Raw genomic sequence first — 225,032 nt, 5'->3', positions numbered from 1 at the left:
CGAAGCCGCTGAGCGAGACCGCGCACGACCGGCTGCAGACCCTGGCCGCCAACTCGGACCTCGGCGGCGGCATGCAGATCGCGCTGAAGGACCTCGAGATCCGCGGTGCGGGCAACCTCCTCGGCGGCGAGCAGTCCGGGCACATCCAGGGCGTGGGATTCGACCTCTACCTGCGGATGATCGGCGAGGCCGTCGACACCTTCCGCGGCGAGGTCGCCGAGGGGCAGACGGAGCTGCGGCTCGAGCTGCCCGTCGACGCGCGCATCCCGGAGGAGTACGTCGACAGCGAGCGGCTGCGCCTGGAGGCGTACCAGAAGCTGTCGGCCGCGTCGTCGCCGACGGCGAAGGAGGGGAGCATCGACCTCGTGGTCGAGGAGCTGACCGACCGCTACGGTGAGCTGCCCGAGGCGGTCGAGAACCTCATCCTGGTGTCGAGGCTGCGGATGCGCGCGCAGAAGGCGGGCCTCAGCGACGTGGTCGCGATGGGCTCGAACGTCCGCGTGGCTCCCGCTCACCTGCCCGACTCGATCCAGGTGCGCCTGCGCCGGATGTACCCGACCGCGAAGTACCTGCAGCAGGCCGACGCGGTCGTCGTGCCGATGCCCGTGCTCGACGGCGTCCCGCTCGGCGACCGGGCGCTCATCCAGTGGGTGGCGTCGCTCCTGGACGCGCTGTTCCCGGAGCCGGTCACCGTCTGAGGTCCTCGGGGCGGCGCTCCCCGGTGGAGCGCCGCTCCGCTCCGGCGGCCGTCGCCGCTGCGGGAGGGCCCGCTGGCAGGATGGAGGGCATGCCGCTCCTCGCCGCCCGACGTCCCCGTGAGCCGGAGCCGCTCGCCGGCCCGCTGGTCGCCGTCCGCGGGGTCGCGGTGCGCGCCTCGGGGGTCGTGCTGCTCGCCCCGTGCTCGCTCGAGGTGGAGGCGGGGGAGGGCGTCGCGGTGACGGGCCGCAACGGCACCGGCAAGACCACGCTCCTGCGGGTGATCGCCGGCCTCACCGCTCCGAGCGAGGGAGTCGTGGCGGTGGCCGGGCGCGCCCCGGAGGAGCGCTCCGCCGCCCACCGCCGCGCCGTCGCCGCCGTGATCGGCACCCCGCCCTTCGAGCGGGACCTGACCCTCGAGGAGCACCTCGCGATGGTGGCCGTCTCGTGGGGGGCGCCGGTCGCCGACGCCCGCCGCGAGGCCGCAGCTGGTCTCGACGCGCTCGCGCTCGCTCCGCTCGCCCGCCGCTTCCCGCACGAGCTCTCCTCCGGGCAGACGCAGCTGTTCTCCCTCGCGCTCGTGCTGGCCCGTCCCTCCGCGGTGCTGCTGCTCGACGAGCCGGAGCAGCGGCTCGACGTCGAGCGGGTGCCGCTGGTCGCGGAGGTCCTGCGGCGCGAAGCCGCGTCCCGGGCACTCGTCGTCGCGACCCACAGCCCTGTGCTGATCGAGGGTCTGGGCGCGCGGGTCGTCGAGCTGGAGCGGGCGTGACGCGCGCGGAGGGGGCCCGCGTCGCCGAGGTGCGGGCTCTGCACCGGCACCGCGCCGCGGCTCCGCCGAGTCCGCGCGCCTACGCGGGCTACCTCGCCGCGATGACCGTCCTCGTCGTCGTCCTCCCCGTCGCCCGGGCCCTCGCGCTCCTCGCCGCCGAGGCGGGAGCCGCGCCGGAGCCGCTGATCGCCCTCGCCGCGGGTCTCGCCCTGCCCGCCGCCGTGCTCCTGGGCCGGGTGCGCGGACCCGCGGTGGGCGAGCCGCACACCACGGCCGTGCTGCTCGCGACCGATCTGCGCCGCTGGTCGGTGCTCCGCCGACCCGTGGTCCGGGCGTCGGCCGGTCTCGTGGCGTGCTGCTCCGCCGTCGCGTCGCTCCTCGCCCTCGCCGCCTCCGCGCCGCTCCTCGCGGCCGTCGCCGGCGGCGCCGCGTTCGCCGGCCTCCTCGCCGTCGCCTGGCTCGCCGGTCAGTGCCTCCCCTCGCGCCTCCCCGCGCTCGCGGCGGGCCTCCTCGCCTCCCTCGCGGTCCTCGGGGCCCTCCTGCCCGGTGCGCCCACGCCGGGCGGCCTCCTCGCCTCAGCCGTGAGCGGAGCGGAGGAGGTGCGCGCCGCGACCGTGCTGCTCGCGTCGGCCGCGGTCCTCCTGGCCGCGGCGCCCCGGCTGCTCGACGCCGCGCGCGGGCCTCGCCTCCTCGCCCAGGCCCGGCAGTGGTCGGCGACCACCCGGCTCGGAGCGACGGGCGACCTCGCCGAGTCGCTCGACGGGTACCGCGCCCTCCCGGCGATCGGGCGGGGGCTCCGAGCGGTCCGCCTCTCCCCGTTCGCCCTCGCGGTGCCGGTGCGCGACGCGATCGGCGCGCTGCGCACTCCCGGCCGCTCAGCGGTCGCGGTCGTCGCCCTGGCCGTTGCCGGCGCCGCCGCCGTGCTCGCCGCGGTCGTGCCGTCCTCCCTCCTCGCACTCCCGGCCGCCGCGGCGGGCGTGCTCGCCTACCTCGGCGCCGGCGTCTGGAGCGACGGCTTCCGCCACGCCGCCGCGACCGCGGGGCAGCCGGCGCTCCTCGCCCCCGGTCCGTTCGAGCTGCTCCTCCTGCACGCCGTGCTCCCTCTGGTGCTCGCGGTCGGAGTCGCGGTGCTCGGCGCCCTCGCCGCCTCGCTGCTGCTCCCGGGCGCGGCGGTGCCGGTGGCCGCCGCGACCGCCGTCGCCGGAGTCGCCGCGCGGGCGATGGACGCGACCCGGGGTCCGCTGCCGCCGCAGCTGCTCAGCCCGGTGCCGCTCCCGATCGGGGACGGCGCGGGAGTCGCGGTGGTCCTCTGGAACCTGGCGGGTGCACTGGTCAGCGCCTCGACCGCGGTGTCCGTCGCGGCGTCACCCGGGCTCCTCACCGCGGTGCCGCTCGTCGCCGGCGGCTGCCTCCTCGTCGCGCGGCGGCGTCTCGCGCGGGCCTGAGGCTCCCGGGCGCCCGCGCCGCCCGGATGTCCGCGGCGGCGGCCGGACCGGATGCGAGGATGGCGGGGTGACCGCGCATCCCCGGCTCGACGAGCTCATCCGCACCGTCCACGTCCTCCGCGCCCCGGGCGGCTGCCCGTGGGACGCCGAGCAGACCCACGAGTCGCTCGTGCGCTACCTGATCGAGGAGTCGCACGAGCTCGTCGACGCCATCGAGGCGGGGGACCGGGCCGACCTGATCGAGGAGCTCGGCGACGTCCTCTACCAGGTGCTCTTCCACGCCGACCTGGCGGCCGAGAGCGCCGAGCCCTTCACCATCGAGGACGTCGCGGCGCACATGAACGCCAAGATGATCGGCCGCCACCCGCACGTCTTCGGCGACGCCACGGCCGAGACGGCCGACGACGTCATCGCGGTGTGGGACGAGCTCAAGCGCACCGAGAAGCCGCACCGCACCAGCGTGCTCGACGGGATCCCGCAGGGCATGCCCGCCCTCGCGCTCGCCGACAAGGTGATCGGCAAGGCGACCTCGCTGGGCGTCGTGGACGCCGGCCAGGGCCCTCTGCCCATCGAGTCGGAGGAGGACCTCGGCCCGCTGCTGCTGGCCATCGTCGCCTCCGCCCGCGCCCAGGGGCTCGACGCCGAGCGCGCGCTCCGCACGGCGACGCGCGACCTGCAGGACGAGATCCGCGCGGTGGAGCAGGAGCGGCGCGCGGACTGAGGCGTCCGCCGGCCCGCCCCGGCCGATCTGGGAGAATCGCCGTCATGGCCTCCCCGATCACCCCGCCCCGCGGCATGCGCGACTTCCTCCCCGCCGACAAGGCGAAGCGCGAGCACGCGCTCGGCGTCATCCGCCGCGTGTACGCCTCCCACGGGTTCGACGAGATCGAGACGCCCGTGGTCGAGGACTTCGACCGCCTCCACTCCGGGCTCGGCGGCGACAACGAGAAGCTCGCCTTCAGCGTCCTGCGCCGCGGGCTCACCCGCGACGACCTGGCGGCGGTCGACGACGCGTCCGCCCTCGCCGACCTCGGCCTGCGCTTCGACCTCACGGTGCCTCTCGCCCGCTTCTACGCCTCGCACCGCGCCGAGCTGCCGGCCGTCTTCCGCTCGGTGCAGATCGCGCCGGTGTGGCGCGCCGAGCGCCCGCAGAAGGGGCGGTACCGCCAGTTCGTGCAGTGCGACATCGACATCATCGGCGAGCCCGGGCAGCTGGCCGAGGTCGAGCTCATCACGGCGACCGCGGCGGCGCTCGACGCCCTGGGCCTCGAGGACTGCACCATCCGCATCAACGACCGCCGCATCCTCACCGGAATCCTCGAGCACTGCGGCTTCGCCACCGAGCGCTTCGGCCCGGCGCTGATCTCGATCGACAAGCTCGACAAGATCGGCGCCGCCGGAGTCGTCGCCGAGCTGGAGGCCGACGGGCCGGACGCGGCCGCGGTCCTCGGGGGCTACCTCGCGCGGATCGAGCAGGCGGTCGCCGCCGGGGGAGTGGCGCTCGAGCAGTCCGCGATCCTCGACGTGCTGCCCGAGGGCATCGACCCGGAGGCGGTGCTCGCGCTCGAGACGCTGGCCCGGTCGCTGCGCTCGCTGCCCGCCGGCGTCTCGCTCCGCTTCGACCCGACGCTCGTGCGGGGCATGGGCTACTACACCGGCACGATCTTCGAGATCGCGCACCCGTCCTCGGGCTCCTCGGTCGGCGGAGGCGGGCGGTACGACGGGATGATCGGCCGCTTCCTCGGTCAGGACGTGCCGGCCTGCGGCTTCTCGATCGGCTTCGAGCGGATCGTCGAACTGATCGGCGGTGCCGTCGTCGAGCGCCCCGACGCCGTCGTCCTCGTCCACGAGCGCGACGCGGCGCCCGAGCTGCTGCTCGCGCTCAAGCAGGAGCTGATCGCCCGGGGCTCGCGCGTGCGCCTCGAGCGCCGGGCGAAGAACCTCACCCCGCTGCTGGACCGCGCGGCCGCCGCGGGCTTCACCCGCTTCGCTCTCGTTCCGCGCGATGCCGCCTCCGCCGCCGACCTCTCCTTCAAGGACCTCGGCTGAGCCGCGCCGGCGGCGCCGGGTGAGCGACGCCGGCTGCCTGCGCTGAGCCGCGCCCGTGGGAGGGGCCGGGCCGTCCTGTGAGGCCTGAACAGGGTCTCAGACGATCCGTCAGAGGATCATGCCGATCTGGTCGGATCCTTGTCGGATCCGTGAGAGCCTTAATACCCGCGAAATCTGCGGACACACCCGAGAAATCTCCCCCGGATAGCGTCGAGGCACCCGATCGGCGCGGCTTGGCGCGCCTGCACGGGCACCCCGTCGCGACCCCGCGCACCGCACCGCAGCAGCCCTGACGATCCCCACCCGAGGAGTCCCCTTGACCCTGTCGCCCCTCCGCTCCCTCCCGGCCTTCGACCGCCGCAGCCTCCTCCGCCTGGCGGGTGTCGCCGGCCTCGCGATCGGCGGCGCCTCCGTCCTCGCCTCCTGCGCCTCCGACTCCTCCGGCGCGTCCGCCGCGGACGGCGGCGACCTCGGCACCCTCAAGGTCCAGCTCTCCTGGATCAAGAACGAGGAGTTCGCGGGCGAGTTCTTCGCCGACTCGAAGGGCTACTTCACCGAGGCCGGCCTGGCAGGAGTGACGCTCACCCCCGGCCCCTCGACGGGCGTGGCCGAGCTCCTCTCGGGCAGCGCGGACGTCGCGCTCAGCGACGCCGTCTCGATCGGCACCGCGATCGCCCAGCAGGAGGCCCCGCTCAAGATCATCGGCGCGACCTACCAGAAGAACCCCTTCACGGTCCTCTCGATCAAGACCGCCGGCAACATCGCCACTCCGGCCGACCTCGCCGGGAAGAAGATCGGCGTCCAGGCCTCGAACACCTCCCTGTTCCAGGCGCTGCTCGCCGCGAACGGCCTCTCCGAGTCCGACCTCACGGTCGTCCCCGTCGAGTACGACCCCTCCGTGCTCGTCAACGGCACCGTCGACGGCTTCATCGCCTACCTGACGAACGAGGCCATCACGGTCGCGGCCGAGGGCTACGAGGTCGTCAACCTGCCCTTCGCCGACAACGGCCTCCCCTTCGTCGCCGAGACCTTCTCGGTGTCGGAGCAGGCGATCGCCGAGAAGCGCGACGCTCTGAAGGCGTTCCTCGTCGCCGAGATCAAGGGCTGGACCGACGCGGTCAACGACCCGGAGGCGGGCGCGATGCTCGCCGTCGAGAACTACGGCAAGGACCTCGGCCTCAACGAGGAGTCCTCCAAGAAGGGCGCCACCATCCAGGCCGAGGAGCTGGTCGTCTCGGACGAGACGGTCTCGAACGGCCTCTTCACCATCTCCGAGACGCTGCAGTCCGAGACCATCGCGTCCCTCGCGGGCGCCGGGATCGACGTCACGGCCGAGGACCTCTTCGATCTGACCCTCCTCGACGAGGTCTACGAGGAGAACCCCGAGCTGATGAAGTACGCGGCCTGATCCTGATCCACGAAGGGCACCACTCGTGACCGACACGACCGACGCCGGCACCCTGCGCGACCAGGGTGCCGGCGGCACCGGCATCCAGATCCACGGCCTGTCGAAGACGTTCCGGATGGGCTCGCGCAGCGTCGCGGCGCTGCAGGACACCGATCTCCACACCGACCAGGGCAGCTTCCTCGCCCTGCTCGGCCCGTCGGGGTGCGGCAAGTCGACCATCCTGCGGATCCTCGCGGGGCTGGAGGAGCCGACGTCCGGCTCCATCCGGGTCGACGGCCGCACTCCCCAGGAGCTGCGCCGCGACAACAAGCTCGGCATCGCCTTCCAGGACCACGCGCTCCTGCCGTGGCGCAGCGTCATGGCGAACATCCGCCTGCCGTTCGAGATCGCGGGCAAGAGTGTCGACCAGTCCTACATCGACGAGCTGATCGACCTCGTCGGCCTCCGCGGCTTCGAGAAGGCCAAGCCGGCCCAGCTCTCGGGCGGCATGCGCCAGCGCGTGTCGATCGCGCGGTGCCTGATCCTCAAGCCCGAGGTCCTGCTGCTCGACGAGCCGTTCGGCGCCCTCGACGACATGACGCGGCAGAAGCTCAACCTCGAGCTGCTGCGGATCTGGACCGAGAAGCCCGCCACGACGCTCCTCGTCACGCACGGCATCTCGGAGGCGATCTTCCTCTCGGACCGCGTCGCGGTGATGAGCCCGCGCCCGGGACGGGTGAAGGAGATCATCGACATCGACCTCCCCCGCCCGCGCACCCCCGAGATGCAGCGCACCCCCGAGTTCCACGCCTACGTCGACCAGGCCTCCGAGCTGCTGTTCGGCGACGGCGGCGCGGCCGCGGACGACCGCGTCTAGGAGGCATTGTGGCCACCACGCTCCCCGCGGCCCCGCGCCGCACCCTGTCCCTGCCTCCGTGGCTCACCGGGCTGATCGGCGTCGCCGCGATCGTCGCCGTCTGGTGGATCGTGGCGCTCGTCACCGCGCCCACCGGCGCCGCGACCTACGCGCCCGTCCCCACTCCCGTGCAGGTCGTGCAGACCGCGATGGAGGACGGCGCCGGCTTCTACTGGCGCAACTTCTCCGTCACGATCGGCGAGGCGGCCGTCGGCTACTTCTGGGGCAACCTCCTTGCGCTCGTGCTCTCGGCGCTCGTGCTGGTCCTGCCCTGGCTGGAGGGGGTCGTCTCGCAGCTCGCGGTCATCACCTACTGCGTGCCGATCGTCGCCATCGGAGCGATCGTGCTGCTGATCCTCGGCGGTGCGGACGCTCCCGGGAAGGCGAGCGCGACGGCGATCTTCCTGGCCGGCCTCTCGGTGTTCTTCACCACGGTCGTCGGCAGCCTGCTCGGGCTGAAGGCGGCCGACAAGGCGGCGCTCGACGTCGTCACGGTCTACGGGGGCTCGCGCTTCACCCAGCTGCGCAAGGTCCGTCTGATCGCGGCGCTGCCCAACATCCTGTCGGCGCTGCAGATCGCGGTGCCCGCGGCCTTCCTCGGCGCGATCCTCGGCGAGTACTTCGGCAAGATCGAGACGGGCGTGGGCCCGATCCTGGTCGCGGCGCAGGTCTCGCTGAACTCGCCCCGCGTCTGGGCGCTCTTCCTCCTCTGCGCGGGCGTCGCGCTCCTCGGCTACGGCATCGTCGGACTGATCGGGCGCCTCATCGCGCCCTGGTCCTCCGGAAAGCGGGCATGACCATGACGACCACCGTCCCCGACCGCACGGAGCAGTCCACGGCCACGTCGATCCTCGCGGTCGACGAGCTGCGCCGCCAGCTGCGCACGGCCGCCCTCGGCGCGACTCTCAAGAGCCTGCGCAAGAGCCTGCTCGTCGCCCTGTCGACGATCGTGATCGTGCTGGCGATCTGGATCGGCGTGGTCCTCTTCAGCGGGGTCTCGCCCTACGTGGTCAAGGGCCCGTGGGACGTCTGGCAGCACCTGGTGACCGATGCGAAGGCCGCGGAGCACCGCGCCGAGCTGGGCGGCCTCTTCGCCGTGACCATGGGCGACGCACTGATCGGCTTCGCGGCCGGCCTGGTCGTGGCGATCCTCGGCGCGATCCTGTTCCGCCTGTCGAAGGGCATCGAGCACGCGCTGATGCCGTTCGCGATGCTGCTGCGCTCGGTGCCGCTGATCGCGATGGCGCCGCTGATCATCCTGGTCTTCGGGACCGGCTCGATCGCCTCGGTCGCGGTCATCGGCGGGATCGTCGTCCTGTTCCCCGCGCTGGTGACGATCGCCTTCGGCCTCAACAACGCCTCCCCGCAGATGCTCGACGTGGTCGCGGTCTACGGCGGCAGCACTCTCACCGCGATCCGCAAGGTGGCCATCCCCGGCTCGCTGCCCTCGCTCTTCGCCGCGATCCGCATCTCGGTGCCCGGAGCGATCACGGGCGCGCTGCTCGCCGAGTGGCTCTCCACCGGCGCGGGCATCGGCGGGGCGATCAACGCCTGGTCCGCCCAGGCCCGGTTCGCGGACGTCTGGTCGGCGGTCGTGCTCGTGACCGGCGTCTCGCTCGTGCTCTACATGCTCGTGCAGGTGCTCGAGACCTTCGTCCTCTCCCGGATGTCCCTCTCCCTCACCTGACCCCGTCCCTTCCCCCTTCCGCGGGACGCCACTCGAGTGCGGCTCGCCCGGTGGGTCGCATACCCGGGTGGCGTCTCGCGGGAAGGGGAGGGCAGGGGGAGCGGAGCGACGGGGCCCGGTCAGACGGTGACGATCGCGTCGACGCGGTGGCCGGCCAGCACCTCGCGGCCGCCGAGCCCGTCGAGCTCCATGACCACCGCGATCCCCTCGAGGCTCCACCCTGCGCGCTCGATCAGGCGGCGGCTCGCGTCGAGCGTGCCCCCGGTCGCCAGCACGTCGTCGACCAGCAGCAGGCGCGCGCCGCGGGGCGCCGCGTCCTCGTGCACCTCGAGCATCGTCTCGCCGTACTCGAGGGTCGCCTGCTCGCGCAGCACGGCCCGCGGGAGCTTGCCGGGCTTGCGGATGGTGACGACGCCGAGACCCGCCGAGTAGGCGGCCGCCGCGGCGAGCAGGAAGCCGCGCGCCTCCACGCCCGCGATCGCGTCGATCCGGCCGCGGTAGGGCTCGATCAGCGCGTCGGCCACCGCCCGCAGGGCCTCGCCGTCGCCGAAGACCGGCGTGAGGTCGCGGAACAGGATGCCCGGGCTCGGGAAGTCCGGGACGACGGCGGTGAGACGGTCGACGTGGTCGGCGGCGGTCGTGGTCACGGGGAACCTCCGGGTCGGCGGGTGCGCCCGGGCCGTCCGGCGATCGGGCCCTGGGAGTCTACGACCGGCCGCGGTCTCCTGCGCTTCGGAGGCGGTCAGTAGACTCCTTCCCGACCGCTCCCGTCTCCGGGAGCCCACCCGTCAAGAGGAGATAGTTGTGGCCCTTATCGAGGCAGTCGTCGCCCGAGAAATTCTGGACTCCCGTGGCAACCCCACGGTCGAGGTCGAGGTCCTGCTCGAGGACGGCGCGTCCTCGCGAGCGGCCGTCCCGTCCGGCGCCTCCACCGGCGCGTTCGAGGCGTACGAGCTCCGCGACGGCGACTCCGACCGCTACCTCGGCAAGGGCGTGCAGAAGGCCGTCGACGCCGTCATCGACGAGATCGGCCCGGCCATCGAGGGCTTCGACGCCACCGACCAGCGCCTCGTCGACGCCGAGCTGATCGAGCTCGACGGCACCGAGAACAAGTCCCGCCTGGGCGCGAACGCGATCCTCGGCGTCAGCCTCGCCGTGGCCAAGGCCGCCGCGCAGTCGTCGGACCTCGACCTGTTCCGCTACGTCGGCGGCCCGAACGCGCACACCCTGCCCGTGCCGCTGATGAACATCATCAACGGAGGCGCGCACGCCGACACCGGCGTCGACATCCAGGAGTTCATGGCCGTCCCGCTGGGCGCCGAGTCCTTCTCCGAGGGCCTGCGCTGGGGCGTCGAGATCTACCACGCGCTCAAGGCGCAGCTGAAGAAGGCCGGCTTCGCCACCGGCCTCGGCGACGAGGGCGGCTTCGCCCCCGACCTGCCCACCAACCGCGAGGCGCTCGACTTCATCCTCAAGGCCGTCGAGGCCGCCGGCTTCACCCCCGGCAAGGACATCGGGCTCGCGCTCGACGTCGCCTCCTCGGAGTTCTACGAGGACGGCGCCTACACGTTCGAGGGCAAGAAGCTCTCGGCCGAGGAGCTCTCCTCCTACTACGCCGACCTCGTCGCCAACTACCCGCTGGTCTCGATCGAGGACCCGCTGGACGAGGACGACTGGGCCGGCTGGACTCACCTCACCGCGGCCATCGGCGACAAGGTGCAGCTCGTCGGAGACGACCTGTACGTCACCAACCCGGTGCGCCTCGCCCGCGGCATCGCCGAGAAGGCCGGCAACTCGATCCTGGTCAAGGTGAACCAGATCGGCACGCTCACCGAGACGCTCGACGCCGTGGCCCTGGCCCAGCGCAACGGCATGACCGCGATCCTCTCGCACCGCTCCGGCGAGACCGAGGACACCACCATCGCCGACCTCGCGGTCGCGGTGGACGGCGGCCAGATCAAGACCGGCGCCCCGGCCCGCTCGGACCGCGTCGCGAAGTACAACCAGCTGCTGCGCATCGAGGAGATCCTGGGAGGTGCGGCGACCTACGCGGGTCGCTCCGCCTTCCCGCGCTTCTCCGCGTAGTCTCGGCACGCCGGACCGGCCCCGGAGCCCAGCACCTCGGTGCGGGCGCCGGGGCCGCTCCACTTCCCCCGCCGCGATCGAGGAGGCACCAGCCCATGGCCCGTCCGCCCCGCCCTCGTCCGCGTGGATCGCCGGCGTCCGCGGCTCGGGCTTCACGCTGCTGGTGATGGGGATCATGATCCTCGCGGTGGTCGTGCTCGCCCCGAGCATCAAGAACTTCGTCGAGCAGCGCGCCGAGATCGCCGAGCTGCAGCGCTCGGTCGACGCGGCCAAGACCCAGGCGCAGAACCTCGACGAGCAGCGCACCCGCTGGTCCGACCCGGCGTTCATCCGTGCGCAGGCCCGCGAGCGGCTGTACTTCGTGATGCCCGGCGAGGTGAGCTACCTCGTGCTCGACGACGTGACGCTCGCCCAGCAGGCGCAGCAGCCCGCGAGCGACACGGTGCAGGAGACCCCGAGCGACTGGGCCGGCTCCCTGCTGTCCTCGATCGCGGTCTCGGGCCTCGGCGAGCCGACCGCCGATGAGCTGACACCGACTCCGTAGCTCCCGCCCGACCCCGTCGCTCCCGCCCGGCCCCGCGTACACTGGAGCGTCCTCCCGGCCGTCCGTCCTCTGGAGCCCCCGTGACCACGCCCCCCTTCGATCCGCCGTCCGAGCGCGACATCGCGGTCGTCTCCGCCCAGCTGGGCCGTCCCGCCCGGGACGTCGTCGGGATCAGCGCACGCTGCGTCTGCGGCGACCCGACGGTGGTCTCCACGAGCCCCCGCCTGTCCGACGGAACGCCGTTCCCCACCTTCTACTACCTGACCCACCCCGCCGCGACGGCCGCGATCTCGCAGCTCGAGGCCACCCAGGTCATGGTCGAGTACAACGCGATGCTCGCCGAGGACGAGGAGCTGCGCGAGGCGTACGCCGCTGCGCACCGGGCGTTCCTGGCCGACCGCGAGAGCGTCGGCTCCGTCCCCGAGATCGCGGGCATCTCCTCCGGGGGCATGCCCTCGCGGGTGAAGTGCCTCCACGCCCTCGCCGCGCACGCCCTCGCGGCGGGCCCCGGCGTCAATCCGATCGGCGATCTGGCCCTGGCCCGCGCCGACTGGTCTCCCGAGCGCTGCGCCTGCAGGCCGCTCGACGCGTAGCCGCTCCTACCGGAGCCACGGAGGCGCCACCACCGGCGCGCTCTTCGCTAAGCTGATTCCCAGTCGGGGTCAGTGCTGCCCACCGCATCGAGAGCGGGCACTTCGCATTGCGTGAGGGTGTTCGCATTGTCCATCCCTCTTGGAGAGTCAACCGTGCCCAGAATCCTGATCGTCGGAGGCGGCTACGCCGGCTTCTACACCGCGTGGAAGCTCGAGAAGCAGCTCCGCCCGCACGAGGCAGAGGTCACGATCGTCGACCCGCTGCCCTACATGGCGTACCTGCCCTTCCTCCCCGAGGTCGCCGCGGGATCGATCGAGCCGCGCCACGCGATCGTCTCGCTCCGCCGCCACCTCAAGAAGACCGCGATCCTCGCCGCCAAGGTGACGAAGATCGACCACGCGAACCGCACCGCGACGATCACCCCGACCGTGGGCGAGCCCTACGAGTTCGAGTACGACCAGATCGTCGTCACCGCCGGCTCCGTCTCGCGCACCTTCCCGATCCCGGGCGTCGCCGACAACGCGATCGGCCTGAAGACGATCGAGGAGGCGACCGCGATCCGCGACCGCATGCTCACGAACTTCGACAAGGCAGCGTCGCTCCCCGCCGGCCCCGAGCGCTCGCGCCTGCTGACCGTCACGGTCGTCGGCGGCGGGTTCGCGGGCATCGAGGTCTTCGCCGAGCTGCGCTCCTTCGCGAGCGCGCTGCTCAAGCGCTACCCCGAGATCGACTTCGAGGAGACGCAGTTCCACCTCATCGAGGCGATGGGCCGGATCATGCCCGAGGTCGCCCTCGAGACGAGCCACTGGGTGCTGAAGAACCTCGACCAGCGCGGCGCCACCGTGCACCTCGACACGCAGCTCAAGTCGGCCGAGAACGGCGTCATCCAGCTGTCGACGGGCGAGAGCTTCGAGTCGGACCTCATCATCTGGACCGCGGGCGTCATGGCGAACCCGTCGATCAAGAACTCCGACCTGCCCATCGAGGAGCGCGGCCGCCTGCGCGTGCGCGCCGACCTCCGCGTCGGCCACGACGACGTGCTCGTCGAGGGCGCCTGGGGCGCCGGCGACGCGACGGCCGTCCCCGACCTCACCGGCGGCGGCGTCGGCGGCTTCTGCGTGCCGAACGCCCAGCACGCCGTCCGCCAGGGCAAGCTCATGGCCAAGAACATCACCGCGGTGCTCCGCGGCGAGGAGCCGGTCGACTACGTGCACAAGAACCTCGGCGCGGTCGCGGGCCTGGGCATCGGCATCGGCGTGTTCCAGTCCGGCAAGATCGCCGTGAAGGGCTTCCCCGCCTGGGTGATGCACCGCGGCTACCACGGTCTCGCCATGCCCTCGTGGGAGCGCAAGTTCCGCGTGGTCTGGGGCTGGTGGAACAACCTCTGGCTCGGCCGCGACATCGCCTCGATCGAGGCCCGCGAGTACCCCCGCGGCTCCTTCGAGACCTACGCGTCGCGTCCGCGTCCGGCGGCCCCGGCCGCCGAGGCTCCGGCCGCGCAGGCCCCGGCGCAGATCCCCGGCCAGGCCGGTGCTCCGGTCCCGGTCGGCGGCGAGCCCGCCAAGTCCTGACACCGCCGCCGGGAGGGTCGCTCCTCCCGGTGGTCGCCCCCATAGCCCAATCGGCAGAGGCAGACGACTTAAAATCGTCTCAGTCTGGGTTCGAGTCCCAGTGGGGGCACTCCGTCCGACGTGCCGCTCTCTAGGCGGCGCGGGCGTGCGCGCTGCGTCGAGGGGGCTCGAGCAGCCCGGCCTCGAGGGCCTGGGTGATCTCGCCCGGGGTGCAGTCGGCGCAGAGCACGACGAGCTCCTCCTCGGTGTCGCGGCCGCCGGAGCGGTCGAGGACGACGGCGTCGGTTCCGCAGAGTGCGCATTCGATCATGCGGGTACCGTACGTCCGACCTCCGACATGCGCGCGGCAGTGCCCCGGCGCGTCTCGCCCGGATCCGGCCGGGCGCCGGGCGCGCCTCCGGACCGGTCGTCCTTCCGGCCGGAGGAGCCCGGTGTTCGGGAATCGGACGAGGATCCCGCGCGCCCGCGCCGCCTCGCCTAGAGTCGTCACCGGGCGGTTCCGAGCCCGGGCGCCCGCGTCCGGATGCGAGCCGCCCGGTCCACGGCGGGCGCCGGAACGGTCCCGCTTCTCGTGCCCGCGGGCACCGTCATGCACCGCCCGGCGACGGGCGGCCGGGAGGCCCCCATGGGGAAGCTGCTCTACGGAGCCTCGGGAGTCGAGATCGAGTTCGACGACCGCACGCTCACGCACGTCCAGATCGTCATCGCCAACAAGCTGCGCCGCCGCGAGAGCTTCTTCTTCTCCTGGCGGGACGACCCCGCGGTCGGTGACGGCCGCTCGAGCATCTGGCTCGACCCCTCCGTGCCCCTCTACTTCAAGTACTTCGGCGGACGGGTCCCCTCGATCAACCGCACCTGGATCGACCTGCTGACCGTCTCGGCGAACTCGTCCGGCGGGCTGCAGCTCGTGCAGGAGCCGGACGCCGCCCCCACCCCGCCGCCGAAGGGCGAGCAGGGCGCCTGACCCCCACCCGCCACGCCCCGGAGAAGAGCCCCATGCAGCGCGACGTCTCGGCCCACCTGACCCTCGACGTCGCGGCTCCGGCCGCCCTCGTCCTGTCGATCGTGGTGGCCGACGCGTACGGGGCGGAGGAGTCGCTGACGCTCACCGTCGACGGCCGCCCGCTCGCCGCTCGCGAGGTGATCGACCAGCACGGCACCCGGCTGCACGTGCTCGACGCGCCGGTCGGGCACCTCGTCGTGGACTACTCCGCGCGCGTCCTGGGACGCCTCGCTCCGCTCGAGGGCGACGAGGTGGACCGGCTGCGGTACCTGCGGCCGAGCCGCTACGCCGAGTCGGACGTGCTGTGGGCGACGGCCCGGGCCGAGTTCGCCGGCCTGTCCGGGGCGGACCTCCTGCACGCGGTGAGCTCCTGGGTCGGCACGCGGCTGGCGTACGTCCCCGGCTCGAGCCTTCCGACGGACGGGGCCGAGCGGACGCTGCTCGCCCGCCGCGGCGTCTGCCGCGACTTCGCGCACCTCGTCGTCGCCCTCCTCCGGGCGCTGGACGTGCCCGCTCGACTGGCGGCCGTGTACGCGCCGGGACTGCAGCCGATGGACTTCCACGCGGTCGCGGAGGCCTGGATCGAGGGGGAGTGGCGGGCGGTCGACGCGACGACGCTCGCTCCTCGGTCGAGCCTCGTGCGGATCGCGACGGGACGCGACGCGGCCGACACCGCGTTCCTCGGCGTCTACGGCGGCATCGCGACGCTGCGCGAGCTGACCGTCGGCGCCGTGGCCGACGTGCTGCCGGGCGACGACCTCGACCGGCCCGTCTCGATCGGCTGAGCGGGCGGCCGAGGCCGGCTACTCCGACTCGACGAAGCGCCGCCAGGCCCAGATCGACGTGCACACCGCGCTGAAGGCGACGACGGCGAAGAGCACCGGACCCGCTCCGCCGTCGGTCGACCAGGACGCGATGGTCGGGGTGAGCAGCACGAACAGCACGGTCGTCGCGAGGAGCGTGAGCCCGAGCCAGAGCAGCGGGGACCAGCGCAGGATGCTGCGGCCGGCGGGGCGCCCGACCGGGAACAGCAGCACCACGCTCGAGCCGACCGAGATCAGCGTGGTCGCGCTGAGCACCTCCGCGGCGAGCACGGAGCCGAACGAGCCGTCGGGCGGGACCACGGCGGAGGCGCCCCAGGCGAGTCCGGCGAGACCCAGCAGCGAGACGACGCGGACGGTGGAGAGCTTCGCCCGGTCGACGGCGGATGCGCCCTCGGGGAGGACGAGGCCGATCACCACGCCGAAGAGGAGCGCCGGGTCCAGTCCCGCGAAGCGCGAGACGAGAGCGGCCGCCGCGACCAGGAGCAGCGCGCGCGGAGCGGCGACGACGCCGATCCCGCTGACGCCGATCCGTCGGCCGACCAGCGCGGGGAGGGCGGCGGCGACCGCGTTGACCACGGCGACGGCCACGATGACGGCGATCAGCAGGCGCAGGTAGGCGGGCTGGCCGTCGACGCGTCCCGAGAGCAGGACGAGGCCGGCTGCGCAGCCGATCATCCCGACGACCATCAGGCGCGGCGAGGCGGGACCGGTGTCCGGCTTGTCGTCGTACTCGACGGCGGCGCGGTTGCGGCCCGTGAGGCGCCAGCTGCGCTCGGCGCGGGGCGCCCGCCCGGCCGCGGCGAGGCGGGCCGGCACGACGACCAGGGCGAGCGAGAGCAGAGCGAGGGCGAGGGAGCGCACCCAGTCGGCCATCGAGACGACCGGCGATCCGGCGGACAGCGCGGTGGTCATCCCGGTCGCCGCGCTCCAGCCGCCCGGCTCCGATCCGGCGTCGGGGGCGGGCCGCGGCGGCTCGTCACCGCCGTCCTGGTCGGGAGCCGGGACCGGCGCTGCGGTGGGCTCGGCGGTCGGCTCGTCCTCGGGCGCGGGCGCGGCCTCTCCGGGGCGGACGGGCGACGGGGACGCGGTCGGCGCCGCACTGCTCGGAGCGGGAGACGCGGCGGCCCCGGGCGCGGTGGCCGCGGCTCCGGGGGCGGCCGGCGTCGTCGCGCTGGGCGTGCCGGTGGGAGCGGTCGTCGCCGCCGCGAAGGTCACGTCGATCCAGGGGCTCGGCGGGCTGTAGTTGCCGGCGCTGTCCCCGGCGATGGCGGAGACCCGGTGCGCGCCCGCCGTGATCGTGCCGCCGGTGCAGCTCCAGGTGCCTCCGCTGACCGCCGCGTCGCAGGTGTTGACCCGGTCCACGTACACGTAGGCGCGAGTGCCGTCCACGCCCGTCCCGGAGTAGGACGCGCCGCTGAGCGGCAGGGCGGCGCCGTTCGACGGCGAGGTGAGGGCGGGGGCGGCAGGAGCAGCGGTGTCGACCACGAGGGTCACCGGCGCGCTGGCCGGCGAGGCGGCGCTGCCGGCGAAGGAGGCGGTCTGCGTCGCGGTGACGCGGTAGCTGCCCGGCGCCGGAGTGGGGGCGAGCTGGCAGAACCACGCGCCGCCGGAGTCGGCGGTGGCCAGGCACGCGGCGCCGCCGTTCGAGACCGCGGCGACGCTCGCGCCGGGGTAGGCCGTGCCGCGGACCGAGCCCGCCGAGGTCGCCGAGCCGTCGACCGACTCGATGACGGGGGCGCTGAGGACGGCGATCGGGACGGCGGCCGAGGTGGTCCCGCCGCCGGCGAGGAGCTCCACCGCGACCAGGGTCGCTGGCCCGTCGTCGAGGGAGACGGCGCAGCTCCAGCCGCCGTCGGGGCCCGCGGTGGTGATGCAGAGGGGGTCGCCGCCGCCGCGGAGCCCGATCTGCACCTGGTCCCCGGCCGTCGCCGTGCCGGTGACCGTCGTCGCTCCCGTGCTGAGGACCGCGCCGGAGGAGGGAGCGGTGATCGCGAGAGCGGCGGCCTGCGCGGCCGGCGCGGCCAGCCCGGAGACGGAGGCGACGGCCGCGAGGAGCACCAGCAGCAGGGCGGCCGTGCGCCGCGGGGATCGGCGGAGTCGGGGCACCGGCACGACCGGTGAACCCCCCGGTACTGCCACGTCGACGCCCGATTTCACGATGCGTCCATTGCACGGGGGCAGGGGGGAGCTGTCAAGCGCGCCGCACCACTGTTCCCGGATGTACACCATCCGGAGGAGGCGTCTCAGCCGGTCGGGGGAGTCGGGGAGATCCGGGAGAGCGCTTCCGCGAGAATATACCCGTCGATCAGATCCGGAGGACAGTGGAATGCGCGAAGACGAGGCCCGCGGGCGCGATCGGCGGGAGGTGCGCGTCGAGGCTGCGCGCTTCGACGATCCGCGCGAGCTGGGCGCACTCCTGCCGCCGGGCCTGCGCATCGGACTGGCGCAGAGCGCCTTCCAGACGGAGGGCTCCCTCGAGACGGGCGGCCGTGGCCGGTCGGTGTGGGACGACTTCGCGCTGCGACGGGGGACGATCGCCGAGGAGGCCACTCCCGAGATCGCGACGGACTTCCTCCTGCGCTGGCGCGAGGACCTCGCGCTGCTGATCGATCTCGGCGTCGACGAGCTCCGGCTCTCGGTCTCGTGGCCCCGGCTGCAGCCCGACGGCCGCGGGCCGATCGACCGCGGAGGGCTCGGCTTCTACGACCGCCTGCTCGACGGGCTCGCCGAGACGGGGATCCGGGTCGCGCTGACCCTGCACCACCGCGACACCCCGTCGGCGCTCAGCGGCGGCTGGATGAACCGCGACACCGCGTTCCGGTTCGGCGATCTCGCCTTCGAGCTCGGCGGGCGGTTCGGCGACCGGGTCGCCGACTGGATCACCCTCGACCAGCCGTCGACGGTGATGCTCGAGGGCTACGCGCTCGCGCGGCAGGCGCCGGGCGCCGGCCGGCTGTTCAGCGCCCTGCCGGCGCTGCACCACCAGCTCCTCGGGCACGGCGTGGCGCTGGAGGCGCTGCGGGCGGCGGAGGTGACCGGGAGGATCGGCCTCGTCGACGCGCTCGCGCCCGTCGAGCCCGTCTCCGACGACGACCGGGACCGCGCCTTCGCCTCCCTGGCGGACGTCCTGCGGAACCGCCTGGTGGCCGACGCCGTGCTGACCGGGTCCTACCCGGTCGGACCGGAGGAGCTGCCGCCGTTCCTCGGCGCCCTCGCGCAGGCGGATCCGGTCGACCTCGCCCGCATCTCGGCTCCGCTCGACTTCTACGCGGTCGCGCCGCTGCCGCCGCTGCGGATCGTGGCGGGCCGCGACCCGGCGCTGCCGACCGGGGTGGGCGCTCCTCCCGCGCTCCCCTTCCACACGGCGCCCTGGCCGGAGCTGGACCGCACGGGCGACGGCTCGCCGGTCGCACCCTGGGCGGTGGTCTCGGTGCTGCGGTCCCTCGTGGAGCGCTACGGCGACGCCCTGCCGCCGCTGGTGGTGACCGCGCTCGGCGCGAGCTACCCCGACGAGCCCGATCGCGAGGGTGCGATCGTCGACACGGAGCGGATCCGCTGGCTCGGGGCGCACCTGGCAGCTCTCGCCGAGGCCGTCCACGACGGACTGCCGGTGGAGGCCGTGCAGCTCTGGACCCTGGTCGACGCGTTCGAGTGGCAGCACGGCTACAGCCGCCCGCACGGGCTCGTGGCCGTCGACACGCGCAGCCGGGACCGCGTGCCCAAGGCGTCGTTCGATTGGCTCCGGCGCGTCCTCGACGCCCGCTCCTGACGCGGGGGCGTGCGAGACTGCCGCCGTGCGCAGCATCCTCGCCCTCGCCTCCGTCCTCCACGCCGACCCCGCCCCGGTGCTCGCCGCCCTCGCGGACGTCCTCGCCGCCGACGGCGCGTACGAGCGGCGGGGGAGCGGGCTCGAGCGCCGGCTCCCCGTGCTCGGCGTCGAGCAGTGGCGGGTCCTGGCGGACGAGGAGGGGGCCCGGGTCGAGTGCGAGCTGGTCGCCGCACCCGCCTCGTCGGCGCTCGCCGGGGTCCTCCTCCGGCGACGGATCCGCGAGGCGCCGGACCGGTTCCGCGCGGTCGTGACCGCGGTCGCCGACGCGGTGGAGTGACGCTCCGGGGACGCCCGCGCGGGTCCGCTCCGCAGCCCGCTCTCCGCTCCGCCCGCCGCCCCGCCTCCACCCCGCGCCAGCGCCCCCCGAACGGGGAATGCGCGGGCGCTCGCCGCTGTTGTCTACCGATGACGGGACGGGGCTCGGCGCCCCGCCCACCGGACAGCTCGGAGGAGCCAGAGGCAGATGGCAGGAACAGGGATGAACAAGGGTCGAGGGGCGCGCGGCAGTGACGACGAGATCGTCTACCGCCGCCACGCGAACGGACGCGGCATGGTCGCTCCCGGATCGCGCGTCTCGGCGACCGCGTACGTGGAGACCGGCGCCTACGTGGAGCCCGGCGCGACCGTGGGCGAGCGCGCCTGGATCGGCGCGGGCAGCTGGGTCGACCGCGACGCCATGATCGGGCACAGCGCCTTCATCGGCGCGAACGTGCACGTCGGGCCCGAGGCGATCATCGGACCGGGGGCGCGGATCGGGAGCTACTCCCGCATCGGACGCTCGGCCGTGATCGCGACCGGCGCCCGCATCGACCGCGACACCGTGGTGCCCGACGGCGCCCGGAAGGGCATCGACGAGGCGAGCGAGAGCGGCCGCCGCGCGGCCTGACCCCCACGACCCTGTTCCGCCGGCTCCCCGGAGCGGCGGAATAGGGTCGTTCCATGTTCGAACTCCACCACCTCAGCGCCCAGGAGCAGTGGGACTGGCTGCAGCGCGGAGAGGTCACGCCTCTCGAGCTCGCCGATCACTACCTCGCCCGGATCGAGCGCTGGACCGGGGAGCTGGGCGCCTTCGCCACGGTGACCGCCGATCGGGCGCGGGAGCGGGCATCAGCGCTCGGCACCGGGCCCGGCACCGCTCCGCTCTGGGGCCTGCCGAGCGGCGACAAGGACCTCTGGCGGCGCGCGGGCGTGCGGACCGCATTCGGATCCCGGCTGCGCGAGCACCACGTGCCCACCGCCTCCGACGAGATCGTCGAGGTGCTCGACGCGGCGGGAGCGGTCAGCCTCGGCAAGACCGCGACGCCCGAGTTCGGGATGCCCTCCTACACCGAGACGCGCATCGGCCCGCCCGCCGTCACGCCCTGGGACACCCGCCTCGGGGCCGGCGGATCCAGTGGAGGAGCGGCGGTCGCCGTCGCCGCGGGACTGCTGCCGTTCGCCCCCGCCTCGGACGGCGGCGGGTCCATCCGCATCCCCGCCGCGGCCTGCGGCCTGGTAGGACTGAAGCCCTCCCGCGGACGTGTCGCCGCGCTCTCCGGCATCGGCGGAGTCGGCGGCCTGACGGTCGCCGGGCCGATCACCCGCTCGGTCGCCGACGCGGGCCTCCTGCTCGAGGGCATGCTGGAGCGGACGAACGGCCGCCTCCCGCAGCGCTGGTCGCTCGGCGCGCCCGGTGACGGCGACGGCTCGTTCCTCGGCGCCGCGGTGCGCGGAGAGGGGCGCTTCCAGATCGGCGTGCTGACGGACTCGCCCTGGGACGAGGAGTACGAGATCGCTCTCGCTCCGGAGGCGCGCGCCGCGCTGGACGAGGGGATCGCCGCGCTGGCCGCGCTCGGCCACGGGCTCGAGGAGGCGTCGCTCCCCCCGAGCGCCCCGTACCCCGCCGCGTTCCGGACGCTGTGGCAGAGCGGCGCCGCGACCCTGCCCGTCGAGGGCGCGGACCTCGATCTGCTGGAGCCGCTGACCCGCTGGCTGGTGGAGGAGGGACGCCGGCGCTCCGCCCGCGAGATCGTCGGGGCGGCGTCCTGGCTCTCGGGCTACGAGCGCGCGGTGATCGCGGCGTTCTCCGGCGTCGACGCGGTCCTGACGCCGTCGCTGGCGATGACGCCGCGTCCCGTCGGCTGGTACGACCTCGATGATCCCGAGCGCAATTTCGAGCAGCAGTGCCTCTACACGCCGTACACGTCCTTCGTGAACGTGAGCGGCCTCCCCGCGATCACCCTTCCGCTGAGCACCACGGAGGAGGGCCTGCCGATGGGAGTCCAGCTGATCGGGCGACCCGGCGGCGAGGCGACACTGCTGGCGATCGGCGCGCAGCTCGAGCGGCGGGCGCGCTGGCAGAGGCGGCACCCGCCGCAGTGGTGACGGGGGAGGCTGCAGTGGTGACGGGTCCGGGCGCGGCCGCACGGCGGATGGTCAGGGTCCGGCTCTGGTCACTGAGGTAAGCCTTGCCTATACTCGAACACGATGTGCATGTTCGAGGACCGCGACGGCTCCGCGCCGGTCGACGTGAAGCAGTTCCTGATCGCGGGCGACGAGACCGTCGTGCCGTGGATCCAGAGCATCCTCGACGCCCTTCCCGCGAACGCCCGCGGCCAGGTCTTCGTCGAGGTCGACGACGCGCGCGGACTGCCGCCGCTCGCCGCCCCCGGACGGGTCTGCGTCACCTGGCTCGGCCGCTCCGAGCGCTCGGGCGCCCCCGGCACCGGTGAGCGATGCTCCCGCGGAGTCGCGCTCGACCGCGCGGTCCGGGCCTGGGTCGGCGAGATGTCGGTCGTCGACGGCGACTACCCGTGGGCCGACGGCCGCCACGACTTCTGCGCCTGGATCGGCGGGGCCGGCCCCGTCGTCGCCGAGCTCGCCGCCGACGTCGAGGCGCGCCTGCGCACCTCCGCCGAGCACGCCGCGCGCTGACCGTCCGCCGGGCGTCCCGGTTGAGTGTTAGGCAAGGCTTACCTTCTGTGCGAGACTGAGGCGATGCCTCCGACGACCGCCGCCCCCGCCCGACCGGCCTACCGGCCGTACCTCGCGACCGTCGCCGCAGCGACCCGGATCGCCCCGCACTTCATCCGCGTGACCCTCACCGGCACCGGCCTCGACCACGTCGGCTGCACCGGCCCCGACCAGCGCATCAAGCTCGTCGTCCCCACCGCAGCCTCCAACGCCCCCGCCTTCCTCGCCTCCGTCTCGGACCCCGACGGACCCGACGGACTCGACCCCGACTGGTACGGCCGCTGGCGACAGCTCCCCGACGAGCTCCGGAACCCGCTCCGCACCTACACCATCCGCGCCGTCCGCCCCGAGGACGCCGAGGTCGACATCGACTTCGCCGCCCACGGCGACACCGGACCGGCCTCCGCCTGGGTCGAGAGCGCCCGCGCCGGCGACCAGATCGTCATCATCGCGCCCGACACGCGCTCCGACCTCCCCGGCGGCGGAGTCGAGTTCCACCCCGGCGCCGCCACCTCCCTCCTCCTCGCCGGCGACGAGACGGCCGTCCCCGCCATCGCCGCGATCCTCGAGAGCCTCGACGACGACGCCACCGGAGCCGCGTTCCTCGAGGTCCCCACCGCCCACGACCGCCTCCCGCTCCACCACCCCGCCGGCGTCCACGTCACCTGGATCGTCCGCGCCGACGCGGCAGCCCCCGGAGCGGCCCTCGGCGACGCGGTCCGCGCCTGGGCCACCCGCTTCCTCACCGCCCACCACCGCGGCGTCGACGTCAGCGACATCGACGTCGACCACGAGATGCTCTGGGAGGTCCCCGACGAGAGCACCGACCCCGGCCTCTACGCCTGGATCGCCGGAGAAGCCGGCGCCGTGAAGCTGATCCGCCGCTGCCTCGTCACCGAGCTCGGACTCGACCGGAAGCGGGTGGCGTTCATGGGGTACTGGCGCCTCGGCCGCCAAGAGTCCAACTGACCCGGAGCGCCGCAGGGCGACGTTCTGCGGTGTTGTCGTCGGGCGCGATACCGCCGGTATCGCTTCCTCCTCCGCCTTGCAGAACGACGCCCTGCGACGCTCCGGGCACTGCTCGAAGAGGATCGGCGCGCCGGAGGCGCGACCGCGGGGGACGGCGCGCCGGAGGCGCGACCGCAAGGGGGACGGCGCGCCAGGGGCGCGACCGCAGAGGATGCGGCGCGCCGGGGGCGCGACCGCGGGGGACGGCGGGCTGGAGGTGTGACCGCGGAGGACGATGCTGATCGAGTGGATCTCGCAGAGGGCATCTCGAGATCCACTCCGACGGACTTCGCGCGTGATCGAGCGGTTCTCGGGTGCCTGGCGAGTCGGGCGACCACGCCCGGACATGCTGATCGAGCAGCCCTCGGGGAGGGAGTATCGAGATCCACGCCCGACCGATCTCGCGGCTGATCGAGAAGCTCGCAGGCACACACCGAGTCGGGCGACCGCGCACAGACCTGCTGATCGGGCAGCCCTCGGAGAGGGTGTGTCGAGATCCTCCCGGCGAGCGCGCGGGGTGCTCCGCGCCGCCCCGCGCCGAGTCGGCGGCGGCGGGGAGCGGCAGCGGCTACAGGGTGGGGGAGACGCCCACGAGGCGGCTGGAGAGGGTCCAGAGGTCGTGGGCGAGAGCGCGGTCTCGGGCCTGGGGGTTCAGGGAGCCGTGCGGTGTCAGCTGGTCGAAGTAGGTGCCGCTCGCGGCGCCGACGTCGGGCTCGGAGGCGAGGGTGATCAGCGGCACCGCACCCGCCTCGGCGGAGATGCCGAAGGAGCCGACCGAGAGGCTCGTCATCAGCTTCATCATCGTGCTGTCGGCGCCGAAGCTCGTCGAGACGACGCCCGGGTGGAACGAGTACGCGTCGACCGACGTCGTCAGCAGCCGCTCCGCCAGCTCGCGGATGAAGAGGATCGTCACCAGCTTCGACGTGCCGTACGCCCGCCAGCCGCCGAGCCACGGACCGCGGCGGTTGTCGAGGTCGTCGAGCCTCAGGCGACCGAAGCGGTTCGCGAGGCTCGCAGTGGAGACGACGCGGACGCCGGCCCGCTCCCTCGAGGTCTCGATCATCCGCGGGAGCAGGAGCCGCGTGAGCAGGAACGGCGCGAGATGGTTGCTCTGGATCGTCCGCTCGTGGCCGTCGACCGTCTCGGCGCGGTGGGAGACGAGCCCGCCCGCGTTGTTCGCCAGCACGTCGATCCGCTCGTAGCGCTCGAGGAGGCCGTCGGCCAGGGCGCGGACGTCGTCGAGCCGGTCGAAGTCGGCCAGGAACGCGTCCCCTCCCACGTCGGCGGCGACCGCGCGGGTGCGCTCGGGGTTCCGCCCGACCACGGCCACGCGGGCACCGGCGGACGCCAGCGCTCCCGCCGCGACCCGGCCGATGCCGGAACTGGCTCCGGTGAGGACGACGACGCGCCCCGTCATGTCAGTGACCACGGAGATATCCGCCCTTCTCGAGACCGGCTTCGATCTCGAATCGATTGCGCAGCGGATCGCGACCCGCCACCGTGTACGCGAACGGGAACCACATCCCGTAGAGCCGCCACTGCTCCTTGTGCACGGCCTCGTGCTCGAGGACGCTGTCGGAGACGTTGGTGCCCGTGAGGTAGCTCGTGCCGACGCAGGACCCTCCGCGGCCGAACGCCCAGGAGGGCAGACCGGTGAAGACGACGAGGCCGTGGCTGCGCCGGATCGGGCCCGTGCTCCACAGCGCGCCCCAGGCGAGTCCGACCGCGCACGCGAAGAGGTAGCCGGGCCGGGTGATCGCCGGATCCAGGGCCACCGTCGCGACGGCTCGACGGAGCGCGCTCACGCGCTGTCGCGTCCGTAGGTCTCGAGCAGCCGCAGCCAGACCTCGCTGATCGTCGGATAGGAGGGGACCGCGTGCCAGAGGCGCGAGAGCGGCACCTCGCCGACGACGGCGATCGTCGCGGAGTGGATCAGCTCGCCGACCTCCTTGCCGACGAAGGTGACGCCGAGGACGACCTTCCGGTCCTCGTCCACGACCATCCGCGCGGTGCCCGTGTAGCCGTCGGCGGCGAGGGCGGCGCCGGCGACCGAGCCGATCTCGTAGTCGACGACGCGGGTGCGGTAGCCGGCCTTCTCGGCGGCCGCGGCGGTCAGGCCGACCGACGCGACCTCGGGGTCGGTGAAGACGACCTGCGGCACGGCCTCGTGGTCCGCGGTCGCGACGTGCGCTCCCCAGGGGGCGTCGTGGACCTCGGCACCGGTGGCGCGCGCGACGATCACGTCGCCGGCCGCACGGGCCTGGTACTTGCCCTGGTGCGTGAGCAGTGCGCGGTGGTTCACGTCGCCCACCCCGTAGAGCCACGGACGCCCGCCGCCGAGGGGAGCACCGTCGCCGCCCAGCACGAGCATCGTGTCGTCGACCGTCAGCGAGGAGCCGGGCTCGAGGCCCACCGTCTCGAGGCCGACGTCGCGGGTGTGCGGGGCGCGGCCGGTCGCGGCGAGCACCTGGTCGGCCTCGATGACGTCGCCGCCCTCGAGCGTCACGGCCACGGTGCCGTCGGACCGGCGCTCGACCGAGACGGGCAAGTCGCCGAGGCGCAGGTCGACGCCGAGCTGCTGGAGCGCCGAGCCGACGAGCTCGCCGGCGAAGGGCTCGAACGGCGCGAGGAGTCCGCTGCGGGCGACGAGCGTGACGGAGGAGCCCATGCCGGCGTAGGCGGTCGCCATCTCGGTCGCGACGACTCCGCCGCCGATGACGACGAGGCGCGGCGGCACCTCCTCGGCCGAGGTGGCCTCGCGGCTCGTCCAGGGGGATGCCGCGCGCAGGCCAGGGATGTCGGGGACGACGGCGGTGGTGCCGGTCGCGACGGCGACGGCGGAGCGGGCGCGGAGCACGCGCACCTCGCCGTCGGGTCCGGTCACGGTCACCTCGCGCTCGCCGCTCAGGCGGCCGTGCCCGCGGACGAGCTCGATGCCGGCGCCCTCGAGCCACTGCACCTGGCCGTGGTCGTCGAAGTGGCTGGTGAAGGAGTCGCGGCGGGCCAGGAGCGCGGGCACGTCGACTCCTCCGCTCACCGCCTGCGCCGCGCCGGGGAGATCACGGGCGGCGCGGAGCGCCATCGGCGGCCGCAGCAGCGCCTTCGAGGGCATGCACGCCCAGTAGGAGCACTCGCCCCCGACGAGCTCGCTCTCGACGACGGCCGCGGTGAGGCCGCCCTGGACCGCGCGGTCCGCGAGGTTCTCGCCCACCGGCCCTGCTCCGATGACGATGACGTCGAACTCGTCCGTCGTGCTGCTCATGCTGTCTCCCTGGGGTTCTCGGAGGCGTCGAGCCCCGTCGTCGGTGGGTGCCCGGCGCTCAATGCGCCGGCACGATCTCGGCCCGCCAGCCGTCGTAGCGGCCGCCGTGGCTCTCGACCGCCTCGATCACCTGGCGGAGGAACGCGGTGGTCGACTCCTCGTCGACCGCGGCGTGGTGGCTCGCGACGAGGACCTGCCTCAGCCTCAGCCGCGAGATCGCGATCTGGAAGCCGGAGGCCACGAGGACGCGCCCGGCCCATCGTGCGGTGCTGCGGCGGGAGAAGACGGCGAAGTGGTCGACCTCGCGCAGCTCCCACACCTGGTCGCCGTAGCGGAGCCGGATCTCGAGCTGCTGCGCGGCGCGCTCCTGCTGCGCCTCGAGGGAGGAGCCGCCGGGCGCCGGGACGGTGGTGCTCTCGTCGCTCATCGTCCGGTGAACTCCGCCGTCGTGCGCTGGAGGAAGGCCTCGGTGCCGATGCGCGCGTCCTCGGACGCCGCGAGACGCGCGAGCGCCCCGGGGAGCGCGGCCGCGGCCTCGGCGTCGGACGCGGCGACCGCGAGCCGGGCACTGGCCAGGGCGGCCTGCACGGCGAGCGGCGCCTGCGCGGCGATCCGGGCGGCCAGAGCCCAGGCCGCCTCGGCGACCGTCCCGTCGGGGACGACCTGCTGCACGAGGCCGATGCGGTGGGCCTCCTCGGCGTCGAAGAGGTCGCCGGTGAGGATCCAGCGCATCGCGTCGCCCCAGCCGACGGCGCGGGGGAAGCGCAGCGTCGCTCCGCCGAAGGGCAGGATGCCGCGGGCGACCTCGATCTGGCCGAAGCGGGTGGACCGCTCGGCGAGGACGACGTCGCTCGCGAGCGCGAGCTCGATGCCGAGCGTGAGGCAGGTGCCCTGGAGGCCGATGACCACCGGCTTGCTCACAGGGCGGGTGCGCAGGCCCCAGGGGTCGAGACCGCCCTCGGGCACGAAGTCGAGGCCGTCGGAGCCCAGGCGGGGCCCGATGTCGGCGAGGTCGAGCCCGGCCGTGAAGTGCCCGCCCTCGGCGAGGACGACGCCGGCGCGCAGCTCCGGGTCGCGGTCGAGCTCGCCGTACGCGGACGCCAGCTCCGCGAGCAGCCGCAGATCGGCGGCGTTGCGCTTCTCGGGCCGGTCCAGCACGATCGCGAGCACGGTCCCGCGCCGCTCGGTGCGCACGCGCGGTCTCTCGTCGCTCATCGTTCCTCCGCTCGGTCGCGTCCGACCATCTTGCCGGGTGCCGCCGACACGCGCTCGGGCTTGCGCGCCGATGGCAGGGCTCTCTCAGGCCCCGCGGGACAGAGCGCCGAGGAGGCGGAGGATCGTGGGCAGGTCGTCCTCGGCCGCGGTCGGCGACGCCGGGGCGAACGAGGTGACGCCGGCGCCCGCGAGCGGGAAGCGGGACCGGAGGGCGTCGAGGCTCGCGACGAGGCGCGAGGCGGGCACGCCGAAGGGCACCGGGTCGAACAGCCCGGCGAGATCGGCGGGGTCGAGCACGTCCAGGTCGAGGTGCACGTAGACGGAGGCGGCACCGGTCGCCTCGACCGCCGCGACGAGCGACTCCGGGTCGAGGGCGTCCGCGGGCAGCACCGCGGCCCCCCGCTCGACCAGCGGCTCGAGCTCGCCGTCGTCGGCGGAGCGGACACCGGCGAGGACGACGCGCTCGTCGGCCACCCGCTCCTCGGCGCCCGCGCTCAGGAGGCCGACGCCGCGGCCCAGCGCGGCCGAGAGGACCATGCCGCAGAAGGCGCCGCTGGGGGAGGACTCGGGAGTGTGCGCGTCCGGGTGGGCGTCGAGCCAGACCAGCGCGACCGGGCCCGGTGCCGAGCGCACGGCGTGCCCGATCGCCGCGAACTCGACGCCGCAGTCGCCGCCGATCGTGATCACGGGACCGGTGCGGCCCGAGAGGGCCTCGCGCACCCGCTCGGCGACGGTGGCGACCGAGGCGTAGCGGCGGATGCCGGTGTCCTGGGCGTCGCCCGCCTCGGCGGGGATGTCGAGGGTCGTGGTGGCGGAGGAGGGCAGATCGCCCCGGATCGCCTCGGCTCCGTCGACGAGGCGCATCGCGCGCGTCGACGCCGAGCCCTGCCACTGGGGGACGACGAGGAAGGAGGCCATGTCCCTCACTATGGCACGCGCGCCGCTGCCGGGTGCCTGCGTCCTCAGGCCGCGGGCAGGCCTCCGGGGACGGCTGCTGGGCGGAGCGACGGGGGTGCGCCGTCGAGGTCGACCAGGGCCTCGTCGAGCGCGGAGCGGGCGCGGTCGGCGGCGGCGCGGGCCTCGTCCAGAGCGCCGGCCGGATCGCCTGCCGCACGGCGCACCGCGGTGTCCAGCTGCCCGAGTGTCTCCTCCGCGAGGATCCGGGGTGCCGCGGTGATGCGCTCGCCGTGCACGGCGGCCAGGAGCAGCACCGACTCGGCACCGAGCAGGGCCGCGGTGCGCGCCGCCTCGAACAGGAGGAGCTGGCGCTCGGCCTGGGCTCGCGGCTCGCGGTACCCGGAGACGACGGCGTCCAGAGCGGAGTCGGCGTCGAGCAGCAGGACCAGCAGCGCGGCCGGATCGTGGCGGGCGCCGGCCGACCGGGCGTCGTCGGCGTCGAGGAGGAGCGACCGTGCCGCGGCGCACGCGACGGCCACGTCGGCGGCGGAGGCGAGCTGCGCCGAGGTGCGCAGGTCCGAGAGGGTGGCGGCCCGCTCCAGGTCGTCCCGCACGGAGCGCTCGACGCCGCTCAGCTGCACCTCGGCGCGGGTCACGAGCCCGACCAGCGAGTCGACCGCGTCGAGCAGGGCGCCGGGATCGGGGGAGCCGCCGGCGGCGACGTGCTCGACGGCCTCGCGCAGCGGTCGGACCCGGCGCTCGGGAGTGGTCCCGGCGAGGACGGAGACCTCGGAGCGCGCCTGCTGCACGCGCTCCGGGAGGGACGGGCTCGGCGAGGTCACTCCGTGATCGTACGGCCGGAGTGTGACACCGCGTGACACGGCGGTTCGACCAGCGGCGGCGGCGTGCCCAGGATGGAGTCATGACCCGCTCGCTCGCCATCGTCGAGGTCGCCCGCGTGCGACCGGGCCGCGAGGAGTACCACGCCTACGTGCAGATCCTGAACGGCCGCATCCTCGCCCTCGCGCACGAGCGCGGCTGGCGGGCGGAGCGCTTCGCCGCCGAGGAGCTGGGCACGGAGGAGCTGCTGGCGCGCACGGCGGGGGCGGATGCCCTCGTCCTCGCGGGCGGCGAGGACATCGCTCCCGAGCAGTACGGCGCCGACCGCGGCTACCCGGCCGAGGGCCCCCACGCGGAGCGCGCGGACGCCGCCCAGATCGCGCTGGTGCACCGGGCACTGGCCCGCCGGACCCCGCTGCTGGGCATCTGCCGCGGCCTGCAGATCGTCAACGTCGCGCTCGGCGGCACGCTGGTGCAGGACCTGGGTCCGGAGGCGGAGCACGTCAACGCGGCGGCCCCCGCTCACCAGCGCATGCACCGGCACGAGGTCGGGCTCGCGGCGGGCTCCGTGCTCGGCGGGCTCTTCGGGTCCGAGGCGCTCGCGGTGCAGAGCGCGCACCACCAGGCGGTCGACCTGCTCGCTCCGGGGCTGCGGGTCGTCGCCCGGGCGGAGGACGGCGTGATCGAGGCCGTCGAGCACGTCGCGGCCCCCCTCGTGGGCGTGCAGTGGCACCCCGAGGACCCGGACGCTCCCGCCGGTCAGCTGGCGACGCTGCTCGACGGGCTGGCGCTCGCCGCCGCCCGCGGGGAGTTCGCGCTGCCCCTCGCCGCCTGAGCGGCCGGGGCTCCCCGCGGGCGACCGGGCTCAGCGGGCCAGTCGGGCCATCCACGCCTCGATGTCGTCGGCCGAGCGCGGGATGCCGGCAGAGAGGTTCTCGGCGCCGTCGGCGGTGACGAGCACGTCGTCCTCGATCCGGACGCCGATGCCGCGCAGCTCCTCCGGGACCGTGAGGTCGTCGGGCTGGAAGTAGAGGCCGGGCTCGATCGTGAAGACCATGCCCTCCTCGACCAGTCCGTCGAGGTACATCTCGCGACGTGCCCGGGCGCAGTCGTGCACGTCGAGCCCGAGGTGGTGGCTGGTGCCGTGGACCATGTAGCGGCGGTGCTGCTGGTTGTCGGCCTCGAGCGCCTCCTCGGCGCTGACCGGCAGCAGGCCCCACTCGGCGGTGCGCCGCGCGATGACGGCCATCGCCGCGGCGTGAACCTCGCGGAAGCGGATGCCGGGTCGGACCATCGCGAACGCGGCGTCGGCCGCCTCCCGCACCGTCTCGTGAACCTGGCGCTGGGCGTCCGTGTAGCGGCCGTCCACCGGGAAGGTGCGCGTGATGTCGGCGGTGTAGTAGCTGTCCTGCTCGACGCCGGCGTCCAGCAGCACCAGCTGGCCGGGGCGCACCGGCCCGTCGTTGCGCGTCCAGTGCAGGATGCAGGCGTGAGGGCCCGCCGCGGCGATGGTGTCGTAGCCGACCGCGTTGCCGTCGGCGCGCGCGCGTCCGTTGAAGACGCCCTCGATCAGGCGCTCGCCCTTCTCGTGGGCGATGATGCGCGGCAGGTCGGAGAGGACGTCCTCGAAGCCGCGGCCCGTCGCGTCGACGGCGGCGCGCAGCTCGGCGATCTCGTAGGCGTCCTTGACCAGGCGGAGCTCGGCGATGTCGCGCTCGAGCGCGGCGTCGCGGTCCGCCCGCTCGTCGGCCTCGACCGCGTCGAGACGGCCGGTCACCGCCGGGTCGGCCTCGCGCAGCACGGCGAGGGGGACGCCGTCGTGCGCGTCGAGGGCCGCGTCGAGCTCGGCGATCCCGCGGGTGGCGAGGCCGAGATCGCTCGCGACCTGCGCGAGCGACGGGCGCGGCCCGATCCAGAACTCGCCGATCTCGGGGTTGGCGTAGAACTCGTCGGAGTCGCGGCTCGCGCGCTCGCGGAAGTAGAGCGTCGCGCTGTGGCCGGACCCGGCGGGCTCGAGGACGAGGACCGCGCCGGGCTCGGAGTCGGAGCCCCAGCCGGTGAGCCAGGTGAAGGCCGAGTGCGCACGGAACGGGTAGTCGGTGTCGTTCGCGCGCTGCTTGAGGCGGCCCGCCGGGACGACGATGCGCACGCCGGTGTGCAGCGCGGAGAGGCGCTCGCGGCGGGAGGCGGCGAAGGACGCCTGCTCGCGCGGAGCAGGCAGCGGCTCCTCCCGCTCGGCCCAGCCGGACGCGATGAAGTCGCGGAAGCGGTCGGAGGCGGGGGTCGTCGAGCGGTTCGCGGTGGCGCGGGGGCGCGGGGCGGCGGCGGGGTCGGGCGTCTGAGCGGCGGTCCGCTCCTCCGTGTTCGTCATGGCTCCCATTGTCCTCCTCCGCACGGCCGCGGGGGCCGCCACGGGCCGAGCGGGGGAGGAGGACGGGGAGTCGGCGTCCGGGGAGGAGCGTCAGGACGCGTCCTTCACCATCCCGCGGACCGAGAGCTGGACGACCAGCGGCCGGTGGTCGCTCCCGGCGTCGTCGCGGTCGTCGACGACCTGGTAGCCCGAGACCTCCCAGCGTCCCGAGAAGAGGACGTGGTCGATCGGGGCGCCGAGCGCGGGCGGGACCGAGGACGGCCAGGTGCCCAGGGCGGCGCCGCCCGCGACGGTCCCCGCGTCGCGGCAGCCGCCCAGCGCGGCCGAGCCCGGCAGCCCGGTCCAGTGGTCGACCGTGGAGTTCAGATCGCCGAGGACCACGACGTCCTCCTCCGCGGAGCAGAGCGCGGAGACCGAGAGCAGATCGCTCCGCCACTCCGCGAGGCGCGAGGGGATCGGCGCCATGGTGTGCACCGCGGCGAGGACGGGGCGCTCGGGAGTGTCGGGGCGTGCGACGAGGGACGGTGTCGATCCGGTGACGACCGCGGCGGTGTCGACGCTGTAGCCGCCGAGCGAGGGGGAGAGCAGCAGGGCCGCCCCGTCCTCGGCGCCCGACCCGGCGTAGTGGAGGGTCATCGACATCCCCTGGGCGCTGAGCGCGTTCACGACGTCCTGCGCGTGCGTCTGCGAGACCTCGAGGAGGGCGATGCCGTCGACCGCGCTCTCCCGGGCGAGCGAGGCGATCGTGTCGACGGGCACGCCGTCGTGCAGCACGTTCCAGGTCGCGAGGCGCACGTCGGCGAGGCGGTGGGCGCGCGGAGCGGCGGAGTCGTAGCCCCGCGCTCCCTGCACTCCCGCGAGCACGAGCGCGAAGACGACGCCGAGCGCCGCGAGGGCCAGCGCGAGGCGCCTGACCGGAGCGACGAGGACCGCGATCACGACCAGGACAGCGGCGAGCCCGACGGCCGCCGCGCCCGTCGCGAGCCGGAACGGCACCAGCTGGGCGAAGGGGGCCTCCCGGGCGATCCCGAAGAAGCCGGGCGCCGCGACCACCAGCAGAGCGATCGCCACGATCACCGCCACCGCGGTCTTCACCAGTCTCGTCCCCATCGCCGCCCAGGCTACTAGGGCATCGGAGGGCTCGCAGGCGGCGCGTCTACGATGAGCGCATGCATGTCGACGGGGGCCGTTACGACCTCCACACCCACTCCGTCGTCTCCGACGGCACCGAGGCTCCGGCCGTCCTGGTGCGGGCCGCGGCCGCGGCCGGGCTCGCCGGAGTGGCGCTCACCGACCACGACACGACCGGCGGCTGGGCCGAGGCGCTCGCCGCGGCCGAGGAGGCGGGCATCGACCTGCTGCCCGGCATGGAGCTCTCCTCCCGCGTCGGCTGGGCCAGCGTCCACGTCCTCGCGTACCTCGTCGATCCGGCGGATCCGGGGCTCGTGGCCGAGACCGCGCGCATCCGCTCGGCCCGCACGCACCGCGCGGAGGCGATCGTCACCGCGATCGCGGCCGACTACGACCTCACCTGGGACGACGTCCTCGCCCAGACCAGCCCGGGCACGACCATCGGGCGTCCGCACATCGCCGACGCGCTCGTCGCCCGCGGCCTGGCCACCGACCGCTCCGCGGCCTTCGCGGGGATCCTCGACTGGCGCGGCGGCTACTACCGCCCGCACTACGCGCCCGACCCGGTCGACGCCGTGCGCCTGGTCCGCGCGGCGGGCGGGGTCCCGGTCATCGCGCACCCGGCCGCGAGCGCCCGCGGGATCGCGGTCGAGTCGATCCTCCCGCAGCTCGTCGACGCCGGCCTGTTCGGCCTCGAGGTCGAGCACCGCGAGAACACGGCCGACGGCAAGCGCCGCCTGCGCGAGCTCGCCGAGCAGTACTCGCTCGTCACCACGGGCTCGAGCGACTACCACGGCACGGGCAAGCCCAACCGCCTGGGCGAGAACACGACCGCGCGCGCGACCGTCGACGCGATCCGCTCCTCCGCCCGCTGAGTCGCGGAGAGCCGCTGACAGGCGGAGAGCCGCCGGATCACCGTGACCGCTGAGGGGCGGAGAGCCGCTGAGTCGCGTGGGGACCCCGCTGAGTCGCGGGAGAGCCGCTGAGACGCCGAGAGCCCGCCCTCCCGCGACGGATCGCGGGGGGACGGGCTCGGGGCGCGGAGGCTCAGGCCTGCGCGTCGGGGCGCGGGGAGCGGCGGCGCGACCGGGTGCGGCGGCGCGGCTCGCTGTTGCCGTCGTGGTGCTCCTTGCTCTCGCTCGAGGGAGCGGGGCCGGTCTGCTGCGGAGCGGTCGAGTCGGCGGAGTCGGAGCGGGTGCGGCGACGCGGCGGCCGGTCGCCCCGCTCGGAGCGCTCGCCGCGGTCGGAGCGCTCGCCCCGGTCCGGGCGCGCGTCGGCCTTCGCCTCGGCGGGGATCGGGGTCGGCTTCAGCCGTCCCTTGGTCCCCGCGGGGATGTCGAGGTCGGTGTAGAGGTGCGGCGACGACGAGTAGGTCTCGACCGGGTCGGGCTGGCCGAACTCCAGCGCCCGGTTGATGAGGGCCCACTTGTGCAGGTCCTCCCAGTCGACGAAGGTCACCGCGATGCCGGTCTTGCCCGCGCGCCCGGTGCGGCCGACGCGGTGCAGGTAGGTCTGGTCGTCGTCCGGGATCGTGTGGTTGATCACGTGGGTGACGTCGTTCACGTCGATGCCGCGCGCGGCGACGTCGGTGGCGATCAGGATGTCCTTCTTGCCGGCCTTGAACGCCGCCATCGCGCGCTCGCGCTGCTCCTGGTTGAGGTCTCCGTGCACGGCCGCCGCGTTGAAGCCGCGGTCGTTGAGCTCCTCGACGATGCGGGCCGCGGCGCGCTTCGTGCGGGTGAAGATGACGGTCTTGCCGCGGCCCTCGGACTGCAGGATGCGCGCGATGACCTCGTCCTTGTCGAGCGAGTGCGCCCGGTAGACGATGTGCTTGATGTTCGCCTGCGTGATGCCCTCGTCGGGGTCGGTCGCGCGGATGTGGATGGGCTTGTTCATGAAGCGGCGCGCGAGCGCGACGATCGCGCCCGGCATCGTCGCCGAGAAGAGCATGGTGTGGCGGGTGGGCGGCGTCTGCGCGAACAGCTTCTCGATGTCCGAGAGGAAGCCCAGGTCGAGCATCTTGTCGGCCTCGTCGAGGACCATCACCTGCACGTTGGCGAGCGAGAGCAGGCGCTGCCCGGCGAGGTCCAGGAGGCGGCCGGGGGTGCCGACGACGATCTGCGCGCCGGCCTTCAGCTGCTCGATCTGGCCCTCGTAGGCCTTGCCGCCGTAGATCGAGACGATCTTGGTCGGCCGGTTGGAGGCGGCCAGCTCGATGTCCTCGGTGACCTGCACGGCGAGCTCGCGGGTCGGGACGACGATGAGCGCCTTGACGCCCGGCTCCGGGTCGGTGCCGAGGGCCTGGATGAGGGGGAGGCCGAAGCCGAAGGTCTTGCCGGTGCCGGTCTTGGCCTGGCCGATGATGTCCTGCTTCTGCAGGGCCAGGGGGATCGTCTGCTCCTGGATGGGGAACGGCTCGAGGATGCCCTTGGCGGCGAGTGCGGCGACGATGTCGTCGTCGATGTTCAGATCGGAGAAAGTCACGGAGTGAAGCGCCTGTCGTGTCGAACGGTCTACGCCCCTGTACGACTCCGGGCGCAGGGTCACCGATCCAGCGCCGGTGACATCCCGGCGAGTCTACTGCTCCCGGCCCCGCCGGCCCCGGAACCCCGCTCCTCCGGCGCCCTATGCTGAGGAAATGGCTGCCTGGTTCCGACGTCGACGTCCCCTGCTCGAGGTGCCCCGCCTGACGCCCCGCGGGGAGTCGAGCCAGAAGCGCGACCGCGTCGACCTCGCCGACCTCACCCCCGAGGTGCTGCCCTATCTCGGCCAGGTCGCCTACCTCCAGCTCGCGGTGTTCGAGGTGCTGGCGCGCGCCGTCGCCGAGACCGACGACCTCGCGGATAAGGAGGCCATCTCCTCCGCCGCCGGCACGGCTCTCGCGAAGCACCACGCCGTCGTCGCCGAGCTGCGCCGCCGCGACGTGGAGCCCGGCGAGGCCATGGCGCCGTTCCGCCCCGCGATCGACACCTTCGAGCGGCTCACCCGCGGCGCGGACCTCCACGAGACGCTGCTCTCGGCGTACATCACGGCGGGCCTGCTCGACGACTTCTTCATCCGCCTCACCGGCGGGCTGCCCACCGACGTGGGGCCGCGCATCGCGCAGACGCTCGGCGCGGACACGGGCGTCGACGGCGTGATCGCGATCCTCCGCCGCGAGATCGCCGCGGACGAGCGCCTGGGCTCGCGCCTGGCCGTCTGGGGCCGCCGCCTGGTGGGCGACACCCTCCTCGTGGCGCGCTCCGCGCTGATGGGCTCGGGCAACCACGACTCCGACGAGTCGCGGATAGAGCCGGTGTTCACCGAGCTCATCGCCTCGCACACGCGCCGGATGGACGCGCTGGGGCTCACGGCCTGACGGTTCCCGGCGTCGCACTGCCCCGGAATCCGGAACGACGGAGGCGCGGAAGTCCGAGGACTCCCGCGCCTCCGGCTCGGATCAGGGGGCGACGCGTCCCGAGAGCATCGCCTGCAGGGAGGCCTCGTCGCGGCGGGCGCGGCTGCGCCCGAGCGAGAGGCCGACCGGGACGACGACCACGGCGGTCGCGACGAGGGACAGGACCCAGATCAGGCCGCCGTCCCACGGCAGGCCCGCCCAGGTCAGCGCGACCCAGACGACTGCGGCGACGAGGCCGCCGATCGCCGGGACCAGCACGGAGCCGTGCAGGTGCCGGTGCGGCAGCCCGTAGCGCGCGGCGAGACCGATCAGGACCCCGAACAGGGTGATGAAGAGGAGCTCCACGACGTGTCCGCCCGGGACGCTCTAGGCGACGAAGCCGACGCGGCGCGACTCCTCGGAGCCGACCTCGACGAAGGCGATGGTGGCGGTCGGGACGATGTAGATCTTGCCCTTCTCGTCGCGGAGGCGGAGGACGGCGGTGCCGGCCTCGAGAGCGGTGGTCACCGTCTTCTCGACCTCGGTCACGGACATCGACGACTCGAAGTTGAGCTCGCGCGGGGTGTTGACCATTCCAATACGGATTTCCACCAGCAGTGCCTTTCGGGAGGGGACGAGGGTGTCAGGATACGGGACCGCGCTCGGACGGCCGCGCCGGTTTCGCGGTGAGCGGAGCGGGCGGCCGGGGCTCCCGGCGGGGACGGGCGGGAGTGTCGGACCCGGTGGCTACCGTGGTCGTGTGACCGCTCCCGCGACCCCCGCTCCCTCCACCGCAGCCTCCGTCGGCGAGGCGATCCCGGGCGAGCCCGCGGTCGTGCTGGACGACTCCCAGCGCGCGGTGCTCGCGCTGCCCGAGGGCCGTAGCGCCGCCGTGCTCGGGGCGCCGGGGACGGGCAAGACCACGACGGTCGTCGAGCTGGTCGCCGAGCGCGTCCTCGAGCGGGGGTACCCGCCCGAGTCGGTCGTGGTGCTCGTGGCCAGCCGCACCGCCGCCACCGCCCTGCGCGACGTGCTCGCCCTGCGGCTGGGAGTGCCGACCCGGGGCCCGCTCGCCCGGACCGCGACCTCGCTCGCGTTCGAGGCGGTCACCTCCTCCGCCAAGGAGCGCGGCCTCGAGCGGCCGACCCTCCTGACCGGCGGCGAGCAGGACGCACTCCTGTCGGAGCTCGTCGAGGGCCACCTCGAGGAGGGGACCGGCCCGCGGTGGCCGGAGGAGTTCAGCCCCGAGGTGCTGCGGCTGCGGACCTTCCGGACCGAGCTCCGCGAGTTCGGGATGCGTGCGACCGAGCACGGGCTCGACTCGGACGCGATCCGCGCCCTCGGGGTCGACGCCGAGCGAGGGGAGTGGAGCGCGGCGGCCGACGTGCTCGACGAGCTGCGCGAGGTGGTCGAGTGGATGGCGCCCCAGGCGGGCACCCGTCTGGACGCGGCGGAGTTCGCGGCCTACGCGGCCGAGGCGATCCGCGCCGGCGAGGGCGGCGAGCGGATCGACGCGCTGCGCCTCGTCGTCGTCGACGACCTCCAGGAGGCGAGCGAGTCGACGCTCGTGCTGCTGCGGGCGCTGACGGAGCGCGGGGTGACCGTGATCGCGCTGGGCGACCCGGACGTGGCGACCAGCGCCTACCGCGGCGCGGCCTCCGACACGCTCGGCCGGTTCGCCACGAGCATCGGCGCGTCCGACGTCGAGACGCTGGTGCTCGTGCGCGTGCACCGCCACTCGGCCGCGCTGCGGGCGGTCGTGTCGGCGGCCACCGAGCGGATCGGCACCGCGGCGGCCGGCCGGCAGCGGGCGGCGGTCGCGGCTCCGGCCCCCGAGGCGGGCCCGGCACCCGTCCTGGTGCTGCACGCCCCGACGGCGGCGCGCGAGGCGGCGACGGTGGCGCGGCTGCTGCGCGAGCGGCGGCTGCGCGACGGAGTGGCGTGGCGGCGGATGGCGGTCGTCGTCCGCTCCGGAGCCGCGGTCCAGCCGCTGGTGAAGGCGCTCGCGGTGGCGGAGGTGCCGACCCGCTCCGTGCTCGCCGGGCGGGCGCTGCGCGACGACCACGCGGCCCGGGCGCTGCTCGTGCTGGTCGGCGTCGCGATCGGCGAGCGGCCCCTCGATGCGGAGCTCGCGGCGGAGCTGCTGCTCGGCCCGTTCGGCGGGGTCGACCGGCTGGGGCTGCGCAGGCTCCGGCTCGCGCTCCGGGCGGAGGAGCTGGCCGGCGGCGGCATCCGCGCGAGCGACCCGCTGCTGGTCGAGGCCCTCGCCGCGCCCGGCCGATTCGCGACCATCGACTCCGCTCCCGCCCGGCAGGCCGAGCGGCTGGCCGTGACGATCGACCGGGTCCGCCGCCTGCACGAGGAGGGGGGCTCGATCGAGGAGCTCCTGTGGTCGGCGTGGGAGTCCAGCCGCGTCGCGTCCTCCTGGCGCGAGCTCGCCCTCGGCACCGGCCTGACCGCCGCCGAGGCCAACCGCAACCTCGACGGCGTGGTCGCCCTCTTCAGCGCCGCGCGCCGGTTCGTGGAGCGGGCGACCGGGCACTCCGCGATCGGCTTCGTCACCGAGATCCTCGAGGCGGAGGTCCCCGAGGACACTCTCGCTCCGCGCTCCGTCGAGGACGCAGTCCTGATCGGCACGCCCTCCTCCGTCGTCGGCCTCGAGTTCGACGTCGTGGTGGTGGCGCGGCTGCAGGACGGCGTCTGGCCCAACCTCCGCCAGCGCGGCTCGCTGCTCGATCCGGACGGCCTGCTGCGGCACGCCCGCGGCGAGGGCGGACTGCCGCTCGACGCCCGCAAGGCCACTCTCGACGACGAGCTCCGGATGTTCGTACTGGCCGCCTCGCGCGCTCGGCGGCAGCTGGTGCTCAGCGCCGTCGCGGGCGAGGACGAGACGCCCTCCCTCTTCTTCCGGCTCACTCCGCCGGACGCGCCGCGGCTCGATCCGGCCTCCGCGGTGCCGCTCACGCTGCGCGGGGCGGTGGCGGCGCTGCGCCGGACCGCCACCACGCCGGACTCGACCGAGGCTCCCGCCGCCATCCGAGGGCTCAGCGCCCTGGCGCTCGCGGAGGTCCCGGGCGCCGACCCCTCCTCCTGGTCCGGGGTGCTCGAGCCCTCGACCACGGAGCCGCTCTTCGACGTCGGCGACCCCGAGCGTCCCGTCTCCGTCTCGCCGAGCCGCCTCGAGGCCTTCGAGCGGTCCCCTCTGGACTGGTTCGTCGACGCCGTCTCCGGCTCCACGACGAGCACGGCGATGGGGGTCGGCACCCTCGTGCACTGGGTCCTCGAGAACGCCGAGCGGCCCGATCCGCAGGAGCTGTGGGCGGCTCTCGAGTCGCGGTGGCCCGAGCTGGTCTTCGAGTCGCCCTGGCTGGGGGAGCGGCAGAAGCGCGTCACACGGCGGCTGATCGACGGCCTCGCGGGCTACCTCGCCGACTTCGAGCGCGGGGGAGGCGTGGTGCTCGGCCGCGAGCAGCAGTTCGAGCTCGACGTCCCGCCCGCCCGGGTGCGGGGCTCGATCGACCGCGTCGAGCGCGCGGCCGACGGCTCCGTCACGATCGTCGATCTCAAGACGGGCCGCAGCACCCCCCGCAAGGACGACATCGCCGAGCACGCGCAGCTGGGCAGCTATCAGCTCGCCGTCGCCGAAGGGGCGATCGAGGCGGCCGACCCGGCCGACGGGGGAGGCGCGAAGCTGCTCTTCGTGGCGACGGGCGTGCGCGGGAAGCCGTACCGCGAGGTGGTCCAGGAGCGCTTCGGCGAGGAGGAGCTGGAGCGGCTGCGCGATCGCGTCCGCGCCGCGGCCCTGGGCATGGCGGCGGCGGGCTTCTCGGGCCTGCTCGACGCGACCCCGTTCTCCCCCGGCGATGCCCTGCGGTACCGCATCCACGCGGTACCCGAGGTCCCGGGGGACGGCCTCCTGGCGATCGACGAGGTCGACGAGACAGAGGACCTGGAGGACTCCGAGGAGCCGGATCCCGATGCGCCGGCCGATCCTTCCGGCCCCGCCGACCCCGACCCCTCCGCCGTCTCCGAGGAGGAGCTTCCGTGATCGACGCCCTGACCATCGCCGAGCGCCTCGACCTGCGCCCGCCCACCGCCGAGCAGCGCGCCGTCATCGAGGCGCCGCTCGAGCCGGCCCTCGTGGTCGCCGGTGCCGGCAGCGGCAAGACCGAGACGATGGCCAACCGCGTCCTCTGGCTCCTCGCGAACGGCCACGCGGCGCCGTCGGAGGTGCTCGGCCTCACCTTCACCCGCAAGGCGGCGGCCGAGCTCGGCGAGCGCATCGGGCGGAGGATCGACCAGCTCGGCGCAGCGGGCCTGCTCCCGCTCGCGCCCGGGCAGTCGGCGCCCGACCCGTTCGAGGCCGCCACCGTCTCGACCTACAACGCCTTCGCGAACACGATCTTCCGCGACAACGCCGCCCTGATCGGCCGCGAGGGGGACGCGACCGTGCTCTCCGAGGCCTCCGCCTGGCATCTCGCGCGGGGAGTCGTGGCCGACACGGCCGATCCGCGCATCCTCGAGGTGGAGGCGGGGATCGACCGGCTGACCGACCTCGTCGTCTCGCTCGCGCACGACCTCGCCGACAACCTCGCCGATCCGGCCGCGGTCGCCGCGTTCGCCGAGGACTTCCTCCGCCTGGGCGAGCTGCCGCGCGGAGGCAGCGGCTCGGGTCTCTACCGCGAGCTCGAGAAGGCGCTGCAGGCCGTGGGCGCGCTGCCGGTGCTGACGGCGCTCGCCGAGCGGTTCCAGGAGGCGAAGGCCGAGCGCGGCTTCGTCGAGTTCTCGGACCAGGTGGCCCTCGCGCTGCGGATCGTCGACCGGGTGCCGCGGATCGTGGACGAGCACCGCGCGAGGTACCGGGTGGTGCTCCTCGACGAGTACCAGGACACCTCCGTGCTGCAGACCCGCCTCCTCTCGCGGCTCTTCGCCGGGCAGGGAGTGATGGCCGTGGGCGACCCGCACCAGTCGATCTACGGCTGGCGCGGTGCGAGCGCCGAGGGGCTCGGCCGCTTCGGCACCGATTTCGGGGGAGCGGGCCGCTTCTCCCTCAGCACGAGCTGGCGCAACGGCCGCCGCGTGCTGACCGCCGCGAACGCGATCGTGGAGCCGCTGTCGGCGGGGAGCGCGGTCGCGGTCGACACGCTGAGCGCGGGGCCTCAGGCCTCCGAGCACCCGGTCGAGCTCACCTTTCCCGAGACGATCGAGGAGGAGGCGGACGACGTCGCCGCCTGGTTCGCCGGGCGGCTGCGCGAGAACGCCGAGCCGCCGTCGGCCGCGGTGCTCTTCCGGGTGCGCGCGCACATGGACCGCTTCGCCGCCGCGCTGGCGAAGCACGGCGTCCGGTACCACATCCTCGGCATCGGGGGCCTGCTGCGGCAGCCCGAGATCGCCGACCTCGTCGCCGCACTCACCGTGGTCGAGGACCCGGCCGCCGGCAGCGAGCTCGTCCGCCTCCTGGCCGGCGCCCGCTGGCGTCTGGGCGTCCGCGACCTCAAGGCGCTGCGCGACCTCGCCTCGTGGCTCGCGGCGCGCGACCACGCCCACCGGCTGCTCCCGGAGGAGGTGCGCGAGCGGATGCGCGCGTCCGTCACCGAGGGAGAGGGCGGCTCGATCGTCGAGGCCCTCGACTTCATCGCGGCGCGCCGCCCCGGCGACGACGGGCGGATCGACCACTCCGCGCTCGGCGGGTTCAGCGCCAAGGGCCTGCGGCGCCTGCACGAGGCGGGCACCCTGTTCGCCCGGCTGCGCGCCCGGGCCGGGCTCGACCTCCTCGACTTCGTCACCCTGGTCGAGCAGGAGCTGGGCCTGGACATCGAGGTCGAGGCGAACGAGTCGCGCGGGGACGGCCGCGCCAACCTCGAGGCCTTCCGGGAGGCGGTGGCCGGGTACCTGCAGACGGACGACCGCGGCGCCGGCACCGGTTCCTCCCTCCGCGGATTCCTCCGCTGGCTCGTCCTCGCGGACAAGCGCGACGGCCTGGCCCCGCGACCGGAGGACCCGGAACCGGGGACGGTGCAGCTGCTGACGATCCACGGCTCCAAGGGTCTGGAGTGGGACCTCGTCGCCGTCCCGCGGATGGTCGACGGCGAGCTCCCCGGCGCGCCGGTCGAGGGCTTCCGCGGGTGGGTCAGACTGGGCGCGATGCCCTACGCGTTCCGCGGCGACGCCGCCGAGCTCCCCGATCTCGCCTGGCGCGGCTGCAGCACGCAGAAGGAGGTCGTCGACGCGATCGGAGCGTTCGGCGACACCCTCCGCGAGCGCAACGAGGCGGAGGAGCGGCGTCTCGCCTACGTGGCCGTCACGCGGGCGCGTCACCACCTCCTGCTCAGCGGCTCGTGGTGGGCCGGCCAGGCCAAGCCGCGCGGACCGGGCGTCTTCCTCCGCGACCTCGAGGAGGCCGGCACGATCCCGCCGCTGCCGACCGAGCCCGCGAACGAGGAGAACCCGCTCGAGCGGGCCCCGCGCACGTTCCGCTGGCCGCACGATCCGCTCGGCTCCCGCGGCGACCGGGTCCGCGCCGCCGCCGCCCGGGTCCGCAGCGCCGAGCCCGCTCTGCTGGGGGCGCGCGGCGACGACATCCGCCTGCTGCTCGCCGAGCGGGCGGTGCGGCTGGCCGGGGGCGAGCGCACGCCGCTGCCCACCCGCATCCCCGCCTCCCGGTTCAAGGACATCGTCAGCACGCCGGACGAGGTCGCGGCGCAGCTGCGCCGGCCGATGCCGGAGCGCCCCTACCGGCAGACCCGGCTCGGCACGACCTTCCACTCCTGGGTCGAGAACCGCTTCGGCGTCCAGGGCGGGGCGGAGGCGGTCGACACCTTCCCCGACGAGCTCGACGACGCCGGCCCCACGAGCGTCGAGCAGGAGCGGCTCGACGCCCTGATCGCCATCTTCGAGCGCTCGGAGTGGGCCGACCGGCGCCCGGAGGCGGTCGAGATCGAGATCCACCTCCAGCTCGCCGGCCACGTCGTCGTCTGCAAGCTCGACGCGGTGTACCCGACGGAGGACGGCGTGCAGATCGTCGACTGGAAGACCGGGCGGGCGCCGAAGGACGCCGCCGACCTCGAGCTCAAGCAGTTCCAGCTCGCGCTGTACCGGCTCGCCTACTCGCGCTGGCGGGGGGTGCCGCTCGAGAGCGTCGACGCCGTGTTCTACTTCGTCGCCGACGACCTCGTGCTGCGGCCCGAGCGGTTCTACTCCGAGCGCGAGCTCGCGGAGTCGCTCTCCTCGGCGACGGGAGCGAGCCCGCGGCCGTGAGCGGAGGAGTCCGTGCGGGCTCCCGGCGTGCGGTTGAGCAGCTCCTCGACCTCCGAGACCTCCAGCACCGGGCCGGTGTCGGTCGAGAGGGGCGCGGAGAGGTCGCCGAGCACGCTGTCGACCAGCGTGTCGAGCATGGCGACCGCGTCGTCCACGATGGCGGAGTCGTCGGTCTCGGTGCCGTGCAGCAGCCAGCGGGCGAGCTCGAGCTCGGCGTAGAGCTGGGCGCGCTGGCGGATCGTGCGGTCCACTGCTCCCGCGCGCATCCGGGAGTAGGCGGAGAGCGCCGTCTCCGAGCCCGGGGCGCTCAGCAGCCAGTGCAGGTCGCGCGCCGGGTCGCCGACCCGCAGCGCCGCCCAGCCGAGCACGGCCGCGACGACGTCGCCCGAGCGGAGGAAGGAGTCGGCGGTCATCGAGCCGTTCACCACGGTCGGGTCGAACTGCCAGAGCGCCTCGTCGGAGGAGGCCGACTCCCAGCGCGCGACGAGCGCCGCCGGGACGTGGCCGGTGTCGGCCGCGCGCTCGATCACCGCGACCGTCTCGTTCACGCTGTCGCGCGCGGTCGCGATCGGCAGGCCCGCCTCCTGGACGAAGGACACCGGGAGCGAGTGGATCGCCCCGATGGCCCGGCCGATCGAGTCCGCGAGCCCGCTCTGCGCGGCCACGTCGTCGATGAGGACGCGATCTCCCTCGAGGTACTCGTAGACGACCGCGCGGGTGCCGTCGAACGGCGTCTGCCCGACGCTCTCCTGCAGATCGAAGGGCAGGCGGCTGCGGATGCCGGCGGTCAGCGCCCGGAGCGCGACGAGGTCGCCGAGCTGCTCCTGCTCCGCGAGCGCGGACGTGGGCACGCGCACGACGAGGCGGGCGCCCTCGCGCGTCGTCAGCAGGGCGGAGTCGAAGTCGCCGTGCGTCGAGGAGGTGAAGGGGCGCGCGGAGCGGACGTCGAGGCCCTCGACGGCCGAGGTGGCCAGCGCGGCTAGAGTGAGATGGGATCTGGCCATGGTTTCCAGGGTAGGCGGCTCGTGCCCGGCCGGCCCGCCGCCACGCGCTGTCCCGCCGATGCCGTCGAAGGCCCGCGACAGCGGTCCTCGCGGCCCCCGTCACGAAATGAGCCCCGGATGTCACTGCCCTTCGCCGATCGCCTCCCGCTCTCGCGACAGGCGGCCGACCGCGACGGCGTCGGACGCTCACGGCCCGCGCTCTTCGACGAGCTGCTCGCCGATCCCGCCACCCGCGTGCTCGTCCTGCACCACGACCGGACTCTGGTCGAGGCCGACCGCCTCGTCCTGCGCCGCCCCGAGGACGTGACCGCCGGAACCCTCCGGATCTACCTCGGCCGCACGCTCGCCGAGGCCCCCGGCGAGCCGGTCGGAACCCCCGTCATCGCGACCGTCCTCACCGACGCGGCCGCCGCCGAGCTCGAGCCCGACGAGGAGCGGTGGAGCGGCCTGCGCCCGATCGCCGAGCGCCTGAGCGACCGCGACGCGGGCCTCTTCACCGAGGCTCTCGCCATCGCGAACTGGCACGCCTCGCACGGCTACTCGCCCCGCAACGGCGACCCGACCGTCGTCGAGCAGGGCGGCTGGGTCCGCCGCTCGCCCACCGACGGCAGCCAGGTCTTCCCGCGCACGGATCCGGCGATCATCGTCTGCGTCCTCGACGCGGACGACCGCCTCCTCCTCGGCTCGAACGCGATGTGGGGCACCGGCCGCTTCTCCCTGCTCGCCGGCTTCGTCGAGCCGGGCGAGTCGCTCGAGGCCGCCGTGATCCGCGAGATCGGCGAGGAGTCGGGCATGCGCGTCGTCGACCCGCAGTACCTCGGCTCGCAGCCCTGGCCCTTCCCCGCCTCCCTCATGGTCGGCTTCACCGCCCGCCTCGCCGAGGACCAGTCCCCGGAGGATCTGCTCCCGGACGGCGAGGAGATCGTCGAGCTGCGCTGGTTCACCCGGCAGCAGCTGCACGACTCGCTCGAGTCCGTGCTGCTGCCCGGCCGCTCGTCCATCGCCCGCGCGATGATCGAGGACTGGTACGGAGGCGAGCTGGAGAACGGCCCGATCGCGTGACCCTGCTCGACGGACTCGACGAGGGGCAGCGCGAGGCGGCGGAGGCGCTGCTGGGGCCGGTCTGCGTCCTCGCGGGAGCGGGCACGGGCAAGACCCGGACGATCACGCACCGCATCGCGCACGGAGTGGCGACCGGCGTCTACACGCCCGGTCGCGTCATGGCCCTGACCTTCACCAGCCGCGCCGCGGCCGAGCTGCGCTCGCGCCTGCGGGTGCTCGGCGCCGGCGGCGTCCAGGCCCGCACCTTCCACGCCGCCGCCCTCTCGCAGCTCGGCTACTTCTGGCCGCAGCTGGTGGGGGGCACGATGCCCCAGCTGCTCGACGGCAAGGCGCGCCTGCTCGGGCACGCGGCCGAGCGGCTCCGCCTGAAGCTCGACACGGCGACGCTCCGCGACCTCTCGGCCGAGATCGAGTGGCGGAAGGTGTCCGCCCTCTCGCTCGAGCAGTACGCCGTCGCCGCCCGCACGCGCCCCCTGCCCGGACGGCTCACCCTGGAGCAGACGGTCGCGCTCGTGGACGAGTACGAGGGGCTGAAGGACCAGCGCCGCCAGATCGACTTCGAGGACGTCCTGCTCGTGACCGCCGGGATGCTCGAGTCCGAGCCTGCGATGGCGATGCAGGTGCGCGAGCAGTACCGCTTCTTCGTCGTCGACGAGTACCAGGACGTCTCGCCGCTGCAGCAGCGGCTCCTGGAGCTCTGGCTCGGCGACCGGAGCGACCTCTGCGTCGTCGGCGACGCCAGCCAGACCATCTACTCCTTCGCGGGTGCGCGGGCCGACTACCTCCTCGACTTCCCGTCCCGCTGGCCGGCCGCCACCGTGGTGCGCCTGGAGGAGAACTACCGCTCGGCCGTGCCGATCGTGCAGACCGCGAACCGCCTCATGCGGGGCAGGCCCGGCGCCCTCTCGCTCCACGCCGTCGCCGCCGCCGAGGCGCCGGAGCCCGCGATCGACGCCTACCCGGACGACATCGCGGAGGCGCGCGGGATCGCGGCGCGGGTCGCGGCCGACATCGAGGCGGGGGTGCGCCCCTCCGACATCGCGGTCCTCTTCCGCACCAACAGCCAGTCGGCGGTCATCGAGCACGCCCTGCACGAGCGGGGAGTGAGCGCGCACATGCGCGGCGGCAAGCGCTTCTTCGACCTGCCCGAGGTGAAGCAGGCCGTGATGCAGCTGCGCGCGGCGTCCGTGTCGATCAGCGGCGAGCCGCTGTTCAAGTCGGTGAGCGACGTCCTCCGCTCGCTCGGCTGGAGCGCCGAGCCCCCGTCTGCGCCCGGTGCGGTGCGCGACCGGTGGGAGTCGCTGGACACGCTGGCCCGCCTCGTCGACGAGGCCCCTGCCGGATGGACCTTCCGCCAGTTCACCGACGACCTGATCGCACGCCAGCAGGTGCACCACGAGCCGGACCGCGGCGCGGTCACCCTCGCCACGCTGCACTCGGCGAAGGGCCTCGAGTGGGAGTCGGTGCACCTGATGGGGCTCGCCGAGGGCCTGCTGCCGATCTCGTACGCCGCCGGCCTCGAGGCGATCGACGAGGAGCGGCGCCTCCTCTACGTCGGCATCACCCGGGCCCGCCGGCGCCTGCGCCTCTCGTGGGCGCGCTCGACGGTCGGCCGCGTCACGCGGAGGGAGCCGTCGCGCTTCCTCGAAGAGCTCGGCACGCGCACTCGGGGTGCGGCTCCCGCTCCCGCACGGTGAAGGCTCCGGAGGCGTCGCTGTAGATCCGCTCGGCCCCGCGGAGCCCTCGCCAGCCCGCGAGCAGCCGCCGCAGCGCGGCGTCGGCGGCCGCCACGGCGATCGCGGCGCTCGCGAGCGGCGTGCGGGTGGGGGCCGTGCGGCCGAGCACCTGGATCACGAGGCGCGCACGATCCGGGTCGAGGTCCATCCGGTCCCGCTCGGCGCAGTGCAGGCACGGTCCGGACCCCGGCTCCACCAGGGGTCCGAGGCGCACCGATTCGTCGCCGAACACCACCGCCAGGTGCGGCACATCGGCCGCGAGCCAGTGCGCGGCGCGGGCGGGGGCGACCGCGAAGTCGGCGATCAGCACGGCGAGGTCCGGCGTCCCGTCGTCGGCGAGCAACGAGCAGCCCTCGCTCCGGAGCAGCGTGCGCAGTGCGTCCGGTGCCGCGCCCGTCCCCTCGACGACGACCCGCGGTGCCGGGGGAGGGCCGGGCTCGACGCTGCGCAGCAGGACTGGCCGGAGCGCCTCGAGCACCTCGTCGACACGCGCCTCGCTCGCTCCGGCGCGCGCCGCGATCAGGCGGACGGTGCCGGCGCTGGTGCCCACGCGGAGGGCGTCGAGCAGCAGCTCCTCCGGGTAGCCGACGCCGTCCAGGACCGCGTGCGGCCGGTCGAGGCCGAGCTGCACCGCGGTCGCGGAGCGCCAGAGCAGGGGGAGTCGGGGATCGAGCCGGAGCACCATCCGGCGATCATGGCCGAGACCGGCCCGGCGCCGCGCGAGTTGTCCACAGGCGGGCGCCGGACGGGGGGTCAGACGGGGCGGTCGCCCGTGGGGGAGGAGCCGCGGTCGTCGTCGTCCGGCGAGCCGGCGTCGTCGGTCGTGTCCGGAGCGTCTCCGGAGGCGCCGTCGCCCTCGCGCGGCATCGTGCCGTTCAGCAGGTCCTCCAGCGCGCGGTCCATCTCGTCGGGCTCCGGGGTCTCGCCGCGGGCCTCGGCCGTGAGCCGGGCGACGAGCGCGCTCGGGTCGTCCAGGTCCTCCGAGCCGGGGAGCAGGTCGGGGTGCGACCAGAGGGAGTCGCGGGCCTCGGGCCCGACGGCGTCGGTCACGGCCTGCCACATCGCGGCGGCCTCGCGGAGGCGGCGCGGGCGCAGCTCCAGGCCGACGAGGGTCGCGAAGGCGGACTCGGCCGGGCCGCCGGAGGCGCGGCGGCGGCGGACCGTCTCGGCGATCGCCCCGGCGCTGGGCAGGCGGGTGGTCGCCGCCGCGGTGACGACGTCGACCCACCCCTCGATGAGGGCGAGGACGGTCTCGAGGCGGCCGTGCGCGGCGAGCTGCTCCTCCGTCTTCGGCGGGATGAGCGCGCCGGAGGTCATCGCGTCGCGGAGCTCCTTGGGGTTCGACGGGTCGAAGCCCTCGGCCAGCTCCTCGAGGCGGGTGGTGTCGATGCTGATCCCGCGCGCGAAGTCGGTGATCTGCGAGATGAGAGCGAGACGGAGCCACTTGCCGTGCCGGAAGAGGCGGGCGTGCGCGAGCTCGCGGACCGCCAGGTACAGCTGCACCTGGTCCAGCGGGATGTCGAGGCCCTCGCCGAACGCGGCGACGTTCTGCGGCAGGATCGCCGCGTCGTTCTCCTCCAGCAGCGGGATGCCGATGTCGCCGCCCGAGACGACCTCGGCGGCGAGCTGCCCGACGACCTGGCCCAGCTGCAGGGCGAACAGGGTGCCGCCGATCCCGCGCATCATGCCCTCGGCACCGGCGATCATCGCCTGCATCTCCTCCGGGGCCTGCTCGCGGAGCACGCGGGTCAGCGCGTCCGAGATGCTCAGCGCCACCGGCTCGGCGAGCTGGCTCCAGACCGGCATCGTCAGGGAGATCCACTCGAGGCGGCTGATCGAGCGCGGCGTGCGGCTCAGCTCGGAGACGTACGCGACCTCGTCGAGCCAGAGCGCGGCGACGCCGAAGGCCGCTTCGATCGGAGCCCGCACGGAGTCGGACACCGGCGCGGACTCGGCGCGCGCGAGCTGCTTCGCCTGCTCGAGCGAGAGCGTCCAGTTGACGCCGCCGTCGCCGTTCTGCTGCATCGCGCTCTGCAGCTGCGAGAGCAGGTTCTGCAGGGCCACCGGGTCGTTCGGCAGTCCCGCCGCTCCGGCGAGCTGCGAGGGGTCGACCGGGCCGTTCCCCGAGAGGAACTGCCGCAGCATCTCCCGGAACTCGTCCTCGGAGCCGCCGCCCGCTCGGTCCGCACTGTCGCCATCGGCCATCGGGATCAGCCCTCCGTCGCTCACGTGAATCCGGTCGCCGCACCGCCTCCGCGGCCCTGCACAGGGCGCCGGTTCCGGCGCGACTCCCAGTCGTGCAAGCTACGTTAGCCCGAGCGCCCGGGGCCTCGGCGTGCAGAGCACCGCTCGAGCCCAGCCCGCTTCCGCCCGCCGCGAACATCCCGGCGGAGCCGCTCCACCCGTTGCCAGAAAGGCCCCCGTGTCGCTGTTCTCCGACGACCCGCGCCCCTCCTCCTCCCCGCGCCGCCCGTGGGTCGGACCGGTCGTCCTCCTCTCGGGTGTCGCCGTCGTGGTCGGTCTGGGCGTCGCGCCCGCCCCCTACGTGATCGAGCAGCCCGGCCCCGTGTTCGACACCCTGGGCAGCAGCAAGGACGTGCCCCTCATCTCGATCCCGGACCGCACCACCTATCCCACGGCCGGCACGCTCGACATGCTCACCGTGTCGGTCGTCGGCAACCCGCAGAGCCTGCCCACCTGGGTCGAGGTCGCGAGCGCCTGGTTCGACAGGACCAAGGCGGTCGTCCCGGTCGACGCGATCTTCCCTCCCTCCTCCACGGTCGAGGAGCGCGACGAGGCGAACCAGGCCGAGATGACCGACTCCCAGCAGGAGGCGATCGCCGCCGCGCTCACCGAGCTCGGCTACCCCGTCGAGCAGCGCGTCTCGGTCGTGCAGGTGCCCGAGGGCTCCCCGGCCGAGGGCGTCCTGGAGGCGGGGGACGAGATCCTCGCGGTCGCGGGCACCCCGGTCGCCGACGCGACCGCCCTGCGCGCGACCCTGCAGACCCTCGGCACCGGCTCCCCGGTGCAGGTCAGCATCGAGCGCGAGGGCGTCCGGCAGGAGGTGGAGGTCACGCCGCGCGACTCGAACGGCGCCGCCGTCATCGGCGTCCTCCCCGGAGCGGCCTTCGACTTCCCGTTCGAGGTCGACATCCAGCTGGACGACGTGGGCGGGCCGAGCGCGGGCATGATGTTCGCCCTCGGGATCATCGACAAGCTCACCGAGGGCGAGCTCAACGGCGGGCGGAGCGTCGCCGGGACCGGCACGATCGACGCGGCCGGCGAGGTCGGCGCCATCGGCGGGATCCGCCAGAAGCTCTACGGGGCGGAGGGCGCCGGAGCCGAGTACTTCCTCGCCCCCGCGACCAACTGCAACGAGGTCGTCGGCCACGTCCCCGACGGGCTCGACGTGCTCGCGGTCTCGACCCTCGACGACGCCCTCGCCGCACTGAAGGGCATCGCCGCGGGCGACACCTCCGGGCTGCCGGACTGCAGCACCGCCGCTCCCCTCGACTGATCCCGCCCGCCGACCCCGGGTCGACGCCCAGGTGAGCCGGACAGCCGTCGCATAGCATGGGTGGCCTCCCCTCACATCTCGACAGCAAGAGGCCCTCACGTGAGTTCCACAGCAACCGAAACCCCGCCGCGGAAGAGACGGAGCGTCCTCGCCGTCACTGTCGTGGTGGTGGCCGTCCTGGTGGTGGCGTTCTTCGTCTTCGCCGGTCTGTACACCGACATCCTCTGGTACGACCAGCTCGGCTTCCTCTCCGTGCTCACGACGCAGTGGGCGGCGGCGGGCGGTCTCTTCGTCATCGGCTTCGTCGCCATGGCGGTGCCGGTGTTCATCAGCCTGATGCTGGCGTACCGCCTCCGGCCGGTCTACGCGAAGCTCAACTCGCAGATCGACCGATACCAGCAGGTCGTGGAGCCGCTGCGGCGCCTGGCCACCTTCGGGATCCCCGCGGTGCTCGGCCTCTTCGCCGGCGTCTCCTCCGCCACCCGCTGGCAGACGAGCCTCACCTTCTGGAACCGCACGCCCTCGGGCACCACGGATCCGCAGTTCGGCCTCGACACGTCGTTCTACCTCTTCGAGCTGCCCTTCTACCAGAGCATCGTCGGCTTCGCGTCGGCGGTCCTGCTGATCTCAGCGTTCGCGACCCTCGCCACCGGCTACCTCTACGGAGCGATCCGGGTGAACGGCCGCGAGATCCGCATCTCGAAGGCCTCGCGCATCCAGCTGGCGGTCATCGCCGCCCTCTACCTCGCCGTGCAGGCGGTCAGCCTCTGGCTCGACCAGTACGCGACGCTCGCGCAGCAGGGGCCCCGCATCACCGGCGCCACCTACTCCACCGTCAACGCGACGATCCCGGGCCTGCAGATCCTGGCCGGCATCGCGGCGCTGGTCGCGATCCTCTTCGTCGTCACCGCCTTCATCGGCCGCTGGCGCTTCCCGGTCATCGGCACCGCGCTGCTGATCGCGTCGAGCCTGCTCGTCGGCTCCCTCTACCCGTGGATCGTGCAGAAGTTCCAGGTCGAGCCCAACGAGCGCACGCTCGAGCAGCCCTTCATCCAGAACAACATCGACATGACCCGCCAGGCCTACGGCGTCAGCGACGTCGACGTCATCCCCTACGACGCGACCACGGACGCGGAGCCGGGCGCCCTGCGCTCGGACGCCGAGACCACCGCGAACATCCGCATCCTCGACCCCGCCGTCGTCACCGACGCGTTCTCGCAGCTGCAGCAGTTCCGCCAGTACTACAAGTTCGGCGACACGCAGAACGCGCTCGACGTCGACCGCTACTCCATCGACGGATCGACGCAGGACGCCGTGGTCGGCGTCCGCGAGCTGAACCTCAACGGCCTCGGCACCAACCAGACCTGGTACAACCAGACGCTGGTCTACACACACGGCTACGGCCTGGTCGCCGCGTACGGCAACCAGCGCTCGGCCGACGGAGAGCCGGTGTTCATCGAGTCCGGTGTCCCGACGACGGGCGACCTCGGCGACTACGAGCCGCGGATCTACTTCGGCGAGAACTCCCCGCCGTACTCGATCGTGGGCGGCAACGACTCGCGCGACATCGAGCTCGACTACCCCTCGGGCACCGACGGCGCGCAGCAGACCTACACGACCTTCGACGGCGAGGGCGGCCCCGCTCTCGACAACGTCTTCAAGAAGCTCGTCTACGCGATCAAGTTCCAGTCCGAGCAGATCTTCCTCTCGGACGGCGTGAACGACGACTCGCAGATCCTCTACGACCGCGATCCCGTGCAGCGCGTCCAGAAGGTCGCGCCGTACCTCAAGCTCGACTCCGACGCCTACCCGACCGTCGTCGACGGCCGCGTGAAGTGGGTCGTCGACGGGTACACCACCTCGGCCGACTACCCGTACTCGGAGGTGCAGAGCCTCTCGCAGGCGATCGCCGACACGAACACGCAGCAGCAGTTCCCGACCGACGACGTCAACTACATCCGCAACTCGGTGAAGGCGACCGTCGACGCGTACGACGGCAGCGTCACGCTCTACGCGTGGGACACCGAGGACCCGATCCTGCAGACCTGGCAGAAGATCTTCCCGACCACGGTGAAGCCCGTGAGCGACATGTCGGGCGAGCTGCTCAGCCACGTCCGGTACCCGGAGGACCTCTTCAAGGTCCAGCGCGCGGTCCTCGGCACCTACCACGTCACCGACGCGGGCTCCTTCTACTCCCGCGAGGACGCCTGGGCGACGCCGAACGACCCGACGAGCGGAGCCGCGACCACGGCCGCCGCGACCGGCACCAGCCTGCAGCCTCCGTACTACCTGACGCTGCAGACGCCGGATCAGGACGTGCCGTCGTACTCGCTCTACTCGACGTACATCCCGGCGAGCGTCCAGGGCGCGCAGGCCAGCCGCAACGTGCTGACCGGCTACCTCGTGGCCGACTCCGACGCCGGCTCGACGGCGGGCTCCGTGGCCGACGGCTACGGCACGCTCCGCCTGCTCGAGCTGCCGAAGGACGACACGGTGCCCGGCCCCGGCCAGGTGCAGAACGCGTTCACCACCGACCCGACGGTCGCGAACGAGCTGAACATCCTCTCCCGCGGCGACACCACCGTCACGAGGGGCAACCTGCTCACGCTGCCGGTCGGCGGCGGCCTGCTCTACGTCCAGCCGATCTACGTGCGCTCCAACGGAGACACGAGCTTCCCGCTCCTGCAGAAGGTGCTGGTCGCGTTCGGTGACGACATCGCCTTCGAGGACACCCTCGACGCGGCCCTCGACAGCCTCTTCGGCGGCGACTCGGGAGCCGACGCGGGCGACACCGGCACGCCGACGACTCCGGACGCCGGCACCGGCACCTCGGGCGGCGACACCGGAGGCGACGCGGGCGGCACGACCGGCGGCACCGGCTCCACGCCGGCCACGGGCGACCAGACGGCGCTGCAGCAGGCGCTGAACGACGCGCGGGACGCCCTCACGGCTCGCGAGAACGCCCTCAAGGCGGGCGACCTCACCGCCTTCGCGGCGGCGGACGAGCAGCTGACCGAGGCGCTCTCGCGGGCGCTGCAGGCCGAGGGCGGCCAGTAGCCCGCATGGTGCAGGTCGACCGCGGCGAGCACCTCCGCTCGGGGGAGTGGCTCGAGCTGAACCGCACGTACTGGGAGGAGCGCACCGGCGAGGGTGCGCTCCACCCGGAGCTCGTCACCGCGGCGCTCCTCGACCCCGGTCCGAGGATCCTCCAGCTCGGCTCGGGCGACGGGCTCGACGCGCTCGAGCTCGCCGAGTGCGGCGCCCGCGTGGTGGGTGTCGACTTCTCGATGCCCGCGGTGCGCCGAGCACGCGCCGCCGCCGCGGACAGGGACCTCGCCGGCTCCGCCCGCTTCGTCTGCGCGAACCTCTACGAGCTGCGGCACATGCTGCCGGAGCCCGACTCGTTCGACGTCGTGCTCTGCAGCGCCGGCGTCGTCTCGTGGCTCCCCGACCTGGAGGAGTGGGCGCGGCTGGTGGAGTGGTTCGTCGCCCCCGGCGGAGCGGTGCTCGTCGCCCCGTCGTCGTCCGCTCCCGTCGGCGCCGACGTCCGCACCTGGTCGCGCACCTCGTCCGAGCTCGCAGCCGCCCTGACGGCGGTCGGGCTGAGCGTGGACGGGAGCGCCGTGCTGCGCGCCGCCAAGCCCGCCTGAGACCGGAGCCCGCTCCCACCGCCGCGTCGATTTGCACCGGCGCCGGAACGCGTGTAATGTCTCTTCTTGTGCCGCGGGGTGGAGCAGTTCGGTAGCTCGCTGGGCTCATAACCCAGAGGTCGTAGGTTCAAATCCTGCCCCCGCAACAAGAAAGCGAAAGCCGGTCCTGAGAAGGGCCGGCTTTCGTCGTTAACACGGGTCGCGGACGTGCTTCCCGCGGCTGACAGTGCGCGGGCCGAGACCTCAGTCGCCCTCGATCACGCTCAGCACGTTGCCCGCCGGATCGCGGAACCAGCAGATCGTCGGCCCGTGGCCGCGCATCACTCCGTCCGCATCGGTCGGCAGCGACGGGTCGTCGTAGATCGCCGTGGTGACGCCTGCCGCGTGCAGCTCGGCGACCGCCGCGTCGACGTGCTCCACCGAGAAGTTCAGGATCGTGAACGACGCCGGCTCGTGGTCCGGCTTCGGGTACGCGATCGCGCGGCCTCCGCCCGGCAGCCGGATGTCGAGGATCCCCATCGCGTTCAGCTCGACCTCGAGCCCGAGCACTCCGCCGTAGAAGGCCCGCGCCGCCTCCACGTCGTCCACGCTGAAGCCGCTGAAGGCCCTCTCGCTCCGGATCATCGCCGTCCTCCGTCCCGCGGCCGCACCGTCGCGCCCGCTCCGCTCCGGACGCTACTCCGGTCGCCCGTCCGCGTCACCGTCGGATCCGCCTGCGGCGCCGCCGACCGCGAGCCGGTCTCGCGCGACCCGCATCCGCGGACCGGCCTCCCGACGCTCCGCGCCGACGCGTGTGCCGGACCGGCCCGCACGTTAGGCTCGACCCCGATGCGAGGGGTGCTGCTGTGAGGGACGAACGCGGGGACGACGGCTCGAACGAGGGGCTCGGCGACCGCCCGACCCGGCGGAGCCCGCGGCAGGCGCCGCACGCGCTGCCCGCGGCACGCGTCGCCACTCCGGTCCTCACGCCCGTCCGCCCCGTGCGGCGCCGCCGGGGCCGTGTCTTCCGCGCGACCGTCAGCACGGTCGCCCTCGCCGCCATCGCGGGCCTCGTGGCGGTCTCCGCGCTCCCCGCCTACTCCTTCGACCCGGCACCCGATTCGCAGGCCGCCGTCGAGGCCGCCGCCCGCGTGCAGGCGCTCGGCAACCAGAAGCTCACCGTTGCGCCGACCGCGGTCCAGGAGCAGGTCATCCGCGACTCCTTCACCGCACCGACCCAGGCCCAGCTCGACGAGGCGGCCGCCCAGGCGCGCGCGCTCGCCGCCGCCGAGCAGGCCGCCCGCGACGCCGAGACCGCCCGCCTCGCCCAGGAGGCGCAGGCCGCGGCAGGCACGACCGGCGCGGACGGCGCCGCCGCAGGCAGCGGCGGCACCAGCACCTCGGTCACGCCCCGCGAGGAGGGCGACGACTACCCCTGGCGCGACCAGCTCACCGACGACCAGGGCGGCGGCCTCTCGCCGCTGCGGTACTACTACCGCGAGTGCGTCGACTTCGTCGCCTGGCGGATCAACCGCGACCAGGGCTCGACGAGCGCACCCTTCAAGTGGACCTGGGGCAACATGACCCCGGGCGGAGGCAGCGCCTACGCGTGGGCCGGCCAGTGGGCCTCACACGGCTGGGTGACCAGCAGCACGCCCGTCCCCGGCGCGGTCGCCTGGTTCACCGGCAACCACGTCGCCTACGTGCAGGCCGTCAACTCCGACGGCACGGTCTCGCTCGAGGAGTACAACTGGGGCAACGACCACGCGTACCACAAGCGCACCATCCCGGCCTCCCAGGTCGCCCTCTTCCTCTACCCGCCGAGCTGATGACCGGCGCCGTCGGCATGGCCGTGGCGCAGTTCGCCCCCTCGACGGACCGGGAGGCGAACATCGCGACGATCGGGCGCCTGGCCCGGATCGCCGCCGAGCGCGGCGCGAGCGTGGTGGTGCTGCCGGAGTACAGTTCCGCCTTCACCGATCCGCTCGGGCCCGAGCTGGTCGCGGCGGGCGAGGCGCTCGGCGGCCCGTTCGTCACGGCTCTCGCGGCCCTCGCGCGCGAGCTCCGGATCCACCTCGTGGCGGGCATGGTCGAGGCGGTGGACGGGCGCCGCATCGCGAACACGCTCGTCGCGCTCGACCCCGAGGGCGCGCTCGTGGCCCGCTACCGCAAGCTGCACCTGTACGACGCCTTCGGCCAGACCGAGTCGGAGTGGGTCGCCGCGGGGGAGATCGCCGCACCCGAGACGTTCGAGGTCGGCGGCCTCGTCGTCGGGCTGCAGACCTGCTACGACCTGCGCTTCCCGGAGGTCAGCCGCTGGCTGGTCGACGCCGGGGTCGACGTCATCGCGGCACCGGCCGAGTGGGTGCGCGGCCCGCTCAAGGAGGCGCACTGGCGGACGCTGGTCACCGCCCGCGCGCTCGAGAACACGGTGTACCTCGTCGCAGCCGACCAGACCCCGCCGATCGGGGTCGGCACGAGCATGATCGTCGATCCGATGGGCGTCGAGACCGTCACCCTCGGCGAGGTCGAGGATGTCGCCGTCGCCTGGGTCTCGCGCGAGCGGATCGACGCGGCGCGCGCGAAGAACCCCGCTCTGGCGCTGCGGCGCTTCCGGGTGCTGCCGCTCTGACCGCCGCCCCCGGCCCGACGGCGCTGGGCATCCGACCGAATCCGCTGAGGCCGGCTCCTCAGCGCGCCATGCGGGCGAGGCCCGCGACCGCGGTCTCCAGCACCTCGAACCGCTTGCAGAAGGCGAAGCGGACGAGCGAGCGGTAGGGAGCGGCGTCCTCGGGGCGGCAGAACGCCGACACGGGCACCGCCACCACTCCCGCGAGATCCGGGAGCGCCCGGCAGAGCTCGACCCCGTCGTCGTAGCCGAGCGGTGCCGCGTCCGCGACGACGAAGTAGCCGCCCGAGGAGGGCGCGACGCCGAAGCCCGCAGCAGCCAGGCCCGCCGACAGCAGGTCCTTCTTGGCCGCAAGAGTCTGCGCCGCGCCGGTGAAGAAGGCGTCCGGGAGCCCGAGCCCGAGGGCGACGGCCCCCTGGAACGGCGAGCCGCTGACGTAGGTGAGGAACTGCTTCACGGCGAGGACGGCCGTGATCAGCTCGCGCGGGCCCGTCACCCAGCCGATCTTCCAGCCCGTGGTGCTGAAGGTCTTGCCCGCCGAGGAGACGGACAGCGTCCGCTCGAAGGCTCCGGGAAGGGAGGCCAGCGGGACGTGCGGGGTGTCGAAGCGCAGGTGCTCGTAGACCTCGTCCGTCAGGATCACGGCGTCGTGCCGCTCGGCGAGCCGCACGATCAGCTCGCGGGTCTCGGCCGGGAGGACGGCACCGGTCGGGTTGTGCGGGTCGTTCACCAGGATGACGCGCGTGCGGTCGCTCACTGCGGCGGTCAGCTCGTCGTGGTCGACCGCGAAGGAGGGGCCGCGCAGGAGCACGGTGCGATGCACCCCTCCGGCGAGGGCGATCAGGGCTCCGTAGGCGTCGTAGTGGGGCGTGAAGGTGACGACCTCGTCGCCCGGCTCGAGGAGGGCCAGCAGAGCCGCGGCCAGGGCCTCGGTGGCGCCCGTGGTGACGAGGACCTCGCCGTCGGGGTCGAGGGAGATCCCGGAGAAGCGCAGCCGGTGCGCGGCGATCGCCTCGCGCAGGACGGGGAAGCCGGGACCCGGCGGGTACTGGTTGAGCCCGGACGCGATGGCGTCGCGCGCGGCGTCGAGGATCTCGCGCGGGCCGTCCTCGTCCGGGAAGCCCTGGCCGAGGTTCACCGCTCCGGTGCGCAGGGCGAGCGCGCTCATCTCGCTGAAGACGGTGGCGGCGACCTCGCCACCGGGGCCGAGGAGGCCGGCGCCCGCCGCGGCGCGCGACCAGGATCCGGGAATGCTCACGTGCCCAGTGTGCCCGCTCGAGCAGTCCGGCCGGTTTCATTTCCCGCTCGCAGGCCCGTCATAAGAAACCCCCAGGTACGATCGCCAAGCTATCCCCGCTTGGAAGGAGCAGCACCCATGACCGAGAGTCACGAGGGTCCTCGTCAGCCGGAGGAACCCACCACGCCGACGGAGTCCGGCGCCCGAGAGGCGACCGAGCGCACCCCCGGCGAGAGCTCCGGAGCGTCGTCCTCGACCACCGGGCCCACCGAGCCGATCCACCGGGGCGGAGCGCACCGCGAGAGCGAGAACCCGACCGTCCCCTACCCCTCCTCCTCGGCCCCCCAGCCGCCGTACACGCCGAACGCGACGGCCGGCAACGAGGCGCAGCCCGTCTCCCAGCCCGCCCGCTACGGGCAGTACGCGCCGCCCGCCGCGAACACCCTGCACGGCTCCGAGGAGCCGCCCTCCTCGAGCCCCTTCGGCCCGGGCGCCGAGTACACCCCCGCCCCCACCGCCACGAAGCGCCGAGCCGGAGTGGGCGTCGTCGCGGCGCTCGCCATCGGCGCGGTCGTGGGCGGAGTCGCGGGAGCCGGCGTGTTCGGCCTCTGGTCCGCCTCCAACGGCGGCGGGACCCGCGTGGTCTCCGCCGGCGGCTCGCAGACGATCACGGTCAACAACGCCGAGGACGCGACGACCGCCACCGCGGTCGCCGCCAAGGCCACTCCGAGCGTCGTCACCATCGCGGTGAGCGGCAGCTCGTCCGCCGGCACCGGCTCCGGCATCGTGCTCTCGAAGGACGGCTACGTCCTGACCAACACCCACGTGGTCACCCTCGACGGCGAGATCGCGAACGGCACCGTCTCGGTCACGACCAGCGACGGCCGGATCTTCGACGCGACCGTCGTCGGCACCGACCCGACCCTCGACCTCGCCGTCATCAAGCTGACCGGCGCGACCGACCTCAGCCCGATGACGTTCGCGGACTCCACCAAGATCAACGTCGGCGACACGGCGGTCGCCATCGGCGCCCCGCTCGGCCTCTCCGGCACCGTGACCGACGGCATCGTCAGCGCGCTCAACCGCAGCATCCAGGTCGCCTCCTCGGCGGCTCCGGACGACTCGGGCGACAGCTCGAGCGGCGGCACCGAGAGCCCGTTCAACTTCGACATCCCGGGCCAGCAGGCGCCGACCCAGGCGAAGAGCACCATCTCGCTGCCCGTCATCCAGACCGACGCGGCGATCAACCCGGGCAACTCCGGCGGCGCGCTGCTCGACAGCGACGGCGAGCTGATCGGCGTGAACGTCGCGATCGCGAGCGCCGGCCAGTCCTCCTCGAGCGGCCAGTCCGGCAACATCGGAGTCGGATTCGCGATCCCCAGCGCGATCGCCGAGCGCATCGCGAAGGAGATCATCGCGAACGGCTCCGCCTCGCACGGCCTGCTCGGCGCGAGCGTCTCCGACTCGACCGCGGACGTCCTCGGCGCCCGCATCGAGGAGGTCTCCGGAGGCGGTGCCGCGCAGGCGGCCGGTCTCGCCAAGGGCGACATCATCACCGCGATCGACAGCACTCCGATCACGAGCGCGTCCGACCTCACCGCGCAGGTCCGCGCGCAGGCCGCGAACGCCGCGGTCGAGCTGACCTACGTCCGCAACGGCCAGAGCTACCAGGCGAAGGCGACGCTCGGCCAGATGGCCGCCGGCTGACCCTCCGCCGCCGCGCACAGCCCCTCGAGGATCCGTCCCCGGGGGGCTGTGCTCCGCCGCCGCGCACAGCCCCTCGAGGATCCGTCCCCGGGGGGCTGTGCTCCGCCGCCGCGCACAGCCCCTCGAGGATCCGTCCCCGGGGGGCTTTTCCGCGTCCGGGCCCGGCCCGGGGCGCGGCGCTCCCCGCTGGTAGGGTGGTGGATCCCTGCGCCCGCGCTCCTCCCGCACGAACTGGACCCATGCAGCACGAGATCCCGGAAGACGACCTCTCCGACCTGCCCGGCGTCTCCTACGTCATGCCCGTCCTCAACGAGGTCGCCCACGTGCGCGCCGCGGTCGACTCGCTGCTGCACCAGGACTACACCGGCCCCTTCGACGTCGTCCTCGCCGTCGCCCCGAGCATCGACGGCACGGAGGAGCTCGTCGCCGAGCTGAGCGCGGCCGATCCGCGGATCCGGGTCGTGCCGAACGAGGTCGGCTCCACTCCTGCGGGCCTCAACGCCGCGATCCGCGCCTCGCGCCACCCGGTCGTCGTCCGGGTCGACGCGCACTCCGTCCTGCCGCCCGAGTACGCGCGCACGGCGGTCGAGGCGCTGCAGCGCTCCGGAGCGGCGAACGTCGGCGGAGTGATGGCGGCGGAGGGCCTCACCCCGTTCCAGCGCGCGGTCGCCCGGGCGTACGGCTCCCGCATCGGCCTGGGCGGCACGCCCCACCACGTGGGAGGCGAGGAGGGCCCGGCCGACACGGTGTACCTCGGCGTCTTCCGCCGCTCCGCCCTCGAGCGCGCCGGCCTGTTCGACGAGCGCTTCAAGCGCGGGCAGGACTGGGAGCTGAACCGGCGGCTGCGCGAGCGCGGCGAGGTCGTCTGGTTCACTCCGCGCCTCACCGTCACCTACCGGCCGCGGCCCTCGATGCGCGCGCTGCTCCGGCAGTTCCTCTCGACCGGGATGTGGCGCGGCGAGCTCACCCGGATGTTCCCGGCCTCGCGGTCGCTGCGCTACTTCGCTCCGCCCGTGCTCGTCGCCATGCTCGCCATCGGGCTGCTCGTCGGGCTGGCGGGAGTCGTCCAGGCGCTCGCCGGAGCCGCGCCCTGGCTCCTGCTCGGGTTCGCGGTGCCCGCCGCCTACCTCCTCCTGGTGGCGGCGGCCACTCTCGTGGTCGCGCGGCCGGACGGCGCGCGTGCGATGCTGTGGTTCGCCGTGGTCATCCCGGCGGTCCACGTGGCCTGGGGGACCGGCTTCGTGCTCGGCTTCGCCGGGCTGACCAGCAACATCTCCGCCCACCGCCACCAGCCGCGGTCCGACTCGCCGAGGGGCGCATGACCACGACGACGAGACCCCGCTCCATCGCCGAGCTGCGCGCCGTCGCGCAGCCCCCGGAGGTGCGCGGGCGCCGCAACGCCGAGCACTGGACGGCGTCGCTCTACCTGCGCCGCTTCTCGCCCTACCTGACCTGGCTGCTGCTGAAGACCTCGATCTCGGCGAACGGCGTCACCGGGCTGATGATCCTGGTCGGCTGGAGCGCGGCGGCAGCCCTCCTGATCCCGGGGATCGCCGGAGCGGCGCTGGCGCTGCTCCTCGGCCAGCTGCAGATGCTGGTGGACTGCTGCGACGGCGAGGTCGCGCGCTGGCGCCGCACGTCCTCGCCGGCGGGCGTGTTCCTCGACAAGGTCGGGCACTACACGACCGAGGCGCTGATCCCGATCGCGCTCGGGCTGCGGGCGGCGGGCGTCCCGTTCGAGGCGCCGGCGGACTTCCTCTGGACCACGATCGGCTTCGCCCTGGCCCTGGTGATCGTCCTCAACAAGGCGCTCAACGACATGGTGCACGTGGCGCGTGCGAACGCCGGTCTCACGAAGCTGGCGGACACGAAGGGTGAGGCTGCGCCGTCCTCGTCCGGGCTGGCGAGGCTTCGCCGCGCGGCCCGCTTCCTGCCCTTCCACCGCCTCTACCACTCCGTCGAGCTGACGATGCTGGCCTTCGCGACCGCCCTCGTGGGCCTCGTCGTCGGAGCGGGCACGGCCGACCGGGTCCTCGTCGGGGCGCTGCTGCCGCTCGCCCTCCTCGCCCTGGTCGGCCACTTCGTCGCGATCATGGCGTCCAAGCGTGTCCGCTCCTGAGCCGCGGGTCGGCGTCGTCGTCCTGACGCAGGGGACCCGGCCCGACGACCTCGCCGCGGGGCTGGCCGGCGTCCTCGCGCAGGAGGGCGTCGAGCTGGACGTCGTCTGCGTCGGCAACGGCTGGGAGCCCGACGGCCTGCCCGAGGGAGTGCGCGCCCTGGCGCTGCCCGAGAACCTCGGCATCCCCGCGGGCCGGAACGCCGGAGTCGACGCCGTCGCGGGGGAGTACCTCTTCTTCCTCGACGACGACGCCCGGATCCCGTCTCCCCGCTTCCTCGTCGACGCGATCGCGCTGCTCGCCTCGAACCGCCGCATCGGCCTGGTGCAGCCCCGCGTCGACAGCACGGACGGCACGCCGAGCCCAAGGCGCTGGATCCCGCGGATCCTCAAGGGCGACCCCCGCCGCTCCGGCCCCGTCTTCTCGGTCTGGGAGGGAGCGGTCGTGCTGCGGAGCGACGTGTTCGCCCGGACGGGCGGCTGGGCGGCTCCGTTCTTCTACGCCCACGAGGGCATCGAGCTGGCCTGGCGGGTCTGGGACACGGGCCGCACCGCCTGGTACGCGGGAGAGCTCGTCGCCCAGCACCCGGTCATCCAGCCGACCCGTCACGCCGACTACTACCGGCTGAACGCGCGCAACCGCGTCTGGCTCGCCCGCCGCAACCTCGCCGCACCTCTGGCGCTCGTCTACGTGGGGTCCTGGACCGCGATCCAGTGCCTCCGCTGGCGGCGCGACCCGGCCGCCCTGCGCGCCTGGTTCGCCGGCTGGCGGGAGGGATGGCGCTCGGATCCGGGCGGCCGGCGCGCCCTCTCGGCCCGCACGGTGCTCCGGATGGCGTTCGCCGGGCGTCCGCCGATCGTCTAGCATCGGGGAATCCGCCCCCGCCGGGGCCCCCGAAAGGACGACGGTGTTCGATTCGACCCAGCTCTCCCCGCCCGAGCGCGCCGAGGCGGAGGCGACCCCTGCCGGACCGGACCTCCTGACGGCGGTCCGCGAGCGCCTCGGCGCCGTCGACGACGAGTTCTCCGGCCGCCTCGACGAGCACCTCCCGCGCCTGGTCGATCTGCTCGCCACGGTGTACGCCGGCCGCGACGACCTCGAGGACCAGCTGGTCGCGATCGTCGAGCTCGCCGCCGCCTCCTGGGAGGAGCGGCCCGAGGAGCTCCGCGCGCTCGACCGCGCCCGCGAGCAGCACCCGACCTGGTTCCTCTCGAACAAGGCTCTGGGCGGGGTCTGCTACGTCGACCGCTACGCGGGCGACCTCGAGGGGCTGCGCGCCGAGATCCCGTACCTCCGCGAGATCGGCCTGAACTACCTGCACCTGATGCCGCTCTTCGATGCGCCCGAGGGCGAGTCGGACGGGGGCTACGCGGTCTCGAGCTACCGGCGCGTGCGACCGGACCTCGGCGACATGGAGCAGCTCCGCGGGCTGGCCTCCGAGCTGCGCGAGCAGGGCATCGCACTCGTGGTCGACTTCGTCTTCAACCACACCTCGAACGAGCACGAGTGGGCGCAGCGCGCGCTCGCCGGCGAGCAGCGCTTCGAGGACTACTACTGGATCTACCCGGTCCGGGAGCAGCCCGACGCCTTCGAGCGCACGACCCGCGAGATCTTCCCGGACGACCATCCCGGCTCCTTCGTTCAGCTGGAGGACGGGCGCTGGGTCTGGGCCACGTTCCACCGCTACCAGTGGGACCTCAACTACTCCAACCCCGAGGTGTTCCGGGCGATGGCGGGAGAGATGCTCTTCCTCGCCAACCAGGGGATCGACGCCCTGAGGATGGACGCGGTCGCGTTCATCTGGAAGGAGCTCGGCACCACCTGCGAGTCGCAGCCGCAGGCGCACCTGCTGCTGCGCGCGTTCAACGAGGTCTGCCGCCTGGCCGCTCCGGCGCTGCTGTTCAAGTCCGAGGCGATCGTGCACCCCGACGAGGTGATCGAGTACATCGACGTCGAGGAGTGCCAGCTCTCGTACAACCCGCTGCAGATGGCGCTCACCTGGGAGGCGCTCGCCACCCGCGACGTCCGTCTCCTCTCGCAGGCCCTCGAGCGCCGGCACGCCCTCCCCGAGGGCACGGCCTGGGTCAACTACGTGCGCGGGCACGACGACATCGGCTGGACCTTCGCCGACGAGGACGCCGCCGAGCTCGGGATCGACGCGGCCGGCCACCGCCGGTTCCTCAACGACTTCTACACGGACCGGTTCGACGGCACGTTCGCCCGCGGAGTGCCGTTCCAGGAGAATCCGCGCACCGGCGACCGCCGCGTCTCGGGCACCACCGCGTCCCTCGCCGGAGTGGAGGCGGGCGACGCCTACGGGATCGACCGCGTGCTGCTCGCGCACTCGATCGCCCTGAGCACCGGCGGGCTGCCGCTGCTCTACCTCGGCGACGAGGTCGGCCAGCTCAACGACCACGGCTACCTCGACGACCCGACGACGGCCGGCGACTCGCGCTGGGTGAACCGTCCCCGCCGCCCCGCGGAGCGCTACGACGAGCGCGAGGTCCCGGGGACGGCCGCGAGCGAGGTCTTCGGCGGGCTGCTGCACCTCATCGCCGTGCGCAAGGCCGTTCCGATGTTCGCGGGCACCGAGCTGAGCGTCTTCGACCCGGTCAACGACCACGTGCTCGGCTACCAGCGCCCCGGCGACGGGGAGTCGGTGCTCGTGCTCGCGAACGTGTCGGACGAGGTCCAGGAGGTCGCGGCCGAGCGGTTCGTCGGGTTCGCCGCGGAGGCGGTCGACCTGGTCACCGAGATCGCGGTCGACCTGCGCGAGGGCTTCCGTCTCGCTCCGCTGCAGTTCGTCTGGCTGAGGGTGACCCTGGCCTGATCGGACCGTGCGAGGCCCCCGGCGTGGGGGCCGTCGCCGGTACCCTGGGGCGGATGACTCCCGCTCCCCGTGCCCTGATCGCCCGCCTCCGCACCGACGCGCGACTCGCGCGCAAGGTGGGCGGCGAGCTGCTCGCGGCTCGCCGGGCCCGCCACGCGGTGACCCGGCTGCTCGCGGAGCGCGGGCCGCTGCCCGAGGGCCGGTTCGAGATCGGCGTCTACTTCGCCGACGGCGACATCAACCTGTACCAGCTGCGGCAGTGGTACCGGCCGCTGGCCGAGCTGGCGGAGACGCACCCGGTCGTGCTGCTCAGCCGCAACGCCGGCGCCGCGGAGGTGCTGCTGCGCGAGAGCCCGGTCCCGGTCGCCTACGTCCGCTCCGTCGCCGACCTCGAGAGCACCATCGCGAGCCAGCCGCTGCGGATCGTGCTCTACGTCAACCAGAACGCCCGCAACTTCCAGATGATGCGCTACGGGCGCCGCTGGCACGTCTTCGTCAACCACGGCGAGAGCGACAAGATGTACATGACGACGAACCAGTTCAAGGCGTACGACTACAGCATGATCGCCGGGGACGCCGCCCTCGCCCGGCTGCGCCGCGTGCTCTGGGACTACGACTTCGACAGGCGCGCCCTCGCCATCGGCCGTCCTCAGGCGGACCACTTCGCCGGCGCCGTGCCGTTCACGCCCGACGAGCGCCGCGTGGTGCTCTTCGCGCCGACCTGGGAGGGCGACCGCCCCGCCGCGGGCTACGGCTCGATCCGGAGCCACGGCACGGCCCTCGTGCGCGGGCTCCTGGCCGACCCGCGGTTCCGGCTCGTCTACCGCCCGCATCCCCGCAGCGGCGCGGTCGACTCCGACTACGCCGCGGCCGACCGGGCGATCGTCGCGATGATCGCCGCCGCCAACGCGGCCGATCCGCGCGCCGGTCACGTGCACGACACCGGTGCCGAGCTCGGCTGGCAGCTCGCCGCCGCCGACCTCGCGATCCTCGACGTGTCGGCGATGGTCTACGACCGGCTGGCCACGGGGCGCCCGCTGCTGGTCACCCGGCCCGTCAGCGCCGAGGCCGAGGTCGACGAGAGCGGCTACCTCGGCGACGCGGAGTGGCTGCACGCCGAGGACGCCTCCGCGATCATCGCGCGGATCGACAGCGCCGAGCACGATCCGGAGTCGGTCGAGCGGCTGGAGCGCTGGGTGCACCGCTACTTCGGCGACACGTCGCCCGGAGCGGCCACGCGGCGCTTCCACGAGGCGATCGAGCACCTGCTCACCGAGTGGGAGCGGCACGCCGCTCTGCACCGGGGCGACGGCGCGGTCGACGACCACGATCCGGAGGGCTGAGCGGGCGGGAGCACCGCTCGAACGGCCGCGTCAAGGGTGGGCCGGTCGCCGGGCGGCCTCCCGGCGCCCCGCTACGCTCGTCCCATGATGACCCCGCGCGCCTTCGCCCGCTCCCGCCGGCGCCGGTCGGCACCCGCCCAGCCCGCGGTCGAGCCGGACATCGTGGTCTCCGCCGACCCGGAGAAGCCGGTCTTCACGATCCGCTCCTTCCGCATCGGCCTGTTCGGCGCGCTCGGCGTGCTGGTGGCGCTCGTCCTGGGCGGCCTCGTCGTGCAGCTGGGCACGGTGCTGACCTACATCTTCGTGGCGCTGTTCTTCGCGCTCGGCCTCGATCCGCTGGTCTCCTGGCTCGAGAGCAAGCGCCTGCCGAGGCCGCTCGCGATCACGGCGGTCTTCGCCGCGGTGGTGCTGATCTTCGCCGGCCTGCTGGTCTACATCATCCCGATCCTGGTCGAGCAGCTGACGATGTTCGTCACGAGCGCCCCGCAGATCGTCACCGACATCGCCTCGCAGCAGTGGGTGCTCGACCTCGAGCAGCAGCTGCGCGGCGTGATCGACATCGACGAGCTGATCGAGAGCGTCCAGAGCTTCATCGGCAACCCCAACAACCTGCTCTCGCTCGGCGGCGGACTGATCGCGGTCGGGACCGGGATCGCCAGCGGCGTGACCGGCGCCGTCATCGTGCTGATCCTGACGCTGTACTTCCTCGCGTCGCTGCGCTCGATGAAGGCCGTCGCCTACCGCTTCGCCCCCGCCTCGCACCGCGCGAAGGCGCACGAGGTCGGCGACGAGATCACCGGCGCCGTGGGCCGCTACGTGGTCGGCCAGGTCTCGCTCGCCGGCGTGAACGGCGTGCTCACGTTCATCCTGCTGCTCTCGATCGGCGCCCCGGTGCCGGCGCTGCTGGCCTGCGTCGCGTTCCTCGGCTCCCTGATCCCGCTGGTCGGCACGCTCTCGGGCGCCGTGATCATCTCGCTCGCCTGCCTCCTGGCCTCGCCGCTGACCGCGCTGGTCGCTGCGATCTACTACCTCGTCTACATGCAGGTCGAGGCGTACCTCCTCAGCCCCCGCATCATGAACAAGGCCGTCTCGGTCCCCGGTGCGGTCGTCGTGATCGCGGCGGTGGCGGGCGGCACCATCGCGGGCGTGCTCGGCGCCCTGGTCGCGATCCCGGTCGCGGCCTCGGTGATCATCGTCGTGCAGAAGGTCGTCTTCCCCCGTCAGGACGCCAAGTAGCGGACCGCACCGCGACGGCCGGTCCGCTCATCGCCAGGGCGGCACCGCGCCGTCGACCGCAGCGCTGAAGCGGCGGACCGACTCCGGGACCGCGACGCCCTCCTCCGCCGGCACCGGCGCGAGCGTGCGGGTGACCAGCGGCACGACGCCCGCCCAGACCCCGGCCTCCGGCTCGTCGCCGGCTCCGTGCGCGCGCACCTTCAGGCTCGCCTCGGCCAGGGGGAGGCGCAGCACCAGCGTGGCCGCGATCTCGCGGGCGGAGCTCGCTCGCACCTCCTCGTCGCGCCCCGGGAGGAGACGTGCCACCAGCAGATCGAGGGCCCGCGCCTTCTCCTCGCCCTCCAGCGCCTCGGCCCGGCCGATCACCATCGCCGAGCGGTAGTTCATCGAGCTGTCGAAGGTGGAGCGGGCGACGACCAGTCCGTCGACCAGCGTGACCGAGGCGGTGAGGAGCGAGTGCCGCGCCGCCTCCCGCAGCAGTCCTCCGCCGCTCGACCCGTGCAGCAGGAGGGAGTCGCCGTCGCGGGCGAAGAGGATCGGCAGCACGATCGCGGCGCCGTCCCGCACGACGGCGACGTGGGCGACGAGCGCCTCGTCGAGCAGGGCGTGCAGCTCGGCGGGATCGGTGCGCTGGCGGTCGCGGAGACGGGAGACGCGGGTGCGGTCGGTGACGGGGAGGCTGTCCATGTCGGAATCGTCCCGCGCCGACTGGATCTGCCAGGATGCCACTGGGCCGCGATCGGAGTGGTCCAGAGCGGAGCGGTCGATGGCGTCGGGCGATCTGGAGATCCCGCTCCTCCTCGGGCCGTCGCCGCGCGGCTCGGTCCGCGCCGGGCTCGCCGAGGCGCTGCGCCAGGCGGTGCTGGACGGGCGCTACCGGGCGGGCGATCCGATCCCGTCGAGCCGCGTGCTCGCCGAGCGGCTCGGCGTCTCGCGGGGCTCCGTCGTCGCCGCGGTGGACCAGCTGGTGGGGGAGGGCTATCTCGTCGCCCACCCGCGCGCGGCGGTGACGGTCGCCTCCGACGGACTGCTGGCGCCGGCGCCGCAGGAGCCGCGGCCGGAGTCCGGGGAGACCGTCGTCCCGCCCGCCGCGGCGGACCTGCGGCCCGGCAGGCCGGACACCCGCGCCCTCGACACCCCGGAGTGGCGGGCCGCCTGGCGCCTGGCGCTCGTCTCGCCGCCCTCGGCGCCTCCTCGGGGTTCCGGGGACCCGGCCCTGCGGGAGCAGATCGCCGAGCAGCTGCGCCGGTCCCGCGGCGTCGACGTGCAGGCGTCGGACGTAGTGGTGACCGGCGGCACCGCGGGCGCCGTCGCGCTCCTGGCCCGCGCCGCCTCGGCCTCGCTCGGACGCGAGGTGCGCGTGGCCGTCGAGGACCCCGGCTACCCGGCCGTCCGGCGCCGCCTGCGCGCCGACGGGCACGAGGTCGTCGGCGTCCCTGTGTGCGGCGACGGCATCGACCTCGACGCTCTCGCGAGCTCCGGCGCGGACGTGGTCGTCGTCACTCCGTCGCACCAGTACCCGACCGGCGGCAGGCTCGCCCTCGCCGAGCGCCTGGAGCTGGTGCGCCGCGCGTCGGCCGGCCCCCTGCTCGTGGTGGAGGACGACTACGACAGCGAGTTCCGCTACGTCGGCGCCCCGCTGCCCGCGCTCGCCTCGCTCGACTCCGGCGGCGGAGTCGCCCATGTCGGGTCGTTCTCGAAGACCGTCTCGCCGTGGCTCCGCATCGCCTACCTGGCCGTTCCGCGGGCGTCCTGGCTCCGCGGGGCGCTGACCGGCCTCGACGACGAGAAGGACGCCTCCGCCTCGGGTCCGACGCAGGCGGCGCTCGCGCAGTTCATGGCGAGCGGGGCGTTCCGGAGGCATCTCACGCGCTCGAGACGGCGCTACGCCCACCGCCGCGAGCTGGTCCACGCATTCGGGGAGTCGGTACCGTGGGGGCGCGCGAGCGGACTCGACGGGGGTCTGCACGTCGTCCTCTCCCTGCCCGCGCCTCTGGACGCGCACGCCGTCGCGGCCGCGCTGCTCCGGGAGGGACTGCTCGTCGCCACTCTGCACGAGTACGCCCTGTCGGGACGGGCCGCGACCGAGGCGCTGGTCCTCGGCTACGGCCATGTCGGCGACCTCGAGCTCGCTGCGGCGCTGGACCTCGTCGACCGGACCGTCCGCGCGCTCGCCGCCGGGGCCGTCCGTGGTATCCCTGGAGGATGACCCGCGACTCCGCCCTGCACATCACCGACGATCCCGACGCCGACGCGCTGCTCAGCCGCGACCCGCTGGCGCTGCTGATCGGGATGCTCCTCGACCAGCAGGTCGCGATGGAGACGGCCTTCTCCGGGCCCCGCAAGATCGAGGAGCGCCTCGAGGCGGAGGGCGCCTCGTTCGACGCCGCGTCGATCGCGGGCTTCGACGAGGACGCGTTCTCGGAGCTCTGCCGGACTCCGCCCGCGATCCACCGCTACCCGGCGAGCATGGCGGGGCGCGTGCAGGTCCTCTGCCGCGCTCTGGTCGACGACTGGAACGGCGACGCCGCGGCCGTCTGGACGCGGGACGAGCCCGACGGCCGCACGGTCCTCGCGCGTCTGAAGGCGCTGCCCGGCTTCGGCGAGCAGAAGGCGCGGATCTACCTCGCCCTGCTCGGCAAGCAGCGCGGATTCTCGGGGGAGGGCTGGCGCGCGGCCGCGGGCGCCTACGGAGAGGAGGGCGCCTTCCGCTCGGTCGCCGACATCGTCTCGCCGGAGTCGCTGACGAAGGTCCGCGCCACCAAGCAGGCCGCGAAGGCCGCTGCCAAGGCGGAAAAGTAGGGCCGGGGGCGGCGGCCGGATGGATCGAGCGCTCGACGACGGTCCCGGTCGCCGTCTCCGCAGTCGCAGGCCGAGCAGCCCGACCCGATGATCCCCGCCGCCACCGCCCGGCTGCGCTTCCGCGAGATGACCGCCGAGGACCTTCCCGAGATGGCGGATCTTCTCGGCGACCCGGTCGTGATGCGGTACTACCCCGCGCCGAAGGACCGCGAGCAGGCGGCCGCCTGGATCGAGTGGAACCGGCGGAACTACCGCGAGCACGGCTTCGGTCTGTGGATCGTCGAGACCCTCGACGGCGAGTTCGTCGGCGACTGCGGGTTGACCTGGCAGCGCGTCGACGGCGGGATCGAGCTCGAGGTCGGCTACCACGTGCGGGCCGGGCTGCACGGCCGCGGCTACGCCACCGAGGCGGCTGCGGCCTGCCGCGACCTCGCGCTCGCCCACCGCCTCGCGGGACGACTCGTGGCGCTCGTGCACCCGGCCAACGCAGCCTCGAGGCGCGTCGCCGAGAGGACCGGCCTCCGTGTGATCGCCGAGGACCGCGACGGCGGCGGACTCCTCCGCACCGTGCTCGGGATGCCGCTCGTCGGGCCCGGGCGCCGGCCTCGGGAACGCTGACCGAACGCCTCCGACGGCTCCGGACCACGGCGCTCGGCCCGCGCCGAGCAGGATGGTCTGAGCTAGATCCGGTCCTCCAGCGCCGCGATCAACGCCGCGCGGTCCTCACGGAGGATCGAGGCCCCGCCCCCCGGCACGGTCCGCACCTCGACGCCGCGGCCGGCGAGGACGCCGCTCAGCGAGCCGTGGCCCAGCGGGTCCTCAGGCATCACGGCGAGCGTCGGCACGGGGAACGTCTCGGGGGCCTCGGCCGCACCCCGTGCCGTCAGCCCGCCGGCGGAGTCCTGCTCCCAGAGCGCGTGGGCCGACACGTCGAGCTCGATCTGCTCGTCCGTCCAGATCGGGTGGCGGTGGCGGAGGGAGTCTGCGTCGCCCTTCTCGACGTGCGCGACCGAGCCGCCGCGGTGGAGCGCGCTCGTCAGTCCTCGGGCGTCCGAGAACGCGGGGTCGAGCAGGACGAGCCGGGCGGCGCCGTACTCGGGGGCGAGCCGGGTGGCGACGACGGCGCCGAGGCCGTGGCCGATGACGAGATCGGGGGTCTGCAGCACCGAGGCGCGGACGTCCGACGCCCAGTGCTCCGGCGAGTACACGGGCGACGCCGGCGAGCCGCCGTGACCGGCGAGATCGGGGGCCACCACGCGGTAGCCGTGCTCGTGCAGCGTCGGGACCAGGGCGTACCAGATCCGGGAGTCGGAGCCGAGGCCGTGGAGGAGGAGCGCCGTCCGCTCGCCCGTTCCGCCGTAGTCGCGGACGAACAGCGCCAGCGGCTCGGCCGGCGCGGCGGCCAGCGCCTTCCGCTCGGCACGGGTCGGCTCGAGCACGAGGGTGTTGCCGAACGCCTGCGGTGCCGGCCCGAACGCGTCGCGCGCGCTCTGGATCACCTTGCGGCCCAGCATCGCGTTGCCGACGCCGCCCAGTGCCGCTCCGATCCCGAACGGCATCGCCCGGCCGACCAGGCCCGCGCCCTGCTGGGCGAGGAAGTGCTTGGCGAAGGACTTCTTCGCGCGGTCCGCCAGCTCGCCCACGAGGAAGGACGGCAGGCCCTTCGTGACCACGGAGCCCCAGTACTGGTTGAGGCCGCTGCCCCCGCCGACGGCCTGCCCGGCCACCTGGCGCACCATCTCGCTGCCGGAGGAGCCCATCATCAGCGTGAGCACGAGGGCCCGCGCGCGGTCCGGGTCCTCGAGCGGGATCCCGTGCACCTCCGTCACCGACTGCGCGAAGAGCGCGCTCGCCTCCAGGAACCCCGCCGCTCCCGCGCCGGAGAGAGCCACCGAGGTGGCCGTGCCGATGCCGGGGACGACGGCGGTCGCCCCGATCGCCGCGCCTCCCGCGGCCACGCTCGAGAGGTACTGCCGCTCGAGCGACGTGATGATCTGCTCCGGAGTCGCCCCGGGACGCCGGCGCCGCAGCAGGCGGATGTTCGCCAGCACGGCCGGGCGCTGCACCGCGAGGAGCCGGTCGAGCAGCTTCGCCAGCTGCGCGTTCTCGGAGCCGTCGGCCTGCTCCACCTCGCCGGCCCTCTCCACGGCGCGCTCGCGCTTGCGGTCCTTCTGGGCCATGTCGTGCACTCCTGCGTCCTCGGGCGCCGCGTGCGGGAGGGGTCAGTCGTCGGAGACGGTGCCCTGGACGGGCGGGCCCTCGGCCGGCGCCGTGCTGCTCCGCGGTGTCGGCGCGTAGTCCTCAGCGTAACGCGCGAGCACCTCCTCGATCGGCGCGTCCAGCACCAGGCGGCCCTTGTCCAGGTAGAGGCCGCGCGTGCAGAAGCGGCGGAGGTCGCGCTCGTTGTGCGAGACGAAGAAGAGGGTGCGGCCGGAGGCGAGCAGCTCCTCGATCCGCGCGTAGCACTTCTCGCGGAACGCCCTGTCGCCGACCGCGAGCACCTCGTCCACCAGGATGATCGGCTCCTCGAGCCGCGACACGACGGAGAAGGCGATCCGCACCTTCATCCCGCTCGAGAGGTGCTTGTAGGGGGTGTCGAGGAAGTCGCCGATCTCGGCGAACTCGATGATCGAGTCGAAGCGCGCGTCGACCTCGCGCTTGGACATCCCGTGGAGACCCGCGGTCAGGTAGACGTTCTCGCGGACGCTCAGGTCGGCCACGAAGCCGCCGGTGATCTCGATGAGCGGAGCGACGCCACCGCGCACCTCCACCGCGCCCTCGTCCGGCAGCACGACGCCGGCGACGAGCTTGAGCAGCGTCGACTTGCCCTGACCGTTCCGGCCGACGACACCGATGGCCTCGCCCGCCCGCACCTGCACGTCGAGCCCGCGGAGCACCCAGAACTCGCCGGGCCGCGAGCGGCGGGAGCGGCCGGCGAAGAGGTCCTTGAAGGAGCGGCGGCCCCGCCGGTTGCGGCGGAAGCGGATCCCGAGGCCGCGGCACTCGATGACCACCGGGGCGTCGGCCATCACAGCTCCTTCAGCACCGCGCGCTCGGAGCGGCGGAAGACGACGAGGCCCAGCGCCAGCACGAGCACCGAGATGCCCGCGGAGGCGAGGATGAGCGGGACGTCGAGCTCGCTCTCGAAGAACGCGGAGCGGTAAAGGGCGAAGATCCCGCTGAGCGGGTTGAGCGCCGCGAGCGGCCGGATCTGCTCCGGCAGGTTGGCCGTGGAGTAGATGATCGGCGACGCGTAGAAGAGGAACCGGAGCACGAGCTTCACGGCCCGCTCCAGATCTCGGAAGAACACCACGAGCGGGGCCACCAGCAGACCCACGCCGAGCGTGAGCACCGCCTGCAGCAGGATCGCCACGGGGAACAGCAGCGCCGCCCAGGTCAGGTGCGCGCCGGCGATCACGGCGAAGAGCACCAGCACCGGCAGGCTCGCCACGAACTCGATGCCCTTCGAGAGCACGATCCGCCCGACCCAGATGGTCCGCGGGATCGACGTCGACCGCACCAGCTTCGCCTCGCGGAGGAACGCGCGGGTCGCGTCGGAGGTCGCCTGGTTGAACCACATCCACGGCAGCAGGCCTGCGAGCAGGAAGACGATGTACGGGTCCTCGCCGACGGTCCGCTGGAAGACGACGGTGAAGACGAAGAAGTAGATGCCCGACATCACGAGCGGGTCGAGAACCGACCAGACGTAGCCGAGCGCGCTCGTGGCGTACCGGACGGTGAGGTCGCGCCTGGTGAGCAGCCAGAGGGAGTGGCGGTAGCGCCAGGCCCGGGAGCGCCGGTGGCGCAGGGCCGTCTCGGTCGCGAGGGTGTCGGCCGTGCTCACTGCGCGACTCCTCCCGTCGGCTCCGCTCGAGCCGGGGGAGGAGCCGGGAGCGTCAGACGAAGAGGTTCGCGCGCTCGAGGTCCTCGGCGAAGTCCACCTCGACGGCGTAGAGGTCGGAGATGTCCATCGGCTCGACGAGCAGGCGGTCCTGCTCGATCGCCAACTCTATGCCACGCTCGAAGTAGTCCTGGGCGTCGACCCGGGCGAGCTGGCGCACCAGCGCGGCCTTGTCGGAGGCGGACACGTAGTTGATCCCGACCGCCTCGCCGAGGCCGCCGCGCACCGTCTTGGAGAGCTCCTGGATGAAGCCCTCGGCGCTCGTCGTGTACTTGACCTCCTCGTCCGACACCTTCGAGGTGTTGACGGTGACGAAGGAGACGTCCTTCGCGATCAGCGCGGCCGCCCGGTCGAGGATGCGCGGGTCGAAGACGACGTCGCCGTTCATCCACAGCACGCCGCCCTGCCCGCTCGCCTGCAGCGCGCGGAGGAGGCTCTTGGAGGTGTTGGTCTGGTCGTACTGCTCGTTGTAGACGAACGTCGCCGAGGGGAAGGCCTCGATGATGTGCTCGAGCTTGTAGCCGACGACGATGCTCACCGGGACCTTCGTGCCGAAGGCGTGGTGGATGTTGTCGAACTGCTGCTGCATGATCGTGCGCCCGTCGCTGAGCGGCGTGAGCGGCTTGGGGAGGGAGCGGCCGAGCCGGCTGCCCATCCCTGCGGCGAGGATGACGACGGTGGCAGGGCTGCTGCTCGTCGAACCTGTGTGCATCATCGTGTGTTCTCCTCGAATTAACCGCTGCGTCTCGATCTGGTCGACTCCTCGGGTAGAGACCTAGTGTACAGTTCACGCCCCCCGGGGCCAGGGTGGTTGACCTCTCGCCGTGTCGCCGGGTGTCGGCGCGGGCGCCGGGGGCCCGCGGGCGAGTTGGTACCGTAGCCGGATGACGTCCGTGACGAACGCCGAGCCCGCTGAGGGTGCCGCGGATCCGGACGGCGCCTCGCCCGTCGTCTTCGAGCTGCACCAGCTGACCCGGACCTTCGGGAGGACGGTGGCGGTCGACCGCATCGACCTGGCCGTCCGCGCGGGGACCTTCTACGGGATCATCGGCCCGAACGGCGCGGGCAAGACCACCACGCTCTCGATGATGACGGGCCTTCTTCGACCCGACACCGGCCGCGTCCTCGTGCACGGCGTCGACGTCTGGAAGGACCCGTCGGCCGCGAAGCCGCTGATCGGGGTCCTGCCCGACCGCCTCCGGCTGTTCGACCGGCTCACCGGCGCCCAGTTCCTCGCCTACTCCGCCGCGCTGCGCGGCATCGACCTCGCCACGGCGAAGCAGCGCACGGTCGAGCTGGCCGAGGCGCTCGGCCTCTCCGACGCGCTGGAGCGCCTGATCTCGGACTACTCCGCGGGGATGGCGAAGAAGGTCGCCCTCGCGGCGGCGATGATCCACGCCCCGCGCGTGCTGGTCCTCGACGAGCCGTTCGAGTCGGTGGACCCGGTCTCCTCGGCCGCCGTGATCACCGTGCTGCGCCGCTTCGTCGAGGGCGGGGGCACCGTCGTCCTCTCCAGCCACGGGCTCGACTTCATCGAGCGCGTCTGCGACGACGTGGCCGTGATCGTCGGCGGGCGCGTGCTCGCCTCCGGGACGGTCGCGGAGGTCGCCGGCACCGCGACGCTGGAGGAGCGCTTCCTCGAGCTCGCGGGCGGCAAGCAGATCGCCGAGGGGCTGCAGTGGCTGCACGACTTCTCCGGCTGAGGATCGACGTCCTCCTGGGCGCGTTCCGCTCCGGGCCCGCGCGCTCGGCCGGCGCCGTCCTGGGCGTGCTCGTGGTCGTCGCGGTGACGGCCCTGCTGATCGGGGCGATCGGCGCTCTGCGCTCCTCGGACGCGGCGGCGGGCGCTCTCGTGACCGCCGGCGGACTCGTCTCCGTCGGCTTCCTGGTGCTGCCCTTCCTGCTCGGCCCGCTCGACCCGATGGATCCGCGCGCGTTCCGCCTCTTCGGCCTTCCGCCGCTCCGCCTCGCCGGGGCGCTCGCCCTGGCCGGCCTCGTCTCGGTCCCCACGCTCGCCCTGCTGGTGGTCGGGCTCGCGTGCGCGCCGCTCGTCCCGGGCGCAGGCGCCTTCGCCGTGGTCGGCCCGCTCCTCGCGGTGGCGACGGCCTCGCTGTTCGCGCGGATCGGCCTCGCCGCCTCCGCCGCCCTCGTCCCCTCCCGGACCGCCCGCGAGCTGCTGGCCGTCCTCGGCCTGGTGCTGATGCTGGGCGGTCCCGCAGCCCTCGGCGCCGCCGCGCTGGTCGACACGGGAGACACCCCGGTGCTCGAGCGCTGGGGCGCGGCGATGGGGGCCACTCCGTTCGGCGCGGCGTGGATGATCGCCCCGGCCGCCCGGACCGGCGACGCGCTCGGCCCGCTCCTGCTGGCCCTGGCGACGCTCGTCGCGGCGGGCGCGCTCTGGTGGCTCGTCGTCCGCCTGCTGACGGAGCGCCCCGAGCGCACGCACCGGCCGCCGCGCGGCCTCCGGCTGGGCTGGTTCGACGTCCTCGGCTCGACCCGGACCGGCGCGATCGCGGCGCGCAGCATCACCTACTGGCTCCGGGATCCGCGCTACCAGGCGTCGCTCGTCGCCGTGCCGGTGCTGCCGGTCGCAGCCCTGCTGCTGCTCGCGGTCGTCGGCGTCCCCTTCCCGCTGCTCTCGCTGCTCCCGGTCCCGCTGATCGCGCTGTTCCTCGGCTGGTTCCTGCACAACGACGTCGCCTACGACGGATCGGCGTTCTGGCTCCACGTGGCCGCGGGCGTCCGCGGCTGGTCGGACCGGCTCGGCCGCGCCTTCCCGACCCTCCTGCTCGGCGTGCCGGTCGTCGTGCTCGGCTCGCTGATCAGCAGCGCGACCTCGGGGCTCCCCGATGCGCTGCCCGTCGTGCTCGCGGTGAACACCTGCCTCCTGCTCGTCCCCGCCGGCGTCGCCAGCGCCGTCTCGGCACGGCTCGCCTATCCGGCTCCGCGCCCGGGCGACAGCGCGTTCACGCAGCCCCAGGCCCCCGGAGCCAGTGGCGCCGGTCCGCAGTCCCTCGCGTTCGGCCTGGGGCTGCTCCTCTCGGCTCCGGCCGTGGTGCTCGGCGTCCGGGCCCTGTTCGTCGACCCGGAGGCGGCGGGTGACGCCGTGCTCGTCGGCTTCGGCAGCGCCGTGGTCGTCTTCGCCCTCGGCGTGCTCCTCGGCGGCCGGCTGTTCGAGCGCCGCGCGACCGAGCTGGTCGCGTTCACCAGCCGCTACTAGCGCCGCCCGATCCGGAGCGCACGGCCGCGGGCCCGGGCTCCGCGCGTAGGATCGTCGGCATGATTCCGCGCGTCCAGAACAGCAGCACCGACCCCCTCGAGGGAGGCGGAGGAACCGCCACGCTCGACCGCGAGCTCGAGGAGCTCCTCAACCAGGAGTCCATCGAGCCGGGCGACCACGAGCGCTTCTCCCACTACGTGCCGAAGGACAAGATCCTCGAGAGCGCCATCACCGGCAAGCCGGTCCGCGCGCTCTGCGGCAAGAAGTGGCTCCCGGGCCGCGACCCGGAGAAGTTCCCGGTGTGCCCGGCCTGCAAGGAGATCTACGCGAAGATGAAGTGAGCTCCCGCCCCGCTCACTCGTAGCGGGTCGGGATGACGGGCTCGCCGCGGCCGAGCCGGAGCGCGTCGATCGGCAGCTCGAGGACCGCGTTCGCGTGGTGCGCGCGGGCTGCCGCCACTCCCTCGATGCCGAGGTGCTCGGGACGGATCGTCCCGTCCTCGATCAGGGGGACGAGCAGCGCCCGCTCGTCCTCGCCGACGGCGCCCTCGGGGCCGGCGCCCACGTGCACGACCTCGGCCTCGGCGACCCCGTCGTCGGAGAGCAGACGGCCGGCGGCCTTCCGCCCGCCGATCGACGCCTTCGAGACCGACTTCTTCGCCACCGCGACCCATTCGCCCGCGTCGTCCTCGTGCGCGACCAGCTTGTAGACCATGCCCGCGGTCGGGTGGCCCGAGCCCGTCGCCACCGAGGTGCCGACGCCGTAGGAGTCGACCGGTGAGGCCGCGAGCGCGGCGATCCCGTACTCGTCGAGGTCGTTGGTGACGGTGATGCGCGTGCCGGTCGCGCCGAGCGCGTCCAGCTGCTGCCGGACGGCGGCCACCTGCTGGGGGAGGTCGCCGGAGTCGATGCGCACGGCGCCGAGGCCGGTGCCGGCGACGCGGACCGCCAGGTCGACGGCGGCCGTCACGTCGTAGGTGTCCACCAGGAGGGTCGTGCCGGGGCCGAGCGCGGCGACCTGCGCGCGGAAGGCCTCCTCCTCCGAGTCGTGGAGGAGCGTGAAGGAGTGCGCGGAGGTGCCCATCGTGGGCACACCGAAGCTGCGGCCCGCCTCCAGGTTCGAGGAGGCGCCGAATCCGGCGATGTAGGCGGCGCGAGCCGCGGCGACGGCGGACCGCTCACCGGCGCGGCGCGAGCCCATCTCGGCGAGCGGTCGCCCGTCGGCGGCCGAGACCATCCGCGCGGCGGCGCTCGCCACGGCGCTGTCGTGGTTGAGGACGCTGAGCACCAGGGTCTCCAGCAGCACGCCGTCGGCGAAGGGCGCCTCGACGATGAGCACGGGGGAGCCCGGGAGGTAGACCTCGCCCTCGCGGTAGCCCCAGACGTCGCCCCGGAAGCGGTAGTCGGCGAGCCAGTCCAGCGTGCGGGAGTCGACGACGCGGTTCCCGCGGAGCCAGGACAGCTCGTCGTCGCCGAAGCGGAACCGCGAGATCAGCTCGAGGAGCCGGCCGGTGCCCGCGAGCACGCCGTAGCGGCGTCCCGGCGGGAGGCTCCGGGCGAACACCTCGAACATGCAGCGGCGGTCGGCGGTGCCGCTGCCGAGGGCGCCCTCGACCATCGTGAGCTCGTACCGGTCGGTGAGGAAGGCCGTGGAGTCCATCCGCTCAGTGTTCCACGGCCGCCCCCGCGCGCCCAGGCGCGGGTGCCGGGGCTTGCGCACGCCGCCGGGCCCGGGAACGGCGTGCGGCCGGGACCGGGCCGCAGGGCGCGGGTAGGCTGTTCCTCCGTGACGGACGCACCGCTGGGCATCTTCGACTCCGGAGTCGGCGGGCTCACCGTCGCCCGCTCCGTGATCGACCAGCTGCAGAACGAGTCGATCGTCTACCTCGGCGACACCGCGCACTCGCCCTACGGTCCCAAGCCGCTCGCCGACGTCCGCGCCTACGCCCTCGACACCCTCGACACGCTGGTCGACCAGGGCGCCAAGCTGCTCGTCATCGCCTGCAACACCGCCTCGGCCGCGATGATGCGCGACGCCCGCGAGCGCTACACGCTCGGCCGCGGCATCCCGGTGATCGAGGTCATCCAGCCCGCCGTCCGCAGCGCTGTCCGCGACACCCGCAACCGCCGCGTCGGGGTGATCGGCACGGTCGGGACGATCCGCTCCCGCGCCTACGACGACGCCTTCGTCGCCGCGCCCGACCTGCAGCTGTTCACCGCCGCCTGCCCGCGCTTCGTCGAGTTCGTCGAGGCGGGCGTCACCTGGAGCGACGAGCTGCTCGCGGTGGCGGAGGAGTACCTCGCGCCGCTCAAGGCCGCGGGGGTCGACACGCTCGTCCTCGGCTGCACGCACTACCCGCTGCTGCGCGGTGCCATCGCCTACGTGATGGGGCCGGACGTCCGCCTCGTCTCGAGCGCCGAGGAGACCGCGCTCGACGTCTACCGGACCCTCGTGGCGCACGGCCTGCAGCGCACCTCCGCCGCTCCTCCGACCTACCGGTGGGAGGAGACGGGCTCGAGCGACTTCGTCCGCCTCGCCCGCCGCTTCCTCGGCCCGGAGGTCTCGAGCGTCGACCTCGTCGAGACCGGCACCATCAACCTGCGCGAGCTCGACCGGGCCGCGCTCCCGCACGATCGAGGGAGACCCGAGTGACCGACAGCACCGCATCGAAGGCCGCGCGCAAGGACGGGCGGGCGCCCGACGAGCTGCGCACCGTGACGATCGAGCGCGGCTGGAGCACCCAGGCCGAGGGCTCCGCGCTCGTCTCGTTCGGGAACACCAGGGTGCTCTGCACCGCCTCCTTCACGAACGGCGTGCCGCGCTGGCTGCAGGGCAAGGGCAAGGGCTGGGTCACCGCCGAGTACGCGATGCTGCCCCGCTCCACCAACTCCCGCATGGACCGCGAGTCGGTCAAGGGGAAGGTCGGCGGGCGCACGCACGAGATCTCCCGGCTGATCGGCCGGAGCCTGCGCGCGGTGGTCGACACGAAGGCGCTCGGCGAGAACACCCTCGTCATCGACTGCGACGTCCTCCAGGCCGACGGCGGCACCCGCACCGCGGCGATCACCGGCGCCTACGTGGCGATGGCCGACGCGATCGAGTGGGCGCGCGGCAAGAAGTACGTGGGGCAGAAGGCGCAGCCGCTGATCGACAGCCTCTCGGCCGTGTCCGTCGGCATCATCGACGGCGTGCCGATGCTCGACCTGGCCTACGTCGAGGACGTGCGCGCCGAGACCGACATGAACGTCGTCGTCACCGGACGCGGCCTGTTCGTCGAGGTGCAGGGCACCGCCGAGGGGGCCCCGTTCGACCGCCGCGAGCTCGACGCCCTGCTCGACCTCGCGGTCGCCGGTGCCGCCGACCTCGCCCGCATCCAGGCCGAAGCGCTCGCCGCGGAGCCCGGAGCGTGAGCCTGGACCTCGTCCTCGCCACGCACAACGCGGGCAAGGTGGAGGAGTTCCGCGCCATGCTGGCCGGCGCGCTCCCCGGAGTCGGCGTCCGCGCCTACGACGGACCCGAGCCCGTCGAGGACGGCGTGAGCTTCGCCGAGAACGCGCTGATCAAAGCGCGCGCGGCGGCGGCGCACACCGGCCTCGTGGCGCTCGCGGACGACTCCGGGATCTGCGTCGACGTCCTCGGCGGCGCGCCGGGCATCTTCTCGGCCCGTTGGTCGGGACGCGCGCACGACGCGACAGCCAACCTCGAGCTCCTCCTGGCGCAGCTGCACGACGTGAAGGCGGAGCACCGCGGTGCGCACTTCAGCTGCACCATCGCCCTCGTGGTGCCGGACTCCGTGCTCCCGGGCGGACAGGAGACGGTGGTCGAGGGCCGCTGGGACGGCGCGATCGCGACGGCTCCTCGCGGTGCGAACGGCCACGGCTACGACCCGGTGTTCGTCCCCGAGGCCGGGGCGCTCACGGCGGCCGAGCTCGCTCCCGAGCAGAAGAACGCCCGGAGCCACCGCGCCCGCGCCTTCACCGCGCTGCGCGCCGAGCTCGCCGCCCTGTCCGCCCGGCTCTGACCCCGGCGGGTTCCCACCGCGGGATGTCACTCCGGTGCACGCCTGTCGGCGTGCCGCGTGCCGGAGTGGCGTCTCGCGGAGGCGGAGGTCAGGACTTCGGGTGCTTGTCGTCCAGCGTGTCGGCGTCGAGCACGTAGGCGGCCGACTCGGTCGAGTCGGTCTCGGGGTCGGCGGCGAGCTTCGCCTTGCGCTGCTGCTGGAAGAAGTGGAACAGCGTCGGCACCAGCGCGAGCACGACCGCGCCGATCAGGATCACGTCGATGTAGTGCGAGACGAAGTCGGCGACCGGCGGGATGAAGGCGAGCAGCCACCCGATCAGGGTGACCCCGCTGCCCCAGATCAGGGCGCCGATGAGGTTGTAGAGGCTGTACTTGCGGTAGTTCATGTGGGCCACGCCGGCCGCGATCGGCGCGAAGGTGCGGACGATCGGCACGAAGCGCGCGAGGATCACGGCGAGGCCGCCGAAGCGCTCGAAGAACGCGTTGGTTCGCTTCACGTTCTCGATGCTGAAGAAGCCGGACTCCTTGCGCTCGAAGATGCGCGGGCCGGCCTTGTGCCCGATCAGGTAGCCGACCTCGCCGCCGACGAAGGCCGAGAACCCGACGGCCAGGCAGATGACCCAGATCGGGACGCCGAGGCCGCCGTTCGACGCGTTCTCGTGCGCCAGCAGGCCCGTGATGATCAGCAGCGTGTCGCCCGGGAAGAGGAAGCCGATCAGCAGTCCGGTCTCGGCGAACACGATGAGGCAGACCACGAGCACACCCCAGGGGCCGAACGAGGTCAGGATCGTCTCCGGATCGAGCCAGGGGACGAGGGCGGCGTGATTCAACGGATCTCCAGTCGACGGGGGCCGGTGGCCGGTCGGCGGTCACGCGAGCGCGCTCAGCGTACCGGCCGATCCCGTGCGGAAGGAGGGACTCGAACCCTCACGCCTCTCGGCACAGGAACCTAAATCCTGCGTGTCTGCCATTCCACCACTCCCGCGTGCGGGCTCCAGTGTAGGAGGAGGGCCCCGCGCCTCAGCCGCGGGAGGCCGCCCGGGGGAGGTACCGCGGGATCCAGCGGGCGAGCGCCCCCGCTCCGCCCAGACCGAGCACCCCCATCACGACGGCGGCGAAGGGGAGGGAGATCAGGGCGGTGAGCGCCGACACGACGATCGGGGCGGCGGCGTTGCCCGCGTCGCCGGTGAAGCGGAACGCGCCGAGGAACGGGGCCGGATCGGCCGGGGGCGCGAGATCGGCGCCGATGGTCATCAGGATCCCGGAGCCGATGCCGTTCGCGGCCGCGAGCACGCAGGCCACGGCGACGAACCAGGGCACCGGATCGAGGGCGAGCACCGAGGCGGCGAGGGCGAGGTGGCCGAGCCCGAGGCCGATCATCGAGGGGATCGCGGTGGCGCCCCGGCCGAAGCGGTCCATCAGCTGGCCGCCGGCGTAGAAGAGGGCGAAGTCGAGCGCGCCGGCGATGCCGATGATGATCGCGGTGTCGGTCTCGGCGAGCCCGATGCTCACCGCCCAGAGGGGGAGGATCAGCGTCCGGCTCGCCCGCAGCGCCCCGATCACGGCGGCGCCGGTCCCCATCCGAGCGAGGACCCCGCGGTGCTCGCGCAGCGTCCCGAGCAGCGACTGCGGCGACTCCGGGACGGTCGCCGACGCCTCCGCGGCGACCACGTCCTCCGGAGCGGCGCGGTCGGCCGCGGCCTGCGCCCGCCGCAGCACCGTCGCGGGGTCGGGCACGAGCAGCAGGACCACGACCGCCGCCACGCAGCAGACGATGTGCACCCAGAAGACGGACTCGACGGAGCCGGTGAGGTGCACCACCCCGGCCGCCAGGAACGGGCCGATCAGCCAGCCGGCGCGGAACGCCCCGGCGAGGGCGCTGAGCGCGCGGGCGCGGTGCGTGATCGGGACGAACGACGTCATGAACGCGTGGCGCGCCAGCGCGAAGACCGCGGTCGCGAGGCCGATCACGAAGACGCCGATCGTCAGCCCGACCCACGACGTCGAGAGCAGGCACACCACGAGCCCGAGGATCGACGCGGCCGAGGCTCCGAGCATGGCGCCGCGCTCGCCGATCCGCGAGACGATCCAGCCGCTGGGGATGTCGCCCGCCAGCTCGCCGATCATGATCATCCCCGCCACGAGGCCCGCCAGGGCCAGCGTCGCGCCGAGGTCGCCGGCCGCGGCCGGCAGGAGGGGGATGATCGCCCCCTCGCCGATGGAGAAGAGGAGGGTGGGGAGGAAGGTCGACAGCAGCAGCGGCCCGACGGGGAAGGGGCGCGGAGCGGTGCTGGTCACCGTCACCAGGGTACGCCCGGGCCGGAGGGCGGCCCCCGGCCCCCGGTAGTCTGGACGCACCATGCTGGACAACGACTTCACCGAGCAGATCACTGCTCTCCGCTCCACCTTCGCCGACATCCGCGCCGTCATCGACGTAGAAGGTCTCCGCTCGAAGATCGCCGAGCTCAGCGAGCAGGCCGGCGCCCCCGACCTGTGGGACGACACGGCCAACGCGCAGAAGGTGACCAGCGCCCTCAGCCACCGCCAGTCCGAGCTCGCGCGGATCACCGCGATCGACCGGCGCCTGGACGACCTCGAGGTGCTCGTCGAGATGGCGAACGAGGCCGAGGACGCCGAGTCCGAGCAGGAGGCGATCGCCGAGCTCTCCTCCCTCCAGAAGGTCATGGGCGAGCTCGAGGTGCAGACCCTGCTCGACGGCGAGTACGACGACCGACCCGCCGTGGTCACCATCCGCGCGGGAGCGGGCGGCGTCGACGCCTCCGACTTCGCCGAGATGCTCATGCGCATGTACCTCCGCTGGGCCGAGAAGCACAAGTACGCGGCGACCGTCATGGACGCCAGCTACGCGGAGGAGGCGGGCATCAAGTCGGCCACCTTCCAGATCGACGCCCCCTACGCCTTCGGCACGCTCTCGGTCGAGGCCGGCACCCACCGCCTCGTGCGGATGAGCCCCTTCGGCGCCGCGGGCAAGCGCCAGACCTCCTTCGCCGCGGTCGAGGTCATCCCGCTGATGGAGGAGGCCGGGGCGATCGAGATCCCGGACAACGACATCCGCGTGGACGTCTTCCGCTCCTCCGGCCCCGGCGGCCAGTCGGTGAACACCACCGACTCCGCGGTGCGCCTCACCCACCTGCCCACCGGCACCGTCGTGTCGATGCAGAACGAGAAGAGCCAGATCCAGAACCGCGCCGCGGCGATGCGCGTGCTCCAGTCGCGGCTCCTGCTGCTGCAGAAGGAGCAGGAGGCGGCCACCAAGAAGGAGCTCGCCGGCACCATCACCGCGAGCTGGGGCGACCAGATGCGCAGCTACGTCCTCGCTCCGTACCAGATGGTGAAGGACCTGCGCACCGACCACGAGGTCGGCAACCCCTCGCACGTGTTCGACGGCGACCTGGACGGCTTCATCGCCGCCGGGATCCGCTGGCGGAAGTCCTCCTAGCGCGGCGCGGGCGCGTCCCCACCGACGCGCCGCGCGCCCCCTCGGCGGACTCTTCGGGATCGTCGCTTACCCTCGTACCGACATGATTCGCTTCGACAACGTCTCCAAGCAGTATCGGGGCGGCACGAGACCCGCCCTCAACGCCATCGATCTCGAGATCCTCCGGGGCGAGTTCGTCTTCCTCGTCGGCGCCTCCGGCTCCGGCAAGTCGAGCTGCCTCCGCCTGATCCTCAAGGAGGAGCGCCCCTCCTCCGGGTCGATCCACGTGCTCGGGCAGAACCTCGGCAAGATCTCGAGCCGCAAGGTCCCGTACTTCCGCCGCAACATGGGCGTCGTGTTCCAGGACTTCCGGCTGCTGCCGAACAAGTCGGTCTTCGACAACGTCGCGTTCAGCCTCCAGGTGATCGGCAAGTCGAAGGGCTACATCCAGGAGGCCGTCCCGGACACGCTCAAGATGGTGGGCCTCGCGGGCAAGGCGTCGCGCCTGCCCCACGAGCTCTCCGGCGGCGAGCAGCAGCGCGTGGCGATCGCCCGCGCCGTCGTCAACAAGCCGGCCGTCCTGCTGGCCGACGAGCCCACGGGCAACCTCGACCCGACCACGAGCGCCGGCATCATGGCGCTGCTCGAGCGGATCAACGCGGGCGGCACGACCGTGATCATGGCGACCCACGAGGCCGGCATCGTCGACCAGATGAAGCGCCGCGTCATCGAGCTCTCGGCCGGCAGCATCGTCCGCGACGAGAGCCAGGGCGGCTACGGCCAGACCGAGAGCATCACCGTCGTCCACGACGGCGTCGTGGTCGTGGCGGCCGACGACCACGCGGTCGCCGAGCAGCCCGCGCCCCCGGCGATCATCGACAGCGAGCTCGCGCCCGCCGAGGTCCCCGAGATCGACCTGCGCCAGGAGGCCCCGGCCCCGCCGCCCGAGCCGGCCCGCCTCTCGCAGACCGCCGCCCAGCCCCGCGTCCCCGAGGGCCGCCGCTCCGCCGCCGTCGAGCCGGAGCGCGAGCCGGAGCCGGCCGCCGAGCCCGCCGCCGCCCCGCGCGTCGTCGAGCTGCAGAGCCAGACCGGTCCGATCTTCCTCCCCGCCGACACCGGCGCCCTGCCCGAGGAGTCGCTCGCCGCGCGCCTCGGCCTCCGCGCCCACGCGGGCGAGGGCGACGAGACCGGCGACGACCAGCAGAACGTAGGACCCGTCAAGTGAGATTCGCACTGATCTGGTCGGAGGTCGCCAGCGGCCTCCGGCGCAACGTCTCCATGGTCGTCTCGGTGATCCTGGTGACCTTCATCTCCCTCACCTTCGTCGGCACGGCGATCCTGCTCCAGATGCAGATCGGCCAGATGAAGAACTTCTGGTACGACAAGGCGCAGGTCGCGGTGTACATGTGCACCGCCACCTCCGGCGGCTCGAACTGCAGCGGCTCCGACGCCACCGCCGAGCAGATCGACGCGGTGCAGGGCCAGCTCGAGGGCGCCACGCTCGCGCCGTACATCGACCGCTCCTACTTCGAGGACCACGACCAGGCCTACGCGAACTTCCAGGAGCAGTTCGCGGGCAACCCGGTCGCCGAGTACGTCACTCCCGACCTGCTCAACCAGACCTTCTGGATCAACCTGAAGGACCCGACCCAGTCGGACGTCATCGTGGAGAGCCTGTCGAGCGTCTCGGGAGTCGAGAGCGTCACCGACCAGCGGCAGTACCTCGACCAGATCTTCTCGATACTCAACGCGGCGAGCTACACGGCCATCGGCATCGCCGTCCTGATGCTCGTCGCGGCCGTGCTGCTCATCGCCACCACGATCCGCCTCTCGGCGTTCTCGCGGAGACGGGAGCTGGGCATCATGCGGCTCGTGGGGGCCTCGAACAGGTTCATCCAGACCCCGTTCATCCTCGAGGGGGTCTTCGCCGCGCTGGTCGGCTCGATCCTCGCGGGAGTCGCGGTAGTCGCCATCGTGCAGGTCTTCGTGCAGGGGTTCCTGGCGTACCGGATCCCGCTGACCTCCTTCGTGGGACTCGACGACGCTCTGATCGTCGTGCCGATCCTGATCGTGGTCGGCATCGTCCTGGCCGCCGTCTCGGCGAACGTCGCGATCGCGCGGTACCTGCGGGTCTGATCCCGGACCGGACGTATACTGGTGGGCTGTCCCGTTCGGGGCGGCCCACCGGTGCATCGCCCCGACGATGCCCGCCCCCTTCATCCGCTCGCGACCCGAGGAGCAGCCGTGCCCAGAGAACAGGGACAGAAGGTCGTCGCGACCAACCGCAAGGCGCGCCACGACTACCTCATCGAGGACACCTACGAGGCGGGCCTCGTGCTCACCGGCACCGAGGTGAAGTCCCTCCGGGCCGGCCGAGCCTCGCTGGTCGACGGCTACGCGTTCGTCGACGGGGGAGAGGCGTGGCTCGACGCCGTCCACATCAACGAGTGGGCCCAGGGCACCTGGACGAACCACCCGCCGCGCCGCAAGCGCAAGCTGCTGCTGCACAAGGCGCAGATCCTCAAGATCCACAACAAGGTGAAGGAGGGCGGGTACACGCTGATCCCGCTCTCGCTGTACTTCAGCGACGGCAAGGCCAAGGTCGAGCTTGCCGTGGCCAAGGGCAAGAAGGACTACGACAAGCGCCAGGTCCTCCGAGAGCGCCAGGACCGCCGCGAGGCGGACCGTGCGATGTCGACCCGCCGCCGCCTCGGCGAGTAGGCCCCGGCGGGCACTGTCCGACGGGTGCCGCGCAAGCCTCTTCTTCGCGCCCCGTGCTTTGGGAGACTGGGGCGCGTGACCTCCCCCGAGAACAGCGCCCCCGCCGCCCTGAGCGCCGCCGACGAGAAGACGCGGTGGCGCGCCTTCGCGGTGAGCGTCGGAGTCGCGGCCATCACGATCCTCGACCTCTCGAAGGTCAACGTCGGCCTGCCGTCGATCGAGCGCTCGCTCGGAGCGGACGCGAGCCAGCTGCAGCTGATCGTCGCGGGCTACGCGCTCGCCTTCGGACTGGCGCTCGTGCCGGCCGGTCGGCTGGGCGACATCCGCTCGCGCCGCCTGCTGTTCCTCATCGGGCTGACCGCGTTCACGGTGACGAGCCTGCTCTGCGCGCTCGCGCCGTCGATCGAGCTGCTCGTCGTCGCGCGCTTCCTGCAGGGCGTCGCCGCGGGAATCCAGATGCCCCAGGTCCTCGGGCTGGTGCAGCAGATGTTCACCGGCGCCGAGCGGGCCCGGGCCTTCGGGGTCTTCGGCGCGACCATCGGCCTGTCGACCGCCTTCGGCCCGACCCTCGGCGGCCTCCTGATCGCGATCGGAGGCGAGCAGGACGGCTGGCGCCTGCTGTTCTGGATGAACATCCCGCTGGGCGTCGCCGCGCTGGTCTTCGCCTGGAAGCTCATCCCGAAGAAGCGCTCGCGGCCCGAGGGAGACCGGTCCCTCGACCCGGTCGGCCTGCTCCTGCTGGCGGTCGCGATCTTCGCGTTCATGCTGCCGTTCCTGCTGACCACGGGCTCCTCCTCGGACTCGCCCTACCGCTGGTTCTGGCTGGTGCTCGCCGCGGCCGCCGCCGCCGTCTTCGTGCGCTGGGAGGCGCACTACGCCGCGTCGGGGCGGACGCCCGTCATCGACTTCCGCATCTTCCGGACCAGCTCCTATCGCAACGGCATCCTGGTCGCGACCTCCTACTTCGCCGCGATCCCGGCGACCTTCCTCCTCACCACGCTCTTCCTCCAGCAGGGGCTCGGCCTCGAGCCGGTGTTCGCCGGCATGGTGAGCATCCCGTTCGCGCTGACCTCGGCGGTGACCGCCTGGTACGGCGGCAAGCTCGTGCAGCGCTACGGCCGCGCACTGGTGGTGCTCGGCATCGTGCTCGTGGTCATCGGCTTCACGCTCGTGCTGCTCGCCGCCGAGCTCCTCCCGGCCGAGACCGCCGCCTACGGCATGGGTGCCGCGATGCTCGTCGCCGGGGCCGGAGGCGGCTTCGTCGTGTCGCCGAACCAGACGCTCACCCTCGCCGAGATCCCGCCGGCGCAGGGCGGCGTGGCGGGCTCCGTGGGCCAGCTCGGCCAGCGCGTGGGCACCGCGGTCGGCACCGCCTGCGCCTCCGCCGTCTTCTTCGCGACCCTGGCGAGCGAGCAGGGGATGGCGGAGGGGCTGGACCGGTACCACGACGCCTTCCGCAACGGCTACTTCGTCACCCTCGGGCTGATCGCGCTCGCGCTCGTGCTGGGTCTGCTCGATCTGCGCCGCCGCCGGGTGACCGCCCGCGGAGCTGAGGTAGACTAGGACCCGTAACTCCACAGTGTGCGACGAACGACCCACTCCAGCGGCCTCCGGGCCGTCGAGTGCTCGCGGGGATGATCGGTTTCGACATTGCCTGCGAAACTGCGAGAAGCGGGTCGAGGATCCAGGGTCATCTCGTCAACGATCCCTGGAAAACACAGGTGCCGAACAGAAGCGCACCGACTTCGCTCTCGCTGCCTAAGCCAGAGTAGATAGTCCGTCAGCCCGTGGGTGCGTCCTCGCCCCGGATCCTGGCGTCATCTAGAGGACTTGCTGCGTCGTTACGCCTGAGGGCGACGCGGGACTTGCACTCGGGCTGGGCCCGTCGACCGATGCGCCGATGGTAACGGTCGGGGCCGAGCAGAACGCTCTCATCGGCTACACCCGTAGAAGGCGCAGAATCACAGCGATGGACGGGGGTTCGATTCCCCCCATCTCCACCACCGGTCGTCGTCGCACACTGGGAGCTCCGCTCCGCCGCCCTCACGACGGTCGCACGTCGAGCTGTCTGATCCGCCCGTAGAGGGTGAGCATCGCCAGCCGGTCGTCGTCGTCGTGCGCCGGGCCGGCGAGAGCCTGCGGCGGGGCCCAGTCCCGGTAGAGCACGCCCGGCGCCAGCACGGCGACGGCGGTGCCGGCCGGGTAGTGGGCGCTGCGGTCCACCGGCAGCTCGGCGAACGCGTCGGGCAGGAGCCGGTGCAGCACGTCCAGCAGAGGACGGAGCCGTGCTGCTCGCGCCTCGTGCACGGAGAGGGTCACGGCGTTCATCGCGGCGAGCGCGGCCACCAGGTGCTCGGCGGCGTCGTCGTCGTCGCACCTCTCGGTGACCAGCAGCGAGACCACACCGCGCGGCTTCAGCCAGCCGAGCGTGGCGGCCTCGTCGTCGCCGTCCACCGAGACGACGCGGTCGGAGGCGTGGGCGTAGTCGTGCAGGAGCCGCGACCAGACGTCGCCCGGGCCGGGCCCGTCGACCTGCGCGACCGCCTCCGCCGCGGCGAGCAGGGAGCTCTGCCGGTGGAGCCTCGGGAACAGGCTGTCCGCCGGTCCCCAGTGCTGCTCGGCCGTGCGCGAGCGCTCGGGGGGTTCCTGGTCGTGCCGGTCCTGCATGTCGACTCCTGAGCCGCCGGTCTCCGCGCCCCCTCGCGCCTGCCGTTCGTCCCTTCACCCTGCGCTCCGACGGAGCGCGTGTCAATGAGCCGAACGGGGGTCGATCGGAGCCGTGGTCAGCGAGCGGAGCCGAAGAGGCTGCCGGTGGTGGAGTCGTCGGCCGGATCGAGGACCGCGCAGACGATCGTGCGGTCTCCATGGCGCCAGCCGACCTCGGAGGGGACGAGCGAGCGGTACTCGAGGGCGGAGTCGCCGTAGGCGATCCCCATCACGGCGCCGAACTCCGGCTCGCAGCCCGCCTCGGCCTGGGCGAGCAGCGTGTTGCGGCTGGAGTAGCGGTCTCCGGGCTGCGCGAACGTGTGGAAGACCTCCAGTGCGTGCTCCTCGGCGCACGGGACGACGTCCACGTCGGCGATGCGGTCGTCGCCCGGGTCGGCCAGGCAGTCGCCGCGCCGCAGCGAGAACACGTCGGTGACGCCGGCGGTCGCCACCGTGCCGCCCTCGTCACGCACGGCCTCCGGGCCGTCCGGCCCGACGACGGAGGAGCAGCCCGAGAGGAGCAGGAGGAGCGCCGCCGAGGCGAGCGCGGCCGTCCGGCTCCTCATCGCGGCGCCACGATCGCGAGCACCTCGTCGTGCAGCAGGCCGTTGGTGGCGACGGCGCTGCCGTGCCACGGCCCGTCCTCCCCGTCGGCGGAGGTGAAGCGGCCGCCCGCCTCCTGCACGATCGGCACCAGGGCCGCCAGGTCGTAGGGCTTCACGTCGAACTCGCCCGCACCGTCGAGGAGACCCTCGGCGACGAGCATGTAGGGCCACGCGTCCCCGTACGCCCGGTCGCGCCAGACGGCGCCGGCGAGCTCGAGCAGCTGCGGGAGACGGCCCGCGCCCTCCCACTGCTGAATGCTGTTGTAGCTGAAGGTCGCCGAGGCGAGCGTGTCGATCCCCGAGACGCGCAGCGGTCGCGGCTCGGCCCCGGCCTCCAGCTCGACGGCCCAGGCGCCGGAGCCCTCGGCCGCCCACCAGCGCGTGCCGAGAGCGGGAGCGGAGACGACTCCGACGACGGGGACGCCGTCGACCGCGAGCGCGATCAGGGTCGCCCAGATCGGGACGCCGCGGAGGAAGTGGGCGGTGCCGTCGATCGGGTCGAGGATCCACTGCCGCGAGGCCTCGCCCGAGGTGCCGAACTCCTCGCCGAGGATCGCGTCGTCCGGACGCTCGGCGGCGAGCAGCGCGCGGATCGCCTCCTCGACGGCGCGGTCGGCGTCGGTGACCGGGGTGCGGTCGAGCTTCGTGTCCACGACGAGGTCGAGCGCGCCGAACCGCTCCCGCGAGATCGCATCGGCCGCGTCCGCCAGGCGGAGGGCGAGTCGGAGGTCGTCGTCGAAGCTCTGGTCACTGCTCTGCGGGGTCACGCGACCACGATACCGGTGGGTCCCGCGGAGCCTCCGATCGCTGCCGCGGGCGTTCCGTCGCGCTCGATTTGACGAGACGGGGGGAGACGCTGGTAATGTGATCCCTCGGTTCGGCACGCACGATCAGCCGGCCGGAACGCACCTCTAGCTCAATCGGCAGAGCAACTGACTCTTAATCAGTGGGTTCTCGGTTCAAGTCCGAGGGGGTGCACCACCAGCCCCGCACCTCCTCGTGAGGTGCGGGGCTTCGTCGTTCCCGGTCCGAGTCCGTTCCCGACCTCCTCGGAGCGCCCGCGGGGGGAGCGCCGGCCCGTGCTCACTCGCTGGAGGGTGCGGCGGTCGACGGGTCGAAAGGCGGCAGGACTCCGCGGAAGCCGGCGCTCGTGGAGCCGATCCCGACGTCGAGCGCGTCTAAGGCCCGGGCCTGGTCGTCTGCGGCGGCGGTCAGGCTCAGGGTGATGCCCGTCCGCGTGAAGGTCCGGGCGACGGTGCTCCAGGCGAGGTCGACGTCTCCGTCCGCCGACGCCAACAGGCGCCTGAGCATCCGCACGGTGTCCGGCGCAGAATGCGGACCGACCCCCGTTCGCGTGGCAGGATCTCCGTTCGCTTCCGTTTCCCCTCCAGAAAGGACCGATGTGCCCGAAGACGTCCTCCCCGTGATCGGCTCGATCGCGCTCGCCGTGGTGATCGCGGTCGTGATCGCCGTGGTCGCGACCGCCGTCGTCGCCCTCGTGCTGCGCTCGGTCGGCAAGCGCAAGACCTGGGCGCGCCTGCTGATCCGGCGTCTGCGCATCCCGTTCCGCGTGCTGCTGATGACCATCGCGGTCTGGGCCGCGCTCGCCGCCACCGTGTCGGGCGACCCCTGGCCGGGTCTCGTGCAGCGGGTGTTCCAGATCGCCACGATCGGCGCGGCGGCGTGGGTGATCGGATCCCTGTTCGTGTTCCTCGAGGACCTGGGCGCCGAGCGCTACCGGACCGACACGGCCGACAACCGCCGGGCACGCCGCCTCCGCACGCAGATGACGATCATCCGGAGGGTCGCCGTGGCGGCCGTCGTGGTCATCGCGATCGGCGCCTCGCTGCTGACCTTCCCCGAGGCCCGTACGGCCGGTGCGAGCCTCCTGGCCTCGGCCGGCGTGCTCTCGATCGTGGCGGGCCTGGCCGCGCAGTCGAGCCTCACGAACATCTTCGCCGGGATGCAGCTCGCCTTCAGTGACGCCATCCGCCTGGACGACGTGGTGATCGTCGAGACCGAGTGGGGGCGGATCGAGGAGATCACGCTGACCTATGTCGTCGTCCACCTCTGGGACGACCGCCGCCTGGTGCTGCCCACGAACTACTTCACGACCCAGCCGTTCCAGAACTGGACCCGCACCGGGTCCGAGCTGCTCGGCGCCGTCGAGCTCGACCTGGACTGGCGGGTGAGCCCCGAGCAGATGCGCGACGAGCTGCACCGCATGCTCGAGGAGACGGACCTCTGGGACCGGCGCACCAGCGTGCTGCAGGTGACCGACGCGACGGGCGGCTTCGTCCGGATCCGGGTGCTCGTCACCGCGAAGGACGCGCCGACGCTCTTCGACCTGCGCTGCTACGTGCGCGAGCGGCTCGTCTCGTGGCTGCACGAGAACGACCCCGTCGCCCTGCCGCGTCAGCGCGTCGAGATGGAGCGGGAGCCCGCTCGCGCCGCGACCCCGCGCCGGCACGGGTCCTCCGCCCCGGACAACCTGTTCTCGGGCGACGAGCGCTCGAACGAGCGGGGGGCGATGTTCACAGGTCTCATCGACCTGCGGGACACCCCGAAGCGGGAGCTGCCGCCGCGGGACTGACTCCTGCGAGGACGCCGCTCGCACGGCCGCGCCCGGGGTGCGCGCGGCGAGCGGCGTCCCGCAGAGCGGTCAGCGGTTCACGGAGCTCATGTCGGCGTAGCGGTCGCCGACGGGGGCCTCGAGCGCGCCGAGGACGTCGAGCTGCTCCGCGGTCAGCACGAGGGCGTCCGCGGCCGCGTTCTCCTCGATGCGCGAGACGCGCTTGGTGCCCGGGATCGGAGCGATGTCCTCGCCCTGGGCGAGCAGCCAGGCGAGCGCCACCTGCGCGGCGGTCGCGTCCGCCTCTGCCGCCACACGGTCGACGGCCTCCACGATGCGGAGGTTCGCCTCCAGCGCTCCGTCGGCGAAGCGGGGGTTGTCGCGGCGGAAGTCGTCGCTGCCCAGCTCGGCGACCGAGCGGATGCTGCCCGTGAGGAAGCCGCGGCCCAGCGGCGAGTACGGGACGAAGCCGATGCCGAGCTCGCGGAGGACCGGCAGCACCTCCGCCTCGGGGTCGCGGGTCCAGAGCGAGTACTCGGACTGCACAGCGGTGACCGGGTGCACGGCGTGAGCGCGCCGGATCGTCGCTGGCGCCGCCTCCGAGAGGCCGTAGCCGCGGAGCTTGCCCTCCTGGATCAGCTCCGCGAAGGCCCCGGCGGTCTCCTCGACCGGGACGCCCGGGTCCATGCGGTGCTGGTAGTAGAGGTCGATGCGGTCGGTGCCGAGGCGCGCGAGCGAGCCCTCGACGGCGAGCCGCAGGTTCTCCGGGGAGCCGTCGAGTCCGCGGCCCCCGTCGCCGCGGTGGCGGATCATGCCGAACTTGCTCGCCAGCACCACCTCGTCGCGGCGGCCTGCCAGCGCGCGGCCGAGCAGCTCCTCGTTGGTGTACGGGCCGTAGATCTCGGCGGTGTCGAGGAACGTGACGCCGAGCTCGAGGGCGCGGTGCACGGTGCGGATCGACTCCGCGTCGTCGGTGCCGGCGCCGGTGTAGAACGCCGACATGCCCATCGCGCCGAGACCGAGGCGCGAGACCTCGAGAGCGGCGACGTCGGATCCGAGGGTGATCGTCTTCATCAGTGGGTGGTCCTCTCCTGGTACGCCGCGATCTTGATGTCGATCGCAGCGAGGCTGGCGTGTGTCCGGGCGAGCTGCGCCTCGACCTCCTCGCGGTGCGTCCGGAGCAGCGCGAGGCGCTCCGGCTCCGTGGCGGGCCCGATCCGGAGGAGCCGGGCGTACTCGCGGATCCTCGCGATCGGCATCCCGGTCGCGCGGAGCTTGGTGAGGAAGTCGACCCAGCCGACGTCGGCCGGCCGGTAGCGGCGGTGCTGCGACGAGGCGCGCTCGACCGGGTCGAGCATGAGCCCGGCGCGCTCGTAGTAGCGCAGGGTGTGCACGGTGAGACCGGTGACGGCGGCGACCTGCGAGATCGACAGCACCTCCGGCTCGGCCGGGGCGGCGGTGGCGGTGGACATGGCGTCAACCTACGACTTCGAGTGCGCTCGAGGTCAAGCGGGAGCGGGCGACTCAGCCGACCTCGCGGCTGAAGCCCAGGAGGGCCTCGGCGATGCGGGCGTCCGCCTCCTCGTGGCTGATGGTCGCCTCGCCGTCGCCCGCCTGCGGCCCGTACCAGCCGAAGTCGGCGTGGTTGGCGCCGTCGATCTCGACGAGGTCGGCGGAGGAGGGCAGCCGGACGCTCGCGTCGGCGACCTTCTCCGGCGTGCTGAGCCCGTCCTCCGATCCGCTGACACTGAGGACGGGGAGCCCGGAGCCCGAGAGGTCGTTCGCGCAGTAGCTGCCGAGCAGCACCAGGCCCGCCACCGCCGGGTCCTCGGCCCACTGGCAGGCCTTCACGCCGCCGAGGGAGTGGCCGCCGACGAGCCAGCGGTCGACGCCCTCGGCCTGGCTGGTGAAGGTCTCGAGCGAGCGGAGATCGAAGAAGGCCAGGTGCAGGATCGGCCGCGTGATCACGACGGTCGCCCCGGCCTCGACCAACGGAGCCAGGGTCGCCTCGTAGGAGGAGGCGTCGACCTTCGCTCCGGGGATGAAGACCAGGCCCGTGTCGGCCAGCTCGCCGGTCGAGGTCGGCGTCATCACGAGCGCGTCGTCCGTGCGCTCGACCGCGATCGCCGGATCGGCGCGCACGCGGGCGAGGGCGTCCTCGTCGGGGCCGCTGACGATCGAGCTCCAGGTGAGGAAGCCGAGGACCGCGACTCCGAGGACTCCGCCGATGCTCGCGAGAACGACGCGGCGGCGCCTCATCGGGCTGCCGCGATCGCGTCGGCCGCCTGTACCAGGGCGAGGTGGGAGAGGGCCTGGGGAGTGTTCCCCGCGTGCCGACGGCCCTCGACGTCGTACTCCTCCGAGAGGAGGCCCACGTCGTTGCAGAGCCCGACGAGCCGGTCCATCAGGGTCCGCGCGTCGTCGATCCGGCCGGAGTCGGCGTACTGCCGGACGAGCCAGAAGGAGCAGGCGAGGAACGGGTGCTCGCCGCCGGCGAGGCCGTCGACCGAGGACTCGGTCCGGTAGCGGTGCAGCAGGCCGTCCTGCAGGAGCACGCGCTCCAGCTCGGCGACGGTGCCCAGCATCCGCGGGTCGTCGGCGGGGACGAAGCCGACCATCGGCAGCACGAGGAGCGACGCGTCGACCTCGGGCGAGCCGTAGGACTGCACGAAGTGGCCGCGCTCGGCGTCGAAGCCCTGGGCCTCGATCTCGGCGCGCACCTCGTCGCGGAGGCGCTCCCAGGTCTCGACCGGACCGGGCAGGCCGTTCTCGCGCACGGCGCGGACGCCCCGATCGAGCGCGGCCCAGATCATGACCCGCGAGTGCGTGAAGTGCCGCGGCTCGCCCCGGATCTCCCAGATGCCGTTGTCCGGCCGCTGCCAGTTGGTCTCGACGAAGCCCAGGAGCGCGCGCTGGAGCGGCCAGGAGAACTCCGTCTCGTCCACTCCGGCCACGCGGGCCTCGTGCAGAGCGACCATCACCTCGCCGATCACGTCCGCCTGGTACTGGTCGACGGCGGCGTTCCCGATCCGCACGGGGGAGGCGCCGTCGTAGCCGGGCAGGCTCGGCATCTCCCGCTCGGGCAGGTCGCGCTCGCCGGCGAGGCCGTACATGATCTGCACGTCCTCCGGCGCGCCCGCGACCGCGCGGAGCAGCCAGGCCCGCCACTTCTGCGCCTCCTGCTCGAACCCGTGCGCGAGCAGGGCCTGCAGGGTGAGCGAGGCGTCGCGGAGCCAGACGTAGCGGTAGTCCCAGTTGCGGGCGCCGCCGAACTGCTCCGGGAGCGAGGTGGTCGCCGCCGCGACGATGCCGCCGGTCTCGTCGTCGGTGAGGGCGCGGAGGGTCAGCAGCGAGCGGACGACGGCGTCGCGGTGCGGGCCGTCGTAGTCGATCGCCGACGCCCACTCGGACCACCAGGAGAGCGTGCGCTCCAGCGCGCGGTCGACGTCGAGGCGCTTCGGCGCCCGCTGGTGCGAGGGGAACCACGCCATCGAGAGGTCGACGACCGCGTCCGCGTCGACGTCGAACTCCGCCGCGTGGGCGTGGTCGACGGCCTTCAACCGCACTCCGCGCACCACGACCGCGTCGGGCCCGGCGACGGCGACGAGCAGCGGATCCTCGTCCGTCCCCTCCTGCCGCACCCACGGCATGGTGCGGGCGTAGTCGAAGCGGATGCGCAGCTCCTGCCGCATCCGGACGGTCCCCGACACTCCGCGCACCCGGCGCACCAGCTCGGCGCGCTCGTCGCGCAGCGGCATCACGTCGACCACCTCGACGACGCCGGTGGGAGTCGTCCACCGGGTGACCAGCGCGAGCGTGTCGCCGAGGTAGTGGCGCTCGCTCGTCGCCTCCCCGTCCACCGGCCGCAGCGACCAGCGCCCCTGGTCGTCGCCGCCGAGGAGGGCGCCGAAGACGGAGGCGGAGTCGAAGCGCGGCAGGCACAGCCAGTCGATCCCCCCGTCGCGGGAGACGAGAGCGGCCGTGCGGCAGTCGGAGAGGACGGCGTAGTCCTCGATCGGGGAGACCATGCGGCGATCCTCTCAGGTGCGGCTGTGGCCTCCCAGTCAAGGCGGAGCGGGGCTCTTCAGCGCCGCCGTAGGGTGAGCCGCATGGCACAGACCGTCTCGACCCTGCTCATCCTCGGAGCGACGGGGGACCTGTCCTCGCGGCTCCTCCTCCCCGCCGTCGGCCAGCTGCTGACCCGCGAGACCGACCGGCGGGTCCATCTCGTCGGCGCGGGACGCGAGGACTGGACCCAGGAGCACTGGCACGAGGTGCTGACCGCCTCCTTCGCCACCGTCGAGGCGCAGGGCGAGGGCGTGGACGCGCTCACCTCCGGCACGCGCTACCAGCAGATCGACGTCACCGATCCGGAGGCGCTCGCCGCACTGCTCGCGAGCTGCGACGGTCCGGTGGCGGTCTACTTCGCCCTCCCGCCGGCGATCGCGGCGAAGGCCTGCGAGGCGCTCGCCGCCCACGACCTGCCGGAGGGCACCGTGCTGGCGCTGGAGAAGCCGTTCGGGACCGACGAGGCGAGCGCACACGCCCTCAACCAGCGCCTCGCCGCGCTGGTCCCCGAGGACCGCATCCACCGCGTCGACCACTTCCTCGGCCGCGCGACCGTGATGAACGTGCTCGGCCTGCGCTTCGCGAACCGGATCCTCGAGCCGCTGTGGTCGGCCGAGCACATCGAGAGCGTCGAGATCGTCTACGACGAGCAGCTGGCCCTCGAGGGGCGGGCGAGCTACTACGACGGCGCGGGCGCGCTGACCGACATGATCCAGAGCCACCTGCTGCAGGTCCTCGCGGTGATCGCGATGGAGCCGCCGTCCTCGCTCGACGCGGCCGACCTCCGGGACGCGAAGTCGATCGTCCTGCGCGCCACCCGCCTGCACGGCGACGACCCCGCCGCGAGCTCGCGCCGCGCCCGCTACACGGCGGGGACGATCGACGGACGCGAGCTGCCCGCCTACGCGGACGAGAAGGGCGTGGACCCCGCTCGCCGGACCGAGACGCTGGCCGAGCTGGTCGTCGAGATCGACACCTGGCGCTGGGCAGGCGTGCCGTTCACCCTCCGCTCCGGCAAGGCGCTCGGGGAGCGGCGGCGCGAAGTGGTCATCCGCTTCAAGCCGGTGCCGCACCTGCCCCGCGGCTTCGTGGGCACCGAGGCGCCGTCCGTGCTGCGGCTGTTCCTCGCGCCCGACCAGATGTCGCTCGAGCTGAACATCAACGGCCCCGGCGACCCGTACACGCTCGAGCGCGCCTCGCTGGAGGCGACCTTCGGCGCGGGCGAGCTGCTGGCGTACGGCGAGGTCATCTCGGGGATCCTTGACGACGACCCGTCGCTCTCGGTCCGCGGGGACGCCGCCGAGGAGTGCTGGCGCATCGTGCAGCCCGCGATCGACGCGTGGCACGCGGATCGAGTGCCGCTCGACGAGTACCCGGCGGGCAGCGAGGGCCCCGGGAGCTGGCCGACGCTCTGAAGGGCGGCCGGGGGAGGGTCGGCTACGGGGGATCTCGGGACGGCGGCGGTGCCGCCTCCTCGATCAGCGGGAAGGGCGACGTCGCTCGTCGGGTCGGCCGGAGGGCGAGCCCGCCGGCTGACCGCTCGGGTCAGGAGCGGGTCGCGACGGGGGTGTCGACGGCGACGTCGGCGGGGGCCGGCTCCGCCCAGACGGCGATCGGCTTCGGCTCCCAGGTGAGGGCGGCCGGCTCCACCGGGGGAGTGGAGGCGCGCATCGCGGGGATCGCCTCGGTGACCGGGGACGACGTCCGCTCGGCGCCGGCGCGGAGCTGCTCCTCCTGGATGGCGGCGGAGAGCTCGTGGGCGAGGGAGCGCGCGAGCATCCCGTGGAAGATCGGGTCGCGGTCGTCGTGGCTGCGGCGCGTGACGACCCAGGCGCCCTCGGATCCGACGAAGGCCGCGAGGCGCTCGTGGACGACGGCGAAGAGCTCGTCCTGCGTGAGGACGGGGGCCTCCTCGACGACATCGGGGGCCGGCTTGCGACGCCTCAGACGAAACCTCATGACGAACCCCGTTTCCCGTGCCGGCAGCGACTGGGAACAGTGTCGCCGCCATCGGGTCGGGAGACCGGCTGACACGCCGCCCCGCGGGGAGGCGGCGCATCAGGAGGGCCTAGCGGTCGCCCTTCTTGCCGCGCTCCTCCTTGACGATCTCCTTCGAGTCGTAGGACACGGAGCCCAGGGCGACGGTGACCGAGATGGCCCAGCTGACCCACTGGAGGGCCAGGCGCCAGTCGCGCGGGCCCTTGCGCGTGGTCTGCAGGATCGACCAGCCGCCGACGATCGCGCTGATGACGCTGGAGTTGAGGATGAACTTGCGCATGCGTGTGCCTCCCGTGTTCACCCCGACGCTAGCGGGTGCGAAAGCTCTCAGAGGAACGCTTGACAGCACCGAGGGGTTGTCCCGCTACGGTGGACCGCCGCCGGGACCCGAATCCTCGAGCCGGGGCACGCCGAGGAGAACGGGAACGACATGCGCACGGCTGTGATCGGGGCGGTGCTGCTCGTCGTCGGGGCGGTGGCCGTCGTCACGGGGGTCCTCCCGATGGACGCGCTGGGCGAGCTGGTCGAGCGGACGGCGCCGATCCTCGGCTTCGTGGTCGCGGTGACCGTGGTCGCCGAGCTGGCCTCCGAGGCCGGCGTCTTCACCGTGGTCGCCGAGCGCTCCGCCGAGTGGGGCCGCGGGCGGACCGCGGTGCTCTGGCTGCTGGTGGTGGCGATGGCCGTCGTCAGCACGGTGTTCCTCTCGCTCGACACGACCGCCGTGCTCCTGACCCCGGTCGTGGTCCTGCTCGCGGCGCACGTGCGCGTCCCGCCCCTGCCGTTCGCGATGGCCACGGTCTGGCTGGCGAACTGCGCCTCCCTCCTCCTCCCCGTCTCGAACCTCACCAACCTGCTCGCGCAGCGGCGCCTGGGGGTCGAGGGCCCCTTCGCCTTCGCCGCGCTGACCGCGGTGCCCGCGCTCGTCGCGGCCGTCGTGCCCGTGCTGATCCTCGCGATCCGCTACCGGCGCGAGCTGGCCGGGCGCTACACCCCGGGGGAGCGGACGCCGGTGGAGGACCGGGTGCTGCTCATCGGCGCGGGGACCGTCGTGGCGCTGCTCCTGCCGGCGCTCGTCTCGGGCCTCGAGGTGTGGATCCCGGCGACGGTCGCCGCGGTCGCGCTGATCGTCCTCTTCGCGGTGCGCCGTCCCGCGGCGCTCACGCCCGCCCTCCTGCCGTGGCAGCTCGTCGTCTTCGCGGCGGGCCTCTTCGTGGCGATGGAGGCGGCGCACCAGCTCGGGCTGGGCGCGGCGCTCGCCGTGGTCGCGGGGGAGGGGAGCGGGACGCTCGACCTGCTGCGCCTCGCCGGCTCCGGCGCGGTCGCCTCCAACCTGGTCGACAACCTGCCCGCCTACCTCGCCCTCGAGCCCGCCGCGGCGGATCCGCTCCGCCTGGTCGCCCTGCTGATCGGCGTGAACGCCGGACCGTTGATCACCCCGTGGGCCTCGCTCGCCACCCTGCTCTGGCACCAGAGGCTGACCGCGCTGGGCGTGCACGTCTCGTGGCGCCAGTACGCGCTCCTCGGACTCGTCGCGGTCGTCCCGACGGTGGGCGGAGCGACGCTCGCCCTCGCCCTCGTGCAGGGCTGATCCCCCGTCCCCCGAGCGGGGCCGGCTGATAGCCTCGACGGGCACGACGACGGCTCGACCGACGAAAAGGGACCACCATTCCTCCGCACTCCGCCTCCGCCTCCTCCGCCGCTGACAGGACCGACGCCGGGACCTCGGGAGGAACCGAGCGCAACGCGTTCGTGGTCGTCTCGAACCGCCTCCCCGTGGACCGCGTCGTGGCCGAGGACGGCACCGCCTCCTGGAAGACCTCGCCCGGCGGGCTGGTCACCGCGCTCGAGCCCGTGATGCGTGCGAACGAGGGCGCCTGGGTCGGCTGGCCCGGCGTGGCCGACGAGGAGGTCGCCCCGTTCGTCGACAACGGCGTGCAGATCGTCCCGGTCGCCCTCAGTGCGCAGGAGCTCGAGGACTACTACGAGGGCTTCTCGAACGACACGCTCTGGCCGCTGTACCACGACGTGATCGCGCCCCCGACCTACCACCGCGACTGGTGGGACGCCTACGTGCGGGTCAACCAGCGCTTCGCCGAGGCGGCCGCGGCCGTGACGGAGGAGGACGGCGTGGTCTGGGTGCAGGACTACCAGCTCCAGCTCGTGCCCAAGATGCTGCGGGAGCTCCGGCCCGACGTCACGATCGGCTTCTTCAACCACATCCCGTTCCCGCCCTACGGGATCTTCGCGCAGCTCCCGTGGCGCCGGCAGATCGTCGAGGGCCTGCTCGGCGCCGACGTGATCGGCTTCCAGCGCCAGGGAGACGCGGGCAGCTTCCTCCGCGCGGTCCGGCGCCTGCTCGGCTACGACACCCGCAGCACGGTCGTCGAGGTCCCGGTCGAGGAGGAGGCCGTCGGCGGCACCCGCCGCGTCAACCGCTCGCGGCGCGGGGCGAGCGTGCGCCCGGTCGTCGCCCGGCACTTCCCGATCTCGATCGACTCCGCGTCGTTCGAGGCGATGGCGCGCACCCCCGAGATCCAGGCCCGCGCCGCCGAGATCCGCGCCGAGCTGGGCAACCCCGCGACGATCATGCTCGGCGTCGACCGGCTCGACTACACCAAGGGGATCGGCCACCGCCTGAAGGCCTTCGGCGAGCTCCTGGCGGACGGCCGCCTCACCTCCGAGGACGCGGTGCTGGTGCAGGTCGCGAGCCCGAGCCGCGAGCGCGTGGACACCTACCGGCAGCTGCGCGACGACATCGAGCTGCAGGTCGGCCGGATCAACGGCGACTACAGCACGCTCGGGCACCCGGCGATCAGCTACCTCCATCACGGCTACCCGCGCGAGGAGATGGTGGCGCTCTACCTCGCCGCCGACGTCATGCTCGTGACGGCGCTGCGCGACGGGATGAACCTCGTCGCGAAGGAGTACGTCGCGTCCCGCTTCGACAACGACGGCGTGCTCGTGCTGAGCGAGTTCGCCGGAGCGGCCGACGAGCTCAAGCAGGCCGTGCAGGTGAACCCGCACGACATCTCGGGGCTGAAGGACGCGATGGAGGCCTCGGCGCGGATGCCGCGCGTCGAGCGCACCCGGCGCATGCGCGCGCTCCGTCGCCGCGTGCTCGAGAACGACGTGGCGCGCTGGTCCGAGTCGTTCCTCTCCGCTCTCGCGGAGCACGCGGCCGGCCAGCAGCTCGACGTGCGGCCCGCCGCCCGCGGGCAGGAGGCGCCGCACGGCCAGGAGGCCGAGCACCGCGACGACGCGGCCCACGGACAGGCGGCCGAGCTCGAGCGGGAGGCCGCCGACGACCGCGAGCTCGACGGCGGCGCGCGATGAGCGAAGGAGTGCCCGAGCGGCTCGCGGCGGCGCTGCGGGAGCTCGCCGCGACCGAACGGCTCCTGGTGGCCCTCGACTTCGACGGCACCCTCGCGCCCGAGGTCGACGACCCCGCCCGCGCGCGGGCGCTCCCCGAGGCGCGCGAGGCCGTGCTGCGGCTCCTCGCCCTCCCCGGCACCCGGGTCGCGCTGGTCTCCGGCCGGGCGCTCGGGAGCCTGGAGGAGGTCTCGCAGCTGCCGGACGAGGCGCTGCTGGTCGGCTCCCACGGCATCGAGATCCGCCTCGACCCCGAGGAGGACGCGGTCCGGCTCGACGACGACGAGCTCGAGAAGGTGGGAGTGCTCGAGGACGTCCTGAAGGGCATCGCCCGCGGGATCGACAACGTCTGGATCGAGGACAAGCCCGCCGGCTTCGCCCTGCACACCCGCCTCGCGACCGAGCGCCACAGCCGCGTCGCCCACGTCGTAGCCCTCTCCGAGGCGCGCGCCGAGGTGCAGGGGGTCACCGTCCGCGAGGGCAAGAACGTCCTGGAGTTCTCGGTCCGCTCGACCACCAAGGGCGAGGCCGTGCAGCACCTCCGCCGCTACACCGGCGCGACCGCCGTGCTCTACGCGGGCGACGACGTGACGGACGAGGACGCCTTCGCGGTCCTCGGCTCCGGCGACGTCGGCATCAAGAGCGGCGAGGGCACCACCGCGGCCTCCTACCGGGTCCGCGGCCCCGAGCAGGTCGCGCACGCGCTCCGGCTGCTGGCCGACCTGCGCGCGGAGTAGCAGCTCCCTTCCGGCCGTCAGCGCCGGCCGCCCTCGCGGTGCGGCTCCGTCGACCCGCTGCGGACGGCCGTCCGCCGACGCGGGGAGCGGCCGTTCGCGACGGGTCGGAGATCCGCGGGGACGTCCGCATCCGGTGCCGCTGCCGGAGGCCGGGGCCGGGACGGGTGCGCGGGCCGGTCCTGGTCCGCCCGGCGAGCAGGGGCACCGCGCGCGAGGCGGTAGCCTCATCGCATGCCGGAAATCGATTGGAAGCCCCGCTCGCGCACCGTCACGGACGGCATCGAGGCCACGACGTCGCGCGGGATGCTGCGGGCGGTCGGGATGGGCGATGACGACTGGGAGAAGCCCCAGATCGGCATCGCGTCCTCGTGGAACGAGATCACCCCCTGCAACCTCTCGCTCGAGCGCCTCGCGCGCTCCGCGAAGGAGGGCGTGCACTCCGGCGGCGGCTACCCGCTCCAGTTCGGCACCATCTCCGTCTCGGACGGCATCTCGATGGGCCACGAGGGCATGCACTTCTCGCTCGTCTCCCGCGAGGTCATCGCCGACTCCGTCGAGACCGTGATGATGGCCGAGCGCCTGGACGGCACCGTCATGCTGGCCGGCTGCGACAAGTCGCTGCCCGGCATGCTGATGGCCGCGGCCCGCCTCGACCTCGCCGCCGTGTTCGTCTACGCCGGCTCGATCGCCCCGGGCTGGGTCAAGCTCTCGGACGGCACCGAGAAGGACATCACGATCATCGACTCCTTCGAGGCCGTCGGCGGCGTCAAGGCCGGGATCATGTCCGAGGAGGACGCCAAGCGCATCGAGTGCGCCTTCGCCCCGGGCGAGGGCTCCTGCGGCGGCATGTACACCGCAAACACCATGGCCAGCGTCGCCGAGGCGCTCGGCATGAGCCTGCCCGGCTCCGCCTCGCCCGCCGCCGCCGACCGCCGCCGCGACTACTTCGCCCGCAAGTCCGGCGAGGCCGTCGTCGAGCTGCTGCGCAACGGCACCACGGCCCGCGACATCCTCACCAAGGAGGCGTTCGAGAACGCGATCGCGGTGGCGATGGCCTTCGGCGGGTCGACCAACGTCATCCTGCACCTGCTCGCGATCGCCAACGAGGCCGAGGTCGACCTCACGATCGACGACTTCAACCGCATCGGCGACACGATCCCGCACATCGGCGACCTCAAGCCCTTCGGCAAGTACGTCATGAACGACGTCGACCGCCACGGCGGCGTCCCGGCCGTGATGAAGGCGCTCCTGGACGCCGGGCTGCTCCACGGCGACTGCCTGACGGTCACCGGGAGAACGGTCGCCGAGAACCTCGCCGCGATGGACATCGCACCGCTGGACGGCGAGGTCATCCGCACCCTCGACAACCCGATCCACGCGACCGGCGGGCTCACCATCCTCAAGGGCTCGCTCGCCCCCGAGGGCGCGGTCGTCAAGACCGCCGGCTTCGACGCCTCCGTCTTCGAGGGTCCGGCCCGCGTGTTCGAGCGCGAGCGCGCCGCGATGGACGCTCTGACCGAGGGCCGGATCGAGAAGGGCGACGTGGTGGTCATCCGCTACGAGGGCCCCAAGGGCGGTCCCGGCATGCGCGAGATGCTCGCCATCACCGCCGCCATCAAGGGGGCCGGGCTCGGAAAAGATGTACTACTGTTGACGGACGGACGATTCTCAGGCGGCACAACCGGCCTGTGCATCGGCCACATAGCTCCCGAATCGGTGGACGCAGGTCCCATCGCATTCGTTCGCGACGGAGACCCGATTCGGGTCGACATCGCCGCTCGCTCGATCGACCTACTCGTCGACGAGTCCGAGCTCGCCGCCCGCCGAGAAGGCTGGGCCCCTCTCCCTCCGCGCTACACCCGCGGTGTCCTCGCCAAGTACGCCAAGCTCGTCCGCTCGGCAGCCGAGGGCGCCGTCACCGGGTGACCCGGCCCGCTCCGGCCGGCCGCGCACTCGCGTTCCCGGGCACTCGCCTCCGGCTCTGCCCGCCGCCGCACCACCTCCTGAAGGAATCGACACCCGCATGACTCCGGATCCGTCCGCCGTGCAGCCCGCACCGACGCCCCAGCCACCCCGACCCGCCTCCGCTCCCGGGGCCGCCCCCGCGGCCGAGGTCCTCACCGGAGCGCAGGCGGTCGTCCGCTCGCTCGAGATGCTCGGGATCGAGGACGTCTTCGGCCTGCCCGGCGGCGCGATCCTCCCGGTCTACGACCCGCTGATGGACTCCTCGAAGATCCGGCACATCCTGGTCCGCCACGAGCAGGGCGCCGGCCACGCCGCCGAGGGCTACGCCTCGGCGACCGGCAGGCTCGGCGTCTGCATCGCGACCTCGGGCCCCGGAGCGACCAACCTGGTCACCGCGATCGCGGACGCCTACATGGACTCCGTCCCGATGCTCGCGATCACCGGCCAGGTGTTCTCGACGCTCATGGGGACCGACGCGTTCCAGGAGGCGGACATCGTCGGCATCACGATGCCGATCACGAAGCACTCCATCCTCGTGACGCGTCCCGAGGACATCCCCTCGGCCCTCGCCTCCGCCGCGCTGATCGCCACCACCGGCCGCCCCGGCCCCGTGCTGGTCGACATCACGAAGGACGCGCAGCAGGACCAGGCGCCGTTCCTCTGGCCGCCGAAGATCGACCTGCCCGGCTACCGTCCGGTCACGAAGGCCCACGGCAAGCAGATCCAGGCCGCGGCCCAGCTGCTGGTCGAGTCGCGGAAGCCGGTGCTCTACGTGGGCGGCGGCATCATCCGCGCCCGCGCGGCCGCCGAGCTGAAGGCGTTCGCCGAGGCCTGCGGCGCCCCCGTGGTGACCACGCTGATGGCGCGCGGAGCGTTCCCGGACTCGCACGAGCAGCACCTGGGCATGCCCGGCATGCACGGCACCGTCCCCGCGGTGCTCGCGCTGCAGGAGGCGGACCTGATCCTCGCGCTGGGCTCGCGCTTCGACGACCGCGTGACCGGCAAGGCGGCGCTCTTCGCGCCCCACGCCAAGGTCGTGCACGTCGACATCGACCCGGCCGAGATCTCCAAGATCCGCACCGCCGACGTGCCGATCGTGGGCGACCTCAAGGACGTCCTCCCGGACCTCACCGACGCGTTCGCCAAGGCCTCCGCCGACGGCCGCGCCGACACCTCCGAGTGGTGGAGCTACCTCAAGGGCCTGCAGACGGAGTTCCCGCTCGGCTACACCGAGCCGAACGACGGCCTGCTCTCGCCGCAGTACGTCATCAAGCGCATCGGCGAGATCACCGGCCCCGAGGGCGTCTTCGCCTCCGGCGTCGGCCAGCACCAGATGTGGGCGGCGCAGTTCATCAAGTACGAGCGCCCCAACTCGTGGCTGAACTCCGGCGGCGCCGGCACCATGGGCTACTCCGTGCCCGCGGCGATGGGCGCCAAGGTCGGCGAGCCCGAGCGCACCGTGTGGGCGATCGACGGCGACGGCTGCTTCCAGATGACCAATCAGGAGCTCGCCACCTGCACGATCAACGACATCCCGATCAAGGTCGCGGTGATCAACAACTCCTCGCTCGGCATGGTGCGCCAGTGGCAGACCTTGTTCTACGAGGGCCGCTACTCCAACACCGACCTCAACACGGGTCACGACACCGTCCGGGTGCCCGACTTCGTGAAGCTCGCCGACGCCTACGGCGCGCTCGGCATCCGCGTCACGAAGCCGGAGGAGATCGACGACGCCATCCGTCTCGCCATCGCCACCAACGACCGGCCCGTGGTCATCGACTTCGTCGTCAGCCGCGACTCCATGGTCTGGCCGATGGTCCCGCAGGGCGTGTCCAACAGCTACGTCCAGTACGCCCGAGACCACAGCCCGACCTGGGACGACGAGGAGTAGACCCGCATGACGCACCACGTTCTCTCCCTGCTCGTCGAGGACAAGCCGGGACTGCTCACCCGTGTCGCCGGGCTGTTCGCCCGCCGCGGCTTCAACATCGAGTCGCTGGCGGTCGGTCCGACCGAGCTGGCCGGGCTCTCGCGCATCACGGTCGCCGTGGACGTCGAGGACCTGCCGCTCGAGCAGGTCACGAAGCAGCTCAACAAGCTCGTCAACGTGATCAAGATCGTCGAGCTCGACACCGACCAGTCGGTCCAGCGCGAGCACCTGCTCGTCAAGGTCCGCGTCGACAACGTCACGCGCTCGCAGGTGCTCGAGGCCGTCACGCTCTTCCGCGCCCGCGTGGTCGACGTCGCGACGGACGCCCTGGTGATCGAGGTCACCGGCGACACCGGCAAGACCAACGCGTTCCTGCGGGTGATCGAGCCCTACGGCATCAAGGAGATCGCGCAGTCGGGCCTGCTCGCCATCGGGCGCGGCTCCAAGTCGATCACCGAGCGCGTCTTCAAGAACTGACCGCGAACTCTCCACTACAGAAAAGGACTCACCACGTGACCGAGCTCATCTACGACGCCGACGCCGACCTCTCCATCATCCAGTCCAAGAAGGTCGCGATCGTCGGCTACGGCTCGCAGGGCCACGCGCACGCGCAGAACCTCCGCGACTCCGGCGTCCAGGTCGTCATCGCGCTGAAGGAGGGGTCGAAGTCGACCGCCAAGGCCGAGGACGACGGCTTCGAGGTCAAGAGCGTCGCCGACGCCGCGGCCTGGGCCGACCTGATCATGATCCTCGCGCCGGACCAGCACCAGCGCGCGATCTACAGCGAGCAGATCGCGTCCGCGCTGACCGAGGGCAAGACCCTCGCCTTCGCGCACGGCTTCAACATCCGCTTCGGCTACATCGAGGCGCCCGCGGGCGTCGACGTCATCCTCATCGCGCCGAAGGCCCCCGGCCACACCGTGCGCCGCGAGTTCGTCGCCGGCCGCGGCATCCCGGACATCATCGCCGTCGAGAACGACGCGACCGGCACCGCCTGGGAGACCGCGAAGTCCTACGCGAAGGCCATCGGCGGCACCCGCGCCGGCGTCATCAAGACCACCTTCACCGAGGAGACCGAGACCGACCTGTTCGGCGAGCAGGCCGTCCTCTGCGGCGGCACCTCGCAGCTCGTCCAGTACGGCTTCGAGACCCTCGTCGAGGCCGGCTACCAGCCCGAGATCGCCTACTTCGAGGTGCTGCACGAGCTCAAGCTCATCGTCGACCTCATGTGGGAGGGCGGCATCGCCAAGCAGCGCTGGAGCGTCTCCGACACCGCCGAGTACGGCGACTACGTCTCCGGCCCGCGCGTCATCGACCCGCGCGTGAAGGAGAACATGAAGGCCGTCCTCGGCGACATCCAGAGCGGCGCCTTCGCGAAGCGCTTCATCGGCGACCAGGACGCGGGCGGACCCGAGTTCCAGGAGCTGCGCGCCAAGGGCGAGAAGCACCCGATCGAGGAGACCGGCCGCGAGCTGCGCAAGCTCTTCGCCTGGAAGCAGACCGACGAGGACTACACCGACGGCAGCGTCGCGCGCTAGTCGCACCGCGTCGACCGGGGGAGCCCCGGCCCGACGAGGGACCCGTCCACCGGGATCCCCTCGCCGGGCCGGGGCTCCTCCGCGTCCGGGGCGCGACTACCGCTCGAGCTCGCGGACGAGACGGCGGAGACCGCCCTTCGGCGGGACGAGGACGGGGTCCGGCCACCGGGGCGAGAGGTGGTCGCCGAGCGTGACCCGGCGCAGCTTGCGGCCGACGAGGGGGAGGACCCAGTCGGCGGCCCAGCGGCGCTGCTCGCGCAGCCGCGCGCGGAGGCGGAGCGGCTCGGGGGCGTCCCAGGGCCCGGTCGAGATCGTGTGCGGCACGCCGAGCGTGTCGAGCACTCGGCCGGCCAGGACGCGGTGCCCGCGCTTGGAGAGGTGCATCCGGTCGGGCGACCAGAGCACGGGGGAGTGGAACTCCCGCATCGCCCAGTAGTCGACGAGGATCGCGCCCCGCTCGCGGGCGATCCGGCGGACGGCGCTGTTGTAGAGGTGGTTGCGGCGCAGGAACATCCGCGGGGCGGGCAGTCCCGGGATGTCGACGCCGGTGAAGAGCACGAGGGAGGCGCCGGTGGTCGCGAGCGCGTCGACGAGCGCCTCGTAGCGGGTGATCAGATCGACGGTGTCGGTGCCGAGGTCGAGGATGTCGTTGCCGCCGGCGTACAGCGTGATCAGGGTGGGGCGGAGCGCGAGGGCGGGCGCGAGCTGGTCCTCGGTGATCTGGGCGAGGCGCTTCGAGCGGACGGCGAGGTTCGCGTACTCCCAGCCCGGCTCGGCCTTCGCCAGGCGCTCGGCGACGCGGTCGGCCCAGCCGCGCACTCCGTTCGGCAGGCGCGGGTGCGGGTCGCCGACCCCCTCCGTGAAGGAGTCGCCGAGGGCGACGAAGCGGCGGCGGCGGTCGTCCATCCGTTCAGCCTCGCCCCCGGGGGAGGACGCGGGGTGTCCGCCGGGTGTCGGGGAGGCGGCGGCGGGCTCCGAGCCTCCTGCGAGGTGCGCGCGGCTAGGGTGTTGCGGTGATCGATGGTGGACCGGGCCGCTCCCCGGAGGACGACGACGCGGCGACCCCGCCGGTGGACCGCGGGCCGGACGCCGGCCCGGAGGACGACGCCGACGACGAGGCCCTGGAGTGGGCGGGCGAGGGCGCGGACCCGACGCTCGCCGCGGGGACGGCGCGCGTGCGCCGGACGCCCCGCGCGGTCGCGGGGGCGGGCCCGGCGGACGACGGCTCGGACGACGACGACCCCGAGGTCGAGGACCCCGCCGACGAGGCCGCGTCCTCGTCCGCTCTGCTGATCGCCGCGGGCATCGCGGCCGGCCTCTACCTCCTGTACGCCATCGCCTGGGCGATCACGGCGACGCGGCAGTCGCCGGTCGCCACGGCCGGCTTCGCGGGCGATGCGCTCGGCGGCGCCCTCTACTCGCTCGGGCTCTGGCTGGCGGTCCTGGCGCCGCCGGTGTGGTTCGCCGTGGCGCTCCTCGCCACCCGCGACGCCCGGGTGCGCATCCGCGTGCTCTGGCTGGTCGCCGGACTCGTCCTCCTCGCTCCGCTGCCGTTCCTGAAGGGGGCCTGATGACCGACTCGACCCGGGCCACCCTCGGCGGGACCGGCCGGCGCGACCGGCCCGGCCGGCGCCTGGCCGCCTCCGTCCTCGCCGCCGTGGTGTTCGCGCTCTTCTTCGCCTGGGACGTCTGGGAGGCGGTCGGCAACCTGATCGGCCTGCGCAGCTACGCGGCCTCCCTCGGCACCGATCTGAATCCGACGGGCTGGGCGGTGCTCCTGCTCGGCCTGGTGCTGCCGGTCGCCTGCTTCGTCGCCGCCGTCCTGCTCGGGCGCCGCCGGGGGCTCCCGGCGCTCGTCGGACTGCTCGCGGCGGCCCTCTGCCTCTCGGCGGCGCTCTCGCTCGACGTGCAGCTCGTCCTCGGCGTCGAGAGCCTGGTCTCGCTGAGCTGACCGGCGGCGTCACACGGCGCGGGGCGCGCCCACCCCTCCGCTACAGTGTCGGGGGGCTGCCGACGCCCCCGCCTCGGTGCCCGCTCCGTCCCCTCTCCGAAGGAAGCGCCTCTCGTGACAAAGCCGGTCGTCCTGATCGCCGAAGAACTCTCGCCCGCCACCGTGGACGCGCTCGGTCCCGACTTCGAGATCCGCTCCGTGGACGGCACCGACCGCCCGGCGCTGCTCGAGGCCCTCGCCACGGCGCACGCGATCCTCGTGCGCTCCGCGACGCAGGTCGACGCGGAGGCGATCGCCGCGGCCCCCTCGCTCCAGGTGATCGCCCGCGCCGGTGTGGGTCTGGACAACGTCGACATCACCGCCGCGACCGCTGCGGGCGTCATGGTCGTGAACGCGCCGACCTCGAACATCATCTCGGCCGCCGAGCTCACCGTCGGCCACATCCTGAGCCTCGCCCGCCACATCCCCGCCGCGCACAGCGCGCTCGCGCAGGGCCTCTGGAAGCGCTCGAAGTACACGGGCGTCGAGCTCTACGAGAAGACCGTCGGCATCATCGGCCTCGGTCGCATCGGCGCGCTGATCACCGCGCGCCTGCAGGCCTTCGGCGTGAACGTCGTCGCCTACGACCCCTACGTGACCAGCGCCCGCGCGCAGCAGCTCGGCGTCACGCTCCTCTCCCTGGAGGAGCTGCTGGCCGAGAGCGACTTCATCACGATCCACATGCCGAGGACCCCCGAGACGACCGGCATGATCTCGGACGATCAGCTGGCGCTGATGAAGCCGTCGGCGTTCATCGTGAACGTGGCCCGCGGCGGCCTCATCGACGAGGACGCGCTGCACCGCGCGCTCGTCGCGAAGACCATCGCCGGCGCCGGGCTCGACGTGTTCGTCAAGGAGCCGCCGACCGGATCGCCGCTGCTCGCCCTCGAGAACGTGGTCGTCACTCCGCACCTCGGAGCCTCGACCGACGAGGCGCAGGAGAAGGCCGGTGTCTCGGTCGCCCGCTCGGTGCGCCTCGCGCTCTCGGGCGAGCTCGTGCCGGACGCCGTGAACGTCGCCGGCGGCGTGATCGACGAGTACGTGCGCCCCGGCATCCCGCTGGTCGAGAAGCTCGGCCAGGTCTTCTCGGGCCTCGCGGACTCGCCGGTCACCTCCATCGACGTCGAGGTGCGCGGCGAGCTCGCCGGCTACGACGTGAAGGTCCTCAAGCTGGCGGCTCTCAAGGGCGTGTTCACCAACGTGGTCTCGGAGACGGTGTCCTACGTCAACGCGCCGGTGCTCGCGGAGCAGCGCGGCATCGAGGTGCGCCTGATCACGGAGCCGGTCTCGGACGAGTACCGCAACGTGATCACGCTGCGCGGCGCGCTCTCGGACGGCTCGCAGATCTCGGTCTCGGGCACGCTGACCGGCACCAAGCAGGTCGAGAAGATCGTGGCGATCAACGGCTACGACGTCGAGGTCCCCCTCGCGAAGCACCTCGTCGTCATGAGCTACGTCGACCGCCCCGGGATCGTCGCGGTCTACGGCCGCGAGTTCGGCGACGCCGCGGTCAACATCGCGGGCATGCAGATCGCGCGCACCGAGGCGGGCGGCAAGGCGCTCTCGGTGATCACCATCGACTCTCCCGCCCCCGACGGCCTGCTCGAGAAGGTCCGCGTCGCGATCGACGCCGACCTCATGCAGGAGATCGACATCACCGAGCAGTGAGCACGCGGCGGTTCGCTCAGGTCGACGTCTTCGGCGCCGCGCCGTTCCGGGGCAACCCGGTGGCGGTCGTCGTCGACGGCGACGGCGTGGGCGACGCCGCGATGGCGGAGTTCGCGCGCTGGACGAACCTCTCCGAGACGACCTTCCTCCTCCGCCCGAGCGACCCCGCGGCCGACTACCGGCTGCGGATCTTCACGCCGGGCGGGGAGCTGCCCTTCGCCGGGCACCCGACCCTCGGGAGCGCGCACGCCTGGCTCGCGGCCGGAGGGACGGCCCGCGCGGCGGGGGAGCTCGTGCAGGAGTGCGCCGCGGGTCTCGTCCGACTGCGGGTGACGGAGGAGGGCATCGCCTTCGCCGCCCCGCCCCGCCGGCGGACCGGACCGGTCGACGAGGCGACGCTCGAGCGGGTGGCTGCGGCTCTGCGGATCCCGCGCGCCGAGATCCTCGACCACGAGTGGGTCGACAACGGTCCCGGCTGGCTGGCCGTGCGGCTCGCGTCGGCGGAGCAGGTCCTCGCGCTGCGGCCGGACCAGGCTCTCCTCGCCGGGCTCCCCGTCGGCGTCGTGGGCGAGCATCCGGCGGGAGGCGAGTGCGCGGTCGAGGTGCGGGCGTTCATCCCCGACGCCGGTGTGTCCGAGGATCCGGTGACGGGGAGCCTCAACGCGGGGATCGCCCAGTGGCTGATCGGCAGCGGCGTGCTGCCCGAGCGCTACACGGCCGCTCAGGGGGCGGCGCTGGGCCGAGCCGGGCGCGTGCGCGTCGAGAGCACGGACGGCGCGATCTGGATCGGCGGCGCGACGGTGACCCTGATCGACGGCGTCGTCGAGCTGTAGCGGGTCCGCCGGGGCGGCGCGGTTCAGCTCCCGAGGAGGCGCTGGACGACCGCGAGGACGTCCTCGGCCTCGCCGCGCGACTGCGAGCCCGTGGGGAGCAGGGCGGAGTTGTAGTAGAGCCCGTCGCTCATCAGGACGATCGCCCGGGCGACGAGCGGGTCGCCCACGGCGTCGGCGACCACCTCGTTCCAGCTGTCGTGGATCCGCGCGAGGCCCCCGCTGGCGCGCTCGTCGTGCCCCTGCGCGATGCGCGACACGGCGAGGATCGTGCGGTCGAAGGCCGAGTCGGCGGCGAAGGAGGTGCGCAGCAGGTAGGCGACCACGCCCTCGGGAGCAGCGAGGCTCTGCGCGACGTCCGCCTCCCGCCGCGCGTCGAGGCGCTGCAGGAGCCCGTCGACGAGGGCGTCCTTCGAGGGGAAGTGGTAGAGCAGCCCGCCCTTGGAGACTCCGGCCTCGCGGGCGACGGCGTCGAGGGTCGCGGCGCGCTCGCCCTGCTCGATGAGGAGCTGCTCGAACGCGTCGAGGACGCGGTCGCGGGCGGGGGCAGGAGGCACGGCGACCATCCTACGGCGGATCAGTGGCGACTGTACCGGCTGGACGGTATACTCTCTCCGTTCTCCTCTGAAAGGTCGTCCCCGTGTCCGCGCGCACCGCTCCCGTCTCCACCCACGACACCGCCGGCGCCGCCGACCGGGTCGGGCGACGCGCCTGGGTGGCGCTCGCGGTGCTGATGCTCCCGGTGCTGCTGGTCTCGGTCGACAACACGGTGCTGAACTTCGCGCTCCCCTCGATCGCCGAGGATCTGGGCCCCTCCGGCACCGAGCTGCTGTGGATCGTCGACGCCTACCCGCTGGTGCTCGCGGGCCTGCTGGTGGCGATGGGCAGTCTCGGCGACCGCGTCGGGCGGCGGCGCCTCCTGCTGGTCGGCGCGGTCGGCTTCGCCGCCGTCTCGGTCGTGGCCGCGTTCGCTCCCACCGCCGCGGCGCTCATCGGCGCCCGCGCGGCACTGGGCTTCTTCGGCGCGATGCTGATGCCCTCGACGCTCTCGCTCCTGCGCAGCGTCTTCCCCGACCGCGACCAGCGCCGCCTCGCGATCGCGATCTGGGCGACCGGCTTTGCCGTGGGCTCGGGCATCGGCCCGCTGGTCGGCGGCGTGCTGCTCGAGCACTTCCCCTGGGGGTCGGTGTTCCTGCTCGCGGTGCCCGTGCTGCTCCCGCTGGTCGTCCTGGTGCCGATCCTGGTGCCGGAGTCGCGCGACCCGCAGCCCGGCCCGGTCGACGTGGTCAGCATCCTGCTGTCGCTGGCGACCATGGCGCCGGTCGTCTACGCGGTGAAGTCCTTCGCCGAGCACGGGATCGACGCGGTCGGCGTCGCGGCGCTCGTCGTGGGCGTCGTCTCGGGAGTTCTGTTCGTCCGCCGCCAGCAGCGCCGGGCCTCGCCGATGCTCGATCTCTCGCTCTTCCGCCGCGGCTCGTTCAGTGCGGCGATCGTGGTCAACCTCCTCAGCGTCACCGCGCTGGTCGGCGGGCTCTTCTTCCTCTCGCAGCACCTGCAGCTCGTGGTCGGGCTCTCGCCCCTGGAGGCGGGCCTCGTGCTCGTGCCGGGCCTCGCCGTGATGATCCTGGCCGGGCTCGGCGTGGTGCCGATCGCGCGCCGCGTCGCTCCGCGCCTCGTCGTCCCGGCCGGACTGCTGGTCTCGGCCGTCGGGTACATCCTGCTGGCCCTCGGCAGCGGGGCGCCCGGAGGAGCGTCCGCGCTCACCGTCGCCGTCGCCTTCGCGTTCCTCGGCCTGGGCATCGGTGCGGCCGAGACGGTGTCGAACGAGTTGATCCTGGCCAACGCGCCCGCCGACAAGGCCGGTGCGGCCTCCGCCGTCTCCGAGACCGCCTACGAGCTCGGTGCCGTCCTCGGCACCGCGACGCTCGGCACGGTCCTCACCGCCGTGTACCGCGGGGGAGTCGTGCTGCCCGAGGGCCTCGACGCCGCGCAGGCGCAGCGGGCCGGGGAGACCCTCGGCGGCGCCGTCTCGGTCGCCGGCGAGCTGCCCGCCGACTCCGCCGCGAGCCTCGTCGCGTCGGCGAGCGCGGCGTTCGACTCGGGCGTCGGCTGGTCGGCCTGGCTCGGTGTCGTCCTCGTGCTGGCCGCCGCCGCGGTCGGCGCCTGGCGACTCCGCCGGAGCTGACGCTCCTCCTCTCCTCCCGAGGGAGGCCGCCCGGGACGCGCAGCGCCTCCCGGGCGGCCCTCGCCAGCCCGACGGGGGGCGCGTGCCCCGGACCGCGGCGCGGGCGGGCCGCGAGTACGCTGGGGGGACTCCGACCCCGTACGCCTGAGGACCGCCATGCCCCGCACCGTGAAGCTCGCCGTCATCCCCGGAGACGGGATCGGGCCCGAGGTGACCGCCGAGGCCGTCAAGGTCCTCGACGCCGTCACCGCCGACTCCGACCTGGTGCTCGAGACGACCACCTTCTCGCTCGGCGCCGCCCGCTACCTCGAGACCGGCGACGTCCTCACCGACGAGGACCTCGCGGCGATCGCGGGGCACGACGCGATCCTCCTGGGCGCCGTCGGCGGAGCACCGGGCGACCCGCGCCTCCGGGACGCGAACATCGAGCGCGGGCTGCTCCTGCGGCTGCGCTTCGAGCTCGACCACTACGTCAACCTGCGGCCCACCCGTCTCTACGCGGGCGTCCCCTCGCCGCTCGCGGCTCCCGGGGAGGTCGACTTCGTGGTCGTCCGCGAGGGCACGGAGGGCCCCTACGTCGGCACCGGCGGCTCGATCCGGCAGGGCACCCCGCACGAGGTCGCCAACGAGGTGTCGGTCAACACCGCCTACGGGGTCGAGCGCGTCGTCCGCCACGCGTTCGAGCTCGCCCGCGCGCGGCGCTCCCGGCTGACGCTCGTGCACAAGACGAACGTCCTCGTCTTCTCCGGCTCCCTCTGGAAGCGGATCCTCGACGAGGTGGGGGCCGCCTTCGAGGACGTGGCCGTCGACTACCTCCACGTGGACGCCGCCACGATCTTCCTCGTGACCGACCCTGCTAGGTTCGACGTCATCGTCACCGACAACCTCTTCGGCGACATCCTGACCGATCTGGCCGGCGCGATCAGCGGCGGCATCGGACTCGCGGCCTCGGGCAACATCAACCCCGACGGCGCGTTCCCCAGCATGTTCGAGCCGGTCCACGGGTCCGCGCCCGACATCGCCGGACGGCAGCTCGCCGACCCGACCGCCGCGATCCTCTCGGCGGCGATGCTGCTGGACCACCTCGGCCGGAGCGACGAGGCCGCGCGCGTCACCGCAGCCGTGACCGCCGACATCGAGTCGCGCGACGGCACCCCGCGCTCCACGGCCGCGATCGGCGACTCCGTCGTCGCCCGCCTCCGCTGATCCCCCGCAGAAGGACACCACCACGATGAGCACCGACTCCGCCCCCGCCGACCTCGCCTTCGAGGTGACCGCCGCCCCCGCGCCCCGCTCCGCCGAGGAGCGCGCCCGGATCCTCGCGAATCCCGGCTTCGGCATGCACTTCACCGACCACATGGTCGGCCTCCGCTGGACCCGCACGGACGGCTGGCACAGCGCCCGCGTCGAGCCCTACGGCCCGCTCGCGCTCGACCCCGCCGCCGCCGTCCTGCACTACGCGCAGGAGATCTTCGAGGGGATGAAGGCCTACCGCCACGAGGACGGCTCCGTCTGGACCTTCCGCCCGGAGGCGAACGCGCGCCGCCTGCAGCGCTCGGCCCGCCGCCTCGCGCTGCCGGAGCTCCCGACGGACCTCTTCGTCGAGTCGCTGCGGCAGCTGATCGCGGTCGACGGCGACTGGGTCCCCTCGGAGCCGGAGACCAGCCTCTACCTGCGCCCGTTCATGTTCGCGCAGGAGGCGTTCCTCGGCGTGCGCGCGGCCGAGGACGTCGGCTACTACGTGATCGCCAGCCCCGCCGGCGCCTACTTCTCGGGCGGGGTCGCCCCCGTGTCGATCTGGCTCTCCACTTCCTACGCCCGGGCGGGCAAGGGCGGCACGGGAGCGGCGAAGACGGGCGGCAACTACGCCTCCTCCCTCCTTCCGCAGCAGGAGGCCTACAGCCACGGCTGCGCGCAGGTCCTCTTCCTCGACTCGCAGGAGTCGCAGTGGATCGAGGAGCTCGGCGGCATGAACGTGGTGCTGGTGAAGAAGGACGGCACGCTGGTCACCCCGGAATCGGACTCCATCCTCGAGGGCATCACGCGCGACAGCGTCCTGCAGCTCGCCGAGGACCGCGGCCACCGCGTCGAGCGGCGCCGCGTGAGCATCGACGAGTGGCGCGACGGGGTGGCCTCCGGCGACGTGGTCGAGGTGTTCGCCTGCGGGACCGCCGCCGTGATCACCCCGATCGCCGAGCTCAAGGGCGAGGGCTTCTCCGTCGGCCGCGAGGGCGCGCCCGCCGGGGAGCTCACGATGTCGCTCCGCGAGGAGCTGACCGGCATCCAGTACGGACGCCGCGAGGACACGCACGGATGGATGACGAGGCTGGACGCATGAAGATCGCACGATTCGCCACGCAGCGCGACGGGGACAACGGGGGAGCGATCCACTTCGGGATCGTGGACGAGGACGACCTGGTCGTGCTCGCCGGCGACCCGATGTTCGCCGGGTTCGACACCACGGGGGAGCGCATCCCGATCGCGGAGGCGAAGCTCCTCGCGCCGGTGATCCCGCGCTCCAAGGTCGTCGGCATCGGGAAGAACTACGCCGACCACGCGGCCGAGATGGGCGGCGACGCCCCGGCGGAGCCGCTGGTGTTCCTCAAGCCGAACACGTCGGTCATCGGCCCGGACGAGGCGATCGTCCTCCCCGAGGACAGCCAGCAGGTGGAGTTCGAGGGCGAGTTGGCGATCGTGATCGGCGCCGTGGCCCGCAACGTCCGCGCGGAGGACTACGAGGACGTGGTCTTCGGGTACACGATCGCCAACGACGTCACCGCGCGCGACCTCCAGCGCTCCGACGGCCAGTGGGCGCGGGCGAAGGGCTACGACACCTTCTGCCCGCTCGGTCCGGTCATCGAGACCGAGTTCGTCTGGAACGAGAGCGCGATCGAGACGCGCGTCAACGGGCGCGTGCAGCAGTCGGGCAGCACCGGCGACATGATCCACGGGGTGCCCGAGCTCGTGGCCTACGTCTCGCGCATCTTCACGCTCCTCCCCGGGGACGTGATCCTCACCGGGACGCCCGCCGGCGTCGGGCCGATCGCGAACGGGGACACCGTCGCGGTGGACGTCGAGGGCATCGGCACGCTGTTCAACCCGGTGGTCGTCCGGCGCTGAGCCCGGGCCCTCCTCCGCGGAGGGACGAGCGCCTCCGGCCCGCAAGGATCCTCGGATCCGGCGGGCCGGACGCGTCCGAGCGGGACGTCAGTCGGCGCTCGCCGGGTCGCTGCCGACCGCGCCCTCGGTCTCGTCCGGCAGGTCGGCGTCGCCGGAGACGGTGTCCCCTCCGCTGTCGCCGTCGGTCACGGCGTCCGTGACACCGCGGTCGATCGCGGTGCCCCCGGGAACGGCCCCCGCTGCGGAGGCGTCGGCCGCGTCCTCGCCGGGCAGCACCGTCTGCGCGCCGCCGGTGTTCGGGGCGGCGTCGCCGCCGGATCCGGGAAGGTCCTCGTTCACGTTCTGGTCGGCCATGTCGGCTCCTCTCGTCGGGGCTCCAGCCCAGCACGCGACGGGCCCCTCCGCAGGACGTTGACAGCGCGGGGGCGAGGGGGCAGAGGCGGGCCGCGAGGCCGGGCGACGCGCCTTCACCGTGCTCCCCGGCGCTGTCAAGCGGACTGCCTCCGAGGCCGTCTGGTCGTAGCGTCGAGCTATGAACTCCTCCCGCACCGACTCCGTCAGCCGCATCGCCCGGGAGGACTTCGGCTGGTCGTCGCTGCTCCCCGGTCAGCGCGAGGCGATCGAGTCGGCGGCCTCCGGGCGCGACACGCTGCTGGTGCTGGCGACGGGCGGCGGCAAGTCCGCGGTCTACCAGATCGCCGGAGCCGAGCGCGGCGGCGTCGTCCTGGTCGTCTCCCCGCTCGTCGCCCTGCAGGCCGACCAGCTCGCCGCGATCGAGGCGGCTCCGGCGGCCGCGCCCGCCGTCGCGATCAACTCCTCCCAGGGCGCCGCGGCCGTCGCCCGCGCCTGGGACCGGATCGACGAGGGCGGCCCGCTCTACGTGCTCCTGGCGCCCGAGCAGCTCGCCAAGTCCGAGAACGTGGCGCGCCTGGCGGCCGCGGGAGTGTCGCTCCTGGTCGTCGACGAGGCGCACTGCGTCTCATCCTGGGGCCACGACTTCCGCCCCGACTACCTCCGCCTGGCCGATGTGCGCGGCGAGCTCGGCGACCCGCCGGTGCTCGCGATGACCGCCACCGCCTCCGGGCCGGTGCGCGACGAGATCATCGAGCGCCTCCGGATGACCGACCCCGAGATCCAGGTGCACGGCGTCGACCGTCCGGAGATCCGGCTGGTGGTGCACCGCCACGAGAGCGAGAACGAGAAGCGCGCCGCCGTGGTCGAGGAGGCCCGCAGCTGGACGGCTCCGGGCCTGGTCTACGTCGCCACCCGCAAGGAGACGGAGGCCTACGCGGCCGACATCGCGGCGGAGGGGCGCCGGGTCGCGGCGTACCACGCCGGACTCAAGGTGTCCGAGCGCAAGGTCGTGCACGAGCAGTGGCGCGCCGGCGAGCTCGACGTCGTCGTCGCGACCTCGGCCTTCGGGATGGGCATCGACCGGGCCGACGTCCGCTTCGTGCTGCACGCGACGACCACCGAGTCGCTCGACGCCTACTACCAGGAGATCGGCCGCGCGGGCCGCGACGGCGAGCCGGCCACGGGCGCGCTGCACTACCGCGCCGAGGATCTGGGTCTCCGCCGCTTCTTCGCCAAGCGCTCGGTCGACAAGGCCGCGCTGCGCGTGATCTGGGCGGCCGTCTCGGAGCAGCCGGGGCTCGACTCCGCGGCTCTCGCGAAGGAGCTGGGGAAGCCGGCCCGCACGATCGTCCGGATCGTCAACGATCTCGCGGACGCGGGGCTGGTGGAGACCGGCTCCGGTCTGCGCGGGACGCGCGAGGCCTCCGGCGACGAGGCCGTGCACGCGGTGAAGGAGGCTCTGGCCTCCCGCGAGCGGATCGCGGAGTCGCGCCTGTCGATGATGCGCGCGTACGCGGAGACCAGCCAGTGCCGCCGCCGAGTCCTGCTGGACTACTTCGGCGTGGAGTCGGCCGAGTGGTGCGGCAACTGCGACGGCTGCGAGCGGCACGAGGCGAGCGGCGAGACCGTCGAGGCGCCCGTGGACGCCCCTCTGAGCGTCGACGAGTCGGTGGAGCACCGCGAGTGGGGCGCCGGCACCGTGATGAGCGTGGAGGCCGACCGGGCGACGATCTTCTTCGAGTCCGAGGGCTACAAGGTGCTGTCGTTCCAGGCGCTCGAGTCCGGCGTCCTGCGCGAGCGCGAGCACGCCTCCGCCTGACCCCGGCTCTCCGCGCCGGCCGATCGCCGCTCGCGGGACGCCGCTCCGGTACGACAGGCACGGCGTGCCGTGCACCGGAGCGGCGTCCCGCGGAGGGGGTCAGACCTTCGAGACGGCCGAGCTCACGTCGGTGGGCTTCTCGTAGTCGCCGTCCGGGATCGCACGGAGGGCCTCGAGGACGTCGCCGTCCGCGCCCTCCTTCTCCGCGGTCTCGACGATCGTGTCCTTCGAGGCGGGGTAGTCGATGCCCGAGAGGTACTTCTGGATCTGGATCGGGTTGGGTGCGTCCATCGTGCTGTCCTTTCGTCGCCTTGCTGAGTGTTACGAGTGCTCTTCGGCGAAGAGCCGGTCGAAGGCGTCGACGCGCCGGTCGGTGACCGTCGTGGGCGTCTCGAGGTGCACGGCGCCGCTGGGCACGAGGCCCGCGCCGCCGAAGCGCTCCATGACGCGCCACTGCGCGGCGACGTCCTCACCGCTGTGCTCCGGGGGCAGCTGCTCCCAGAAGTCGAAGCCGCCGACGGCCAGGAGGGCGTCGCGGCGGTAGAGGACGCACGCGCCCAGCCAGGCGACCCGGTACGCGCGCCAGGCGCCCTCCGGGACGTCGAGGCGGGCGGCGACGTGCGTGAGATTCGCCGCGTTGTGCAGCGGCCAGCGCTCGAACTCCGGGGTTCCGCGCCGCACCCGCTCGGGCTCCACGCGCTCCTCCCAGGTCTCGAACGACTCGGTCTCGTGCGGGCGCACGTCCTCGAGGTAGGACAGGCCCTGCACCGCGGAGCCGACGAAGCCGCAGTCGAGGCGCTCGAGGGCCTCGTGCAGCCGCGAGAGCGTGCCCGGCTCGAGCCACACGTCGTCGTCGAGGAAGAGGACGGCCGGGGCGGTGGCGAGGGAGAGGAGGTAGTGCCTCTGCTCCGCGAGCCCGCGCCGGGGCAGGTGCCGGCGCACCACCGGAGCCCGGCCCTGCGCCTCCAGCACGCGCAGCATCGCGAGGATCGTCGGGTCGCTCTCGGCGACCGCGTCCTCGGACTGGTCGCTCACGATCACGCGGAAGGGCGGGTCGTCCTGAGCGGCGAGTCCGGCGAGCGTGGCGGCGAGCTCGGCACGGCGGCCGACCGTCGGCACCAGCACGTCGATCAGCGGCTGCCGGGGAGCCTCCGGGACCCCCCAGCGCCCGGACCACCGGCGGCTGGTCACGGCGCGGCCGATCGGATGCGCTGGACCATCTCGGTCGTGGAGTGCTCCGAGACGTAGCCGACCGTGGTGACGACGCCCCCGTAGGAGCGCACGACGGCCGCCTCCGCGAGCATGTCGGGGTTGTAGTCCCCGCCCTTCACGTAGACGTCGGGCTGCACGCGCTCGAGCAGCGGGATGGGGGTGTCTCCGCCGAAGAGCGTCACGTAGTCGACGCAGCCCAGCTCGGCGATCACGCCCGCGCGGTCGCCCTCCGGGTTGATCGGCCGTCCCTCGCCCTTCAGCCGCCGGACGGAGTCGTCGTCGTTCACCGCGACCACGAGCACGTCGCCGAGCTCGCGGGCCTGGCGGAGGTAGGCGGTGTGGCCGCGGTGCAGGACGTCGAAGCAGCCGTTGGTGAACACCACGCGGCGACCGCGGCGCGACTGCTCCGCGAGGACCTCGACGAGGGCGTCCTCGCCGAGCACGACGGCGCCGGGAGCGGCGAGGGAGGCGAGCAGGTCGTCGCCCGAGCAGACGGAGGTGCCGGGGCGCTGCACGACCACGTCGGCGGAGGCCTGCGCCAGATCGACGGCGGTGGCCAGGGAGCGGCCGGCGGCGAGGGCGAGGGTGGCGGTCGCGGCGAAGGTGTCGCCGGCGCCGGACGCCTGCTTCTCCTCCGCTGGCTGAGCGAAGGTGCGGCTGACCGTGCCGTCGGCGTCGAGGGCGGTAGAGCCGTCCCGGTCGAGGGTGACCACGACGTGCCGGGCGCCCGAGCGGGCGCGCAGGTCGTCCGCCGCGTCGCGCACGGCGGCGGCCCGCTCCGTCCCGCGGCCGAGGGAGCCGCCGAGCAGCCGCTCCGCCTCCTTGGCGTTCGGAGTGACGAGGTCCGGCCGGGCGAAGGCCCAGTCGGAGAGCTCGTGCGCGTCGACCACGAGGAGGCCGGGGCGCTCGACGGCGAGCAGGCGCTCGACGGCCTCGCGGAGGATCCCCGAGCCGTAGTCGCAGACCAGGACGGCGTCGGCGCCCGCGGCGGCCTCGGCGGCGGCACCGGCGAGCAGGGCCAGCTCGTCGTCGGCCGGGCGGTGCGGGCCGGAGTCGACGCGCAGCATCACGCTGTCGCCGCCGACCACGCGGGTCTTGATCGTCGTCGCGGCGCCGGTGCGGACGACCCGGGAGGTGTCCAGGCCGGCCCGGTCGAGGGCGCGCACGAGCCGGTCGCCCTCGGAGTCGCGTCCGGCCACACCGACCGTGCGGACGACGGCGCCCAGCGCGCGCAGGTTGGCGGCGGTGTTGGCGGCCCCGCCCGCGACGTCGACGACGTCCTCGAGCCGCAGGACCGGCGCGGGCGCCTCCCGCGTGACGCGCTCCGCCTCGCCGAGCCACCAGGAGTCGAGGATGAGGTCCCCGATCACGGCGACGACCGGTGGGCGCTCGTGGACGTGCGCCAGGAGGGCGCTCGCCCGCTGGAGCGCCGAGCCCTCGAGGCTCATCGCGCGCCTCCCGGCAGGACGGGCAGGCCGAAGTGCACGACCGTGGTGGTGGTCATCTCGTCGAGCAGCTCCGGGCCGTAGCCGAAGCCGGAGCCGGATGCTCCGCGGGGCTGGGCGCTGCCGCCCGGCGCTCCTCCGAAGACGCCGTTGACCTTGACTGTGCCGACCGGCAGCGTCGCCGCGGCGCGGTGAGCGTGCTCCATGTCGGCGGTGAGGATCGAGGCGGCCAGGCCGTAGGGGCTCGCGGCGGCCAGGTCCAGGCCCTCGTCGAAGGAGTCGACGACGCGGATCGGCGCGACGGGCCCGAAGGTCTCCTCCGTCATCACCAGCATCGACTCGGTGCAGTCGGCCAGGACGGTCGCGGGGTAGAAGGTGCCGTCCCCGGGAGTGCCGCCGGTGAGGGCGCGCGCGCCGCTGCCGAGCGCCTCCGTGACGTGCTCGTGGACGGCGTCGCGCATGCGGGCGTCGACGAGGCGGGGGAGCGGGCCCGCGCTCCAGCGGTCGGCCTCGGCGACCAGCGCCGCCGTGAACGCCTCGGCGATGTCGCGGTGCACGTAGATCCGCTCGACGGAGGTGCAGATCTGGCCGGCGTTGGCGAAGGCGCCCAGCGCGGCCTGCTCGGCGGCCCAGACCGGATCGACGTCGCGGTCTACGACGAGCGCGTCGTTGCCGCCGTTCTCGAGGATCACGTGCGCGCCGGTGACGGCGGCGACCCGGGCGAGCGCGCGGCCGGTGGCGGTCGAGCCGACGTGGGCGAGGACGTCGACGCCCTCGGTGCGCGCCAGCTCGTCGCCGACCGCCCCGTCGCCCTCGACCAGGGTCAGCACGCCCTCGGGCAGCGCCTCGGCGAGGATGCTCGTGAAGAGGGCGCCCGTGCCCGGACTGCGCTCGCTCGGCTTGTGCACGACGACGTCACCGGAGACGATCGCGGCGCCCAGGAGGCCCGCAGCGACGGCGACCGGGTCGTTCCACGGAGTGAGGGCGAGCACGACACCGCGCGGGTGCGGCAGGGCGAGATCGACGTTGAGCGCCCCTCCGCGCAGGCTCCTCCCGCGGTGCAGCGGGCCGAGCTCGGCGTACTGGAGCAGCGTGTCGACACCGGCGCGGACGCCGCCCAGGGCGTCGCCGGCGGGCTTGCCCGTCTCCTGCGTGTTGAGGTCGGCGAGCTCCTGCTCGCGCTCGGCCACGCGGTGGGCGGCGGCACGGAGCAGGGCGCCGCGCTCGGCGGGCGCGGTGGCGGCCCACGCGGGGAACGCGGTCCGCGCGCGGCGGACGGCGTCGGCGGCGGTCGTGGCGGGGGTCGTGATGTCGATGGTCACGGTCACCTCTCGGTCGGGGGCGCCCGCGGAGTGGCGGACGCATCCGTCCGGTACCCGGGTGGTGCGCGCCTAGACACGCCGCCTCGGGAATCCGCCCCCGGATCGGCGACGGGGGCTCGCCGCCGATCCGGTTTCGGATCGGTCCCGGCGGGGAAGTGGAGGAGTGCACCGTCCCCGGAGCGGCGCCCGCGCGCCCTCCGCACCTGAGAGGAACCCGTCGTGGTCGCCATCGCCCCCCTCCGAGAGCCCTTCGCCGGAGTCGAGAGGATCGCCGTCCTGCGCGGCGGCGGACTCGGCGACCTGCTGTTCGCGCTGCCCGCCGTCGACGCCCTCGCGGCCGCCTACCCGGGAGCCGATATCACCCTGCTCGGGACGCCCGCGCACCGGGTCCTGCTGACGGGCGTCGAGTCGCCGATCGCCGACGTCGAGATCCTGCCGGTGGCGCAGGGCGTCCGCGACGGAGAGGGGGAGGACCCCCGGGTCGTCGAGGACTTCACCGAGCGGATGCGCGCGCGCCGCTTCGACCTGGCCGTGCAGCTGCACGGCGGCGGGCGCTACTCCAACCCGTTCCTCCAGCGCCTCGGCGCGCGCCACACGGTCGGGTCGCGCACCGACGACGCCGCGGAGCTCGAGCGCACGATCCCCTACGTCTACTACCAGCACGAGATGCTGCGGGCGCTCGAGATCGTCGGGCTGGCAGGAGCGCCCGCGACACGCCTCGAGCCGGCGCTCGCCGTGGATCCGGAGCGGCGGGACCGCCTCGCCGCGGCGCTGCCCGCGGGCGGACCGCTGGTGCTGATCCACCCCGGCGCGACCGATCCCCGCCGCCGCTGGCCCGCCGCCTCCTTCGCCGCCGTGGCGACGGAGCTGCTGGCGGACGGCGCGCGCGTGCTGGTGGTGGGCGACGCCTCGGACGTGCCCGCCGCCGACGAGATCGTCGCCGGAGCGCCGGGAGCGGTCTCCTGGGCGGGCGTCGTGGACCTTCCGGACCTCGCTCCGCTGCTCTCGCTCGCCGACCTCGTGCTCGGCAACGACTCCGGACCCCGCCATCTCGCCGCCGCGGTCGGCGCTCCGACGGTCGGGATCTTCTGGGTGGGCAACGCGATCAACGCCGCGGCCCTCGGGCGGCAGCGCCACCGGGTGCAGCTGAGCTGGACCACGCACTGCCCGGTCTGCGGGCGCGACGCCACGCAGGTCGGCTGGACCGCTCCGCGCTGCGAGCACGACGTCACGTTCGTCGGCGACGTGCGCGTCGAGGCCGTGCTCGAGGACGTCCGCGGGGTGCTCGCCTCCACCCGCTGAACCGCGAGACGCCACCTCGGTACGCGACGCGCCGGGGCGTGCGAACCGAGGCGGCGTCTCGCGGAGGGGGATCCGGGGCGCGCCCGGATCAGCGGATCACGGCCAGGACGGCTCCTCCTCGTGCGTGATGACGAGCTCGCGGACCTCGCAGCCGCGCGGCTGGCCGAGGACGAACATGACGGCGTTCGCCACGTTCTCCGGGTCGTTCAGCAGCGCGTCCGGGCCCGGCTTGTACTGCTCGTCGCGGTCGTCGAAGAAGCGCGTCTTCATGCCCGACGGGATCAGCGTGGTCACTCCGATCTCGCCCTTGGTCTCGGCCGCGAGCGCGCGGGTGAAGCCGAGCACGCCGAACTTCGAGGCGCAGTACGCGGTCGCGTCCGAGACGGCCTTGATCGCGAGCGAGGAGGCGACGGTGACGACGCGGCCGTGGGTCTCGGTGAGGAAGGGCAGCGCCGCCCGGACGACGGCCGCGGTGCCGAGGAGGTTGACGGAGATGACGCGCTCCCACTCCTCCGGCTCCACGTCGACGAGGCGGCCGCAGCGGTCGATGCCGGCCGCGGTCACGACGGCGTCGAGCCCGCCGTGCTCGCGGGCGATCTCGACGACCGCCTTCTCGGCCTCGCGGGTCTTCGCGACGTCGACCTGGTAGGCGGCGACGCCCTCCTTCACCGACGAGACGTCGCGGTCGAGCACGATCGGGGTGCCGCCGGCGGCGGCGACCGCGGCGGCGACGGCCGCACCGAGCCCGGAGGCTCCTCCGGTGATCAGGACGCGGCCGATGGGGGTGGGAGTGGTGCTCATGGTTTCCTTCCGGGGGTGGTCTGCGGGCCTCGTGGGCCGCGGGTCAGCCGACGCGCGCGAGCGCGGCGGCGAGATGGGTGGTCGAGCGGCCCGGGTGGTACGGCACGGTCAGGACCCGGCCGCCCCAGTCCGCCACCGTCGCCGTCTCGGGGAGGGACTCGGCGGAGTAGTCGCCGCCCTTCACCCAGACGTCGGGGCGGATGCGGCGCAGCGCCTCGTCCGGCGTGTCCTCGCCGAAGACCAGCACGGCGTCGACGCACTCGAGCGCGAGCAGCAGGTCGACGCGGTCGTCCTCGGGGATGATCGGCCGCGCCGCGCCCTTGAGGCGCCGGACGGAGTCGTCCGAGTTGAGGCAGACGATCAGGCAGTCGCCGAGAGCGCGTGCGGCGGAGAGGGTGCGGGCGTGGCCGGCGTGGAGCAGGTCGAAGCAGCCGCCCGTCGCGACCACCGTTCCTCCTGCCGCGCGGACGGACTCGGCGACGCGCAGGGCGTCCACCCCGCCGCCGTGGAGGGGTGCGGGGTCGGCGGGAGCGGACAGTGAGGCGACCCCTCCCGCGAGGAGGTAGGCGCCGGCTGCGGCGACCGCCGCCTGCACCGCCTCCGACGTGCTCGCACCCTCGGCGAGGGCGACGGCGGCGGAGGCGGCGAACCGGTCGCCCGCGCCGCACGGGTCGGTGGGCGGCACGGCGACGGCCGGTGCGACGACCGGGACGCCGGCGCCGCGGGAGCGCAGCAGGGCGCCGGAGGATCCCATCGTCACGGTGACCGCACCGCAGCCCCAGCGCTCGAGGAGGGTGGTCGCGGCGGACTCGGCGCGCGTCACTCCGCGGCCGACGGCTCCCGAGAAGGCGGTGGCCTCGGCCAGGTTCGGGGTGGCGAGGGAGGTGGCGGCGACCGGCTGCGAGCCCCGCGGGTGCGGATCCCACACCAGCGGCACGGTGAGCGCGTCGAGCGCCGTGCGGAGCGACGGCTCCTCGGTCAGGCGGCGGCCGTAGTCGGCGACGATCACGGCGTCGGCGTCGGCGAGCGCGGCGAGCATGGCGTCGGTGACGCCGGGGATGGGCGGCGTCTCGCAGCCGCGGTCGATCCGTACGACGGCCTGGCCGGAGGCGGCGACGCGGGTCTTCACCGGCGTCGGCGCTCCCGAGGGCCCGGCGACCAGGCGGACGCCGGACATCTCGGCGCGCAGCTCCGCCACGTCCGGATCCGAGTCCTCGGCGAGCGCGGTCACCAGCGTCACCTCGTGCCCGTCGCGGGCGAGCATCCGGGCGACGAGCCCGGCACCGCCGGCGCGGGCGCTGCGGGCCGACACGTCGACCACGGGGACGGGGGCGTCCGGGCTCAGCCGCTCGGCGGGTCCGGAGAGGTCGACGTCGAGCATCACGTCGCCGACGACGACGAGGCGCAGGCGGCTCACGCGGCGGCCGCCGTCCGCGCGCGGATCCGGTGCTCGAAGGCCCGGCAGAGCGCGTGCACGAGCACCAGCTGCGCCTCCTGCACATTGGAGCCGTGGCCCTCGAGGGCGATCGCCTCGTCGCAGAGCTCGGTGAGCGGGTTCGGCCCCTCGCCGGTCAGCGCCCACGACCGGGCGCCCGCCGCACGGGCGGCCTCCGCGGCGTGGAGGAGGTTCGCGCTGCGTCCGCTGGTGGAGAGCAGCACCACGACGTCCCCCGCCCGGGCGTGCGCGGTGACCTGGCGCGAGAACACGTGGTCGAAGCCGTAGTCGTTGCCGATCGCGGTCAGGCTCGACGTTTCTGCGTGCAGCGAGATGGCGGAGAAGGGGACGCGGTCGCCGTCGAAGCGGCCGACGAGCTCGGCGGTGAGGTGCTGCGCCTCGGCCGCGGAGCCGCCGTTGCCCGCGGCGAGCAGGCGCGCGCCGGAGTGCAGGCGGTCGGCGAGCTCGACGCCCCAGGCGGCGATCCTGTCGGAGTGGCGCTCCAGCTGCGCGACCGCGTCGAGCGCGCGCGCCACGTGGTCGTCGACGAGGCGCCGGGCGGCGTCGGCCGGGGTGTCCAGAACGGTGTCGATGGTCGCGGTGTCGATGGTCATCGTCGCGGAGCCGCCTTCCGGGTGGTGGGGGATGAGGGTGCGCTCGTGGCGCCGGTGAGGAGCGACTCGTCGCCGAGGCCGGCGAGGGTCGTGACGTAGGCGCGCTCGCTGTCGGCGGCGACGCGATCCCAGGAGTAGCGGGACTCGACGCGCTCGCGGCCGGCGGCCCCGTAGGCGCGGGCGCGGTCGGGGTCCTCCAGCAGCGAGCCGAGGGCGGCGGCCAGGGCGACCGGGTCGCGCGGAGGCACGTGGACCCCGGTGACGTCCTCGACCACGGTGTCGATCAGGCCGCCCACGGAGGAGGCGACGACCGGCACGCCGCAGGCCATCGCCTCGAGCGGAGTGATGCCGAACGGCTCGTACCAGGGCGCGCAGACCACGACGTCGGCCGAGCGGAGCATCGCGGGCATCTCGGTCTGCGAGAGCTGGCCGACGAAGTCGACACGGTCCGCGACGCCGAGGCTCTCGGCGACGCCGTGCAGCCGCTGGTACTCGGGGTCCGCCGTCAGCGCGTCGCCGGAGCCGGAGCCCCCGACCACGACGAGCTCGGCGTCGTGGCCGGCCGCGACCAGGTGCGCGAGCGCCTCGATCGCGATGCCCATGCCCTTGCGCGGCACCAGGCGTCCGATGGTCATCAGCCGCGAGCGCTCGCCGCGGGGCGCGACCGGGCCCTCGACCGAGAACCGGTCGATGTCGACTCCGCAGGGCACCACCGAGATGCGCGAGGTCGGCACGCCGAGCCCCTTGAGCTCGAAGGCCTCGTCCGAGCAGGTGGCGACGACGCCGTCGGCCTTCTGGCCCACTCCGGGCTCGAGCCAGGCGCGCTCCTCGGGGCTGGTGTCGAGCGCACCCTGCTGGCGGCGCTTGACCACGCCCAGCGCGTGGAAGGTGTGGAGGACGGGCACGCGCCGCCCGGTGGCGCGCTCCACCCGCTCGGAGGCGTCGAGCGCGGCGACCCCGGACATCCAGAAGTGGCTGTGCACGAGGTCCGGCCGCTCCTGCAGCCACTCCTCGGTGAGGTCGACGGCGAAGTCGCCCATGAAGGGCAGCAGCTCGTCCTTGGACACCCGGCGCGGCGGTCCGGCGTCGATGTGCACGACCTCGACTCCCGAGGTGAAGGGCACGCGCCGGGGGAGGGAGGGGTCGTCGCGGCGGGTGTAGACGACGACGCGGTGGCCGCGGCGGGCGAGCGCGTCGGCGAGCGCCGCCACGTGGACGTTCTGACCGCCGGCGTCGACGCCGCCGAGGGTCGCCAGCGGGCTCGCGTGCTCCGAGACCATGGCGATCGTCAGCGCCGGCGCGGCGGAGAGGTGCTGCTTCATCGGGTGCTCCCTTCCAGAGCGGGCTCCGGCGACCGGCGTCCGGGGAGGTCGGCGAGGACCTCGTCCCAGTCGCGGTGGAACCGGGCGAGGCCGTAGCGCGCGAGCGCGGCCTCGCGGGCGACGGCGCCGGCGCGGGCGGCCCGGTCCGGGTCCTCGACGAGCGCCCGGGCCGAGGCGACGAGGGCGTCGAGGTCGTTCGAGACCGCTCCGGCCTCGGGCGGGACGGCGCGCCCCGCCTCCGTCACGTCGAGCGCGACGACGGGCATCCCGAGGTGCATCGCCTCCAGCAGTGCGAGGCCGAGGGAGGTCCATCGGAACGGGTGCAGGTAGACCCGGCGGCGGGCCAGGGCCCCGTGCATCGCCTGCGTGCGGACGTCGCCGAGGACCGTCACGTCCTCCAGGCCCGGCAGCTCGGCGAGCCGGTCGGTCTTCATCCCGAAGACGTCCAGCGGAGCGACCGCGCCGAAGCGGGGGAGCAGGTCGGTCCCGGCGACCCGGCCCCGGCGGACGGGCTCGTTGACGACCACGCCGAAGTGCGGCAGCTCGCCGGTGTAGAGGGGACCCGGGTCGTGGATCCCGTGCTCGATCACCGTCGTCCGCGTCGATCCGGTGTCCCACATCAGGGCGTTGAAGTGGGTGACGTGGACGATCAGCAGGTCGTCGCGGTCGGCGAACGGGTGGCGGTTGTCCGGCACGTCCCCGCGGGGGGTGTTGTGCTCCACGTAGACGGCGGGCACGTCGCGGCCGAGGCGTCGCCCGAGCATGCGCTCGGCCTCGGCGAGCTCCTCGGGCCTCTGGAGGAGGACCGCGTCGACGTCGGCGTCGTGCAGCTCCTCGGGGGCGATCTCGACGGCGCTCGGCCAGTCGCGGCCGCCGGTGCCCAGGCCCCAGCCGTCGCGGGCCGGAGTCGTGGGGAGCAGGTAGGTATGGGCGCCGCGGACGAAGGCGTCCGCCCAGCCGCCGTGCACGTGCCAGAGCAGGATCCTCATGCGATGGCCTCTCTCGGGGAAGTCGTGGGTCGGAGTCGGAGGGCGGCGGCGACCGCCTCCTCGGCGCTCACCCCCGCGAGGCAGGGATGGCCGGGGACGGGGCACACGCGGGCGCGCGAGCCGGCGCAGGGCGCCTTCTGGTCGCCGAGCAGCGCGACCGGGACGCCGTAGGGCGCCCAGCGCACGGCCGGGACGACCGGCGCGAAGAGGCTGACCATGGGGGTGCCGACCGCGGCGGCGAGGTGCGCGGGGCCGGTGTTGCCGCAGATCACGACCTCGGCGCCGGCCAGCACCTCGGCGGCGCCGGGGAAGTCCGTCGCCCCGCCGAGGTCGATGCCGCGGGAGCCCGCGACCTCGGCCGTGAGGGAGCGCTCGCCCGGGCCGCCGGTGACGACGACGGCGAGGCCCGCGTCCGCCAGCAGCTCGACGGCGCGGGCCGCGTTCGCCGCGGGCCAGGCGCGGGCGGGGACGGCTGCCCCGGGGTGCACGACCGCGTAGGGGCCGATCCCCTCGAGAGCGGCGGGCAGCACGCCCTCGCGGCGCACGCGGAGCCGTCCGTCGTCGCCGGCGGGCAGCGCGAAGCCGGCCGCCGCCGCGATCGCGAGCGCGCGCTCCGGCTCCGGCTGGTCCTCCTCGAGGGTCTCGCCCGGGACGAGGCGCACATCGAGCAGGGCGCCCGCGAAGTCGACCGAGGCGCCCGTGGTGCGGGCGACACCGGCGAGGCGGAGCAGCAGGGCCAGCGGAAGCGGCGACTGGTGGAAGGAGGTGAGGATCACGGCCTCGTCCGGCGCGAACTCCTCGACGATCGCGCGCAGCTCGTCGACGAGCTCGGCGTCGACGGGGCGGGAGGCGTCGCCGATCCACGGGCACCACCAGGTGCGGACGGAGGAGGGACCCGGCAGCAGCGCGGCCGCGGGCGCTCCCTGCGGACCGCTCAGCAGCAGCACCTCGGCGTCGGCCGCGATCGCGCGGACGGCGGGTCCGCACAGCAGGACGTCTCCCGCGCTGTCCAGGCGGGCGACGAGCACGCGGCGCCTCACTCGGCGTCCTCGTCGGGCTGCATCGCGAGCAGCAGCTCGACCGCCTCGAGGAGCGTCGCCGCCTGCAGCGGAGCGGCGTCCACCTCCTCGGCGCGGGTGACCGGAGTCGGCACCAGCACTCCACGGGCGCCGGCCGCGGCGGCGGCGCCGACGTCGGCCCCGATGTCGCCGATCACGGCGAGGGACCGTGCCGGCAGTCCCAGCTGCTCGGCGGCGCCGAGAACCATGCCGGGCCGGGGCTTCCGGCAGGAGCAGTCGTCCTCCGGGCCGTGGGGGCAGAGCATCCACACGTCGAAGCCGCCGAAGAGCTCGTCCACGCGCCGGTTCACCGCGTCGGCCTGGCCGCGGTCGATGATCCCGCGGGCGATCCCGGACTGGTTGGTGACCACGCCCACGGCCAGCCCCGCCTCGCGCGCCCGCTCGACCGCGGCGAGGGCGGTGGGCATCGGGGAGACCTGCGCCGGGTCGCCGTTGTAGGGCACGTCGACCACGAGCGTCGCGTCGCGGTCGAAGAGGATCCCCCGCAGGCGCGGGGCCCTCGCGCGCTCGTCGGCGCTCCGGGAGGAGGAGTCGTTCACCTTCTCCTCGTACCCCTCGACCGGGGATGTAAACCCCCTTCCGGAGAAGTCGGTCCCTCCGGGCGCGTCGCTCGCATCTGCGGGCGGCGCGTCTGAGGTGCGCGCAGCGGGGTACGGGGACTCCGACAGAAAGGAGGCGCCGTGCGCGCTCTCACCGCCCCGGACGGGACTCCGGAGATCCTCGCGCTGCGCGCCCTCAAGCTCGGCGACCTGCTCGTCGCCGTCCCGGCGCTCAAGGCCCTGCGCCGCGGCTTCCCGGACCACCGGCTGATCATGGCGACCACGCCCTGGCTCGAGCCGATCGTCGACCTCGTCGAGGGCCTGGACGCGCTCGTGCCCACCCTCCGCGGACTCGACGACCCGCTGCCGATGGCCGCCGGCCGGGTCGAGCTCGGCGTGAACCTCCACGGCAACGGCCCGGAGTCGCGGCTGCGGCTGCGCGAGATCGCGCCCGAGCGCACGCTGGAGTTCCGCGTCCCGGCGCTGGACCCGGGCGCGGGCCCGGAGGACCCGCGGCCGCTCTGGATCGACGGCGAGCTCGAGCGCGCCCGCTGGGCCCGGCTGGTGAACTCGATCGGTCTCGACGCCGACCCCGAGGACGTCGCGATCGCCGTCCCGGAGGAGCCCGCCTCGGCCCCCGGAGCCGCCGTCGTGCACATTGGGGCCTTCTACGGCTCGCGCGAGTGGCCGGAGGAGCGCTTCGCCGCGGTGGCCCGCGCCCTCACCGCCGAGGGGCACCGCGTCGTCTACACCGGGGGCGCGAACGAGGCCGACCGCGCCCGCCGCGTCGCCGAGCTCGCCGGCACGGGCGAGGTGCTGGCGGGGGAGCTCGCGCTCAGCGGGTTCGCCGCGGTCGTCGCGGCCGCCAAGGTCGTGGTGACCGTCGACACCGGAGCCGCGCACCTCGCCTCCGCGTACGGCGTCCCCTCGGTCGTGATCTTCGGTCCGGCACCGCCCGAGGCCTGGGGCCCTCCGGCCTCGGGTCCGCACGTCGTGCTGACCGACGCCTCCCTCCGCCGCGGCGATGTCTTCTCCGCCGAGCCGGACCCGGCGCTGCTCGCGGTCCAGGTCGACGACGTCCTCGCCGCCCTCTCGTCGCTCCCGTCGCGTGCCGAGGCCCACCTCAGGCGGACTTCAGCCGCGTCGCCGGTCGGACCGGAGTGACCGTGGCCACGCGGGCCCGGGGAGCGCGCGGCTGATGGCTGCGCGAGGGGGCGCCGAGGCGGTCGGCGAGCTGCGCGAGGATCCGCCGCTGCAGGCGCGAGACCTGCATCTGCGTCGTCCCCAGGGCGTCGGCTATCTGCTGCTGGGTCCGCTCCTCGACGAAGCGCATGCGCAGGAGCTCGCGCTGGCCCTCCTCGAGCTCGGCGAGGGCCTCGGCGAGCCCGTGCCGCCGGTCGATCTCGAGCAGCCGCTCGTCCTCGCCGCCGAGGGTGTCGCCCAGGCCGACGCCGCCCTCGCCCACGGTCTCGTCGAGGGAGAGCGGATGCCCCGCGAGGCGCGCGTCGGCCACCTCCGTCGCGTCCACTCCGAGGCGGCGGGCGATCTCCTGGTCGGTGGGGTGACGGCCGAGCTCCTGCGCGAGCTCGTCGGCGACGACGGCGGAGCGGCGGTGCAGCTCCTGCACGCCGCGCGGCGGCCGGATCATCCAGCCGAGGTCGCGGAGGTGGCGCTTGAGCTCGCCGGTGATCGTGGGGACGGCGAACGCGGCGAAGCTGTCGCCGCGCTCGGGAGTGAAGCGGCGGGCGGCCTTCACGAGGCCCACGTAGGCGACCTGGCGCAGATCCGCCCAGTCGCCTCCGCTCCTGGAGACCCGGCGGGCCATGGCCTCGGCCAGGCCCAGGTGGTCGAGCACGATGCGCTCGCGGATGCGCGCGCCCTCGGCGGCCTCCGCGCTCACCGCGGCCTGGAAGAGCGAGAGCGTGCGGGCGTCCTTCTCCTCCCGTGCCGCCTCGGTGAGGGCGCTCGGGCGGTCGGTGCGGGGGTCGAGATCGATCGTGCTCATCAGTGCTCCTTCCGGGCACGCTCGCGCGGAGGCCCGGCGCGGCCTGCGGTGCGGCGCTCGGGCCCTCTCGACGAGAGGCCCGGGGTCAGCGCACCACTGCTCCTGCTCGCTCGGGGAGTCCGTTGACTCGGAGCAGTGCTGTCCGGTAGAAGCAGTCGCCGCGAGGCGCGCACCGTGCCCGGGGCGGAGGCGCCACGGCCCCCGCGATCCCGGGCGCCGCACCGGCTCCCGCCGGTAGGATCGGCCTCGTATGTCTGAGCTCACCCCGCCCCTGGAAAGCGCGCCGGACGCGCACCCGTTCACGACCGCGACCGGGAGCGACGTCCGCGTCCGCTTCTGCCCCTCGCCGACCGGGACCCCGCACGTCGGCCTCATCCGCACCGCCCTGTTCAACTGGGCGTACGCGCGCCACACCGGCGGCACGTTCGTCTTCCGCATCGAGGACACGGACGCCGCCCGCGACAGCGAGGAGAGCGTGGAGCAGATCCTCGACGCGCTGCGCTGGCTGAAGCTCGACTGGGACGAGGGCGTCGGAGTCGGCGGCCCGCACGGCCCGTACCGGCAGTCCGAGCGCACCGATGTCTACCTCGACGTGATCGCGCGCCTGACGGCCTCGGGGCACCTCTACGAGAGCTACTCCACGGCCGAGGAGATCGACGCGCGCAACGAGGCGGCCGGCCGCGCGAAGCAGCACGGGTACGACAACCACGACCGCGATCTCACCGAGGAGGAGCGCGCCGCCTTCCGCGCCGAGGGCCGCGCCCCGGCGCTGCGCCTGCGCGTGCCGGACGCCGACCTGTCCTTCGACGACCTGGTCCGCGGCCCGATCACGTTCCCCGCGGGCTCCTTCAGCGACTTCGTCGTGGTGCGCCCCAACGGCCAGCCGCTCTACACGCTGGTGAACCCGGTCGACGACGCAATCATGCAGATCACCCACGTGCTGCGCGGCGAGGACATCCTCCCCTCGACCGCCCGGCAGATCGCGCTGTACCACGCGCTGATCGACATCGGAGTGACGACCTTCGTCCCGCGCTTCGGGCACCTCCCCTACGTGATGGGCGACGGCAGCAAGAAGCTCTCCAAGCGCGATCCGTCCTCGAACCTCTTCCACCACCGCGACCGCGGCTTCATCCCGGAGGGCCTGGTCAACTACCTCGCCCTGCTCGGCTGGTCGCTCACGCACGACCGCGACGTCTTCTCGATCGACGAGATGGTCGCCGCCTTCGACGTCGCCGACGTGAACCCCAATCCGGCCCGCTTCGACCTCAAGAAGGCCGAGTCGATCAACGGCGACCACATCCGCCTCCTGGCCGTCGACGACTTCACCGAGCGGACGATCCCGTACCTCGTGGCGGCCCGAGTGCTCGCGGGCGAGCCGACCGCCGAGCAGCGCGCGGTGCTCGACGCCGCCGCGCCCCTCGTGCAGGAGCGGATCGGCCTGCTGGGGGAGGCCCCCGGGATGCTCGGGTTCCTCTTCACCTCCTCCGACGCGCTCGAGTACGACGAGGACGCGCTGAAGGGCCTGCCCGCGAACGCCGGCGAGGTGCTCGCCGCCTCGATCGGCGCTCTCGAGCTCGTCCCCGCGTCCGAGTGGCTGACGGCCTCGATCCAGGAGGCGCTCGCCTCCGCGCTGATCGAGGGCCTCGGCCTCAAGCCCCGCATCGCCTACGGGCCGCTGCGCACCGCGGTCTCCGGGCGCCGCGTCTCGCCGCCGCTGTTCGAGTCGATGGAGATCCTCGGCAAGCAGGAGTCGATCGCCCGCCTCGACCGCCTGGGCGCTCACCTCGGCGCCTCCCGGCAGGCCTGACCGTGGCGGAGACGGTCGGCGGACGCTACGACGTCGTCGTGATCGGCGGGGGCCCCGCCGGGCTCTCGACCGCGCTCAACCTCGTCCGGGCGCGCCGCAGCGTGCTGCTGCTCGACAGCAACCGCCCGCGGAACGCCGCGACCCTGCACTCGCACGGGTTCCTCACCCGCGACGGCATCTCGCCGCTCGAGCTGCGCCGCCTCGGCCGCGAGGAGTTCGAGCGCTACGAGGCCGCCGAGGTGCACAACGCCCTGGTGACCTCGGTCGAGCGCTCCGGCGGCGAGTTCGTCGTCGGCGCCCGGGGCGTGCGCGGCAGCGCCGACCGCTCCGTCGTCGCCACCGCCGTCGTGGTCGCCGCGGGACTGCTCGAGACGCCGCCCGCGCTCCCGAGCCTGCGCGCCTACTACGGCACCGCCGTGCACAGCTGCATGGAGTGCGACGGCTACGAGAAGGCGGGGGAGGCGCTCGCCCTGATCGGCGAGACCGACGACCTCGCGGAGCGGGCCATGCTCCTCTCGCAGTGGTCGACCGACCTGATCGTCTTCACCAACGGCGTCGGGACGGTGAGCGACGCCGACGAGTCGCTGCTCGCCTCCATCGGCATCCGGGTCGACCGGCGCCCGGTCGCCGACCTCGCCGGGGAGCGCGCCGAGATGACCGGCGTCCGCCTCGTCGACGGCGACGTCGTCCCGCGCACCGGGGCGTTCGTCCGCCCCGTCTGGACGCCCGCGCTGGACTACCTGGACGCGGCCGGCCCCGACCGCGACGCCGACGGCTTCCTCCGCGTCGACGCCGGTGGCCGCACGTCCGTCCCCGGCCTCTACGCAGCCGGCGAGGTCACCCCTCCCGGCCCGCAGCAGCTGATCGTCGCCGCCGGATCGGGCGCCCAGGTCGCCTCCGCGATCAACCGCGACCTCGTCCGCGCCCGCCTCGGCGAGGCCGCCCCGGAGTCCGAGGGCAGCGTCGTCCGCGGCTCGATTTGAGCGGGATGCCCGCGTAGGGTACTGTCGTCTCTCGGCGCTCGGGTCTCGATCCGGTCGCCGACTGGTCCCGGGATCACCTCCGGATGACCATTGGGGTATGGTGTAATTGGCAACACGGCTGATTCTGGTTCAGTTGTTCTTGGTTCGAGTCCAGGTACCCCAGCACTGATCTCCTCTGCGGCACTCCGCGCGACGCCCTCGTTCGTGGCGTCCTCCTCCGGGCCCGCCCCCTCGTGATCCGCTCTCGGCGGCGTCCGCAGTATCCCCCCTCCGGCCGACGCGGCCGTCCGAGGCGCTGTGACACGATGGAACCTGTACGTCTCTCAGGTACCCGCGTCGCGCGGGTCGGACGAAAGGTCGCCCGCCCATGGAACCGGATCTCCTCTGGATCGTCCTCGCCGGAGTCGCCGTCGGCGCACTCCTGCTGATCGCCCTCATCGGCTTCTTCCTCTTCCGCGCCTGGTACCAGGTGCCGCAGGCCGACGAGGCGATCGTGATCGTCGGGAAGAAGCAGAAGGGCGAGGACGGCCTCACCTCGAACATGACCGTCATCACCGGCGGCGGCGCGTTCGTGAACAAGCTGACCCAGCGGTCCGACCGCATCTCGCTGCGCTCCCGCCAGATCAAGATGGAGCCGGTCGCGCAGACCAAGAACGGCGTGACCATCCACCTCGCGGGCGTCGCCCTGGTCAAGATCGGGTCCACGGCCGACCAGGTCCGCGCCGCCGCCGAGCGCTTCGCGTCGCAGGACCAGTCCATCGACGTCTTCACGACCGAGCAGCTCGAGGGCGCCCTCCGCGGCGTCGTCGCGAAGCTCAGCGTCGAGGAGGTCATGCAGGACCGGCAGAAGCTGGGAGACGAGATCGCCGAGGGCATCAAGGGCGACCTGCTCGCCCAGGGCCTCGTCCTCGACTCCTTCGCCATCCAGGGCGTCACCGACCGCAACGGCTACATCGAGGCGCTCGGAGCGCAGGAGATCGAGCGCGTCCGCCGCGAGGCCGACGTCGCGCGGATCAACGCGGCCCGCGAGGTCAAGGCTCGCCAGCTGGCCACGGACGAGGCGAACCTGATCGAGCAGACCGCCTACGACAAGAACACCGCCGCCGCGAAGTCCGAGGTCGGCCGCGCCAACGCCGAGGCCGAGCAGGCCGAGAACCTGGCCCGCGCCGAGCGCGAGCAGGCCGTCCTCGTGCAGCGCGCCGAGAACCGGCAGGCCGAGCTCGACGCCGACGTCAAGCGCGTCGCGGACGCCGAGAAGTACCGCCGTCAGACCGAGGCCGACGCCGACGCCTACGGACGCGAGAAGAAGGCCGAGACGGACCGCCAGGTCGCGCAGCAGGTCTCGGACGCCGAGGCGTACGCCGTCCAGCGCCAGGCGGAGGCGCGCCAGGCGTCCGCCTCCGCCGAGGCCGCCGCCGTGAGCGCCCGCGCCGAGGCCGAGGCCCACGCACTGCGGGCCAAGGCGGGCGCCGAGGCCGAGGCGCTGCGCGCGAACGCGACCGCCGAGGCGGAGGCCATCCGCGCGAAGGGCGAGGCGAGCGCGGCGGCCATCGCGGCCGAGGCGGAGGCGCTCCGCGAGAATCAGGAGGCGATCCTGGGTCGCGAGCTCATCGGGCAGCTGCCCTCGCTCATGGCCGAGTTCGCGAAGGGCTACCAGAACGTCGGCTCGGTGACGCTGATCGGCGGCGACACCGCCGGCACCCACATCGCGCGCGAGCAGGCGGCGGGTCTCGCCGCGACGTTCGACAGCGTCAGGTCGGCGACCGGCGTCGACCTCGGCGCGATCCTCCAGGGCCAGGCCTTCGGCCGGGGGATGGCGACCGGCGGCACCGTCGTTCCGACCGGCGCGTCGGTGGCGACGGGATCGAGTGACGCCCCGCGTCCGTCCGGCACCGGCGACCCGACCGCCGTCGCCTCCACGAGCTGACCGCAGGGTCCCGCCGATCCCCGGCGGTTCCACCACTGCCGCCGCCGTGCTCGTCGGTGGGCGCCCGTCGGCGTCCGCCCTCGAGCACGGCGTGCGGCGTTCTACGCGACCGGGTCGTGCCCCTTCCCGGAGTCGAGCAGCCCCCGCTCAGGCCAGCGGCTTGCGCATCTGCAGGGAGGTCGTCTCGTAGCCGAGCGACTCGTACAGCGCCCGCGCGGCGGTGTTGAAGCCGAACACGTTCAGCGCGAGGGCGGAGCCGCCGCGGGAGCGGACGTGCGACTCCGCGAGCACCATCGCCGCCCGGCCGAGGCCGCTGCCGCGCTCGGCGGTGTCGATCTGCACGTCCCAGACGTACCCGACGCCCTCGAGTCCGCTCGGGTGCGGGCCGAGCCAGAGCGACCCGACCGCGCGGCCGTCCTCGGAGACGAGGAGCACGTCGTGCCCGGCGGCGGGGGAGCAGCCCGGGAAGTACTTCTCGTACGAGGCGTCGGCGTTGCGCGTCGCGGCCGCCTCGTCGTCGCCCGCGCGCATCCGGTCCTCGATGTACGCCGAGCGCTGCACCCGCATCCAGATGGCGAGAGCGGCGGCGGGCATCGGCTCGAGCGTGACGGTCATCCCCTCACGATCCCACTCCTCACCGCCCCCCGCGATCGATCCGTCGTGAACGGCCCGCACGGGATCCGCGGACGGGCCGCTCGCGCCGGCCCGGATCAGTCCGGGGTCCGCTCCGCGTGCTTCCGCTTCCCCAGGCGGGTGGCGAGGAACAGCAGCGTCCCCACGACCACGTAGCCCGCTGTCGCCAGCCAGACCACGCCCGTCTGCTGCGTCAGCAGCACCACGCTCGCGATGGTCGCGAGCACCGGCACCACCCGCGGCACGGAGTAGTGGGCGTGGTCGACGCGGTCCTTCTTCAGCACCAGCACCGACACGTTCGCCGCGATGAACACCAGCAGGAGCAGCAGCACCGTCGTCTCGGCGAGCGTGCCGACGTCGCCGATCAGGCTGAGCAGCATCGTCACTCCGCCGACGACCACGATCGACACCCACGGCGTGCGGCGGCCCGGCAGCACCTTCCCGAAGGCGCTCGGCAGCAGCCCGGAGGTGGCGAGCCCGAAGCCGACCCGCGACGCCATCACCATGAACAGCAGAGCGCCGTTCGCGATGGCGACGAGCGCGATCAGGCCGAAGAGCCACGGCGGCACGGCCACTCCGCTCGCCGCGACCACGTCCAGCAGGGGGCCGCTGGAGGCAGCGAGCTCGTCGTTCGGCAGCACGATCACGGCGCCGAGCGCGATCAGGAGGTAGACCACGGCGGCGGTGATCAGCGCACCGAAGAGGGCCCGCGGGTAGACCTTCGAGGGGTTCCGCACCTCCTCGGCCATGTTCGCCGCGGCCTCGAAGCCGAGGAACGAGAAGAAGGCGACGATCGAGGCGGCGAACGCCCCCTGCAGCGGAGCGACGTCGGGGTTGAACTCGAGCACGCGGGAGGCGTCGCCGTCGCCGGAGCCGAAGAAGACCGCGGCGCAGACGATGACGATGACCAGTCCGCTCACCTCGATCACCGAGGCGACCAGGTTCGCCGTCAGCGACTCCTTCACCCCGCGCAGGTTCACCAGGGTGAGGATCGCGATGAAGACGATCGCGGTGGGGATCGGCGGCACGTCCAGCAGAGCCCCGAGGTAGTCGCCCGCGAACGCGTTCGCCAGGGAGGCCGCCGTCGTGATGCCGGAGGCCATCATCAGGAAGCCGATCAGGAACGAGAGGTACGGCTTCCCGAACGCGCGGTCCACGTAGCGCGCCGCCCCTCCGGCGTGCGGGTACTTGGTGATCAGCTCGGCGTACGTGCCCGCGGTGAGCAGGGCGACGACCAGCGCGATCAGCAGCGGCAGCCAGATCACGCCGCCCACGTCCTCGGCCATCGTGCCGACCAGGGTGTAGATGCCGGCGCCGAGCGTGTCGCCCACGATGAAGGCGAACAGCAGCGGCCCGGTGATCACCCGCTTGAGCGACGCCTTCCCGGGAGCGGTCTCGGCGGTGTCCGTCGTGTCGGTCATCCGGACACTCCACCGAAGCGAGGGGTTCGAGCGCAAGCCTCGCCGCCCGATCGCTGCGAGATTTCTCATCATCGCGACCCGTGTGGCAGGGGCCCGGGCGGCGAGGCCTCCCACCGCGCGCTGATCCCGGGACTCGGGCGATCGGCCGTATCAGAGCGAGCGGACCCGGTGCGCACAGGGTGAACAGGGGGCGACCGCGCGTGCCGCCGCGCGCCCGCACTGGGTAGGCTGGAGCGCTTCGTCGTGAGTGGAGCGGTCGCGGAGGAATCATGGGCAAGAAGCGCAACCAGGGACGATCCGGAGGCGGTCAGAGCGGTTCCGGCGGTCAGGGCGGCGGCCGTACGGCCGAGACCGCGCTGATGGTGCGGTTCCGCAGCTGGTACCGCTCGCACCTCGCCGAGGTGGGCATGCAGCACGAGCACCTCGAGGCCGACGAGGCCGTCGAGGTGCTGACCGACCTCTTCGCGATGACCCGCGACCTGCGCCCGCGCGGCTCCTTCGCCCAGCCCGACGCCGAGCTGCTCGAGGCCGTCTTCGACCAGATCGAGGCCGACCTGTCGGGGGAGGAGAGCGAGGCCGACCTCGACGACACCCTCTTCACCGTCGCCGAGGTCGTCGAGCACTTCCTCGACTTCCTCACCGACGAGGACCTCTGGACCGGCACCGACGAGGAGCTGGACGAGTGCCAGGCCGTCCTCGACGAGGTCCTCGACCTCGCCGGCTCCTTCGTGGAGGCCGTGCTCGACGACCTCGCCGAGCTCGACGAGGTCCCGGCCGAGGAGCAGCTCTCCGCCGTGCGCGCCACCGCTCTCGTGCACGCCGCCGACGTCGTGGTCGAGCACCTCGCCGCCGACGACGGCGCGACCCTCACCGAGCGCGCCGCCCGCGAGATCGCGGTCGAGGCGGGCATCTCCTCCGCGGGATCCACCCCGAGCGACGACTCCGTCCGCATCCCGGTCTCGGCCTGGTGGGACGCGCTGGTCGGCTCGGCCGTGCTCGAGCAGGAGGGATCCGCCGCAGGTCTCGGCGAGGCCGCCGTGCTCTGGCGCAGCTCCGACGCGCACGAGGCCGCCGCCGAGCGCATCGCCTACGTCGCCCGCTTCCTCGAGCAGTGGATCCTCAGCGCCCAGACCGCGCTGGCGGCCGCCGACACCGAGGACGGCGCCTTCTCCCCGGAGGAGCGCGCGGTCACCACCACCGACGCCGTGCTGGTCCGCATCGCGGTCGCCTGCCAGGCCGAGATCCACCCGGGCCTGGTCGTCGGTGAGCTGGTCGACGAGCTGGCCGCCGACTCCGGAGTCTCGCTCGACGAGGCCCTCGACGAGCGCGAGCGCATGGTCGGCACGGCCGAGCGGATGCTCGACGACACCGCCGAGCTCGGGCTGCTGCTGCACTCGCCCGAGTTCGGCTACGCGGTGCCGGAGGGCCTCGCGCCCGTCCTCGCCTCCGTCGTCCGCGCGACGGTCGTCCTCCTCGGCGAGCGCGAGGCCACCCGCCTCGAGATCCTCGACGAGGCGACCCAGGACACGGCGACGGCCTACGCGCTCCACGTCGCCCTGCTCGGGACCAAGCCCGTCGTCTGGCGGCGCCTCGAGCTCTCCTCCGAGTCGTCGCTGCGCGATCTGCACCTCGCGCTCCAGCTCTCGCTGGGCTGGACCGACGCGCAGCCGCACTACTTCAGCGTCGGCGTGCCCGACGAGGAGCAGGCTCCGATCGGCTCGCCGTCCGACGCGGAGGAGTTCGGCGCCGACCTCGTGGACGAGGCGGGCGTCGCGCTCGCCGAGGTGCTCGAGCAGGAGCAGGACGAGCTCTTCTACGTCTACGACCTCGAGGACGAGTGGCGCCACGTCATCCGTCTGGAGTCGATCGCGCCGCTGTCGTCGGCTCTGCCGCGCTGCACGGGCGCGCGCGGCGCGGCTCCGCTCGACGTGCCGGGAGGCCCCGCGGCCTGGGCCGACACGGTGCGGGCGGCGACGGACCCGTCCTCGGCCGACCACGCGGAGGCGCTCGAGGCTCTCGGCCTCGCCGCCGGAGCCTCGTTCGATCCGGCCGCGGTCGACGTCGACGGCATCAACCGCTCGCTCGGACTCCTGCGCTCCGCGGTCTGACGCCCCGCCGGAGGGCATCACCGGAGGAGGCCCCGCTCCCGCTCACCGCGGGCGGCGGGGGCCTCCTCCGGTGCGGGGCGTCACAGGGTGAGCAGCAGCTTGCCGATGTGGCCGGAGGAGCGCATCACGTCGTGCGCCCGCTCGGCCTCGGCGAGCGGGACCACCTCGTCCACCACCGGTCGCACCGTCCCGGCGGCGACCAGCGGCCAGACCTCCGCGCGCACCTGCGCGACGATCGCGCGCCGCTCCTCCAGGGGCCGGGCGCGGAGGGTCGTGGCGTGCACCGCCCCGCGCTTGCGCATCAGCACCCCGAGATCGAGCGAGCCCAGCGCACCGGACTGGTTGCCGATGAACACCACGCGCCCGCCCACGGCCAGCGCCTCCAGGTCTCGCGCCAGGTAGTCGCCGCCGACGGGGTCGAGGATCACGTCGACGCCGAGCCCGCCGGTCGCCTCGCGGATCCGCTCGACGAAGTCCTCCTCGCGGTAGTCGATCAGGACGTCGGCGCCGAGCGCGCGGCACGCCTCGAGCTTGCGGGCGCTGCCGGCCGTGACGGCGACGCGGGCGCCGAGGGCGGCGGCGATCTGGATGCCCGTGGTCCCGATCCCGCTCCCGCCGCCGTGGAGGAGGACGGTGTCGCCGGATCCGAGCCCGGCCACCATCACGAGGTTCGACCAGACGGTGGACGTCGTCTCCGGGAGGGCGGCGGCCGAGACGAGGCCGACGCCGTCCGGCACCGGCAGCACCAGGCCCGCGTCGACCGCGACGTACTCCGCGTAGCCGCCGCCGGAGAGCACCGCGCAGACCTCGTCGCCCTCCGCGAACCCGGTCGCGTCCTCGCCGAGCGCGACGACCGTGCCGGACACCTCCATGCCGAGGATCTCGGAGGCGCCGGGCGGCGGCGGGTAGACCCCGCCGCGCTGGCTGAGGTCGGCGCGGTTGACGCCGGCGGCCGCGACGCGGACGAGGACCTCGCCGGGTCCGGGGGAGGGCGTCGGGACCTCCTCCAGCACGAGTCGGGAGTCGGGGCCGGGGTTCTCGATGCGGATCGCCTGCATGAGGGGGATGCTACGCCGCGGGCCTCGGCGCTCGCGGTGCTCCCGCCCGGCGCAGGGCCGGCTCAGCGCTGCTCCGCCAGGAACGCCAGCACCGCGTCCTTGAAGCCCCGCGCGGGCACGGTGCTGGTGTGGTCGCGGCCGGGGACGCTCACGAACCGCGCCCCCGTCTCCGCCGCCAGCAGCTCTCCGCCGGGAGCGATCGGATCCGCGCCGCCGGTCACGAGCAGCGTCGGCAGGTGGGGATGCCGCCCGTGCTCCGGGTGCGCCCCGCCGCGGACGCCGTCGGCCACCGCCACCAGTGCCGCGAGGTCGTTGCCCTGCACGCCCTCCGCCAAGCCGATGAAGGCGCGGGTGAAGCCGTCGTCGATCTCGCCGCCGGAGGCGACGCGGGCCCGGGCCGCCTCCGCGTCGAAGGAGCGGAGGGGCTCGCCCACCGTCAGCCCGCCGAGGCTCAGCGATGCGAGCCGCTCCGGGTGCTCGAGCCCCAGCACCCAGCTCATCCGGGCGCCGAGGGAGTAGCCGAGGACGTGGGGCGCGTCGAGGTCGTAGGAGTCGAGCACCCGCACCAGGTCGGCCACCATGGCGTCCACGCCGTAGGAGTCGGAGTGGTGCGGCTTCTCGCTCGCGCCGTGCCCGCGCTGGTCGAGCGCCACGACGCGGTACCCGGCCCGGTGCAGCGTCCGCAGCCAGCCCGACGTCTCCCAGTTGAGAACGGCGTGGGAGGCGAAGCCGTGCACGGCGAGGACGGTCGGGGCGCTCTCCTCGCCGACGGAGTAGGTGGCCAGCCGCACTCCGTCGTCGGCCACGACGTACACGGGCGGAGGGAAGGCGATCACTCCACCACCCTGCCCGCCGCCGCGACGTGGAGGGGGCACCGGGCCGCGGACACGCCGGGCGGAGTCCCGGGAGCGGGGAGCCGTGCGGACCGGGGTGCCCCGACGGTCAGCGCGGCGGACGGGTGGAGCGGGCGAAGGGCACGGCGATCCAGAGGCGCACGGTGCGTCCCCGGCCGGACCGGATCCCGAGGACGACGCACAGCACGAGGTTGAGCACGGCCAGCGCGAGGATCGCCGAGATCGTCGCGAGCGGCCAGTCGGCGCCGAGCGAGTCGCGCACCGACACCAGCGCGAGGTGCAGCGGGACCAGCATCAGCTGGAGTGCGAGGTAGGTGAGCTGCCAGTTGACGGCGACCAGGCCGTTCCGGTCGCTGAGGGTGCCGATCCGCCGCCGCGACCCCCACACCATCACGGTCGCCGTGAGGGAGATCACAGGGGAGATCACCACGAAGCCGGCGAGCGCCGAGAGCCCGGCGAACCAGACGGCACGGGCGCCCTTGCGGTCCCGGGTGCGGTGCCGCAGCTCGTCGTCGTCCATCGCCGCCTCCTCGCGCCGGGACCAGTCTCGCACCCGCCCCCGCGTCGAGGCGGGGGATCGCCCCCGAGTTCCGGGGGTTCCCCGGATGGGGCGGGTCCGGGCGCGTCCGTAGCGTGGAGGCATCGCCGGAGCACACCGGCAGCACCGTCGGCCCGCCCGGCGGCACCGCATCCCGCCGGGCGACCGGCACCCGAGAAGGAGCACACCGTGACCACCGACGACCGCACCGCCCGCCTCTCCACCCCGGCCGACGAGCAGCCGACCGTGGACCTGGGCGCGACCGCCGTCCTCACCGAGGAGCGGCCGTCCGCCGGAGAGCGCCCCGCCGCCGAGGAGTCCGCCTCCTCGCAGCAGGCCCGCGCCCCCTACGGCACCCCCGCCGTCCCGCCCGCGGCGCTCGCCCCGGCGCCCTCGACCCCGTTCTCGCTCACCAGCCTGATCCTCGGCGTCACCTCCGTCTTCTTCGGACTGACCGTGATCGCTCCGGCCGCGGGCCTCGTCTTCGGCATCCTGGGCCTGCGGAGGGAGCCGACCGGCCGCACGCTCTCGATCTGGGGCATCGTGCTCAACTCCGTCATGCTCGGCCTCGTCCTGCTCTTCGCGATCGCCGTGCTCGTCGTGGTCGTGCTCGTTCCGCTCGCGGCCCTCGCGTCGGGCAGCGACTACCGCTGATCCGCCGCTTCCCGCGTCCCGCGCCTCCTGTCCGCTCCGGCGGCGGGAGGCGCGGTCGTTCCGCGCCCGCCGAGAGGACGCTCCGCGCCCGCGTCCGCCGCCGCCCCGTGCCCCGGCGATAGGCTGGCCGCGCAGTTCGCGAGCCCCCTGCACCCTCCGGGGCCGCACGACGACAGCAACGGAGCTGGACGTGACCCTCGCACCGAGCACCCTCCCCGACCGCGACCCGGAAGGCAGAGCCCTGGACGACACCGAGACCCCCGCCACGCGCACCGAGAGCGACTCCCTCGGCTCGATGGAGATCCCCGCCGAGGCCTACTGGGGCATCCACACGGCGCGGGCCCTCGACAACTTCCCGATCTCGAAGCGCCCCATCTCGATCTACCCCGATCTCGTCCGGTCCCTCGCGACGGTCAAACTCGCGGCCGCCCGGGCCAACACCGAGCTCGGCACCCTCGCCCCCGCCAAGGCCGAGCTGATCGAGGCCGCGTGCCGCCGCATCATCGACGGCGAGTTCCACGACCAGTTCGTGGTCGGGGTGATCCAGGGCGGCGCCGGCACCTCGACGAACATGAACGCGAACGAGGTCGTCGCCAACGTCGCACTCGAGATCGGCGGCTTCGAGCGGGGCGACTACGCGCACCTGCACCCCCTCGACGACGTCAACCGCAGCCAGTCCACCAACGACGTCTACCCGACCGCGATCAAGATCGCGATGACCTGGTCGCTGCGCCGCCTGCTCGACGAGCTGGCGCTGCTGCGCGAGTCGTTCTCCCGCAAGGCGGTCGAGTTCGGCAGCGTCCTGAAGGTCGGCCGCACGCAGCTGCAGGACGCGGTGCCGATGACGCTCGGCCAGGAGTTCCACGGCTTCGCGACGACCCTCGGCGAGGACCACGCCCGTCTCTCCGAGACCATCTGGCTGCTCGCCGAGGTCAACATCGGAGCCACCGCGATCGGCACAGGCATCACCGCCGATCCGCGCTACGGCGCGGCTGCTGTCCGCCACCTCAACGAGATCACCGATCTCGACCTCGAGATGGCGCAGGACCTCGTCGAGGCGACGAGCGACACCGGCGTCTTCATGTCGTTCTCGAGCGCGCTCAAGCGCTCCGCGATCAAGCTGTCCAAGATCTGCAACGACCTGAGACTCCTCTCCTCGGGCCCCCAGGCCGGCTTCGGCGAGATCAACCTGCCTCCGCGCCAGGCGGGATCGAGCATCATGCCCGGCAAGGTGAACCCGGTCATCCCCGAGGTGGTCAACCAGGTCGCCTACTCGGTGGCCGGGGCCGATGTCACGGTCACGATGGCGGCCGAGGCGGGTCAGCTCCAGCTCAACGCCTTCGAGCCGGTGATCGCGCACTCGCTGCTGCAGAGCATCACCTGGATGACGCAGGCCTGCAGGACGCTCCGCGAGAACTGCATCGACGGCATCACCGCGAACGTCGACCGGCTCGAGGCCATGGTCGCCTCCTCGGTCGGGGTCGTGACGGCGCTCACGCCGAGCATCGGCTACACCGCGTCCGCCGCCCTCGCGAAGGCCGCCCTCGCGACCGGCCGCAACATCGCCGACCTGGTGGTCGAGGCCGGGCTGATGTCCCGCGAGGAGGTCATGCGGCTGATCTCGCCGGCGCGGCTCTCGGGCATCGAGGCGATGACCGCGGCGCTCCCGATCATCGACCCCGCGCCGGAGGCGTGACCGCGGCCGCGAGGCGCGCCCCGGCGTAGCTGCGCCAGGGCGCCCAGCGGCGTCCGGTCTCGGTCAGCGCGCGCTCGCCGGAGGGCAGGCCGAGCGCCGCCGCGCCCCGCCGGAGCACGGGATCCCCGGTGAGCAGGACGTCGGGATCTCCGGTCGCCCGCTGTGCCACCTCGGCCGCCGTGGCCGCGTCGATCCCGGGGACCGCCAGCAGCTGCTCGGCGAGCTCCTCCCGGTCGGCGTCGAGCCGCAGGGCTCCCTCGGCGAGCAGCGTGCAGGTCCGCACCAGCACGTCGGCGGATCCGCGGAGCACGTCGGCGGCGTGCTCGGCGATCACCGCGGGGGAGGGGAAGGCGCGTGCGATCGATCCGCTCGCCACGGACTCCGGGAGCGTCGCGCCGAGCGCTGTGACCAGCCGTGCGGCCTCCCGCCGGCCGAGCAGCGCGCGCACCAGCGTCTCGGCCGGGTCGACGGAGCCGGGCACGCGGACACCGGGGCGGGCGGCGACGCTCGGAGCAAGTGCGGGATCGGCCGCGAGGGCCTCGTCCACGGCGCGGGCGTCCGCGTCCAGGTCGAGCAGCCGCCTCACCCGGGCGACCAGCGGCCCGACGTCGGCGACGGAGACGAGCGTCGCGCTGCAGCGGACGCTCTCCCCGTCCGCCGCCAGCCGGATCAGCGCCGCGCCCCCGGGCAGGACGAGCGAGCGCGCGTAGCCGCCGGGGGACGCCTCCTCGATGCCCGGGAGCGCGGTGCCGCCGAGCACGTCGAGCACCCCGGGATCGAACGGAGCCCGCACTGCCAGCCGGAGCTCCAGCGTGGTCGCGCCGTCGTGGACGCTCGCCTCGGAGCGCGTGCCGCGGGCCGAGGCGCGCAGGGCCGTCGGGGTCCGCTCGTACACCTCCGCCAGGGTCGCGTTGAACTGCCGGATGCTCGTGAAGCCGGCGGCGAAGGCGACGTCGGACACGGGCAGGTCGGTGCTCGTGAGCAGGAGCCGGGCGGTCTGGGCGCGCTGGGCGCGAGCGAGCGCCAGCGGAGGCGCGCCCAGCTCCTCGCGCAGGATGCGGCCGAGGTGGCGCGCGCCGTAGCCGAGCCGTGCGGCCAGCCCCTCGACCCCCTCGCGGTCGACCACTCCGTCGGCGATCAAACGCATGGCGCGCGCCGCCGTGTCGTCGCGCAGGTTCCACTCGGGGGAGCCGGGGACGGCGTCCGGCAGGCAGCGCTTGCAGGCGCGGAGCCCCGCCTCGTGCGCGGCGGCGGCCGTCGGGTAGAAGCGCACGTTCGCGCGCCGCGGCGTGATGGCGGGGCAGCTCGGACGGCAGTAGATGCCGGTGGAGTGCACTCCGGTCAGGAACCGCCCGTCGAACCGGGAGTCGCGGGAGGCGACGGCGCGGTAGCGCTCCTCGAAGAGCGGATCGGAGTCGGGCACGCCTCGAGCCTCGCACGCGGCGACGTCGAGCAGGAGCGGGAATCGGACACGGGCGTCCGCACCCCGGCCCTCCTCCACGCGCCCGGCGCGTGTCAACCGCCGACAGCGCACCCCGCCCGTGCCCTACTGTCGGCCCCATGAGCGCCTATCCGCCGCCCGCACCGCCCGCCACCGCCCGCCCCTCCGTCGTGCCGACCGTGCTCGGCTCGATCGGCGTGGCGCTCCTCGGGATCCTGCTGCTGCTCGTGCTCGCCTACGTGGTTCTCGGACTCGGCGTCAGCGCCGCGGGGATCTGCGCGGTCATCGCCCTCGTCCCGCTGACCGTGGTCCTGCTGGGCGTCCGCTGGGTCGACCGGTGGGAGCCGGAGCCAGCGCTGGGCCTGTGGTTCGCGTTCCTCTGGGGCGCGGCCGGGTCCGTCGCGATCGCGCTCCTGGTCGACCTCGGCGTGCAGATCGCCGTCTACGCGTCCGGGCAGCAGCCGAGCGGATCCGACTTCGTCGGCGCCGTGATCCAGGCGCCGCTGGTCGAGGAGACGGCCAAGGGGATCGGCGTCCTCCTCGTCCTGCTGATCTGGCGCCGGACCTTCGACGGGCCCGTCGACGGCATCGTCTACGCGGCCGTCGTCGCCTCCGGGTTCGCCTTCGTCGAGAACATCCTCTACTTCGGCAGCGCGCTGGTGGAGGGCGGTCTCGGCTCGCTCGCCGTGACCTTCTTCCTCCGCGGGGTGCTCTCGCCCTTCGCGCACGTGCTCTTCACCGCCTGCACGGGCGCGGCCCTCGGCTTCGCCTCGAACCGGCCCGCCGTCGCGCGGCTGCCCATCGCCCTGCTCGGGCTGGCGCTCGCCGCGTTCCTGCACGCGCTCTGGAACGGCTCGTCGTTCCTGGTGTCCGACTGGTTCGGCTTCTACGGCGTGGTCCAGGTGCCGCTGTTCGCGGTCGCCGTGGTCGTGGTGGTGCTGCTGCGCCGGCAGGAGCGGCGCGTGACGCTCCAGCGGCTCGACGACTACGCCGTCGCCGGCTGGCTCTCGCCGGCCGAGGTTCGGATGATCGGCACCGCGGAGGGGCGCCGCACCGCCGCTCGCTGGGCCCGGAGCGCGGGAGGGGACCGGCCGCGGGCGATGCGGGACTTCCTCCGCTCGGCGACGCGGCTCGCGCACCACCGGCAGCACCTCCTGCTCGGCCGCGGCGGACGCACCGGAGCGGTCGACGAGCAGGTCCTGCTCGACGAGCTCGTCGCCCGCCGGGCGGTGCTCACCCGCTGAGCCGGGGCCGCCCCCGCTCAGCCCCGGCGCGCTAGGCGGAGGCGCTGCGCACGCGGCGCTCGCCGGCCGTCACGGGCACGCCGAGCCGGTTCTGCGCGGGCGGCAGCGGGCAGTTGTAGTGGGGCGAGAAGCCGCACGGCGGGATGTACGCCCGGTTGAAGTCCAGGAGCACCGGAGCGGGGGTGCCCGCGTCGGCCGCGCCGCCGATCCGCTGCACGACGAGGAAGCGGCCGACGGGGTAGCTCGCGAGCTCCGGGTCGTCGCTGCGGTTGGTCGGATCGCCGAACGGGACGAGGAGCGTGCCGCCGTCGTCGAACGCCGCGACCGTGTACTCGCGGGCGCGCCCGTCGTCCACGAGCGAGAAGGTGATGTCGCCGGGCACGACGAGCTCGCGGGTGGCGCCGTTGTCGCGCAGGTGCTCGAACGGGACCGTGCGGTCCTCGGCGACCGGCTCGAACCACGCCTCGAGCACCCAGGCGGCGTCGAACGGGAAGGTCTCGATGGCGTCGAAGGACCGGATGCCGTCGGAGGCCGCGTCCCAGACGCGGTAGCCGTACTCGGGCTCGCCGGTGTCGAGGTTCTCGCGGCGCATCCGCGTCAGGGTCGCCGAGGGGCCGTAGCCGGCCAGCGCCTGCTCGTCGTCGACGCTCTCGCCGGGCTCGAGCCAGCGCGTCTCGACGAGGGCGAGATCGCCCCGGGGTCCGGTGACGCGCTCGACGCGTCGGGCGAGCCACGACTCCCAGCCGGCGCGTGCCGACTCCGTGAGGTCGATCGAGGCGCGGGAGGGGGCGGTGACGCTGCTGCTCGGAGTGGCCATGGGGCGTGCAACGCGGGGCCGTCCGGTTCTCTTCCCGGTCGATGACCGGACGGAGGACGGACACCCGCGAGAAAGAGCTCGACGCCCTGCGGCAGCGGCAGGGCCGGCTGCTCGGACGGGGCGTCGAGCTCTTCGTGAGAGAGAGGATGCTCCTCCGCGGCGCCGAGCGCAAGAGGCATCCGGATCCCGCTGTCGGCACGGCCCGCTTCGGATCGCTCGGTAGACTGGACCGCCTGTTTTCCCGCGGCCCCCGGAGCGCATCCCGCGCCTCCCGGCCCGCGGCGGCGGACCCTCGGAAGGCGGACGATGACGGACGGCAGCACTGTGCAGGCCACCGAGCTCTCTCGGGAGCGCGACTACGTGGCGGCGCTCTACGCCCGCCTCGACGAGCTGATCGCCCAGGCCCGCGAGGCTCTGGACACGGTCCGCATCGAGAGCGTCGGCGGCAACCACCAAAGCCGCTCCGAGCGCGACGCCTACGCGCGGCTCTACGAGGACCGCATCCGCTCGCTCACCGGCGCCGACGACCGGCTCGCCTTCGGCCGGCTGACGCTCGCGGACGCCGACGCCGAGCACCGCTACATCGGCCGGATCGGCCTGCGCGACGAGGAGCAGGACACGCTGCTGCTCGACTGGCGCGCCCCGCAGTCGGCCGCGTTCTACCAGGCCACCGCCGCCCGGCCGATGGGGACGCGCGCCCGGCGCCACCTCACCACTCGGGGCCGCGAGGTCCTCCGCTTCGAGGACGAGGTCTTCGACGAGGAGCTGCTGCGCGAGGGCACCGTGCTGCAGGGCGAGGGCGCGCTCATGGCGGCCCTCGGTGCGCAGCGCACCGGCCGGATGCACGACATCGTCGCGACCATCCAGAGCGAGCAGGACCGCATCATCCGGTCCGAGCTGCGCGGCGTGCTCGTCGTGCAGGGCGGGCCGGGCACCGGCAAGACCGCGGTCGCCCTGCACCGGGCCGCCTACCTCCTCTACTCCTACCGCGACCGCATCGCCTCCTCCGGCGTGCTCGTGGTCGGCCCCTCCCGCTCCTTCCTCCGCTACATCGAGGCGGTGCTGCCCTCGCTCGGCGAGACGGGTGTCGTCCTCTCGACGCTCGGCCAGCTCTACCCGGGCCTCGACCTCGTCGAGGAGGACGTGCCCGCGGTCGCCCGCGTGAAGGGCTCGGCGCGGATGGCGGAGCTGCTCAAGCGCGCGGTCCGCTCCCGCCAGACCGTCCCGGCCGAGACCCAGGTGCTCGACGTCAACGGCGAGAAGCTCCGTCTGGAGCCGCAGGACGTGGAGCGCGCGATCACCCGCGCGCGCGACACCCGCAAGCCGCACAACGAGGCGCGCGTCTCCTTCGTCAAGACGCTGCTCTCGCAGCTCACCCGCCAGCTCGCCGATCAGCTGCGGAGCCACGGCAGCACGGTCGACGAGGCCGACGAGGCGGTGCTGCGCGAGGACGTGCGGACCGCCCACGACGTCCGCGTCGCTCTCAACACCGCGTGGATCCCGCTGACCCCCGAGAAGCTGCTGCAGGACCTCTACGCCCGTCCGAACTGGTTCGCGACCCTCACGCCGCGCTGGACCGCCGCGCAGCGCTCCCTCCTCCGCCGAGACCGCGACGCTCCGTTCACGGTCTCCGACGTACCGCTGCTCGACGAGGCCGCGGAGCTGCTCGGCGCCTACGACGACCACGCCGACGCCTCGAAGAAGGCCGAGAAGGAGCAGCGCAAGCGCGACGTCGAGAACGCGGAGGCCGCCATCCGCAACATGGGCGTCGACGGCCTCGTCAACGCCAAGGACCTCGCGGCCGGCTTCGCCGAGCGCTCGGTGCTCGGGACCACCGCCGAGCGGGCCGCGGCCGACCGCACCTGGACCTACGGGCACGTCGTGGTCGACGAGGCGCAGGAGCTCTCGCCGATGCAGTGGCGGGTGCTGCTGCGCCGCTGCCCGATGCGCTCGTTCACGATCGTGGGCGACGTCGCGCAGGCGTCCGGCGCCTCCGCCGCCTCGAGCTGGGACGCCGCGCTCCGCGACACCTTCGGCCGCCAGGGCCGGGGAGTGGAGGCGGCGCCGTGGCGCCTGGAGGAGCTGACGGTCAACTACCGCACGCCCGCGCAGATCGTCGCCTTCGCCGAGCGGACGGCGCGCGAGAACGGGCTGGAGATCACGCCGGGGGAGGCCGTGCGCTCCACCGAGTGGCCGGTGCGGACGATCCGCGATCGCGGCGACGCGAGCCTCTCGGAGCGCGTGCTGGCGGCCGTCGTCGAGGACCGGGCGATCGAGGCGGAGGGGACGCTCGCGGTCATCGCGCCCGACGACGACCTCGCCGCGATCGCCGAGCGCCTCGAGGAGCGGTTCGGCCGGGAGGTGGGCCGTGGAGCGACCGGGCTCGACCGCGCGATCGCCGTGCTGTCGACGAACGACGCCAAGGGGCTCGAGTTCGACTCCGTGATCATCGCCCGCCCTCGCCTCATCGCGCAGACCGGCGAGCGCGGCGCCGCATCGCTCTACGTCGCGATGACCCGGCCGACGCAGCGCCTCACGCTCGTGGAGTGAGTGCTCGCAGCCCGCTCCCAGACTCCGCTCCCGAGCGCCGTAGGATCGAGGCATGAGCAGCGAGAACCTGACCAAGCCAGAGGTCGACGCCCCTGAGGGCCCGGCCCCCGACACCCTCGTCGTCGAGGACATCGTCGTCGGCGACGGCGCCGAGGCGCAGCCCGGCTCGACCGTCGAGGTTCACTACCTCGGCGTCGAGTACGACACCGGCGAGGAGTTCGACTCCTCCTGGAGCCGCGACCAGTCGATCAACTTCCCCCTCAACAACCTCATCCGCGCCTGGCAGCAGGGCATCCCGGGGATGAAGGTCGGCGGCCGCCGCAAGCTGATCTGCCCGCCCGCGCTGGCGTACGGCCCGGCCGGCGGAGGGCACCCGCTCTCCGGCAAGACCCTGATCTTCGTGATCGACCTGCTCGGCACCAAGTAGCTCCGAGCACACGACGAAGGCGCAGCTCCTAGCGGGGCTGCGCCTTCTTCACGCGGTCGACCAGCTCGCGCCAGGCTCCGTCGAGCTCGGTCTCGCCGAGGCGGACGTGGTGCGTCTGCACGCGGATCTCGTAGACGAAGCGGTCGGCCCGGCCGGGGGACTCGCCGTCGGCGGCGTCCCAGGGGAGCGAGCCGAGCAGGTCGCGCCACGCGTCCTCGTCGGGCTGCTGCTCGACGTCGACCCGCCACACCCGGCGGAGGCCGGCGAATCCGCCGCTGCGCGACACGATGACGTCCATGCGCGCGATGCTACCCGCCTCCGCCCTCGATCGGACCGGCTCAGGCGGACAGGGTCACGCCGACCGTCGTCCAGCCGGTGCGCACGGCGGCCTCGACCTCGGAGCCGGATCCATAGCGCTCGGCGGCGGCCTGCACGGTGAGCGCGGCGAACGCCTCGAAGTCGGCCGTCGCGGTGAGGACGCCCCCGGTCAGCACGTCGTACCAGACCTGCCCTGCGCGCTCCCACGCCTTCCCGCCGAGGGTCGTCGCCGCCACGGCGAACGCGCGGTTGGGGATCCCCGAGTTGATGTGCACTCCGCCGTTGTCGTCGTCGGTCTCGACGTAGTCGGCCATCGAGCCCGGCTGCGGGTCGGAGCCGAGGACGTCGTCGTCGTACGCGGTGCCGGGGGCGATCATCGACCGCAGGGCCGTGCCCTGCACCTCTTCGGTGAAGAGCCCCTCGCCGATCAGCCAGCTCGCCTCGTCGGCGCTCTGGCCGGCGCCGTACTGCTCCAGCAGGGCTCCGAACACGTCCGAGACCGACTCGTTGAGCGCTCCGGACTGGCCGCGGTAGACGAGGTTCGCCGTGTACTCGGTGATGCCGTGGGCGAGCTCGTGGCCGATCACGCTCTGCGAGACGGTGAAGCGGCGGAACACCTGGCCGTCCCCGTCGCCGAAGACCATCCGCGAGCCGTCCCAGAAGGCGTTGTCGTAGTCGTCGCCGAAGTGCACGGTCGCGTCGAGCGGCAGCCAGGCGTCGTCGATCGAGTCGCGGCCGTACGCACCCTGCAGGAAGGCCGACATCGCGCCGAGGCCGTCGTACGCCTCGTCGACGGCCGCGTCCCCCGTGGCCGCCTCGCCCTCGCGGCGGACGACCGTGCCGGGCAGGGTCTCCTCGGTCCGCGCGTCCGCGATGGTGCGCTGGAGCGACTGCACGCGGGTGCGCGGCGAGGACGTCGCGGCGGCGGTCGGCGCCCCGCGGTCGGGCGCGGGCTCTCCGGGCCGGACGCGCCGGAACGGCACGTCCTGCTCGAGCGAGCGGCTCGCGGCCCGTGCGGCCCGGGCGAAGGCCGGATCGTCGAGGCGGGCGATGCGGACGAGGAGGTACGGCGGCACGACGGTTCGTCTCATGCCCCGATCCTGGCACCGACGTCCGACACGGTCCCGGGCTCGCCCGGCGGGCCCGCATGCGGTAGCGCCGAGCGGTAGCGTGAGCGCGACGAGCGGTTTCCAGCGATCCGGGGCCAGGCCCCGAGGACGACGAGGGCGGACATGGGCATCATCACGCGGGGCTTCTTCGGCAAGAGGGAGGCGGACCCGGACCTCCCGCCGGGCCAGCACCTCGAGAACGGCTTCCCCGTCCTCTCGATCGGGCCCACCCCGAACATCCACGAGTGGGCCTTCTCCATCGACGGCGGCCCCGCGGGCGTCCGCCGCTGGAACCGGGAGGAGTTCGACGCGCTTCCGCACGAGGACGTGCACACCGACATCCACTGCGTGACCCGGTGGTCGAAGCTCGGCACCAGCTGGCGCGGCGTCTCGGTCGACACGCTGCTGGAGGGCCTGCAGACGGACGCCGGCTTCGTCATGGCGCAGAGCTTCGGCGGCTACACGACGAACCTCCCGCTCGCCGAGATCCGCGGCGGGAGGGCCTGGGTCGTCACCGAGTTCGAGGGGAAGCCCCTCGCGGCCGAGCACGGCGGCCCCGCCCGGCTCCTGGTGCCGCACCTCTACTTCTGGAAGAGCGCGAAGTGGGTGCGGACGCTCCGCCTGATGCCCGGCGACGAGCCAGGCTTCTGGGAGCAGAACGGCTACCACATGCACGGGGACCCCTGGAAAGAGGAGCGCTACTGGTGATGTGGACGGAGGCGGTGGCCGAGTCGGTCGCGCCGCTCACGCCCACGTCGCGCCTCCTGGTGCTCCGCGTGCCCGGGTGGCCGGGCCACCTGGCGGGGCAGCACCTCGACGTGCGCCTCACCGCGCCCGACGGCTACCAGGCGAGCCGCTCCTACTCGATCGGCGCCCCGGCCGACGGGGAGCGGGTCGAGCTCGCGGTCGAGCGGCTGGACGACGGGGAGGTCTCCCCGTACCTGGTCGACGGCCTCGAAGCGGGCGACCGGCTCGAGATCCGCGGTCCGATCGGCGGCTGGTTCGTCTGGCGCCCCGAGCAGGCGGAGCCGGTGCAGCTGATCGCGGGCGGGAGCGGTGTGGTGCCGCTGATGGCGATGGCGCGCGAGCACGCCCGGTCCGGGAGCGCGGCGCGGATGCAGCTGCTCTACTCGGTCCGCTCGCCCGTCTTCGCCTACTACCGCGAGGAGCTGGCGGCGCTCGCCGAGCGGCCGGCCGCGACGGGCGGAGTCGCGGTGGACCACGTCTTCACCCGGGTGGCGCCGGCGGGAGCGGCACGTCCGGCCGGCCGCGTCACTCCGGAGCTGCTCGCCGAGGCGGCTCTGCCGGCCTCGCTCGAGCCGACCGTCTACGTGTGCGGCCCGACCTCGTTCGTCGAGGCCGTCGCCACCGCCCTGGTCGAGCAGGGCCACGCGCCCGAGCGCGTCCGCACCGAGCGCTTCGGCGGCGCCTGACGCCTGTCCCCGCGAGGCGCCGCGCCCCGGCGGCGCCCCGGAGGAGGGATCACTCGAAGGAGACGGTGCGGTTCTCGCCGATGTCGGGCTGTCCGCCGGTGACGGCGGCCTTGAGGACCTTGAACAGCACGACCGGACGGGGCTCGTCGGTCGCCCACAGCTCGACGGTCTCGGCCTCGACGCGGATCAGCGCGACGGTCGGGTCGTCCTTGCCGTCGGGGAACCAGCCGGCGACGGCCGGGGACCACAGCTCGTCCACCTTCGCCGGGTCGTGCACGACGGTCGCCGAGCCGGCCACGGACAGGTAGCCCTTCTTCGACTCGAACGCGACGTTGACGCTCGGGTTCGCGCGGATGTCGTCGACCTTGGGCGACGGGTCCTGCGTGAAGAACCACAGTTCGCCGTCGAAGTCGATGTCCTGGGCCTTGAGCGGACGGCTGACGAGCTGCCCGGTGGCGTTGACGGTGGTGAGGAGCCCGATCCCGGCGCTCTTCACCATCTCGGTGATCTGCTCGCGGTCGTCGGAGTCGGCGGGAGTGATGTCGGTGTCGGTCATGGTGCCGACGCTACGCGGACCGCGCGCCGCCGCAAGGGGTGGCGACGCCTCCCCGCGCGTGTCTAGCGTCGAGGCATGGACACCGAATCGACGTACACCGCCATCCTCGACAGCGGAGCGGAGCAGGAGAGCATCCGCCTCGAGATGATCGACGGCTCCCCGCAGCGCTCCTTCACCCGCCTGGCCGACATCGACGGCGAGGAGGTCGAGGTGGTCTGGGAGCTGGAGCCCGACGACGACGGCTTCCACGTCTACCGCCCGGTGCGGGTCGAGGGCCGCGACGACGACAGCGGACTGGTCTCGGACGACCGGCTGACCGACGGCGGCGGCGCCGACGCGGCCTCCGGCGACTGATCCCCGGCGCGCCCGTCCGCCGGCCTGAGCCGAGCGGGCGGGCGCGCTGTCCCGTCCGGCTCGAGGGAGACGCCCCTCCGCTCAGGCCGTCGGGTGCAGGGCGTCGTACCCACGGAACCCCGGTCGGAGTCGCAGCACCGCGGCGAGGATCGCGATGATCGCGAGCCCGCCCGCGAGCGGCGGCAGCCAGAGCAGCGCGAGCGAGGCGAGCAGTCCCGTGTAGAGGTCGCCGACCCGCGGGCCGCCCGTCACCACGACGATGAACACGCCCTGGAGCCGACCCCGCATGTTGTCGGGGACCGCGGTCTGCAGCATCGTCTGCCGGAAGATCGAGCTGACGTTGTCGGAGGCGCCCGCGCCGGCCAGGGCGACCGCCGCCAGCGCGATGAGCACCGCGTTCGGCGCCGACGCGTCGTGCTGCACGAATGCGGCACCGAGCAGGACCGCGCCGAACGCGACCACGAACGCTCCGTACACCTGGATCGAGCGGCCGATCGCGAGGCCCTGTCGGCGGACCCCGGTGAGCCGGCCGGAGAAGACGCCGCTGATCAGCGCCCCGATCGCGAACGCGGCCGTGAGGGCGCCCACCGTCACCGCGCCTCCGCCGAGCAGCACGGCGGCGGCGGCCGGGAAGACCACGCGCGGCTGTCCGAAGGTCATGGCCACGATGTCGACCAGGAAGGACATCCGGATGTTCGGGGCGCCCTTCAGGAAGCCCAGGCCGTAGCGGAGGGACTCCAGCCCCGGCCGCTGCCGCTCGCCCTCGGGCACGAGCGCCGGCAGCCCGGCGATGCCGAGGAACGCGGCGAGGAACAGCACGACGTCGATCGTGTACGTGATCGCGAAGCCGGAGGAGGCGACCAGCACGCCGGCGAGGGCGGGCCCCACGGTCACCTCGACTCCGCTCGCGATGCCGCCCAGCGCGGCGGCGGCGGGGACCAGCTCGGTGCGGAGCAGCCGCGGAGCCAGCGTCATCCGGGTGGTCACGATCACCGTCGTCGCCACCGCGTTCACGGCGGTGAGCACGTAGAGGGAGAGCGGGGTCTCGGCGCCGAGCCAGGCGAGGGCCGCGATCCCCGCGGTCGAGCCCCAGGCCACGACCGCGGCGAGCAGGAGCACCAGGCGGCGGTCGAACGCGTCGGCGAGCATCCCGCCGTAGAGGCCGGCGATCACGGTCGGGACCAGCGCCACCACGCCGACCAGCGCGACCGCGAGGGTCGATCCGGTGAGCTCGTAGATGTGCAGGCCGACCGCGACGATCGTCATCTGGCCGCCGATGCCCGAGATCACGTTGCCGGCCCAGAGCCGGGCGAAGGCCGGGGACTCGCGGAGGGGGGAGACGTCGAGGACGTGGCTGCGCCGGGGGGCGCGGGGGGTCTGGCTCACTCGCTCCATTCTGCTGACTCCGCCGCCCCGGCGGGCCGCGTCGCGCCGATCCGGGGGCTCAGGGGTCATCCCCTAGGGTGAGAGGCATGAGCACGTCATCCGACGGCGCGCCCGGGCGTCAGGGTCCTCCTGCCCCGCGAGCAGCCGGAGCCGCCCCCTCGCGACGCTCGATCCGCACCGCCGCCGAGGCGGGCGCGCGTCGCGCGGCGGCCGCCACGGGCGGTCGGCGCAGCTCCACGGGCGGCGTCCGCGCCGGAGCCGCTCGGACCGGTGCCACGGCCTCGGGAGCCCGCGGGTTCCTCCGCCGCTACGGAGCCGGGATCGTCTCGGTCCTCCTGGCCGTCCTCGCCGTCCCGCTGTCGTTCTTCGTCTGGTACGCACTGATCTCGCTCGGCGCCTACCCGGGCGACCAGGCCGTCAGCGATCTGCTGGTCGGCGTGCTCTACACCGCGCTCGTGCACGCGGTCCTGCTCGCCGGGATCCTGCTCGCCGTCTCCACCCTCCGCGCCCGGCGTCGCGAGAAGCGCCCGCCGATCGCCGGCTGGATCGGCGTGGTCCTCAACGTCCTCGTGCTCGTCTACTGGCAGCTGCTGGTCTCGCCGTGGCTCGTCGTGCTCTGGAACCGGGCCACCGGCTCCTGATACCGCCCTCCCTCTGGTAGAGTCGTCCGGTTGCCGTTCGACGGCCGCGGATCAAGAGAGCCCACGCATCAGGCGCCGGGCACCGCGCAACGAGAGAGAGGAGATCCCATATATGGCACTCGAAGCAGATGTCAAGAAGGCGATCATCGAAGAGTACGCGACCCACCCCGGTGACACCGGATCCCCCGAGGTGCAGGTGGCCGTCCTGACCAAGCGGATCAAGGACCTCACCGAGCACCTCAAGGAGCACAAGCACGACCACCACTCGCGTCGTGGTCTGCTGCTGCTCGTGGGTCAGCGTCGTCGACTCCTCGGCTACCTGTCGGATGTGGACATCAACCGCTACCGCTCGCTGATCGAGCGTCTCGGTCTGCGCCGCTAGCTCCTCCCGGAGCAGGGCGCGGTCTCGATGACACCGCGAACTTCTTGCCGAATGGGCCGTTCTCCTCGCGGAGGGCGGCCCGTTCGCGTTCCCGGGCGGACGAGGCGCGCGGCGCCGGTCAGGGCAGGGGAGCGGGGCGGTCGACTCCGCCCCACGAGTAGCCGCTCGAGGCCGAGAACCAGTCGGCCGCGGCCCGCTGGAGCGCCGTGTCCTCCTCGGGGCGGCCGGGAGCCTCCACGGCGTCGACGAGCCCGGGCAGGGCGATCCGCCAGGCCGCCGCGCTGCGCTGGGCGCGGCCCCAGTCGCGCGCGCACACCGGGTCCTCGGCCGCCGCGGCGAGAGCCCGCGGCGAGGTCACCCGCCAGCCGGTGTCCGACTCCGCGACCACGACCGCGCAGGTGAGCGCGGCGCCGCGGATGATGCTGTCGGGACCGGCGGAGGGGCCGATCGCCTGATCCTGAGCCGCGACCACCGCGGTGAGCGCGAGCTGCAGCCGGGTCGAGGGCTCGTCGGGCCGCGGTCGGATCCTCCCGTCGCCGGCCGAGACCGAGGCCGCCGATCCGGGTGCGAGGAGCAGCCCGGAGGAGGACTGCGACGCGTGCAGGCTCAGCAGACCCGTCACTCCGTCCGTCCCGCTCGTCACGCCCCGCACCGAGGAGTCGCCGAGACTCCAGACGACGGGGGTGCGGTTGTGGATCGTGAGGCGCCGGTGGTCCTCGTCGAGGCAGGCCACGAGGTGGCCGGCCGGCACGCCCGCTCCGCCCTCGAAGGCGGACGAGGCGGCCAGCAGCTCCCGGGCGTCGTCGCACTGGGCGGGGGCGTCGGAGGCGGCGGCGGCCTGGTCGGCGACCGGCGCCCGGGGGGCGAGGGAGCCCTGCACGCCCGCGACCGCCGCCGTGGTGAGCGCCGCGGCGGCGAGGAGGAGGACCACGCCGCGCCTGCCCATCCTCCGCACCTCCTGGTCGGAGGCTAGCCCGGCACGGGCGCTCGGGCCAGCGCCGCGAGGGGCCCTCGAAGCGTCCGGCAGGAATTCTTTCGAGGAATCTCAGACCGGGTGCATCCGAGGAGGCGCCTCGGGCGGAAGTAGTGGTGAAGGCCCTTCTCGACCACCCCCCGACCCCTCGCGGGTCCCATCGTGAAAGAGGAACACCGTGACCACCTCCCGCTTCTCCCGCAGCCTGCTCGCCGGTGCCTGCATCGGAACCCTGGCCGTCGTCGGCATCGCCGCCACGCCCGCCGCCGCCGCCGACGCCGACTCGGCCGACCTCTCGGTCCTGCACGCCGTCCCCGACACCCCGGTCGACGTCTACGTCGACGGCAAGCTGACGCTCGACGACTTCACCCCCGGCTCGCTCGCCGGCCCGCTCGACCTCCCCACCGGCACCTACAAGGTCGCCATCACGGCCTCCACCGCCGCGGACGCCAGCGCCCCCGTGATCGGCCCGATCGACATCAGCCTCGAGGCGGGGAAGAGCTACACCGTCGCGGCGCACCTCAAGCCGGACAACACCCCCACCGCGACCCTCTTCACCAATGACATCTCGAAGACCGCCGCGGGCGAGGGCCGGCTCACGGTCCGCCACATCGCCGCCGCTCCGGCCGTGGACATCCTCGCCGGAGGGTCGCCCGTCCTGACGAACGTGACGAACCCGAACGAGGGCGTGCTGAACCTCGCCCCGGCCACGATCTCGACCGTGGTCGCCGCGACCGGGACCACCGCGCCGGTCATCGGCCCGGCCGACGTGCAGGTCCAGGAGGGCGTGAACACGATCGTCTACGCCTGGGGCAGCCTGGAGAAGGGCAACCTCGCTCTCGCGACGCAGACCATCGATGGACTGCACTCCTCGCCGTCGGGCGTCCCCGCCGGTGAGGCCGGCCTCGCGGCGGACAACCGCCCCGACGCCGCCGCGGGCTGGTGGGGCGGAGCACTGCTCGCCGCCCTCGCCGCTGCCGGCGCTGTGCTGATCGGCCGCCGCACCGCCGCCTCGCGTCGCTGACCCGAGGATCCGACCGCCGGGTCGGCCGTGCTGGAGCGCGGCCGTCCCGGCACCCCCGACCACGACCCAGGAGGACGCCATGAGCCGGAGCCCCTTCCCTCTGCGCGTCCTCGCCGTGGTCGGGCTGATCGTGGCCGGTGCCGGTCTCGCCGGATGCGCGGCGCAGGAGTCCCGGGTGGAGCCCGCTCCCGCCGCCGTCTCCTCGGCGCCCCAGCAGCCGGTGCCGGCCACGGTCCCCTCCTCGCCCGCGGCGACCCTGCCGGAAGCGGTGCCGTCCGTCCCGGTGGCGGATGCTCGGCTCGGCGCGACCCCCGCCCCCACCGCGCTCGCTCCCGAGCGGCTCGTCGTCGACGGGCTCCCCGTCGACATGGCCGTCGAGCCGGTCGGAGTCGCGGACGACGGCACGATGGAGCTCGTGCCCGACACGCAGGTCGCCGGCTGGTACCGCTTCGGCGCCGGCCTCGACGAGCCGGAGGGCACGGTCGTGATCGCCGCGCACGTCGACTCCCTCGCCTACGGCCTCGGGCCGTTCGTCGAGCTGAAGAAGGCGGTCCCGGGCCAGACCGTGACCCTCACCGGCGCGGACGGCGCGGAGCGCGCGTACACCGTCTCGACGGTGGAGACCACGGAGAAGACCACGGTCGACCTCTCGGCCGTGTTCGCCGCCGACGGACCGCCGCGGCTGGTCCTGATCACCTGCGGCGGCGACTTCGACTACGACACCCGCCACTACCTCAGCAACGTGGTGGTCACGGCCGTCCCGGCCGGCTGACCCGCCCGCCCGAGCCTCAGCGACGTACGATGAGCCTCGCAGCGCCGCACGCCCCCGGGCAGCAGCGCTCCCCGCAGCCCTGGAGGGACCCCCTGATCGAGACCATCGAGCCCGCCGACGGCGCCGAGGCCGACAGCGCTCTCGTGGCCCGGCTCGGCCGCCGCTTCGCCGCAGGGGAGGAGGCGGCGCTCGCCGAGGCGTACTCGCGCTGGTCGCCGCTGGTCTTCACGCTGGCGCTGCGCTCGCTGGGCGACCGCGGCGACGCGGAGGACGTGGTGCAGCGCGTCTTCGTCTCGGCCTGGACCTCGCGCTCGGGCTTCGACCCCGGACGGGCGGCTCTCGGAGCCTGGCTGGTCGGGATCTCCCGGAGGAGGATCGCGGACGCGCACGAGGCGCGGGCGCGCGAGCGGAGGCTCACCGAGGCCCTCGTCGCCGTCACGCCGGTCGAGGAGGGGGAGGCCCCCGTCGACCTCGAGGCGCGGATCCTGATCGCCGACGAGCTGGCCCGCCTGGATCCCGTCCCCCGGCGGGTGATCGGCCTCGCCTTCTACGAGGACCTCACCCACACCGAGATCGCCGAGCGCACCGGCCTGCCGCTCGGTACCGTCAAGAGCCACATCCGCCGCAGCCTCGACCGGCTCCGCTCCCGCCTGGAGGTGAGCAGCACATGACCCACCTCGATCCCGACGAGCTCGCCCTGCTCGCCCTCGGCGAGCACTCGAGCGACGCCGAGCAGGCCCACCTGCGCGACTGCCCCGACTGCGCCCGGCAGCTGGTCGAGCTCGGCCACGCCGCGGGCCTGGGCCGTGCGAGCCGTGCTGTCGAGCTGGAGGCGCCGCCCGCGATCGTCTGGGACCGCATCCGCGAGGAGCTCGCCCTCGGCGACCTCGGGCCCGGCGCCCTGCCGTCGTCGGCCGCTGCCGTGCCGCCTCCGCTCGCCCTTCCCCCGGGACGGCACCGTCCCGCCCGCCGCCGCCGGCCCCGCGCTCTGAGCGCCGTGCTGGCCGCTCTCGGCGCGCTCGTCATCGGGGTCGCGGGCGGAGCCTGGTGGCAGGCCTCGCGGAGCGACGACACCGCCGCCGTCGTGGCGCGCGCTGATCTCGCCGCTCTCCCCGACTGGCAGGGAGCGAGCGGAACCGCCGAGCTGGAGGACGCCGACGGCACCCGCCGCCTGCACGTGCACCTCGATGCGCAGAGCGCGGACGACTCGTACCGGGAGGTCTGGCTCCTCGCCGCCGACGCCTCCGGGCTGGTCGGCCTCGGCGTGCTCGACGGGACCGACGGCGTCTTCGCCGTGCCCGACGACGTCGACCTCGCCGAGTACCCGCTCGTGGACGTCTCCCAGGAGCCGTTCGACGACGACCCGGAGCACTCCGGCGACTCGATCGTCCGCGGCCCCCTGCGCGAGGGCTGAGGCCTAGGCCGACCGCTCCGCCAGCACGGCCGTGAGCGCCTGCACCGCGGCGGAGGGGCGCGGCGCCGTGCAGACCGAGAGCTCCCAGACCAGCCCCGGCCAGTCGAGCGCGAGGGCCGTGACGCCCTCCAGCGGCTCGACGCCCGCGCGCGGCACGATCGCCGGCCCCAGCCCCGCCTGCACGAAGCGGGGGATCCCCGGCAGATCGGCGACCTCGGTGGCCACCCGGCGCGACGCCCCGGCTTCGCGGAAGGCGAGGTCGACGGCGACCCTGTTGCCGAAGCCGGCGGGCGTGTCCACGAAGGTGAGCCCGTCGAGGTCCTGCGGGGAGGGCGGTCCCGCCGCGGCGAGCGGATGCGCGCTCTCCACCAGCAGGACGTAGTCGCTGCGCACCAGCCGCGTCAACGCCAGGCCCCGCAGCTGCGCCGCGGGCAGTGCCAGCAGAGCGGCGTCGAGCAGGCCGCGGCGCAGGTCCTCGGCGAGACCGGTGGAGCCGGTGGTCGAGGTGCGCAGGAGCAGGTCCACCAGCGGGTGCCGAGTGCGGAAGACGCCGAGCGCGCCGGGCAGGTCGACGAGGTCGAGGGCGGAGAAGGTGCCCACCCGCACCCGCCCGCGGAGCCCCGCCGCGTCGTCGGCCGCGAGCGAGCGCATCCGGTCGAGGCTGTCGATCGCCGATCGGGCCGAGGGCAGGAGCGCCTCGCCGACCGCGGTGAGCGCCACCCGCCGGGTCGAGCGGGCGAACAGCGGCGAGCCGAGCTCCTGCTCGAGCGAGCGGATGCTCGCCGAGAGGGTCGACTGCACGACGAACAGGCGCGCGGCTGCCCGGGTGAAGCTGAGCTCCTCGGCGACGGCGACGAAGGCGGCGAGCTGGCGGTCGTCCATCCGCCCATTATCCAGCAGAGACGATCAATCCATCCGAGATCCTCCGTTGGACACGGATGATGGGGCGGAGCACTGTGGACACCGTGACCACCACCGAGCGCTCCCTCCCGTCCGTCCACCGCCGCGAGCTCCCGCACCGCCACGGCTTCTGGGTGATCGCCGTCGCCTTCCTCACGGTGATGGCGTTCTCGACCGTGCCGACACCGCTCTACGCGATCTACCAGCAGCGCGACGGGTTCCCGGCCTTCGTCGTCACCGTGGTCTTCGCCGCGTACGCGGTCGGAGTCGTGGCGAGCCTCTTCCTCGCCGGGCACGTCAGCGACTGGCTCGGCCGCCGCCGGATCCTGCTCGCGTCGATCCTCGTCGAGGTCCTGGCGGCCGCCGCGTTCCTGCTCTGGCCGGACGTGCCCGGGCTGATCCTCGCCCGCCTGCTGACCGGGCTCGGCGTCGGCGCGCTCACCGCGACGGCCACCGCCCATCTCTCGGAGCTGCGCGCCGTCGCCCGCCCGGAGGAGGGCCCCGGCACCTCCCGCGCCGTCTCCGCCCTCGTGAACATGGGCGGGCTGGCGCTCGGCCCGCTCGTCGGCGGGGTGTTCGCCGTGACGGTGCGCGAGCCCCTGGTCGTCCCGTACGCCGTGTTCCTCGTCCTCCTGGTCGTCCTCGGGATCGGCGTCGCGCTCGTCCCCGAGACGGTCGAGCGGCGCGAGGTCCTCCCGGCCTACCGTCCGCAGCGCCTGGCCGTGCCGGCCGCCTCCCGCGGCGTCTTCCTCTCGGCCGCGGTCGGCGCGTTCGCCGGGTTCGCCGTGTTCGGCCTCTTCACCTCGCTGGCGCCGACCTTCCTCGCCGGGCGCTTCGGCGAGACCTCCCACCTCGAGGCGGGCGCGGTCTCCTTCGGGGTCTTCGCCGCCGGAGCCGTCGCGCAGCTGGTCTCGATCCGGCTGTCCTCGCGGACGGCGCTCCGCCTCGCGGCCGTGGCGCTGACGGCCGGGCTGCTGCTGGTCGCGACCGGCGCCGTGATCGTCTCGGTGTCCGCCTTCATTGTCGGCGGGGTGCTCGCGGGAGCGGGCGTGGGCCTGCTCTTCCGCCTGGCGCTCGGAGTCGCCGGCTCGCTCGCCACCGACGAGACCCGAGGCGAGGTGCTCGCGGCCGTGTTCCTCGCCGCCTACCTCGGCCTCGCGGTGCCGGTCCTGGCGATCGGTGCCGCGCTCGCGCTCCTGCCGGCCGTCCCGGTCCTGCTCGGCTTCGTCGCCGTCGTGCTCGTCCTGGTGCTCGCGGCGATCGCCCGGATGCGGCGCACCGCCTGACGCGAGCGGGGGAGGGGCCGCGCGCTGGACAATGGGGGCATGAAGCTCTTCCCGTTCGGACGCGGCGACGCGAACCCCCTCCCCTCCGACGACCGCGGCTCGGGCAAGCTCGACGACTACGACTACGAGCTGCGCCCGAAGTCGCGGCGCGGCGACACCCTCCTCCGCCTCGCCGACTCCCGGCCGCACCAGGACGAGATCGCGCGGGTGCTCGCCCTCGGCGAAGACGAGGTCACGGCCGTGATCCCGCGCCGCACCGCGGAGGAGGAGCGCGTGGACGCTCCGATGCCGGTCCGCCTGTTCGCGGCCCAGCGCCCCTCGGGGCTCGTCGGCCAGGTGCCGCGCGGTCTCGAGAACGTGGTCGAGGCCGCCCTCGCCCGGCTCTCGGGGGCGGGGAGGTCGCCCCGCGTGCCGGCCCGCATCGTGACGGTGAGGGGCGGGCTGCGCGTCGAGCTGCTGATGCACGAGACGCGGGGCTGACGGGCGGAGGGCCGGCCGGGTCGGCGCGGTCCATGGAGGAACCGCACCGCGGCTGATAGCATGAACCGGTTCCGAATCCGAAAGCGACCGCCGGTCGACCCAGGATTCGAGCCACGGAGCAGGCCGGCAGGAAGCTGGTCCTCGGTGGTGGAGTCCCGGACGGCGGCAGCGTGCGACAGAGCACGGGCCGCCGCGGCACGAGTCGCAGGCGGCACGTCCCGCTCGCGGCACAGGTCGCGACAGCCCGGAGCTCTTCTACTGGTGGCCAGCACGAACGCCCTCCACACGACGGCACGGCGCGAAGCCCTGCCGTGGGATCGTCTCGATTCCTGACCGGACCGCTGCTCCGACGAACGCCGGCGCCCAGAAGGGGCGCCGCTGCAGACGTTAAGGAGACAGACCTCTTGGAAGGTCCTGAAATCACATTCGCCGAAGCCGTTCTCGACAACGGCTCGTACGGCACCCGCACCGTCCGCTTCGAGACCGGCCGCCTCGCGCAGCAGGCTCAGGGCGCCGTCGCCGCCTACCTCGACGAGGACACCATGCTCCTCTCGGCCACGTCGGCCTCGAAGAACCCGAAGGACAACTTCGACTTCTTCCCGCTGACCGTCGACGTCGAGGAGCGCTCCTACGCCGCCGGCAAGATCCCCGGCTCGTTCTTCCGCCGCGAGGGCCGCCCCTCCACCGAGGCGATCCTGGTCTGCCGTCTGATCGACCGGCCGCTGCGCCCCTCGTTCGTCGAGGGCCTGCGCAACGAGGTCCAGATCGTCATCACGGTCCTCAGCATCGCGCCGGACGAGTTCTACGACGCCCTCGCGATCAACGCCGCGAGCGCGTCCACGCAGATCTCCGGCCTGCCGTTCTCCGGCCCGGTCGCCGGCGTCCGCCTGGCGCTCATGTCCGACGGCTCCGGCAACGACCAGTGGGTCGCCTTCCCCAAGGCCTCCCAGCTGGAGAACGCCGTCTTCGACCTCACCGTCGCGGGCCGCGTCGTCACCAACGAGGACGGCTCCTCGGACGTCGCCATCATGATGGTCGAGGCCGAGGCCACGGAGTCCTCCTGGAACCTCATCAAGGCGGGTGCGACCAAGCCCAGCGAGGACGTCGTCGCCGAGGGCCTCGAGGCCGCCAAGCCCTTCCTCCGCGCACTCGTCGAGGCGCAGGCGAAGCTCGCCGCCGAGACCGCGAAGCCGGTCAAGGACTACCCGGTGTTCCTGCCCTACGCGCAGGAGACCTACGACAACGTCGCCGAGCTCAGCTACGACGAGCTCGTCCGCGTGTACCAGATCGCCGACAAGGTCGAGCGGCAGGACGCCGACGACGCCCTCAAGGCGCGCGTCAAGGAGCAGATCGCCGAGCGCATCGCCTCGGGCCAGCTCTCGGCCGAGGCCTACAACCAGGTCGGAGCGGCGTACAAGTCCGTCACGAAGGTGGTCGTCCGCGGCCGCATCCTCCGCGACGGCGTGCGCATCGACGGACGCGGCCTGGCCGACATCCGCCCGCTCGACGCCGAGGTGCAGGTCATCCCGCGCGTCCACGGCTCGGCCATCTTCCAGCGCGGCGAGACCCAGATCCTGGGCGTCACCACGCTGAACATGCTCAAGATGGAGCAGCAGATCGACTCGCTGTCGCCCGTCACCAAGAAGCGGTACCTGCACCACTACAACTTCCCGCCCTACTCGACCGGTGAGACCGGCCGCGTCGGATCGCCGAAGCGTCGCGAGATCGGGCACGGCTTCCTCGCCGAGCGCGCCCTCGTGCCGGTGCTGCCGAGCCGCGAGGAGTTCCCCTACGCGATCCGCCAGGTCTCCGAGGCGCTGAGCTCCAACGGCTCGACCTCGATGGGCTCGGTCTGCGCGTCGACCCTGTCGCTCCTCAACGCCGGAGTGCCGCTGCGCGCCCCGGTCGCGGGCATCGCGATGGGCCTCGTGTCCGACGTCGTCGACGGCCAGACCCGCTACGCGGCGCTGACCGACATCCTGGGCGCCGAGGACGCGCTCGGCGACATGGACTTCAAGGTCGCCGGAACCGCCGAGTTCGTCACGGCCATCCAGCTCGACACGAAGCTCGACGGCATCCCGTCGTCGGTGCTCGACGCCGCGCTCAAGCAGGCCAAGGACGCCCGCACCACGATCCTCGCGGTGCTCACGGCGGCCATCGACCAGCCCGACGAGATGGCCCCGACCGCGCCCCGCGTGATCTCGGTGCAGATCCCCGTCGACAAGATCGGCGAGCTGATCGGCCCCAAGGGCAAGACGATCAACGCGATCCAGGACGAGACCGGCGCCGACATCTCCATCGAGGAGGACGGCACCGTCTACATCGGAGCCGTCGACGGCCCGTCGGCCGAGGCCGCGCGTGCGCAGGTCAACGCCATCGCGAACCCGACCAACCCCGAGGTCGGCGAGCAGTTCCTCGGAACCGTCGTCAAGCTCGCGACGTTCGGCGCGTTCGTCTCGCTCCTCCCCGGCAAGGACGGACTGCTGCACATCAGCGAGGTCCGCAAGCTCGCCGGCGGCAAGCGCGTCGAGAACGTCGAGGACGTCCTCGGAGTCGGTCAGAAGCTGCTCGTCCAGATCACCAAGATCGACGACCGCGGCAAGCTGTCCCTCGCGCCCGTCGTGGCCGAGGAGGCCGAGGCAGAGGCTCCCGCCGAGAGCTGATCCCTCCTGCACGACCGTGACGCCCGTCCCACTCCGGTGGGGCGGGCGTCCGTCGTCGGCGGGGGCATGGGGTACGGTGGCGGGACCGCGCCGCACCGCCCCGACCGGAGGACTCCGTGACCGACCCGACGCCCCTGGCCACCGAGCCGGAGACGCCCCTCCTCTCACGCACCCTGGGTCGGACCGGCCTCCCCGTGCATCCTCTCGCCCTCGACGGCTCCGTCTTCGGCTGGGCCGCCGGGATCGACGACACCACCGAGGTGCTCGACGCGTTCGGCCGTCTCGGCGGCACCCTGATCTCGACCGCGGACCACTACGCGACCGGTCGGAGCGAGTACATGATCGGCCGCTGGCTCGAGCAGAGCGGGCTGCGCGAGCGGATGCTGGTCGCGACGAAGGTCGGCCGGCACCCGGACGCGCCGGGCCTCGCCCCGGAGGACGTCCGCATCGCGATCGAGGGGAGCCTCGAGCGGCTCGGCACCCGGATCGACCTGCTCTCGTTCGACAGCGAGGACCCCGGGATCCCCATCGCCGACAGCCTGGCGGCGGTCGCGCCGTTCCTGGCGGACGGCTCGGTCGGCGCGCTGGGCGCCGCGCACTTCAGCGGAGCCGCGATCACGGCGCTGCACGAGACGGCGACCGCGTTCGCGCTGCCGTCGCTCTCGGCCGTCGTGTCGGAGTACAGCCTGATGGAGCGCCGGACCTACGAGACCGACGTCGCCCCCGAGGTGGTGCGGCTCGAGCTCGGCACCCTCGCGCGGCTGCCCCTGGCGAGCGGTTACCTCACCGGCGCCCTGCGCAGCCGCACGGACGAGCCGGAGTCGGCCCTGTTCGAGGCGGGCCTGGACTACGTCGGCCGCCACGGCTCCCGCGTGCTCGCTGCCCTCGACGAGATCGCCGGGGCCCACGACACGGAGCCCGGCGTGGTCGCGCTCGCCTGGGTGCTCTCGCACGAGGAGGTCTCGGCGGCGATCGTCCGGGCGCGGAACGCCGCGGAGCTCGAGTCGCTGTTCGCGGCGGCCGCGCTCCCGCTGACCCGGAGCGACATCGCTCAGCTGGACCGCGTCTCCGCCTGAGGCTCTCGCCCGCTGGTCCGCCGCCGTCGAGCGCCGCGCCCCGCGCCGTGCTCGGAGCGGGGCGCGGCGAGGTTCAGCGGCGCAGGATGCGCGCCTCCCACGGGCCGAGCGTCGACCCGGTCGCACCGGCGACGTTGCCGAGGACTGTCTCGGCAGCCGCCCACTCCTCGAGCAGCGGCACCTCGAGCGGCTCACCGGACACGTTCCCGACGACGAGCAGCTCGCCCGGTCCGGTGCGCGTGAAGGCGAAGAGCGCGGGGTGCTCGGGCTCCAGCAGCGCGAAGCGGCCCAGCTGCACCGTCTCGTCGGCGTGCCGCAGCGCGATCAGCGCCCGGTAGTACTCGAAGACCGACCGCTCGGCGGCCCGATCGGCGGCGACGTTCACCTCGGCGGCGTTCGGGTTGACCGCGATCCACGGCTCGCCGGTCGTGAAGCCGGCCTGGAGGCTGTCGTCCCACTGCACCGGCGTGCGGGCGTTGTCGCGGCTCTGCGCGCGCAGCCCGGCGAGCACGGTCGCCGGGTCCTCGCCGCGCTCGCCGACGGCCTCGGCCCAGTAGTTCAGGGACTCGACGTCGCGGAAGTCCTCGATGCCGGCGAACGGGACGTTCGTCATCCCGATCTCGTCGCCCTGGTAGATGTACGGCGTGCCGCGCTGGAGGTGGAGGAGCGTCGCCCAGAGGGTCGCGGACTCGTAGCGGTGCGCGCCGTCGTCCCCGAAGCGCGAGACGAGACGCGGCTGGTCGTGGTTGCCGAGGTACAGGCTGTTCCAGCCGCGCTCGGCCAGGCCGTCCTGCCAGCGCGCGAGGTTGGCCTTCAAGGCGACCAGGTCCAGCGGCACCGGGTGGAACTTGTCGACTCCGTGGTCGATGCCGACGTGCTCGAACTGGAAGACCATGTCGAGCTCACGCCGCTCGGGATCGGTCACGAGCACCGCCTCCTCGAGGGTGACCCCGGGCATCTCGCCGACGGTGAGGAAGGAGCCCTCGCGGTGCGCGAACACGGCCTCGTGCATCTCGCGGAGGTACTCGTGGAGCCGCGGACCCACCCCTCCGACGATGCCCGCGCCGCCCTGCTCGCCGTCGACGGCTCCGACGTCCTTCGAGACGAGGTTGATCACGTCCATCCGGAAGCCGTCCACTCCGCGGTCGAGCCAGCGGTTCATCATCGCGTGCACCGCGTGCCGCACCTCGGGGTTCTCCCAGTTGAGGTCCGGCTGCTGCACCGCGAAGAGGTGGAGGAAGTACTCGTCCGTCGCCGGGTCGAGCGTCCAGGCCGGGCCGGAGAAGTAGGAGCGCCAGCCGTTCGGCTCGGCGACGTCGAGGCCGGCGCCGGCGGCCGCCTCGAGCTCGCGGCCGGGCTCGGCCGAGCGGCGCCCGCGGCGCCACCAGTACCAGTCGCGCTTCGGGTCCTCCTGCGAGGAGCGGGACTCGACGAACCAGGCGTGCTCGTCGCTCGTGTGGTTGACCACGAGGTCCATCACGATGCGGATGCCGCGCTCGTGGGCCTCCGCGAGGAGCAGGTCGAACTCCTCCAGCGTCCCGAACCGCGGGTCGATGTCCTCGTAGTCCGAGATGTCGTAGCCGTTGTCGTGCTGCGGCGACGGGTAGACCGGCGAGAGCCAGATCACGTCGACCCCCAGGTCGGCGAGGTGGTCGAGCTTCGAGCGGATGCCGCCCAGGTCGCCGATGCCGTCGCCGTTCGAGTCCGCGAACGAGCGCGGGTAGATCTGGTAGACGACGGCGCTCGTCCACCAGGGCGCGGACGTCTCCCGCTCGGGGGAGTCGGAGGTCGGGGCGGCGGTCTCGGAGGGGGTCGGGGCGGCGGAGTCCATGGTCGCGAATCTAGCCCGGACGGCCGACACGGAGGGGCCCGCCCCACCGCTCGCCGGCGCGAGTCGACCCCGCCGGCGGCGCCCGTGTAACGATCTGGTGAACCGTGCGCGACCCGGCGGAGTGGCGGCTCCGGCGCTCGGATACTCTCTCCCCTGGCGGGACCCGAGCCGCCGCAGGGAGAGTGGTGGCGTGCCCAGGGACAGGACCGGCGCCGTCGTGCGGGCTCCCCGTCACAGTGCCGTCCCGCTCCCGCCCGCGGCGTCCCGCGCAGCCTCCTCGAGCGGCGTCCTCGCCGAGACCGGCCCCGTCGAGCCGACCGCCGTCGCACCCTCGCACCGCCGGCCGATGGGCGACTCCGGCCACGACCTCTTCCCCTTCGTGCTCGACGCGGCGGCCCTCGGCCGCGACGACGGTGCCGCGCTGCTCGAGCGCTACGCGGCGTGGGGCGGCAACGGCGTCGTCGTCACCGACTCGAGCCTCGCGGAGGGCGTCGGCGGCTGGCCCGCCGGACACCGCGACCGGGACCGCTTCCTCCTGATCGGCCGCTTCGCCGCTCCGGTCGGCGCGCCCGCGACGCCGCGTGCGCTGGTGGACCGTGTCGAGGGGGCGCTGCGCCGCCTCCGCACCGATCGCCTCGACGTGCTGGCGGTCCGCCCCGACGGGGCCGGACGCCTCGACGAGCTCCTCAGCGCCGTCGACGTGCTGCTGGCGCGCGGGCTGGTGCGGTCGGTGGTCGCCTCCGGGTTCTCCCCGGAGGAGCTGTTCGAGGCGCGCGTCCTGGCCGCCCACGGGCTGCCCCGCCTCGCCGGCGCGGAGGTCCGCTGGAACCTGCTCGAGCGGCCCGGCTCGGAGGGCGATCTCGGCCTCGTCGCCGCCGGCCAGGGACTCGCCCTGCTCGCGACCGTCCCCCTCGCCCACGGGTTCCTCCGCGGCGCCGAGCGCACCCGCCGCGAGCTCGGCCGCCTGCCCGACGGGGCACTCGCCGCCGCCCACCTCGGGCGCCGCGGACGCCGGGTCCTCGCCGTCCTCGACGCGATCGGTGCCGAGCTCTCGGCCGCTCCCGCCGCCGTCGCCCTGGCCTGGCTGCTCGGCCGGCCGCGGCTGACCGCCGCGACGGTCGCCCCGCGCTCACCCGCCGACGTGGACGCGCTGGTGCGCGCGGTCTCGCTCGAGCTCGACCCCGGACACCTGGCCGCGCTGGAGCGCGCGCGCCGCTGACCGCGCCCGTCCGCGACGCCCCCGGCACCTCTCCCGCCACGGCGCGACAGCCCGGCTCGGGCCGCCGTCGCGGTGGCCTAGGGTGGGCACGATGAATCACGGAGTCGCACTGCCCCTCGACCAGCCGGAGACGTCAGTCCGGGCCGCAGGCGGATCCACGGTCCGCCGCTCCGTCCTCCCGAGCGGTGTCCGCATCCTCAGCGAATCGGTGCCCGGCGCCCGCAGCGCCACGATCGGCTTCTGGGTCGCCGCGGGTTCTCGCGACGAGCGGCCCGGCCGCCCCGCGACCGCGGGCGAGCCCGCCGTGCCCTCCAACGTCGGCTCGACGCACTTCCTCGAGCACCTGCTGTTCAAGGGCACGCAGAAGCGGTCCGCCCTCGACATCGCCGTGTCCTTCGACTCCGTGGGCGGGGAGCACAACGCTCTCACCGCCAAGGAGTACACCTGCTACTACGCCAAGATCCAGGACCGCGACCTCCCGATGGCGGTCGAGGTGATCGCCGACATGGTGACCTCGAGCCTGATCGATCCGGACGAGTTCGAGACCGAGCGCGGGGTCATCCTCGAGGAGCTGGCGATGGCGGACGACGATCCGGCCGACGTGGCGGGCGAGAAGCTGTTCGAGGCCGTGTTCGGCGACCACCCGCTGGGCCGCCCGATCGGGGGCACCGCCGCGACCATCGGCGAGGCCACCCGGGACGCGGTCTGGGCGCACTACCGCGCCGCCTACCGCCCGCGAGACGTGGTGATCACCGTCGCCGGCGCCGTCGACCACGAGGCGCTCGTCGCGCTGCTCCAGCGGGTCCTCGTCGCCGACGGCTGGGACCTCGGCACGGCGGCCCCGCCCGTCGAGCGGCGCGTCGGCGGCCGTGCGTCCTACACCCGCGGCAGCGCCCTGTCGGTGGTGCACCGCCCCACCGAGCAGGCGAACCTGCTGGTCGGCTTCCCCGGTCTCGCCGCGGGCGACGAGCGGCGGATGACGATGGGCGTCCTCAACTCGATCCTCGGCGGCGGCATGTCCTCGCGGCTGTTCCAGGAGGTGCGCGAGAAGCGCGGCCTGGCCTACTCCGTCTACTCCTTCGCCCCGTCCTACTCGGACGCGGGCCTCTTCGGGCTCTACGCCGCGTGCACCCCGGCGAAGGCGGGGACGGTCGCCGAGCTCCTGCTCACCGAGTTCCACCGCCTCGCCGAGGACGGCGTCACCGACGACGAGCTCGCGCGCGCCCGCGGCCAGCTCTCGGGAGCGGCGGCGCTCGCGCTGGAGGACTCCGACACCCGGATGTCGCGCCTCGGACGCGCCGAGCTGACCTTCGGCGAGTTCGTCGACCTCGACGAGAGCCTGCGCCGACTCGCCCTCGTCGGCGCGGAGGACGTCCAGGCACTCGCGGCAGACTTGGCCCGGGGGCCGTCGTCGATCTCGGCCGTCGGCGCGGTCGACGAGTCGGCCTTCGCCGGGATCGCCGGGATCGAGAGCGCCTCCGCGATCTGATCCGATCGTCGAACGCCCGCTGACCGCGCACCGCCGCGCCGCACCAGGGAGGACCCCGTGTCCCACTACATCTACCTCGTCCGCCACGGCGAGCAGCAGGACGCCGAGCACGGCATGCCGGACGGCCCGCTCTCGGCCCGTGGTGAGCGCCAGGCGAGGCTCATCGCCGAGCGGCTCGGCGGAGTCCCCTTCACCGGAGCGTGGCACTCCCCGCTGCGCCGGGCCGAGGAGACGGCCGCGCGCTTCCAGACGCTTCTGCCGAGCCTGCCGCTCCAGCCGTCCTCGCTGCTGTTCGACTGCATCCCCTCGGGGCCGACCCCGGACATGCCCAAGGCGTTCGAGCCCTTCTTCGGCAGCGTCACCGCGGCCGAGATCGAGGCGGGGCACGCGCAGATGCAGGACGCGGTGGCCGAGTTCCTGGCGCCGTCGCGCGAGGACCGCCACGACCTCCTCATCACCCACAACTTCGTGATCGGCTGGTTCGTCCGCCACGTGTTCGACGCTCCCGACTGGCGGTGGCTGGGCCTCAACCAGGCCAACTGCGGGCTGACGATCATCCGCGTCCGCTCCCGCAAGCCGCCGGTGCTCGTCGTGCACAACGATCTCTCGCACCTGCCCGTGGAGCTGCGCACCGGCCTGCCCGAGGCCCAGCCGTACTGAGCCGCGGGCTACGCTGAGTCGGTGACTACCTCCGTCGCCGTGGTCGGCGCGTCCGGCCGACTCGGCTCGTTCACCTGCTCGCTCATCGAGGCGTCGAGCGAGTTCTCGCTCGTCGCGCGGCTCGGCTCGCGGAGCGATCCCGCCGAGATGCTCGCGGCCGACGTCGTCGTCGACATGACCGTGCCGGCCGTCAGCCAGCAGATCGTCGACTTCGCCGTGGCCAACGGGAGGAAGGTGCTCGTCGGCACCTCCGGCTGGACCGGCGACCGGATCGCGGCCCTCCGGCGCAGCGTCGCCGAGCAGCCGGAGGCCGGCGTCGTGATCATCCCCAACTTCTCGCTGGGCTCGGTGCTCGCGACCGCGCTGGCCACCGTGGCCGCGCGCTTCTTCGACGCCGCCGAGATCGTCGAGACCCACGGCGCCCGCAAGGTCGACTCGCCCTCCGGGACCGCGGTCCGCACGGCCGAGCTGCTGCTGCGCGCCCGGGCCGAGCTCGGTCCGGTGCAGGCTCCGCACACCGACCAGCGGGCCCGCGGCCAGCAGGTCGCGAGCGTCCCGGTCCACAGCCTCCGCCTGCCCGGAGTGGAGGCGCGCCAGGAGGTCGTCTTCGGCGGCACCGGCGAGACGGTCACCATCCGGCACGACACCACCTCGCAGGCCTCCTACGAGCAGGGCGTCCTGCGCGCTCTCGACGCGGTCCGGACGACCACGGGCGTGGTGGTGGGCCTCGACGCGCTGATCGACCTGCGCGCCGCCTTCGACGCCGCGCCTCTCGACGAGCGGCCGGTCGACGAGCAGCCCGTCATCGACCGGGCTCCGTCCGGCCAGGCCGCCGCAGCGACGAGCACCCCGTGAGGACCCGCATCGGCGTCGTCCTGATGGCGGTCCTGCTCGCCCTCTACCTGTTCGTCTGCCTGCAGTACTCCGTCGTCGCCTTCGCCGCGGCGACGGTGCCCGGCATCGTGATGGGCGTCGGCCTGCTGATCCTCGGCGCCGTCGGCGTCTGGGGGCTCGTGCGCGAGCTGCTGTTCGGGCTCCGCGCCGAGAAGCTGGCCCGTCGGCTGGAGGGCGAGAACGCGCTGCCGCAGGAGGTCCTCGACTCGCGGGCCAGCGGGCGTCCGCTCCGGGAGGAGGCGGACGCGCTGTTCCCGCAGTACGCGGAGGAGGTCGACGCGCAGCCCGGCAGCTGGCGCGCCTGGTACCGCCTCGGCCTCGCCTACGACGCCAGTGGCGACCGCAAGCGCGCCCGAGGCGCCATCCGCCGGGCCATCGCGCTGGAGCACGAGGCTCCGGCCTGACCGCTCGGCCTCACTCGAGCGCGGCTCTCCGGGCGAGAACCGCTCGGGCGGCCGGGATCAGGCGAGCACCCACTCCAGCGCCGCGCCGACCGTGCGGTGGCGGAACTCGAAGCCGTCGTCGAGCAGCCGCTGGGGGACCAGGCGCTGGCTCGAGAGCAGGAGCTCGTGCCCGGCGTCGCGCAGCGCGAGCTCGATGATCTTCTCGGGGACGGCCAGCTTGAACGGGCGGTGCAGCTGCTCGGCGAGGGTGCGCATCACGTCGTTCGCGGTCGCCGGCACCGGTCCGGCGAGGTTCACCGGGCCCGAGAGCGAGGACGTGAGCAGGTGGCGGATCGCCGCGGCCTCGTCGTAGAGGCTGATCCAGGGCCAGGCCTGGTTGCCGCTGCCGAGGGGTCCGCTGAGGCCGAGCTTCGTCAGGGGCAGGAGCGGCTTGAGCGCGCCGCCGTCGCCGAGGACGAGCCCGGTGCGAGCGGTGACCACCCGCGTGGCCTCGGGCGCGAGGTGAGCGGCCTTCTCCCAGCGGTCGACGACGTCGGCGAGGAACCCGTCGCCGCGCGAGGACTGCTCGGTGAGCTCCTCGCCCGGGCGGTCTCCGTAGTAGCCGACCGCGGAGGCGTTGATCAGCGTCGTCGGCGGGGTCGAGGACATCCGCATCGCGTCGGTGAGGGTCTGCGTGGACTGGATCCGCGAGTCGAGGATCTCCCGCTTGTAGGACGCGGTCCACGGCAGGCGGCTGATCGAGGCGCCGGAGAGGTTGATCACGGCGTCGACGCGGTCGAGCACGCTGAAGTCGAGCATGTGCGAGGTGGGCGCCCAGTGGAACTCGTCCGGGCTCGACGGCGCGTGGCGCACCAGGCGCAGGATCTCGTGCCCCTCGGCGCGCAGCTGGCGGGTCAGCTCGGAGCCGATCATCCCGCTGGCGCCCGAGATCAGGACGCGGAGCCGGGGAGCGGACGCATCCGGCCGGGCCGAGGGCAGCTCGGACGGCGTCGACACGTGCTCGCCCGGCGTGCGCGCGGCGCGCCGCGGCGAGCCGGAGTCCGTGGTCCCGTCGTGGTCGGAGTGCCGTGCGGATGAGTCGCTCATGGTGCCTCCCGGAGCCGGTCGCGGGCCGCCCGCGAAGCGGACCTAGCCTAGAGCCTCACGCCCGGGAGCCGGCCGAGCGCCCGACCAGGCCGGCCCGCGCGAGCACGAGGTAGAGCTCGCAGCCCAGGCAGAGGCCGAACACGGCGTTGAGGAAGGCGGCGAGGAAGGCGACGGCCGCGGCGACCGGGACCGATCCCGGGACGCCGGCGACGTGCAGGAGGACGCCGGCGCCGGTCACCACCAGGCCGATCAGCTGGGCGAAGCGCGGCGGGCGGGCGTCCTCCCACTCGCGCGGCGGTGCCAGGTGCGGCCGGACCACCCGGCGGAACAGCACCGCCCAGGGGCCGGAGCCGACGCCGCGCGCGGCCGACCAGGCGAAGAGGGCGGCGAGCGCGAGCAGCAGGAGGAAGCCGGGCTGGGAGAGCCGGCCGTCGAGGTCGGCCCGGGCCGCGGCCGCGAGCCCGAGGCCCACGGCCGTGAGGAGGAGTGCGGCGGTGACTCCGGCGGCGACCCTCGGGCCGCGGGGATCGACGGTGCCGGACGGGGGAGTGGCGCCGGTGGTGGAGGGGGAGCGGGTGCTCATCATGTCTCCCGGAGTCGGTCGAGCTCGATGGTCAGGGCGGCCCGGGTCGGAGCGCCGCCGACGCGGCTGCGCGGCACTCCGTCTCGATCGAGCAGGAGGAGCGTGGGCGTCTGCCGGACGCGGAAGCGCGCCGCGAGGTCGGGGCGGTGCGTCAGATCGACGTCGAGGTGCGCCAGCCCGGGCCGCTGCTGGGCGAGCTCCCCGAGCATCCGTCGCACTGCAGGGCACCGCGTGCAGACGTCGGTCGAGAACTGCACGACTGTGGCCCGGGTCCCGAGCACTGCGCCGGGGACGAGCTCGCCGGGGTCGATCGCGGGGTCCTGGCGCGAGGGGGCGCTCTCGACGCGCCCGGAGCGGGCCCGATGGACAGCCCCGAGGACGACGCCCAGCACGACGAGGCCGAGCAGTGCGGCGAGGATCGTCACGGGCTCCATCCGGGAAGCGTAGGTCGGCGCAGGCGCTGCGCGGACGACTGTTTCGGGATGTGACGACGGCCGCGGTCGGAGCGTGGTCTAGGTTCGATCCGTGACCGAACAGAGCAGCCTCAGCGCAGACCCGAGCAGTCCCGTCTTCCGCAGTGATGTCGTCGTCGAGCTGGTCCGCGCGAGCGCCCACGACTCCGACGTGCTGTTCGCGGCCCGCGTCTCGACCCAGGGCGAGAAGACGCTCGCCGAGGCGCTCGACGGCGAGGAGTCCGACGCCGACCTGCAGCGCAAGCGCGACCGCGGCCTGATCAACTACCTCATGCGCGACCGCCACGGCTCGCCGTTCGAGCACAACTCGATGACCTTCTACGTGCAGGCGCCGATCTTCGTCTTCCGCGAGTTCATGCGGCACCGCATCGCCTCCTACAACGAGGAGTCGGGCCGCTACCGCGAGCTCCGTCCGGTCTTCTACGTGCCCGGCCCCCGCCGCAACCTCGTGCAGGTCGGCAAGCCCGGCGCCTACTCCTTCGAGCCGGGCACCCCCGAGCAGGCCGAGCTCGTCGCCGAGGAGACGCGCCGCGTCAGCACGCAGGCCTACGAGTCGTACCGGCGGATGCTCGGCGAGGGCGTCGCCCGCGAGGTCGCCCGGATCGTCCTCCCGCTGAACATCTACTCGTCGATGTACGTCACGCTCAACGCCCGCTCGCTGATGAACTTCCTCTCCCTGCGCACCAAGCGCGAGGACTCGACGTTCCCCTCCTTCCCGCAGCGCGAGATCGAGATGGCGGCTGAGCAGATGGAGACGCACTTCCAGGAGCTGATGCCCCTCACGGCCGCCGCCTTCACAGCGAACGGCCGCGTCGCCCCGTAGCCCGCCGCCCGGCGAGGACGAGCGGGCCGTCCCGCCCGATCCGCCTGCTGCCGTCCGCGCGGGCGGCTCCGGGAACCTCCTCCCGGCGGCGCGGCGGCGACCCGCTACCCTGGCAGCGTGTCAACTCCGGAGAATCCCTTCGGCCAGGTCCTGGTCGCCCTGGTCACCCCGTTCACCGCCGACGGCGAGGTCGACTGGCCCGGTGTCGAGAAGCACATCGACGACTGCATCGCAGCGGGCGCGGACGGCATCGTGGTCACCGGGACCACGGGCGAGACCAGCACCCTGACCGACCCGGAGAAGATCCGCCTCGTCGAGGTCGGCCGCTCGGTCGCCGGGGGCCGCGCCAAGATCATCACGGGAGGCGGCTCGAACGAGACCGCCCACGCCATGCAGCTCGCCCGTCAGAGCGAGAAGGCCGGCGCCGACGGCAACATGATCGTCACCCCGTACTACAACAAGCCCACGCAGGCGGGCGTGCTCACCCACTTCCGGATGATCGCGGATGCGACGGACCTGCCGGTGATCCTCTACGACATCCCCGGCCGCACCGGCGTGCCGATCCGCTACGAGACGATCCTGCGGGCGGCCAAGCACCCGAACATCCTGGCCGTGAAGGACGCGAAGGGCGATCTCTCCGAGGTCAGCCGCGTGCTCAACCAGACCGACCTGATGTACTTCTGCGGCGACGACGCGAACGTGCTCCCCGAGCTCGCCATCGGCGCCACGGGGCTCATCGGCGTCACCGCGAACATCGCCGCCGCGCCGTACCGCACGATCGTCGACGCCGTGAACGCGGGCGACCTCCACGCGGCCACCCGCGCGCACCAGCAGCTCGAGCCGCTCGTGCGCGCCGTGATGACGCACGTCCCCGGGACCGTCGCCGCGAAGTACATCCTGCACGGCCTCGGCCGCATCTCCTCGCCGCGCGTGCGGCTGCCCCTGGTCGGCCCGGAGGAGTCGGAGGCGGCGCTCATCGAGGACGAGCTCGGCCTGGTCCGCGACATCCCGGGCGTCGACTTCCGCAACTTCCGGCCCGACCGCAACGCCGCGGCCGGCGGCGCCCTCCCGAAGGTCGCCGGCACCACCCGCTGAGCCCGAGCGGCACGTCCCGAGAAAGCACCGCTGGAGAAGGAGGGCGCATGCCCGGTCCCGTGATCATCCCCGCCCCGCTCGCTCCGGGAACGCTCCGGATCATCCCCCTCGGCGGCCTCGGCGAGATCGGCCGCAACATGACCGTCTTCGAGATCGACGGCAGGCTCCTGGTCGTCGACTGCGGCGTGCTCTTCCCGGAGGAGGACCAGCCGGGCGTCGACCTGATCCTCCCGGACTTCACGCCCATCCGGGACCGGCTCGACGACATCGTCGGAGTGGTCCTCACCCACGGCCACGAGGACCACATCGGCGCCGTCCCCTACCTGCTCCGCCTGAAGCGCGACATCCCGCTGATCGGGTCCACCCTCACGCTCGCCCTCGTCGAGGCGAAGCTCAAGGAGCACCGGATCACGCCGTACACGCTCACGGTGAAGGAGGGCGACGTCGAGAACCTCGGGCCCTTCGAGCTCGAGTTCGTCGCCGTGAACCACTCGATCCCGGACGCGCTGGCCGTGTCGATCGTCACCGACGCCGGCTCGGTGCTGCACACCGGCGACTTCAAGATGGACCAGCTGCCGCTCGACGGCCGGATCACCGACCTGCGCGCCTTCGCCCGCCTCGGCGAGGAGGGCGTCGATCTGTTCATGGTCGACTCCACCAACGCCGACGTCCCCGGCTTCACGCCGAGCGAGCGCGACATCGGCCCGGTCATCGAGAGCGTCATGGCCAGGGCGACCCGCCGCGTCATCGTCGCGAGCTTCTCCAGCCACGTGCACCGGGTGCAGCAGGTGCTCGACGCGGCCCACGCCACGGGCCGCCGCGTGGCGCTGCTCGGCCGCTCCATGGTCCGCAACATGCGCATCGCCGCGGATCTCGGCTACCTGCACGTCCCTCCGGGAGTCCTGGTCGACATGAAGAAGTCGGGCGACGTCCCCGAGGACAGGATCGTCTACATGTCCACGGGGTCGCAGGGCGAGCCGATGGCCGTCCTCAGCCGGATGGCCAACCTCGATCACCAGATCGAGCCGGGGGAGGGCGACACCGTGATCCTCGCCTCCAGTCTCATCCCCGGCAACGAGAACGCGGTGTACCGGGTCATCAACGGGCTCACCCGGCTCGGAGCGACCGTCGTGCACAAGGGCAACGCGAAGGTGCACGTGTCCGGGCACGCCGCGGCCGGCGAGCTCCTCTACTGCTACAACATCCTCAAGCCGCTGAACGTGATGCCGGTGCACGGCGAGTACCGGCACCTGGTCGCGAACGCGCAGCTCGCGCGCGAGACCGGGATCGCGGAGGAGAACACGATCATCGCCGAGGACGGCACCGTGATCGACCTGCTCGACGGCAGGGCGACCGTCGTCGGACGGCTCGACCTGGGGTTCGTCTACGTCGACGGATCGTCGGTGGGCGAGATCACCGACGCCGACCTCAAGGACCGGCGGATCCTCGGCGAGGAGGGCTTCATCTCGATCATCGTGGTGGTCGAGGCGGGCACGGGGCGGATCGTCGTCGGCCCCGAGATCCACGCGAAGGGCTTCGCGGAGGACGACAGCGTCTTCGACGAGGTCAAGCCGCGGATCGCGGCCGCGCTCGAGGAGGCGGTGCGGAACGGGGCGAGCGATCAGCACGCGCTCTCGCAGGCCGTCCGTCGCGTCGTCGGCCGCTGGGTCAACACCTCCTACCGCCGCCGGCCCATGATCGTGCCGCTCGTCATCGAGGCCTGAGCCTCCCGGCCGGCGGCGGATCGGCGCCTGCCGTCGCGGCGCGGGTCACCGGCCCTGACGGGGGCGGCGGGTACGGTGGCCTCATGGCGACCAGTACCAAGACGACCTCGCGCGGGCGCGGCAGCGCGACTCCGCGCTCCGGCGCGCCGCGATCCGGCCGGGGCTCGGGCAAGGCGGCCGCTGAAACGAAGACGATGGCCTTCGAGTCCGCCCCGCGCACCAACCCCGCCGTGCGGCTCTGGATGGCGCTGGCCCACCTCGCGGGCGGCGCCGCCCGCGCCCTCGGTCCCGAGCGGCTGGCGAAGGAGGAGCGCCGCGACGGCGTCCCCTTCCTGCTGCTGCTGCTGGCCGTCGCGGGCGCGGTGGTCGAGTGGTTCCTCGCGACCGACCCGGTCGCCCTGGTGCTCGACGCGTGGAGCTTCGGCGGCTTCTTCGGCCGTGTCGCCTACGTGCTGCCGGTCGTCCTTCTCCTCTTCTCCCTCTGGCTCTTCCGGCACCCCCGGTCCGTCGACGACAACGGGCGGATCGGCGTGGGCGTCATCACGCTGCTCGTCGCCTCCGCCGGCATCTGCCACGCGCACCTCGGCCTGCCGCAGCCCGGCCAGGGAATCGAGACCATGGCGGCCGCGGGAGGCGTCCTCGGCTGGCTGGTGGGCGCCCCGCTCGCGGCGATCGCCACCGTCCCCGGCGCGACCGTGCTGCTGTCGCTCGTGATCCTGCTGTCGCTGTTCATCATCACCAAGACCCCGCCGAACCGCATCGGCGCGCGCTCGCGGGAGCTCTACGGCTACCTCTTCGGCGCCCCCGTGCTCGACGACGAGGAGCGCGCCCGCCTCAAGGCCGAGCGGGCCGCCGCCAAGGCCGCGGCGAAGGCGGAGGCCGAGCAGGAGGAGGACGCGCAGCAGGACGGCGGAGAGCTGCCCTGGTGGCGGCGCACCGAGTCCGGGCGCGAGGACGAGCCGACCGTGCAGACCGAGCTCCCGATCGACTCCTTCACCGAGGTGCTCGAGGGCGCCGCGCCCGCCCGCGGCCGCGCGAAGGGCTTCGACACCGCGCTCGAGGAGCGCGACGACGAGGCCCACCCGCCGACCCGCTCCTACGCCACCGAGGTGCTGGCCGAGGCCGAGACCGCCGAGGCGGCGCTCGCCCGCTTCGAGCAGACGGGCGCTCCCCGCGGCGCGACCGGCGTGGTCGACGACGACGCGACCGAGGTCATCCGGCTCGACCGCCTCGACGTGGCGCCCGCCGTCCCGGTCCCGCCCGTCATCGAGACCGGCCCGATCGCGCCCCTCGCCGAGGAGGACCCGACCGCCGGGTTCGACTCCTCGTTCGAGGACGACGCGCCGTACCGCCTCCCCTCGGCGGCCGCCCTCTCGACGGGCACGCCCTCCAAGGCGCGCTCGGCGGCCAACGACGAGATGGTCCGCGCCATCACCGAGGTGCTGCAGCAGTTCAACGTGGACGCGACGGTCACCGGCTTCTCCCGCGGCCCGACCGTCACCCGCTACGAGATCGAGCTCGGCCCCGGCGTCAAGGTCGAGCGCGTCACCGCGCTCAGCAAGAACCTGTCCTACGCCGTCGCCAGCAACGAGGTCCGGATCCTCTCCCCGATCCCGGGCAAGAGCGCGATCGGCGTCGAGATCCCCAACACGGACCGCGAGATCGTCTCCCTGGGCGACGTCCTCCGCTCGCCGGCCTCGACGACGTCCACGCACCCGATGACCATCGGCGTCGGCAAGGACGTCGAGGGCGGCTACGTCGTGGCGAACCTCGCCAAGATGCCGCACCTCCTGGTCGCCGGCTCCACCGGCTCCGGCAAGTCCAGCTTCGTCAACTCGATGATCACGAGCCTGCTGATGCGCGCGCGCCCGCAGGACGTGCGGATGGTCCTGATCGACCCCAAGCGCGTGGAGCTCACCATCTACGGCGGAGTGCCGCACCTGATCACTCCGATCATCACGAACCCCAAGAAGGCCGCCGAGGCGCTGCAGTGGGTCGTGAAGGAGATGGACATGCGCTACGACGACCTGGCGTCGTTCGGGTTCCGTCACATCGACGACTTCAACGCGGCCGTCCGCGCGGACGAGATCAAGCTCCCGGCGGGCAGCAGCCGCGTCCTCAAGCCGTACCCGTACCTCCTCGTGGTGGTCGACGAGCTCGCCGACCTGATGATGGTCGCCCCGCGCGACGTCGAGGACTCGATCGTGCGGATCACCCAGCTCGCGCGCGCCTCGGGCATCCACCTCGTGCTGGCCACGCAGCGGCCGAGCGTCGACGTGGTGACCGGCCTCATCAAGGCGAACGTGCCCAGCCGCCTCGCCTTCGCGGTGACCAGCGTGACCGACTCGCGGGTCATCCTCGACCAGCCGGGAGCCGACAAGCTCATCGGGCAGGGCGACGGCCTCTTCCTCCCCATGGGCACCAACAAGCCGATGCGCGTGCAGGGCGCCTGGGTCCGCGAGGACGAGATCGCGAAGGTCGTCGAGCACGTCACCCGTCAGGCGCAGCCCGAGTACCGCCAGGACATCACCGTGCAGGCGCAGCGCAAGGAGATCGACTCCGACATCGGGGACGACCTCGAGCTGCTGGTCGCGGCGGCCGAGCTCGTCGTCAGCACGCAGTTCGGCTCGACCTCGATGCTGCAGCGCAAGCTCCGCGTCGGCTTCGCCAAGGCCGGCCGACTGATGGACCTGCTCGAGTCGCGCGAGGTCGTCGGCCCCTCCGAGGGGTCGAAGGCCCGCGACGTGCTGGTCACCGCCGAGCAGCTGCCGGGCGTCCTCGCGCGCATGCGCGGCGAGGACCCGGGCGAGGGGCCGGCCGCGCCGTCCTCGGTCGCCCCGGACCCGTACGCGGATCCGCTGGCCGAGCCGACGGGGCCCGCCGCCACCGACTACCACGACGACGACGAGGGGTCCGGCGAGGACGCCTGGACGCTGACGGGACGCGAGTGACCGTCCCGGTCGCCCGCACTGCGAGGAACGGCGGAGCACGATGACCCACCCCACCGCACCGGCTCCGGCCGCGTCGGGCAACTGGAACCTGCCGAACGCGATCACGGTCGTCCGGATCCTGCTGGCGCCCGTCTTCTTCTGGCTCCTGCTGGCCGACGGGGGGCAGGACGGCGGGATCCGGATCGCCGCGGCGCTCCTCTTCATCGTCGCGATCGCCACGGACGGCATCGACGGGCACATCGCCCGGAGCCGGGGCCTCGTGACCGATCTCGGCAAGCTCCTGGATCCGATCGCCGACAAGGTGCTGACCGGTGCGGCGCTCGTCGGGCTCTCGATCCTCGCGGAGCTGCCGTGGTGGGTGACGATCGTCATCCTGGTGCGCGAGATCGGCATCACCGTCTTCCGGATGGCCGTGCTCTCGGACCGGGTGATCCCGGCGTCACGGGGCGGCAAGCTCAAGACGATCGTGCAGTCGATCGCGATCTCCCTCGCTCTGCTGCCGCTCTGGGCCGTCCTCGGCGAGTGGGTCCACTGGCTGAACGGGATCACGATGACGGCCGCGGTGGTGCTCACGGTCGCCACCGGGATCGACTACCTCGCCGACGCCGCCCGCCAGAGCCGGGCCGCCCGGTCGACGCGGTGACGGCCGCGCAGCTGATCGCCGAGCTCCGGCGGCGGGGTGTCGACCTCGCCGTCGCGGAGTCGCTCACCGGCGGCGCGCTCAGCTCCGCCCTCGTGGAGGTGCCCGGCGCCTCCGCCGTGTACCGCGGGGGAGTGGTGAGCTATGCCACCGACCTCAAGGACCGGCTCCTCGGGGTCGACGCGCGCGTCCTCGGCGAGCGGGGGCCCGTCGATCCCGGAGTCGCCGTGCAGATGGCGCGCGGAGCGTCCTCGCGGCTCGCAGCCGACGGGCGTCCGACGCTCGGCCTGGCGACGACGGGGGTCGCCGGTCCGGATCCGCAGGGGGATGCGGCCGTCGGCACCGTCTTCGTGGCGGCCGTCCTCGGCGAGGACGAGCTCGTCCGTGAGCACCGGTTCGACGGCGACCGCGCCGCGATCCGCGCCGCCTCGGTCGACGCGGCTCTCGCCCTCGGCGCGGAGCTGATCTCCCGCGGCGCATGAGGCGGATACCCAGCGAGGGCCCTCCGGGAATCGGAATGCGCCGCATTGCGGCCCGGTTACAACTGGTGTCGCTCACACGCAAAGTCCAGTCATCCGGTATTAGAGTCGACACCATACGAACCGGGTAGTGAACAGCTATCCGGTTCTCTCGTCCCAGCCCCCCGATCACCCGCTCCGGAGAATCTCCGGCGCTCGTGCTCGCGGTGCAGGTGCACGACATGCGGTTGACGTGGAGAAGGAGGGTCCAGTGGTTCTAGTTCGTCAGGAGATCGGCGATGTCCTCAGGGACTTTCGCCTGCAGAAAGGTCGTACGCTCCGTCAGGTGGCGAGCAAGGCGAGCGTTGCGCTCGGCTACCTGAGCGAGGTCGAACGCGGTCAGAAGGAGGCCTCCTCGGAGATCCTCGCCTCTGTCGCCGACGCCCTCGACACCCCCATCTCGGTGATCATGCGCGAGGTCGGCGATCGTCTCGCCGTCATCGAGGGCATCGACACCATCCCCGACACCATTCCGGCCGACATGGTCGCCGGCTTCGACGCGGACCTCGTCACGCAGTAGTCGGCCCCCGTCCCCTCCACTCACCGCACCCGTTCCACGCGAAGGGCGCCCAGGCTCCGGCCGGGCGCCCTTCGGCGTTCCCGGGGGAGTGCGGCCTCCGGGCAGCGGCTACCGTGGACGCATGCGCTTGAGCGAGTTCCGGCAGCTGGTGGACGACGAGTTCGGCGGCGCCTATGCCCGTGTCCTGGTCTCGGACCTCGTGCTGACCGAGCTCGGGGGCCGCACCGCCGAGCGCGCCCTCGCGGACGGAGCGGAGCCGCGCGAGGTCTGGCTCGCCCTCTGCCGCGCCAACGACGTCCCGGAGGCCCGGTGGCACGGCGTGGATCCGCGGAAGCGCCACCGCTGACGCTCCCGTCGCCGAAGCCGTGTTCGACACGCCGACGGCTCGTGCTCGAATCCGTGTTCGAACGGGTCTAGGCTCCTCCACAGAAGCAGGAACGGCCCCGTCTCCACGGAGTCGCTCTCGCTCGGCCCCGATGTCGGTGGTCGGGCGTACCGTCGGAGACACCTGAACGGACCTGCTTCACCGCCTTGTCGCAGCCGGCCGGCACTGTCACTCCGACAGCCACCGGCATGTCGCGACAGCCTGTAGGCGACACCACCACGAACACGAGAGCGAGACGGCCATGCCCAGTTCCTCCGACCGCGAGAAGTCCCTCGAGACCGCACTCGCCCAGATCGACCGCCAGTTCGGCAAGGGCGCCGTCATGCGCCTCGGAAGCGACGACCGCGCTCCCGTCGAGGTGATCCAGACCGGTTCGATCGCGCTCGACGTCGCGCTCGGGATCGGCGGGCTCCCGCGTGGCCGCATCGTCGAGATCTACGGCCCCGAGTCCTCCGGAAAGACCACCCTCACGCTGCACGCGATCGCGAACGCGCAGCGCAACGGCGGCATCGCCGCCTTCATCGACGCGGAGCACGCGCTCGACCCCGAGTACGCCAAGAAGCTCGGCGTCGACATCGACTCCCTCCTCGTGTCGCAGCCCGACACCGGAGAGCAGGCGCTCGAGATCGCCGACATGCTCGTGCGCTCGGGCTCGATCGACCTCATCGTGATCGACTCCGTCGCGGCCCTCGTGCCGCGTGCCGAGATCGAGGGCGAGATGGGCGACTCCCACGTCGGCCTGCAGGCCCGCCTCATGTCCCAGGCGCTGCGCAAGCTGACCGGCGGACTGAACACCACGAACACCACGATGATCTTCATCAACCAGCTGCGCGAGAAGATCGGCGTCTTCTTCGGAAGCCCCGAGACCACGGCGGGCGGCAAGGCGCTCAAGTTCTACGCGTCGGTCCGCCTCGACATCCGCCGCATCGAGACGCTGAAGGACGGCACCGACGCGGTCGGCAACCGCACCCGCGTCAAGGTCGTGAAGAACAAGATGGCCCCGCCCTTCAAACAGGCCGAGTTCGACATCCTCTACGGCGTCGGCATCTCCCGCGAGGGCAGCCTGATCGACTTCGGTGTCGAGCACGAGATCGTCCGCAAGTCGGGCGCCTGGTACACCTACGACGGCGACCAGCTCGGCCAGGGCAAGGAGAAGGCGCGCCAGTTCCTCATCGACAACCCCGATGTGGCCGCCGAGATCGAGAAGCGCATCCTGGTCAAGCTCGGCGTGATCGTCGACCCGAACGCGGCCGTCGAGGCCGCGCCGGTCGCGATCGAGACCAAGCAGCCCGTGCGCAAGGGCGCCTAGCCCGTGGCGGAGAAGGCCGCGGAGGGGGCGAAGGGCCGCCCCGTGGCCTTCCTGCCCTGGGTCGACCGGGGTGCGGCGGGCGACGAGGGCTGGGCTCCGGCGGCGCCGGACGCCGACGGGGCCGGGTCGCTTCCGGAGCCGTCCGGAGCCGGGACGCCGAGCACCAGTGCTCCCCGGACGGTCGCAGGAGAGTCGGGAGGCTCCGCCCTCGGCGGCGCCGCGTCTCCGGCCTCCGAGCGGATCGCCGAGCTCTCGGCTCACGTCGCCCGGCGCACGCCGGCGTTCGTCGAGAAAGCGGACGACGAGGACGACGACGACGCGATCGCGATCCCGGAGGAGATCGATCCCGAGCAGGTCGCGGATCGGATCGTACGGGGGCTCTCCCGCAAGAGCCTCTCGGTCGCCGAGGTCGAGGCGCGCCTCTACACGGAGGGCGTCGCCGAGAAGGACGCCCTCGAGATCCTCGAGCGCTTCACGCGCTTCGGCTACCTCGACGACCTCCGCATGGCGGAGCAGCTGGTCGTCTCGCTCCGCGACCGCAAGAAGCTCGGCCGCTCCTCCATCCAGCAGGAGCTGCGCGCGCGGAAGATCGACCCCGAGGCGATCGCGTCAGCGCTCGACGAGCTGGACGGCGACGACGAGTACCGCACGGCGCTCGAGCTCGCGCGCAAGCGCCTGCCGAGCCTGCGCTCGCTCTCCGACGAGGTCGCCGAGCGCCGGCTCACGGGGTTCCTCGCGCGCCGCGGCTACGCCGGCGGACTCGTGCAGCGCGTCGTCCGCGAGACGATCCGCAAGCCGGGGTCGAGCGTCCGCTTCCGCTGACACGGCGGGCCGAGGCGGTCCGACCGGAGCGTAGAATCCCACACCATGAGCACGCTCGGTACCGCCCCGTCGCCCGTCGCCGAGACCCGGCCGAGGACCTACGAGGTCCGTACGTTCGGGTGCCAGATGAACGTGCACGACTCCGAGCGGCTGAGCGGTTCGCTCGAGGCGGCGGGCTACGTGTCCGCCGATGGAGCCGAGGCCGACGTCGTCGTCATCAACACCTGCGCGGTGCGCGAGAACGCCGACAACAAGCTCTACGGCAACCTCGGCCACCTCGCGTCGGTGAAGCGCCGCCACGAGGGGATGCAGATCGCGGTCGGCGGCTGCCTCGCGCAGAAGGACAAGAACGTCATCCTCGACCGCGCCCCGTGGGTCGACGTCGTCTTCGGCACGCACAACATGGGCGCCCTCCCGAGCCTGCTCGAGCGCGCCCGCCACAACGACGAGGCGCAGCTCGAGATCCTCGAGTCGCTCGATGTCTTCCCCTCCACGCTCCCCACGAAGCGCGACTCGACCTACAGCGGCTGGGTCTCGATCTCGGTCGGCTGCAACAACACCTGCACCTTCTGCATCGTCCCCTCGCTCCGCGGCAAGGAGAAGGACCGGCGTCCCGGCGACGTGCTCGCCGAGATCCAGGCGCTCGTGGACGACGGCGCGATCGAGGTCACCCTTCTCGGCCAGAACGTGAACTCCTACGGCGTCGAGTTCGGCGACCGCCAGGCGTTCTCGAAGCTGCTCCGCGCGGCGGGCACCATCGACGGGCTTGAGCGGATCCGCTTCACGAGCCCCCATCCCGCGGCCTTCACCGACGACGTGATCGACGCCATGGCCGAGACGCCGGCGGTGATGCCGCAGTTGCACATGCCGCTCCAGTCCGGCTCCGACCGCATCCTCAAGGCGATGCGCCGCTCCTACCGCTCCGAGAAGTTCCTCGGGATCCTCGACCGGGTCCGCGATCGCATCCCGCACGCGGCGATCAGCACCGACATCATCGTGGGCTTCCCCGGCGAGACCGAGGCCGACTTCCAGGAGACCCTGCGGGTGGTCGAGGCGGCCCGCTTCGCCTCCGCCTTCACCTTCCAGTACTCCATCCGGCCCGGCACCCCGGCCGCGACGCTGCCCGACCAGATCCCCAAGGCGGTCGTCCAGGAGCGCTACGAGCGGCTCGTCGCCCTGCAGGACGCGATCAGCGAGCAGGAGAACCGCGCAGTCGTCGGCCGAGAGGTCGAGGTCCTCGTCGCGACCGGCGAGGGCCGTCGCGACACGGAGACGCACCGGCTGAGCGGACGCGCCGAGGACAGCCGTCTGGTGCACTTCGACGTGCCCGAGGGCTCCGAGCAGCCGCGTCCCGGAGACGTGGTCTCCGTCCGGGTCACCCGTGCCGCCCCCTTCTACCTCCTGGCGGATTCGCCCGACGGCGCGCCGCTCCGCATCCGCCGCACCCGCGCGGGCGACGCCTGGGACCGGGCGCAGACCGAGTCCTGCGGAGTTCCGGCCGCCCCGGGCGGGAGCGGGGCGCCCCGGGTCTCGCTGGGCCTGCCGTCGCTGCGCGTGCGCGACGCCGGCACGCTGACGACGCCGATCTACGACGCCCTCGATGGCGAGCGCTGAGACCGGAGCCCCCGATACCGCGCCGGAGCTCATCGCGGTCGTCGGCGCGACCGGCACGGGCAAGTCCGACCTCTCGCTCGAGCTCGCCGAGGCGATCCGGCAGGACGGCGGCGCCGCTGAGATCGTGAACGCCGACGCGATGCAGCTCTACCGCGGGATGGACATCGGCACCGCGAAGCTGCCCGCCGACGAGCGTCGGGGCGTCCCGCACCACCTGCTCGACGTCCTCGACGTGACGGAGGAGGCGTCGGTCGCCCGCTACCAGAGCGAGGCGCGGCGCGTGATCGAGAGCGTGCTGGCGCGCGGGGCGACGCCGATCCTCGTCGGGGGCTCCGGTCTGTACGTCTCCAGCGTCGTCTTCGAGTTCTCGTTCGCGGGCACCGACCCGGCCGTCCGGCGCCGGCTCGAGGAGACCGCCGAGCGGGAGGGCCTGGGCGCCCTCGTCGAGCGGTTGCGCCGGATCGACGCCGGAGTGGCCGAGCGGATCGGTCCGCACAACGCCCGGCGCATCGTCCGCGCGCTCGAGATCGCGGAGCTCACCGGCGGGAGCACGCACAGCGCGCTGATGTCCGACGAGCCGGTTCGGTGGCGCCCCGCCTCGATCCTGTTCCTCGAGGCTCCGCGGGAGGAGCTGGTGCAGCGCCTCGACCGGCGGGTGGAGCGGATGTGGGCGACCGGGATGCTCGACGAGGTCGAGCGGCTCGTCCCCCTCGGCCTGGAGCGCGGCGTCACAGCCGGGCGGGCCATCGGGTACGCCCAGGCGCTCGCCCAGCGTGCCGGCGTCCTCCGCGAGGAGGAGGCGATCGCGGCGACGCAGGCGCTCACGCGCCGCTACGCACGTCGGCAGAACAGCTGGTTCCGGCGCTACGCCGGCGCCCACCGGCTCCCGTACGACGCGCCGGACCTGGTGTCGCGGGCGCACGCCGCCGCCCAGGCCGCCGCTCCCGCTCCTCGCTAGGCTGTGCGCCATGACGATCGAGCTGCACTTCACCAAGGGCCAGGGCACCGGCAACGACTTCGTGCTCTTCAGCGACCCGGACGGTGAGGTCGACCTCTCGCCCGCGCAGATCGCGATGATCTGCGACCGCCACTTCGGCGTCGGCGCCGACGGCGTCATCCGTGCCGTCCGCTCCCGCGCGATCCCGGAGGGCGCCGCGGCTCTGGCCGAGGAGAGCGAGGCGGAGTGGTTCATGGACTACCGCAACGCCGACGGCTCGATCGCCGAGATGTGCGGCAACGGCATCCGCGTCTACGCCGCGTTCCTGCTCGCGGGCGGCCTCGCGGCGCTCGAGCCCGGCGACACCCTGCCGATCGGCACCCGCGCCGGCGTCCGCGACGTCACCCGCAGCGGTGCCGGGTTCCAGGTCGACCTCGGCCGCTGGGAGCTGGCGGGCGGCGAGCCCCTGGTGCGGGCGAAGGAGCTCAAGGTCGCGCGCCCCGGTCTCGGGATCGACCTCGGCAATCCGCACGTGGTCGTCGCCCTCAGCAACGACGAGGAGCTCGACTCCGCCGACCTCTCCTACATCCCGCAGCTCGACCCGGAGCTCGAGGACGGCGCGAACGTCGAGTTCGTGGTTCCCGGCGAGCCCCTGGTCCACGACGGGATCGGGCGGATCCGGATGCGCGTGCACGAGCGCGGCAGCGGCGAGACCCTGAGCTGCGGCACGGGTGCCGCGGCGGCGGCACTGGCGGTGCGCTACTGGGCGGGAGCGCGCGCTCCGCAGGCCTGGCGCGTGGAGGTCCCGGGCGGCACGCTCGGCGTGACGATGTTCGCGGCGGAGGAGGGCGAGCACGTCGGGCTCTCCGGCCCGGCCGACCTCGTCTTCACCGGGACGATCCGGATCGACTGAGGACCCGGTCAGGCCAGGCGGGTCGTCCGCAGCACGCGGAAGCCCTTCGCCGAGGAGACGCGCTCCACGTCGAGCCGCCCGGCGAACGCGGCGCCCAGCCAGGTCTGGAGCGAGTCGGAGCCGAGGTTGCGCTGCACGACGAGCCAGGCGTCCGCGCCATCCTCGAGCCGCGGCAGCCAGCGTTCGAGCAGGAGGTGCAGCTCCTCCTTGCCGATGCGGATCGGCGGGTTCGACCACACGGTGCGGAAGCGGACGTCGTCGGGAACATCCTCGGGCAGCACGGCGTTGACATTGAGGACGCCGAGTTCCTCGCAGTTGCGACGGACCAGCTCGAGCGCCCGCTGGTTGACGTCGACCGCCCACACCCGGGCGTCGGGGGAGGCGAGGGCGAGCGCGAGGGCGATCGGGCCCCAGCCGCAGCCGAGGTCCAGCAGGTCCCCGTCAGCGGGGGCGTCGGGCACCGCGTCCAGCAGGACGCGCGTGCCGAGATCGACGTGACCGGGGCTGAACACCCCTCCTGCCGTCGTGACCTCGAGGTCGCGGCCGGCCAGGCGGGCCTGGATCCTGCGGGGCCGGAGGTCGCCGTCGGGAGTACTCGAGAAGTAGTGCTCGGCGGCCATGAGAAGTGAACCTATCAAGACCTGAGGAGTTAGTGTTATCCGGATGACGGAAGACCTGAACGAGACCGACACGACCGAGGCCGTGGACGTCGTCTCGAGGGTCCTGGCGAACGCGCAGTCGCGTTCGGCAGGGTACTCGCGCTTCGTCGCGGGTGGAGCCCAGGCGCTGCAGAGCGCCGGCCACGAGGGCGAGAACAGCGACGGCGAGCAGTTCGACCGCGACGACCGGCAGGCGCTGCGACGCGTCGCCGGCCTCTCGACCGAGCTCGAGGACGTCACGGAGGTCGAGTACCGCCAGCTGCGCCTGGAGAACGTCGTGCTCATCGGCGTGTACTCGCAGAACTCGCTGGAGGACGCGGAGAACTCGTTGCACGAGCTCGCCGCGCTCGCGGAGACGGCGGGAGCGACGGTCCTCGACGGCCTGCTCCAGCGCCGCCCGCACCCCGATCCGAGCACCTACCTCGGCAAGGGCAAGGCCCAGGAGCTCGCGGGGCTCGTCGCGGCCCTCGGCGCGGACACGGTCGTCGCCGACACCGAGCTCGCACCGAGCCAGCGGCGTGCGCTGGAGGACGTGGTGAAGGTCAAGGTGATCGACCGCACCGCGGTGATCCTCGACATCTTCAGCCAGCACGCGAAGAGCCGTGAGGGCAAGGCGCAGGTCGAGCTCGCGCAGCTCGAGTACCTGCTCCCGCGACTGCGCGGCTGGGGCGAGTCCATGTCCCGCCAGGCCGGCGGCCAGGTGGGCGCGGGAGCCGGAATGGGCTCGCGCGGTCCGGGTGAGACGAAGATCGAGCTCGATCGTCGCCGCATCCACACCCGCATGGCGCGCCTGCGCAAGCAGATCGCGGCGATGAAGCCCGCCCGCGAGGCCAAGCGCGCGAACCGCAAGCGCAACGCCGTCCCCTCGGTGGCGATCGCGGGGTACACGAACGCCGGCAAGTCGAGCCTGCTGAACCGGATGACGCACGCGGGCGTCCTCGTCGAGAACTCGCTCTTCGCGACCCTCGACGCCACCGTCCGCAAGGCCCAGACGAAGGACGGGCGCCTCTACACGCTCGCCGACACGGTCGGCTTCGTGCGAGCGCTTCCGCACCAGCTCGTCGAGGCCTTCCGGTCGACGCTCGAGGAGGTCGCGGACTCCGATGTGATCGTCCACGTCGTGGACGCCTCCCACCCCGATCCGGCCGGGCAGATCGCCACCGTGCGCGACGTGATCGGCGAGGTGGGCGCCCGCAGCATCCCCGAGATCATCGCCTTCAACAAGGCCGATCTGGTGGACGAGGGCACGCGGCTGGTGCTGCGTGGTCTCGCTCCCGACGCGGTCTTCGTGTCGGCGCGCAGCGGCGAGGGCATCGACGAGCTGGAGGCGCGGATCGCCGAGATCCTGCCCGAGCCGGATGTCGAGATCGACCTGCTCGTGCCGTACGACCGGGGCGACGTGATCTCGCATCTGCACCGCAGCGGCCGGATCCTGTCGACGCAGTACGTCGAGGGCGGCACCCACGTGGTCGCCCTCGTGCACGCCGACCTGGCGGGCTCGCTCGCCGAGTTCGCGGTTCCGCGCGCGGCCGTCCAGGCCTGATCGCCACCACCCGAGCGCCCGTCTCCCCGTCCGGGAGGCGGGCGCTCGGCGCATCCGGGAGGGAGTGCGGCGTCCCGCACCACCGACCGGCGGCGGCCGGAGGGTTCGGCGACGGGGTTTCGGCGGCCTTCCTCCGCCTTCCCGTGACCGCGACGGAGGGGCGCGCGCCCCGATCGCCGGTGCCCGTCGAACGCAGGAGGGGCCCGGCCGGCTGCACGCCGGTCGGGCCCCTCCTGCGTTCCCGGTGTCAGACCGAGCGGAGGACCGCCACGATCTTCCCGAGCACCTCGGCCTCGTCGCCGAGGATCGGCTCGAAGTTGGAGTTGCGGGGCAGCAGCCAGGTGTGGCCGTCGCGCTGGCGCAGCACCTTGACGGTGGCCTCGCCGTCGAGCATGGCCGCTACGATCTCGCCGTTCTCGGCGGTGCGCTGCGAGCGGACCACGACCCAGTCACCGTCGCAGATCGCGGCGTCGATCATCGACTCGCCGACGACCTTGAGCATGAAGAGCTCGCCCTTGCCGACGAGCTGCCGGGGAAGCGGGAACACCTCGTCGATCTGCTGGTCGGCCATGATCGGCACACCCGCCGCGATCCGGCCGACGAGGGGGACCATCGCCGCGTCGCCGACCGTCGCGGTCGACTCGAACGACCCGTCGTCCTCCGTCGAGCTGGGGACGTCGATGAGGATCTCGAGGGCGCGGGGCCGGTTCGGGTCACGGCGCAGGTAGCCGCTGAGCTCGAGCTGGTTGAGCTGGTGGGTGACGCTCGACAGCGAGGCGAGGCCGACCGCGTCGCCGATCTCGCGCATGCTCGGCGGGTAGCCGCGGCTCGACACCGAGCGCTGGATCGCGTCGAGGATCGCGAGCTGCTTGGCGCTCAGGCTCTTCCGGCGCCGGCCCGCGGCCGCCTTCGTCTTGGCGGCCGGGGTCCCGGCCCTCTGCGCGTCGCTCACGATGCTCCCTCTTCCCGGTGCGCACGCCGCGTGCGCGCCCGCCCGGTCGCGACTCGACAAGGAATGTCGGTGGTCGCTGCTCTACTACGACCAGGCTCTCGAAACTGTATCCGCCGGAACTCACGAGTCGGAACATTCGTTCGAGTGTGTCGCGCGCGAGTCCGCCCGCGGATCAGCCGAAACGGTCCCTTGACCGCTCCGGCGTTCGAAGATATGTTCGGTACAGGCGTTCGGGGCGGCCCTCCCGGCCGAGGGCCTCCCCGAATCCCTGTTGAAAGGAGCGATCCCATGACCGCACAGCTCACCTCCCGCCCGCTCCAGCGCTCGTCCGCGGCCCGGCCCGTCGAGGTACTGCCGTCCGCTCCCGAGCCGATGAACGCGTTCGGCGAAGCGCGGATCGTTCGCACCCGTCTGCGCCTCACGCGCCGCGGCCGCGCCGTGGTGGCCGCTCTGGGGGCCCTGCCGATCGTGGCGGGCGCCTTCGCCTTCGGGCTCAACGGCGGTGGAGCGGTCGCGTCGAGCGACGCCGCTGCGGTCGAGTTCCAGTACGTCACCGTTCACGCGGGCGAGTCGCTCTGGTCGCTCGCCGAGGAGCTCGCCCCGCAGGCGGACCCGCGCGACGTGGTCGACGACATCCTCTCCCTCAACCAGCTCTCGAGCGCGGGCGTCGAGCCCGGGCAGCGCCTCGCGGTCCCGGCCGAGTACGACACCGCTCGCTGAGCCGGGCTGCCCGGACGTCCGCGCCGGGTGCTTCGCTACCATTCCCTGGTGACGACTCTCGATGACCTGCCCCTCCGCGACGACCTCCGAGGCAGGCACCCGTACGGTGCACCCCAGGCGGTCGTGCCCGTCGCCCTCAACGTCAACGAGAACACCCACCCGGTCCCGGACGACGTGATCGCCGACATCGTCGGGCGGGTCACGGAGGCGCTGCGCACCGTCAACCGGTATCCCGACCGCGAGTTCCGAGAGCTGCGCGACTCCCTCGCCGGCTACCTCGGTCACGGGCTCACCGCGGACGGCGTGTGGGCTGCGAACGGATCGAACGAGGTGCTCCAGCACGTCCTTCAGGCCTTCGGCGGTCCCGGGCGCTCGCTGCTGGGGTTCGCGCCCACCTATTCGATGTACTCGATCCTCGCGTCGGGGAGCGGAACGGAGTGGATCCCCGCTCCGCGCGAGGCGGAGTTCGAGATCGGAGCCGAGTACGCCGCGGAGCAGGTGCGCCGGGCCCGGCCCGACATCGTCTTCCTCTGCGCTCCGAACAACCCGACCGGGACGCCGCTCGACCTCGCCGTGATCGAGGCGGTCTACGACGCGACCGACGGCATCGTCGTCGTCGACGAGGCGTACGCCGAGTTCGCGGGCAGGGGCGCGCCCACCGCGCTGAGCCTCCTCCCCGGGCGACCGCGCCTGCTCGTGTCCCGCACCATGAGCAAGGCCTTCGCCTTCGCCGGCATCCGCCTGGGCTACCTCGCCGCCGACCCCGCGGTGATCGACGCGCTCCGCCTCGTCCGCCTCCCGTACCACCTGTCGGCCCTCACCCAGGCCGCCGCGACCGCCGCCCTCGCTCACGCCGACGAGATGCTCGCCATGGTCGGCGAGATCATCGTGCAGCGCGACCGGATGATCCACGGACTGCGCGCCCTCGGCTACCGCCCGTACACGACCGGCAGCAACTTCGTCCTCTTCGGCGGCGTCGCGGATCCGGCCGCCGTGTTCGAGGGCCTGCTCGCCCGCGGCGTCCTCATCCGCGACGTCGGCATCCCGAACCACCTCCGCGTCAGCGCCGGCACCGAGGAGGAGACGACCGCGTTCCTCGAGGCGCTCGCCTCCCTGCCCGCACCGTCGGCCGACGCCACGGTGGCGCTCTCGCGCGAGTGAGCTCCGCCCGGGGGCGGCGACGCGGCGCGAATAGACTGGGAGGCATGACCTCCCCGAGCGCCGCACCCGGGCGCACCGCCTCCCTCAGCCGTGCCACCAGCGAGTCGAGCATCGAGCTCTCCCTCGACCTCGACGGCACGGGCGTCGCCGATCTCGAGACCGGCGTGCCCTTCTTCGACCACCTGCTGACGGCGTTCGCGAAGCACTCGCTCACGGACCTGCACGTCCGGGCCCGCGGCGACATCGAGATCGACATCCACCACACCGCGGAGGACATCGGCATCGTGCTCGGCACGGCCATCCGACAGGCGCTCGGCGACAAGGCCGGGATCTCCCGCTTCGGCGACGCGCTCGTCCCCCTCGACGAGGCGCTCGTGCAGGCCGTCGTCGACATCTCGGGGCGCCCCTACCTCGTGCACACCGGCGAGCCGGAGGGCTTCGCGCTGCACCTGATCGGCGGCCACTTCACCGGGTCGATGGTGCGCCACGTCTTCGAGGCGATCGCGTTCAACGCCGGCCTCACCGTGCACGTCACGGTACTCGGCGGCAGGGACCCGCACCACATCGCCGAAGCGGAGTTCAAGGCGTTCGCCCGCGCCTTCCGTCAGGCCAAGGCCCTCGACCCGCTCGTCTCCGGCGTGCCGTCGACGAAGGGCGCGCTGTGAGCTCGGCCCGCCCCTCCGTCGTGGTCTACGATTACGGCTCGGGGAACGTGCACTCCGCCGTCAAGGCGCTCGAGCTCGCCGGGGCCGACGTCGAGCTGACGGGGGACCGGCAGCGGGCGCTGGAGGCGGACGGCCTCCTCGTGCCCGGCGTCGGCGCCTTCGACGCCGTGATGTCGGCGCTGACCCGCGCCCGCGGCGGCGAGATCATCGAGAAGCGCCTCGCCGGCGGGCGCCCCGTCCTGGGCATCTGCGTCGGGATGCAGGTGCTCTTCGAGCGCGGCGTCGAGCGCGGGGTCGAGAGCGAGGGCCTGGGCGAGTGGCCGGGGACGGTGGACCTACTCCCGGCCGAGGTCGTCCCGCACATGGGCTGGAACACCGTCTCCGCTCCCGAGGGCTCGGTGCTCTTCGACGGCATCGCCGAGGAGCGCTTCTACTTCGTGCACTCCTACGGCGCCCGCGAGTGGTCGCTCGACGTGATGCCCCCGTTCCCGCGTCCCGCGGTCACCTGGGCCGATCACGGAGGCCCCTTCATCGCCGCGGTCGAGAACGGGCCGCTCTCGGCCACGCAGTTCCACCCCGAGAAGTCGGGGGCCGCCGGGCTCCGGCTGCTGGCCAATTGGCTGGGCACCCTCCGCACGAACTAGGATCGGCCGGTGGTCGGCGCCTCCAGGGGCCGGCACCGGCTCCGAGACTGAGGATGACGATGAGCGAGTTCACCAAGGCCCCGGGCCTGGTCCTCCTGCCCGCGATCGACGTGGCGGGCGGCAGGGCCGTGCGGCTCACGCAGGGCGAGGCCGGGACCGAGACCAACTACGGCGACCCGATCGACGCCGCGGGCGACTGGGCCGACCAGGGCGCGGAGTGGATCCACCTCGTCGACCTCGACGCCGCCTTCGGCCGCGGCGACAACCACGGCATCATGAAGAAGGTCATCCGGCAGGTGAAGGGCGTCAACGTCGAGCTCTCCGGCGGGATCCGCGACGACCGCAGCCTCGAGTCCGCGCTGAGCGCCGGCGCGAAGCGCATCAACCTCGGCACCGCGGCGCTCGAGAACCCCGAGTGGGCCGCGAGCGTCATCGCGCAGTACGGCGACCAGATCGCCGTCGGTCTCGACGTCCGGGGCACCACGCTCGCCGCGCGCGGCTGGACCAAGGAGGGCGGCGACCTCTGGCAGGTCCTCGACCGCCTGGAGGAGGCCGGCTGCACCCGCTACGTCGTCACCGACGTCACGAAGGACGGCACGCTCAAGGGCCCGAACCTCGAGCTCCTCGAGCAGGTCATGGCACGCACCCACCGCCCCGTGATCGCCTCGGGCGGCATCTCGAACCTCGACGACATCGCCGCTCTGCGCGCCCTCGTGCCCCAGGGGCTCGAGGGCGCGATCGTCGGCAAGGCGCTGTACGCGGGCGCGTTCACGCTCGCGGAGGCCCTGGATGTCGCATCCGAGTGAGCCCCGCCCGCTCCCGGCGCATCTGACCGACTCGGCCGGCACCCCCTGGGCGGGCCGGCACTTCGAGCCGAACGCGACACCGGAGGACGACGGGAGCGCCCCGGAGGCGCTGGTCGCAGCGCTCGAGTCCTTCACCCGCGGCACTCGCGGCCCGGAGGCCGTGGTCGACGCGATCCGCACGTCCCGCCTGCTCATCCCGCTGGTCGCCCGCCTCGGCGAGGAGGCGGAGGGGGTCGGGGGACTCCGGGCGGACAAGACGCAGGAGCTCGCGATCGTCACGGTCGCCGGACCCGACGGCCGCACGGTGCTCCCCGTCTTCAGCGGCGTCGAGAGCATGCGCCGATGGGACCCGGCCGCCCGTCCCGTCCCGGTCGACGGGCGCCGTGCGGCCCTGGCGGCCGTCGCGGAGGGCACCGAGGTGATGGTCCTCGACCCCGCGTCCGAGCGGGAGTTCGCGGTCCGGCGCCCGGCGCTCTGGGCGATCGCGGAGGGCGGCGACTGGCGGCCGGCCCCCGCCGATGCGGAGGTGCTCCGGGCTCTGCGCGCGGCTGCGGAGGGGGAGCGGGCGGTCGCCTCGCTCGAGGTGCGCGCGGGAGACCCGGAGCAGCGCCTCGCGGGCCCCGAGCTCGTGGTGGTCCTGAGCCTGCGCCCGGGGCTCGATCAGGACGCGCTCGGCGCCCTCGTCGCGCGATTGGGGGAGCGGTGGGCGGCCGACGAGACCGTCGCGCAGCGCGTCGACTCGATGACGCTGCAGCTCGCCGCCGCCCACTGACCCCCGATCAGGTGACCGGGCCGGTCCACTTCTCGCCCGGGCCCTTGCCGATCGGGTCGGCGATGGGGGACGCCTCACGGAACGCGAGCTGGAGGGTGCGGAGGCCGTCGCGCAGGCTCCGGGCGTGCATATCGCTGATGTCGGGCGCCCCGGCCGTGACCAGGCCCGCGAGCGCGTTGATGAGCTTGCGCGCCTCGTCGAGGTCGACCTGCGCTCCGGGCTCGTCGGCGAGCCCGCACTTGACGGCGGCCGCGCTCATCAGGTGCACGGCGGCGGTGGTGATGATCTCCACCGCCGGGACCTCCGCGATGTCGCGCGCGGCCTCCACGTCGGAGGCTCCGCCGTCCTCGCCGAATCGTCGCGTGTAGTCGTCGTCGTACTGGGCCATGGGTCCTTCGTTCGTCGTCCGTGGTGGAGGGGCGCGGCCGCCGGAGCAGAGGATCGAGGGGCGGCCGGATCCGGTCTGTCGGGCGGGCCGCCGGTCTGCTATGGTTGTCCGGGCTCCGAGGCATGTCCTCGGTTCGAAAGTGGAGATTCTCCCACCCGCGCTTGACCGCTTCACAAGGTTACCGGGTCAGAAGCACTCCGCCCCGGAGGGTCGTCAGACCACCGGAGGCAGGGCTGCGGCTCTCGAGGTCCGCCTCGGGAACCGCGTCACAGGGTGCGAGCGCCGTGCTGCAGGCACGACGTGGACGGGACGATCACCTCTCTCGGGTGCGCTGGAGAAGACTCCGGCAGCGCAGCTGCACTCACCGAGATCAGAGGAGAAACGCAATCAGCGATCCCCGTACCAACGACCGTATCCGCGTCCCCGAGGTCCGCCTCGTGGGTCCCGCAGGAGAACAGGTCGGCGTCGTCAAGATCGAGGTCGCCCTGCGACTCGCGCAGGACGCAGACCTGGACCTGGTCGAGGTCGCCCCCAACTCCAAGCCGCCCGTGGCCAAGATCATGGACTACGGGAAGTTCAAGTACGAGCAGGCTCAGAAGCTCAAGGAAGCCCGTCGCAACCAGGCGAACACGATCCTCAAGGAGGTCCGTTTCCGCCTGAAGATCGACAAGCACGACTACGAGACCAAGCGCAAGCGCGCCGAGGGCTTCCTGAAGGCCGGCGACAAGGTCAAGGCGATGATCCTCTTCCGCGGTCGCGAGCAGTCGCGCCCCGAGATGGGCGTCCGCCTGCTCCAGCGCTTCGCGGAGGACGTCGCCGAGTTCGGCCAGGTCGAGTCCACCCCGACCATCGACGGTCGCAACATGGTGATGGTCATCGGCCCGCTGAAGAACAAGTCCGAGGCGAAGGCCGAGGCCAATGCGGTCCGCGCCGCTCGTCGCGAGGCCAACACCCCCGAGGACACGGCCGAGGCCGAGTCCGTCTAGTACTTCGCCGCCCCGGCCTCGGGGCCGGTGGACGCCCCGCTCGCGGGGCACCGGTTTCGCCCCGCCGAGCGCGGAGTGACGTTCACAAGGAGAGAACATGCCCAAGATGAAGACCCACTCGGGTGCCAAGAAGCGCTTCAAGGTGACCGGTTCCGGCAAGGTCATGAAGCAGCAGGCCGGCATGCGGCACAACCTGGAGTCCAAGTCCAGCGTTCGCACGCGCCGCCTCAACCAGGACCAGGTCCTCGCCCCGCAGGACGCCAAGGTCGCCAAGAAGCTTCTCGGTCTGTAGCCCACCGCCGGCGCAGCCCGCTGCGCCGCGTGGTCGCTACTCAGCCGACACGGATCGATAGGAAGAAACAGCAATGGCAAGAGTGAAGAGGGCCGTCAACGCCCACAAGAAGCGTCGCGTCATCCTCGAGCGCGCCTCGGGCTACCGCGGCCAGCGGTCGCGCCTCTACCGCAAGGCGAAGGAGCAGGTCACCCACTCCCTCGTCTACTCGTACCGCGACCGCCGCGCCAAGAAGGGCGAGTTCCGTCGTCTCTGGATCCAGCGCATCAACGCCGCGTCCCGCGCGAACGGCCTGACCTACAACCGCTTCATCCAGGGCCTCGCCCTGGCCGGCGTCCAGGTCGACCGCCGCATCCTCGCGGACCTCGCGATCACCGAGCCGGCCACGTTCGCCTCGCTCGTCGCGACCGCGAAGAGCGCGCTGCCCGCCGACACCTCGGCGCCCAAGGCCGCAGCGTAGTCAGCACGGCTTCCCGGAGGGGGTCGCGACCGAGAGGTCGCGGCCCCCTCCGTCGTTCGCGGGCCCTCCCGCGCCGTGTCTGCGGGGGCGGCGATCACCGCGCCGATAGGCTCGCCGCATGCTCGACAACCCCCGCTCTCCCCGTGTCCGCTCCGTGGCGAAGCTCACCCGCCGCCCGGCCCGGCTCGAGACGGGGCTCTTCCTCCTCGAGGGCCCGCAGGCACTCTCCGAGGCGCTGCAGTACCGCCCGGAGCTGATCGTCGAGTCGTTCGCGACTCCGACCGCTCTGGAGCGGCACCCCGAGATCGTCGCCACCGCCGCCGAGGCGGAGGTGGACATCGAGTACGTGACCGAGGACGTCCTCGACGCGATGGCCGACACCGTCACTCCGCAGGGCTTCGTCGCGGTCTGCCGTCAGTTCCCCACGTCGCTCAAGGACGTCGTCGCCTCCGAGCCGCGCCTCGTGGCGGTGCTCGAGGAGGTCCGCGATCCGGGCAACCTCGGCACGATCATCCGTGCCGCCGACGCCGCCGGCGCCGACGCGGTCGTGCTGTCCGGGCGCTCGGTCGACCTCTACAATCCCAAGGTCGTGCGCTCCACGACCGGCTCGCTCTTCCACCTCCCGGTCGCGGTCGGCGCCGACCTCGCCGACGTGCTGGGCCGGCTCCGCGGCGTGGGCCTCCGCTCCGTCGCGGCCGACGTGAAGGGGGAGGACCTGCTCGACGTCCGCGCCCGCGGGGACCTCGCCCAGCCGACCGTCTGGGTCTTCGGCAACGAGGCGCGCGGCCTCGAGGACGAGTCGCTCGCCCTCGTCGACGGCGTGGTGGCGGTGCCCATCTACGGGGCGGCGGAGTCGCTGAACCTCGCGACCGCGGCCTCCGTCTGCCTGTACGAGAGCGCCTTCGCGCTGCGTTCCTGAGAGGAACCGGGCCGAGGGTGCCGTGAACCTGGAGAACAGGGCGCGTTGTTACCCTTCGGTTAAGAATTCCCTCATGATTTGACCGGCCCATCCCCGTGTGCTTCTCTGACGGCATGGTCACAGCCCCGCAAGACGAGCGCGCCGCCGCTCCCGCCGGTGAACCCCTCGTCGTCCTCTCCGGGGTGCAGAAGCACTACGGCGACTTCCAGGCTCTGAAGGACATCGATCTGACGGTGCACCGGGGCGAGGTCGTCGTGGTCCTCGGCCCCTCCGGATCCGGCAAGTCGACGCTCTGCCGCACGGTCAACCGGCTCGAGACGATCTCGGGCGGCACCATCACCATCGACGGTCAGAAGCTCCCGGAGGAGGGCAAGGGCCTCGCCGCGCTCCGCGCCGACGTCGGGATGGTCTTCCAGTCGTTCAACCTCTTCGCGCACAAGACGATCCTCGAGAACGTCACCCTCGGCCCGATCAAGGTCCGCGGGCTCTCCCGCAAGGACGCGGAGGCCCAGGCCACGGCACTGCTCGACCGGGTCGGCGTCGGCCACCAGGCCGCCAAGACCCCGGCCCAGCTCTCCGGCGGGCAGCAGCAGCGCGTCGCGATCGCGCGGGCGCTGGCGATGAAGCCCAAGGTGATGCTCTTCGACGAGCCGACCTCGGCGCTCGACCCCGAGATGATCAACGAGGTCCTGGACGTGATGGTCGGGCTCGCCAAGGACGGGATGACGATGATCGTCGTCACCCACGAGATGGGCTTCGCCCGGAAGGCCGCCGATCGCGTCGTGTTCATGGCCGACGGCGAGATCCTCGAGGACACCGACCCGGAGTCGTTCTTCACCGCGCCCCGCACCGACCGGGCCAAGGACTTCCTCTCCAAGCTCATCACGCACTAGAAGCGCGATCCGCAGCCACCAGGCAGGTCGGACCCGTGACCCGGGAGCCGACCCGACATCGCCCGCTCCGGCGGGCCGAACCCCAGGAAGGACGATCATGCGCACCAGGCTCATGTTCATGACCGCGGGACTCGCAGCAGCGACCCTCGCCCTCGCCGGCTGCTCCGGCGACTCCGGAACCGCCGGCGGCGGCGCCGGTGGAGGCTCCGAGGGAGGGACCTCCGCGTACGAGGTCGCCTCCGACGTCACTCTCGAGGGCAGCCCGACCTTCGACGCGATGACCGCGGACGGCAAGGTCGTCATCGGCGTCAAGGAGGATCAGCCCGGGCTGGGCTACCTCGACGCGGCGACCGGCGAGCGCTCCGGGTTCGACATCGAGATCGCGAAGTGGACCGCCGCCTCGCTCGGCTTCGCGGCCGACGCCATCGAGTTCAAGGCGATCCCGTCGGCCAACCGCGAGGCGTCGATCGTGAACGGCGACATCGACTACTACGTCGGCACCTACTCGATCACCGACAAGCGCAAGGAGCAGGTCGGCTTCGCCGGACCCTACTTCGAGACCGGCCAGCAGCTGCTCGTCGCGGCCGACAACGACACGATCACCGGACCGGACGACCTCACCGCCGACACCACGGTGTGCTCGGCCACCGGCTCCACCCCGATCCAGAACATCCGCACCAACTACCCCGAGGTGAAGACCGAGGAGTTCGACACGTACTCGCAGTGCGTGGACGCCCTCGCCGACGGCACCGTCGACGCCGTCACCACCGACGGCGCGATCCTGATCGGCTACGCCGCTCAGCGGCCCGACGAGCTCAAGGTCGTCGGCGAGCCCTTCAGCACCGAGCTGTACGGAATCGGCCTGCCGAAGGACGACGACGCCCTGCGCCACTTCGTCAACGGCATGCTGACCGACGGCGGCGAGACCTGGAGCGCCATCTACGACGAGACGCTCGGCCAGTCCGGCACGACCGTCACCCAGCCGGCGGTGAACGACTACTAGGAGGCGCCCCGGGCGGCCCGACCGCCGCCCGGGGGTCCCCTCTCCTCGACCACCACCACCGCTCCGACAGAAGGGCCAGCCGCATGGATGTCCTGTTGAACAACCTCGACGTCTACGTCCCGGCCTTCGGCAACACCCTGATCCTCTTCAGCGTCTCGCTCGTGTTCGCCCTGCTGATCGGCACGGTGGTCGGCGCGATGCGCGTCTCGCCCGTCCCGATCGCCCGCGCGGTCGGCACGGTGTACGTGAACACCATCCGGAACACCCCGCTCACGCTGGTGATGTTCTTCTTCGCCTTCGGCTACCCCAAGCTCGACCTGCCGCAGGTGGACTACACGAACCTGGCGATCTGCGCCCTCAGCCTCTACACCGCGACCTACGTCGCGGAGGTGCTGCGGTCGGGCATCAACACCGTGCCGATCGGCCAGGCCGAGGCGGCCCGCGCGATCGGCCTCGACTTCGGCCTCACGATGACGCAGGTCGTCCTGCCCCAGGCCTTCCGCTCCGTGATCCCGCCGCTCATGAGCGTCCTGATCGCGCTGCTGAAGAACACCACCGTCGCCGCCGGCTTCTCGGTCGCGGAGGCGGGCACCATCGTCCGCGTGCTCAACGAGCGCGGCGAGAACAGCCTCATCGTCGTCCTCTGGGTGGCCCTGGTCTTCGTGGTCCTGGTCACCCTGCTCTCGCTCGTCCAACGTCAGCTCGAGAAGAAGTGGAGGGTCGCCCGATGAGCTCCGTCCTCTTCGACAACCCCGGCCCCCGGGCCGTCGTGCGCAACCGCGTCATCGGCGTCGTCGTCGTCCTGCTGATCGCGGCGTTCCTCGGCTTCGTGGTCTGGCGCTTCGCGGAGTCCGGCCAGTTCGACGCCTCCAAGTGGCGCGCGTTCGGCTACCCGCTGGTCTGGCAGAGCATCGGCGGCGCCCTCGGCCGCACGCTCGCGGCCTTCGCCACGGCGGGCGTCGCCAGCCTCGTCCTCGGCCTCCTCCTGGCGATCGGCCGGCTCTCGGACCGGCGCTGGATCAACGTCCCCGTCACGCTCTTCATCGAGCTGTTCCGGGCGATCCCCGTCCTGATCCTGATGATGCTGATGTACTACGGCCTGCCGTTCGCTGGCCTCAAGCTCAGCCCCTACCTCGCCGTCGTCATCGCCCTGACCCTCTACAACGGCTCCGTCTTCTCCGAGATCTTCCGCGCCGGCATCGAAGCCCTCCCGCGAGGACAGAAGGAGGCGGGCTACGCGATCGGCCTGCGCAAGTCCGGCGTGATGCGGCTCATCCTGTTCCCCCAGGCGATCCGCTCGATGCTGCCCGTGATCATCGCCCAGCTCGTCGTCGCCCTCAAGGACACGGCGCTCGGCTCGATCATCACCTACAACGAGCTGCTGTACTACGCGCGCTACCTGGGCAACCAGTCGAGCCTCGACAGCCCGATCATCCCGGCGGCGATCGTCATCGGAGCGATCTACATCGGCATCTGCCTCCTCCTCTCGGGGCTGGCGAAGTGGATCGAGATCCGCACGAAGAGCGGCGGACGCGGCGGCCGCACCATCGGCGGCCACCCCGCAGCCCGCGCGCAGACGGACACGCAGCTGATCGCTGTGCAGGATTGAACTGTGAGGATCGCCCGAGGGCGATCCTCACCGCGGTCGGCTTCCTGACGGGGTCGGGTTCCGCAGAGCGTCCTGCGTCCGGCTAGGAGGAATCGCTCGCACGCGATTCCTCCGTTCGCCTCGAGGGTCCGGCGATCGCTCAGCGCATCGAGCGGTGGTGCTCCGCTCCGGCGTCGTCGACGCGGAGGCGGTGGTGATCGGGGAGTCGCGATCGATCCGGGCGTCTTCTCGTCCTCCCGCCCGGCGGTGCCCCCCCTCCTGCCGGTCGAGCAGCCTCCGACCCCGGCGTAGCGAGAACCCCGCCCCTGCTGGTCGAGCAGCGCCGGCGGCGGGGCTTCGAGGGCCGTCGGCGCAGACGGTGGCCTGGCCGCGGGCGAGCGCGACGAGCACCGCGCGCGGGCGGCGGGAGGGGGCGGAGGCCCTCGCCTACACTGGGGGATCGTGTCAGACAGCAACCCGATCACCGATGAGGCCGTCTCCGCGGCGGTCGCCGACGCCCTCGCCGCCATCGGCGCGGCGGGCGACTCCGCCGCTCTGAAGTCCGCCCGAGCCGCCCACCTCGGCGAGGGGTCCGCCCTCGCCCGCCTCAACGCGCGGATGCGCTCCGTCCCGCCCGAGCACAAGGCGGCGTCCGGCAAGCTCGTCGGCGGTGCCCGCAAGCAGGTGGGCGACGCCTACGCCGCCCGCGAGGCCGAGCTCGTCGAGGCCGAGGACGCGGCCGCGCTCGAGGCCGAGCGCGTGGACGTCACCGCCGGTGCCAGCTTCGTGCGCCGCGGCGCCCGCCACCCCCTCTCGCTGCTCCAGGAGTCGATCGCCGACGTGTTCGTCGGGATGGGCTGGGAGATCGCGGAGGGGCCGGAGCTCGAGAACGAGTGGTTCAACTTCGACGCCCTGAACTTCGACGAGGACCACCCGGCCCGAGCCATGCAGGACACCTTCTTCGTCGACCCCGTCGACTCGCACCTGGTGCTGCGCACGCACACCTCGCCGGTGCAGATCCGCTCGATGCTCGAGCGCCCGCTGCCGCTCTACGTGATCGCTCCCGGACGGGTGTACCGCACCGACGAGCTCGATGCGACGCACACGCCCGTGTTCACGCAGTTCGAGGGTCTCGCCGTCGACCGCGGCCTGACCATGGCGCACCTGCGGGGCACCCTCGAGCACGTCGCGCGGATCCTCTTCGGCGACGACGCGCGCATTCGCCTGCGCCCGAACTACTTCCCCTTCACCGAGCCCAGCGCCGAGCTGGACGTCTGGCACCCGACCTTCGTCGGCGGTGCCCGCTGGATCGAGTGGGGCGGCTGCGGCATGGTCAATCCGAACGTGCTGCGCGCGGCCGGGATCGACCCGGAGGAGTACTCCGGGTTCGCCTTCGGCATGGGGATCGAGCGGACCCTGATGTTCCGCAACGACGTGAAGGACATGCGCGACATGGTCGAGGGCGACGTCCGCTTCAGCGAGCAGTACGGGATGGTGATCTGATGCGCATCCCGCTGAGCTGGCTGGGGGAGTACGTCGACCTCGAGCAGGACGTCACGACGGAGTCCGTGCACGCGGCCCTGGTGTCGGTCGGCCTGGAGGAGGAGGACGTCCACCGCTTCGAGGTGACCGGCCCCGTCGTCGTCGGCGAGGTGCTCGACCTCGCTCCGGAGCCGCAGAAGAACGGCAAGACCATCAACTGGTGCCACGTCCGCGTGGCCCCGGAGGGCGGGCGTGCCGCCGACGGCGGAGAGGACGTCCGCGGCATCGTCTGCGGAGCCCACAACTTCGCGGCCGGCGACAAGGTCGTCGTGTCACTGCCGGGCGCGGTCCTGCCCGGGCCGTTCCCGATCTCCGCGCGGAAGACCTACGGGCACGTGTCCGACGGGATGATCGCCTCGAGCCGCGAGCTCGGCCTCGGGGACGACCACGACGGCATCCTCCGCCTCGCCTCGCTCGGGCTCGACCCGGAGCCGGGCACGGACGCCGTCGCGCTCCTCGGTCTCGACGACGCCGCGGTCGAGGTCAACGTGACGCCCGACCGCGGCTACGCCTTCTCGATCCGCGGCATCGCCCGCGAGTACGCCCACGCCACCGGAGCCGCCTTCCGCGACCCCGCTCGGGCGCTCCCTCCGCACGAGCGCACGGAGACGGCCCCCGTCTTCCCCGTGTCCGTGGCCGACGAGGCGCCGATCCGCGGCCGTGTCGGCGCCTCCGTGTTCGTCACGCGCGTCGTTCGGGGCGTCGACGTCTCACGACCGACGCCGCCGTGGATGCTCGCGCGACTGCGACTGGCCGGCGTCCGCTCGATCTCGCTCGTCGTGGACATCACCAACTACGTGATGTTCGAGCTGGGCCAGCCGCTGCACGGCTACGACCTGGCGACCCTGCAGGGCGGCATCGTGGTGCGCCGCGCCGCACCGGGGGAGACCCTCGAGACGCTCGACGGCCAGACCCGGCGCCTGCACGCGGAGGACCTCGTCATCGCCGACGACGGCGGGGCGATCGGCCTCGCCGGAGTGATGGGGGGCGCGCGCACCGAGATCTCGGACGCCACGTCCGACGTCCTGCTCGAGGCGGCGAACTTCGACCCGGTCTCGATCGCCCGGACGGCTCGCCGGCACAAGCTGCCGAGCGAGGCGTCGCGGCGCTTCGAGCGCGGCGTCGACCCCGAGGTGGCCTCGGTCGCCGCGGCCCGCGCGGTGCAGCTGCTCGTGGAGCTCGCCGGCGGCACGGCGGACGAGCTCGGCTCGGTCCTGGCCGACCCGCGCACGGCGGAGCCGGTCGAGCTGCCGGACGGCTACGTCGCAGGCCTCATCGGCGTGGAGTACACCCCGGAGGAGATCCGCGGCGCGCTCGTCGAGATCGGCGCCTCCGTCGAGGCCGGCGGAGCGGGCCTGCTGGTGACTCCGCCGAGCTGGCGCCCCGACCTCGTCGACCGCGCCTCGCTCGCGGAGGAGGTCGCCCGCATCACCGGGTACGACCGCATCCCGGCGATCCTGCCCGTGGCGCCTCCCGGCCGCGGGCTGACCCCGGGCCAGCGGCTGCGCCGCACCCTCGCCCAGGCGCTCGCCGCCGCGGGTCTGACCGAGGTGCTCTCGTACCCGTTCCTCTCGCGCTCGATCAACGACCGGCTCGGCTCGGTCGACGGGGAGCCGCAGGAGCAGATCACGCTCGCCAACCCGCTCGACGCGACCGCGGGCCAGCTGCGGATCTCTCTGCTGCCGGGTCTCGTGCAGGTCGCGGCCCGCAACCGCTCGCGCGGCCTGACGGATCTCGCGGTCTACGAGCTCGGCTCCGTCTTCCTCCCGGTTGCCGGCCGCCCGTTCGGCTCGGGGGCGCTCCCTGCGGGCGGGACGCGTCCGTCCGCGGAGGTCGAGGCCGAGCTGAACGCGGGCATTCCGCCGCAGCCGCGGCACCTCGCGGCGCTGCTCACGGGTGCCGCCGTCGTGCGCCAGCCCGGTGTCGCCGGGCGTGACGTCGACTGGCGCGACGCCCTCGACGTGGTCCGCGAGGTCGCCGCAGCGACCGGCACCGAGCTCGTGCTGCGCCAGGGGGCCCACGCCGCGCTGCACCCGGGCCGCACCGCCGAGGTCGTGCTCGACGGCGCGGTCATCGGGCACGCGGGGGAGCTGCTCCCGGCGCTCGCCGAGGAGCTCGACCTCCCGCGCCGCGTCGCCGTGGTCGAGCTCGACCTCGAGCCGCTGCTCGCGCGGGCCGGGAGGGTCGTCGTGGCCCGTCCGGTGGGCGCGCTGCCCGCCGCGACCCAGGACCTCTCGCTCGTCGTGCCGGTCGGCATCGCGGCAGCCGACGTGCGCGCCGCCGTCGCCGAGGGGGCGGGCGAGCTGCTCGAGGCGATCCGCCTGGTCGACGACTACCGCGGCACCGGGCTCGCCGAGGGGACGAAGTCGCTGACGTTCGCGCTGCGCTTCCGCGCGCCGGACCGCACGCTCACCGCGGCCGAGGCGACGGCCGCGAAGGAGAACGGCGTGGCCGTGGCGGCGGAGCGCTTCGGTGTCCGACTCCGCGAGTGAGGCCGGGGGTCCCGTCCGGCTCGGCCGGGCGGGGCCCCGCACCCGCACCGGCTAGGCTCTCGGGCATGACTTTCTCCGTGGCGGTGGCCGGTGCGAGCGGCTACGCGGGCGGCGAGCTGCTGCGACTGCTCGCCGACCACCCCGAGTTCGAGGTGCGCACGGTGACGGCGCACGCCAACGCGGGTCAGCCCCTCATCGCCGTGCACCCGCACCTCCGCTCGCTCCGCGACCTCGTCCTCGTCGACACGACGACCGGGAACCTCGCCGGGCACGACGTCGTCTTCCTCGCCCTCCCGCACGGGAAGTCGGGCGAGATCACCGCGACCCTGCCCGAGGACGTCCTCGTCGTCGACTGCGGCGCCGACCACCGCTTGACCGACCCGCAGGACTGGGCCGACTTCTACGGGGGCGACTTCGCCGGGGCCTGGCCCTACGGGCTCCCGGAGCTGCTGATCGGCGGCGGCGGACGCAAGCAGCGCGAGGCGCTCGCCGGAGTGCGGCGCATCGCCGTCCCCGGCTGCAACGTCACGGCGATCACGCTCGGCCTGGCCCCCGGCCTGCACGCCGGAGTGATCGAGTCGTCGGACCTCGTCGCGGTCCTCGCCGTCGGACCCTCGGGTGCGGGCAAGAGCCTGCGGATCGACCTCCTCGCCAGCGAGCTCCTCGGCTCCGCGCACGCCTACGGCCTCGGCGGAGCGCACCGCCACAATCCCGAGATCCGGCAGAACCTCCTGCTCGCCGGAGCCGGACCCGTCTCGATCTCGTTCACCCCGGTCCTCGTGCCGATGCCCCGGGGCATCCTGGCGACCTCGACCGCGCGCCTCGCTCCCGGCGTCTCCGCGCAGGACGTGCGCGCCGCGTGGGAGACCGCCTACGGCGACGAGACCTTCGTCCAGCTGCTCCCGGAGGGCTCCTTCCCCCGGACGGCCGACGTGGTGGGGGCGAACACCGCTCTGATCGGACTCGCCGTGGACGAGCGGGCCCGCCGCGTCGTGGTCGTCTCGGCCATCGACAACCTGGTCAAGGGCACCGCGGGCGCGGCCGTCCAGTCCACCAACATCGCCCTGGGACTCCCGGAGTCCCTCGGCCTGAGCGTGAACGGAGTCGCGCCGTGAGCGTCACCGCAGCAGCAGGGTTCCGGGCGGCCGGAGTCGTCGCCGGGCTGAAGTCGACCGGAGCGCGCGACGTCGCGCTCGTGCAGAACCTCGGCCCGCTGCAGAGCGCCGCCGCGGTCTTCACGAGCAACCGCTGCAAGGCGAACCCCGTCCTCTGGAGCGAGCAGGTGATGCGCGACGGCGTCGTCTCGGCGATCGTCCTCAACTCCGGCGGCGCCAACTGCTACACGGGTGCTCAGGGCTTCCAGGTCACCCACCGCACCGCGGAGCTCGTGGGCGAGAGCCTCGAGGTGTCCGCCGGCGACGTGCTGGTGTGCTCCACCGGGCTGATCGGCGACCAGCTCGACCTCGCGAAGCTCACCGCCGGCGTGACCGGCGCCTCCGCCGAGCTCGCCGGGGGACCCGAGGCGGGCGAGGCGGCCGCCCGCGCGATCATGACCACCGACACGGTCCCGAAGCAGGCGGTGGTCCGTTCCGAGCAGGGCTGGAGCATCGGCGGCATGGCCAAGGGCGCCGGGATGCTCGCGCCGGGTCTGGCGACGATGCTGGTCGTGATCACGACCGACGCGGCCCTCGAGTCCGCCGCTCTCGACACCGCCCTGCGTGCCGCGACCCGCGTCACCTTCGACCGCCTCGACTCGGACGGCTGCATGTCGACGAACGACACCGTCGCACTGCTCGCGAGCGGCGCCAGCGGCGTCGAGACCGACGCCGACGAGTTCACCGCGGCCCTGACCGCGGTCTGCCGCGACCTCACCCTGCAGCTGCAGGCGGATGCGGAGGGCGCCGCCCACGACGTCGCGATCCGCGTGCTGAACGCCGCGACCGAGGACGAGGCCGTGGTCGTCGCCCGCGCCGTCTCCCGCAGCAACCTGTTCAAGGCCGCGATCTTCGGCAAGGATCCCAACTGGGGCCGCGTCCTCGCCGCCGTGGGCACGACCGATGCGCAGTTCGACCCGTACGGCATCGACGTCGCGATGAACGGGGTGCAGGTCTGCCTCGCGGGCGAGCCGCACGAGAGCCGCGACCTCGTCGACCTCGCCCCTCGGGAGGTCGCCGTCGACATCGACCTGCACGCCGGCGACGCGACGGCCACGATCTGGACCAACGACCTCACGCACGACTACGTGCACGAGAACTCCGCGTACTCGAGCTGAGGCGGCCATGAGCGACGACACCACTCTCTCGGCCGAGAGCCGCGCCGAGCGCGACGCCGCGCCCGGGAAGGCCGCGGCGCTCATCGAGTCGCTGCCCTGGCTGCAGAGCTTCCACGGGCGCACGATGGTGATCAAGTTCGGCGGCAACGCGATGGTGTCGGAGGAGCTGCAGCGCTCCTTCGCCCAGGACATGGTCTACCTGCGCTACGCCGGGATCCGCCCCGTGGTCGTCCACGGCGGTGGGCCCCAGATCTCGCGGATGCTCGACCGGCTCGGGATCGAGAGCGAGTTCCGGGGCGGCTACCGGGTCACGAGCCCCGAGGCGATGGAGGTGGTGCGGATGGTGCTCACCGGCAGCATCAGCCGCGACATCGTCCGCCGGATCAACGAGCACGGCCCCCTCGCCGCCGGTATCTCCGGTGAGGACGCGGGCCTCTTCGTCGGCCGCCGCCGCGGTGTCGTGATCGACGGCGAGGAGCACGACCTCGGACTCGTCGGAGACGTGATCGCCGTGGATCCCGCCGCCGTCCTCGCTCAGCTCGAGGCCGGCCGGATCCCGGTCGTGTCCTCGATCGCCCCCGACTCGGACGACCCCACGCAGTCGCTGAACGTCAACGCCGACGCCGCCGCCGCCGCGCTGGCCGTCGCGCTCGGCGCCGAGAAGCTCGTCGTCCTCACCGACGTGGCCGGCCTCTACTCCGACTGGCCCGACCGCGAGTCGCTCGTCTCGCACATCCGCTCGGACGACCTCGCGGCTCTGCTGCCCTCGCTCGAATCGGGCATGATCCCCAAGATGACCGCCTGCCTCGACGCCGTGCGCGGGGGAGTGCCCAAGGCCGCCATCATCGACGGCCGCATCCCGCACTCGATCCTGCTCGAGGTGTTCACCTCGGAGGGCATCGGCACCGAGGTCGTCGCCTCGCTCGACCCCCGCGACCGGGAGCGAATGTCGGGCCGCTGATCCTCAGCGGCCCCGGCTCCGAGCGCCCGTCCCGTCCGGGACGCGCGCACCGTCGGCCCTCGCGGCCGGACCGCTCCGATCGAAAGGCCACCATGTCCATCCCCACGACCGCGTCCCGCACCGTCTCGGCGCGCGACCGCTACTCCGCCGCGATGATGCAGACCTTCGCGCCGCCGCTCGCCGTGCTCGAGCGCGGCGAGGGCTGCCGGGTCTGGGACGTCGACGGGCGGGAGTACCTCGACTTCCTCGGCGGCATCGCCGTCAACTCGCTCGGCCATGCGCATCCCGTGTTCGTCGAGGCCGTGACGCGCCAGGCCGGTGCGCTCGCCCACGTCTCCAACTACTTCGCGACCGCCCCGCAGATCGAGCTCGCCGAGACCCTGCGCCGCCTCACCGGGGCCGGGGAGACGGGCCGCGTCTACTTCGCCAACTCGGGCACCGAGGCCAACGAGGCGGCCTTCAAGCTGGCGCGGCTGAACGCGGCCGGCGGCCGGCACCGCGTCGTGGCGCTGCAGAACGCGTTCCACGGGCGGACGATGGGCGCGCTCGCTCTGACCGGCAAGGCGGCCATGCGCGCGCCGTTCGAGCCGATGCCGGGAGGGGTCGAGCACCTCGAGGCGAGCATCGAGGCCCTCGAGGCGGCTCTCGACGAGTCCGTCGCCGCGCTGATCGTCGAGCCCATCCAGGGGGAGGCGGGCGTCATCCCGCTGCCGGCCGGCTACCTCGAGCGCGCGCGGGAGCTCACCCGCGAGCACGGCGCGCTGCTCATCGTCGACGAGATCCAGACCGGGGTCGGGCGGACCGGACGCTGGTTCGCCTACCAGGAGGCGGGGATCCTGCCCGACGCCGTCACCCTGGCCAAGGGGCTCGGCGGAGGCTTCCCCGTCGGAGCGCTGGTGACCTTCGGCGAGGCGTCCGACCTCCTGCAGAAGGGCCACCACGGCAGCACCTTCGGCGGCAATCCGCTCGCGACCGCCGTGGCCGGAGCCGTGCTCGCCGAGATCGAGCGCGCCGACCTTCTCGGCAACGCGCGGGAGCGCGGGGCGCAGATCGTCGACGCGCTGACCGCTCTCGACTCGCCCCTGATCGGAGGGGTCCGCGGCGCGGGCCTCCTCCTGGGCATCGCCCTGACCCGGCCGGTCGCCGCCGAGCTCGCCGCCGCCTGCCTCGACGCCGGCCTGATCGTGAACGCGGCGAACGACTCGAGCATCCGGCTCGCGCCTCCGCTCGTGGTGACCGCCGCCGACGTCGCCGAGTTCGCCGAGCGCTTCGGCCGCGCACTGCAGACCCTCTGACCCCGTACCTCCACCGAAAGCGACCAGCATCGTGACCCGCCACTTCCTCCGCGACGACGACATCACTCCCGCCGAGCAGGCCGAGATCCTCGACCTCGCCCTCGAGCTCAAGCGCGACCGCTTCTCCCGGAAGCCCCTCGCCGGGCCGCAGACCGTCGCCGTGATCTTCGACAAGTCCTCCACGCGCACCCGCGTCTCCTTCGCGGTCGGCATCGCCGATCTCGGCGGAAGCCCCCTGATCATCTCGACCGCGAGCAGCCAGCTCGGCGGCAAGGAGACCGCCTCCGACACGGCGCGGGTTCTGGAGCGCCAGGTCGCCGCCATCGTGTGGCGCACCTACGCGCAGTCGGGCCTGGAGGAGATGGCGCGCAGCACGCGCGTGCCGGTCGTCAACGCGCTCTCGGACGAGTTCCACCCGTGCCAGCTCCTCGCCGACCTGCTGACCATCCGCGAGCACCGCGGTCGCCTCGCCGGCCTCACGCTCACGTTCTTCGGCGACGGGGCGAGCAACATGGCGCACTCGTACCTCCTGGCGGGGGCCACGGCCGGCATGCACGTCCGCATCGTCTCCCCGGAGTCGTACTCGCCGGACGCGGCGGTCCTGGCCGATGCGCAGCGCATCGCCGCGACCACCGGCGGATCGGCGATCACCACGACCGACCCCGACGAGGGCGCGGCCGGCTCCGACATCGTGATCACGGACACGTGGGTGTCGATGGGCAAGGAGGACGAGAAGGCGGCGCGCGTCGCGACCTTCGGCGCCTACCGGGTCGACGCGGCCACGATGGCCGCTGCCGCTCCCGACGCGCTGTTCCTGCACTGCCTGCCCGCGGATCGCGGCTACGAGGTGACCGCCGACGTGATCGACGGCCCGCAGAGCGTGATCTGGGATGAGGCGGAGAACCGCCTGCACGCGCAGAAGGCCCTGCTCGTGTGGCTCCTGGAGCGCGCCGGCACCGCCGACGCGGCTCAGTAGACTCGACAGCCGAACCCGAGGAGAACCATGACGGAACGACCCTCCGCCCGCGCGGGCGAGGCCGGAGCCCTCTGGGGCGGCCGCTTCGCCGGCGGCCCCTCGCCCGAGCTCGCGGCGCTCTCGAGGTCGACCCACTTCGACTGGCAGCTCGCCCCCTACGACCTCGCCGGCTCCCGCGCCCACGCCCGAGCGCTCGCCGGAGCGGGCTACCTCGACGACGCCGAGCTCACCGCGATGCTCGCGGCGCTCGACCGGCTCGAGGCTGCCGTCGCCGACGGGAGCTTCGCCGCCGACGAATCCGACGAGGACGTGCACGGCGCCCTCGAGCGCGGCCTGATGCTCGAAGCCGGTCCCGAGCTCGGCGGCAAGCTCCGCGCGGGGCGCTCGCGCAACGACCAGATCGCCACCTTCGTCCGGATGTACCTCCGCGACCACGCGGCGCTCGTCTCGGAGCTGGTGGTGCAGCTCATCGACGCCCTCGCCGCGCAGGCGTCGGCGCACCCGACGGCGATCATGCCCGGGCGCACACACCTCCAGCACGCTCAGCCCGTGCTCCTCGCGCACCATCTGCTCGCCCACGGCTGGGCGCTGCTGCGCGATCTGGAGCGCCTGCGGGACTGGGCCGTCCGGGCGGACGTCTCGCCCTACGGCTCGGGCGCCCTCGCCGGCTCGACCCTCGGCCTGGACGCCGAGGCGGTCGCCCGCGATCTCGGCTTCGCGTCGAGCGTGCCGAACTCGATCGACGGGACGGCCAGCCGCGACCTCGTCGCCGAGTTCGCCTTCGTCAGCGCCATGATCGGGATCGACGTCTCGCGCATCGCGGAGGAGGTCATCCTCTGGAACACGCGGGAGTTCGCCTTCGTCACGCTCGACGACGGCTACTCGACCGGGTCCTCGATCATGCCGCAGAAGAAGAACCCCGACATCGCCGAGCTCGCCCGGGGGAAGTCCGGCCGGCTGATCGGCAACCTCACCGGGCTGCTCGCGACCCTCAAGGCGCTGCCGCTCGCCTACAACCGCGACCTGCAGGAGGACAAGGAGCCGGTCTTCGACTCGGTGACGACCCTCGAGGTCCTGCTGCCCGCGTTCACCGGCATGATCGCGACCCTCACCTTCCACACCGACCGGATGGCGGAGCTCGCGCCCCAGGGCTTCTCCCTCGCGACCGACGTGGCCGAGTGGCTCGTGAAGAAGCACGTGCCCTTCCGGGACGCCCACGAGATCACCGGTGAGCTGGTCAAGCTGGCGGAGTCGCAGGGGAGGGGGCTCGAGGATCTCGACGACGCCGCGCTCGCCTCGGTGTCGCCGCTGCTCACTCCAGACGTGCGGTCGGTCCTCAGCATCGAGGGATCGGTGGCGAGCCGGGACGGTGTCGGCGGCACGGCTCCCGACCGCGTCGCGGAGCAGCTCGCCCGGCTGACCGAGCGCGTCCGGGTCGTGCGCGGATCCCTCCGAGGGGAACGCCCGTGACTCTTCGAGGAGCGCCGGGCGACGACGGCCGTCCGCCGCTGCGCCCCTGGCAGCAGCGGACTCTGGTGCTCGTCGCCGCAGTCGTCATCGTCGCGGTGATCGTGATCACCCTCGTGTCGGGCCAGAGCTTCTTCTGAGCGCCGACCTCCCCGACCTCGCGCGCTCGGCCCTCGAGGTGGCACCGGAGCTGCTCGGCCGCGTCCTCCTGCACCGCACGCCGGAGGGCGTGGTCGGCGTCCGGCTGACCGAGGTCGAGGCGTACCTCGGAACCGGTGAGGATCCGGGCTCGCATGCGCACCGCGGACCGACACCCCGGACGGCTCCCATGTTCGGTCCGCCCGGGTCCGTGTACGCGTACTTCACCTACGGGATGCACACCTGCGTGAACATCGTCTGCTCCCCGGCGGGCACGGCGTCGGCGGTGCTGCTGCGCGCCGGCGAGGTCGTATCGGGGGAGGATCTCGCGATGATCCGGCGCGGACCCGTTCGCAGCCGGGATCTGGCCCGCGGACCCGCACGGCTGGCGAAGGCCCTCGGAGTCCGTCTCACCGAGTCGGGCGACCCACTCGAGGCGGCGTTCGAGCTGCTGCCGGGGGAGAGGCCGTCCTCCGTGGCGGCGGGCCCGCGCACCGGCGTCTCGGGCCCGGGCGGCGGGGACGACTTCCCGTGGCGCTTCAGCATCCCGGGCGACCCCACCGTCTCGCCCTACCGGAGAGCAGTGCCCCGGCGGCGGCCCGGAGCTCAGCCCGCGAGGTAGAGCCGGGCGAGAACGCCGAGAGCCGCCGCCCAGGCGAGGCTCGCCAGCGTGCCGATGATGAACCGCTCGCGCGCCTCCGGGGAGGCGAGCTCGCTGAAGCGGCCGACGCCCTTGATCGCCACCACGACCGCGATCCCCTCGGGGAGACCGCTCATCAGTGCGCCGGCCGTCGCGATCCGCTCGAGGACCCCGATCGTCGTCCCCCCGCGCAGCACCTCGATCGGCTGGCCGATCGCCGAGGGCGCGCTCCCGGCGGCGGGGCGGGAGGTTCCGGCGACCATGATGCCGCCGTGGCTGCCGCTGCGGGAGTCGGCCGTCGCGAGCCGGAGGGTGAGCAGCACGACCGGCCCGCCGCCCGCGATCGCCAGCGCGAAGGCCAGCACCGCCACCAGGACGGAGTGGATCGGGGGCGCGGACGGTCCGGCGACCGCCGTGAGCAGGAAGGCGGCGGCCGCCGCCACGAGGGGGATCCAGGCGAGCTGCGGACGGCGAAGGCGCACGGCGAGCACCGCACCGGCGAGTCCGGCGAGCAGCACGAGCACCACGCCCGTCCACGAGGCGGACTGCAGCGCGGAGGCGAGGAGCAGGGCGGGGGATCCGGGGGGTGCCGTCATCGGGGTGTCCTCTCGTCGGTGGGGTCGAGCGTACGGTCGACCACCGTCAGCAGGCGCGCGAGCGCGTCACGGGCGGGAGCGTCGACTCGAGCACTCGCCGCGCGGACCCGGAGGCTGACCGCCTGCGGGCTGACGGCGAGGCGCTCGGCCGCATCCTTCTGGGAGAGGCCGCTCTCGAGCAGGTCGACGATCTGCCAGCCGGCCTCGGAGCGCGCGTCGCGCAGCAGGAGGAGCGGATCGATCAGCGCCTGGACGTCCGCCGGTGCCGGCGCCGCCGTTCCCGGTGCGTCCGGATCGAGGGAGAAGCGCGTCGGCCGGCCCTTCGCCGTCTCGACCGCCCGGCGCGCCGCGAAGTACGCCTCCCCGGTCGCCGCTCTCGTGGTCGCGGGGAGTGGCCGGTCGACGGGGCCGATCCCGAGGCCGATGCTCCAGTGGCCGGTCCGGTGCAGCTCGAGCACGAGCGCGACGACGGCATCGGCCCGGTCGAGCACGCATTGGAACTCGTCGCCCGCCGTCCGCTCCGGGGGCAGGACGAACGTCGCCCGACCGTCGTCGATCAGGCTCGCGATCGCCTGGTCCACGCGGTCGTGGTCGTGCCTGCTGTCGCGCTGATCCGCGGTGATGACGAACATCGGACCTCCTCGATCAAGTATCGGCACTTGATCGCCCGGGATCAAGCCTGTGCGCTTGACTCCCGGAGACCGGCTCCTTCCCGCCGCGGTAGCCTGGTCGGGTGATCGACCAGCACCTCCCCGGGTCCGCGACGAGCCCGCAGCTCGACCCCGCCTTCGACTCCGTGTGGGACGAGCTGGTCTGGCGAGGCTCGGTGCACGTGTCGACCGATGCGGGAGCGTTGCGCGAGCTGCTGTCGGGGGAGCCGATCACCTACTACTGCGGGTTCGACCCGACCGCGCCCAGCCTCCACCTCGGGAACCTGGTGCAGCTGATCGTCATGCGCCGGCTCCAGCTGGCCGGGCATCGGCCGCTCGGGCTCGTCGGCGGCTCGACCGGGCTGATCGGGGATCCGCGTCCGACGGCCGAGCGGACGCTGAACTCGCGCGAGACGGTGACGGCGTGGGTCGAGCGCCTCCAGGCGCAGGTGTCCCGGTTCGTTCCCGCGGGCGGCGACAACGGGCTGCGCCTGGTCAACAACCTCGACTGGACCGCTCCGCTGTCGGCGATCGACTTCCTGCGGGAGATCGGGAAGCACTTCCGCGTAGGGACGATGCTCAAGAAGGACGCGGTCAGCGCCCGCCTCAACTCCGACGCGGGGATCAGCTACACCGAGTTCAGCTACCAGATCCTGCAGGGTCTCGACTACCTGGAGCTCTACCGGCAGTACGGGTGCGTCCTGCAGACCGGCGGCAGCGACCAGTGGGGCAACCTGACGAGCGGGACCGACCTGATCCACCGCGCGGAGGGCGTGTCGGTCCACGCGATCGGCACACCGCTGGTGATGAACTCCGACGGCACCAAGTTCGGCAAGAGCGAGGGCAACGCCGTCTGGCTCGACTCCGAGCTCACCAGCCCGTACGCGTTCTACCAGTTCTGGGTCAACACGGACGACCGCGACGTCGCCGACCGCCTGCGGATCTTCACCTTCCTGCCGCGCACGGAGATCGAGCGCCTGGAGAAGGCCGCCGCCGACGAGCCGTTCCGCCGGGAGGCGCAGCGCGCGCTCGCCTGGGAGGTCACGTCGCTGGTGCACGGAGCGGAGGCGACGCGGTCGGTGATCGACGCCTCGGCCGCGCTCTTCGGCAAGGGCTCGCTCGAGGGGATCGACCCGGTCATCCTCCGTGGCGCGCTCGAGGCGGTGCCCTCGATGGAGGCGACACCGGAGACGCCGGCGCTGCAGGCGTTCGTCGAGACCGGACTCGTCGCCAGCACGGGGGAGGGGCGACGGGCACTCGCTCAGGGAGGGCTCTCGGTGAACAACACCGCCCTCCCGTCCGAGACCGTCACGCTCGGCGAGCTCCCGTTGATCGATGGGATCGCCGTCCTCCGTCGCGGCAGGAAGAGCTTCGCCGGGGCCTTCGTCCGCTGACCGCGTGCCCGCTCTCCTCGAGCGGACGCGGATGATGACGGCGTCGGCGGTCTCATCAGCTCGGTGTCCGGTGTCCGGTAGCCGGTAGCCGGTAGCCGGTAGCCGGTAGCCGGTAGCCGGTAGCCGGTAGCCGGTAGCCGGTAGCCGGTAGCCGGTAGCCGGTAGCCGGTAGCCGGCAGCCGGCAGCCGGTAGCCGGTAGCCGGTGTCCGGTAGCCGGTGTCGGGTACCGAGTCGGACACTCAGCGACGCAGAGCCCTTGAATCGCGACACGCCCGGGACGCAGGCGATTTGCCGCTCGGCCGAGGCCCGACGTAATGTAACTCCTCGTCACCCCAAAGGAGCGGCAAGCGGGAGTCAGGCGCAGAGCGTCGAGACCAGCTGGCCCACCTCAAGCGGGGACCATCCCCTCGCTCCCAGGCCTGTTAGAGATTCGTCTCTTGAAGACTGCGGGATCGCGAGCGTAAGATGCAAAGCCTCCACGGGACACGGTCCCGGCTTCGTTGCAAGGCCTCACGGCCGAGCCCGGTGCAGCGGTGCGGTCCTCGATCGTGCAGCGAACACCACGGAGAAGCCGGACTTGACACGGCCTGCGGATGTGCTAAGTTAGTCGAGTTGCCACTGAGGCGATCGGGACTTCGGTTCTGACAAGCGTAACCGGTCTCGGCAAGCAAGACAAATCGAGTGGCTCACGCCCTCGTACAGCAAACTTCGATCACTTTCGTTGTGAAGCACCGTTCTGGTGTGGAGGCGGGATGTGTCCGATTCTTGAGAACTCAACAGCGTGCACTATGTTCAATGCCAATTTTATACCCCGGCCTTGATCTTCGGATCGGGTTGGGATTCCTTTGGAAATTGATGTCAGCTTACGGCTTTCGGGTCGGAGAGATGTCTTATTTGCTAGAGGTCAAACTTGACTCTCCTTCTCTTCGGGGTTGGGGGTCGTAATTTTTTTACGGAGAGTTTGA

General features: G+C 73.3%; 215 protein-coding genes, 5 tRNA genes and 1 other RNA gene (1 of these 221 running past the window's edge). 145 read left to right on the top strand and 76 right to left on the bottom strand.

Annotated features, from left to right (window positions below):
• The 9 genes from mfd to C5C37_RS01050 all read left to right on the top strand — a co-directional run.
• A protein-coding gene (gene mfd, locus C5C37_RS01090; protein ID WP_104262852.1) for a transcription-repair coupling factor crosses the window boundary here: on the top strand, positions 1–698 show its 3' portion. It extends 2,914 nt beyond the left edge of the window; 698 of the gene's 3,612 nt are visible here — the last part of the coding sequence; the start codon falls outside the window, past its left edge; the stop codon is at positions 696–698.
• Positions 699–787: 89 nt separating this feature from the next.
• On the top strand, positions 788–1,465 hold the full coding sequence (locus C5C37_RS01085) for an ATP-binding cassette domain-containing protein (RefSeq protein ID WP_104338286.1): 678 nt from the start codon (positions 788–790) through the stop codon (positions 1,463–1,465).
• Positions 1,462–2,910 carry a hypothetical protein gene (locus tag C5C37_RS01080; protein ID WP_104338285.1) on the top strand — a complete coding sequence of 483 codons (1,449 nt, stop codon included), beginning with the start codon at positions 1,462–1,464 and terminating at the stop codon, positions 2,908–2,910. The genes C5C37_RS01085 and C5C37_RS01080 overlap by 4 nt, the downstream gene beginning before the upstream one ends.
• A gap of 67 nt (positions 2,911–2,977) precedes the next feature.
• Complete coding sequence (locus C5C37_RS01075; protein WP_104222356.1) at positions 2,978–3,631, top strand: MazG family protein; 654 nt, start codon at positions 2,978–2,980, stop codon at positions 3,629–3,631.
• 44 nt (positions 3,632–3,675) lie between these two features.
• Positions 3,676–4,959 (top strand): histidine--tRNA ligase, encoded by a 1,284-nt coding sequence (gene hisS / locus C5C37_RS01070; protein ID WP_104288218.1) that lies wholly within the window; start codon positions 3,676–3,678, stop codon positions 4,957–4,959.
• 316 nt (positions 4,960–5,275) lie between these two features.
• The gene (locus C5C37_RS01065; protein ID WP_258059873.1) at positions 5,276–6,367 is read left to right on the top strand and encodes an ABC transporter substrate-binding protein; all 1,092 of its coding nucleotides are present in this window, start codon (positions 5,276–5,278) and stop codon (positions 6,365–6,367) included.
• A gap of 115 nt (positions 6,368–6,482) precedes the next feature.
• A complete protein-coding gene (locus C5C37_RS01060; RefSeq protein WP_104222373.1) occupies positions 6,483–7,223 on the top strand; it encodes an ABC transporter ATP-binding protein in 741 nt (246 codons plus the stop codon).
• 8 nt (positions 7,224–7,231) lie between these two features.
• Positions 7,232–8,059, top strand: coding sequence for an ABC transporter permease (locus C5C37_RS01055; RefSeq protein WP_258059477.1), 828 nt, complete (start codon positions 7,232–7,234; stop codon positions 8,057–8,059).
• The gene (locus C5C37_RS01050) at positions 8,056–8,949 is read left to right on the top strand and encodes an ABC transporter permease (RefSeq protein ID WP_104222359.1); all 894 of its coding nucleotides are present in this window, start codon (positions 8,056–8,058) and stop codon (positions 8,947–8,949) included. Before C5C37_RS01055 ends, C5C37_RS01050 begins: the two co-directional genes overlap by 4 nt.
• A 119-nt stretch (positions 8,950–9,068) precedes the next feature.
• Here the strand turns inward: C5C37_RS01050 and C5C37_RS01045 are convergent, their stop codons facing one another.
• A complete protein-coding gene (locus tag C5C37_RS01045) occupies positions 9,069–9,596 on the bottom strand; it encodes an adenine phosphoribosyltransferase (protein ID WP_104260312.1) in 528 nt (175 codons plus the stop codon).
• A gap of 157 nt (positions 9,597–9,753) precedes the next feature.
• On the opposite strand from C5C37_RS01045, the gene eno reads away from it, so the two are divergent.
• The 5 genes from eno (at position 9,754) to C5C37_RS01020 (ending at position 13,852) form a co-directional block, all read left to right on the top strand.
• The gene (gene eno / locus C5C37_RS01040; RefSeq protein WP_104222361.1) at positions 9,754–11,034 is read left to right on the top strand and encodes a phosphopyruvate hydratase; all 1,281 of its coding nucleotides are present in this window, start codon (positions 9,754–9,756) and stop codon (positions 11,032–11,034) included.
• A 166-nt stretch (positions 11,035–11,200) separates the two neighbouring features.
• Positions 11,201–11,578, top strand: a complete 378-nt coding sequence (locus C5C37_RS01035; RefSeq protein ID WP_104239595.1) for a septum formation initiator family protein — start codon at positions 11,201–11,203, stop codon at positions 11,576–11,578.
• Between the two features lie 80 nt (positions 11,579–11,658).
• Positions 11,659–12,171: a DUF501 domain-containing protein gene (locus C5C37_RS01030; RefSeq protein ID WP_104227430.1), complete on the top strand. Its 513-nt coding sequence runs from the start codon at positions 11,659–11,661 to the stop codon at positions 12,169–12,171.
• Between the two features lie 153 nt (positions 12,172–12,324).
• A complete protein-coding gene (locus C5C37_RS01025) occupies positions 12,325–13,743 on the top strand; it encodes an NAD(P)/FAD-dependent oxidoreductase (protein WP_104225019.1) in 1,419 nt (472 codons plus the stop codon).
• 35 nt (positions 13,744–13,778) lie between these two features.
• Positions 13,779–13,852: transfer RNA gene (locus C5C37_RS01020), tRNA-Leu, on the top strand.
• 21 nt (positions 13,853–13,873) lie between these two features.
• Here C5C37_RS01020 and C5C37_RS01015 read toward each other — a convergent pair.
• The gene (locus C5C37_RS01015; RefSeq protein WP_104338284.1) at positions 13,874–14,053 is read right to left on the bottom strand and encodes a hypothetical protein; all 180 of its coding nucleotides are present in this window, start codon (positions 14,051–14,053) and stop codon (positions 13,874–13,876) included.
• Positions 14,054–14,368: 315 nt separating this feature from the next.
• Between C5C37_RS01015 and C5C37_RS01010 the strand changes: the two genes are divergently transcribed.
• A complete protein-coding gene (locus C5C37_RS01010) occupies positions 14,369–14,707 on the top strand; it encodes an ATP-dependent DNA ligase (protein ID WP_068211888.1) in 339 nt (112 codons plus the stop codon).
• Between the two features lie 32 nt (positions 14,708–14,739).
• A complete protein-coding gene (locus C5C37_RS01005; RefSeq protein WP_104338283.1) occupies positions 14,740–15,531 on the top strand; it encodes a transglutaminase family protein in 792 nt (263 codons plus the stop codon).
• A gap of 18 nt (positions 15,532–15,549) precedes the next feature.
• On the opposite strand, the gene C5C37_RS17035 is transcribed toward C5C37_RS01005, so the two are convergent.
• A complete protein-coding gene (locus C5C37_RS17035) occupies positions 15,550–17,676 on the bottom strand; it encodes a hypothetical protein (RefSeq protein ID WP_181127340.1) in 2,127 nt (708 codons plus the stop codon).
• A gap of 220 nt (positions 17,677–17,896) precedes the next feature.
• On the opposite strand from C5C37_RS17035, the gene C5C37_RS01000 reads away from it, so the two are divergent.
• The 6 genes from C5C37_RS01000 (at position 17,897) to C5C37_RS00975 (ending at position 23,320) form a co-directional block, all read left to right on the top strand.
• The gene (locus tag C5C37_RS01000; RefSeq protein ID WP_181127339.1) at positions 17,897–19,339 is read left to right on the top strand and encodes a glycoside hydrolase family 1 protein; all 1,443 of its coding nucleotides are present in this window, start codon (positions 17,897–17,899) and stop codon (positions 19,337–19,339) included.
• A gap of 25 nt (positions 19,340–19,364) precedes the next feature.
• Positions 19,365–19,676: a hypothetical protein gene (locus C5C37_RS00995; protein WP_104250106.1), complete on the top strand. Its 312-nt coding sequence runs from the start codon at positions 19,365–19,367 to the stop codon at positions 19,674–19,676.
• Between the two features lie 201 nt (positions 19,677–19,877).
• The gene (locus tag C5C37_RS00990; protein WP_104334124.1) at positions 19,878–20,285 is read left to right on the top strand and encodes a transferase; all 408 of its coding nucleotides are present in this window, start codon (positions 19,878–19,880) and stop codon (positions 20,283–20,285) included.
• A gap of 53 nt (positions 20,286–20,338) precedes the next feature.
• On the top strand, positions 20,339–21,763 hold the full coding sequence (locus C5C37_RS00985) for an amidase (protein ID WP_104338282.1): 1,425 nt from the start codon (positions 20,339–20,341) through the stop codon (positions 21,761–21,763).
• A gap of 102 nt (positions 21,764–21,865) precedes the next feature.
• Positions 21,866–22,312 carry an SIP domain-containing protein gene (locus C5C37_RS00980; RefSeq protein WP_104227425.1) on the top strand — a complete coding sequence of 149 codons (447 nt, stop codon included), beginning with the start codon at positions 21,866–21,868 and terminating at the stop codon, positions 22,310–22,312.
• A 63-nt stretch (positions 22,313–22,375) separates the two neighbouring features.
• Positions 22,376–23,320 (top strand): siderophore-interacting protein, encoded by a 945-nt coding sequence (locus C5C37_RS00975; RefSeq protein WP_104338281.1) that lies wholly within the window; start codon positions 22,376–22,378, stop codon positions 23,318–23,320.
• Positions 23,321–23,927: 607 nt separating this feature from the next.
• Here the strand turns inward: C5C37_RS00975 and C5C37_RS00970 are convergent.
• The 7 genes from C5C37_RS00970 to C5C37_RS00940 form a co-directional block, all read right to left on the bottom strand.
• Complete coding sequence (locus C5C37_RS00970) at positions 23,928–24,788, bottom strand: SDR family NAD(P)-dependent oxidoreductase (RefSeq protein ID WP_244230659.1); 861 nt, start codon at positions 24,786–24,788, stop codon at positions 23,928–23,930.
• Entirely contained in the window at positions 24,778–25,164 is a 387-nt protein-coding gene (locus C5C37_RS00965; RefSeq protein WP_104227423.1) for a Fe-S oxidoreductase, read from the bottom strand. The genes C5C37_RS00970 and C5C37_RS00965 overlap by 11 nt, the downstream gene beginning before the upstream one ends.
• Entirely contained in the window at positions 25,161–26,621 is a 1,461-nt protein-coding gene (locus tag C5C37_RS00960; RefSeq protein ID WP_104338280.1) for an NAD(P)/FAD-dependent oxidoreductase, read from the bottom strand. The genes C5C37_RS00965 and C5C37_RS00960 overlap by 4 nt, the downstream gene beginning before the upstream one ends.
• Positions 26,622–26,679: 58 nt before the next feature.
• Positions 26,680–27,048, bottom strand: a complete 369-nt coding sequence (locus C5C37_RS00955; RefSeq protein WP_104338279.1) for a ribonuclease E inhibitor RraB — start codon at positions 27,046–27,048, stop codon at positions 26,680–26,682.
• Complete coding sequence (locus C5C37_RS00950; RefSeq protein ID WP_104256199.1) at positions 27,045–27,836, bottom strand: crotonase/enoyl-CoA hydratase family protein; 792 nt, start codon at positions 27,834–27,836, stop codon at positions 27,045–27,047. The genes C5C37_RS00955 and C5C37_RS00950 overlap by 4 nt, the downstream gene beginning before the upstream one ends.
• 84 nt (positions 27,837–27,920) lie before the next feature.
• The gene (locus C5C37_RS00945) at positions 27,921–28,754 is read right to left on the bottom strand and encodes an arginase family protein (RefSeq protein ID WP_104338278.1); all 834 of its coding nucleotides are present in this window, start codon (positions 28,752–28,754) and stop codon (positions 27,921–27,923) included.
• 44 nt (positions 28,755–28,798) lie between these two features.
• Positions 28,799–29,575: a hypothetical protein gene (locus C5C37_RS00940; RefSeq protein WP_104338277.1), complete on the bottom strand. Its 777-nt coding sequence runs from the start codon at positions 29,573–29,575 to the stop codon at positions 28,799–28,801.
• 80 nt (positions 29,576–29,655) lie between these two features.
• Between C5C37_RS00940 and C5C37_RS00935 the strand changes: the two genes are divergently transcribed.
• Positions 29,656–30,408 (top strand): gamma-glutamyl-gamma-aminobutyrate hydrolase family protein, encoded by a 753-nt coding sequence (locus tag C5C37_RS00935; protein ID WP_104225036.1) that lies wholly within the window; start codon positions 29,656–29,658, stop codon positions 30,406–30,408.
• A 30-nt stretch (positions 30,409–30,438) separates the two neighbouring features.
• Here the strand turns inward: C5C37_RS00935 and C5C37_RS00930 are convergent, their stop codons facing one another.
• Positions 30,439–31,944 (bottom strand): aminopeptidase P family protein, encoded by a 1,506-nt coding sequence (locus C5C37_RS00930; protein WP_258073992.1) that lies wholly within the window; start codon positions 31,942–31,944, stop codon positions 30,439–30,441.
• Between the two features lie 90 nt (positions 31,945–32,034).
• Positions 32,035–33,054: an endonuclease/exonuclease/phosphatase family protein gene (locus C5C37_RS00925; RefSeq protein WP_146085135.1), complete on the bottom strand. Its 1,020-nt coding sequence runs from the start codon at positions 33,052–33,054 to the stop codon at positions 32,035–32,037.
• A 59-nt stretch (positions 33,055–33,113) separates the two neighbouring features.
• Between C5C37_RS00925 and C5C37_RS00920 the strand changes: the two genes are divergently transcribed.
• Positions 33,114–33,950, top strand: coding sequence for a PHP domain-containing protein (locus tag C5C37_RS00920; RefSeq protein WP_104224845.1), 837 nt, complete (start codon positions 33,114–33,116; stop codon positions 33,948–33,950).
• A 172-nt stretch (positions 33,951–34,122) separates the two neighbouring features.
• On the opposite strand, the gene C5C37_RS00915 is transcribed toward C5C37_RS00920, so the two are convergent.
• Positions 34,123–35,559, bottom strand: a complete 1,437-nt coding sequence (locus C5C37_RS00915; RefSeq protein ID WP_104224844.1) for a DEAD/DEAH box helicase — start codon at positions 35,557–35,559, stop codon at positions 34,123–34,125.
• A 154-nt stretch (positions 35,560–35,713) separates the two neighbouring features.
• Between C5C37_RS00915 and C5C37_RS00910 the strand changes: the two genes are divergently transcribed.
• Positions 35,714–36,433: a ferritin-like fold-containing protein gene (locus C5C37_RS00910; RefSeq protein ID WP_104247820.1), complete on the top strand. Its 720-nt coding sequence runs from the start codon at positions 35,714–35,716 to the stop codon at positions 36,431–36,433.
• A gap of 81 nt (positions 36,434–36,514) precedes the next feature.
• Here C5C37_RS00910 and C5C37_RS00905 read toward each other — a convergent pair whose 3' ends face one another.
• Positions 36,515–36,817: a hypothetical protein gene (locus C5C37_RS00905; protein WP_104226942.1), complete on the bottom strand. Its 303-nt coding sequence runs from the start codon at positions 36,815–36,817 to the stop codon at positions 36,515–36,517.
• Between the two features lie 21 nt (positions 36,818–36,838).
• Positions 36,839–37,063, bottom strand: a complete 225-nt coding sequence (locus C5C37_RS00900; protein WP_104224841.1) for a DUF3107 domain-containing protein — start codon at positions 37,061–37,063, stop codon at positions 36,839–36,841.
• A 148-nt stretch (positions 37,064–37,211) separates the two neighbouring features.
• On the opposite strand from C5C37_RS00900, the gene C5C37_RS00895 reads away from it, so the two are divergent.
• Both C5C37_RS00895 and C5C37_RS00890 read left to right on the top strand, forming a co-directional pair.
• Positions 37,212–40,499, top strand: a complete 3,288-nt coding sequence (locus tag C5C37_RS00895; protein WP_258073990.1) for an ATP-dependent DNA helicase — start codon at positions 37,212–37,214, stop codon at positions 40,497–40,499.
• A complete protein-coding gene (locus C5C37_RS00890; RefSeq protein ID WP_104338274.1) occupies positions 40,496–43,708 on the top strand; it encodes an ATP-dependent DNA helicase in 3,213 nt (1,070 codons plus the stop codon). The genes C5C37_RS00895 and C5C37_RS00890 overlap by 4 nt, the downstream gene beginning before the upstream one ends.
• Here C5C37_RS00890 and C5C37_RS00885 read toward each other — a convergent pair.
• Positions 43,645–44,712 (bottom strand): phosphotransferase, encoded by a 1,068-nt coding sequence (locus C5C37_RS00885; protein ID WP_104338273.1) that lies wholly within the window; start codon positions 44,710–44,712, stop codon positions 43,645–43,647. The two genes, C5C37_RS00890 and C5C37_RS00885, sit on opposite strands and share 64 nt — an antisense overlap.
• Positions 44,713–44,829: 117 nt before the next feature.
• Here C5C37_RS00885 and nudC point away from each other — a divergent pair, with 117 nt between their 5' ends.
• The gene (nudC, locus tag C5C37_RS00880) at positions 44,830–45,774 is read left to right on the top strand and encodes an NAD(+) diphosphatase (RefSeq protein WP_104261196.1); all 945 of its coding nucleotides are present in this window, start codon (positions 44,830–44,832) and stop codon (positions 45,772–45,774) included.
• Entirely contained in the window at positions 45,771–47,471 is a 1,701-nt protein-coding gene (locus C5C37_RS00875) for an ATP-dependent helicase (protein WP_104224836.1), read from the top strand. The genes nudC and C5C37_RS00875 overlap by 4 nt, the downstream gene beginning before the upstream one ends.
• Here C5C37_RS00875 and C5C37_RS00870 read toward each other — a convergent pair.
• Both C5C37_RS00870 and C5C37_RS00865 read right to left on the bottom strand, forming a co-directional pair.
• Positions 47,392–48,195 carry a hypothetical protein gene (locus C5C37_RS00870; protein WP_104247825.1) on the bottom strand — a complete coding sequence of 268 codons (804 nt, stop codon included), beginning with the start codon at positions 48,193–48,195 and terminating at the stop codon, positions 47,392–47,394. The genes C5C37_RS00875 and C5C37_RS00870 overlap by 80 nt on opposite strands.
• A 68-nt stretch (positions 48,196–48,263) precedes the next feature.
• Positions 48,264–49,715, bottom strand: coding sequence for a zinc-dependent metalloprotease (locus C5C37_RS00865; RefSeq protein ID WP_104338315.1), 1,452 nt, complete (start codon positions 49,713–49,715; stop codon positions 48,264–48,266).
• Positions 49,716–49,932: 217 nt separating this feature from the next.
• Between C5C37_RS00865 and C5C37_RS00860 the strand changes: the two genes are divergently transcribed.
• The 4 genes from C5C37_RS00860 (at position 49,933) to C5C37_RS00845 (ending at position 54,823) form a co-directional block, all read left to right on the top strand.
• Positions 49,933–51,027 carry a PDZ domain-containing protein gene (locus C5C37_RS00860; protein WP_104233183.1) on the top strand — a complete coding sequence of 365 codons (1,095 nt, stop codon included), beginning with the start codon at positions 49,933–49,935 and terminating at the stop codon, positions 51,025–51,027.
• 99 nt (positions 51,028–51,126) lie between these two features.
• A complete protein-coding gene (locus C5C37_RS00855; RefSeq protein WP_181127338.1) occupies positions 51,127–54,084 on the top strand; it encodes a UPF0182 family protein in 2,958 nt (985 codons plus the stop codon).
• A gap of 5 nt (positions 54,085–54,089) precedes the next feature.
• Positions 54,090–54,677, top strand: a complete 588-nt coding sequence (locus C5C37_RS00850) for a bifunctional 2-polyprenyl-6-hydroxyphenol methylase/3-demethylubiquinol 3-O-methyltransferase UbiG (RefSeq protein ID WP_104272709.1) — start codon at positions 54,090–54,092, stop codon at positions 54,675–54,677.
• 72 nt (positions 54,678–54,749) lie between these two features.
• Positions 54,750–54,823, top strand: a tRNA-Met gene (locus C5C37_RS00845).
• Between the two features lie 97 nt (positions 54,824–54,920).
• On the opposite strand, the gene C5C37_RS00840 is transcribed toward C5C37_RS00845, so the two are convergent.
• Positions 54,921–55,301, bottom strand: coding sequence for a VOC family protein (locus C5C37_RS00840; protein ID WP_104338272.1), 381 nt, complete (start codon positions 55,299–55,301; stop codon positions 54,921–54,923).
• Between the two features lie 221 nt (positions 55,302–55,522).
• Between C5C37_RS00840 and C5C37_RS00835 the strand changes: the two genes are divergently transcribed.
• Positions 55,523–56,485: a CHAP domain-containing protein gene (locus C5C37_RS00835; RefSeq protein WP_104262670.1), complete on the top strand. Its 963-nt coding sequence runs from the start codon at positions 55,523–55,525 to the stop codon at positions 56,483–56,485.
• Entirely contained in the window at positions 56,485–57,288 is an 804-nt protein-coding gene (locus tag C5C37_RS00830; RefSeq protein WP_104338271.1) for a carbon-nitrogen hydrolase family protein, read from the top strand. The genes C5C37_RS00835 and C5C37_RS00830 overlap by 1 nt, the downstream gene beginning before the upstream one ends.
• Before the next feature lie 58 nt (positions 57,289–57,346).
• Here the strand turns inward: C5C37_RS00830 and C5C37_RS00825 are convergent, their stop codons facing one another.
• On the bottom strand, positions 57,347–58,543 hold the full coding sequence (locus C5C37_RS00825) for an aminotransferase class I/II-fold pyridoxal phosphate-dependent enzyme (RefSeq protein WP_104333356.1): 1,197 nt from the start codon (positions 58,541–58,543) through the stop codon (positions 57,347–57,349).
• A gap of 117 nt (positions 58,544–58,660) precedes the next feature.
• Here C5C37_RS00825 and C5C37_RS00820 point away from each other — a divergent pair, with 117 nt between their 5' ends.
• From C5C37_RS00820 to C5C37_RS00790, 7 genes are all read left to right on the top strand, one after another.
• Positions 58,661–60,229: a S1C family serine protease gene (locus C5C37_RS00820; protein ID WP_104250126.1), complete on the top strand. Its 1,569-nt coding sequence runs from the start codon at positions 58,661–58,663 to the stop codon at positions 60,227–60,229.
• A 239-nt stretch (positions 60,230–60,468) separates the two neighbouring features.
• Positions 60,469–61,551: a glycosyltransferase family 2 protein gene (locus tag C5C37_RS00815; RefSeq protein ID WP_181127337.1), complete on the top strand. Its 1,083-nt coding sequence runs from the start codon at positions 60,469–60,471 to the stop codon at positions 61,549–61,551.
• Positions 61,548–62,348, top strand: a complete 801-nt coding sequence (locus C5C37_RS00810) for a CDP-alcohol phosphatidyltransferase family protein (protein WP_104226956.1) — start codon at positions 61,548–61,550, stop codon at positions 62,346–62,348. The genes C5C37_RS00815 and C5C37_RS00810 overlap by 4 nt, the downstream gene beginning before the upstream one ends.
• Positions 62,335–63,210, top strand: a complete 876-nt coding sequence (locus C5C37_RS00805; RefSeq protein ID WP_104338270.1) for a glycosyltransferase family 2 protein — start codon at positions 62,335–62,337, stop codon at positions 63,208–63,210. Before C5C37_RS00810 ends, C5C37_RS00805 begins: the two co-directional genes overlap by 14 nt.
• A 115-nt stretch (positions 63,211–63,325) precedes the next feature.
• Positions 63,326–65,176 carry an amylosucrase gene (locus C5C37_RS00800; RefSeq protein ID WP_104338313.1) on the top strand — a complete coding sequence of 617 codons (1,851 nt, stop codon included), beginning with the start codon at positions 63,326–63,328 and terminating at the stop codon, positions 65,174–65,176.
• 53 nt (positions 65,177–65,229) lie between these two features.
• A complete protein-coding gene (locus tag C5C37_RS00795) occupies positions 65,230–66,519 on the top strand; it encodes a hypothetical protein (RefSeq protein ID WP_258073989.1) in 1,290 nt (429 codons plus the stop codon).
• An 84-nt stretch (positions 66,520–66,603) separates the two neighbouring features.
• The gene (locus C5C37_RS00790; protein ID WP_244229611.1) at positions 66,604–67,755 is read left to right on the top strand and encodes an AI-2E family transporter; all 1,152 of its coding nucleotides are present in this window, start codon (positions 66,604–66,606) and stop codon (positions 67,753–67,755) included.
• A gap of 27 nt (positions 67,756–67,782) precedes the next feature.
• Here the strand turns inward: C5C37_RS00790 and C5C37_RS00785 are convergent, their stop codons facing one another.
• Positions 67,783–68,442, bottom strand: a complete 660-nt coding sequence (locus C5C37_RS00785) for a pyridoxamine 5'-phosphate oxidase family protein (RefSeq protein ID WP_104338269.1) — start codon at positions 68,440–68,442, stop codon at positions 67,783–67,785.
• A 79-nt stretch (positions 68,443–68,521) separates the two neighbouring features.
• Here C5C37_RS00785 and C5C37_RS00780 point away from each other — a divergent pair, with 79 nt between their 5' ends.
• The 3 genes from C5C37_RS00780 to C5C37_RS00770 all read left to right on the top strand — a co-directional run bounded on the left by C5C37_RS00780 (position 68,522) and on the right by C5C37_RS00770 (position 71,175).
• A complete protein-coding gene (locus C5C37_RS00780; protein ID WP_181127336.1) occupies positions 68,522–69,964 on the top strand; it encodes a PLP-dependent aminotransferase family protein in 1,443 nt (480 codons plus the stop codon).
• Positions 69,961–70,557, top strand: a complete 597-nt coding sequence (locus C5C37_RS00775) for an HhH-GPD-type base excision DNA repair protein (RefSeq protein WP_104338267.1) — start codon at positions 69,961–69,963, stop codon at positions 70,555–70,557. The genes C5C37_RS00780 and C5C37_RS00775 overlap by 4 nt, the downstream gene beginning before the upstream one ends.
• Positions 70,558–70,644: 87 nt before the next feature.
• A complete protein-coding gene (locus C5C37_RS00770) occupies positions 70,645–71,175 on the top strand; it encodes a GNAT family N-acetyltransferase (RefSeq protein WP_104338266.1) in 531 nt (176 codons plus the stop codon).
• A 62-nt stretch (positions 71,176–71,237) separates the two neighbouring features.
• Here C5C37_RS00770 and C5C37_RS00765 read toward each other — a convergent pair whose 3' ends face one another.
• From C5C37_RS00765 to C5C37_RS00750, 4 genes are read right to left on the bottom strand one after another with little or no spacing between them, the layout of a single operon-like run.
• Positions 71,238–72,737 (bottom strand): alpha/beta fold hydrolase, encoded by a 1,500-nt coding sequence (locus tag C5C37_RS00765; RefSeq protein ID WP_104338265.1) that lies wholly within the window; start codon positions 72,735–72,737, stop codon positions 71,238–71,240.
• Between the two features lie 42 nt (positions 72,738–72,779).
• The gene (locus C5C37_RS00760; RefSeq protein ID WP_104338264.1) at positions 72,780–73,586 is read right to left on the bottom strand and encodes an ABC transporter ATP-binding protein; all 807 of its coding nucleotides are present in this window, start codon (positions 73,584–73,586) and stop codon (positions 72,780–72,782) included.
• The gene (locus C5C37_RS00755; protein ID WP_374953048.1) at positions 73,586–74,401 is read right to left on the bottom strand and encodes an ABC transporter permease; all 816 of its coding nucleotides are present in this window, start codon (positions 74,399–74,401) and stop codon (positions 73,586–73,588) included. Before C5C37_RS00755 ends, C5C37_RS00760 begins: the two co-directional genes overlap by 1 nt.
• Positions 74,402–74,453: 52 nt before the next feature.
• On the bottom strand, positions 74,454–75,170 hold the full coding sequence (locus tag C5C37_RS00750) for an NTP transferase domain-containing protein (protein WP_104226983.1): 717 nt from the start codon (positions 75,168–75,170) through the stop codon (positions 74,454–74,456).
• 172 nt (positions 75,171–75,342) lie between these two features.
• Between C5C37_RS00750 and C5C37_RS00745 the strand changes: the two genes are divergently transcribed.
• The 3 genes from C5C37_RS00745 to C5C37_RS00735 are packed head-to-tail and all read left to right on the top strand — an operon-like array spanning position 75,343 to position 78,019.
• Positions 75,343–76,161 carry an ABC transporter ATP-binding protein gene (locus C5C37_RS00745; protein ID WP_104223570.1) on the top strand — a complete coding sequence of 273 codons (819 nt, stop codon included), beginning with the start codon at positions 75,343–75,345 and terminating at the stop codon, positions 76,159–76,161.
• A complete protein-coding gene (locus tag C5C37_RS00740) occupies positions 76,137–77,678 on the top strand; it encodes an ABC transporter permease (RefSeq protein ID WP_104247836.1) in 1,542 nt (513 codons plus the stop codon). The genes C5C37_RS00745 and C5C37_RS00740 overlap by 25 nt, the downstream gene beginning before the upstream one ends.
• 59 nt (positions 77,679–77,737) lie before the next feature.
• A complete protein-coding gene (locus C5C37_RS00735; protein ID WP_104223568.1) occupies positions 77,738–78,019 on the top strand; it encodes a DUF3039 domain-containing protein in 282 nt (93 codons plus the stop codon).
• Positions 78,020–78,032: 13 nt separating this feature from the next.
• On the opposite strand, the gene C5C37_RS00730 is transcribed toward C5C37_RS00735, so the two are convergent.
• Complete coding sequence (locus tag C5C37_RS00730) at positions 78,033–79,337, bottom strand: nicotinate phosphoribosyltransferase (RefSeq protein WP_104261189.1); 1,305 nt, start codon at positions 79,335–79,337, stop codon at positions 78,033–78,035.
• Positions 79,338–79,463: 126 nt separating this feature from the next.
• Between C5C37_RS00730 and murI the strand changes: the two genes are divergently transcribed.
• The 3 genes from murI to rdgB are packed head-to-tail and all read left to right on the top strand — an operon-like array spanning position 79,464 to position 81,699.
• The gene (gene murI, locus C5C37_RS00725) at positions 79,464–80,330 is read left to right on the top strand and encodes a glutamate racemase (protein ID WP_104223566.1); all 867 of its coding nucleotides are present in this window, start codon (positions 79,464–79,466) and stop codon (positions 80,328–80,330) included.
• Positions 80,327–81,088, top strand: a complete 762-nt coding sequence (gene rph, locus C5C37_RS00720; protein WP_104223565.1) for a ribonuclease PH — start codon at positions 80,327–80,329, stop codon at positions 81,086–81,088. Before murI ends, rph begins: the two co-directional genes overlap by 4 nt.
• A complete protein-coding gene (rdgB, locus tag C5C37_RS00715) occupies positions 81,085–81,699 on the top strand; it encodes an RdgB/HAM1 family non-canonical purine NTP pyrophosphatase (protein ID WP_104223564.1) in 615 nt (204 codons plus the stop codon). Before rph ends, rdgB begins: the two co-directional genes overlap by 4 nt.
• A gap of 88 nt (positions 81,700–81,787) precedes the next feature.
• Here rdgB and C5C37_RS00710 read toward each other — a convergent pair whose 3' ends face one another.
• From C5C37_RS00710 to C5C37_RS00700, 3 genes are all read right to left on the bottom strand, one after another.
• Positions 81,788–82,528: a DedA family protein gene (locus C5C37_RS00710; RefSeq protein WP_104223563.1), complete on the bottom strand. Its 741-nt coding sequence runs from the start codon at positions 82,526–82,528 to the stop codon at positions 81,788–81,790.
• 74 nt (positions 82,529–82,602) lie between these two features.
• Positions 82,603–82,683: transfer RNA gene (locus C5C37_RS00705), tRNA-Leu, on the bottom strand.
• 35 nt (positions 82,684–82,718) lie between these two features.
• A complete protein-coding gene (locus tag C5C37_RS00700; RefSeq protein ID WP_258059482.1) occupies positions 82,719–83,996 on the bottom strand; it encodes an MFS transporter in 1,278 nt (425 codons plus the stop codon).
• 61 nt (positions 83,997–84,057) lie between these two features.
• On the opposite strand from C5C37_RS00700, the gene prfB reads away from it, so the two are divergent.
• The 6 genes from prfB (at position 84,058) to ssrA (ending at position 89,861) form a co-directional block, all read left to right on the top strand.
• Positions 84,058–85,158 carry a peptide chain release factor 2 gene (gene prfB, locus C5C37_RS00695; RefSeq protein ID WP_104223561.1) on the top strand — a complete coding sequence of 367 codons (1,101 nt, stop codon included), beginning with the start codon at positions 84,058–84,060 and terminating at the stop codon, positions 85,156–85,158.
• 82 nt (positions 85,159–85,240) lie between these two features.
• Positions 85,241–86,362: a cell division ATP-binding protein FtsE gene (ftsE, locus tag C5C37_RS00690; RefSeq protein WP_104233202.1), complete on the top strand. Its 1,122-nt coding sequence runs from the start codon at positions 85,241–85,243 to the stop codon at positions 86,360–86,362.
• Complete coding sequence (gene ftsX, locus C5C37_RS00685; RefSeq protein ID WP_104223559.1) at positions 86,359–87,273, top strand: permease-like cell division protein FtsX; 915 nt, start codon at positions 86,359–86,361, stop codon at positions 87,271–87,273. Before ftsE ends, ftsX begins: the two co-directional genes overlap by 4 nt.
• Positions 87,274–87,381: 108 nt before the next feature.
• Complete coding sequence (gene smpB, locus C5C37_RS00680; protein WP_104223558.1) at positions 87,382–87,858, top strand: SsrA-binding protein SmpB; 477 nt, start codon at positions 87,382–87,384, stop codon at positions 87,856–87,858.
• Between the two features lie 75 nt (positions 87,859–87,933).
• Complete coding sequence (locus C5C37_RS00675) at positions 87,934–89,421, top strand: MFS transporter (protein ID WP_104223557.1); 1,488 nt, start codon at positions 87,934–87,936, stop codon at positions 89,419–89,421.
• 67 nt (positions 89,422–89,488) lie between these two features.
• Positions 89,489–89,861, top strand: a transfer-messenger RNA (tmRNA) gene (gene ssrA, locus C5C37_RS00670).
• 40 nt (positions 89,862–89,901) lie between these two features.
• On the opposite strand, the gene C5C37_RS00665 is transcribed toward ssrA, so the two are convergent.
• From C5C37_RS00665 to C5C37_RS00655, 3 genes are all read right to left on the bottom strand, one after another.
• Positions 89,902–90,525 carry a hypothetical protein gene (locus C5C37_RS00665; protein WP_104226969.1) on the bottom strand — a complete coding sequence of 208 codons (624 nt, stop codon included), beginning with the start codon at positions 90,523–90,525 and terminating at the stop codon, positions 89,902–89,904.
• 116 nt (positions 90,526–90,641) lie between these two features.
• Positions 90,642–91,130, bottom strand: coding sequence for a septum formation family protein (locus C5C37_RS00660; protein WP_104223555.1), 489 nt, complete (start codon positions 91,128–91,130; stop codon positions 90,642–90,644).
• The gene (locus C5C37_RS00655; protein ID WP_104223554.1) at positions 91,127–91,936 is read right to left on the bottom strand and encodes an inositol monophosphatase family protein; all 810 of its coding nucleotides are present in this window, start codon (positions 91,934–91,936) and stop codon (positions 91,127–91,129) included. Before C5C37_RS00655 ends, C5C37_RS00660 begins: the two co-directional genes overlap by 4 nt.
• 138 nt (positions 91,937–92,074) lie before the next feature.
• Between C5C37_RS00655 and C5C37_RS00650 the strand changes: the two genes are divergently transcribed.
• Positions 92,075–92,150, top strand: a tRNA-Lys gene (locus C5C37_RS00650).
• Between the two features lie 102 nt (positions 92,151–92,252).
• Here the strand turns inward: C5C37_RS00650 and C5C37_RS17300 are convergent.
• Positions 92,253–92,480 (bottom strand): hypothetical protein, encoded by a 228-nt coding sequence (locus C5C37_RS17300; RefSeq protein ID WP_181127348.1) that lies wholly within the window; start codon positions 92,478–92,480, stop codon positions 92,253–92,255.
• Positions 92,481–92,571: 91 nt separating this feature from the next.
• Here C5C37_RS17300 and C5C37_RS00645 point away from each other — a divergent pair, with 91 nt between their 5' ends.
• Complete coding sequence (locus C5C37_RS00645; protein WP_258065817.1) at positions 92,572–93,762, top strand: mechanosensitive ion channel family protein; 1,191 nt, start codon at positions 92,572–92,574, stop codon at positions 93,760–93,762.
• Positions 93,763–93,831: 69 nt separating this feature from the next.
• Here the strand turns inward: C5C37_RS00645 and C5C37_RS00640 are convergent, their stop codons facing one another.
• From C5C37_RS00640 to C5C37_RS00625, 4 genes are read right to left on the bottom strand one after another with little or no spacing between them, the layout of a single operon-like run.
• Entirely contained in the window at positions 93,832–94,815 is a 984-nt protein-coding gene (locus C5C37_RS00640) for an aldo/keto reductase (protein ID WP_104226238.1), read from the bottom strand.
• Complete coding sequence (locus C5C37_RS00635; protein ID WP_104223551.1) at positions 94,815–95,213, bottom strand: MerR family transcriptional regulator; 399 nt, start codon at positions 95,211–95,213, stop codon at positions 94,815–94,817. Before C5C37_RS00635 ends, C5C37_RS00640 begins: the two co-directional genes overlap by 1 nt.
• Positions 95,214–95,265: 52 nt before the next feature.
• On the bottom strand, positions 95,266–96,000 hold the full coding sequence (locus C5C37_RS00630) for an alpha/beta hydrolase (RefSeq protein ID WP_104338262.1): 735 nt from the start codon (positions 95,998–96,000) through the stop codon (positions 95,266–95,268).
• Complete coding sequence (locus tag C5C37_RS00625) at positions 95,997–97,769, bottom strand: glycoside hydrolase family 15 protein (RefSeq protein WP_104223549.1); 1,773 nt, start codon at positions 97,767–97,769, stop codon at positions 95,997–95,999. Before C5C37_RS00625 ends, C5C37_RS00630 begins: the two co-directional genes overlap by 4 nt.
• A gap of 81 nt (positions 97,770–97,850) precedes the next feature.
• Between C5C37_RS00625 and C5C37_RS00620 the strand changes: the two genes are divergently transcribed.
• Entirely contained in the window at positions 97,851–99,224 is a 1,374-nt protein-coding gene (locus C5C37_RS00620; RefSeq protein ID WP_181127335.1) for a glucose-6-phosphate dehydrogenase, read from the top strand.
• Positions 99,225–99,354: 130 nt separating this feature from the next.
• On the opposite strand, the gene C5C37_RS00615 is transcribed toward C5C37_RS00620, so the two are convergent.
• Both C5C37_RS00615 and C5C37_RS00610 read right to left on the bottom strand, forming a co-directional pair.
• A complete protein-coding gene (locus tag C5C37_RS00615; protein WP_104338261.1) occupies positions 99,355–99,768 on the bottom strand; it encodes a hypothetical protein in 414 nt (137 codons plus the stop codon).
• Positions 99,769–99,877: 109 nt separating this feature from the next.
• Positions 99,878–100,087 carry a hypothetical protein gene (locus C5C37_RS00610; protein ID WP_104323738.1) on the bottom strand — a complete coding sequence of 70 codons (210 nt, stop codon included), beginning with the start codon at positions 100,085–100,087 and terminating at the stop codon, positions 99,878–99,880.
• Between the two features lie 150 nt (positions 100,088–100,237).
• Here C5C37_RS00610 and C5C37_RS00605 point away from each other — a divergent pair, with 150 nt between their 5' ends.
• The 7 genes from C5C37_RS00605 to ilvC all read left to right on the top strand — a co-directional run bounded on the left by C5C37_RS00605 (position 100,238) and on the right by ilvC (position 109,346).
• Entirely contained in the window at positions 100,238–101,395 is a 1,158-nt protein-coding gene (locus C5C37_RS00605; RefSeq protein ID WP_104338260.1) for an SLC13 family permease, read from the top strand.
• A 161-nt stretch (positions 101,396–101,556) separates the two neighbouring features.
• The gene (locus tag C5C37_RS00600) at positions 101,557–103,140 is read left to right on the top strand and encodes a trehalose-6-phosphate synthase (protein ID WP_104250140.1); all 1,584 of its coding nucleotides are present in this window, start codon (positions 101,557–101,559) and stop codon (positions 103,138–103,140) included.
• Positions 103,137–103,913, top strand: coding sequence for a trehalose-phosphatase (gene otsB / locus C5C37_RS00595; RefSeq protein WP_104262689.1), 777 nt, complete (start codon positions 103,137–103,139; stop codon positions 103,911–103,913). Before C5C37_RS00600 ends, otsB begins: the two co-directional genes overlap by 4 nt.
• Before the next feature lie 231 nt (positions 103,914–104,144).
• Complete coding sequence (gene ilvD / locus C5C37_RS00590; protein WP_104233215.1) at positions 104,145–105,839, top strand: dihydroxy-acid dehydratase; 1,695 nt, start codon at positions 104,145–104,147, stop codon at positions 105,837–105,839.
• 97 nt (positions 105,840–105,936) lie between these two features.
• On the top strand, positions 105,937–107,769 hold the full coding sequence (locus tag C5C37_RS00585; RefSeq protein ID WP_104268713.1) for an acetolactate synthase large subunit: 1,833 nt from the start codon (positions 105,937–105,939) through the stop codon (positions 107,767–107,769).
• A gap of 6 nt (positions 107,770–107,775) precedes the next feature.
• Positions 107,776–108,285, top strand: coding sequence for an acetolactate synthase small subunit (ilvN, locus tag C5C37_RS00580; protein ID WP_104223540.1), 510 nt, complete (start codon positions 107,776–107,778; stop codon positions 108,283–108,285).
• A gap of 35 nt (positions 108,286–108,320) precedes the next feature.
• Entirely contained in the window at positions 108,321–109,346 is a 1,026-nt protein-coding gene (gene ilvC, locus C5C37_RS00575; protein WP_104223539.1) for a ketol-acid reductoisomerase, read from the top strand.
• A 96-nt stretch (positions 109,347–109,442) separates the two neighbouring features.
• Here the strand turns inward: ilvC and C5C37_RS00570 are convergent, their stop codons facing one another.
• Positions 109,443–110,252 carry an SGNH/GDSL hydrolase family protein gene (locus C5C37_RS00570; RefSeq protein ID WP_104223538.1) on the bottom strand — a complete coding sequence of 270 codons (810 nt, stop codon included), beginning with the start codon at positions 110,250–110,252 and terminating at the stop codon, positions 109,443–109,445.
• 107 nt (positions 110,253–110,359) lie between these two features.
• Here C5C37_RS00570 and C5C37_RS00565 point away from each other — a divergent pair, with 107 nt between their 5' ends.
• The 4 genes from C5C37_RS00565 (at position 110,360) to C5C37_RS00550 (ending at position 113,837) form a co-directional block, all read left to right on the top strand.
• Positions 110,360–110,917, top strand: a complete 558-nt coding sequence (locus C5C37_RS00565; protein ID WP_104272733.1) for a hypothetical protein — start codon at positions 110,360–110,362, stop codon at positions 110,915–110,917.
• Positions 110,917–111,297: a hypothetical protein gene (locus C5C37_RS00560; protein ID WP_104319217.1), complete on the top strand. Its 381-nt coding sequence runs from the start codon at positions 110,917–110,919 to the stop codon at positions 111,295–111,297. The genes C5C37_RS00565 and C5C37_RS00560 overlap by 1 nt, the downstream gene beginning before the upstream one ends.
• A 114-nt stretch (positions 111,298–111,411) precedes the next feature.
• The gene (serA, locus tag C5C37_RS00555) at positions 111,412–113,004 is read left to right on the top strand and encodes a phosphoglycerate dehydrogenase (RefSeq protein ID WP_104223535.1); all 1,593 of its coding nucleotides are present in this window, start codon (positions 111,412–111,414) and stop codon (positions 113,002–113,004) included.
• Positions 113,001–113,837 (top strand): PhzF family phenazine biosynthesis protein, encoded by an 837-nt coding sequence (locus C5C37_RS00550; RefSeq protein WP_104268716.1) that lies wholly within the window; start codon positions 113,001–113,003, stop codon positions 113,835–113,837. The genes serA and C5C37_RS00550 overlap by 4 nt, the downstream gene beginning before the upstream one ends.
• A gap of 23 nt (positions 113,838–113,860) precedes the next feature.
• On the opposite strand, the gene C5C37_RS00545 is transcribed toward C5C37_RS00550, so the two are convergent.
• On the bottom strand, positions 113,861–114,400 hold the full coding sequence (locus tag C5C37_RS00545) for a TetR/AcrR family transcriptional regulator (RefSeq protein ID WP_208543367.1): 540 nt from the start codon (positions 114,398–114,400) through the stop codon (positions 113,861–113,863).
• A gap of 74 nt (positions 114,401–114,474) precedes the next feature.
• On the opposite strand from C5C37_RS00545, the gene C5C37_RS00540 reads away from it, so the two are divergent.
• The 4 genes from C5C37_RS00540 to C5C37_RS00525 all read left to right on the top strand — a co-directional run bounded on the left by C5C37_RS00540 (position 114,475) and on the right by C5C37_RS00525 (position 119,139).
• Positions 114,475–116,019, top strand: coding sequence for an MFS transporter (locus tag C5C37_RS00540; RefSeq protein ID WP_258059394.1), 1,545 nt, complete (start codon positions 114,475–114,477; stop codon positions 116,017–116,019).
• Between the two features lie 156 nt (positions 116,020–116,175).
• Entirely contained in the window at positions 116,176–117,225 is a 1,050-nt protein-coding gene (locus C5C37_RS00535; RefSeq protein ID WP_104338259.1) for a 3-isopropylmalate dehydrogenase, read from the top strand.
• 25 nt (positions 117,226–117,250) lie between these two features.
• Positions 117,251–118,357, top strand: coding sequence for a branched-chain amino acid aminotransferase (locus C5C37_RS00530; RefSeq protein ID WP_104226252.1), 1,107 nt, complete (start codon positions 117,251–117,253; stop codon positions 118,355–118,357).
• A complete protein-coding gene (locus C5C37_RS00525) occupies positions 118,354–119,139 on the top strand; it encodes a fumarylacetoacetate hydrolase family protein (RefSeq protein ID WP_104233223.1) in 786 nt (261 codons plus the stop codon). Before C5C37_RS00530 ends, C5C37_RS00525 begins: the two co-directional genes overlap by 4 nt.
• 87 nt (positions 119,140–119,226) lie before the next feature.
• Here the strand turns inward: C5C37_RS00525 and C5C37_RS00520 are convergent, their stop codons facing one another.
• A complete protein-coding gene (locus C5C37_RS00520) occupies positions 119,227–119,493 on the bottom strand; it encodes a hypothetical protein (RefSeq protein WP_104274355.1) in 267 nt (88 codons plus the stop codon).
• 178 nt (positions 119,494–119,671) lie between these two features.
• Here C5C37_RS00520 and C5C37_RS00515 point away from each other — a divergent pair, with 178 nt between their 5' ends.
• A complete protein-coding gene (locus C5C37_RS00515) occupies positions 119,672–121,312 on the top strand; it encodes a RecQ family ATP-dependent DNA helicase (RefSeq protein ID WP_104338258.1) in 1,641 nt (546 codons plus the stop codon).
• Positions 121,313–121,411: 99 nt separating this feature from the next.
• Here the strand turns inward: C5C37_RS00515 and C5C37_RS00510 are convergent, their stop codons facing one another.
• The 4 genes from C5C37_RS00510 to C5C37_RS00495 are packed head-to-tail and all read right to left on the bottom strand — an operon-like array spanning position 121,412 to position 125,291.
• Complete coding sequence (locus tag C5C37_RS00510) at positions 121,412–121,603, bottom strand: DUF2795 domain-containing protein (RefSeq protein ID WP_104223528.1); 192 nt, start codon at positions 121,601–121,603, stop codon at positions 121,412–121,414.
• A gap of 30 nt (positions 121,604–121,633) precedes the next feature.
• Positions 121,634–122,503, bottom strand: a complete 870-nt coding sequence (locus tag C5C37_RS00505; protein WP_219814456.1) for a glycosyltransferase family A protein — start codon at positions 122,501–122,503, stop codon at positions 121,634–121,636.
• On the bottom strand, positions 122,500–123,972 hold the full coding sequence (rfaE2, locus tag C5C37_RS00500) for a D-glycero-beta-D-manno-heptose 1-phosphate adenylyltransferase (RefSeq protein ID WP_104268719.1): 1,473 nt from the start codon (positions 123,970–123,972) through the stop codon (positions 122,500–122,502). The genes C5C37_RS00505 and rfaE2 overlap by 4 nt, the downstream gene beginning before the upstream one ends.
• Positions 123,969–125,291, bottom strand: a complete 1,323-nt coding sequence (locus C5C37_RS00495; protein WP_258063235.1) for an aldehyde dehydrogenase — start codon at positions 125,289–125,291, stop codon at positions 123,969–123,971. The genes rfaE2 and C5C37_RS00495 overlap by 4 nt, the downstream gene beginning before the upstream one ends.
• A 219-nt stretch (positions 125,292–125,510) precedes the next feature.
• On the opposite strand from C5C37_RS00495, the gene C5C37_RS00490 reads away from it, so the two are divergent.
• Positions 125,511–126,593 carry a glycosyltransferase family 9 protein gene (locus C5C37_RS00490; RefSeq protein ID WP_104287962.1) on the top strand — a complete coding sequence of 361 codons (1,083 nt, stop codon included), beginning with the start codon at positions 125,511–125,513 and terminating at the stop codon, positions 126,591–126,593.
• A gap of 96 nt (positions 126,594–126,689) precedes the next feature.
• Here C5C37_RS00490 and C5C37_RS00485 read toward each other — a convergent pair whose 3' ends face one another.
• From C5C37_RS00485 to C5C37_RS17295, 7 genes are read right to left on the bottom strand one after another with little or no spacing between them, the layout of a single operon-like run.
• A complete protein-coding gene (locus C5C37_RS00485) occupies positions 126,690–127,394 on the bottom strand; it encodes an SDR family oxidoreductase (protein ID WP_104233229.1) in 705 nt (234 codons plus the stop codon).
• Positions 127,395–127,437: 43 nt separating this feature from the next.
• On the bottom strand, positions 127,438–128,802 hold the full coding sequence (locus C5C37_RS00480; RefSeq protein WP_104338310.1) for a PfkB family carbohydrate kinase: 1,365 nt from the start codon (positions 128,800–128,802) through the stop codon (positions 127,438–127,440).
• A gap of 5 nt (positions 128,803–128,807) precedes the next feature.
• Positions 128,808–129,443, bottom strand: coding sequence for an SIS domain-containing protein (locus C5C37_RS00475; protein ID WP_104247441.1), 636 nt, complete (start codon positions 129,441–129,443; stop codon positions 128,808–128,810).
• Positions 129,440–130,735 carry a glycosyltransferase gene (locus tag C5C37_RS00470; protein ID WP_104338309.1) on the bottom strand — a complete coding sequence of 432 codons (1,296 nt, stop codon included), beginning with the start codon at positions 130,733–130,735 and terminating at the stop codon, positions 129,440–129,442. Before C5C37_RS00470 ends, C5C37_RS00475 begins: the two co-directional genes overlap by 4 nt.
• A gap of 26 nt (positions 130,736–130,761) precedes the next feature.
• The gene (locus C5C37_RS00465) at positions 130,762–131,754 is read right to left on the bottom strand and encodes a glycosyltransferase (RefSeq protein ID WP_104338257.1); all 993 of its coding nucleotides are present in this window, start codon (positions 131,752–131,754) and stop codon (positions 130,762–130,764) included.
• Positions 131,751–132,794 (bottom strand): glycosyltransferase family 9 protein, encoded by a 1,044-nt coding sequence (locus C5C37_RS00460; protein ID WP_219814455.1) that lies wholly within the window; start codon positions 132,792–132,794, stop codon positions 131,751–131,753. The genes C5C37_RS00465 and C5C37_RS00460 overlap by 4 nt, the downstream gene beginning before the upstream one ends.
• Positions 132,791–133,372, bottom strand: a complete 582-nt coding sequence (locus tag C5C37_RS17295; protein ID WP_104309436.1) for an HAD family hydrolase — start codon at positions 133,370–133,372, stop codon at positions 132,791–132,793. Before C5C37_RS17295 ends, C5C37_RS00460 begins: the two co-directional genes overlap by 4 nt.
• A 141-nt stretch (positions 133,373–133,513) precedes the next feature.
• Between C5C37_RS17295 and C5C37_RS00455 the strand changes: the two genes are divergently transcribed.
• On the top strand, positions 133,514–134,536 hold the full coding sequence (locus C5C37_RS00455) for a glycosyltransferase family 9 protein (protein ID WP_104338256.1): 1,023 nt from the start codon (positions 133,514–133,516) through the stop codon (positions 134,534–134,536).
• On the opposite strand, the gene C5C37_RS00450 is transcribed toward C5C37_RS00455, so the two are convergent.
• Positions 134,496–135,377 carry a sigma-70 family RNA polymerase sigma factor gene (locus tag C5C37_RS00450; RefSeq protein ID WP_104226266.1) on the bottom strand — a complete coding sequence of 294 codons (882 nt, stop codon included), beginning with the start codon at positions 135,375–135,377 and terminating at the stop codon, positions 134,496–134,498. The genes C5C37_RS00455 and C5C37_RS00450 overlap by 41 nt on opposite strands.
• A gap of 250 nt (positions 135,378–135,627) precedes the next feature.
• Between C5C37_RS00450 and gltX the strand changes: the two genes are divergently transcribed.
• The 4 genes from gltX to C5C37_RS00430 all read left to right on the top strand — a co-directional run bounded on the left by gltX (position 135,628) and on the right by C5C37_RS00430 (position 140,094).
• A complete protein-coding gene (gltX, locus tag C5C37_RS00445; RefSeq protein WP_104338255.1) occupies positions 135,628–137,184 on the top strand; it encodes a glutamate--tRNA ligase in 1,557 nt (518 codons plus the stop codon).
• A 2-nt stretch (positions 137,185–137,186) separates the two neighbouring features.
• Entirely contained in the window at positions 137,187–138,167 is a 981-nt protein-coding gene (locus C5C37_RS00440) for an NAD(P)/FAD-dependent oxidoreductase (protein WP_104276156.1), read from the top strand.
• A gap of 91 nt (positions 138,168–138,258) precedes the next feature.
• Positions 138,259–138,330, top strand: a tRNA-Gln gene (locus tag C5C37_RS00435).
• A gap of 204 nt (positions 138,331–138,534) precedes the next feature.
• Positions 138,535–140,094: an SPFH domain-containing protein gene (locus C5C37_RS00430; protein WP_104338254.1), complete on the top strand. Its 1,560-nt coding sequence runs from the start codon at positions 138,535–138,537 to the stop codon at positions 140,092–140,094.
• Between the two features lie 147 nt (positions 140,095–140,241).
• On the opposite strand, the gene C5C37_RS00425 is transcribed toward C5C37_RS00430, so the two are convergent.
• Both C5C37_RS00425 and C5C37_RS00420 read right to left on the bottom strand, forming a co-directional pair.
• Positions 140,242–140,709, bottom strand: coding sequence for an N-acetyltransferase (locus C5C37_RS00425; RefSeq protein ID WP_104338253.1), 468 nt, complete (start codon positions 140,707–140,709; stop codon positions 140,242–140,244).
• Positions 140,710–140,804: 95 nt separating this feature from the next.
• A complete protein-coding gene (locus tag C5C37_RS00420) occupies positions 140,805–142,148 on the bottom strand; it encodes an APC family permease (RefSeq protein WP_104226270.1) in 1,344 nt (447 codons plus the stop codon).
• 269 nt (positions 142,149–142,417) lie between these two features.
• Here C5C37_RS00420 and C5C37_RS00415 point away from each other — a divergent pair, with 269 nt between their 5' ends.
• Positions 142,418–144,256 (top strand): plasmid pRiA4b ORF-3 family protein, encoded by a 1,839-nt coding sequence (locus tag C5C37_RS00415; protein ID WP_104262696.1) that lies wholly within the window; start codon positions 142,418–142,420, stop codon positions 144,254–144,256.
• Positions 144,257–144,336: 80 nt separating this feature from the next.
• On the opposite strand, the gene C5C37_RS00410 is transcribed toward C5C37_RS00415, so the two are convergent.
• The 3 genes from C5C37_RS00410 to C5C37_RS00400 all read right to left on the bottom strand — a co-directional run bounded on the left by C5C37_RS00410 (position 144,337) and on the right by C5C37_RS00400 (position 146,688).
• Positions 144,337–145,314 (bottom strand): NAD(P)H-quinone oxidoreductase, encoded by a 978-nt coding sequence (locus C5C37_RS00410; protein WP_104338252.1) that lies wholly within the window; start codon positions 145,312–145,314, stop codon positions 144,337–144,339.
• A 62-nt stretch (positions 145,315–145,376) separates the two neighbouring features.
• Positions 145,377–146,150 (bottom strand): alpha/beta fold hydrolase, encoded by a 774-nt coding sequence (locus tag C5C37_RS00405; protein ID WP_181127334.1) that lies wholly within the window; start codon positions 146,148–146,150, stop codon positions 145,377–145,379.
• Positions 146,151–146,256: 106 nt separating this feature from the next.
• Positions 146,257–146,688, bottom strand: coding sequence for a DUF4870 domain-containing protein (locus C5C37_RS00400; RefSeq protein ID WP_181065463.1), 432 nt, complete (start codon positions 146,686–146,688; stop codon positions 146,257–146,259).
• A 207-nt stretch (positions 146,689–146,895) separates the two neighbouring features.
• On the opposite strand from C5C37_RS00400, the gene C5C37_RS00395 reads away from it, so the two are divergent.
• Together C5C37_RS00395 and C5C37_RS00390 are read left to right on the top strand one after the other, a co-directional pair.
• Positions 146,896–147,360 carry a DUF4190 domain-containing protein gene (locus C5C37_RS00395; RefSeq protein ID WP_104226275.1) on the top strand — a complete coding sequence of 155 codons (465 nt, stop codon included), beginning with the start codon at positions 146,896–146,898 and terminating at the stop codon, positions 147,358–147,360.
• Positions 147,361–147,601: 241 nt separating this feature from the next.
• Positions 147,602–149,056: an aspartate ammonia-lyase gene (locus C5C37_RS00390; protein ID WP_258064082.1), complete on the top strand. Its 1,455-nt coding sequence runs from the start codon at positions 147,602–147,604 to the stop codon at positions 149,054–149,056.
• On the opposite strand, the gene C5C37_RS00385 is transcribed toward C5C37_RS00390, so the two are convergent.
• The gene (locus tag C5C37_RS00385) at positions 149,031–150,479 is read right to left on the bottom strand and encodes a DNA-3-methyladenine glycosylase 2 family protein (protein WP_181127333.1); all 1,449 of its coding nucleotides are present in this window, start codon (positions 150,477–150,479) and stop codon (positions 149,031–149,033) included. The genes C5C37_RS00390 and C5C37_RS00385 overlap by 26 nt on opposite strands.
• 137 nt (positions 150,480–150,616) lie before the next feature.
• Here C5C37_RS00385 and C5C37_RS00380 point away from each other — a divergent pair, with 137 nt between their 5' ends.
• Entirely contained in the window at positions 150,617–151,741 is a 1,125-nt protein-coding gene (locus tag C5C37_RS00380) for a PrsW family intramembrane metalloprotease (RefSeq protein ID WP_104233243.1), read from the top strand.
• 31 nt (positions 151,742–151,772) lie between these two features.
• Here C5C37_RS00380 and C5C37_RS00375 read toward each other — a convergent pair whose 3' ends face one another.
• On the bottom strand, positions 151,773–152,558 hold the full coding sequence (locus tag C5C37_RS00375) for a DUF1684 domain-containing protein (protein ID WP_104247431.1): 786 nt from the start codon (positions 152,556–152,558) through the stop codon (positions 151,773–151,775).
• A gap of 306 nt (positions 152,559–152,864) precedes the next feature.
• On the opposite strand from C5C37_RS00375, the gene C5C37_RS00370 reads away from it, so the two are divergent.
• Positions 152,865–155,108 carry a UvrD-helicase domain-containing protein gene (locus C5C37_RS00370; RefSeq protein ID WP_104233245.1) on the top strand — a complete coding sequence of 748 codons (2,244 nt, stop codon included), beginning with the start codon at positions 152,865–152,867 and terminating at the stop codon, positions 155,106–155,108.
• A gap of 52 nt (positions 155,109–155,160) precedes the next feature.
• Complete coding sequence (locus C5C37_RS00365; protein WP_104226280.1) at positions 155,161–155,535, top strand: FKBP-type peptidyl-prolyl cis-trans isomerase; 375 nt, start codon at positions 155,161–155,163, stop codon at positions 155,533–155,535.
• 28 nt (positions 155,536–155,563) lie between these two features.
• On the opposite strand, the gene C5C37_RS00360 is transcribed toward C5C37_RS00365, so the two are convergent.
• Both C5C37_RS00360 and C5C37_RS00355 read right to left on the bottom strand, forming a co-directional pair.
• Positions 155,564–155,833: a protealysin inhibitor emfourin gene (locus C5C37_RS00360; RefSeq protein WP_104338249.1), complete on the bottom strand. Its 270-nt coding sequence runs from the start codon at positions 155,831–155,833 to the stop codon at positions 155,564–155,566.
• 40 nt (positions 155,834–155,873) lie between these two features.
• Positions 155,874–156,944 carry a M4 family metallopeptidase gene (locus C5C37_RS00355; RefSeq protein ID WP_104338248.1) on the bottom strand — a complete coding sequence of 357 codons (1,071 nt, stop codon included), beginning with the start codon at positions 156,942–156,944 and terminating at the stop codon, positions 155,874–155,876.
• A gap of 141 nt (positions 156,945–157,085) precedes the next feature.
• On the opposite strand from C5C37_RS00355, the gene C5C37_RS00350 reads away from it, so the two are divergent.
• Both C5C37_RS00350 and C5C37_RS00345 read left to right on the top strand, forming a co-directional pair.
• The gene (locus C5C37_RS00350) at positions 157,086–157,670 is read left to right on the top strand and encodes a molybdopterin-dependent oxidoreductase (protein WP_104338247.1); all 585 of its coding nucleotides are present in this window, start codon (positions 157,086–157,088) and stop codon (positions 157,668–157,670) included.
• Positions 157,670–158,395: a ferredoxin reductase gene (locus tag C5C37_RS00345; RefSeq protein WP_104226284.1), complete on the top strand. Its 726-nt coding sequence runs from the start codon at positions 157,670–157,672 to the stop codon at positions 158,393–158,395. The genes C5C37_RS00350 and C5C37_RS00345 overlap by 1 nt, the downstream gene beginning before the upstream one ends.
• Positions 158,396–158,444: 49 nt before the next feature.
• Here C5C37_RS00345 and C5C37_RS00340 read toward each other — a convergent pair whose 3' ends face one another.
• Positions 158,445–158,951: a pyridoxamine 5'-phosphate oxidase family protein gene (locus tag C5C37_RS00340; RefSeq protein WP_104224818.1), complete on the bottom strand. Its 507-nt coding sequence runs from the start codon at positions 158,949–158,951 to the stop codon at positions 158,445–158,447.
• 75 nt (positions 158,952–159,026) lie between these two features.
• On the opposite strand from C5C37_RS00340, the gene C5C37_RS00335 reads away from it, so the two are divergent.
• Complete coding sequence (locus C5C37_RS00335; protein WP_104224817.1) at positions 159,027–159,305, top strand: hypothetical protein; 279 nt, start codon at positions 159,027–159,029, stop codon at positions 159,303–159,305.
• An 81-nt stretch (positions 159,306–159,386) separates the two neighbouring features.
• Here the strand turns inward: C5C37_RS00335 and C5C37_RS00330 are convergent, their stop codons facing one another.
• Positions 159,387–160,691: an MFS transporter gene (locus C5C37_RS00330; protein WP_258064081.1), complete on the bottom strand. Its 1,305-nt coding sequence runs from the start codon at positions 160,689–160,691 to the stop codon at positions 159,387–159,389.
• Positions 160,692–160,777: 86 nt separating this feature from the next.
• Here C5C37_RS00330 and C5C37_RS00325 point away from each other — a divergent pair, with 86 nt between their 5' ends.
• Together C5C37_RS00325 and rpsO are read left to right on the top strand one after the other, a co-directional pair.
• Positions 160,778–161,332, top strand: coding sequence for a hypothetical protein (locus tag C5C37_RS00325; protein WP_104224815.1), 555 nt, complete (start codon positions 160,778–160,780; stop codon positions 161,330–161,332).
• A gap of 112 nt (positions 161,333–161,444) precedes the next feature.
• Positions 161,445–161,714 carry a 30S ribosomal protein S15 gene (gene rpsO, locus C5C37_RS00320; RefSeq protein WP_068252328.1) on the top strand — a complete coding sequence of 90 codons (270 nt, stop codon included), beginning with the start codon at positions 161,445–161,447 and terminating at the stop codon, positions 161,712–161,714.
• A gap of 118 nt (positions 161,715–161,832) precedes the next feature.
• Here the strand turns inward: rpsO and C5C37_RS00315 are convergent, their stop codons facing one another.
• The gene (locus tag C5C37_RS00315; RefSeq protein WP_104297441.1) at positions 161,833–162,660 is read right to left on the bottom strand and encodes a hypothetical protein; all 828 of its coding nucleotides are present in this window, start codon (positions 162,658–162,660) and stop codon (positions 161,833–161,835) included.
• 205 nt (positions 162,661–162,865) lie between these two features.
• Here C5C37_RS00315 and C5C37_RS00310 point away from each other — a divergent pair, with 205 nt between their 5' ends.
• The 4 genes from C5C37_RS00310 (at position 162,866) to C5C37_RS00295 (ending at position 165,897) form a co-directional block, all read left to right on the top strand.
• The gene (locus C5C37_RS00310) at positions 162,866–163,711 is read left to right on the top strand and encodes a DUF4397 domain-containing protein (protein ID WP_104224813.1); all 846 of its coding nucleotides are present in this window, start codon (positions 162,866–162,868) and stop codon (positions 163,709–163,711) included.
• A gap of 79 nt (positions 163,712–163,790) precedes the next feature.
• Positions 163,791–164,483, top strand: coding sequence for a class F sortase (locus tag C5C37_RS00305; protein WP_104260617.1), 693 nt, complete (start codon positions 163,791–163,793; stop codon positions 164,481–164,483).
• A gap of 29 nt (positions 164,484–164,512) precedes the next feature.
• Positions 164,513–165,154, top strand: a complete 642-nt coding sequence (locus C5C37_RS00300) for an RNA polymerase sigma factor (RefSeq protein WP_104338246.1) — start codon at positions 164,513–164,515, stop codon at positions 165,152–165,154.
• Complete coding sequence (locus C5C37_RS00295) at positions 165,151–165,897, top strand: anti-sigma factor (protein ID WP_104239041.1); 747 nt, start codon at positions 165,151–165,153, stop codon at positions 165,895–165,897. Before C5C37_RS00300 ends, C5C37_RS00295 begins: the two co-directional genes overlap by 4 nt.
• A 3-nt stretch (positions 165,898–165,900) precedes the next feature.
• Here C5C37_RS00295 and C5C37_RS00290 read toward each other — a convergent pair whose 3' ends face one another.
• A complete protein-coding gene (locus C5C37_RS00290; RefSeq protein ID WP_104338245.1) occupies positions 165,901–166,779 on the bottom strand; it encodes a LysR family transcriptional regulator in 879 nt (292 codons plus the stop codon).
• A gap of 83 nt (positions 166,780–166,862) precedes the next feature.
• On the opposite strand from C5C37_RS00290, the gene C5C37_RS00285 reads away from it, so the two are divergent.
• The 4 genes from C5C37_RS00285 to C5C37_RS00270 all read left to right on the top strand — a co-directional run bounded on the left by C5C37_RS00285 (position 166,863) and on the right by C5C37_RS00270 (position 172,302).
• Entirely contained in the window at positions 166,863–168,083 is a 1,221-nt protein-coding gene (locus C5C37_RS00285) for an MFS transporter (RefSeq protein ID WP_258063632.1), read from the top strand.
• Between the two features lie 39 nt (positions 168,084–168,122).
• Positions 168,123–168,563, top strand: a complete 441-nt coding sequence (locus C5C37_RS00280) for a hypothetical protein (RefSeq protein ID WP_104338243.1) — start codon at positions 168,123–168,125, stop codon at positions 168,561–168,563.
• 404 nt (positions 168,564–168,967) lie between these two features.
• Positions 168,968–171,226 carry a polyribonucleotide nucleotidyltransferase gene (locus C5C37_RS00275; protein ID WP_104226293.1) on the top strand — a complete coding sequence of 753 codons (2,259 nt, stop codon included), beginning with the start codon at positions 168,968–168,970 and terminating at the stop codon, positions 171,224–171,226.
• A gap of 116 nt (positions 171,227–171,342) precedes the next feature.
• On the top strand, positions 171,343–172,302 hold the full coding sequence (locus C5C37_RS00270; RefSeq protein WP_104338242.1) for an aldo/keto reductase: 960 nt from the start codon (positions 171,343–171,345) through the stop codon (positions 172,300–172,302).
• Between the two features lie 73 nt (positions 172,303–172,375).
• Here the strand turns inward: C5C37_RS00270 and C5C37_RS00265 are convergent, their stop codons facing one another.
• Positions 172,376–174,133, bottom strand: coding sequence for an alpha-glucosidase (locus tag C5C37_RS00265; RefSeq protein ID WP_104255563.1), 1,758 nt, complete (start codon positions 174,131–174,133; stop codon positions 172,376–172,378).
• Positions 174,134–174,323: 190 nt separating this feature from the next.
• Here C5C37_RS00265 and C5C37_RS00260 point away from each other — a divergent pair, with 190 nt between their 5' ends.
• The 5 genes from C5C37_RS00260 (at position 174,324) to C5C37_RS00240 (ending at position 178,799) form a co-directional block, all read left to right on the top strand.
• Complete coding sequence (locus C5C37_RS00260; protein WP_146076624.1) at positions 174,324–175,352, top strand: aldo/keto reductase; 1,029 nt, start codon at positions 174,324–174,326, stop codon at positions 175,350–175,352.
• 91 nt (positions 175,353–175,443) lie between these two features.
• Positions 175,444–176,841 (top strand): pitrilysin family protein, encoded by a 1,398-nt coding sequence (locus C5C37_RS00255; protein ID WP_104224504.1) that lies wholly within the window; start codon positions 175,444–175,446, stop codon positions 176,839–176,841.
• A 57-nt stretch (positions 176,842–176,898) separates the two neighbouring features.
• The gene (locus C5C37_RS00250; protein WP_104224462.1) at positions 176,899–177,501 is read left to right on the top strand and encodes a histidine phosphatase family protein; all 603 of its coding nucleotides are present in this window, start codon (positions 176,899–176,901) and stop codon (positions 177,499–177,501) included.
• Between the two features lie 21 nt (positions 177,502–177,522).
• A complete protein-coding gene (gene dapB / locus C5C37_RS00245) occupies positions 177,523–178,356 on the top strand; it encodes a 4-hydroxy-tetrahydrodipicolinate reductase (protein ID WP_104250174.1) in 834 nt (277 codons plus the stop codon).
• The gene (locus C5C37_RS00240) at positions 178,353–178,799 is read left to right on the top strand and encodes a hypothetical protein (RefSeq protein ID WP_104250175.1); all 447 of its coding nucleotides are present in this window, start codon (positions 178,353–178,355) and stop codon (positions 178,797–178,799) included. Before dapB ends, C5C37_RS00240 begins: the two co-directional genes overlap by 4 nt.
• Positions 178,800–178,856: 57 nt before the next feature.
• Here C5C37_RS00240 and C5C37_RS00235 read toward each other — a convergent pair whose 3' ends face one another.
• From C5C37_RS00235 to C5C37_RS00225, 3 genes are read right to left on the bottom strand one after another with little or no spacing between them, the layout of a single operon-like run.
• Positions 178,857–179,885 carry a TIGR01777 family oxidoreductase gene (locus tag C5C37_RS00235; protein ID WP_104238626.1) on the bottom strand — a complete coding sequence of 343 codons (1,029 nt, stop codon included), beginning with the start codon at positions 179,883–179,885 and terminating at the stop codon, positions 178,857–178,859.
• Positions 179,886–179,940: 55 nt separating this feature from the next.
• The gene (locus C5C37_RS00230) at positions 179,941–180,468 is read right to left on the bottom strand and encodes a DUF4395 domain-containing protein (protein WP_104233265.1); all 528 of its coding nucleotides are present in this window, start codon (positions 180,466–180,468) and stop codon (positions 179,941–179,943) included.
• A complete protein-coding gene (locus tag C5C37_RS00225) occupies positions 180,468–180,902 on the bottom strand; it encodes a thioredoxin family protein (protein ID WP_104338240.1) in 435 nt (144 codons plus the stop codon). Before C5C37_RS00225 ends, C5C37_RS00230 begins: the two co-directional genes overlap by 1 nt.
• A gap of 91 nt (positions 180,903–180,993) precedes the next feature.
• Here C5C37_RS00225 and thyX point away from each other — a divergent pair, with 91 nt between their 5' ends.
• From thyX to dapF, 13 genes are all read left to right on the top strand, one after another.
• Positions 180,994–181,764: an FAD-dependent thymidylate synthase gene (thyX, locus tag C5C37_RS00220; protein ID WP_104338239.1), complete on the top strand. Its 771-nt coding sequence runs from the start codon at positions 180,994–180,996 to the stop codon at positions 181,762–181,764.
• Positions 181,765–181,881: 117 nt separating this feature from the next.
• Entirely contained in the window at positions 181,882–182,859 is a 978-nt protein-coding gene (dapA, locus tag C5C37_RS00215) for a 4-hydroxy-tetrahydrodipicolinate synthase (protein ID WP_104224469.1), read from the top strand.
• Between the two features lie 47 nt (positions 182,860–182,906).
• Entirely contained in the window at positions 182,907–184,583 is a 1,677-nt protein-coding gene (locus tag C5C37_RS00210; RefSeq protein ID WP_104224470.1) for a ribonuclease J, read from the top strand.
• An 83-nt stretch (positions 184,584–184,666) separates the two neighbouring features.
• The gene (locus C5C37_RS00205; protein WP_104338238.1) at positions 184,667–187,534 is read left to right on the top strand and encodes a DNA translocase FtsK; all 2,868 of its coding nucleotides are present in this window, start codon (positions 184,667–184,669) and stop codon (positions 187,532–187,534) included.
• Between the two features lie 40 nt (positions 187,535–187,574).
• Positions 187,575–188,177, top strand: coding sequence for a CDP-diacylglycerol--glycerol-3-phosphate 3-phosphatidyltransferase (pgsA, locus tag C5C37_RS00200; RefSeq protein WP_104226303.1), 603 nt, complete (start codon positions 187,575–187,577; stop codon positions 188,175–188,177).
• The gene (locus C5C37_RS00195) at positions 188,174–188,656 is read left to right on the top strand and encodes a CinA family protein (protein WP_104224473.1); all 483 of its coding nucleotides are present in this window, start codon (positions 188,174–188,176) and stop codon (positions 188,654–188,656) included. Before pgsA ends, C5C37_RS00195 begins: the two co-directional genes overlap by 4 nt.
• Before the next feature lie 247 nt (positions 188,657–188,903).
• The gene (locus C5C37_RS00190; protein ID WP_068207524.1) at positions 188,904–189,212 is read left to right on the top strand and encodes a helix-turn-helix domain-containing protein; all 309 of its coding nucleotides are present in this window, start codon (positions 188,904–188,906) and stop codon (positions 189,210–189,212) included.
• A 121-nt stretch (positions 189,213–189,333) separates the two neighbouring features.
• Entirely contained in the window at positions 189,334–189,558 is a 225-nt protein-coding gene (locus tag C5C37_RS00185; RefSeq protein WP_104224474.1) for a DUF3046 domain-containing protein, read from the top strand.
• Between the two features lie 280 nt (positions 189,559–189,838).
• Positions 189,839–190,906: a recombinase RecA gene (gene recA / locus C5C37_RS00180; RefSeq protein WP_104224475.1), complete on the top strand. Its 1,068-nt coding sequence runs from the start codon at positions 189,839–189,841 to the stop codon at positions 190,904–190,906.
• A 42-nt stretch (positions 190,907–190,948) separates the two neighbouring features.
• Entirely contained in the window at positions 190,949–191,728 is a 780-nt protein-coding gene (locus C5C37_RS00175; protein ID WP_181127332.1) for a regulatory protein RecX, read from the top strand.
• 45 nt (positions 191,729–191,773) lie between these two features.
• On the top strand, positions 191,774–193,342 hold the full coding sequence (miaB, locus tag C5C37_RS00170; protein ID WP_104297445.1) for a tRNA (N6-isopentenyl adenosine(37)-C2)-methylthiotransferase MiaB: 1,569 nt from the start codon (positions 191,774–191,776) through the stop codon (positions 193,340–193,342).
• Positions 193,329–194,300: a tRNA (adenosine(37)-N6)-dimethylallyltransferase MiaA gene (gene miaA / locus C5C37_RS00165; RefSeq protein ID WP_104338237.1), complete on the top strand. Its 972-nt coding sequence runs from the start codon at positions 193,329–193,331 to the stop codon at positions 194,298–194,300. The genes miaB and miaA overlap by 14 nt, the downstream gene beginning before the upstream one ends.
• A 10-nt stretch (positions 194,301–194,310) precedes the next feature.
• Positions 194,311–195,192 (top strand): diaminopimelate epimerase, encoded by an 882-nt coding sequence (gene dapF, locus C5C37_RS00160; RefSeq protein WP_104250184.1) that lies wholly within the window; start codon positions 194,311–194,313, stop codon positions 195,190–195,192.
• Positions 195,193–195,200: 8 nt separating this feature from the next.
• Here the strand turns inward: dapF and C5C37_RS00155 are convergent, their stop codons facing one another.
• On the bottom strand, positions 195,201–195,812 hold the full coding sequence (locus tag C5C37_RS00155) for a class I SAM-dependent methyltransferase (protein WP_104338236.1): 612 nt from the start codon (positions 195,810–195,812) through the stop codon (positions 195,201–195,203).
• A 43-nt stretch (positions 195,813–195,855) separates the two neighbouring features.
• On the opposite strand from C5C37_RS00155, the gene hflX reads away from it, so the two are divergent.
• The gene (gene hflX, locus C5C37_RS00150) at positions 195,856–197,394 is read left to right on the top strand and encodes a GTPase HflX (protein WP_104338235.1); all 1,539 of its coding nucleotides are present in this window, start codon (positions 195,856–195,858) and stop codon (positions 197,392–197,394) included.
• Between the two features lie 247 nt (positions 197,395–197,641).
• On the opposite strand, the gene lexA is transcribed toward hflX, so the two are convergent.
• Positions 197,642–198,346: a transcriptional repressor LexA gene (gene lexA / locus C5C37_RS00145; RefSeq protein WP_104224482.1), complete on the bottom strand. Its 705-nt coding sequence runs from the start codon at positions 198,344–198,346 to the stop codon at positions 197,642–197,644.
• A gap of 288 nt (positions 198,347–198,634) precedes the next feature.
• Here lexA and C5C37_RS00140 point away from each other — a divergent pair, with 288 nt between their 5' ends.
• The 6 genes from C5C37_RS00140 to C5C37_RS00115 are packed head-to-tail and all read left to right on the top strand — an operon-like array spanning position 198,635 to position 203,114.
• Positions 198,635–199,066 (top strand): LysM peptidoglycan-binding domain-containing protein, encoded by a 432-nt coding sequence (locus C5C37_RS00140; RefSeq protein ID WP_308470901.1) that lies wholly within the window; start codon positions 198,635–198,637, stop codon positions 199,064–199,066.
• A 48-nt stretch (positions 199,067–199,114) separates the two neighbouring features.
• A complete protein-coding gene (locus C5C37_RS00135; protein ID WP_181127331.1) occupies positions 199,115–200,227 on the top strand; it encodes a histidinol-phosphate transaminase in 1,113 nt (370 codons plus the stop codon).
• A 44-nt stretch (positions 200,228–200,271) separates the two neighbouring features.
• Positions 200,272–200,892 carry an imidazoleglycerol-phosphate dehydratase HisB gene (hisB, locus tag C5C37_RS00130; protein WP_104233277.1) on the top strand — a complete coding sequence of 207 codons (621 nt, stop codon included), beginning with the start codon at positions 200,272–200,274 and terminating at the stop codon, positions 200,890–200,892.
• A complete protein-coding gene (gene hisH, locus C5C37_RS00125; RefSeq protein WP_104224485.1) occupies positions 200,889–201,536 on the top strand; it encodes an imidazole glycerol phosphate synthase subunit HisH in 648 nt (215 codons plus the stop codon). The genes hisB and hisH overlap by 4 nt, the downstream gene beginning before the upstream one ends.
• 59 nt (positions 201,537–201,595) lie before the next feature.
• Positions 201,596–202,342, top strand: coding sequence for a bifunctional 1-(5-phosphoribosyl)-5-((5-phosphoribosylamino)methylideneamino)imidazole-4-carboxamide isomerase/phosphoribosylanthranilate isomerase PriA (gene priA / locus C5C37_RS00120; protein ID WP_104338234.1), 747 nt, complete (start codon positions 201,596–201,598; stop codon positions 202,340–202,342).
• Positions 202,326–203,114 carry an SseB family protein gene (locus C5C37_RS00115; RefSeq protein ID WP_104338233.1) on the top strand — a complete coding sequence of 263 codons (789 nt, stop codon included), beginning with the start codon at positions 202,326–202,328 and terminating at the stop codon, positions 203,112–203,114. Before priA ends, C5C37_RS00115 begins: the two co-directional genes overlap by 17 nt.
• A 7-nt stretch (positions 203,115–203,121) precedes the next feature.
• Here the strand turns inward: C5C37_RS00115 and C5C37_RS00110 are convergent, their stop codons facing one another.
• Positions 203,122–203,502, bottom strand: coding sequence for a DUF1844 domain-containing protein (locus C5C37_RS00110; protein WP_104313470.1), 381 nt, complete (start codon positions 203,500–203,502; stop codon positions 203,122–203,124).
• A gap of 437 nt (positions 203,503–203,939) precedes the next feature.
• Here C5C37_RS00110 and infC point away from each other — a divergent pair, with 437 nt between their 5' ends.
• The 18 genes from infC (at position 203,940) to C5C37_RS00025 (ending at position 221,408) form a co-directional block, all read left to right on the top strand.
• Positions 203,940–204,488 (top strand): translation initiation factor IF-3, encoded by a 549-nt coding sequence (gene infC, locus C5C37_RS00105; RefSeq protein ID WP_374952931.1) that lies wholly within the window; start codon positions 203,940–203,942, stop codon positions 204,486–204,488.
• A gap of 97 nt (positions 204,489–204,585) precedes the next feature.
• Positions 204,586–204,780, top strand: coding sequence for a 50S ribosomal protein L35 (gene rpmI, locus C5C37_RS00100; protein ID WP_055793295.1), 195 nt, complete (start codon positions 204,586–204,588; stop codon positions 204,778–204,780).
• 73 nt (positions 204,781–204,853) lie between these two features.
• Positions 204,854–205,240 (top strand): 50S ribosomal protein L20, encoded by a 387-nt coding sequence (rplT, locus tag C5C37_RS00095; protein ID WP_104224487.1) that lies wholly within the window; start codon positions 204,854–204,856, stop codon positions 205,238–205,240.
• Between the two features lie 118 nt (positions 205,241–205,358).
• Complete coding sequence (locus C5C37_RS00090; protein WP_104338232.1) at positions 205,359–206,159, top strand: RNA methyltransferase; 801 nt, start codon at positions 205,359–205,361, stop codon at positions 206,157–206,159.
• 113 nt (positions 206,160–206,272) lie between these two features.
• On the top strand, positions 206,273–207,052 hold the full coding sequence (locus C5C37_RS00085) for an amino acid ABC transporter ATP-binding protein (RefSeq protein WP_104224489.1): 780 nt from the start codon (positions 206,273–206,275) through the stop codon (positions 207,050–207,052).
• A gap of 97 nt (positions 207,053–207,149) precedes the next feature.
• Positions 207,150–208,055 carry a glutamate ABC transporter substrate-binding protein gene (locus tag C5C37_RS00080; RefSeq protein WP_181073455.1) on the top strand — a complete coding sequence of 302 codons (906 nt, stop codon included), beginning with the start codon at positions 207,150–207,152 and terminating at the stop codon, positions 208,053–208,055.
• A gap of 83 nt (positions 208,056–208,138) precedes the next feature.
• A complete protein-coding gene (locus C5C37_RS00075) occupies positions 208,139–208,786 on the top strand; it encodes an amino acid ABC transporter permease (protein WP_104224491.1) in 648 nt (215 codons plus the stop codon).
• The gene (locus tag C5C37_RS00070; RefSeq protein ID WP_104224492.1) at positions 208,783–209,664 is read left to right on the top strand and encodes an amino acid ABC transporter permease; all 882 of its coding nucleotides are present in this window, start codon (positions 208,783–208,785) and stop codon (positions 209,662–209,664) included. The genes C5C37_RS00075 and C5C37_RS00070 overlap by 4 nt, the downstream gene beginning before the upstream one ends.
• A gap of 441 nt (positions 209,665–210,105) precedes the next feature.
• The gene (gene pheS, locus C5C37_RS00065; protein WP_104272763.1) at positions 210,106–211,146 is read left to right on the top strand and encodes a phenylalanine--tRNA ligase subunit alpha; all 1,041 of its coding nucleotides are present in this window, start codon (positions 210,106–210,108) and stop codon (positions 211,144–211,146) included.
• Complete coding sequence (pheT, locus tag C5C37_RS00060; protein ID WP_104297449.1) at positions 211,146–213,677, top strand: phenylalanine--tRNA ligase subunit beta; 2,532 nt, start codon at positions 211,146–211,148, stop codon at positions 213,675–213,677. The genes pheS and pheT overlap by 1 nt, the downstream gene beginning before the upstream one ends.
• A gap of 65 nt (positions 213,678–213,742) precedes the next feature.
• Positions 213,743–214,792: an N-acetyl-gamma-glutamyl-phosphate reductase gene (gene argC / locus C5C37_RS00055; protein ID WP_104338231.1), complete on the top strand. Its 1,050-nt coding sequence runs from the start codon at positions 213,743–213,745 to the stop codon at positions 214,790–214,792.
• Entirely contained in the window at positions 214,789–215,949 is a 1,161-nt protein-coding gene (gene argJ / locus C5C37_RS00050; RefSeq protein WP_104338230.1) for a bifunctional glutamate N-acetyltransferase/amino-acid acetyltransferase ArgJ, read from the top strand. Before argC ends, argJ begins: the two co-directional genes overlap by 4 nt.
• A 7-nt stretch (positions 215,950–215,956) precedes the next feature.
• Entirely contained in the window at positions 215,957–216,910 is a 954-nt protein-coding gene (gene argB, locus C5C37_RS00045; RefSeq protein ID WP_104338229.1) for an acetylglutamate kinase, read from the top strand.
• Between the two features lie 92 nt (positions 216,911–217,002).
• A complete protein-coding gene (locus C5C37_RS00040) occupies positions 217,003–218,205 on the top strand; it encodes an acetylornithine transaminase (RefSeq protein WP_104337600.1) in 1,203 nt (400 codons plus the stop codon).
• 31 nt (positions 218,206–218,236) lie between these two features.
• Positions 218,237–219,181, top strand: a complete 945-nt coding sequence (argF, locus tag C5C37_RS00035) for an ornithine carbamoyltransferase (RefSeq protein ID WP_104226319.1) — start codon at positions 218,237–218,239, stop codon at positions 219,179–219,181.
• Positions 219,182–219,208: 27 nt separating this feature from the next.
• Entirely contained in the window at positions 219,209–220,651 is a 1,443-nt protein-coding gene (gene argH, locus C5C37_RS00030; protein WP_104338228.1) for an argininosuccinate lyase, read from the top strand.
• Positions 220,648–220,788 carry a hypothetical protein gene (locus C5C37_RS17290; protein ID WP_160034127.1) on the top strand — a complete coding sequence of 47 codons (141 nt, stop codon included), beginning with the start codon at positions 220,648–220,650 and terminating at the stop codon, positions 220,786–220,788. Before argH ends, C5C37_RS17290 begins: the two co-directional genes overlap by 4 nt.
• A complete protein-coding gene (locus tag C5C37_RS00025) occupies positions 220,785–221,408 on the top strand; it encodes a DNA-3-methyladenine glycosylase (protein ID WP_104226321.1) in 624 nt (207 codons plus the stop codon). The genes C5C37_RS17290 and C5C37_RS00025 overlap by 4 nt, the downstream gene beginning before the upstream one ends.
• On the opposite strand, the gene C5C37_RS00020 is transcribed toward C5C37_RS00025, so the two are convergent.
• Together C5C37_RS00020 and C5C37_RS00015 are read right to left on the bottom strand one after the other, a co-directional pair.
• Positions 221,393–222,022 (bottom strand): hypothetical protein, encoded by a 630-nt coding sequence (locus C5C37_RS00020; protein WP_258059401.1) that lies wholly within the window; start codon positions 222,020–222,022, stop codon positions 221,393–221,395. The two genes, C5C37_RS00025 and C5C37_RS00020, sit on opposite strands and share 16 nt — an antisense overlap.
• Positions 222,019–222,654: a DNA-binding protein gene (locus C5C37_RS00015; RefSeq protein ID WP_104338227.1), complete on the bottom strand. Its 636-nt coding sequence runs from the start codon at positions 222,652–222,654 to the stop codon at positions 222,019–222,021. The genes C5C37_RS00020 and C5C37_RS00015 overlap by 4 nt, the downstream gene beginning before the upstream one ends.
• A 101-nt stretch (positions 222,655–222,755) precedes the next feature.
• Here C5C37_RS00015 and tyrS point away from each other — a divergent pair, with 101 nt between their 5' ends.
• Positions 222,756–224,066, top strand: coding sequence for a tyrosine--tRNA ligase (gene tyrS, locus C5C37_RS00010; RefSeq protein WP_104338226.1), 1,311 nt, complete (start codon positions 222,756–222,758; stop codon positions 224,064–224,066).
• Positions 224,067–225,032 lie beyond the last annotated feature (966 nt).

This window comes from Rathayibacter sp. AY1F9, from assembly GCF_002932155.1.
Classification (GTDB): Bacteria; Actinomycetota; Actinomycetes; order Actinomycetales; family Microbacteriaceae; genus Rathayibacter.
This window is presented reverse-complemented; position numbering and strand designations above follow the sequence as displayed.

Excerpts from the sequence above, each read along its gene's own strand:
- C5C37_RS00040 (WP_104337600.1), top strand. The coding sequence starts at position 217,003 with ATGTCCATCCCCACGACCGCGTCCCGCACCGTCTCGGCGCGCGACCGC.
- argB (WP_104338229.1), top strand. The coding sequence starts at position 215,957 with ATGAGCGACGACACCACTCTCTCGGCCGAGAGCCGCGCCGAGCGCGAC.
- dapF (WP_104250184.1), top strand. The coding sequence starts at position 194,311 with ATGACGATCGAGCTGCACTTCACCAAGGGCCAGGGCACCGGCAACGAC.
- C5C37_RS00340 (WP_104224818.1), bottom strand. The coding sequence starts at position 158,951 with ATGACCGACACCGACATCACTCCCGCCGACTCCGACGACCGCGAGCAG.
- C5C37_RS00820 (WP_104250126.1), top strand. The coding sequence starts at position 58,661 with ATGACCGAGAGTCACGAGGGTCCTCGTCAGCCGGAGGAACCCACCACG.
- C5C37_RS00660 (WP_104223555.1), bottom strand. The coding sequence starts at position 91,130 with ATGAGGAGCCGGACGGCCGCGCTCGCCTCGGCGGCGCTCCTCCTGCTC.
- C5C37_RS01050 (WP_104222359.1), top strand. The coding sequence starts at position 8,056 with ATGACCATGACGACCACCGTCCCCGACCGCACGGAGCAGTCCACGGCC.
- ilvN (WP_104223540.1), top strand. The coding sequence starts at position 107,776 with ATGACGCACCACGTTCTCTCCCTGCTCGTCGAGGACAAGCCGGGACTG.
- C5C37_RS00945 (WP_104338278.1), bottom strand. The coding sequence starts at position 28,754 with ATGGCCTCCTTCCTCGTCGTCCCCCAGTGGCAGGGCTCGGCGTCGACG.
- C5C37_RS00305 (WP_104260617.1), top strand. The coding sequence starts at position 163,791 with ATGAGCCGGAGCCCCTTCCCTCTGCGCGTCCTCGCCGTGGTCGGGCTG.
- C5C37_RS00225 (WP_104338240.1), bottom strand. The coding sequence starts at position 180,902 with ATGGAGCCCGTGACGATCCTCGCCGCACTGCTCGGCCTCGTCGTGCTG.
- C5C37_RS00785 (WP_104338269.1), bottom strand. The coding sequence starts at position 68,442 with ATGGACAGCCTCCCCGTCACCGACCGCACCCGCGTCTCCCGTCTCCGC.
- C5C37_RS00400 (WP_181065463.1), bottom strand. The coding sequence starts at position 146,688 with ATGGACGACGACGAGCTGCGGCACCGCACCCGGGACCGCAAGGGCGCC.
- C5C37_RS00350 (WP_104338247.1), top strand. The coding sequence starts at position 157,086 with ATGGGCATCATCACGCGGGGCTTCTTCGGCAAGAGGGAGGCGGACCCG.
- otsB (WP_104262689.1), top strand. The coding sequence starts at position 103,137 with ATGAGCGAAGGAGTGCCCGAGCGGCTCGCGGCGGCGCTGCGGGAGCTC.
- C5C37_RS00765 (WP_104338265.1), bottom strand. The coding sequence starts at position 72,737 with ATGGCCCAGAAGGACCGCAAGCGCGAGCGCGCCGTGGAGAGGGCCGGC.
- C5C37_RS00530 (WP_104226252.1), top strand. The coding sequence starts at position 117,251 with ATGAGCACCGACTCCGCCCCCGCCGACCTCGCCTTCGAGGTGACCGCC.
- rpmI (WP_055793295.1), top strand. The coding sequence starts at position 204,586 with ATGCCCAAGATGAAGACCCACTCGGGTGCCAAGAAGCGCTTCAAGGTG.
- C5C37_RS00525 (WP_104233223.1), top strand. The coding sequence starts at position 118,354 with ATGAAGATCGCACGATTCGCCACGCAGCGCGACGGGGACAACGGGGGA.
- C5C37_RS00380 (WP_104233243.1), top strand. The coding sequence starts at position 150,617 with ATGAGCGCCTATCCGCCGCCCGCACCGCCCGCCACCGCCCGCCCCTCC.
- C5C37_RS00375 (WP_104247431.1), bottom strand. The coding sequence starts at position 152,558 with ATGGCCACTCCGAGCAGCAGCGTCACCGCCCCCTCCCGCGCCTCGATC.
- C5C37_RS00315 (WP_104297441.1), bottom strand. The coding sequence starts at position 162,660 with ATGGGCAGGCGCGGCGTGGTCCTCCTCCTCGCCGCCGCGGCGCTCACC.
- C5C37_RS00625 (WP_104223549.1), bottom strand. The coding sequence starts at position 97,769 with ATGGTCTCCCCGATCGAGGACTACGCCGTCCTCTCCGACTGCCGCACG.
- C5C37_RS00450 (WP_104226266.1), bottom strand. The coding sequence starts at position 135,377 with ATGAGCACGATCGATCTCGACCCCCGCACCGACCGCCCGAGCGCCCTC.
- C5C37_RS00770 (WP_104338266.1), top strand. The coding sequence starts at position 70,645 with ATGATCCCCGCCGCCACCGCCCGGCTGCGCTTCCGCGAGATGACCGCC.
- C5C37_RS00610 (WP_104323738.1), bottom strand. The coding sequence starts at position 100,087 with ATGCGCAAGTTCATCCTCAACTCCAGCGTCATCAGCGCGATCGTCGGC.
- C5C37_RS00155 (WP_104338236.1), bottom strand. The coding sequence starts at position 195,812 with ATGGCCGCCGAGCACTACTTCTCGAGTACTCCCGACGGCGACCTCCGG.
- C5C37_RS00950 (WP_104256199.1), bottom strand. The coding sequence starts at position 27,836 with ATGAGCGACGAGAGACCGCGCGTGCGCACCGAGCGGCGCGGGACCGTG.
- C5C37_RS00290 (WP_104338245.1), bottom strand. The coding sequence starts at position 166,779 with ATGGACGACCGCCAGCTCGCCGCCTTCGTCGCCGTCGCCGAGGAGCTC.
- C5C37_RS01015 (WP_104338284.1), bottom strand. The coding sequence starts at position 14,053 with ATGATCGAATGCGCACTCTGCGGAACCGACGCCGTCGTCCTCGACCGC.
- C5C37_RS00840 (WP_104338272.1), bottom strand. The coding sequence starts at position 55,301 with ATGATCCGGAGCGAGAGGGCCTTCAGCGGCTTCAGCGTGGACGACGTG.
- C5C37_RS00280 (WP_104338243.1), top strand. The coding sequence starts at position 168,123 with ATGAAGCTCTTCCCGTTCGGACGCGGCGACGCGAACCCCCTCCCCTCC.
- C5C37_RS00810 (WP_104226956.1), top strand. The coding sequence starts at position 61,548 with ATGACCACGACGACGAGACCCCGCTCCATCGCCGAGCTGCGCGCCGTC.
- C5C37_RS01035 (WP_104239595.1), top strand. The coding sequence starts at position 11,201 with ATGGGGATCATGATCCTCGCGGTGGTCGTGCTCGCCCCGAGCATCAAG.
- C5C37_RS00090 (WP_104338232.1), top strand. The coding sequence starts at position 205,359 with ATGCTCGACAACCCCCGCTCTCCCCGTGTCCGCTCCGTGGCGAAGCTC.
- C5C37_RS00960 (WP_104338280.1), bottom strand. The coding sequence starts at position 26,621 with ATGAGCAGCACGACGGACGAGTTCGACGTCATCGTCATCGGAGCAGGG.
- C5C37_RS00520 (WP_104274355.1), bottom strand. The coding sequence starts at position 119,493 with ATGGCCGACCAGAACGTGAACGAGGACCTTCCCGGATCCGGCGGCGAC.
- C5C37_RS00080 (WP_181073455.1), top strand. The coding sequence starts at position 207,150 with ATGCGCACCAGGCTCATGTTCATGACCGCGGGACTCGCAGCAGCGACC.
- C5C37_RS00665 (WP_104226969.1), bottom strand. The coding sequence starts at position 90,525 with ATGCAGGACCGGCACGACCAGGAACCCCCCGAGCGCTCGCGCACGGCC.
- C5C37_RS00630 (WP_104338262.1), bottom strand. The coding sequence starts at position 96,000 with ATGAGGCGCCGCCGCGTCGTTCTCGCGAGCATCGGCGGAGTCCTCGGA.
- C5C37_RS00935 (WP_104225036.1), top strand. The coding sequence starts at position 29,656 with ATGACCCGCTCGCTCGCCATCGTCGAGGTCGCCCGCGTGCGACCGGGC.
- recA (WP_104224475.1), top strand. The coding sequence starts at position 189,839 with ATGCCCAGTTCCTCCGACCGCGAGAAGTCCCTCGAGACCGCACTCGCC.
- C5C37_RS00015 (WP_104338227.1), bottom strand. The coding sequence starts at position 222,654 with ATGTTCGTCATCACCGCGGATCAGCGCGACAGCAGGCACGACCACGAC.
- C5C37_RS00955 (WP_104338279.1), bottom strand. The coding sequence starts at position 27,048 with ATGAGCGACGAGAGCACCACCGTCCCGGCGCCCGGCGGCTCCTCCCTC.
- rplT (WP_104224487.1), top strand. The coding sequence starts at position 204,854 with ATGGCAAGAGTGAAGAGGGCCGTCAACGCCCACAAGAAGCGTCGCGTC.
- C5C37_RS00850 (WP_104272709.1), top strand. The coding sequence starts at position 54,090 with ATGGTGCAGGTCGACCGCGGCGAGCACCTCCGCTCGGGGGAGTGGCTC.
- C5C37_RS00535 (WP_104338259.1), top strand. The coding sequence starts at position 116,176 with ATGCCCCGCACCGTGAAGCTCGCCGTCATCCCCGGAGACGGGATCGGG.
- C5C37_RS00885 (WP_104338273.1), bottom strand. The coding sequence starts at position 44,712 with ATGGCCAGATCCCATCTCACTCTAGCCGCGCTGGCCACCTCGGCCGTC.
- C5C37_RS00585 (WP_104268713.1), top strand. The coding sequence starts at position 105,937 with ATGACTCCGGATCCGTCCGCCGTGCAGCCCGCACCGACGCCCCAGCCA.
- miaB (WP_104297445.1), top strand. The coding sequence starts at position 191,774 with ATGAGCACGCTCGGTACCGCCCCGTCGCCCGTCGCCGAGACCCGGCCG.
- C5C37_RS00070 (WP_104224492.1), top strand. The coding sequence starts at position 208,783 with ATGAGCTCCGTCCTCTTCGACAACCCCGGCCCCCGGGCCGTCGTGCGC.
- C5C37_RS00865 (WP_104338315.1), bottom strand. The coding sequence starts at position 49,715 with ATGGCCGATGGCGACAGTGCGGACCGAGCGGGCGGCGGCTCCGAGGAC.
- C5C37_RS00115 (WP_104338233.1), top strand. The coding sequence starts at position 202,326 with ATGTCGCATCCGAGTGAGCCCCGCCCGCTCCCGGCGCATCTGACCGAC.
- C5C37_RS00790 (WP_244229611.1), top strand. The coding sequence starts at position 66,604 with ATGATGACCCCGCGCGCCTTCGCCCGCTCCCGCCGGCGCCGGTCGGCA.
- nudC (WP_104261196.1), top strand. The coding sequence starts at position 44,830 with ATGTCACTGCCCTTCGCCGATCGCCTCCCGCTCTCGCGACAGGCGGCC.
- C5C37_RS00910 (WP_104247820.1), top strand. The coding sequence starts at position 35,714 with ATGGCTGCCTGGTTCCGACGTCGACGTCCCCTGCTCGAGGTGCCCCGC.
- C5C37_RS00815 (WP_181127337.1), top strand. The coding sequence starts at position 60,469 with ATGCAGCACGAGATCCCGGAAGACGACCTCTCCGACCTGCCCGGCGTC.
- hflX (WP_104338235.1), top strand. The coding sequence starts at position 195,856 with ATGACGGAAGACCTGAACGAGACCGACACGACCGAGGCCGTGGACGTC.
- C5C37_RS00230 (WP_104233265.1), bottom strand. The coding sequence starts at position 180,468 with ATGAGCACCCGCTCCCCCTCCACCACCGGCGCCACTCCCCCGTCCGGC.
- C5C37_RS00485 (WP_104233229.1), bottom strand. The coding sequence starts at position 127,394 with ATGAGCACCACTCCCACCCCCATCGGCCGCGTCCTGATCACCGGAGGA.
- C5C37_RS00990 (WP_104334124.1), top strand. The coding sequence starts at position 19,878 with ATGAACAAGGGTCGAGGGGCGCGCGGCAGTGACGACGAGATCGTCTAC.
- C5C37_RS00735 (WP_104223568.1), top strand. The coding sequence starts at position 77,738 with ATGATTCCGCGCGTCCAGAACAGCAGCACCGACCCCCTCGAGGGAGGC.
- C5C37_RS00510 (WP_104223528.1), bottom strand. The coding sequence starts at position 121,603 with ATGGACGCACCCAACCCGATCCAGATCCAGAAGTACCTCTCGGGCATC.
- C5C37_RS00020 (WP_258059401.1), bottom strand. The coding sequence starts at position 222,022 with ATGACGGCACCCCCCGGATCCCCCGCCCTGCTCCTCGCCTCCGCGCTG.
- C5C37_RS00985 (WP_104338282.1), top strand. The coding sequence starts at position 20,339 with ATGTTCGAACTCCACCACCTCAGCGCCCAGGAGCAGTGGGACTGGCTG.
- C5C37_RS00185 (WP_104224474.1), top strand. The coding sequence starts at position 189,334 with ATGCGCTTGAGCGAGTTCCGGCAGCTGGTGGACGACGAGTTCGGCGGC.
- C5C37_RS01060 (WP_104222373.1), top strand. The coding sequence starts at position 6,483 with ATGGGCTCGCGCAGCGTCGCGGCGCTGCAGGACACCGATCTCCACACC.
- C5C37_RS00255 (WP_104224504.1), top strand. The coding sequence starts at position 175,444 with ATGAATCACGGAGTCGCACTGCCCCTCGACCAGCCGGAGACGTCAGTC.
- C5C37_RS00345 (WP_104226284.1), top strand. The coding sequence starts at position 157,670 with ATGTGGACGGAGGCGGTGGCCGAGTCGGTCGCGCCGCTCACGCCCACG.
- C5C37_RS00420 (WP_104226270.1), bottom strand. The coding sequence starts at position 142,148 with ATGACCGACACGACGGACACCGCCGAGACCGCTCCCGGGAAGGCGTCG.
- C5C37_RS00210 (WP_104224470.1), top strand. The coding sequence starts at position 182,907 with ATGCCCGGTCCCGTGATCATCCCCGCCCCGCTCGCTCCGGGAACGCTC.
- C5C37_RS00750 (WP_104226983.1), bottom strand. The coding sequence starts at position 75,170 with ATGCACACAGGTTCGACGAGCAGCAGCCCTGCCACCGTCGTCATCCTC.
- C5C37_RS01005 (WP_104338283.1), top strand. The coding sequence starts at position 14,740 with ATGCAGCGCGACGTCTCGGCCCACCTGACCCTCGACGTCGCGGCTCCG.
- C5C37_RS00795 (WP_258073989.1), top strand. The coding sequence starts at position 65,230 with ATGACTCCCGCTCCCCGTGCCCTGATCGCCCGCCTCCGCACCGACGCG.
- C5C37_RS00475 (WP_104247441.1), bottom strand. The coding sequence starts at position 129,443 with ATGACCATCGACACCGCGACCATCGACACCGTTCTGGACACCCCGGCC.
- C5C37_RS00745 (WP_104223570.1), top strand. The coding sequence starts at position 75,343 with ATGACGTCCGTGACGAACGCCGAGCCCGCTGAGGGTGCCGCGGATCCG.
- C5C37_RS00620 (WP_181127335.1), top strand. The coding sequence starts at position 97,851 with ATGGCACAGACCGTCTCGACCCTGCTCATCCTCGGAGCGACGGGGGAC.
- C5C37_RS00085 (WP_104224489.1), top strand. The coding sequence starts at position 206,273 with ATGGTCACAGCCCCGCAAGACGAGCGCGCCGCCGCTCCCGCCGGTGAA.
- C5C37_RS00110 (WP_104313470.1), bottom strand. The coding sequence starts at position 203,502 with ATGGCCCAGTACGACGACGACTACACGCGACGATTCGGCGAGGACGGC.
- C5C37_RS00410 (WP_104338252.1), bottom strand. The coding sequence starts at position 145,314 with ATGCAGGCGATCCGCATCGAGAACCCCGGCCCCGACTCCCGACTCGTG.
- C5C37_RS01085 (WP_104338286.1), top strand. The coding sequence starts at position 788 with ATGCCGCTCCTCGCCGCCCGACGTCCCCGTGAGCCGGAGCCGCTCGCC.
- pheT (WP_104297449.1), top strand. The coding sequence starts at position 211,146 with ATGCGCATCCCGCTGAGCTGGCTGGGGGAGTACGTCGACCTCGAGCAG.
- C5C37_RS00235 (WP_104238626.1), bottom strand. The coding sequence starts at position 179,885 with ATGAGCGACTCATCCGCACGGCACTCCGACCACGACGGGACCACGGAC.
- C5C37_RS00265 (WP_104255563.1), bottom strand. The coding sequence starts at position 174,133 with ATGGACTCCGCCGCCCCGACCCCCTCCGAGACCGCCGCCCCGACCTCC.
- C5C37_RS00570 (WP_104223538.1), bottom strand. The coding sequence starts at position 110,252 with ATGGACGACCGCCGCCGCCGCTTCGTCGCCCTCGGCGACTCCTTCACG.
- C5C37_RS00075 (WP_104224491.1), top strand. The coding sequence starts at position 208,139 with ATGGATGTCCTGTTGAACAACCTCGACGTCTACGTCCCGGCCTTCGGC.
- miaA (WP_104338237.1), top strand. The coding sequence starts at position 193,329 with ATGGCGAGCGCTGAGACCGGAGCCCCCGATACCGCGCCGGAGCTCATC.
- C5C37_RS00730 (WP_104261189.1), bottom strand. The coding sequence starts at position 79,337 with ATGGACTCCACGGCCTTCCTCACCGACCGGTACGAGCTCACGATGGTC.
- C5C37_RS00415 (WP_104262696.1), top strand. The coding sequence starts at position 142,418 with ATGGGCAAGAAGCGCAACCAGGGACGATCCGGAGGCGGTCAGAGCGGT.
- C5C37_RS00205 (WP_104338238.1), top strand. The coding sequence starts at position 184,667 with ATGGCGACCAGTACCAAGACGACCTCGCGCGGGCGCGGCAGCGCGACT.
- C5C37_RS00605 (WP_104338260.1), top strand. The coding sequence starts at position 100,238 with ATGCGCACGGCTGTGATCGGGGCGGTGCTGCTCGTCGTCGGGGCGGTG.
- C5C37_RS00920 (WP_104224845.1), top strand. The coding sequence starts at position 33,114 with ATGCATGTCGACGGGGGCCGTTACGACCTCCACACCCACTCCGTCGTC.
- C5C37_RS01010 (WP_068211888.1), top strand. The coding sequence starts at position 14,369 with ATGGGGAAGCTGCTCTACGGAGCCTCGGGAGTCGAGATCGAGTTCGAC.
- C5C37_RS00360 (WP_104338249.1), bottom strand. The coding sequence starts at position 155,833 with ATGGACGTCATCGTGTCGCGCAGCGGCGGATTCGCCGGCCTCCGCCGG.
- C5C37_RS00780 (WP_181127336.1), top strand. The coding sequence starts at position 68,522 with ATGGCGTCGGGCGATCTGGAGATCCCGCTCCTCCTCGGGCCGTCGCCG.
- C5C37_RS17300 (WP_181127348.1), bottom strand. The coding sequence starts at position 92,480 with ATGCTCAGGCGCCTGTTGGCGTCGGCGGACGGAGACGTCGACCTCGCC.
- C5C37_RS00930 (WP_258073992.1), bottom strand. The coding sequence starts at position 31,944 with ATGACGAACACGGAGGAGCGGACCGCCGCTCAGACGCCCGACCCCGCC.
- C5C37_RS00640 (WP_104226238.1), bottom strand. The coding sequence starts at position 94,815 with ATGAAGACGATCACCCTCGGATCCGACGTCGCCGCTCTCGAGGTCTCG.
- hisB (WP_104233277.1), top strand. The coding sequence starts at position 200,272 with ATGACCTCCCCGAGCGCCGCACCCGGGCGCACCGCCTCCCTCAGCCGT.
- C5C37_RS00325 (WP_104224815.1), top strand. The coding sequence starts at position 160,778 with ATGAGCACGTCATCCGACGGCGCGCCCGGGCGTCAGGGTCCTCCTGCC.
- C5C37_RS00430 (WP_104338254.1), top strand. The coding sequence starts at position 138,535 with ATGGAACCGGATCTCCTCTGGATCGTCCTCGCCGGAGTCGCCGTCGGC.
- C5C37_RS00635 (WP_104223551.1), bottom strand. The coding sequence starts at position 95,213 with ATGTCCACCGCCACCGCCGCCCCGGCCGAGCCGGAGGTGCTGTCGATC.
- C5C37_RS00465 (WP_104338257.1), bottom strand. The coding sequence starts at position 131,754 with ATGAGGATCCTGCTCTGGCACGTGCACGGCGGCTGGGCGGACGCCTTC.
- C5C37_RS01000 (WP_181127339.1), top strand. The coding sequence starts at position 17,897 with ATGCGCGAAGACGAGGCCCGCGGGCGCGATCGGCGGGAGGTGCGCGTC.
- C5C37_RS00560 (WP_104319217.1), top strand. The coding sequence starts at position 110,917 with ATGACCGACTCGACCCGGGCCACCCTCGGCGGGACCGGCCGGCGCGAC.
- C5C37_RS00545 (WP_208543367.1), bottom strand. The coding sequence starts at position 114,400 with ATGGTCGCCGTGCCTCCTGCCCCCGCCCGCGACCGCGTCCTCGACGCG.
- argC (WP_104338231.1), top strand. The coding sequence starts at position 213,743 with ATGACTTTCTCCGTGGCGGTGGCCGGTGCGAGCGGCTACGCGGGCGGC.
- C5C37_RS00365 (WP_104226280.1), top strand. The coding sequence starts at position 155,161 with ATGAGCAGCGAGAACCTGACCAAGCCAGAGGTCGACGCCCCTGAGGGC.
- ftsE (WP_104233202.1), top strand. The coding sequence starts at position 85,241 with ATGATTCGCTTCGACAACGTCTCCAAGCAGTATCGGGGCGGCACGAGA.
- rpsO (WP_068252328.1), top strand. The coding sequence starts at position 161,445 with ATGGCACTCGAAGCAGATGTCAAGAAGGCGATCATCGAAGAGTACGCG.
- C5C37_RS00830 (WP_104338271.1), top strand. The coding sequence starts at position 56,485 with ATGACCGGCGCCGTCGGCATGGCCGTGGCGCAGTTCGCCCCCTCGACG.
- C5C37_RS00980 (WP_104227425.1), top strand. The coding sequence starts at position 21,866 with ATGTGCATGTTCGAGGACCGCGACGGCTCCGCGCCGGTCGACGTGAAG.
- priA (WP_104338234.1), top strand. The coding sequence starts at position 201,596 with ATGAGCGAGTTCACCAAGGCCCCGGGCCTGGTCCTCCTGCCCGCGATC.
- hisS (WP_104288218.1), top strand. The coding sequence starts at position 3,676 with ATGGCCTCCCCGATCACCCCGCCCCGCGGCATGCGCGACTTCCTCCCC.
- prfB (WP_104223561.1), top strand. The coding sequence starts at position 84,058 with ATGCTGGACAACGACTTCACCGAGCAGATCACTGCTCTCCGCTCCACC.
- ilvD (WP_104233215.1), top strand. The coding sequence starts at position 104,145 with ATGCCGGAAATCGATTGGAAGCCCCGCTCGCGCACCGTCACGGACGGC.
- C5C37_RS00925 (WP_146085135.1), bottom strand. The coding sequence starts at position 33,054 with ATGGGGACGAGACTGGTGAAGACCGCGGTGGCGGTGATCGTGGCGATC.
- C5C37_RS00615 (WP_104338261.1), bottom strand. The coding sequence starts at position 99,768 with ATGAGGTTTCGTCTGAGGCGTCGCAAGCCGGCCCCCGATGTCGTCGAG.
- C5C37_RS00355 (WP_104338248.1), bottom strand. The coding sequence starts at position 156,944 with ATGAGACGAACCGTCGTGCCGCCGTACCTCCTCGTCCGCATCGCCCGC.
- C5C37_RS00140 (WP_308470901.1), top strand. The coding sequence starts at position 198,635 with ATGACCGCACAGCTCACCTCCCGCCCGCTCCAGCGCTCGTCCGCGGCC.
- C5C37_RS00775 (WP_104338267.1), top strand. The coding sequence starts at position 69,961 with ATGACCCGCGACTCCGCCCTGCACATCACCGACGATCCCGACGCCGAC.
- argH (WP_104338228.1), top strand. The coding sequence starts at position 219,209 with ATGACGGAACGACCCTCCGCCCGCGCGGGCGAGGCCGGAGCCCTCTGG.
- C5C37_RS00760 (WP_104338264.1), bottom strand. The coding sequence starts at position 73,586 with ATGGCCGACGCCCCGGTGGTCATCGAGTGCCGCGGCCTCGGGATCCGC.
- gltX (WP_104338255.1), top strand. The coding sequence starts at position 135,628 with ATGTCTGAGCTCACCCCGCCCCTGGAAAGCGCGCCGGACGCGCACCCG.
- C5C37_RS00515 (WP_104338258.1), top strand. The coding sequence starts at position 119,672 with ATGAACTCCTCCCGCACCGACTCCGTCAGCCGCATCGCCCGGGAGGAC.
- C5C37_RS00425 (WP_104338253.1), bottom strand. The coding sequence starts at position 140,709 with ATGACCGTCACGCTCGAGCCGATGCCCGCCGCCGCTCTCGCCATCTGG.
- pgsA (WP_104226303.1), top strand. The coding sequence starts at position 187,575 with ATGACCCACCCCACCGCACCGGCTCCGGCCGCGTCGGGCAACTGGAAC.
- C5C37_RS00335 (WP_104224817.1), top strand. The coding sequence starts at position 159,027 with ATGGACACCGAATCGACGTACACCGCCATCCTCGACAGCGGAGCGGAG.
- C5C37_RS00295 (WP_104239041.1), top strand. The coding sequence starts at position 165,151 with ATGACCCACCTCGATCCCGACGAGCTCGCCCTGCTCGCCCTCGGCGAG.
- C5C37_RS00300 (WP_104338246.1), top strand. The coding sequence starts at position 164,513 with ATGAGCCTCGCAGCGCCGCACGCCCCCGGGCAGCAGCGCTCCCCGCAG.
- C5C37_RS00870 (WP_104247825.1), bottom strand. The coding sequence starts at position 48,195 with ATGGTGCTCCGGCTCGATCCCCGACTCCCCCTGCTCTGGCGCTCCGCG.
- C5C37_RS00370 (WP_104233245.1), top strand. The coding sequence starts at position 152,865 with ATGACGGACGGCAGCACTGTGCAGGCCACCGAGCTCTCTCGGGAGCGC.
- rfaE2 (WP_104268719.1), bottom strand. The coding sequence starts at position 123,972 with ATGAGCCTCGAGGGCTCGGCGCTCCAGCGGGCGAGCGCCCTCCTGGCG.
- C5C37_RS00975 (WP_104338281.1), top strand. The coding sequence starts at position 22,376 with ATGCCTCCGACGACCGCCGCCCCCGCCCGACCGGCCTACCGGCCGTAC.